The sequence below is a fragment of the Variovorax sp. EBFNA2 genome (assembly GCF_033802765.1).
Classification (GTDB): domain Bacteria; phylum Pseudomonadota; class Gammaproteobacteria; order Burkholderiales; family Burkholderiaceae_C; genus Variovorax; species Variovorax paradoxus_H.
Genome location: NZ_CP138496.1, coordinates 4,343,145 through 4,570,169, shown reverse-complemented (window position 1 = coordinate 4,570,169; position 227,025 = coordinate 4,343,145). Strand labels below are relative to the sequence as shown.

Here is a 227,025-nt window from a genome sequence, read left to right as displayed (position 1 = left end):
GCGTCGGCGGCCAGCTGGCGGGCAGCACCAGCGGCTCCACGTCGGCGTACGCGGCGTTCACCGGCAGCGGCGCGCTGAAGTCGATGTGGTTGCGGTTCAGGTCGATGTTGTCTTCGTTGGTGCGGTGCAGGTGCGAGAACCCGTGCGGGTTCACCGCATGCACCAGCAGCAGCGCGACGCCCGCGCGTTCGAGGCGCGCGAGCAGGTCGGCGTCGTTCAGCGTGGCGACCTGCGCGCCCGAGCCGCAGAAGCCCTCGGGGCCGTGCGTGCCCGAGGTGACGAGCAGCACCTTCTTCGCGTCGGCCGCACCGATCAGCGCGACGTCGGTGGCGAGTTCTTCGCCCAGCGCGCCGCGGTGCGTCGGGTGCACGAACGATTCGATGCTGGCGCCGCGCGCCGCGGCGGCTTCGAGGAACTTGGCGCGGGCTTCGACGTACGTGCCCGAGAAATGGCGTGTGGCGGCGGTGGCAGGCTGGGACATGGCGGGAAGATTCCTGTGCATGAAGGCGGGAAGGAGGAAGACGGTATCAGGCGGGCGCGTGGGCGTTGGCCGCGTCGATGTCGCGGCCCGTGTGGTCGCGCAGCCAGAGCAAGCCGAGCAGCGACACCAGCGTCATCGCCACGAGGTACCAGGCCGGCGCGAGCTTGCTGCCGGTGGCGTTGACCAGCCAGGTGCTGATGAAGGGCGCGAAGCCGCCGAAGAGCGCCACGCCGACGCTGTACACCAGCGACATGCCGCTCGCGCGCACGCGCTTGGGAAACATCTCCGGCAGCATCGTGATGCCCGGCACCGTCTGCACCACGAGGCCGATGCTCAGCACGCCGAGCACCACGAACAGCACCGCGGGCGTCGGCGATGCGTTGAGCCACAGAAAGCCCGGATAGATCAGGATCGACATCACGATGCGGCTCCAGAGGATGAGCGTCTTGCGGCCGACGATGTCCGACCACTTGCCCACGAAGGGCGCGAGCGCGAACGACAGCAGGCCCGTGAGCGCGGCGCCGAACAGCGCCACCGACGGCGTGAGACCCAGCTCGCGCACCGCATAGGTCGGCATGTAGAAGGTGACCACGTACGCCGCCGTGGTGCCGCCCACCAGCGCGAGGATGGCGGCCAGCACCGTCTTGCCGTGCTGCGTGCAGACGATCTTCAAGCTGCTCTCGCGCGGCGCCTTGGCGTCTTCGGGCGAGATGTGCAGCGACTCCTCGAGGTGGCGGCGGATGTACATGCCCACCGGCGCGATCAGCATGCCGAGGATGAACGGCACGCGCCAGCCCCAGCTCTGCATGGCTTCGGGCGTCAGCGAGAAGGTGAGCGCACCCACCACCACGGCGCCGAGCATCACGCCCAGGCCCTGGCTCGCGAACTGCCAGCTCGCCATGTAGCCGCGGTTGGCCGGCGTGGCGTGCTCCACCAGCAGCGTGGTCGATGCGCCCACCTCGCCGCCGGCCGAGAAGCCCTGGATCAGCCGCGCCAACACGATGATGACGGGCGCCGCGACGCCGATGCTGGCGTAGGTCGGCGTGAAGGCGATCAGCGCGCAGCCCAGCGCCATCAAGAAGATCGTGAGCGTCATGGCCTTCTTGCGGCCCGCGCGGTCGGCATACGCGCCGATGATGATGCCGCCCAGCGGCCGCATGATGAAGCCGACCCCGAAGCTCGCCACCGTCAGCAGCAGCTGGCCGTAGGAGCTGAAGGTCGGGAAGAACAGCTTGCCGATCACCAGCGCGAGAAAGCCGTAGACGGTGAAGTCGAAGAACTCCAGCCCGTTGCCGATGGTCGTGGCCACGATGGTCTGGCGCCGGCGTGCAGGCGACGACGAAGAGGTGGGCAAGGGCTGGGAAGCGCGGGTGTTCATGTGTCTCCTGGGTGTGGCTCGATAGCGCAGGCCGCGTTGGGCCTTGGCCGCGGCGGATGCTAGAGACTCGCTGCTGTCATGAAAAGACAATAATTGGGCGTCAACGATAACTTTTGGTTGTCACTCCAAAGATGAAGCCCAATCAGTTGCATGCCTTCGTGGCCGTGGTCGAGCAGATGAGCATCCGCGCCGCCGCGCGCGTGCTCGGCATCTCGCAACCGGCAGTGACCAAGATCGTGCGCGAGCTGGAGCGCGAGGTCGGCGCGCCGCTGGTGGAGCGCAGTGTGAAAGGCGTGCGGCTCACGCAATTCGGCCTGGCCTTTGCGCCGCGCGCGCGGCTGCTGCTGGCCGACATGGAACGTGCCCGCGACGAGATTGCGCAGATCCGCGACGGCGCCACCGGCTCGGTCTCGCTGGCCGTGAGCGCCTCGTTCGCGCTCACCGTGCTGCCCGCCGCCTTCAAGGACTTCCACACGCGCCTGCCCGCCGTCGACGTGCAGTTCAGCGAGGCCGTGCTGCCATGGATGCTCGCGCGGCTGCGCGACGGCTACCTCGACTTCGCGGTGGCGCACGTCGTACCCGGCACCCTCGATCCGCAGTTCGAGGCGCTGGAGCTGTTTCCGGTGCAACTGGTGGTCGGCTTGCGCGAGCGCCATCCGCTGCGCAATGCGCGCTCGCTGCACGACCTCTATGCCGCCGAATGGGTCCTGCCCGGCGACGACCATGGCGGCACCAACGCCGTGGCACCGCTGTTCACCCCGCTCGGCTTGTCGCCGCCCACGCGCGTGCTGCAGGGCCACTCGGTCACTGTGGCGCTGGCGCTGGTGGGCCACATGGATCTGATCGGCCTCTTCGTCGAGCCGCTCGCAGGGCTCAGCTTCAAGCGCCACGGCATCCGGCGCGTCGAGGTGCGCGAGACGATGCCGATACTGAACGTGTGCGTGGTGCGCCGCCGCGGGCAACCGTCGACGCCGGCGGCGCAGCATTTCATTGAGTGCATTCAGCGGGCGTCGGCTGCGGCGATGAAGGGGTAGCGGAGAGAGGTGTGGCTCAAAGCCCGAACAGCAGCACCACGAGAACGACGGCGGCGCCAAGGGCAACGTAGCCGATGCCGGCCAGCAGCAGCGCGAAGCCGACGAGATAGATCACGCGTCGGCCCCAATCCGGCGCGCTCGGTACGCAGCGCCAATAGACCAGCGCGGCCGCGAGGATCAGCACGCCCTCGATCGCATAAGCGATGACGCGCGCGGCCTCGCTGGAATGGAAAAGCGACTGGTTCAGCCACATGCCGAAAACTCCTGCGAGCGGGATCAAGGCCGTCCAGGCGAGCACGCCGAGTGCGAGGCGCCCCGCCGTTTTCAGCGGATGGCCTTCGTACAGCATGGATTTCTGTGCCGAATGCTCATTGGCAGTCATGAATTTCCTCCCTGATTGGCGTTTCGAAATGGAACGCATCTGGAGGCGATGCTAGGGGCGCGCACGCCAAAACACTGTTCTCAAATGAGGCTTCCGCGCATTCGGAATCCGTGCCGCTTCCGCACGCCGAAAGGGCCGTCAAGCCTCCATGGCCTTGGTTCAACGCCAGGACATCAGCGTCCCGAGGACGAGGGTGACGCCGAGATTCGCGAGAGGGCCAGCGACCGTCAGCAGCAAAGCAAAGCCGACGAAGTAGGCCACGCGCCGGCCCCAGTCCGGCGCGCGTGGCACGCAATACCAGTAGAGCAATGCGGCCAGGAGGATGCGGATTCCGTCTGCCGCATAGCTGGTGAGGCGCATGCCCTCGTCGGAATCAAAGACCGACCAACCCAACCACAGGCAAAGGAATCGCACCTGTGGGACCAAGAAGACCCAGGCGAGCGCGGCAAACACAAGGCGTCCTGCCGTCTTCGTCGGAGCGCCTCGCCCTTGAATGGGTGAACGCTGGGGCTCGGGGCCACCCGCCTGTACCGCGTGAACGTCGAGGTCGAGGGACGGTGCGCGCCCAGCCGATTTTTCATTGGCAGTCATGAACTTTTTTCCCTGATTGGCGTTTCGAAATGGAACGCTCTGGAGGCGATGCTAGAGGAGCGAGCATCAAAACACTGTTCTCAAATGAGGCGTCCGCTCATCCGGGATTCCTGCCGTTTCCGCACGCCGGAAGCGCCGCCGGGCCACGCCCATCGCCTCTGCTCAACGCCAGAACATCAGCAGCATCGCGACGAGCAGTTGGACGCCGAAGACCACGACGGCGCTGGCGACCATCAGCAGCGCCACGAAGCCGACGAAGTAGGCCGCGCGTCGGCCCCAGTGCGGCACGCTGGGTACGCAATACCAATAGAGCAGCGCGGCCATGCCGATGTGGCATGCCCCGATCACGTACAGGATGACGCGTGAGGCTTCGGGGGAAGCAAAAAAGACCGAGGTGCCCAGCCACAGGAAGAGAAGTTCCACCAGCGGGACCACGGTGACCCAGGCCAGCACGCCGAGCGCAAGGCGTTTCGCCGTCTTCATGGCAGGGCCTCGCTCTCGACGCAGTGGACGATGGGATGCGCCGGTTCCCGTCCGGTCGATTTCTGAGGGGCAGTCATGAATTTCCTCCGTGATGGCGTTTCGAATGGAACGCTCTGACGCCTGATCCTATCGGCGAGGGCTCGCGATAGCCATCAAATGAGAATTTCTCTCATCCATAATCCCCTCCCGCTTCCGCACACCGGAAGTGCCATCAGGCCGCCAGGAGGTGCGCCGCCAGAACATCCAAGGGTTTTGAATGAAGAGAGTTTGTGTGAGCCTCGCGCTCGCCGCCGTGCAGGCAGCGCACGCGCAATCCGTGCCTGCGTCCGCAAGCGAAGCGAGTGAGTTGAGCACCGTCAACGTCGAAGCCTCGCGTGCCAACGGCTTCCTGGCCGAGACGGTCGAGGCGGGCACGTTCCGGGGCGCGTCGGTCATGGACGTGCCGGCCACGGTCAACACGGTGACGCGCGAGGTGATCGAGCTGCAGGGCGCCACCGGCGTGTACGACGTGCTGCGCAACACGGCCGGCGTGACGCGCCAGCAGAACGGCGGCGACACCTTCGACCAGCTCGTCATCCGCGGCATCGCCGTGGAGAACCGCACCAACTACCGCCTCAACGGCGCGCTCGCGATTCCCAACGTGTCCGAGATCCCGATGGAGAACAAGGAGCGCGTCGAAGTGCTCAAGGGCGCATCGGCGCTGTACTACGGCTTCACCACGCCGGCGGGGGTCATCAACTTCGTCACCAAGCGCGCGGGGCGCACGCCCGTGACCTCGCTCGGGATGAGCGTCGACAACCAGGGCGGGCTGCAGGGGCAGGTCGACATCGGTCGCCAGTTTGGCGAGAACGACCAGTTCGGGCTGCGACTGAATGCGGCCGGCGGCCAGCTGGGCTCGACGATCGATGGTGTCGACGGCGACCGCAAATTCGTCTCGGCCGCGCTCGACTGGCGCGTGAACCGGCGGCTCACACTGAAGGCCGACATCGAGCACTACCGCAAGCGCATCACCGAGCAGGCCGGCATCGCGCGGCTCGCGGCCGTGAACGGCGTCATCGCGCTGCCGGCGCTGCCCGATCCGCACAAGCTGCTGGCGCCACCCTGGGCCGTGTTCGAGGCCGAGGTCACCAACACGCAACTGCGCGCCGACTACGCCTTGAGCGACAACTGGGCGATCAGCGTGGAAGCCGGCCATTCCGAGGCCGAGCGCGACCGGCGCCTGGCGCAGTTCAGCAACTACAACGTGCGCACCGGCATCGGCCGCCTCACGGGCAACGTGCAGCATCTTGAGCAACGCTCCGACTTGCTGCGCACCGAGCTGTTCGGCACCTTCGCCACCGGCCCGCTGCAGCACGAGCTGACGCTCGGCGCGGCGCGCAGCGACAAGACGCAGGCGCCGGTCTTCCAGCGCAACTACGGCGGCGCGACCACGCTGCAGAACCTCTACAACCCCGTGCCCATCGGCGCGCTGGCATTGAGCGCGATGCCGTCGCGGCCCACTTCGGGCGCGCAAGACAGCGAGGAGCTGGGCCTGTACGCGCTCGACCGCATCACCTTCTCGCCGCAGTGGCAGCTGGTGGCCGGCTTGCGCCATACGCGCTACCAGAGCTGGCAGGGCGCGAGCGCCACGCTGCCGGCCCTCGACTACAGCGTGCGCAAGACCACGCCGCTGGCGGCGCTGAGCTACAAGTTCACGCCCGATCTCATGGCCTACGTGTCGTACTCGCAGGGCGTGGAAGAGGGCGAGGTCGCGCCGGCCGGCACCGCCAACCAGAACACGCGCATGCCGCCGGGCGTGAGCCGGCAGAAGGAAGTCGGCCTGCGCTGGCTGACCGGCAGCGGCACGCTGTTGTCGGGTGCGCTGTTCGACATCGAACGGCCCGGCGCCTACACCGACAGCGCCAACACCTTCGTGGCCAGCGGGCGCCAGCGCTACCGCGGCTTCGAGGTGTCGGCGCAAGGCCGGCTCACGCCCGCGCTGGCGTGGCAGCTCTCGGCTCAGTGGCTCGACGCCGAGTTCCGCCGCATCAATGCGCAGTACGACGGCAAGCGACCCGAGAACACGGCGCGCACCACGGCGAGCGCGTTCCTCTCGTACGACATCGCGGCGGTGCCGGGGCTGTCGGTCAACGGCGGCGCGTACTTCACCGGGCGGCGCCCGATCGACGACCTGAACCAGGGCTTCATCGGTGGCGCGACGGTCTTCGGCCTTGGCGCGCGCTACGTCGCGCAGCTCATGGGCAAGCGCACCACCTTCCAGCTGAACATCGACAACGTGGGCGACAAGCGCTACTGGTCGGCGGCCGGCACGCGGCTGGCGGTGGGCACGCCGCGTACGATCAAGGCCCTGGTCAAGGTCGATCTTTGACTCGTTGAGTGAAGTCCCCGCCGCGGCGGGGCTTTCTGTTTTTCGCTTCCCCTTCTTTCTGCTGTCTGTTTTTCATGGCCTTGCTGCGTCGCGTCTGGTTCCAGATCCATTGGTTCATCGGCATCACGGCGGGCAGCGTGGTGGTCGTCATCGGCCTGAGCGGCGCGACGCTGTCGTTCCGCGCCGAGATCACCGACCTGCTGAACCCGACCCCGGCGGCGGCGGCCGCACCCGCCTTGGCACCGCCTGCGCTCGTCGCGCGCGTGCAGGCCGAGATGCCGGGGCGGCGCATTTCGACCGTGGCCGTGTCGACCGAGCCCGGGCGCGCCGCGCGCATCGGCTTTGCGCCGCCGCCCGGCGAGCGGCGCGGCGAGACGCGCTTCGTCGATGCCACCACCGGCGCGCTGCTGCCCGATCCCGTGGGCGAGCACTTCTTCGAGTTCGTCGAAGAGCTGCACCGCTGGCTCCTGCTACCGCGCGACGACGGCAAGCCCATCACCGGTTCTCTGGCCGGCCTGTTGCTGCTGCTCGCACTGTCGGGCCTGTACCTGCGCTGGCCGCGCCGCCCCTTCGCGTGGCGCCAGTGGCTGCGCATCGACTTCGCGCTGCGCGGCCGCGCCTTCCTGTGGAACCTGCATGCGGTGGTCGGCACCGTCGCGCTGCTGGCCTACGTGGTGTCGACCACCACGGGCATGTACTGGGCCTTCGACGGGCTGCGCAAGGTGGTCGACGGCGCCGTCGGCGAAGCCCGCGTGATGCGCGCCGAACGCGCGCCGGCCGATGCGCCGGTGACGCTCGACCTGGCGCGCGTCTGGCAAGCATTCACCGACACCACGCGCGGCGACTGGACCCAGGTGACGCTGCGGCTGCCCGCGCGCAACGGCACGCAGGTGGAGGCCGTCTACCTGCGCACGCACGCCGAGCACGAGCGCGCGCGCAACCGCTTGTACCTGCAGGCCGCGACTGGCGAGACGCTGCGCCACGAACGCTATGCCGACAAGCGGCCCATGGGCCGCTTCGTGAACAGCATCTATCCGCTGCACATGGGCACCTACTGGGGCCTGCCGGGGCGCATCGTGATGATGCTCACCAGCCTGGGGCTCGCGCTCTTCGCGATCAGCGGCTGGATGATGTACCTCGGCCGGCGCCGCACCGCGAAGGCCGTGCGCGCCGAGCGTGCGCGGCTCGATGCGGCCGCCGTGCCCGCCACCTCGGGCGATGCGGGGCAGGTGCTGGTCGCCTTCGCGAGTCAGACCGGCCATGCCGAGCGCCTCGCGCTGCAGACGGCGGGTGCGCTGCAAGCCGCCGGGGTTGCGGCGGTGGTGCGGCCCGTGTCTGCGTTGAGCGCTGATGCGCTGCTGCATTTCCGGCAGGTGCTGTGGGTCGCGAGCAGCTTCGGCGAGGGCGATCCGCCCGACAACGCGCGCGCCTTCGCCCGTGCGTTCGCGCGGCAAAGCGGCCCGGGGTTGCGCCATTTGCGCTACGGCCTGCTCGCACTCGGCGACAGCCACTACGCCACCTTCTGCGGCTTCGGTCGCAAGCTCGACCACGACCTTCGCAACCAGGGCGCGCAGCCGCTGTTCCCAATGATCGAGGTGGACGGCGAAGACCCGCTGGCGCTCGCACGTTGGCACAATGCGCTGCGCGAGAGCTTCGGGGTGCGCGACGCCACGTGGCCCGCATCGGACGCAACGCCCGCACCGCGCTTCGACGCATGGCGGCTCGATGGCCGACGGCTGCTCAACGCCGGCAGCCAGGGCGATCCGCTGTTCGAGATCGAACTGCGGCGCGTCGATGGCAATGACGCAGCGAACTGGGCGCCCGGTGCGCTGGTCGAGATCGTGCCGCGCCAGATGCACGACGACGGCGCCCCGGCGCCCGCGCCGCGCAGCTACTCGGTCGCATCGATTTCGTCCGACGGCGCCGTCCAACTGCTGGTGCGGCAGGCGCGGCACGACAACGGCCTGGGCGTGGCCTCGGGCTGGCTCACGGTCGGCGCGCCGATGGGTGCGGAGCTCGCGCTGCGCCTCGTCGCCAACCCGGGCTTCGCGCTGCCCGACGATGCGCGGCCTTGTGTCTTCATCGGCAACGGCTCGGGCTTCGCGGGCCTGCGCGCGCTGCTGCGCGAGCGTGCACGCCGCGGGCATGGCCGCAACTGGCTGGTGTTCGGCGAACGGCAGGCCGCGCACGACGGCTTCGGCGCGGAGGAAGTCGCGGCATGGCAGGCCGGTGGCCTCGTGGCGCGCGCCGACTTCGTCTACTCGCGCGACCAGGCGCAGCGCGTGTACGTGCAGGACCGCCTGCGCGATGCCGCCGAAGCGCTGAAGCAGTGGGTGGACGAAGAGGGCGCGATCGTCTTCGTGTGCGGCAGCCTCGAAGGCATGGCGCCGGGCGTGGACGCAGCGCTCATCGAGGTGCTGGGCGAGAGCGGCATGGACGCGCTCATCGCCGAGGGCCGATACCGCCGCGACGTGTATTGATCAGCCGGGCGGAAAGTCCACGCCCGGCTCACCCGTCTGCCAGGGCACGTACTTGTGCATGACGCGCGTGAACAGATCCGACGCGGTCCATCCCGTGAGCCAGGCCTGCAGGCGTGGCCATGGTTGCGCATCGAACCAGGCCATATCGACCATCGCGAACTGGCGCACGAAGGGCATGAGTGCCGCATCGGCCAGCGTGGCATGCGCGCCGGCCAGCTGTGCCGACATCGCGAGCCTGTCTTCGAGCCCTTGCAGGAAGCGCGCGCCCTCGTCGCGTGCGGAGCCTTCCGATGCGGGGTAACGCGCCGGGTACTTGTAGCGGTCGAGCAGCGGCTTGAAGTCGTTGTCGCAGGCGGCGATCAACGCGAGCAGGTCATCGAGCGTGTCGCGCTCCGGGGCCAGCCAGCGCAGCGGATCGTGGCGGCGCAGCGCCCACAGCATCACGTCCAGGCTTTGCTCCAGCACCGTCGCGCCGCTGTCGAGCACCAGCACAGGCACCGTGCCCTTGGGCGAGGCCGCGAGCATCTCGGCGGGCTTGCGCTTCAGCTCGATCTCGCGCAGTTCGCAATGCTGTTCGCTCGCCACCAGCGCGAGCCGGGCCCGCATCGCATACGGGCAGCGGCGGAACGAATAGAGCACGGGGAGGGCGGAATCGGGCATGCGAACGAAAGATGAACAAGGGAAGCCGGCCGATTGTCGAACCATCGGGCCGGGGCGCGCGGCGGCGGGTTTTTCCTCACAATCGACCGCCATGGGCGAACGTCTTTTCCTCCGGCTCCACGACGACCCGCTGCACGGGCCGGAATCGGGCGTGCCCGACGACACGCTGCAGGTGCTGCCGGTTGCGCCGGCCCTGCAGTCGCATGTCTCGCACCTGATGATGTACCGCGAGACCTTCGCGCCCGGCCACGAGATGCGCGAGCGCGTGCTGCCCGACGGCGCGATCCGTCTCGTCTTCAACTTCGGTGATGCGCCTTCGGCCGACGACGCGCCGGGCCAGGCGGTCGAAGCCATCGGCGCGTTCGCGGCGCCCGCCGTAGTGCGGATGCGCGACACGGTCGAAGGCCTGTCGGTGGCGCTGCGTCCCGGCGCGGCAGCCGTGTTGCTCGGCGTGCCGGCCGGCGAGATCGCGGGCCGCGCGGTGCATCTCGACGAACTCTGGGGCGGCGAGGGCACGGCGCTGCTCGCGCAAATGGCCGACGCGCACGGCGATGTCGCACGCGCCGACCTGCTGCAGCAGGCGCTGATGAAGCGGTTGCAGAAAGCCGGCGACAGCGCACCGCCGGCCGCCGCCATGCACGCCGCACGGCTCATCGCCGCCGCCGACGGGCGCCAGGCCTTGCGCGAGGTCGCGCAGGCCGTCGGCGTCGGCGAGCGCCGGCTGCAGCAGATCTTTCATGCGCACGTCGGGCTGTCGCCGCGCGCCTGGGGCCGGCTCGCGCGGCTGCATGCCTGCCTGCGCGCGCTGCGCTTGCACAGCGCGCCGGCCTGGGCCGACATGGCGCTGGACCACGGGTTCTACGACCAGTCGCACCTCGTCAACGAGTTCCGCGCCCTGTGCGGCGTGACGCCCACCGAGTTCCTTGGGCGCCGGGTTTCGGTTTCTTCCAAGACGGCGCGCTGAGGCCGGCCTATCGTGGCGGCTCGTCCTGCCAAAGGACTCTCACCGAACGAAGGAGCAACCAAGAATGACAGAAGCCCCCTCCACCCCTGACGCCTCGCTTCGTCCGCTGGCGGGCCGCGTGGCCGTGGTGACCGGCGCCAGCCGCGGCGCGGGCCGTGGCATCGCGCAGGAACTGGGCGCGGCCGGCGCCACCGTGTACGTGACCGGGCGCAGCACCCGCGGGCGGCCGGCCGACAGCTACGGACAGCTGCTCGCGCTGTCCGAGCTGGCCGCCTTGCCCGGCACCATCGACGACACCGCCGACGAGGTCACGCGGCTCGGCGGGCGCGGCATCGCCGTGGCCTGCGACCACACGCAGGAAGACGAGGTGGCGGCGCTGTTCGCGCGCGTCGAGCGCGAGCAGGGCCGGCTCGACCTGCTCGTGAACAACGCCTGGGGCGGCCACGAAACTTTCACGGGTGTCTTCGAGGCGCCGTTCTGGGAACACCCGCTGTCCAACTGGGATTCGATGTTCGACCGCGGCGTGCGCAACCACCTCGTGGCCAGCCGCTGCGCAGCGCCGGGCATGGTGGCGCGCAAGCAGGGCCTGATCGTCACCACCACCTTCTGGGACCGCGGCCACTACCTGCGCGGGAACCTGTTCTATGACCTCGCCAAGGCGTCGATGACGCGGCTGGCCTTCGGCATTGCGCAGGAGTTGCAGCCGCACGGTGTGGCGTCGGTGGCCGTGTCGCCGGGCTGGATGCGCACCGAGTTCGTGCTCGCGGGCCACAAGACCGACGAGGCGCACTGGCAGGAACGCCCCGCGCTGGCGCGCACCGAATCGCCTCGCTACCTGGGCCGCGCAGTGGCCGCGCTGGCGGGCGATGCGCAGGTGCTCGACAAGACCGGCCAGGTGCTGCGCGTGGGCGACCTCGCGCGTGCCTACGGCTTCACCGACATCGACGGCCGGCACGTCGAGCCGTTCGAGATGTAGGCCGAGCTACGACAGTTCGCGCACGTCGATGCGAAAGCGCAGCTCGGGCGCGCCGCCGAGCCCGGGCTCGGTGATGAACTCTTCGACCAGCACACCGCCGTTGGCGCGGATCACGCGCTGCGAGGCGAGGTTGTCGGGGCTGGTCGTGATCTCGACGTGGTCTAGGCCGATGGCGCGCGCATCGGGCAGCAGCGCGCGCAGCGCGGCGGTGGCATAGCCCCGGCCGCTTTTCCACGGCACCACGCCGTAGCCGATGTGGCCGAGGCAGTACGAAGGCAGGGCGTTGGTGCCCGGCTGCCAGCGCAGCTGGATGCTGCCGCAGAACTCGCCGTCCCACAGCCAGCGCCGGTAGCCCGGCAACCGGGGCACGGTGCCGCCGGTGGGCAGCGCGATGGGCGGGCCCTTGGCCTCACGGTCGACGAGGCCGGCGAGAAAGCCTTCGGGGTCGGTGCGGATCAGCGCCAGTTCTTCGCGGCCGGCTTCGGCCCGCAGGTTGTTGGGCGACCAGCCGCGCTCCAGTGCGGCGATGTAGCCGGGCAGGTGCTCGGGCGACGGCCAGACGAGTTGCAGTGCGGAGAGGGGCATGGGAAACGGTCCTTGTGGTCCTTGTCTTTGAAGATCAGTACGAACGCAGGGCGATGCCCCAGCGCCCCTCGGCCTGCACGACGATCCAGAGGTTGGCGTGCGTGCTGAGCACCGCGCCGGCTGCATCGCGCCGCGTGTAGTGCACGACGAAGTGCACCTTGTCGTGGCTCACGAGCACGGGCTCCTTCTTCTCGTACTGCGTGCGCGCCCAGCCGCCGGCCTTGAGCGTGTCGAAGAGATCGACCGGGTGCTGGCCGGGCACGGGCCAGTCGAGCCGTTGTGCCCCCGAGAGCATCGTGTGCGGAAAGTGCAGCTCGGCGTCCATGCCGCGCGTGTCCGAAGCGTTGAAGGCCGCCGTGAAGCGGTCGAGGCAGGCCGACGCGGCCTCGACGATGGCGGCGTGCGGTGCGTCGGAGGGCGGCGGGGCGACGAAGGCGGAAAAGTCGGTCATGCGTCGGATGGTAAGGCGAGCGTGCGGCCGGGATGTGCGTGGCGATATAAATGCAACCGAGTTGCGACAGTTCATATAATGCAACTCCATTGCATTTGAAGAACGAGTCCCTCATGGCCGATCGCCTTCCCGTCACCGTGCTGTCCGGCTTCCTGGGCGCTGGCAAGACCACGCTGCTCAACCACATCCTGCACAACCGCGAGGGCCGCCGCGTGGCGGTGATCGTCAACGACATGAGCGAGGTCAACATCGACGCCGCGCTGGTGCGCGAAGGCGGCGCCGCGCTGTCGCGCACCGACGAGAAGCTGATCGAGATGAGCAACGGCTGCATCTGCTGCACGCTGCGCGAAGACCTGCTGATCGAGGTCAAGCGGCTCGCCAAGGAAGGGCGCTTCGACCAGCTCGTGATCGAGTCGACCGGCATCTCCGAGCCGCTGCCCGTGGCCGAGACCTTCACCTTCGCGGGCGAAGACGGCCAGAGCCTGGCCGACGTGGCGCGGCTGGACACCATGGTCACGGTGGTCGATGCCTTCAACTTCCTGCGCGACTACGGCTCGTCCGACAGCCTGGGCCAGCGCGGCCAGTCGCTGGGCGACGAAGACACGCGCACGGTGGTCGACCTGCTGATCGAGCAGATCGAGTTCTGCGACGTGCTCGTGGTCAACAAGACCGACCTCGTGACGGCGGAAGAACGCGCGCGGCTGATGGCCATCTTGCGCAGCCTCAACCCGCGTGCGCGCATCGAGGAATCGGAGTTCGGCCGCGTCGCGCTCGACCGCGTGCTCGACACGGGCCTGTTCGACTTCGAGCAGGCCGAGCAGGCGCCCGGCTGGCTGGCCGAACTGCGCGGCGAGCACGTGCCCGAGAGCGAGGCCTACGGCATCCGCAGCTTCGTGTACCGGTCGCGCCTGCCGTTCCATCCGAAGCGCTTCTGGGACCTGGTGCAGAGCGAGTGGGAGGGCGTGGTGCGCTCCAAGGGCTTCTTCTGGCTCGCGAGCCGCCCGACCCGCGCGGGTTCGTGGTCGCAGGCCGGCGGTGCCTGCCGCTACGGCGTGGCGGGCCTGTGGTGGGCAGCCGTGCCGCGCGAACACTGGCCGACCGACCCCGACGGGCTCGAACTCATCCGCAAGAACTGGGACGACGCCACCGGCGACGCGCGCCAGGAGCTGGTGCTGATCGGCATCGACATGGACGAAGCGGGCCTGCGCGCACGGCTCGATGCCTGCCTGCTCACGCCGAACGAGATGCGCTTCGGCCCTTCGTGGTGGCAGAACCTGCCCGATCCGTTTCCGTCGTGGAACGCGTAGGGAAGTTCAGTCGGCGGCGCTGCCGGACTGCAGGGCCTGCTGCACCAGCCGCGCCATGGCCGATGCGTTCTCGCTGCCGACGGCGGCCAGCCCCTGCACCGTGCCTTGACGGTCCGGCAGGGCCTCGTCCTGGCTGGCCTTGAGCTTGCCCTCGAGGCGGTCGATGGGGATCTCGATGCCCACCACGGCGCGCGCCAGCTTGCGGATGAAGGCTTCGGGCGCGTCGGTGGTCTGCCAGGGCACGGGCTGGCCGGCCTCGTTCGCCGCGGTGAGGCGCGCGAGCAGGTCGAGCAGCCAGGCCTCGTCGTCGATGGCGCGCGCGATGCCGTGCGCGTGGGCAACGGCGTAGTTCCAGGTCGGCACCACCTGGCCGTGTTCGGCCTTGCCGGGGTACCAGCCGGGCGTGATGTAGGCCTGCGGCCCCTGGAACAGCACGACCGACGGCGCCGACGCATCGAGCTGGCGCCACACCGGGTTCGCGCGCGACACGTGGCCGAGCAGCGTGCCGAACGGGCCGCGCGAGCGGTCGAGCAGAAAGGGCAGGTGGTTGGCGACCAGCCCATCGGCGGCCGGCACGACCCAGGCGCCCAGCGGATGCGCGTCGATCAGCGCGTGGCTCGCGCCGAGGTCGGGCTGGCGGTGATGACGGGAGACGTACACGCGCGGCTCGCCGCTAGCGCGCGCAGTCGCCGCACATGCCGTGCAGCGTGAGCGCCGTGTGCCGCGTGTCGATGCCCTGCTTGCGCAGCGCCCTGCCGAGCCGGCCCATCACCTTGGGCAGTTCGGGGTCGGAGGGCAGCGCCAGCACCTTGTGGCACTGGTCGCATTCGAAGGTGTTGCCCGAGGCGGTGTCGACGTGCCGTGCGAAGCGGTTGACCCGGTCGGCGGCCACGCGGCGGTCGCACAGGCCGGCTTCGACCAGCCGGTCGAGCACGCGGTAGAGCGTGACGCGGTCGGGCGGTTCGCCCGTGGCGGCGGTGTAGGCGGCGGCCACTTCCTCGTGGGTCAGCGGCTGCGAGCCGTGCTCGAGCAGTTCGAGCACGGTCTGGGCGGCGCGCGTCACGCGCAGCCCGCTGCCGCGCAGCAGCGCCTCGCTGTCGAAGGCGGGGGCAGGCGACGATGTCTTCGGGGGCGGGGTGGGGGTCTTCATGCGAAACGCCATTGTGTTGCATCCGGCGCGTCCTTGCGACGGCAAGGGCGCGCAGAGAAACCCGCACGCCGGATGTTGCGAGGTGCAAGTCAGCCAACCGGCCGTTTCGCGGCGGCCCGGGGTGCCCGAATGCGCTAAGGTCCGGACATTCGCATTCCTGAATACCTTCGTTGACCATGTCCCGTCCTCCCATCGAAATCGAAACCGCCCCGAACCCCACCGCCACGGTGGTCCTGATGCACGGCCTGGGCGCCGACGGCAACGACTTCGTGCCGATTGCGGGCGAACTCGACCTGTCGGCCGTGGGCCCCGTGCGCTTCGTGTTTCCCAATGCGCCGGTGATTCCGGTCACGCTGAACAACGGCTACCAGATGCCGGCATGGTTCGACATTGCCGGGGCCGATTTCAACGTGCAGGAAGACGCCGCGGGCCTGCGCCGCTCGCAAGCCACCATCGAGGCCGTGATCGCGAACGAGAAGGCCCGCGGCATCGCCGCCAGCCGCATCGTGGTGGCCGGGTTTTCGCAGGGCTGCGCCATGGCGCTGCTGACCGGCCTGCGCCACACCGAGCGCCTGGGCGGCATCGTCGGCCTGTCGGGCTGGCTGCCGCTGGCGGCGAGCACCGCGGCCGAGCGCCATGCGGCCAACCACGACACGCCCGTGTTCCTCGGCCATGGCCGGCAGGACCCGATGGTGCCGCTGGCACGCGCCACGCAATCGCGCGACGCACTCACCGCCCTGGGCTACAGCGTCGAATGGCACGAGTACGCGATGGCGCATTCGGTCTGCATGGAAGAAGTGGCCGACCTGAACGCCTTTTTGCTGCGCGTGCTGCGCTGACGCGCCAGCGGGCCGCTGCGGCAACCCACGAGACAGACAGAGAGACACGGAAGGAGACCGCCATGATCCTCGTCATCGGACACGCCCTCGCCAAGGCCGACACCCTGCAGGCGATGTTGGCCATCAGCGTGGAGCACGTGCTGCGCTCGCGCGCCGAGCCCGGCTGCATTTCGCACGACGTCACGACCGACGTGCAGGACCCGCTGCGGCTCACCTTCGTGGAGCGCTGGAACGACATGGCGGCGCTGCAGGCGCACTTTCGCGTCGACGCATCGCGCGCTTTCGCCAAGGCGCTCGCGGCCATGGCCGACGGCATGCCGTCGATCCATGTCTACCAGTCGGACGAGATCGACCTGTCGGCAGGCCGCGCCAAGGCCTGAGTTTGGCCCCCGTTTCGCACTGGAATGCGCGTGATGTTTGAGAAGGCAGCTATGAAAAAGGTAGCAAAAAACAGCATAGCCGGATGCGGGATTCCCTGCTTCAGCAGTGCCAGTCCGCCCGTGCTACCTTCCAGCCCCACAGAAGATTGATGGGTCATAAGAACATGAGCAACAGATTGCAGGAGAGGCTGGGCGCACTCCCGGCCGCGCGATTGAAGGGCATGCGTCGCGGCATCGAGAAGGAAAGCCTGCGCGCGTTGCCCGACGGCAAGCTGGCCCTCACGCCGCATCCGCTGGCGCTGGGCTCGGCGCTCACACACCCGCACATCACGACCGACTTCAGCGAGTCGCAGCTCGAACTCATCACGGGCGTGCACGCGGGCGTGGAGTCGGCCATTGAAGAGCTCACGCGGGTGCACCAGTTCACCTACCGCGTGCTCGACCAGCTCGGCGACGAGCGCCTGTGGGTGTCGAGCATGCCCTGCGGCCTGCCGACCGACGAGACCATTCCGATCGGCCGCTATGGCTCGTCGAACGTGGGCCGTGCCAAGAGCGTGTACCGCATGGGCCTGAGCCACCGCTATGGCCGCCGCATGCAGACCATTTCGGGCATCCACTACAACTGGTCGTTGCCCGATGTGTCGAGCGAAGAGTACTTCGCGCTCATCCGCAACTTCCGCCGCCACGCCTTCCTGCTGCTGTACCTGTTCGGCGCCTCGCCGGCCCTGTGTTCGAGCTTTGTCGCGGGCCGCCCGCACGCGCTGCAGCCACTGGGCGACGGCAGCATGTACATGCCGCACGGCACCTCGCTGCGCATGGGCCCCCTGGGCTACCAGAGCGAGGCCCAGGCGTCGCTGGCCGTGAGCTACAACAGCCTGGAAGGCTACGGCGCTTCGCTGCAGGACGCGCTCACGCGTCCGTGGCCGGCCTATGAGGCCATCGGCATCCGCAACCTCGGCGGCGACTACAACCAACTGGGCACCAGCCTGCTGCAGATCGAGAACGAGTTCTACGGCACCATCCGCCCCAAGCGCGTCATTCATTCCGGCGAGCGCCCGCTGCATGCGCTGCGCGAGCGCGGCGTGGAGTACGTCGAGGTGCGCCTGATGGACCTCGACCCCTTCGAGACCGTCGGCATCAACGCGCAGACCATGCGCTTCATCGACGTGTTCCTGCTGCACTGCCTTTTGAGCGACAGCCCCGACGACACGCCGCAGGAAATCGCCGACCTGGCGCAGAACCAGCACCTCACGGCCGCGCGCGGCCGCGAGCCGGGCCTGAAGCTGCGCCGCGACGGGCGCGAAATCGGCTTGGCCGATTGGGGCCTGGAACTCGTCGAACAATGCATGCCAATTGCCGCCGCGCTCGACGCGGCGCAAGGCGGCACGCAGCACGTCGACGCGGTGCGTGCCGCCCGGGCCGGCCTCGAGAACCCCGACAGCCTGCCGTCGGCGCGCGTGCTCGCGGCCATCGAGCAGCAGCACGGCAACTCGTTCGTCGGCTTCGTGCGCGCCCAATCGGAGCAGACCCGCGCCGCGCTGCTCGCGCTGCCGTTCTCGGCCGAGCAGCAGGCGGAGTTCGAGCGCATGACGGCCGAGTCGATCCAGGCGCAGAAGCGCATCGAGGCGGCCGACACCATGCCTTTCGAGATCTACCGCGAGCAGTACGTCTCGCCGGCGCGCCTGGGCATGGCCCCCGGCCGCCTGCCGGTCGCCGCCTGAAGCGACGGCCGGGCGGCGCGCACCGACAGCGCCGCTGGCCGATGGCCTACAGCCATTGGCCTGTCCGGCTCACCGCAGTGCAGTGGGTAACCCGGAAGATGGCGTCATGCGCAGCCAAGCTTCGGATCCGGGACACTCACCATGACGCTCCATGCCTACCTGGTCGAGGACAGCCCCGTGATCCGCGAGAACCTCGTCGGCTTTCTCGAGGATGTGGCCGATGCGCATGTGGTCGCGTCGGCCAGCACGGCCGACGAAGCGCTCGACTGGCTGAGCCACCACCAGCGCGACTGGGACCTGGCCATCATCGACTTGTTCCTGCAGCGCGGCAACGGGCTGGCCGTAATCCACGCCTGCCGCCACCGCGCCCCGCACCAGAAGGTGGTGGTGCTCAGCAACTACGCCACCGCCGACATGCGCCAGCGCTCGCAGCAGCTGGGCGCCGACGCCTTCTTCGACAAATCGGCCGAGCTCGACCAGCTGGTCGCGTACTGCGCCACGGTCCAGCCGTCGCATGGGTGACTCGCCGCGGGGCTGCGCGGGCGCGAACGGGGCGGGGAACTGAGGTAAAACGCCGGGTTGCCGCCCCGCGGCGCCCGTCTTTTCCAACCCCCAACAGACAGCGAGCAGAGACCTCATGAGCAACAGCACCTCCATCGACTTCCAGGGCCGCGTGGCCATCGTGACCGGCGCGGGCGGCGGCCTGGGCCGCCAGCACGCGCTGGCGCTGGCGGCGCGCGGCGCCAAGGTGGTGGTCAACGATCTGGGCGGCGCACGCGACGGCTCCGGCGGCTCGGTCAGCGCTGCGCAGGCGGTGGTCGACGAGATCAAGGCGGCCGGCGGCGAGGCGATCGCCAATGGCGCTTCGGTGACCGATTTCGAGGCCGTGCAGGCCATGGTCCAGCAGGCGGTCGACGCCTGGGGCCGCGTCGACATCCTGATCAACAACGCCGGCATCCTGCGCGACAAGAGTTTCGCCAAGATGGAGCTGGACGACTTCAAGCTCGTGGTCGACGTGCACCTGATGGGCGCCGTGAACTGCACCAAGGCCGTCTGGGCGCTCATGAACGAGCAGAAGTACGGTCGCATCGTGATGACCACGTCGTCGTCGGGCCTGTACGGCAACTTCGGCCAGAGCAACTACGGCGCTGCCAAGCTGGCGCTGGTGGGCCTCATGCAGACGCTGAGCATCGAAGGCGCCAAGAACGACATCCGCGTGAACTGCCTGGCGCCCACCGCTGCCACGCGCATGACGGAAGACCTGTTCCCCAAGGAAATGCTCGAGGCCTTCCGCCCCGAAGCCGTGGTGCCCGCGATGCTGGTGCTGGCCGCGCAGGACGCGCCCAACCGCACCATCCTCTGTGCCGGTGCCGGCACCTTCGAGGCCGCGCACATCACGCTCACGCAGGGCGCCTGGCTGGGCATTGCCGCCGACACGCCCGAGCAGCTGGCCGCGCGCCTGTCGGAAGTGACTGCGCGCGAGGGCGAGGCCGTGCCGCAGAGCGGTGCCGCCCAGGGCGCGAATGAAGTGGCCAAGGGCATGGCGAACGCCGGCCGGGGCTGAGCCGCGCTGCGGGCCTGAGAGGGCCCGCGCTGCCTGGCGGGCCCTGGTGGAAGCGCCGGGCTATTCGGCGACGAAGCCTTCGCCGTCCTTGCGGATCGAATCGCGTGTGCGGTGGTTGAGGCGGCCCAGCGTGTTGTCGAGCAGGCGCTTGAGCTTGTCGGCCGCGCCGCGGAAGGCCTCGTCGAGGCTGGCAGCGTGTTGTGTCACCGCGAGCGGCTGGTGATGCGCCAGGCGCGCCTCCATCACGCAGCACTTGTCGCCGGCGCCGGCCTTGTCGTGGTTCTCGTCGCTCAGGTGCACCTCGACGCGCGTCACGTCCTCGACGAAACGGCTCAGGTGCTGCTTGATCTCGGTGTCGGCCCAGCGCTCCAGCGTGTCCTTGTTGGTGATGCCATTGCTCGTGTTGACCTGAATCTGCATTGCGGATGTTCCTGCTGGATGGTGAACAAGCCTTCACTGTGCACCTGAAGAGTACCCCTGTGCGTAGGTGCGATGCCCTTATCAGCCTGGGCTCAGGCCGGCGCGTCAACTTTGGATGTACGAGGTCAGCTGCGTGATGGTCTGCTCGTGCTCGGAAATGATGTCGTCCATCAGGTCTTGAATCGAGATCATGCCGACCACCTTGTCGCCGTCGACCACGGGCAGGTGGCGAAATTTGCGTTGGCTCATGAGCGCCATGCAGGCGTGGGTCTGGGTCTGCGGGGTGACGGTCATCACGTCGGGCGTCATGATCTCGGCGACCTTCACCTCCTTGGAGTTCTTGCCCTGCAGCGCCACCTTGCGGGTGTAATCGCGCTCGGACAGAAAGCCCACGAGCTTCTCGCCGTCCATCACCATGAGCGCGCCCACTTCGAAATGCGCCAGCGTGGCCAGCGCGTCGAACACGCTGGTGTCGGGCGCGGTGCGCCAGGCGGCGGAATCGTGGCGCTTGAGCAGTTCGGAGACAGGTTTCATCGCGGGCACTCCATTCAGGGGTTTCGATCCGGCCGACGCATGTGGCGGTGCCGTGCTTCGGACAAATCATAGGGGCGGAACCGCCCCGCGCGATGCAAAAACCTGCGGGGTGTTGCGCGTGTCACGCCGTGCACACGAACCCCGGCGACTTTCAGAGGGAACTCAGGGCGCGGTGGCGAGCACGCGGCTCAGCGCCACGGCGTCGCCCACGACGTTCTTCACGAGGCCCTTTTCGTCGAAGGCCACCTGGAACTCCGACCAGCTGTCGCGCCAGTAGCGCCACACCGGCGCGTCCAGGCTCGGGTTCTCGCCGGCCACCGGGTAGCCGATGGCCATGAGCACCTGTTCGCGCGTCATGCCGGGCATCACCTTGCCCGCGACGATGGCCGCGCCGACCGCGGGCGGGAAGCTCGCGATCTTTCGCTTCGGGTCTTCGGTGACCACGTAGCGCTTGGCGAAGTCGATCAGCGTGATGTTGCGGCTGTAGTCGTTCTTGATGCGCTGCGGCTTGCCTGCGAGATCGACGTTGAAGAAGCGGAAGTCGTAGGCCGTGATGCGCGCCGGCGTGCCCACGGCGACGATGCGCGTGCCCTGTTCGTCGTAGTTGATGTCGCTGATCGAGTCGCCGTACGTGCGCATGTTGCAGCACAGGAAACCGTCGGTCAGCGGGCCGGGCGGCGGCGACGGGCGCTGGGCATGCGCCACGGTGGCGGACAGGATGGTGGTGGCCGCGAGCAGGGCGGCGGCGGCAAGGCGCTGGACCATGAAAGGATCTCCCTCGTTGTGACTTTTTGAAACGGCTGCAGGCGCAGCCGCGCGGATTCTAGGGGTGATCGGGCAGCCAGAAAGCCAGTGAATACGCCAGTTGGCGCTATCAAAAGTGAAGCATCGAGGAATCCGGCCGTTTCCCGGTTCACAATGCGCACCCGGCCTGCGAGGCCGGTCCCCTTCCAGACAGCGCGAAAGAAAGAGCATCCATCGATGGCGATCCAGTGGTTCCCCGGTCACATGTATTCGACCCAGAAGGCCATCACCGAACGGGTGAAGGACATCGACGTGGTGATCGAGCTGCTCGACGCGCGCCTGCCCGGCTCCAGCGCCAACCCGATGCTGGCCGAACTCACGGCCGGGCGGCCCACGCTGAAGGTGCTCAACAAGCAGGACCTGGCCGACCCCGAGCGCACGAAGCTTTGGCTCGCGCACTACAACGCGCTGCCCGCCACGCGCGCCATCGGGCTCGATGCGAGCCAGACCACGCCCGCGCAGCAGATCGTCAAGGCCTGCCACGAGCTGTCGCCCAACCGCGGCGGCATGGCCAAGCCGATGCGCGTGCTGATCTGCGGCATTCCCAACGTGGGCAAGTCGACCCTCATCAACACGCTGACGGGCGGACGCAAGGCCAAGACCGGCGACGAGGCCGGCATCACCAAGCTCGAGCAGCGCATCACGCTGGCCGACGACTTCTACCTGTGGGACACGCCCGGCATGCTGTGGCCGCGCATCATCGTGCCCAAGAGCGGCTACAACCTCGCGGCCAGCGGCGCGGTGGGGCGCAATGCTTTCGATGAGGAAGAGGTGGCGCTGGAACTGCTCGACTACCTCAAGGCGAACTACGCCGAGGGCCTGGTGGCGCGCTTCAAGCTCACGGAACTCGACGCGGCCACGCTGGCGTCCATGAAAGACGAGGACGTGCTCGATACCATCGGCCGCAAGCGCGGGGCGCTGCTGGGCAAGGGCAAGGTCAACCTGCAGAAGGCCGCCGAAATCGTGATGCACGAGTTCCGCGCCGGCAACCTGGGGCGCATCACGCTCGAGACGCCCGAAGAGTTCGCGCAATGGCTGGCCGCCGGCCAGCGCGCCGACGCCGAGCGCGCCGCGAAGAAGGCGGCGCGCGGCAAGAAGGGCAAGCAGAAACCAGAGGCGACCGAAGCGGACGCCAGCCGCACGGCAGACGAGTGAAGGTCTTGCGCGCGGCACGCTGAAGGCCGCGCGAGCCGCCCCTATCATCGAGACATGCAACGTCTCACGCGCCAGCGCAACGCCGTTTTCTCCGCCTTCAGCGACGCTGGCCGCGTGCTGACCGCCCCCGAAATCCTTGAACACGCACGGGCCATCGTGCCCGAGATCAGCCTGTCGACGGTGTACCGCCAGGTCGCGCTGCTGTTGGCCGACGGCGAGATCGCCAAGGTCGAGCTGCCGGGCGAACCGGCGCGCTACGAAGTGGCCTGCAAGGCCGACCCGCACGACCACCATTCGCACGGCGCCGGCGAGAGCGGCGATGCAGGGCGCCACCACCATCACTACTTCCATTGCTCGCACTGCGGGCAGGTGTTCCTGCTGCACGCGTGCCCGGGGCCGATGCACGACCTGGCGCCCAAGGGCTTTCAGGTGACGCACCACGAGGTCACGCTGCATGGCCTGTGCGCGGTGTGCGTCGAGGCCGGTGCGAAAGCACCCAAGGCGCACCCGCCGCACTGACGGCAGTGCGGCCCCGGAGTGCCGGGGAAGGTCGATAAAGTTATTGAGAATGAATTCGCAATAACGTATATTCGCGTGTCCGAACGAACTCCCCGGTCACGTCCATGCAAGTCCTGTCCTCGCTCAAAGAAGCCAAGAAGCGCCACCGCGATTGCCAGGTGGTGACGCGGCGCGGCCGCACCTACGTCATCTGCAAGTCCAACCCGCGCTTCAAGGCGCGGCAGGGCGGCGCGAAAAACAAGAACAAGCGCTGACCGCCTGGCGGCGTCGCCGCCAGCCTTCATTTCCCCTCGATGACCGCATCGGCGTGCGAACGCCGGGGCGTGTCTGCGCGCGTCTTTCCTTTCTTTCTTCCATCGGAATCCCTCCGCCATGCTCCGAGCCTCCGGCCTCACCAAACGCTACGGCGCGCACACCGCGCTGGACCGTCTCGACCTCGACATCCGCGGCGGCGACATCTACTGCCTGCTGGGCGCCAACGGCGCGGGCAAGACGACGACCATCAACCTGTTCCTGAACTTCATCGCACCGACCGACGGCACGGTGGAGATCAACGGCACCGACGTCACGCGCCATCCGGTCGCGACCAAGCAGGACGTGGCGTACATCCCCGAGCAGGTCACGCTGTACGGCACGCTCTCGGGCTTGGAGAACCTGCGCTTCTTCGCCGGCCTGGCGCTCGGCCACGAACTGCCGCGCGAGCGCCTGCTCGCGCTGATGACCGAGGTGGGGCTCGACCACTCGGCCGCCGACAAGCGCGTCAGCATGTACTCCAAGGGCATGCGGCAGAAGGTGTGGATCGCGGTGGCGCTGGCCAAGCAGGCCAAGGCGCTGCTGCTCGACGAGCCCACCTCGGGGCTCGACCCGCATGCCGCGGCAGAGTTTTCCGACCTGCTGCGCCGCGCGGCCGACCGCGGCGTGGCCGTGCTCACGACCACGCACGACTTGTTCCATGCGCAGCAGACCGCCACGCGCGTCGGGATCATGAAGCGCGGCCGGCTGGTCGACAGCCTCGACGGCGCGCAGATCGGCCAGACCGATCTGCAGTCGCTCTACCTTCAACACATGAGGGCCTGACGAGATGCTGATGCGCTGGATCGCCCGACGCGAATTCACCGAACGCCTGCGCGACGGCCGCCTGTACTGGGCCGGCGGACTCGTGGCCGTGCTGCTCTTCACCGCGCTCGCCGTCGGCTGGGCGCACCAGCGCGGCGCGCATGCCGAGCAGGTGGCCGCGCAGGCCATGGACTACCGCGACTGGCTGCACCAGGACAAGCGCCACCCGCACGATGCCGCGCACCAGGGCATGCATGCCTTCAAGCCCGAACCGCCGCTGTCGATGGTCGATGCGGGCATCAACCCCTACATCGGCAGCACCGTGTGGCTGCAGGCGCACCGCCAGAGCGAGGTCAAGTTCAATGCCGCGCAGGACGCGACGGGCCTGCAGCGCTTCGGCAATTTGTCGGTGGGCTGGATCCTGCAGGTGCTCGGCCCGCTGCTGGTGATCGTGCTGGGCTTCAACGCCTTCGCGGGCGAGCGCGAGCAGGGCATCCTGCGCCAGACGCTGAGTCTGGGCGTGGCGCCGCTGCGCCTGCTGGCCGGCAAGGCGCTCGCGCTGTCGGCGCTGCTCGCGGTGCTGCTGGTGCCGGCGGCGCTGGTCGCGGCCGTTGCCGTGGCGGTGGGCGCGGAACCCGGCGGGCGCATCGATGCGCTGCTGCGGCTGGGCGCCTGGTCGCTGGGCTACGCGGTGTACCTCGGCATCTTCGTGTGCCTCGTGCTGGGCGTGTCGGCGCTGTCGGCCACCTCGCGCATGGCCATCACCGTGCTGCTCGCGCTGTGGATCGGGCAGGCCGTGATGGCGCCGCGCGTGCTCTCCGAACTCTCGCGCACGTGGTTCCCGAGCCCGACGCGGCTGGAGTTCAACCAGGCGCTGGGCGCGGAACTCAAGGCCGTGTCGAACCAGGTCTGGCAGCAGAACTTCGGCACCACCGAGCGCTGGGGCCGCGACGTGCCGCTGAGCAAGTGGGGCATCGCGCTGCGCCTGGACGACCAAGCCTCGTACCCCGTGTACGACCGCCACTACGGCCGCCTGTGGGACACCTGGGAACAACAGCAGAAAGTGCAGGAGTGGAGCGGCCTGCTGCTGCCGCTGCTCGCGGTGCGCAGCTTCTCGATGGGCATGGCGGGCACCGACTTCTCGCACCACCGCCGCTTCACCACGGCGGCCGAGCAGCATCGCCGCAGCATCCAGGACCTGATGAGCAAGGACCTCGTGGCGCATGCCGATCCGCTCGGCGACCGCCACTTCTCCTACCAGGCCCCGGCCGACCTCTGGGCCACCGTGCCGCCCTTCGACTACCACCCGCCGGGGGCGGGGTGGGCGCTGCGGCACCAGGCGCGCAGCTTCTTCGTGCTGTGCGTCGGCCTGCTGCTCGCGGCGGCGTTCGCGGCCTTCGCCACCTTGCGCCAGCGCGCGCTCTGAGAGGGGATGCCACCCATGTCCGTCCATCCTCCCCAAGGCCGCCGCCTGCTGGCCGTGATGCGCCAGGAAGTGCGCCTGATGCTCGCCGAGCGTGGCCTGTGGGTCGTCGGCGCGCTGTTCCTTTTGCTCGTGGCCTATGCACTCGGCAACGGCCTGCTGCAGACCGCCAAGCGCGACCGCGCGCAGGCCGCGGTGGCGCAGGCCGATCGCGACACACGCACCGCGCAGCGCACGCTGCTCGACGCCATCTTCGCCGGCACCGCGCAGCCCACGCCCTTCGAGAACCCGGCCGACCCCTCGCGCATGGCGAGCAGCTACGGCGGCCAGCACGTGCTGCTGCCGACTGCGCCATTGGGCCCGGTCGCGCTGGGGCAGAGCGACCTGTTCCCGAGCCAGTACGAGGTCACGAACCAGAGCCGCGTCGTGTTCATGAACCCGAGCGACATCGAGAACCCGTGGCACCTGCTGAGCGGGCATTTCGACCTGGCCTTCGTTATCGTCTATCTGCTCCCGCTGTTGATTTTTGCGCTCAGCTACAACCTGCTGTCGGCGGAGCGCGAGAACGGCACCTTGCGCCTGCTGCTGTCGCAACCGCTACGGCTTCGCACGCTGCTCGCGGGCAAGCTCACGGTGCGCGCCGCGGTGCTGCTGGGGCCGGCCGTGCTATTGCCTGTGGCCGTGCTGTGGATCGCACGCCATGCGGGGCTCACGGCGGGCGGCGCGGGCAGCGCCACGCTGTGGTGGGCGCTGCTGGTCGGCGCCTACGCGCTGTTCTGGTTCGCGCTGGTAGTGGCCGTGAACGCCTTCGGCGCCTCGTCGGCAACGAATGCGATGGTGCTTGTCATCGCCTGGGTGCTGCTGGTGCTGGTCGCGCCGGTGTTGCTCAACCTGGCCGTCACGCAGGCCAGCCCCGCGCCCTCGCGCACCGAGCTGGCCACGCGCCAGCGCGTGGTCACAGCCGAGGCGATGAAGCGCCACCAGGACCTGCTGGGCACCGAGTACCAGCACGTGGGGCAGGGCGCCATCCTCGTGCCGCGCGACGGCAAGATCGAGATCGCCGGCCGCTCGCTGGCCAACTACCGCATCCAGCGCGAGGTCGACGAAGCGATCCGCCCCGCGCTCGCGCGCTTCGATGCGCAGCAGGCGCAACAGCAGGCACTGCTGGGCCGCTTCGGCGCCGTGTCGCCGGCGGCCGTGGCCTACGAAGGCATGACCGCGCTGGCCGGCAACGGCGCACGCCGCCATGCGCGCTTCGACGCGCAGACCGTGGCGCACCACGAAGCGTGGAAGGCCTTCTTCTTCCCGCGCATCGATGCGCGCGACGCGCTCGTGCCGGCCGACTTCGAGCGCATGCCCACCTTCGCATGGCAGGAGGAGCCCGCCGACCTCGTGCGCGGACAGGCCGCGCTGACCGTGCTGCAACTGCTGGTGCCGAGCCTGCTGCTGTTCGGCCTCGCGGCCTGGCGGCTGCGGCGTTTCTCGGTCGCCTGATGCATCGCCTTTTCCATTTCCTTCACTGCACCGTTCCATGACCCCGTTCACCCGCACCGCCGTCGCGCTGGCCGCCTTCACCGCCTTCCAGGTTGCTTCCGCGCAAGGCAGCAGCAGCAACGCCGAACTCGGCACCGTCACCATCGAAGGCAGCCGCGACGCGAACAGCCTGCACCTCGACGAGTCGAGCAGCACGGCCTCGCGCCTGGGGCTGTCGGTGCGCGAGACGCCGGCTTCGGTCGAGATACTGTCGCAGGACGCGATCCAGCAGCGCGGCGCGCGCACCTTCAGCGAAGCATTGCGCGGCATGGCGGGCCTGTCGGGCGGCGGCCCGCCCTCGTCGCCGACGACGCTGTCGCTGCGCGGCTTCAACAGCCTCATGTACCTCTACGACGGCGTGCGCAGCTCGGGCGCGGGCGTCACCAACCGCGTGCAGGACACCTGGAACTACGAGCGCATCGAAGTGCTCAAGGGCCCGGCCTCGGTGCTCGACGGCGAGGGCGCCATCGGCGGCATCGTCAACTTCGTGACCAAGCGGCCCGACCGCAGCAACCCGCACAAGGAGGCGCTGCTTTCGTACGGCAGCTACGGCTCTTCGCGCGCGGCCTTCGGCTTCGGCGGCGCGCTGGGCGAGGCCAGTGCCTACCGGCTCGACTACAGCCGCAACGACACCCAGGTGGGCACCATCGACCGCAACGGTGAGCGCATCGACCACTTCACGAGCGGCCTGCTGGTGGACCTGGGCGGCTCGGTGAAGCTCGACCTGTCGTTCGACTACCTGCGCGACGACAACGACGCCTACTGGGGCACGCCGCTCGTGCCGCGCAGCTTCGCCACGCAGCCGACCAATGTCGTCAGCACGCCCGACGGCCGCGTGATCGACCGGCGCATGGCGCGCACCAACTACAACGTGCGCGACGACGAGAACTCGTCAGAGACCTACTGGCTGCGCGCGCGCCTCACGGGGCAGGCGGGCGGCGGCTGGTCGTGGCGCAACGAGTTCTCGGCCAACCAGTCGAAGCGCATGTTCCGCAATTCCGAGAGCGCCACCTTCGTGCCGCCGGCCAGCATCGCGCGCGACCAGACGCTCATCACGCACGACCAGGACTTCTGGCTCGACCGCTTCGACGCCACGCACAAGGGGAAGATCGCCGGCCTGGACAACCGCTTCGTCGTCGGTGGCGAATACAGCGAGACGCGCTTCGGCAGCCAGCGCCGCTTCTCGAACAGCAGCGCGGCCACTGCCATGCAACTGCGCGTACCGGTGTTCGATCCGTACACCGGCTACTTCGACGACAACCCCGCGCTGACCACCGGCGCCGGCAACCGCGCCGACACCTTCTCGCGCGTGAAGGTCGCCTCGGTCTTCGTGGAAGACGCGCTCAAGCCGATGCGCGACCTCACGCTGGTCGGCGGCCTGCGCCACGACCGCACCGAGGTCGACCGCCGCATCTGGGACCTGAACGCGGGCAGCGTCGCGCGCTTCGGCGCGAGCTACCGCGCCACCTCGGGGCGCATCGGCGCGGTGTACGACCTGTCGCCGCAGTCGAGCCTGTATGCGCAGTACACCAACGCCACGCTGCCGGTGGGTTCGCTCTTCCTGCTGTCGGCGTCGAACGCCGCGTTCCCGATGTCGCGCGGCAAGCAGGCCGAGGTGGGCTTCAAGCAGAGCCTGCCCGCAGCCAACCTGGAGTGGACCGCGGCGCTGTACAAGATCGAGCTCGACAACGTGCTCTCGCGCGACCCGAACAACGCCGCCACCACCGTGAACAACGGCCGCCAGTCGTCGCGCGGCCTCGAGCTGTCGGCCGTGTGGAAGCCCACGCGCGAATGGACGCTGGCGGGCAACCTGGCGGCGCTTGATGCGCGCTTCGACACACTGGTGGAAGCCGGCAACGTCTCGCGCGTGGGCAAGACCCCGCCGAACGTGCCCGAGCGCATGGCCAACATCTTCGTCACCTACCGGCCCGATGGCTCGAAGTTCGAATACTTCGCATCGCTGAATCACACGGGGCCGATGTACACCGACAACGCCAATCAGATTCGCATCAACGGCTTCACGACGGTCGATGCGGCCGTGAGCTATCGCCTGAAAAACGCACTGCTGAGTTTCCGCGTGCGCAATCTGACGGACCGGCTCTATGCGACCTGGACCGGCCGCGCCGCGAGCCAGGTGCTGCTGGCGCCGCGGCGGACCTTCGAGGTGTCGGCGAAGTTCGACTTCTGACGTCGCCGCGGTGCGCGCTCAGCGCATCTGCAACCGCGCATCCTTCGGATACCCGATCGTGTAGTCCGCCGACACGCGCGCCGTCTGCCCCGCGTCGAGATCGAAGCGCCACATCGCCAGCCCCGGCTGCTTGTTCCACGCTTGATCAACCGGCTGCGGCGAGAAGCGCGTGGTCACGCGCACCTGCTCGTCGACCGACACCGGCGCGGCCTCGAGCACCTGCACGGCGATCGGCGTGCGATGGCGGTTCTCGACCACGTAGGCGCGCTGAACCTGGCGCTCTGCGCGCGAGCCCGCGAAGCCGCCCGAGCCCTGGTTGTCGCGCTCGGGCTCGACTTGCACGCGCACCAGTTCGTCGCGGCCGAACGAGAGCGTGAGCTTCGCGTCGCTCGGCGCGTTCCAGCGGCCTTGGCCGACGAAGTTGCCGTCGCGGTACAGCTGCATCGGGCCGGCCGGCCACACGCCCGTGGGCTGTGCCATCTCGGCGACCAGGAAGGCGCTCGGGTCCACGCGCGGGCTGGTGCGTGCGGCGAGCTGTGCCGTGTCTTCGTGCTGACCCAGCGCCAGGGTCACGCGCTGGCCGTTGGAAGGAATGTCGATGTTTTGCGGCACGGCAAATTCGGTGGCGAAGCTGTTGTCGAACACGCTCACGTCGAACAGCGGCTCGCGCACGCGCTCCATGGCCATCTTGCGATCGGCGGCGATGGGCGCCGGGGCGGCGGCCATCGGCGCGGCCATGTACGCCGCGTCGGCATTCGTGCGCGGCGGCGGCTCGATGCCGATGCGCCATGCGTTCGGCGTGCGCCCCGTGGTCTCGCGGCGCGGCTGACCGGTGGACAGCACCAGCTTCACGCCGCGCCAGTCCTCGCCCGTGGCCTGCGCCACCAGCGCCTGGCGCTCGATGCGCACCTTGCGCGTCGTGGTGTCGAGCAGCGCGCGGTAGCTCGGCGTCCAGCCCGGGCCGTTGACCTGGTAGCTGAGCTTCACGTCGGCATCGGCACTGGCGGCCAGCGTGACCGTCACGGCCGTTACCTGCGCGCCCTGGCCCTGCGTGCGTCCGCGCTCGGCCAGCAGCGGCTTGAGCTGGCGGTCGAGGTCGGTCTGGCGGCGCTGGATCTGGTGCTGCTTGAGCAGCGCGTCCTGGCCCGAGCGGCGCATCGCATCGGTCACCGCTGTGAGGTTGCGCGCGTCGACGGGTGCACGCGCGCCGGGGCCCGACTCGCCGCCCGCCAGCCCCTTGAGGTAACCGGTGACCATGCCCAGCGCATCGGTCTCGGCCTGCAGCGCGGCCTTCTGGTCTTCGAGCTCGCGGATGCGGCCGTCGAGCGCGCTGGTCGCGCAGTTCGCCGAGAGCTCGCGCGCTTCGCTGAGCACCGAGGTCTCGCCCACGCGAACCGCCGCGCCGGCCGACACCTGCAGGCTCTGCACGTCGAGACCGGCCGGCAGGCAGGCAAAAGTGACCGAGCGGCTGCCCGCCGCGACGCGCGCCACGCGCTCCACCGCGGCGCTGCCGGGATAGACCTTCACCTGCGTGATGCGCGAGGCATCGGCCTGCAGCTGCGCGTGGGCAGCGACGCCCGCGGCCAGCCAGAGGGCCGCGATCGCGGTGGCGCGCAGGAGGGGACGGGCGGAGAACGGTATGTGCATGGAAAGCCTTCCGGAAGAAAGTCAGTGACGAATCTCTGCTTCTACGGACGAGGCGGGCGAACGGGGTTAAGGCGTTGCCAAGTTTTTTTCATGACGCCGATGTGACGCGGGCGCGCTGCTGTCGCGCAGGCATCTGCCGGCGGCGAATCGGTCACCCAAGAGACGGCGCGCGGCGGCCCGGCTTTCTAGAGTGGGCCTCACTTTCCATCCACGTTCATCTTGAGAGGACACCCACCATGCTCGACACGATCCAGGCCATCAACCGTTCCGCAGCCTTCAACCGCTGGGCCGGCTTCGACGTCACACAGGCCGCCGATGGGCAAGCTGAATTGCGCATGCAATGGCGCGAGGAAGACATGGGCCAGTACACCGGCTTCCTGCACGCGGGCATGATCGCCGCGCTGCTCGACACCGTGAGCGGCTTTGCGGCCGCCACCGTGGCCGGCCGAGTGCTGGCCTCGCACTTCTCGATCAACTGCATTTCGCCCGCGATCGGCGAAGCCTTCGTGGCGCGCGGGCGCGTGGTGAAGGCGGGGCGCAAGCAGGTGTTCGTCGGCGCCGAACTGTTCGCGCAGCCTGAAGGCCAAGGCGAAGACAAGCTCAAGCTCGTGGCGACGGCGAGCGCCATTCTGGTGCCGGTGGACGAGGCGTCGACGACGCCGAAGCCGAAGCAGGCGGCGTGACCACCGCAGGCTCGGGCTTGCGCCTGAGCCCGAACAGCGGGCGCAACCAGCCGACGCGGCGGATCAGTCCGTCGGTCAGCAGCCAGCAGCCGGCGATCGTCACGGCGACCAGTGCCACCGGCTCCCACACCGGGCCCAGTGCAAGCGGTGCCAGCAGCGCCACGCCCGCGACGATCAGCGTCTGGTGCAGCATGTACCAGGGGTAGACCGATTCGTTGGCCCAGCGCAGCCAGGGCCAGGGGCGGTTCAGGTAGCGGTGGCCGTGGCCGAGGATGGTGGCGACCGCGAGCCACAGGTAGGCGTTGCGCAGCACGTCCATCAGCAGTCCCTTGGGCGGAGCGACGGCCCCGATGCGCAGCGCGATGAATGCGCCGATCGCCGCCACCGCCAGCAGCAGCGACACGCGGCGCAGCCGTTCGAGCTCGCGCCCGATGCCCGTGTCCACGCCCATCCAGTAGCCGTAAAGGAACACGGTGAAGTAGATGCTGTGCAGGTGGAAGTCCCACACCAGGTTGTGCGTGGCCGGGAAATGCCGCGCCAGCAGCACCGTCCACACCACGAGCGGCAGCGCCGGCAGCACCAGCAGCTGCCAGCCGCGCAGCCCGTTGAAGCGCCGGCGCACCCACTGCCCAGCGGCCGAGCGCCACAGCGGCAGCGTCAACGCGACCAGCGCCGTGTACAGAAACAGGTAGGGCAGGTACCAGAGGTGGTTCCAGGTGATGCCGAATTCCGCGCCCGTGAAGGCGCCCTTGGGCCACGGCGCGCCCATCGACAGATAGCGCAGCAGGAAGGTGCCGAAGCCCGGCGCCACCAGCCCGCGCGCCACGCCCTCGGCATAGGCCTGGTAAGGCACGACCACCGCCATGCCGAAGGCCAGCGGCAGCATCAACCGCAGCCCGCGGCTGCGCAGCAAGCCCCACGTGCCCTGGCCCCGGCTCAGGAAGCCGAGCGACACGCCCGAGATGAGAAACACCAGGTCCATGCGCCACAGGTTCAGCACCCGCATCGGCCACGGCAGCCACTCGGCCGCGTGCGGGCTCTTCAGGTGCCAGGGCCAGTCGGCCACGTAGTACATGCCCACGTGATAGAGGATGACGAGCAGGAAGGCGAGGGCGCGCAGGGCGTCGATGTCGTGGCGGCGCTGGGGCGTCGACATGGAAACGGAATCGGAATCGGAGGGCATGGCGGGCTCCCGGAATGAAGAAACGGCGCTCATCGTGGTCCCCGCACCCGCCCGATGGCCCCTCTCCGGGACGGATCGCCCCGGATTTGTGACGAGCGGTGGCCTTCCAGGGACGAAATCTGGCCCCGGTTCGCGAGAATCCCCGCATGAGCGAGCCGCGCAAGAACCTCTACGAGCGCTACGAACCGATCCGGCGGTATGTCGAAGTCGGCTTCTGGATCGTGCTGATGACGGTGCAGGCCGTGATCAGCACTGTGGTCGCGCTCATCGACGCCCGCAGCCGCGCCGTGCCGCGCGCGAACTGGGAGGTCGTGACCTGGGAGGTGTCGAGCCACATCGCGCTGCTGGCCCTGGTGCCGGTGCTCGTGGCCGTGGAGCGCCGGCTGTCGCCGCTGGCGCGCGACCACTGGGTGCGCTTTCTCGCCGGGCATCTGGTGGCCAGCGTGCTCCTGAGCCTGGCCCATGTGACGGCGATGTTCGGGCTGCGCGCCGCGGTGTATGCCGCCGCCGGCGAGCCCTACGACTTCGTCGGCGCCATGGGGCGATGGGGCTACGAGTACCTGAAGGACGTGCGCGTTTACGTCACGATGGTTTTCGGCGTCTGGGCCTACCGCCTGTTCATGCTGCGGCTGCAGGGCGAGGCGCGGGTGCTCGATCCGCCGGAGGAGGGTGCGGCGCCGATGCCCGAGGCTTTGGGGAAGAGGGAGGGAGTCGAACCCTCTGTGCAGGAAGTGCCCCTACCGGTAGCGTCGCCGCCGCTGGCCCGCCCCGAACGCTTTCTCGTGCGCAAGCTGCGCCGCGAATTCCTCATCGCCGCCACCGACATCGACTGGCTGCAGGCCGAGGGCAACTACGTCGGCCTGCACGTCAACGGCCACGACTACCTGCTGCGCGCCACGCTCACCGACTTTTTGACCCAGCTCGACCCCGCCACCTTCGTGCGCGTGCACCGCAGCCACGCGGTGAACCTGGGCCGCATCAAGGAGATCGAGCCGCTCGACGGCGGGGACGCCCGGCTCCACATGCACGACGGCACGACCGTGCCCTGCAGCCGGCGCTACCGCGACGCGCTGCGCGGCGGCGCGGGCTGAGCGTTTCGGCGCGTTCCGATCCGGTGCGCGCTCCGCGGAATCAGCCCGTTCTTGGGTCGTTTCGCACCATCCAAGAGCCTGCAGGCACCATTTTTGCTTTCTTGCGCCGGCGCCCCGAGCCGTTCGGGTGCGACGCACCAAATCAAACCAAAAACCTGCAAGAAGCTCTCATGGACGCACTCAAACAGGGCGCTGATGCGCTGTTCATCCTTCTCGGCGCCATCATGGTCCTGGCCATGCATGCCGGCTTTGCCTTTCTGGAACTGGGCACCGTGCGCAAGAAGAACCAGGTCAATGCGCTGGTCAAGATCCTGGTCGACTTCTCGGTGTCGACCATCGTGTACTTCCTGGTGGGCTACGGTGTGGCCTACGGCACGCATTTCTTCGTCAGCGCTACCGAACTGTCGGCAAGAAGCGGCTACGAACTGGTGAAGTTCTTCTTTCTGCTGACCTTCGCAGCGGCCATTCCGGCCATCATCTCGGGCGGCATCGCCGAGCGCGCCAAGTTCTGGCCCCAGCTGATCGCCACCGCGGTCATCGTCGGTTTCGTCTATCCGCTGTATGAGGGCATCGCCTGGAACAAGGCCTTCGGCATCCAGGCCTGGATCGCCTCCGTCACGGGCCATGAATTCCATGACTTCGCCGGCTCGGTCGTCGTGCACGCCGTGGGCGGCTGGCTCGCGCTGCCGGCCGTGCTGCTGCTGGGCGCGCGCCGCAACCGCTACCGCGGCGACGGCTCGCTGAGCGCGCACCCGCCGTCGAACATTCCGTTCCTGGCGCTGGGCGCGTGGGTGCTGTGCGTGGGCTGGTTCGGCTTCAACGTGATGAGCGCACAGAGCATCGACAAGATCTCGGGCCTCGTCGCCGTCAACTCGCTGATGGCCATGGTCGGCGGCACGCTGGTGGCACTGGCCATGGGCAAGAACGACCCCGGCTTCGTCTACAACGGCCCACTCGCCGGCCTCGTGGCCGTGTGCGCCGGCTCCGACCTCATGCACCCGCTGGGCGCGCTCGTGGCGGGCGGCGTGGCCGGCGCCATCTTCGTCTTCATGTTCACGCGCACCCAGAACAAATGGAAGATCGACGACGTGCTCGGCGTGTGGCCGCTGCACGGCCTGTGCGGCACCTGGGGCGGCATCGCAGCCGGCATCTTCGGCACGCAGGCGCTCGGCGGCATCGGCGGCGTGAACCTGTGGGCGCAGCTCATCGGCACTTTGCTTGGCGTGGTCTGGGCCCTGATCGGCGGCGCGTTGGTGTACGGCGTGCTCAAGGTGACGATGGGGCTGCGGCTGTCGCAGGAAGAGGAATACGACGGGGCGGATCTGTCGATTCACCACATTTCTGCGACGCCGGAGCGGGAGGTGAATTGGTGAATTGATGAGTTGACGTGGGCGCAGCGGATTCAGCTGGCTTCGACCGCAACACCGTGCGTCCACCCGGGCATGGCAATGTAGTAGCGCACGGCCTTGCCCTGGCCCACGGTGTACAGCATGCCGTTGTGCACGAGCTCCGAGAGATCGCGCGTGGCTGTCGCTTTCGACACCCGCACCATCTTCAGATACTTCTCCACATTGAGGCCGCCGAGAAAGCCGCCGTCGCCGGCCTCGAGCAGCCGGCGCAGCAAGGCCCGTTGCCGCTCGTTGAGCGGGTGCTGTGCATGCCGTGCCCAGAAGCGGGAGCGCTCGAGTGACGACTGGATCACCTGGCTCGACGCAACGCAGGCCTCGCCGAACGCTTGCGCGAACCACTGCACGAAGGGCGTCACGTCTGCGTTGCCCGACTGGCCCACAGCCAACGCGTCGTAGTAGCCCTTGCGGTCTTTGAGCAGTTGCCTCGACAGGCTGAAGAGCCGCGTGGAAGCGCCCGTGTCCTGCGCCAACGCCATGTCGGCTACAGCGCGGCCGACGCGACCGTTGCCATCTTCGAACGGGTGGATGGTTTCGAACCACAGGTGCGCGATGGCGGCGCGCGCAATGCCGTCCATGCCCGCGTGCCGTGTCTGTGCAAACCATGCGAGGAAGGCGTCCATTTCTCGCGGGACGGTGGAAGAAGGAGGCGCCGTGTAGTGCACCACCTCCTTGCCGGGCAGGCCGCTCACGATCTGCATGGCATCGGCGTGATCCCGGTAACGGCCGACCGCGATGCGCCGGATGCCGGTCGTGCCACCCGGAAAGAGCGCTGATTGCCAGCGGCACAGCCGGTCTGTGTCGAGCGGTGCATCGAAGTGCGTCGTGGCGTCATGGATGACTTCGACCAACCCGTCGATGTGCCGGTCGGTCGGGCCTGCATCGTCGGTGCCGAGGCGCCGCATGACCGAGGAACGCACCGCGGCGAGGTCCAGCCGCTCGCCTTCGATGGCGGCGGTGGCCACGGCTTCCTGCGTCCACAGTTCCTGCTCGACGCCGACCAGCCCTTCCAGGCCGATGGCTCGCGCCATGCCGTTCACTTCCCCTCGGAGTTCACGCGCGCGGAGCAGGGCCGGGCTGGCTTCGGACAGGTCGAATCGAAGCTGCGGCCAGTCGGGCTGCTGCCAGATGTAGAGCGGGGCAAAGGTGGCCATGAGCCGCATTTTAGATAAATCGGCTCAAAAAATGATTCGTAAATGTGAATTTGCGGCTCAAGGCGCTGTTTTTGGGAAGAAAGGCACAAATCTGTGACCTGTAGCAAACTCGTCCGGCCGCTTCATTCGACACCATCCCCCATGACCCAATCGCCCCCCGCCCTCGAAGTCCTCCCCCGCGACCTGTCCGCGTACCGCGAGGGCAACGTCGGCATCGACTACGTGCACCGCTTCGAGTCCGGCAAGCCCGGCCCGCACGTGCTGATCAACGCGCTGACGCACGGCAACGAGATCTGCGGCATGACCGCCGCCACGCACCTGCTCGACACCGGCGTGCGCCCGAAGATCGGCACGCTCACCATCAGCTTTGCCAACGTGGCGGCGTACGAGTCCTTCAACGAGGCGCTGCCCTTCGACAGCCGCCAGCTGGTGCACAACCTCAACCGCGTGTGGTCGCCCGAATGGCTCGACGGCAGCGAAGACAGCCCCGAGCTGAGCCGCGCCCGCGTGCTGCGCCCGGTGGTGAGCGCGGCCGACCACATCCTCGACATTCATTCCACGAGCCAGCCCGTGATCCCGTTCTGGGTGTACCCGGCCTTCGACCGCAACGCCGAGGCCGCCATGGCCATCGGCCGCCCATCGGTGCACCTGGTGATGCCCGACGGCCTGGGCTCGGGCACGCCGCTGATCCAGCACGGCCAGCATGGCAAGGCCGACGGCAAGGGCGTGGCGCTGGTGGCCGAGTGCGGCCAGCATTTCCTGCGCTCGGCCTCCGAGCTGGCCACCGCCATCTCGCTCGACTTTCTGGCGCACTTCGGCCTCATCGACAAGGACCCGGGCGTGCCCGCTCCTGGCGAGCAGCGCCGCTTCGAGCTGCTGCAGACGCACGTCATCAAGTCGGAAGACTTCGCCTTCGTGCGTCCGCTGATCGGCTTCGAGACCTTTGCCAAGGGCGAGCTGATCGCCACCAACGGCCCGGACGAAATCCGCGCGCCGTGCGACGACTGCACGATCTTCATGCCCGCGCAGCGCACGATCGTCGGGCGCGAGGCGGTGTATCTGACGAAGCCGCTCTGAAGGCGGCGTTCTTCAGTTCAGCAGATCAGCAGGTGCCGCGGTTTTTCCGCGGTGCTGTAGTCGGCGTGCCAGTAGTGCGGGTCGTCGCAGAGGCTGAACGCGGCTTCCTTGCCGGCGTGTCGACCGGTGAAGTGCGTGTGCAGCGTGACGTGCACCGAGCCCACGTCGGGCCAGTCGATGCCGACGTCGACGACGCGGTTGCCTGCGGCGACTTCGGCGGCGACGATGCGCTGCAGGGCGGGGTGCAGGCGGGTGTTGAGGAGGGCGAGGGCTTCGCGGTGTTCGGTGGTGCGCGCGAAGGAGGTGTCGAGGCAGGCTTCGGTGAAGAGCAGCACTGGAGCCCCGGCGCTATGAAGACTTCAGGAGCTTTTCGATCTGTTCCCGCAGAGGCGGCAGATCGCGCAGGATGGTTTGCCAGACGATGGCGTGATCGACCGTGAAGTAGCCGTGCGCGAGCGCATTGCGCATCTCGTAGGCGAAGCGCCACGGTATGTCTGAATGCACAGAGGCGAAGTCTGCATGGTGCTTGACGACGTTGTTGCACGCAGCACCGATGACTTCCAGGTTCCGCACCACGGCATCCTGCGTCCGGCGATCCGCAAGGTAGCCATCGAGTGTGGCGCCGTGCGTGTAGTCCTGAACGTTGTCGATGGCTTGCAGGATGTGGCCCAGGTAGTCCGGCACCCGCAGCGGATCGCCCCGACTCATAGGGGGACAGCCTCGCGCAGCACTTGGTCACGAAATTTCGGCGGCAAGCCGTTGGGCGTGAGCACATCCACTTCCATGCCCAGCAGACACTTCAGTTCGTGGCGAATGGCCCCGATGTCCATGAGCGTGGTCTGCGCCGTGGGCTCCACCAGCAGATCGAGGTCGCTGTCGAGCCCATCGTCACCTCGCAGCGCCGATCCGAAGACCCGGACGTCGCTGACATGGTGGCTCAGCGCAATCTCGCGAATGCGGTCGCGATGGCGGGACAGAGCTTCGGAGGGACGCATCTTGCGCAGTGTAGTGCCGGCGATTCTTCTGCGGCCTCAACCCGCAACGAACAACGCCGGATCCACCATCGTCCGGTTCAGCATCACCCCCCAATGCAGGTGCGGCCCTGTCACCCGCCCCGTCGCGCCCACGGCGGCCAGCGGCTCGCCAACCTTGAGCACGTCGCCGACCTTCACGTCCCATCGGCTCAGGTGGCAGTACATCGTCAGCAGGCCGCCGCCGTGGTCGAGCCAGACGGTGCCGCCGTTGAAGAAGTAGTCGCCGGTGTCGATCACCTTGCCGGCCAGCGGCGCGCGCACGGGCGTGCCGGTGCCGGCCGCGATGTCCATGCCGCTGTGCGGATTGCGCGACTGGCCGTTGAACACGCGGCGCAGGCCGAAGGAGCTGGAGCGGCGACCCGGCACGGGCACGCGCATCTGCAGCGCGGCGTCGGGGCGCAGGCCGGTGAGGGTGGCCATCACGCCGGCCAGGTGGTCGCGTTCCTTGGTGTAGCGCGCCTCGTCTTCGGGCGACAGATCGACCGTGCGCGGCGCCACCGTCAGGCGTTGTTCGCGGTACTGCTTCGGGGCGACGGTGTAGGCGATCTGGCGCTCGGGCTTGCCCTCGGCGCGCACGCTGATGTGGGCCTCGCCCGGTGAGGTGGCGAGCGGAATGCCGACGAGCGCGGTCCATTCGATCGGATCGCCGAGCACCAGCACCGGCACATCACCGGTGAAGGCTTTGGGCCGCGTGGCCGCGGGGCCGAGCGACAGGCGGGCAATGCCGCCGGGCACCAGCAAGGCATGCGGCCAGACGTCGGGCGCCTGCGGCTTGTTTTTCTTGTTCGGGGCCGCGGCACCGGCCGGCAGGGCCAGCAAGCCGAGGGCGCCGAGCACGGCGCTGCGGCGGTTCAGCGCGGCAGAGGAGGGGAGGTCGGGGAAAGGAAGGTTCATGTGCATGGACAGGATTCGAATGAAGAGTTGGTGGGGGTGCGGCGGCTCAGCCGCCGTTCTGTTCCAGCCAGGTTCCGGGCCCCAGTCCGTCGAGCGTGTAGGGCCCGATGGCGGCGCGGATGAGGCGCAGCGTCGGCAGCCCCACGGCCGCCGTCATGCGACGTACCTGACGGTTGCGGCCTTCGCTGATCGCCAGCTCCAGCCACGCGGTGGGAATGAGCTTGCGCTCGCGGATGGGGGGCTCTCGGTTCCACACGGCGGGTGGCGGGTCGAGCAGGCGTGCCCGTGCGGGACGTGTGGGGCCGTCGTTGAGCTGCACGCCGTTGCGCAGCGCCGCGAGTGCCTCGTCGGTCGGCACGCCCTCCACCTGCACCCAGTAGGTCTTCTCCATCTTGAAGCGCGGATCGGCGATGCGCGCCTGGAGCTTGCCGTCGTCGGTGAGCAACAGCAGGCCTTCGCTGTCGGCATCGAGGCGTCCGGCGACGTAGACACCGGGGAGGTCGATGAAGTCCTTCAGGCCGCGCCAACGGCCCTCGGGCGTGAACTGGCTGAGGACACCGTAGGGTTTGTTGAAGCGGATGAGGCGGGAGTCGGTTGGCAGATTCATGGGCGGGTGGCGTCGCGTGGCGTATCGGCCAATTGCGGCAGATAGTCTCGCACCAGTTCTTCCACAGTGTCCGCTTGCAAGCTGTCGCGTCCTGACTTGAGAGGATCGCGATCAGGCCGCTGGGCCAGCCACCGTTTGAAGCGCGCGAAGGCGAGTGGATGCACAGTGTTCATGCGCGCCATGTGCCCGGTGGTGCCGACCACCACGGCCGAGAAGCGCGGGGCGCTCACCAACTGCTCTGCGTTGTGGGCTTGCACGGCCCAGAAATCGTCTTCAGCGTCGCTGAGCTGTGCCGGGTGGGGGTCTTGCTCTTGCGCTTCGCGACGCAGGATGTCGACCTCGAAGCCTTTGCTGTTGACCGCCGTGTAGCGTTGATCGGCGATCAACGCGAAGGTCTTGTCGACCTTGCGCAGCAAGGCCAGCATGGACGAGTCGAGCCGCTTGAGCTGCGTTGCCAATCGAAAGCGCTTGCGGGTGTCCCAGAGCAGGTCGACATCGCGTGTGGCCACGGCAGCACTCTGCAGGCGCACGCCCGCTGCTGCCTCGTAGGCGTAGAGCGCGTGCGTGCCCACCACGGTGAAGTGCTCCGCGATGTCCGCGCGTTGGAGCATGTCGAGGATGTCGATGACGATGGTCGGCACGCGGCCGACGAACAGTGCCCGGTTCATGCGCTGATGGCGTGCGAGTGCTTCGCCGAGATCCTTGACGCGTCCCTCGGCTTCTTCCTTTCGATGAACGAAGCCTGCGTGGATGGCCTCGGTTTCAGGGCTCCGGGCCCCGAGGCTTTTTTGCGCGTTGCGGGTGCTGGTGCGCACCAGGTACTCGATGCCGTTCACCGTTTTCCAGTACATGCCGCCGCGCACGCCCGCAGCCTGCATTTCTGCCGCTTCGAGTGCCTCGAACGTGGCTCTGGCATCGATGTACTGGCGCCGGGCGTCGTCGCCGATGTCCTGGAAATCCATGATTTTCCGTATAAAAACCAAGAGTTTTAATTTATACGGAAAACTATTTGAAATCAATAGGTTATGAAGACTGATCGGCGCATGAAAAAAGCCGGAGCCATGACAGCCCCGGCTTTGCGGGAGAGCGCGGCAACCGGCCTTACTTGGCCCAGCTGTCCCGCATCCCCGCCGCACGGTTGAACACGGGCTTGCCGTCTGCCCCGGCCTTCGCGTCGCGCACGAAGTAGCCATGCCGCTCGAACTGGATGCCCACGCCAGCTTCGGCCTTCGCCAGCGACGGCTCGACGAATGCCGTGCACACCTCGAGGCTGTGCTTGTTCAGCTCGTCCAGCAGCTCGCCGCTGCCGGGGTTGGCTTCGGCGAACAGGCGTTCGTACAGCCGCACCTCGGCCTGCACGGCATCGGCCGCGGCCACCCAGGTGATGTTGCCCTTGACCTTGATCGCGTCCGCACCCGGCGTGCCGCTCTTGGTGTCGGGCACCAGCGTGGCCTGCACTTCGAGGAGCTTGCCGTCGGCGTCGCGCGTGGCGCCGGTGCATTCGATGACGTGGCCGTATTTCAGGCGCACCTTGTTGCCGGGGAACAGGCGGAAGAAGCCCTTGGGCTGCACGTCTTCGTAGTCGGTGCGCTCGATCCAGACGTCGCGGCCGAGCTTGAACTCGCGCTTGCCCATCTCGGGGTGGTGCGGGTGCACGGGGGCGGAGCAATCGTCGAGCACATCGTCGCCGCCCATCAGGTCGCCCCAGTTGGTGATGACGAGCTTCACCGGATCGAGCACGGCCATGGCGCGCGGCGCGACGGGGTCGAGGGTGTCGCGCAGCGCGGCCTCGAGGCTGGCGTACTCGATCCAGCCGCCCGACTTGGTGGTGCCGCTGCGTTCGCAGAACAGCTGCAGGGCGGCGGGCGTGTAGCCGCGGCGGCGCAGGCCGGCGATGGTGGGCATGCGGGGGTCGTCCCAGCCGTCGACGTGCTTTTCTTCGACCAGCTGGCGCAGCTTGCGCTTGCTGGTCATCACGTGGGTGACGTTCAGGCGGGCGAACTCGTACTGGCGCGGGTGCGGGCTGGCGACAAGGCCGCCTTCGGCGAGGCGGTCGAGCAGCCAGTCGTAGAAGGGGCGCTGGTCTTCGAATTCGAGCGTGCAGATGGAGTGGGTGATCTGCTCCAGCGCGTCTTCGATCGGGTGCGCGTAGGTGTACATCGGGTAGATGCACCACTTGTCGCCCGTGTTGTGGTGGGTGGCGCGGCGGATGCGGTACAGCGCGGGGTCGCGCATGTTGATGTTGGGGCTCGCCATGTCGATCTTCGCGCGCAGGATGGCGGCGCCGTCGTCGAGCTTGCCGTCGCGCATCTCGCGAAAGCGCGCCAGGTTTTCTTCGGGTGTGCGGCTGCGGAAGCGGCTGTCGGTGCCAGGCGTGTTGAAGTCGCCGCGGTTGGCGCGCATCTCGTCGGGCGTCTGCTCGTCGACATACGCCAGGCCGGCGCCGATCAGGTACTCGGCGGCTTCATACATGAAGTCGAAGTAGTTGCTGGCGAAGTACTCGTGCTCTTGCAGCGTGCCGGGAGCGCTGGGGCGGTCGGCCAGGTAGGTTTCGTAGCCGAGCCACTTCACGGCGTCGCGGATGGAATCGACGTACTCCTGCTCTTCCTTCTCGGGGTTGGTGTCGTCGAAGCGCAGGTGGCACACGCCGCCGTATTCCTTGGCCAGCTGGAAATTCAGCCAGATGCTCTTGGCATGGCCGATGTGCAGGTAGCCGTTGGGCTCGGGCGGAAAGCGCATGCGCACCTTGGCGGGGTCGGGCATGCCCTGGGCGTGGTGGGCGGCGTCGCCCGGGGAACCGCCCCAGGTGCGGCCTGCGTAGGCACCCTGTGCGAGGTCGTTCTCGATCACATGGCGCAGGAAATTGCTCGGTGCAGCGGTCGTTTTGGTGCCGCTTTTGTCGGTCGGGGAGGTCATCGCATCATTCTAGAGGGGGGTCTGTCGGGGTTACTTTTGGCAACGCTCTTCACATTGCAGCGTCCACCTGCTTTGCAATTGGGGCGTTCAATACACACATGGGCGCACAACGCCCCCTCAACAAGGAGATCCACATCATGAGCGTCACACGTTCTACCTTCTTCAAATGGGCCGCTGCCGGTGCGGTGGCCTTCGGTGCCCTCTTTGCGGCCACCTCGGCCAGCGCCCGCGGCGACGTGAGCTGGTCGATCGGCGTCGGCGTGCCCGGCGTGGCGGTCGGCGTGGGCGGTCCTGCCTATTACCCGGCGCCGGTCTATGCACCGCCGGCCCCGGTGTACTACGCGCCGCCGCCCCCGGTTTATTACCGTCCGTCGCCGCCGGTGTACTACCGTCCGGCACCGGTCTACTACGCACCGCCGGCCTATTACGGCCCGCGCTACTACGGTCGCGGCTATCACCGCGGTCATGGCCACGGACACGGCCACTGGCGCTGATTTACAACGCCGTTTGTGACGGAATGAAAAAAGCCGGCCCCGAAAAGGCCGGCTTTTTGCTGCGCGCTCGCCGCGCAGATTTCACATGGCGCGGAACAGATGCGCGTAGAGCCGGCTGACCGGGATCTTCTCGGCCCGCCCGCGCAGCGCCAGGTGCAGCTTGCCGGCCTCGTCGCGGTGCACCGCCTCGATGGCCGCGCTGCGCACCACCACCGCCCGGTGCACCTGCCAGAAGGCGTCGGGGTCGAGCTGGGGCAGCAATTGCTTGAGCGGCGTGCGGATCAGGTACTCCTGCGTGGCGGTGAGCACACGCAGGTATTTGTCGGCGGCCTCGAAATACAGCACCTCGTCGATCGGCACCATGCGCACGGTCGCGCCGCCGGCATCGCTGGCGGCAATCATGCGCAGCGGCACGGATGACGACGATGCCGATGCCGATGGGGCACCGCCGGCGGCGCCCAGCACCTGGCGCCACTGGGCAAGGGTGCGCTCCAGCGCTTCGTCGGCGGGGACGGGCGGCGTCATCGACGGTGCCGCCGCCGCCAATGCCTGCCGCAGCCGCGCCACGGTCTTGCGCAGGCGCTCGGGCTGCACGGGCTTGAGCACGTAGTCGATGGCCTCGGCCTCGAAGGCGCGCGCGGCGTACTCGTCGTAGGCGGTCACGAACACCAGCTGCGGCATCGGCGCCTCGTCGGTGGGCCAGCTGTCGGCCAGTTCGGCGGCGGCGCCCAGGCCGTCGAGGCCGGGCATGCGGATGTCGAAGAACAGCACCTGCGGCAGCAGCCTCAGCGCTTCGCGCACGGCGCTGCGGCCGTCGCGGGCGGTGGCGACCACGCGCAACTCGGGCCAGGCGGCGGCCAGTTCGGCCTGCAGGGCCTGGGCCAGCAGGGGTTCGTCTTCGGCGATGAGGGCGGTGAGGGGCATCGTCTGCTTGTCTTCGTCGTTGGGCCTGTTCAGGCGGACAGGGGAAGGTTCAGGGTGACGCATGTACCGCCACCAGTTTGCCCAGGGCGCAGGCTCAGCCGACCTTGTTCACCGTACACGGCGGCCAGCCGCTCGCGCACCTGTTCGAGCCCGAAACCGCCGCCTTCCGACGGTTGTGGTGGCGCCGCACCGAGCCCGACGCCGGTGTCGCTCACCTCGATGACCAGTTCGCCCGCTTTACGGCGCGCGCGCACGGCGATCTCGCCGCCCTCGACCTGGGGCTCGAGGCCGTGGCGGATGCTGTTCTCGACCAGCGGCTGCAGCAGCAGCGGCGGCACCGGCGTATCGCGCAGGTCGTCGGGCAGGTCGAGCGTGTAGCGCAGGCGTTCGCCCATGCGCACCGACATCAGCTCGAGGTAGTCGCCGAGCCGGTCGAACTCGGCCGACAGCGGATGCGACAGCGCGCGCGAGCCGTTGAGGGTCATGCGCAGATAGCTGTTGAGCCGGTCGAGCATGGCCACGGCGCGCGGCGGGTCGACGGTGATGAGCGCGCGCAGGTTGGCCAGCGTGTTGAAGAGCATGTGCGGCTCGAGTTGCGTTTCGAGCAGCTTGAGGCGGGCCTCGGTGGCGTTGCGCTGGGCCAGGTCGATCTGGCGTTGCATGTGCTTGCTGCGTCCGAGGCTGTAGAAGAGGTAGCACATGCCGATGGTGGCCGCCAGCGTGATGACGATGGTGGAGGCCATCCGGTGCCGGGCGAAGCCGCTGAAGTCGAACAGCGGCCGGCCGACCCAGGCGTCCCCGATGGCCCCGCCGCCGAGGAAGCCCAGCACAACACCGAAGGCCACCAGCACGAAGCCCCAGGGGCCGTGCGGCCAGAGCACGTCGCTCCTGCCGCTGATGAACAGGCGGCCGGTGTCGATGACCAGCCAGCTGATGGTTCCGATCGACAGCGAATACACCATCTGCGAATCCCAGCTGCCCATGCCCGAGACCGTCAATGCCGCGGCGATGACGCAGCAGAAGGCGACCGTGATCAGGCCGTGCCGCAGGATGTCCCGGAGGTTCTCGGCGCGAAAGCGCGACGGGCGGGCGGTGTCCGCCGCTGCCGTCATCAACGGTCCTCGGCGCCCAGGGTGCGGCGCTCGCGCGCCACCAGCCGGTCGTAGAAGCCGCCGCCGGGCGCGAGGAACCAGACCACTGCGCCGTGGATCAGCAGCCCCAGGCCCCAGCCCATGAGCGGGTAGACGGCCCACGTGTGGCCACGCGAGGCGGCCAGCCCGACCAGGCCCAGGTTGACGACCACGTAGACGAAGGCGTGGATGTACCAGCCCATCTTGGCGCCGGCGCGGCGACGGGCGCGCTTTTCGAGGTCGGCGTCGGCACGGTTCGAAGGGGTGGATGTGTTCATGAGAGTTCTCCTTGGACAGACAGGTCAGGATGAGGTGGTTTGGGGAAGGGGTGGAACTCGGTCCTGACTGTTCTGGCCGCAAGGGTCGGAACGGGACCGGAATCTTAGGCCGCGCGCGCCCCGCTGACCATCGCACCCGAGGCGGCGGCCAGCCGCCACAGGCGCGCGGCACGGGCCGCGAAGATGCCGCTGAAGGCGCCGTACAGCGCCGGCACGCCCAGGGCGAAGGCCGCGTGGTGGCGCAGCTCGGGGTGCATGGCCAGCGACACGCCCACCACGTACTTGGTGAAGAAGATGCCCATCATGAGTATCAGCGGCATGGCGGTGCCGGCCACGTGGAACTGGCGCGCCGCCGCGTCGTAGCGCGTGGTCGCGGGCAGTGGGCGGCGCAGCACCAGCGCCACGAGCAGCAGCGCCGCCACGGCCCAGCCGAGCAGCGCGCCGGCCGAGTCACCGAACACCGACACCACGCCGTAGAACGAGAGGCCGGCCATCGCGACCGGCATCACCAGCACGCGGTTCAGGCCCACGCGGTTGGCCACGAGTTGGCGGCCGCCGAGCCAGGCCAGCATGACGAACACGGCGAACACCCACTTGGGTGTGTGAAGAAGGATCTGCATCAGCATGGAAGGCTCCGTTCGGTGGGAAGAAGACAAAGAGGGCAGCGAATCGATGGAGCGGACTGTGCCGATGCCGCGCGGCTGCCGCCACGGCCCTGCGACGAAATGCCGATGAGCGGCGTAAAGCGCCGATCGCCGGCGTGAACGGCGGGCGGAAGGGCGCGGCAGATGTCCATCGGAAGCTTTACCGTCGCTTTACGGCACGGAAAACTTGGGGAGTGATATTTCGCGCTGTACTCTAGGCCGCCTCCCTTCAGGTCGCTCTTTCGCACCCCTTCGCACGCACCGCCCATGGATTCCCACACGCCCCCCGAGCCCCTGCCACCCATCGTGTCGCCGACCCATCCTCCGGCGCGCCGGCGCCGCTGGTTCGGGAGCCTGATGGCCCTGCTTCTGCTGGTGGCCCTCGGGGGCGGCGCCTGGTATCTGATCCAGCGTTCCAAGTCACCAGCGCCCGGCGCGGGCGGACCGGGCCAGGGTCGGCCCGGCGGCGGTGGACCGGGTGGGCGAGCGGGTGGTGGTGGCGGCGGCCCGGCCTCCAGCACCGTCGGCACCGCCGTCGCGCGGCAGGCCGACATTCCGGTGCAGCTCGAAGCACTCGGCACGGTCACGCCGCTGGCTAATGTGACGGTGCAGCCCCAAGTGTCGGGCGTGCTCACGGCCGTGCTGTTCAAGGAAGGCCAGATGGTCAAGAAGGGCGACGTGCTCGCCACCATCGACCCGCAGCCCTTCGAGAACGCGCTGGCGCAGGCCGCCGGTGCACGCCAGCGCGACGAGGCGCAACTGGCCGCGGCGCGCGTCACGCTGCAGCGCTACCAGACGCTGCTCGGGCAGGACTCCATCGCCCGCCAGGAGGTCGACACCCAGGCCGCGCTGGTCAAGCAGCTCGAAGGCACGGTGGCCATCGACCGCGCCAACGAGAACACGGCCAAGCTCAACCTGGCCTGGAGCCGCATCACGGCGCCGGTGAGCGGGCGCATCGGCCTGCGGCCGGTGGACGCGGGCAACTACATCTCGACGGGCAGCACGGGCGGCGTGGCCACCATCACGCAGATCGCGCCCATCGACGTCGAGTTCTCCATTCCGCAAGACCGCGTGCCCGAGGTGCAGGAGCGGCTGGGGCAGGGCGCCACGCTCGCCACCACCGCCTTCGACCGCACGCGCACGCGCCGGCTGGCCGAGGGCACCTTTTCCACGCTCGACAACATGGTCGACACGCAGACCGGCACCGTGAAGGCCAAGGCGCGTTTCACCAACGCCGACGGCGCGCTGTTCCCGAACCAGTTCGTCAACCTTCGGCTGCTGCTGCGCACCGTGAGCAGCGCGGTGGTGGTGCCGGTCACGGCGCTGCGCCACGGTCCGAACGGCGATTACGTGTACGTGGTGACGGCCGAGAACACGGCCTCGCAGCGCCCGGTGACACGCGGTGAATCGAGTGTCGATTTCGCCTCGATCACCAAGGGCCTGCAGCCCGGCGAAACCGTGGTGACCGAAGGCGGCGATCGACTGAAGGACGGCGCGCGCGTGCAGACCACGGTCGACCGGCCCGCCGGTGCGGCCTCTGGTGCAGCAGCGCCGGGCGGACGGCGCGGCGGACGTCGGCAGGAAGGCGCCGGCGGTGCGCGTCCGTCCGAAGCGGCTGCGCCTGCCGCGCCATTGCAGGCACCCACTGCGCCGGCCGCAGCACCTGCGGCAACAACGCCCGCACCCGCTGCAGCCCCTGCAGCCAAGCTCCCCACCCCCGAGCAGCGCCAGCGCATGCTCGACGCGGCCAAGGACGATCCCGAACAACTCGAACGCCGCAAGCGTTTCCTCGAAGCGCTCGACCGCGGCGACCCGGCCGCGCTGGAGCGTTGGCAACGTCAGTCCGAGCGCGGCGGCGCCGGCGGCGAACGCGGCGGTGAGGGACGGCGCAGTCCATGAGCGCCGTGCCGGGCCGCCCCAAACAAGCTCGCACCGCAGTGCGAAGCACGAAGGTATATCTATGAGCCCGTCGCGCCCGTTCATCCTGCGGCCGGTCGCCACCTCGCTGCTGATGCTGGCCATCGTGCTGGCCGGCCTGGTGGCGTTCCGTTTTCTGCCGCTGGCGGCGCTGCCGCAGGTCGACTACCCGACCATCCAGGTCCAGACGCTCTACCCCGGGGCCAGCCCCGAGGTCATGAGCAACACCGTCACCGCGCCGCTCGAACGCCAGTTCGGCCAGATGTCGGGGCTCGACCGCATGAGTTCGACCAGCGCGGCGGGCGTGTCGATCATCACGCTGCAGTTTTCGCTGGGCCAGACGCTCGACGTGGCCGAGCAGGAAGTGCAGGCCGCCATTAATGCCGGCGGTTCGCTGCTGCCGGCCGACCTGCCCGCGCCGCCGGTGTACGCCAAGGTCAACCCGGCCGATGCGCCCGTGCTCACGCTGGCCATCACCTCCGACACGCTGCCGCTCACCGAGGTGCAAAACCTCGTCAACACCCGGCTCGCGCAGAAGATCAGCCAGGTCTCGGGCGTGGGCCTCGTATCGCTCAGCGGCGGGCAGCGCCCGGCCGTGCGCATCCAGGCCAACACGCAGGCGCTCGCGGCCAACGGCATCGGCCTCGATACGCTGCGCACCGCCATCAGCGCGGCCAACTCCAACGGCGCCAAGGGCAGCTTCGACGGCCCCAAGCGCGCCTACACCATCAACTCGAACGATCAGTTGCTCACGGTCGACGACTACAAGAACCTCATCGTCAGCTACAAGAACGGCGCGCCGATCCGCATGGTCGACGTGGCGCGCGTGGTCAACAGCGCCGAGAACGCACAGCTGGGCGCCTGGTCCGGGCGCAAGGTCGATGGCGAGGTGCAGCTCACGCCGGCCATCATCCTGAACGTGCAGCGCCAGCCCGGCGCCAACGTGATCGCCACCGTCAACGCCATCAAGACGCAGCTGCCCGAATTGCAGGCCGGCCTGCCCGCGGGCCTGCAGATCGAGGTGCTGAGCGACCGCACCGCCGGCATCCGTTCGTCGGTGCAGCACGTCGAGATGGAGCTGGTGCTGGCCGTGGTGCTCGTGGTGCTGGTGATCTTCGCGTTCCTGGGCAGCCTGCGCGCCACCGTCATCGCCAGCATCGCCGTGCCGATCTCGCTCATCGGCAGCTTCGGCCTGATGTACCTGCTGGGCTACAGCCTGAACAACCTGAGCCTGATGGCGCTGACCATCGCGACCGGCTTCGTGGTCGACGACGCGATTGTCATGATCGAGAACATCGCGCGCTACATCGAGGAGGGCGAGAAGCCGCTGCAGGCCGCGTTCAAGGGCGCCGCGCAGATCGGCTTCACGATCATCTCGCTGACCGTGTCGCTGATCGCGGTGCTGATCCCGCTGCTGTTCATGGGCGACGTGGTCGGCCGGCTGTTCCGCGAGTTCGCCGTGACGCTCGCCATCACCATCCTGATCTCGGGCGTGGTCTCGCTCACGCTGGTGCCGATGATGTCGGCGCGCTGGCTCAAGCACGAACCGAAGAAGGACGCGACCGGCACCGGCTTCGGCGCGCGCGCCCAGCGTTTCTTCGACGGCGTGATGGTGCGTTACGACCGCTCGCTGCACTGGGTGATCGCGCACCAGCCGCTCACGCTGCTGGTGGCGCTGCTCACCATGGTGCTGACCGTGCTGCTGTACCTCACGATCCCCAAGGGTTTGTTTCCCACGCAGGACACCGGCCAGCTGCAGGCCCGCGTGCAGGCCGCGCAAGACGTGTCCTTCGAGCGCATGGCGCAGCTGCAGCAGCAGGCTGCACGCGCCATTCTTGAAGACCCCGACGTCGAGAACCTCAGTTCCTTCGTCGGCGTGGACGCGGCCAACAACACCATGCTGCACACCGGCAGCATGCTCATCAACCTGACCAAGAGCCACGACAACCAGCAGGAGGTGATGGACCGCCTGCGCGAGCGCGTGCAGAAGGTGGCGGGCCTCACGCTGTACCTGCAGCCCACGCAAGACCTGACCATCGATGCCGAGACCGGCCCGACCGAGTACCGCGTGTCGCTGGAAGGTGTGAACAGCGCGCTCGTCACCGAGTGGATGCAGAAGCTCGTGGCGAAGCTGCAGGAGTCGGACAAGGTGCGCAACGTGAGCAGCGATGCTGGCGCGCAAGGCCTGGCCGCGTATGTGAACGTGAACCGCGACACGGCATCGCGGCTGTCGATTACCGCGAGTTCGGTGGACGACGCGCTGTACAGCGCCTTCGGCCAGCGCATCGTGTCGACCATTTTTACGGAGACGAACCAGTACCGCGTGATTCTGGAAGCACAGCCCGGGATGGTGAACACGCCGCAGACGCTGGGGCAGCTGAACCTCATTGCGGGGTCGGGCACGGCGACACCGTTGTCGGCCTTTGCGGAGATCAGCGAGCGGCAGGCGCCGTTGCAGATCACGCACGTGGCGCAGTATCCGGCGAGTACGTTGAACTTCGATACGGCGCCGGGGGTGTCACTCGGTGGTTCTGTTGCGGCGATTCGCGCGGCTGCGAAAGAGATCGGGTTGCCGGGCAGTGTGACGATGACTTTTCTGGGGGCTTCGGGGGCTTATGAGAAGTCTTTGTCGAATCAGCTGTGGTTGATTCTGGCGGCTGTGGTTTGTGTGTACATCGTGTTGGGGGTGCTGTACGAGAGCTATGTGCATCCGTTGACGATTTTGTCTACGTTGCCTTCTGCTGGGGTTGGGGCTTTGTTGGCCTTGATGATTACCGGCAATGACCTGGGGGTGATTGGGATCATCGGGATCATTCTGTTGATCGGCATCGTGAAGAAGAACGCGATCATGATGATCGACTTTGCTATTGATGCGGAGCGGACTCAAGGGAAGTCTGCGCGTGAAGCTATTCATCAGGCTGCTCTGTTGCGGTTTCGTCCTATCTTGATGACGACGCTGGCTGCGTTGTTTGCTGCTGTGCCTTTGATGTTGAGTTTTGGGGATGGGGCTGAGTTGAGGCGTCCTCTGGGGCTTGCGATTTTTGGGGGGCTGATCGTTAGTCAGCTGCTGACTTTGTTTACTACGCCGGTTATTTATTTGGCGTTTGATCGGTTGGGTGGAGGGGCTCGTCGGTCTTCTGCTGATCTTGAGGAGGAGACGGTTTGATCTGTCTGTGCTCCTGCTGCTTGTTTGTTTTCCGAGGCCGGGAGTTCCGCCCGGCGGCGGACTCACTTTCTTTTGCTTCGCCAAAAGAAAGTAAGCAAAGAAAAGGCGACCCCACTGTCTGCGACCCCTGCGCTTCGCTACGGGGCAACCTGCGGTGCTCGCGTTTCGCGGGGTCTCGCAGAACTCGCTGCGCTCAAACAGCTGCGAGCCCTGATCCGCGAAACGCTGCGCTCCTCGGCGCATACAGAGGGGCTTCGATACCGGGCGGGCCGTCGCTTCGCTCGGCCTGCGATCGGGCCTTTGCTTCGCTCGGCGATCGGACTTGCTCCCTCTCCCCTTGGGGAGAGGGCGGGGGTGAGGGCATCGGCCTTCATGCGCGCGAGCCGGTGTTTCTGTGCCGCGGACCCTCACCCCAACCCTCTCCCCAAGGGGAGAGGGAGCAATTCAAGCCGAGCGCAGCGAAGGCTCGTGAGGTGTCCAGGCGCCGAGCGCAGCGATGGCGTGTCGGTCCCCCAACCCCTTCTGTATGCGCCGAGGAGCGCAGCATTTCGCGGATCAGGGCTCGCCCTTGTTTGAGCGAAGCGAGTTTGGGCGAGACCCCGCGAAACGCGAGCACCGCAGGTTGCCCGAAGCGAAGCGCAGGGACGCAGACAGCAGGGTCGCCTTTCTTTTGCCTACGTTTCTTTGGCGAAGCAAAGAAAAGTAGGTCGCCCGCCGGGGCGAGACCCGGCCTCGGAACCCAAAAGAAGGCACTGCGATGAACCTGTCGCGCCCCTTCGTCCGCCGCCCCATAGGCACAGTCCTCCTGACCATAGGCATCGCCCTGGCAGGCATAGCCGCGTTCTTCGTCCTCCCAGTCTCCCCGCTCCCCCAAGTCGACTACCCAGTCATCTCGGTAAGAGCCTCGATCCCCGGAGCAAGCCCCGAGACGATGGCCACAAGCGTAGCGACGCCATTGGAAAGACACCTGGGAACAATCGCAGGCGTCAACGAAATGACGTCCACCAGCTCGGTAGGCTCCTCCCGAGTCACCCTGCAATTCGACCTCAGCCGCAACATCGACGGCGCCGCCAGAGAAGTCCAGGCCGCCATCAACGCCAGCCGCGTAGACCTGCCCGCCACGCTGAGAAGCAACCCCACCTACCGCAAAGCCAACCCAGCAGCTTCGCCAGTCATCATCCTGGCCCTCACGTCAAAGACGAAAACCCCAGGCCAGATCTACGACGCAGTCTCGAACATCGTCAGCCAGCGCCTGTCCCAGGTAGACGGCGTAGGCGACGTGGAAATCGGCGGCGGTTCGCTCCCCGCCGTGCGCATCGAACTGCTCCCCTTCGCACTGAACCGCTACGGCATCAGCACCGACGACGTGCGCGCCGCGATCCAGGCGTCCAACGCCAACCGCCCCAAGGGCATGGTGCAAGGCGAAGGGCGCAAGCTGCAGATCTACACCCAGACCCCGGCGCTGCGCGCAAGCGACTACGCCTCGATGGTCGTGGCCTGGCGCAACGGCGCTGCGGTCCGCCTGCGCGAGGTCGCCGACGTGATCGACGGCGTGGAAGACACGCGCACGCTGGGCCTGTTCAACGGAGAGCCGGCGATCATCGTGCTGATCACGCGGCAGCCTTCGGCCAACATCATCGAAACGGTCGACAACGTGCGCGCGCTGCTGCCCGAGCTGCAGGCGCAACTGCCGCCGGACGTGACGCTGCAGGTCGCGTCGGACAGCACCAACTCGATCCGCAGCTCGCTGCGCGAGGTGGAGATGACGCTGGTCATCGCGGTGCTGCTGGTGGTGCTGGTGGTCAGCCTGTTCCTGCGCAGCGTGCGCGCGACCGTGGTGCCGGCGGTGGCGACGGTGGTGGCGCTGCTGGGCACGTTCGGCGTGATGCACCTGCTGGGCTTCAGCCTCAACAACCTGAGCCTGATGGCGCTCACGGTGGCCACGGGCTTCGTGGTGGACGACGCGATCGTGGTGCTCGAGAACACCAGCCGGCACATCGAGGCCGGCATGTCGCGCATGAAGGCGGCGCTGCTCGGCGCGCAAGAGGTCGGCTTCACGGTGCTGTCGATCAGCGTGTCGCTGGTGGCGGTGTTCATTCCGCTGCTGTTCATGGGCGGGCAGGTGGGGCGGCTGTTCCGCGAGTTCGCGGTGACGCTGTCGGCGGCGGTGCTGATCTCGCTGGTCATCTCGCTCACCACCACGCCGATGATGTGCGCCTGGATGCTCAAGCCCGGCGGCAACAACGGCCACGGCAACGGCAAGCCGCCGGGCCGGTTCGGCCGCGCGGCGGAGCGCAGCTACGACTGGATGCTCAAGCGCTACGAGAGCGCGCTCGACTGGGCGCTCGACAGCAAGGCGATCGTCATGTTCGTGCTGCTGGCGGTGGTGGGGCTCAATGTCTACCTGTTCAGCGCGGCGCCGAAGGGCTTCTTCCCGCAGCAGGACAGCGGCCAGCTCAACGGCGGCCTGCGTGCCGACCAGAGCATTTCGTCGCAGGCCATGGCGGCCAAGTTGCGCGAGGTGGTCGACATCATCCGCAAGGACGAGGCGGTCGACACCGTGGTGGGCTTCACGGGCGGCGGGCGGGCGGGCGGCGGCTTCATGTTCGTCAACCTGAAGCCGGCCAGCCAGCGCAAGGACAGCGGCTTGGCGGTGATCGCGCGGCTGCGTCCGCAGCTGGCGCAGGTGACGGGGCTGCGCGTGTTCCTCGGCCCGGTGCAGGACGTGCGCTCGGGCGGGCGCTCCAGCAACTCCACCTACCAGTACACGCTCAAGAGCGACAGCCTGTCCGACCTGCGCACGTGGGCCGTGAAGCTGGCCGACGAGATGAAGCAGCAGCCCACGCTGACCGACATCGACACCGACCAGGACCAGAACGGCGTGGAGACGGTGGCCAAGGTCGACCCCGACAGCGCGCGGCGCCTGGGGCTGACCTCCACCGCCATCGACAACGCGCTGTACAACGCCTTCGGCCAGCGGCAGGTGGCCACGATCTACACCGAGCTCAACCAGTACCACGTGGTGATGGAATGGGCGCCGGCCTACACGAGCAGCCCGAACGCGCTGCGCGACGTGTACGTGCCCGCCACCAAGACTTCCGTGGTGGGCGGGCAGGCCGTGACCACGCAGGTGGCCGCAACGACCACCACATCGACAAGCAGCACGGCCGCCTCCACCAGCGCCGCCGCGACGGTGCCGGTGTCGGCGAACGCCGGCCTGCGCAACGCCTCGACCGGCAACGTGCTGAGCAACACGCCCACCACGCTGGTGCCGCTGTCGGCGGTGGCGAAGTTCGAGGAGCAATCGGTCGCGACCTCGGTGAGCCATGAAGACGGCGAACTCGCCACCACCATCTCGTTCAACCTCGCCGAAGGCGCCAACCTCGGCGATGCGCGCGAGGCCATTGCCAAGGCCGAGGCCAACATCGCGATGCCGACAAACGTGCGCGGCGCCTTTGCCGGCACCGCGCTGAGCGCGCAGCAGTCGCAGGGCCAGCAGGTGATGTTGATTCTGGCGGCGCTGGTCGTGATCTACATCGTGCTGGGCATCCTGTACGAGAGCCTGGTGCATCCGGTGACGGTGCTGTCGACGCTGCCTTCGGCCGGCGTGGGCGCGGTGCTGGCGCTCTTGATGTTCCGCATGGAGTTTTCCATCATCGCGTTGATCGGCGTGTTCCTGCTGATTGGCATCGTGAAGAAGAACGCCATCCTGATCATCGACTTCGCTCTGGAGGCCGAACGCTCGCGCGGGTTGAGCCCGCTCGAGGCGGTGCGCGAGGCCTGCCTGCTGCGCTTCCGTCCCATCCTGATGACCACGCTGGCCGCCGCGCTCGGCGCACTGCCGCTGGCCATCGGCTTCGGCGAGGGCGCCGAACTGCGCCGGCCGCTGGGCGTGGCGATCATCGGCGGGCTCATCGCGAGCCAGCTGCTGACGCTGCTCACCACGCCGGTGGTGTACCTGCTGCTCGACAAGCTGCGCCGCCGCGGCAAGAACGAACACGCGCTGAGCCGCGCCCCGGCCGCCTGAGATCCACGACCATGAATGCCTCTATCTCTTCCTTTGGTTCTTCACGCCGCTTCTTCGCGCTGAGCACGCTCGCGCTGGCCGCCGTGCTCGCCGGCTGTGCCGTCGGGCCGGCCTACCAGCTGCCCGCATCCGCCGCGCCCGCCGGCTGGAAGGAACAGCCCGCCGCCGACGGCTGGCTGCCCGCCGCGCCGGCCGACGCGCTCGACCGCGGCGAGTGGTGGAAGCTCTTCGGCGACGCCACGCTCGACGAACTCGCGGGGCGCGTGCAGGTGTCGAACCAGAACATCGCCGCCGCTGTCGCCAACTACACACAGGCCCAGGCGCTGGTGCGCGAGCAGCGCGCGGGGCTGTTCCCGTCGGTGTCGCTCGACGGCAGCGGCAGGCGCTCGGGCACCGTGGGCGGCAACGCCTCGGCCAGCCCGTCGAATGCCTTCGGCGCCACGTTGGGCGCGAGCTGGACGCCCGACGTGTGGGGCCGCCTGCGCGAAACCGTGAACAGCGCGCAGGCCAACGCACAGGCCAGCGAGGCCGACCTGGCCTCGGCGCGGCTGTCGGCCGTCGGCGACCTGGCCACCAACTACTTCTCGCTGCGCGAGGCCGACGCCGAGATCGTGCTGCTCGACGAAACCATCCTCGGCTACCAGCGCGCCTTCGAGATCACGAGCAACCGCTATGCCGCCGGCATCGCCGCGCAGACCGATGTGCTGCAGGCGCAGACGCAGCTGGTGAACGCCAAGGCCGATCGCGTGGGCCTGCAGCGCACGCGCGCCACGCTGGAGCACGCCATCGCGATGCTGGTGGGCGTGGCGCCGGCCGACTTCAGCCTGCCGCCCGCGCGCTGGACGCCCACGGTGCCAGGCATTCCGACCGGCGTGCCCTCGACGCTGCTGCAGCGCCGGCCCGACATTGCGGCGGCGGAGCGCGCGGTGGCCGCGGCCAATGCGCAGATCGGCATCGCGCGCTCGGCCTACTACCCGAACATCTCGCTCACGGCCTCGGTCGGCAGCAACGCAAGCCGCGTGAAAGACCTCTTCGGCTCGGCCAACACGCTGTGGGGGCTGGGCCTGTCGGTGGCGCAGGTGGTGTTCGATGCGGGGGCGATCAGCGCCAGCGTCGATGCCGCCAAGGCCGGCCACGAGGCCAGCGTGGCGCGCTACCGGCAGACCGTGCTGGCCGCGTTCCAGACTGTCGAAGACCAGCTGACGACTGGCGCCACGCTGGCGCAGCAGGAAGGCCTGCGCCGCGAGGCCACGGCAGCGGCCGACAAGACCGAGCAGCAGTTGCTCAACCGCTATCGCGCGGGGCAGGTGAGCTATACCGAGGTGGTGCAGGCGCAGGCCGCCGCACTGAGCGCGCGGCGCGCGCTCGTGCAGCTTCAGGTCAATCGCCAGGCCGCGGCAATCGCGCTGATCCAGGCCATGGGCGGCGGCTGGCAGGCCGACTGGATGGGCGATGCCCGCCCGGCCGGCAACAGCACTTCAAACAACAACGCCGCTTCCCGCACGCCGTAAGGGGCGGGTGTCGCGGGCGGGCAGGGGAACCTGCCTGGCCCGTCGGCCCGACCAGTGCTCGCTGCGTGCAGGAACACCGGACCGGGCGTCGTCGCTTCGCGGCGGTGGTCGCCGCTCGGCTCACATCACACGATCGCTCTCTCCCCATCACGCCGGACGGTCGATGGCACCGCCCAGATAGTCCTTGTCGGTCACCAGGACCCAGAGGGCGAGCACCATGATCAGCGCGGCCACAAGCACCGCGTTGACCAGCGCCGGCTCGACCATGCGGAAGTCGAGCAACCAGGGCGACACCGCCAGCCACGCTGCCAGCGCCACTTCGGTCCACTCTTCCCACTGGTGCGGCACGAAGGTCGCGCCCAAGGCCACAGCGCCCAGCACGATGCCGGTCGCCACCATGGTCCACATGGCGAGCGCGTTGCCCTGAAAGCCCAGTACCCACGGCGAGACGATCAGCCACACGCCGGCGGCGGCGTTGACGGGGTCCTGCCAATGCTTCACATGCTTCATGGTCTTTACCTCCTGTCGCAGCACGACGCCACGACGCTGGTTGGACTGCCGCGTGACACCGTGGTTCCACGGGCTTGCGGATCGGCACTGCGTTCCTATACTTGAGTGAACACTCATTTAAACGAGCGATGGAGCGCATCCACACATGGCCCGGCCCCGCAGCGCAGACAAGCACAACGCGATCCTCGAGGCGGCGCTGGTCGAGTTCGGCCGGCGCGGCGTGTGGGCCACGCCGACTTCGGCCATCTCGCGCACCGCGGGCGTGGCCGAGGGCACGCTGTTCACCTACTTCGCGAGCAAGGCGCTGCTGACCGACGCGCTGTACCGCGCATTGAAGACCGAGCTGGCCGGCGTGATGCTGGCCGACTGGCCCGAAGCCGCCGACCCGCGCACCCAGTTCCGCCACATCTGGGACCGCTACGTGCAATGGGGCGTGGCGCATCCCGGCAAGCTGCGCGTGCTGGCGCAACTCAAGGTGTCCGACGAACTGAGCAACGAGAGCCGCGCCGCCGGCATGGTGCCGTTCGCGCGGCTGGAGGCGGCAGCGCAGGAGTGCATGCGGCGCGGCGAAGTCGTCGAGCGCCCGATGGAGTTCCTGGGCGCGATGCTCACGGCGATGGCCGAGACCACTGTCGGCTACATCGCGCAGGCCGGTGATGAACAACCCGTCTTCGACTACGCCGAAGCCGGCTTCGAGATGTTCTGGCAAGGCATCGCCGTGCCGCCCTGACCACGGCACACCTTCTGCACGCACGACAAGACCCCCACTGAAGAAAGACCCCCCATGCCCACACTCAAACGCCGCCACTTCGTGCTCGGCACCCTCGGGGCCGCCGGCGCCCTGGTCGTCGGCTGGGCCGCTACGCCGGCGGCGTCGCGCCTCGTGCCCGGCGCCCCGCTGCCGGCGGGCAACGGGCAGGTGGCGCTCAACGGCTGGGTCAAGGTGGGCAGCGACGACACGGTCACGCTGGTGATGACGCAATCGGAAATGGGGCAGGGCACCCACACCGGCCTGGCGATGCTGCTGGCCGAAGAGATGGACGCTTCGATGCCGCAGGTGCGGCTTGAGCAGGCCGGCTTCGACGCCATCTACAACAACCAGGCCATGATCCTCGACGCGCTGCCGTTCAAGCCCGGCGACGAGGGCTTCGGCAAGCGCGCCGCGCACCAGGTCGTGGGCAAGCTGCTGCGCACGATCCCGGGGCTCTCGGGCACGGGCGGCTCGTCGAGCGTCACCGACCAGTGGGGTCCAGTGCGCGAGGCCGGCGCGTCGGCGCGGCTCATGCTGGTGGGCGCTGCCGCCGCGCAGTGGCAGGTGCCCGCCAGCGAGTGCCGCACCGAGGCGGGCCGCGTGCTGCACCCGGCCTCCAACCGCAGCGCGCGCTTCGGTGAGCTTGCCGCGAAGGCCGCGCAGCAGCCGCTGCCCACGGCGGTGAAGCTCAAGGCGCCAGCCGACTTTCGCGTCATCGGCCAGCCGCAGCGGCGCATCGACAACGCCGGCAAGCTCAACGGCACCGCCACCTACGGCATCGACGTGCTGCCACCGGGCCTGCTGTACGCCAGCATCGCCATGTGCCCGACGCTGGCCGGGCGCGTCGCGCACTTCGATGCGAAAGCCGCCGAGGCACTGCCCGGCGTGCGCAAGGTGATGGCGCTCGAACCCGTGGCCGCGAGCCTCGTCGGCACCGGCAGCACGGCGGGCGGCGTGGCCGTGATCGCCGACACGCCGTACCACGCGATGCGCGCGCTGAAGAAGGTCGACATCACCTGGGACCACGGCCCGGCCGCGAGCCTGTCGAGCGCCGAGATGATTGACCGCCTCGCGCGCACGCTCGACGCGGATGCGGGCAACGCGCGCCTCGACACCGGCGATGTGGCCGCAGCACTCAAGTCCGCTGCGCGCACGATCGAGGTCGAGTACCGCGTGCCCTTTCTGGCGCACGCCACCATGGAGCCGATGAACTGCACCGTGCAGTTCAAGGACGGCGCCGCCACCGTCTGGGCGCCCACGCAGGCGCCGGGCTTTGCGCGCGCCGCGGTCGCCAAGACGCTGGGCATCGACGCCGAGAAGGTCACGCTGCACGTGACCTACCTGGGCGGCGGCTTCGGGCGGCGCTACTTCATCGACTTCCTGGTGCAGGCCGCGCAGCTCGCGCGCGAGGCCGGTGGCGCACCGGTGCAGCTGATCTGGTCGCGCGAGGAAGACATGACGCACGACTTCTACCGCCCGGCCTACGTGGCGCGGTGCAGGGCCGGCTTCGACGCCGCGGGCGCGCTGGTCGCGTGGCAGACCACGAGCGCCGGCTCCAGCCTGGGTGCGCCGTCGTTCATGGACAACTCGACCGACGGCGCCTGGAACACCGCCTACGATTTTCCGCAGGCCCGCGTGGCGCACGTGCCGGTCGAGTCGGCCGTCACCACCGGCATCTGGCGCTCGGTGGCGCATTCGCAGAACGGCTTCTTCGTCGAGAGCTTCATCGACGAATGCGCCGTGGCCGCCGGCAAGGACCCGGTGGCCTTCCGAGCCGGCCTGCTCGCCAAGGACGCGCGCCACCTGGCGGTGCTCCAGCGCGTGGCCGAGTTGTCGCAATGGGGCGAGCCGCTGGCTGACGGGCCCGACGGCGCCAAGCGCGCGCGCGGCGTGGCCATTCACCGTGCTTTCGGCAGCATCGTGGCGCAGGTGGCCGAGGTGTCGGTGACGCCCGAGCGGCAGATCCGCGTGCACCGCGTGGTGTGCGTGATCGATTGCGGCCTGCCGGTGAACCCGAACCTGATCCGCCAGCAGATGGAAGGCGGCATCGTGTTCGGCCTGTCGGCGGCGCTGCGCGGCGAGATCACCGTGGCGCGCGGCCAGGTGCAGCAGACCAATTTCCACGACTACACGCCGCTGCGCATCGACGAGTGCCCGGTCATCGAGGTCGACATCCTCGCCGGCACCGGCGCCGAGGTGCCGCCCGGCGGCGTCGGCGAGCCGGGCACGCCGCCCATCGCGCCCGCCGTGGCCAACGCCGTGTTCGCGCTGACCGGCCAGCGCCTGCGCAGCCTGCCTTTGCGGCTGGCCTGACCCTCCCAGAACAAGAAGGACACCCCATGACCACGACCACCACCACGCTGAAGATCAACGGCCAGACCGCCACCGTGAGCGCCGAGCCCGACACCCCGCTGCTGTGGGTGCTGCGCGGCGAAATGAAGCTCGTCGGCACCAAGTTCGGCTGCGGCAAGGCGCTGTGCGGCGCCTGCACCGTGCACCTGGACGGCGAGGCCGTGCGCTCCTGCGTCACCCCGCTCGAAGCCGTGGGCGCGCGCGAGGTCACCACCATCGAGGGGCTGAAAGGCCGGGAGGCCGACGCCCTGCGCCAGGCCTGGACCGAGGTCGACGTGGTGCAGTGCGGCTACTGCCAGAGCGGCCAGCTCATGTCGGCCTGCGCGCTGCTCAAGGCGACCCCCAAACCCAGCGACGACCAGGTCTCGGACGCCATGCGCGGCAACATTTGCCGCTGCGGCACCTACCCCCGGATTCGCGCCGCGATCCACCTGGCGGCCGAAACAGCGGGGCGATAACGCAGAAACCGGGGTGTTTGTTTACAGAAGTTAATAATTTCGCCGTAATTCTCGAAAAAGTCGCCAGAACCGAATTTTTACGGAAATTGGGGATATGAAGCTTCGATACGCCGCCGTACCATCCGCGCGGCCCGCTTCGGGCCGGCCCCTGTTTCCGACTTTCGATGACCCCCCCAGACCCCTCGCGGACGCGCGCCCTGTCCGTGGCCGACACGCTGCGCACACGCATCTTCGATGGTGCGATCGCCCCCGGCGCCCACCTGATGGAGATTTCGCTCGCCAATGAGCTTGGCGTGTCGCGCACCCCTGTGCGCGGTGCCATGGCACGGCTGGCCGACGAGGGGTTGCTGGTCTATCACCCGCAGCGGGGTTTCCAGGTGCGCCGTTTCGACGCCAAGGACGTGTTCGACGCCTTCAGCGTGCGCGCCACGCTCGAAGGCATGGCCTGCCGCCTGCTCAGCGAGCGCGGGCTGGGCGGCGAGGCACTGGCCGAACTGACGGCCATGGTCGACGAGCAGCACGCGCTGCTGCACGACAGCGGCGAATGGACCGACGAGCGCGCCGACCAGTGGCAGGACCTGAACCAGGCCTTCCATCACAAGCTGCTGTCGCTGGCCGACAACCGCTGGCTCAGCGAGGCCGTGCAGCGCGCCTGCCAGCTGCCCGTGATCTTCGACAGCCGCTCGCGCCCCCACAAGCGCGACGCCGCGATGCTGATGTACCGCCACGGCCAGGCCCTGCAGGCGCTGGAAGAGCACCGCTGCATCGTCGACGCGCTCGGCCGGCAGGAGTCGGCCGGCGCCGAAGCCGCGATGCGCGAGCACATCAACGCCAACCGCGACCTGTTGGTGCTGTATCTGCGCCAGAGCGCCGGCCGCACCCGCGCGATCGCCTGAAGCTTCTTCTCTAGCCGCCGCGCGCCACCGGCGCCATGAGGTAGGCCCCCGACTCGAACAGCTGCGCCTCGGCCTGGTCGATGCGCCGGATCACCGGCTTGCCCGCGCGGCTCGCGAGCAGTTCGACCAGCGCTTCCGTCACGGCCACGCCGGCCGCCACCGAGGGGAAGAACGAGGGGCTGTGGATGGTGAAGAGCAGCGTCTCGTCCGCCAGCAGCGACAGCGGCGAGGTCACGCTGTCGGTGATCGCCACGATGCGGCAGCCGGCCGCCTTCGCGGCTTCGGCCACCTGCAAAGCTTCGCGCGAGTAGGGCGCAAAGCTCGCCACCACCAGCGCGTCGCCCTTGGCGAAGGCGCGCTGCTGCATCTCGAGCGAGCCGCCCTGGCCGTCGACCAGGTGCACGCTGGTGCGAAAGAGCCGGTACACGTACACGAACGAGAACGCGATCGGAAAGCACGCGCGAAAGCCCGCCGCATGCACGGCCGGCGCCTTCTCGAGCAGCACGCAGGCCTTGAGCAGCGCCGGCCCGCTCTGCTGGTGCGTGAGCTCCAGGTTGCGCCGCTGCACCTCGAACATCTCGCCCGTCAGGCCCTGGTCGGCGGCGCGGCCCACCAGCTGCTTGGCGCGCACGCCATACATTTCGGTGCCCAGGCCCATGTCAGCGGCGAAGGCCTCCTTGAGCTGCGGCCAGCCGTCGAAGCCCAGGTGCTGGGCGAAGCGCACCAGCGTGGCCGGCGTGCTCTGCGCGCGCGTGCCGACATTGCGCATCGAGCCCGTGACCACTTCGTTGGGGTGGTCGAGCACGTAGCGCGCGACCTGCTGCAGGGCAGGGCTCAGTTCGTTGAAACGCTGGCGGATCTGTTCTCGGGCGCCCATGGCGGTGTCTCTTTTCTCGGGGTGTCTGGAACGAATGTACCGGAGCAGGGAAACCACGGGAGTTGACGGAACAAATGTTCCAAAGAATAATTCATCCGAAACGTTAGTTCCAACGTCAGTCCAGTTGCCAGCCGCCATGACGCACGTCTTCCACCGCCACCTTCGCCACACCCCGCCCGTTGCCGCCAGCGCGCAGGGCATGTTCATCCGCGACGCCGACGGGCGCGAATACCTCGATGCGTCGGGCGGCGCGGCCGTGTCCTCGCTCGGCCATGGCCACCCCGAGGTGATGGCGGCGATGCACGCGCAGATCGACACACTGGCCTACGCCCACACCAGCTTCTTCACGAGCGAGGTGGCCGAGCAACTGGCCGACGAACTCATCGGTTCCGCTCCCGAAGGCATGAGCCACGTGTACCTCGTGAGCGGCGGCTCGGAGGCGGTGGAGTCGGCGCTGAAGATGGCGCGCCAGTACTTCGTGGAAATCGGCCAGCCGCAGCGCACCCACTTCATCGCGCGCCGCCAGAGCTACCACGGCAACACGCTGGGCGCGCTCGCGGTGGGCGGCAACGCCTGGCGCCGCGAGCCCTTCGCGCCCATCCTCGTGCCGGCCACGCACGTCGCGCCGTGCTACCCGTACCGCGAGCAGCGCGCCGACGAAAGCGCCGAGCAGTACGGCCTGCGTCTGGCAGATGAGTTGGAGGCGGCCATCGTCGCGCAGGGCGCCGACCGCGTGATCGCCTTCGTGGCCGAGACCGTGGGCGGCGCCACCGCCGGCGTGCTCACGCCCGTGCCGGGTTACTTCAAGGCGGTGCGCGCGGTGTGCGACAGGTACGGCGTGCTGCTGATCCTCGACGAGGTGATGTGCGGCATGGGCCGCACCGGCTCGCTGCACGCCTGCGAGCAGGAGGGCGTGGCGCCCGACCTCATGACCATCGCCAAGGGCCTGGGCGGCGGCTACCAGCCGATCGGCGCGGTGCTGGCGCAGCGCAAGGTCGTCGAGGCCATGTCGAAGGGCAGCGGCTTCTTCCAGCACGGCCACACCTACCTGGGCCACCCGATGGCCTGCGCGGCGGCACTCGCGGTGCAGCAGGTGATCCGTCGCGACGGCCTGGTCGGCAAGGTGCGCGACGACGGCATCGCCTTCGGCGCGATGCTGGCCGAGGCGCTGGGCGACCACCCGCATGTGGGCGACATCCGCGGACGCGGCTTCTTCTGGGGCGTCGAGCTGGTGGCCGACCGCGCGAGCAAGCAGCCCTTCGACTCTTCGCTGAAGCTCCATGCGCGCCTCAAGCAAGACGCAATGGCGCGCGGCCTGCTGTGCTACCCCTTCGGCGGCACCGTCGATGGCCGCCAGGGCGACCACGTGCTGCTGGCGCCGCCGTACATCGCCACGCGCGACCACCTGCACGAGATCGTCGCGCGGCTCGCGGCCTCGGTCGATGCCGTCACGCGCGGCGCGACGCGCTGAGCGTTCGACCCCGTTCCCTTTTTCTTCAACCGCCGTCCCGAGGAGCGTTCCATGCCCCAGCTTCGTCCATCGCTTTCCATCGCCGCCGCCGCTTTCGCGCTGGCCTGTGCCGCGCTGCTGCCGACCACCGCCGCGCAGGCGCAGGCCGCCAGCGACACGCTCGCCAAGATCAAGGCCAGCGGCGCCATCACCTTCGGCTACCGCGAGGCCTCGTTCGGCTTCTCGTACCTCGACGGCAACCTGAAGCCGGTGGGCTACAGCATCGAGATCTGCAACCGCATCGTCGAGGCGGTGAAGAGCGAGCTGAAGCTGCCCGCCCTCGACATCAAGTACCAGGCCGTGACCTCGGCCAATCGCATCGCGCTGGTACAGAACGGCACGGTGGACATCGAGTGCGGCTCCACCACCAACCTGGTCGAGCGCCAGTCGCAGGTGGCGTTTTCGCCGGACATCTTCCGCTACAACGTGCGCACCCTGGTGAAGGCCGATTCGGGCATCAAGAGCATTGCCGACCTGCAGGGCAAGACCGTGGTCACCACCGCCGGCACCACCTCGTTCCGCCTGCTCCGCGCCGCCGACAAGGGCCGCAGCCTCGAGGTGAACCAGCTCTCGGGCAAGGACCACACCGACTCGTTCCTGCTGGTCGAGAGCGGCCGCGCGCAGGCCTTCGTGCTCGACGACATCCTGCTCGCGGGCCAGGTCGCCAACGCGCGCAACCCGAAGGACTTCGTCATCACCGGCGAGAGCCTGCGCACCGAGAACCAGTCGCTGATGTTCCGCAAGGACGACCCGGCCTTCAAGGCGCTGGTGGACCGTGTGGTGTCGGGCATGATGAAGTCCGGCGAGATGGAAAAGCTCTACAGCAAGTGGTTCATGTCGCCGATTCCGCCCAAGGGCATCAACATCAACTACCCGCTCAATGCCGAGACGAAGGACGCGTTTGCCAACCCGTCGTCCAAAGGAATCTGAGCGCTTCGATTTCCTCTGATTTCATGACACGCATCGCCCTCATCCACGCGCTCTCGCATTCCGTCGCGCCCATCAACGAAGCCTTCGCACGCGACTGGCCCGAGGCCGTGCGCATGAACCTGCTGGACGACAGCCTCTCGGCCGACCTCGCACGCGACGGCAAGGGGCTCGACGCGGCGATGCACGAGCGCTTCCAGCGGCTGGCGCAGTACGCGGTGGACACGGGCGCGCGCGGCATCCTGTTCACCTGCTCGGCCTTCGGGCCGTGCATCGAGGCGGTGGCGCAGCGGCATGCGGGCATTCCGGTGCTCAAGCCCAACGAGGCCATGATCGAAGAGGCCGTGCAGGGTGAAGGCCGCCTGGGCCTGATCGCGACCTTTGCGCGCACGCTGGAATCGATGCCGCCGGAGTTTCCTTCGGGCATGGCGCTCGAGCTGGCGCTGGCCGAGGGCGCACTGGCCGCGCTCGATGCGGGCGACGCGCAGCGCCACGATGCGCTCATCGCCGAACAGGCCGCCGCGCTGCGTGCGCGCGGCTGCACGCGCATTGCCCTGGCTCAGTTCAGCATGGCGCGCGCGCGTGGCGCCTGCGAGGCGGCGAGCGGCTTGCCGGTGCTCACGACGGTCGACAGCGCGGTGCGTGCGCTGCGCCGTCGTGCTTCTACAACTTCAGTGTGAGCCGCCGTTGCCGACAACCGTGAACAGCGTCGTCATCGCGACCTGCGCCGCTTCACCGCGCCCCAGCGGACGGCCCGGGCCGGCGTTGCCGCTGTCGGTTTCGAGTCCCTGCGCCAGGCGCCGGTAGATGTCCGACGACGGCATGGTCGCCGCGGTGCCGAGCGCGTCGCAGTAGGTGTCGGTGAGCACGGCGGCCAGCCGTTCGCGCTGCGCGTCAGTCAGCATGGGTGCATCGGCCGCGAAGACCGACGCCACGCAGTGCATCAGGTAGGCCTGGGTTTCGAGCGAGAAGGCCTGCTGGCGCACATAGTCTTCCACCGCGTGCCAGAAGAGGGTGTCGGAGGTGCGGCGCCAGCTTTCGAGCACCTTGCGCGACTTGGCGACCAGGTCGGCGTGCGCGTCGTGCGGCTCGCTCGGGCGAAGCGCCAGGCCCTGCAGCGTGAGCGCGGCCACCGGACCGGCCGCGCCGAGCAGGAAGCTCCAGAACTTCCAGCGCGCAAACCATTTCTTGTCGTGGGCCGGGCCCAGCGGCTCCAGCAGCCGGAAGTCGATGCACAGGGCGGCGTCGGCCTGCAGGCCGGAGGCCATGCGGTCGGCCTCCACATGGCCCTGCGCGACGATGCAGGCGCCGGCGCCGCAGCGGTCGATGTCGGCCAGGCGCTGCGTCAGCTGGCGCAGCTCGTAGGCCGAGGCGCCGGTGGCTTCGGCCACGCGCAGCATGCCGTGGCACTGCTCCCGCTCCCGCTGGCAGGGGCTCTTGAGTCGGTCTTCGACATGGTCGTCGAGCGTCGAGGGGCGTTCTTCAGCGACGCAGTCCCCGAGTTCACTCCCGGTGGTGAACGTTGACATGGATGCTCCTTCGGCCGCAGGTGAATAACTGTTACCAATATGTATTAATGCGCCGACGTCGAACATCACCTGAACTGGGTATTTCCTGCGGCCGAGGGCCTGAACAGGACCTGACCGAAGGCCTCGCGATAATCGCCGCTCTTACAAGGAGTACGCGTGGATATCGTTTTGCTGGTCAAGGCCGCTGTCATGGGCATCGTGGAGGGTCTGACCGAATTCCTGCCGATCTCGTCGACCGGCCACCTCATTCTTGCGGGCTCGCTGCTGGGTTTCGACGACGCCAAGGCCAAGGTGTTCGACATCGCCATCCAGACCGGCGCGATCTTCGCGGTGATCCTGGTCTATTGGCAGAAGATCCATTCGACCGTGGTGGCGCTGCCGCGCCAGCCCAAGGCGCGCCGGCTGGTGCTGAACGTCGTCATCGGCTTCCTGCCCGCGGTGGTGCTGGGCCTGCTGTTCGGCAAGATGATCAAGGCGCACCTGTTCATTCCGACCGTGGTGGCGAGCACCTTCATCATCGGCGGCTTCATCATCCTGTGGGCCGAGAAGCGCCCGCCCGGCTCGGTGCGCGTCGAGCACGTGGACGACATGACGCCCTGGGACGCGCTCAAGGTCGGCCTGGTGCAGTGCTTCGCGATGATCCCCGGCACCAGCCGCAGCGGCTCGACCATCATCGGCGGCATGCTGCTGGGCCTGTCGCGCCAGGCAGCGACCGACTTCTCTTTCTTCCTGGCCATTCCGACGCTGATCGGCGCGGGCGCCTACAGCCTCTACAAGGAGCGCGCGCTGCTGTCGGTGGCCGACATTCCGATGTTCACCGTGGGCCTGGCCTTCTCGTTCATCAGCGCATGGCTGTGCGTGCGCTGGCTGCTGAAGTACATCAGCACGCACAACTTCATTCCGTTCGCGTGGTATCGCATCGCCTTCGGCATCGTGGTGCTGGCCACGGCGTGGACCGGCACGGTCGTCTGGGCGGAATAAGCCTTCTTCGGTCTCAGGCCGTCGCGCCCAGCAGCGCGCCGGCGGCCTTCGCCTCCCGCCGCACGGCGATGGCGATCGGCCCGTCGATCGACGGGTCGAACCCGCCCGTGGCACCCAGTGCGGTGATCACGGCGCACACCCTTCCCGCGTAGTCGTACACCGGCGCCGCCACGGCGCTGATGCCGCGCAGGTAGGTGTCCTTCACGATGGCGCAGTGCGCCTGCTGCACCTCGCGGCGCAGCGTGCCGATGGGGTCGGCGGCATCGAGCAGCGCGCGCATGTCCGCGGTGGCTTCGGCCAGTTCCTGCTCGGCCAGCGCCACCACGCGCGACTCGTCGAGCAGGCCCAGGAAGGCGCGGCCGGTGGCCGACCACAGCATCGACATCACCGAGCCGGCGCGCACGTTCACCGTGACCGGCAGGCCCGGCTCCTCGAAGCGCACGATGGTCGGGCCCTTGTTGCCCATCACCGCGACGAAGCAGGTCACCTCCAGCGATTCGCGCAGGCGGATCAGGCAGGGCTCGGCCGCGCGGATCGGGTCGGCCTGGCGCATGGCGGCCAGGCCGATCTGGATCGCCTCGGGCCCCAGGTAGTAGTGCTGCGAGGCGGTGTCCTGGCGCACCAGGCTTTCTTCCATCAGGCTCGCGAGGTAGCGGTGCACCTTCGCCGGGCTCTCGCCCACGTGGGTGGCCAGGGCCGTGAGGCTGCTGCGCCCGCCCAGGTGCGCGAGGCCCTTGAGCACGGCCATGCCGGTCTCGGCGGACTGCACGCGCTGGCGGCGCTCGCGGGGAGGAGAAGAAGGAACCGGGGGTGCTTCAGCGGGGGAGGTCATGTCGTCGGCATCTTAGGTGGCGGCCCAGGCGGCCGGGTAAACCCGTGGATCAACGATTACGCAATGCGTATGATAATTACGCAATACACAATATCCACTTCGGAGACACCCGATGAAGAAGCACTTCGCCCGCGGCCTTGCGGTCCTGTCCCTCGCCGCCCTGGGCACCGTCGCCAGCGCCCAGACTGCCTTCCCGAACAAGCCGATCCGCTGGCTCGTGCCGTACGCGGCCGGCGGCGGCTCCGACTTCCTCGCGCGCACTGTCGCCCAGACGCTGTCGACGCAGGTCGGCCAACCCGTGCTGGTGGACAACAAGCCGGGCGGCAACACCGCGCTGGCCGCCGCCGAAACCGCGCGCGCCCCGGCCGACGGCTACACCGTGCTCTCGGCCGACAACGGCACGCTGGTGTTCAACCCGGCGCTGTACAAGTCGCTGAGCTACAGCCCCACCAAAGACCTGGCACCCGTCACGCTCATGGGCAAGTTCCCGATGATCCTGGTGGTCGGCGCCAACTCAGGCTTTGCCACCGCCAAGGACTTCATCGCGCAGGCCAAGGCCAAGCCGGGCGGCATCAACTACGCCTCGGCCGGCGCGGGCAGCCCGCACCACCTGGCGATGGAACTGCTGAAGGTCGAGGCCAAGCTCTTCATGGTCCACGTGCCGTACCGCGGTGCGGCGCCCGCGCTGGCCGACGTGGTCGGCGGGCAGCTGCCGGCCATGATGGTCGACATGGCCGCCGGCGCCGGCTTCATCAAGGGCGGCAAGGTGCGCGCGCTGGCCGTGGCCAACCCCACGCGCCTGCCGCAACTGCCCGACGTGCCCACCTTCGCCGAGCTCGGCTACAAGAACGTCGAGGCCGCCGCGCTGGTCGGCGTGGTGGTGCCCGCGGCCACGCCGGCCGACGTGGTGAACACGCTCAACCGCCAGCTGGTGGCCGCCATCCACGAGCCCTCGGTGAACAAGCGCATGGTCGACTTCGGCGTCGAGCCCGTGGGCAACACGCCCGCGCAGTACACCGAGCTGCTCAAGGCCGAGACCGCGCGCTGGCACAAGCTGATCCGCGACCTGAAGATCACGCTCGACTGAGTCTGCTGCCATGTCCGACACCGCCATGCCTTCTCGCACTTCCGGCTGCCCCATCGCGCACGGGGCGCTGTCCTCGCACAGCACGCCCACCGGCTGCCCCGTGAGCCAGCGCGCCGCCGAGTTCGACCCCTTTGAAGACGGCTACCAGCAAGACCCGCCCGAGTACGTGCGCTGGGCCCGCGAGCAGGAGCCGATCTTCTACAGCCCCAAGCTGGGCTACTGGGTGATCACGCGCTACGACGACATCAAGGCGGTGTTCCGCGACAACCTCACCTTCAGCCCGTCGAACGCACTGGAGAAGATCACGCCCACCGGCGACGAAGCCAATGCCGTGCTCGCAAGCTACGGCTTTGCGCTCAACCGCACGCTGGTGAACGAGGACGAGCCGGCCCACATGCCGCGCCGCCGCGCGCTCATGGACCCGTTCACGCCCGAGGCGCTGAAGCACCACGAGCCGCTGGTGCGCGAACTCGCGCGCAGCTATGTCGACCGTTTCATCGACGATGGCCGCGCCGACCTCGTCGACCAGATGCTGTGGGAAATTCCGCTCACCGTGGCGCTGCACTTTCTCGGCGTGCCCGAGGAAGACATGGACACGCTGCGCAAATACTCCATCGCGCACACCGTCAACACCTGGGGCCGCCCCAAGCCCGAGGAGCAGGTGGCCGTGGCGCACGCCGTCGGCAACTTCTGGCAGTACGCCGGCAAGGTGCTCGACAAGATGCGGCAAGACCCCGATGCACCGGGCTGGATGCAGTACGGCATCCGCAAGCAGATGCAGCACCCCGAGGTCGTCACCGACTCGTACCTGCACTCGATGATGATGGCCGGCATCGTCGCCGCGCACGAGACCACCGCCAACGCCACCGCCAACGCCGTGAAGTTGCTGCTGCAGCATCCGCAGGTGTGGCAGGAGCTGTGCGACGACCCGGGCCTCATTCCCAACGCGGTCGAAGAGTGCCTGCGCCACAACGGCTCGGTGGCCGCCTGGCGCCGGCTCGTCACCAAAGACACGCAGGTCGGCGGCGTAGACCTGCCGGCGGGCTCGCGCCTGTTGATCGTCACCTCGTCGGCCAACCACGACGAAGGCCACTTCGCCGATGCCGACCTGTTCGACATCCGCCGCGACAACGCCAGCGACCACCTGACCTTCGGCTACGGCTCGCACCAGTGCATGGGCAAGAACCTGGCGCGCATGGAGATGCAGATCTTCCTGGAGGAGTTCACGCGCCGCCTGCCGCACATGCGCCTGTCGGAGCAGCGCTTCAGCTACGTGCCCAACACCTCGTTCCGCGGGCCCGAGCACCTGTGGGTCGAGTGGGACCCGCGCGCGAATCCCGAGCGCGCCAATGCCGGCCTGCGCGACGTGCAGGTGCCCGTGCGCATCGGCGAGCCGTCGGCCCACGCCATCGCGCGGCCCGTGGTGGTCGAGCGCGTGACGCCGGTGGCCGACGGCATCGTGCGGCTGCGCCTCGTGTCGCCCGACGGCAAGCCGCTGCCGCGCTGGACGCCGGGCTCGCACATCGACGTGGAGTGCGGCACGCCCGAGCTGTCGCGCCAGTACTCGCTGTGCGGCGACCCCGACGAAGCCCACGCGCTGGAGATCGCCGTGCTGCACGAGCCCGAAGGCCGCGGCGGCTCGGCCTGGGTGCATGCGAACGTGAAGGTGGGCGACCGCCTGCGCATCCGCGGCCCGCGCAACCACTTCCGGCTCGACGAGTCGCTGGCAAAGGCGATCTTCATTGCCGGCGGCATCGGCATCACGCCCGTGAGTGCGATGGCGCGGCGTGCGAAGGCGCTGGGCATGGACTACGAACTGCACTACAGCGGCCGCAGCCGCGCCACCATGGCTTTCGTCGACGAGCTGGCTGCGCTGCACGGCGAGCGCCTGCACGTGCATGCGGCCGACGAAGGCCGGCGCAACGACCTGCCTGCGTTGCTGGCCACGCCCGTGCCCGGCGCACAGGTCTACGCCTGCGGCCCGCTGCGCATGCTCGAAGCACTCGAAGCGTGTTGCGCCGCGTGGCCCGAAGGCGCGTTGCGCGTCGAGCATTTCGAGTCGACGCTCGCCACGCTCGACCCGTCGAAGGAACATGCCTTCGAGGTGGAGCTGAAAGACTCCGGCCTCGTCATCACCGTGCCGCCCGACCAGACCTTGCTGACGGCGTTGCGTGCCGCCAATGTCGATGTGCAGAGCGATTGCGAAGAAGGCCTGTGCGGCTCGTGCGAAGTGCGCGTGCTCGCCGGCAAGGTCGATCACCGCGACGTGGTGCTCACGCGCAGCGAGCGCGATGCGAACACGAAGATGATGGCTTGCTGCTCGCGTGCGTGCGAGGGGCGACTGGTGCTCGAACTCTGAGGTTTTTCGCAGTGCGCATTGATTCATCGCAAGTGCCTTGCGGCCCGCCGGCCGCACAGTGAGGCGTGCCGAGTCGGCACCGAATCCAAGGAACCATGTGATGAAGACGAAAACCACCGCGGCCCTGCTTTTCACGGCGCTGCTCGCCGGCCCCGTGCTGGCCGCCACCTGCGACATCGAGATCGAAGGCAATGACGCGATGCAGTTCAACAAGACCGCCATCGCGGTGCCGGCGAGCTGCAAGCAGTTCACCGTGAAGCTCAAGCACGTCGGCAAGATGCCCAAGGCTTCGATGGGCCACAACTGGGTGCTGAGCAAGGCCGCCGACGCGCCAGGCGTGGCGGCGGACGGCATCGGCGCAGGGCTGGACAAGGCCTATGTGAAGCCGGGCGATGCCCGTGTCATTGCCCATTCGAAGGTCATCGGCGGCGGCGAGACCGATGCCGTGAGCTTCGATGTGGCCAAGCTCAAGGCCGGCGACAGCTATGCGTGGTTCTGCTCGTTCCCCGGACACGCGTCGCTCATGAAGGGCACGCTGGCGCTGGTCAAGTAACGGTCGCACCGCCCAACGGCATCCGCAGCACCACCTGCGTGTCGCCGGGCTGTGACTGCAACTGCAGTTCGGCACCCAGACGACGCGCCCGCGTGTGCAGGTTGCGCAGCCCCGCGCCGCCGCTCACGCTGTGAACCGCGAAGCCGCGACCGTCGTCGCGCACGCTGAGCTGCAGTTCGGCGCCCGCGCGCGCCACCGTCACGTCCACGCGGCGGCCCGCGCTGTGCTTGAGCACATTGGTCAGCGCCTCCTGCAGGAAGCGCATGAGGTCCAGGCTCTGCGAAGGCGCGAGCTCGAGCGTGTCGATGCCCGAGACCTTCCAGCGGCAGTCGATGCCGTTGGCGTCGAGCAGCTGCGCGCTGCGGTAGCGCAGCGGCGCCAGCAGTTCGCCGAGTGCGCGCGCACCGTCGTCGCGGCCGGTGGCGTCGATGATCAACCGCAGGTCGTCGCGCAGGCTCTTGAGCATGGCCAGCAGCTGCGGCGCGCTGAGGTTGCCGGGCGTGCGTTCCAGTGTCGCGATGCTGCCCACCAGCACGCCGCCCAGGCCGTCGTGCAGGTCGCTCACCAGGTTCACGCGCTCGCCGATGCGTGCGTGCGCCAGCTCGAGGGCGTGCTGTTGCGCGAGCGTGGCCGCCAGCTCGGCCTTGGCGGCGTTCACTTCCTCGATCAGCTCGGTGTTGAAGTTCTCGATGCGCTTCAGGCTCTGCACGAAGCGCCCGGCTTGCGTGAGCGCCATGCCCAGCAGCAGCACGTACGAGGACATGGTCGTGTAGTAGATGTTGCTGTCGATCACCTGCGTGAACACCAGCAGGTCGTGCGCGCCCGTGAGCGCCGACACCGCCATGAACGGCGCGAGCGAGCGCATCGGGCTGCCGCGGTGGCGCAGCGCGTGGAAGATGCCGGCGCTGTTCACGGCGATGATCGTGAGGCCGCCGACCAGGGTCCAGATCGCGCGGTGCGTGGGCAGGTTCGCGGTGCCGGCGAACCACAGGTCGAGCACGCCGATGATTGCTATCGCGAACGCCGCGATTTCGAGGCGCGGCAGGCGCCGCCCGGCAAAGCGCAGCACGAACACGCCATACGACATGCTGAAGAACAGCAGCAGCGAGGTGTTGAGCGCCTGCCAGCTGTGATTGCTGGCAAAGGGCCAGGGGCTGGTGGCGATCTGGTTGTAGCCGAACAGCAGCCACAGCACCGACATCGCGGCGAACCAGCCGTAGGCTGTTTCGCGCCGCCGCAGCAGCCACCACGCCGCGAAGAAGGCCGACACCGCCGCGCTGGTCGCCAGGCCGAACACCTGCAGGTCGCGCCGCATGAGCTGCTCGCGGCCGAACTCGGCCTGCATGGCGGCGGGCGTGCCCAGGCTCACCGGCCCCAGCCCGGCCTGGTAGGCCGACAGGCCCGACACGCGCACCAGCAGCGTGTTGGTGCCGGCGCGCAGTTGCGGCGCGGCCAGCAGCCAGTAGCGCGGCGAGTTCCACGCGCGCGTGAGTGGCTCGACCAGGCTGCGGTCGCGCCAGATCGCCGTGCCGTTGAGCGAGACCTCGCCGGCCATGTTCAGGTAGTGCAGCAGCAGTCCGGACTCGGTCACCGGCGCGGGCTGCTCCCAGGTCAGCCGGTACCAGACCACGCCGTCGAAACCGGGCCAGCGCGTGGCCCAGCTGTCGGGCAGGGCGACGGGCGTCCAGCCGTCGGCGGGCGGGTTCGTGTCGTCCCAGCCGGTGCCGCGTGCGGCTTCGGCGCGCAGTTCAGGAACAGCAGGTGTTTGTGCGTGTGCGCTGCCTGCTGAGAGCAGCAACCACAGGGCCCAGAGCGCAAGGCCCGCGAAGAAGAACCTCAGCGCAGCAGGCCGTGCCGTCGTCCTTGGTAGATCGCCTCGGTGCGCGAGTTGACGGCCAGCTTGCGGTAGATGTTCTTGGTGTGGCATTCCACGGTCAGTCTGGAGATCGACAGCGCCTCCGCCATGTCGCGGTTGCTCATCCCTTGCGACACGAGCTCGAGGATTTTGCGCTCGCGCGGCGTGAGTGCGACGGGGGCCAGCGTCGGCGCGTCGAAGGGCGGCGGCGGGGCGGGCAACTGCGCCGCCACCCAACCGAGGATGCGGCGTGCGATGGCCGGGTCGATCGGCGCGCCGCCTTGCTCGATGCTGCGCAGCGCGATGCTGAGCTCCAGGTCGTCGCGTTCCTTCAGCAGGTAGCCGATGGCGCCGGCGCGCAGCGCCGCGAAGATCACGGCCTCGGTGCGCCAGGCCGAGATCACCACCGCGGGCACCAGCCGGTGGTGCACGTTCATCCACTCGATCAGGTCGACGCCGCTGCCGTCGGGCAGGCCGATGTCGACCAGCGCCACGCCGAAATGCTGCTGCTCCAGCAGCGAGCGCGCGGCGGCCACGCTGTCGGCCCAGGCGATCTGGGGCTCGTCGCAGCCGAGCGTGGACAGCACGTACGCCAAGCGCTCCCGCATTGCCGGATCGTCTTCGACCACCAGCGCAGGGCTCAGCGAGACCACTTCAACGTCTTCCAGGAGAGGGGCAGACATAGGACGACATTTTTGAGCCGTGATGTACGTGGTGCAACGTTTTTTCTTAAATGAAACGACTGTTTCTAAAGTTCCTATTTGTATCTTGATGTTAATTCAAAGCGCCGACAAGCCTAATCAAGGATGACCCCTCCGCTCAGGTTGACTATTGCCCCGGTCATGGCCCCGGCCAGCGGCGACGCCAGGAACACCGCGGTGCCCGCCAACTGGTCCAGCGAGGGCAGGCGCGCCACCAGCAGGCCCTCGGGCCGCTCGGCCAGCATCTGCTCGACGGTGAGGCCCATGCGCTCGGCCGCCGGCCGAAACACCTCGCCGCTGTGCGAGCCCGCGGCCACCGCCTCGGGAATCGCGTGCGAACGGATGCAGGCGGTGCGGATGCGAAAGGCCGCCAGCTCGCCCGCCATGTGGCGCGTGAGCCCCTCCACGCCGGCGCAGGCCACGGCATGGCCGAGGTACCCCGGACCGGGTAGGCGGGAGGCCGGCGTCGACACCGACAGGATCACGCCGCCGCCGCGCGCCGCCATGTGCGGCGCCACGGCCTTGGCGGTGAGGAAGTTGCTGCGCGTGTAGGCGTGGACGGGGACGAAGTAGTCCTCCAGCGACAGCTCGGCCAGCGGCCGGCCCTGCACGTGGAAGATGCCGACGGCGTTGAACGCGAGGTCGATGCCGCCGGCCTGCTCGGCGACCTCGGCCGCGTGGCGCAGCATCGCGGCTTCGTCCAGCGCATCGACCACCGCGGCCTGCGCGTGGCCGCCGGCGGCGGTGATGTCTCGCACCACCGCATCGAGCTTGTCGCGGCTGCGGCCGGTGACGAACACATGGGCGCCTTCGCGTGCAAAGGCACGGGCGACGGCACCGCCGAGGGCTCCGCTGCCGCCGTGGATCACGGCGCAGCGGTCTTTCAAAGACTGAATGGTCGAGGGCATGAGCGCTTCTCCTTGGGATGGCGACCTGCGACATGCAGGCGCTCGTTCCAAGGACGGCGCAGGCCCCGGCGATCCGACAGCGGTGCGTGTTTTTTCAGACCTGCGGAATGCGCGGTGCAATCACGCCCGGGTCGTACCAGGTCACCGGGCGGATCTCGAACACGCCGCCCTCGAAGTCCAGCCGCCGCGCCGCATGTCGCGCCTCTTCGAGCGACTCGCACTCGACGATGTAGAGGCCCATGAGCTGCTCCTTCGTTTCGGCGAAAGGCCCGTCGGTCACCAGCGGATGCGCGGCGCCGGCGTGCCGCACGGTGGTGGCGGTGTCGGGCATCAGGCGCAGCACGGTGCCGAGCCGGCCCGCGGCCTGCAGCTCGTCTCGCAGGTCGGTGTGGCGCTCGAGCATCTCGTCTTCGACCTCGGGCGCCCAGCCGGCCGCCGCAGCTTCGGAACCGTAGATCAGGATGGAATAGAGCATCGTTCGTCCTTTGCGTGGAGGTTGTCGGAAGCGGCGCCCGCACTCAGGCGGTCGAGCAGCAGGCGGATGTGCGCGGCCTCGGCGGCGGTGCGGGCCAGCGCGAGCGCGTCGGCAAACGCACGGCGCGCTTCGTCTGCGCGGCCCAGCTGCATGAGCAGGCCGCCGCGCAGGCCGTGGAAGTGAAAGTACGCCGACAGCGGAACCGCCAGCGCATCGACCACCGCCAGCGCCGCCGCGGGCCCACGCACCTTCGCCACGGCCACCGCGCGGTTGAGCGTCACCACGGGCGAGGGCTGCAGCCGTTCGAGCCCGGCGTAGAGCCGGTCGATCTCGGCCCAGTCGGTGTCGGCCGCGCGCGCGGCCCGTGCGTGCGTGGCCGCGATGGCTGCTTGCAGCTGGTACGGCCCGATGCGGCGCTGGCGCAGCGCGGCATCGAGCAGGGCCAGGCCTTCGTCGATCGCCGCGCGGTGCCAGCGCGTGCGGTCCTGGTCTTCGAGCAGCACGACCATGCCGTCGGCGTCGAGCCGCGCCTCGGCGCGCGCATGCTGCAACAGCAGCAGGGCGTACAGGCCGGCGGTCTCGGGTTCGTCGGGAAACAGTTCGCACAGCAGGCGCGCGAGGCGGATCGCCTCTTCGCACAGCGCGACGCGCACATGCGCCGTGCCGCCGCTGGCCGCATAGCCTTCGTTGAACAGCAGGTAGACCACCGCGCCCACGGCCGCGAGCCGCTCACCGCGATCGCGCACACCGGGCGCATCGAAGGGCAGGCTAGCCGCGGCCACGCGCTGCTTGGCGCGCGTGATGCGCTGCTCCATCGCGCGCTCGCCGACGAGAAAGGCGCGCGCGATCTCCGCCACCGACAACCCCGAGACGATGCGCAGCGCCAGCGCGATCTGCTGCGCGAGCGGCAACGCGGGGTGGCAGCAGACAAAAAGCAGGCGCAGCACGTCGTCGCGGTAGTGCGACTGGTCGAGCTGTTCGGCGAGGTCGGTATCGAGGGCAGCGTCCGCATCGCCGTCATCGCTTTCCGGCAGCGGATCGTGCCGGTCGCGCCGTCGCAGCTCGTCGAGCGCCGCGTTGCGCCCCACGAGGATCAGCCACGCCAGCGGATCGTCGGGCGGCCCTTGCTCGGGCCAGTGCCGCAGCGCGCGCAGGCTGGCTTCCTGGAACCCTTCCTCGGCCGTGTCCAGGTCGCGGAAGTAGCGCAGCAGCGCCGCCACCGCGCGCGGACGCGCGGCGGTCAGCGTGGTGGCGATCCAGCTCAGCTCGGTGGTGGTCATCGTCGGCGCGGTGCGTGTCGCTTCTGTTCCTTCGACGGAAGGTTCAACCCCAAGGACGCGCCAGTATGCGGCGGGCCGACAGCGGTGCGCAAAAAAAGTCCGCGTGGACAATGCGGCGCATGCCCGATCTCCACGCCCTGACCCGGCAGTTCCCGCACTCCGGCCGGCTCGACGCCATCCTGCTGCGCCCCGCGCGGCGTGCGCCTGTCGAATCGGTGGACGAGGTGCTGGCGATCGAAGCGCAGGGCCTGGCAGGCGACCGCAGCAGCGCCGGGCGCGGCGGCGGCAAGCGGCAGGTCACGCTGATCCAGGCGGAGCACCTGCCGGTTGTCGCGGCGCTCGCGCAGCGCATGGACGGTGTCGACGCCGGCCTGTTGCGCCGCAACCTCGTCGTGTCGGGACTCAACCTGCTGGCGGCGCGCTCGCTGTTTCGCGACCAGCCGCTGGTGCTGGCGCTCGGGCCCGAAGTGCTGCTCGAGATCACCGGGCCCTGCGAGCCTTGCTCGCGCATGGAAGAACTGCTGGGCGCCGGTGGCTACAACGCCATGCGCGGGCATGGCGGCGTGACGGCGCGGGTGCTGCGCGGCGGTGTGCTGCGCGTCGGCGATGCGGTCGCCTGCCGCGTGGGCAGCAGCAGCGCCTGAGCGCCACCTACATCAGGTTGCGCAGCGACGCCTCGATGGCCGCCGCCGTGGCCAGCGGCTTTTCCATCGGAAACAGGTGGCTGCCGTCGAGCATCGTGATGCGGCCCTTGGTGACCTGCTCGGTCATCGCCATGCCCACCTGCTTCATCTCGACCGACTGGCGTCCGCCGATGAACGCCACCTTGCACTTCAGCGGGTGGCGGCGCAGCAGCCCGCCCAGCGTGTGGGGCAGGGTGTTGTAGATCGCGGTTTCCACGTCGCGGTCGAAGCTCAGGGCGCGCGTGTCTTCGCTGTCGAAGGTGCCGTGGTCGATGTAGTCGTGCAGCACCTGCTCGTCCCACTTCGCGAACGCCTTCTTGCTGCGGAAGTGCTCGAACACCGCCTCGCGGTGCTCCCAGCTGTTGCGGCGCTTGCGGCTGGTGGCGCCGGGCGACATGCTCTTCATGAACGGCGTGCGCTTGACCACGTTGAGCGTGTTCGCGCGCCAGCCGCCGAGGATCGGCGAATCGATCAGCAGCACGCCGCGCGCCAGCTCGGGGTGGCGCGCCGCGCACATCAGGCTCAGGAAGCCGCCCAGCGAATGGCCGATGAGGAACACCGGGCCGCCCGCGCGGTCGGCGCGCAGCTTGGCGAAGTCGGCCAGCTGCTGCACGAGGTGCGGCCAGTTGTCGGTGACGGGGTACTTCGGGTCGTGCCCGAATTTCTCGATGGCGTCGACATCAAAGCCCCGGTTGCGAAGGCTGTCGAGAACGACGCGGTAGGTGCTCGCCGGAAAGCTGTTGCCGTGCGAAAAGATGACAGGAGGCACGGACAGATTCAGATGAGCTTTTCGTCGGGCGTGGAGATCTTGCGCAGCGGGCTGTGGCGCGTGGCCGGCATCCGCAGCGGGTGGTCGGTGGCGCTGTCGTCCCACACCGGGTCTTCGATGCTGTCGAACACTTCGCGCAGCTTCTGGCCCCAGCTGTTGTGCATCATGCGGTAGTAGGGGTTGTCGGCGTCGATGCAGATCACGCGGTCGGTTTCGAGCTTGTTGGCTTCGTACACCACCAAATCGAGTGGCAGGCCCACCGACAGGTTCGACTTCATGGTCGAGTCCATCGACACCAGCGCGCACTTGGCGGCTTCGTCGAGTGGCGTCTCGGGCGTGAGCACGCGGTCGAGCACGGGCTTGCCGTACTTCGATTCGCCGACCTGGAAGTAAGGCGTCTCGGTGGTGGCTTCGATGAAGTTGCCTGCGGCGTAGACCAGGAACAGGCGCATGCCTTCGCCCTTGACCTGTCCGCCGAAGATGAACGACACGTTGAAGTCCAGGCCCGCATGCTTGAGCGCCTCGGCGTCGCGGTCGTACACGTGGCGCACGGCCGAGCCCAGCACGCGCGCGGCGTCGAACATGCTCTTGGCGTTCCAGATGGTGATGGGGTCGCCCTGCGAGCCGTCTTCGCGCGTTTCGCGCAGCTCTTCGATCTGCAAAATTTCGCGCACCGACTGCGAGATGCTCAGGTTGCCCGACGACAGCAGCACCATGACGCGGTCGCCCGGCTGTTCGTAGACGATCATCTTGCGGAAGGTGCTGATGTGGTCCACGCCCGCGTTCGTGCGCGAGTCGGAGAGAAACACCAGGCCGGCGTTGAGTTTGATGCCTACGCAATAAGTCATGGGTTCGCCTTGCAGGAACTGGGCCCGCTCATGCGGTACTGCGTTCACGTGCGTTCAGTTTCTGGAGGGCATAGAGCGCGTCGAGGGCTTCGCGCGGGCTCATGGTGTCCGGGTCGAGGGCAGCCAGCGCGGATTCTACGGCGCTGACCATGGGGGTTTCGGCGGCGGGCGGGGGCGCAAACAGGTCGACTTGCGCACGCGTTTGCGCATGCTGCGATTCGAGCGCGTCGAGCGCCTGCCGCGCATGGTTGACCACCGCCGCGGGCATGCCCGCGAGGCGCGCCACCTGGATGCCGTAGCTCTTGCTGGCCGGGCCCGGCTGCATCTCGTGCAGGAACACGATGTCGCGGCCTGATTCAGTCGCGCTCACGTGCATGTTCACCGCGCCGTGGTGCGTGGCCGGGAACTCGGTGAGCTCGAAGTAGTGGGTCGCGAACAACGTGAAGGCCTTGCTGCGGTCGTGCAGCTGCGCCGCGATGCCGGCCGCCAACGCCAGGCCGTCGAAGGTGCTGGTGCCGCGGCCGATTTCGTCCATCAGCACCAGCGACTGCGCCGTGGCGCTGTGCAGGATCTGCGCGGCCTCGGTCATCTCGAGCATGAAGGTCGATTGCGCGTTGGCCAGGTCGTCGGCCGCGCCGATGCGTGTGTGAATCGCGTCGATCGGCCCGAGCCGGCAGGCCGTGGCCGGCACGTGCGAGCCAATGGAGGCCAGCAGCACGACGATGGCCACCTGCCGCATGTAGGTCGACTTACCGCCCATGTTCGGGCCGGTGATGATCTGCATGCGCTGTTGCGGCCCCATCTGCGTGTCGTTGGCAATGAAACCGCCCGACGACTTCTCGGCCAGCCGCGCCTCCACCACCGGGTGGCGGCCCTGCTGGATCTCGATGCACGGGTGCGACACGAACGTCGGCGCGCGCCAGTTCAGCGTGTGCGAGCGCTCGGCCAGTGCGCACAGCGCGTCGAGCGCGGCGATGCCGCCGGCCAGTTGCGTGAGCGCGGGCACTGACGGCTGCAGTGCATCGAGCAGCTGTTCGTACAGCCACTTCTCGCGCGCCAGCGCACGGTCTTGCGCGCTCAGTGCCTTGTCTTCAAAAGCCTTCAGCTCGGGCGTGATGAAGCGCTCGGCGTTCTTCAGCGTCTGGCGGCGGCGGTAGTTGTCGGGCACCTTCGAGAGCGCGCTTTGCGTCACCTCGATGTAGAAGCCGTGCACGCGGTTGAACTGCACGCGCAGGTTGCTGATGCCGGTGCGCTCGCGCTCGCTGATCTCGAGCTTGAGCAAAAAGTCGTCGCAGTTCTCGCTGATCTCGCGCAGCTCGTCGAGCTCGGCGTCGTGGCCGGTGGCGATCACGCCGCCGTCGCGCACCAGCGCCGACGGATCGGGCTTGATCGCGCGCACCAGCAGGTCGGCACAGCCGGGCGGCGGTGCGAGGCGTTCGGTGATCTGCGCCAGCAGCGCGGCCGCGCCCGGCAGCAGCGGCGCCAGTTGCTCGGCCTTTGTCAGCGCAAGCTGCAGCGCCACGAGTTCGCGCGGGCGCACCTGGCGCAGCGCGATGCGCGCCGCGATGCGTTCCACGTCGCTGGTGTTCTTCAGCTGCTCGCGCAGCGTGCGCCAGGGCGCGGCAGTGGCGCCGGGCCCGGGGGACTGCAGCGCACCGATGGCATCGAGCCGGCCTTGCGCTTCGCTGCGGTCACGGCGCGGCGAGAGCAGCCAGCGCTTGAGCAGGCGGCTGCCCATGCCGGTCATGCAGGTGTCGAGCAGCGAGAACATCGTGGGCGAATCTTCGCCGCGCAGCGTCTGCACCAGCTCGAGGTTGCGACGCGTGGTCGGCGGCAGCTCGATCAGGTCGCCGTCGCGTTCCACCGACAGGCGTTGCACGTGCGACAGCGCGCGGCCCTGCGTGTGCTCGGCATAGCCCAGCAGCGCGGCGGCGGCGGCGTGCGCGTTGCCCAGCGATTCGGCGTTCCACGCCGCGAGGCTGTGGCTGCCCATCTGCTCGCTGAGCTTGCGCTCGCCCAGGCCCGGGTCGAACTGCCAGGCCGGACGCAGCGACAGCGTGAACGGCACGGCCGCGCGCGCGGCCTTCAGGCGCTGTTCGAACGCGGGCGTGACCTCGGCGCTGTACAGCAGCTCACTCGGCGCGATGCGCGCGATCCAGGCTTCGAGCGCATCGGCCGGGCATTCGGCCAGGCGCAGCTCGGCACCCGTCACGCTGAGCCAGGCCAGGCCGCAGAAATTGCGCGTGCCCGCATGCACCGCGAGCAACAGCGAATCGCTCTTGTCGTTGAGCAGTTCCGAATCGGTCAGCGTGCCGGGCGTGACCACCCGCACCACCTTGCGTTCGACCGGCCCCTTGCTGGCGCCGACCTCGCCCACCTGCTCGCAGATGGCCACGGATTCGCCGAGCTTGATGAGCCGCGCGAGGTAGGTGTCGACCGAGTGGAAGGGCACGCCGCACATCAGCACCGGCTGCCCGGCCGACTGGCCGCGCTGGGTGAGCGTGATGTCGAGCAGGCGCGAGGCCTTTTCGGCATCGGCCCAGAACAGTTCGTAGAAATCGCCCATCCGGTAGAACAGCAGCGTGTCCGGATGGTCGGCTTTGAGGCCCAGATATTGCGCCATCATGGGCGTGTGCCCGGAGAAGTCGCTGAGGGAAGGGGCGGGGTGGGCAGTCGTCGTTTTCACTCGGGCGATTATCGGGGACGGGCGAGCAGGGATCAGCCGACGGTCAGCGTGACCGGCTTGCTGACGCGGCTGAGCATTTCGACCCGCGCATCGTTGATCTGCTTCTGCGACGCGGCGTGCAGGCGACGGGCCTTGGTCGGCGCAAAACCCAGTTCAAGGAAGAGGTTGGCGCCCGGCGGGGTGACGTGGCGGATGGCGGTGTCGGTCGTCATGGATTGTTTTCCTGGGATGGATCGCCGGGCGGTCATGTGCTTCTGGCCTGGCGCGGCATTGTCGAGACGGCCCGCGCAGCATCGCACCGCCAAATACCTTTCCGGTTCCGAGGATGTGAACTTTGTCTGGAACTGACGCGGATCAACGGCGCATCGTGGCTGCGGCTCAGAACTTTGAATCCGGAAGTTGCATCCGAACGTAGTCACGCGCATGACCGCGCGGACGCATAAGAACTTTGGAGGGAGACCCCAGTGAGCTTCGAGAACATCCGGAACCGATTTCAGGTGCCTGCCCGCAAGGGCGCCAGGGTGGTGGTGCGCGGGCAGACCGGCACCGTGACCACCGTGCGAGGGCTCACGCTGCGCGTGCGGCTGGACGGCATGCGGTGGTCGCAGCCGTACATGCCGGACGAGCTGCAATGGCTGCCGGCCGACGCGCCCGAGGCGCCAGAACCGGACGGGGAGGCCGAAGGCGACCACTGACGCGGCCGGCGGCCCGCACCGCCCCTCCTAAAATCCATCGGCGCAAACCCCGCGTGAAGAACAAAGGCGCCCATGGCCCCCTCGGATGAAATCAAAGGCCCTGCAGCGGACGCGCTCCCGGACACCGCCACCTTGCCCGCTGAACTCGCGGCGCTCTATCTGTGCATGTCGCCGGCCCAACTGGCGGACCTGCGCAAGTCGAAACGGCCCGAAGGGCGCCCGGGCACGGGCAACAGCGGCCCGTCCGTCATCCGCCCCGTCGAAGGCACGGGCGGTGCCAAGGACCCGGCGCTCTACCAGCTCGGCACGCTGCGCGAATTTGCCAAGGCGCACGCTGCCCCTTCCGCCTTCGATACCGCGCTGAACACCGGCCTGCTGGGCTGGGTCAGCGCCAAGTTGCCTTTCTTCGCCGAGCGCGAGCCTCGCATCAAGCGCGGCAAGCGCGTGCTCATCGGCGGCGCCTGGGACCGGGCAGATCCGCTGCGCGAGCAGCGCTTCGTGGCGCTGGCCAAGGGCCGCATCCGCTTCACGTCGCTGACGTGCGCGGAAGCCGCGGCAAGCCTGTGGGCCGACGTGGAAAGCCACCGCGTGTTCGCCGACAAGGGCTTGGCCCTGCTCGCGCGCGAGACACAAGCCATCGAGGCTTCGCTGGCCGAGACCGTCGCCCTGGCCGCGATCGCACCGACCGATGCGGCTGCCTGACTTCATCTCAAGTTCGAAGAGGGAAACGTCCCGATGCTGATCAACTGCGTGGCCTATGAAAACGGCGCCAAGCTCGCCGACATTCCCGTCGAGGACATCAGCGAGTACATCTCTCGGCGCGGCTGTTTCGTGTGGGTGGCGTTGAGCGACGCCACGCCCGAAGAGCTGGCCCAGATGCAGGAGGAGTTCGACCTGCACCCGCTGGCCGTCGAAGACGCCCAGCACGGCCACCAGCGGCCCAAGGTCGAAGAGTACGGCGACTCGCTGTTCGTCGTGATGCACCTGGTCGAACCCTCGTCCGAAGGCGAGGGCGGGCACAGCGTGAACGTGGGCGAGGTCAACGTGTTCGTCGGCCGCAACTACGTGCTGTCGGTGCGCAACCGCAGCCAGCAGGGCTTTCTGGGCGTGCGCGAGCGCTGCGAGCGCGAGCCCGACCTGCTGCGAAACGGCGCGGGCTTTGTGCTGTATGCGCTGATGGACGCGGTGGTCGACCGCTACTTCCCGGTGATCGACGCGCTCGAAGTGGAACTCGAATCCATCGAGCAGCAGATCTTTGCGCAGGGCGGCGCGGCGCGCGACAAGATCAAGCAGCTGTACGACCTGAAGCGCCGCAGCCTCATTCTCAAGCGCGCGGTGGCGCCGCTGGTGGAGGCGGCGGGCAAGCTGCACGGCGGGCGCGTGCCGCAGATCTGCGTGGGCACGCAGGAGTACTTTCGCGACGTGGGCGACCACCTCGTGCGCATCAACGGCTCGATCGACGCGGTGCGCGACACCATCGCCACCGCGGTGCAGGTGAATCTTTCGATGGTCACCATCGAAGAGAGCGAAGTGACCAAGCGGCTGGCCGCGTGGGCCAGCATCTTCGCGGTGTGCACCGCGTTCGCGGGCATCTGGGGGATGAACTTCGAGCACATGCCGGAGCTGAAGTTTCGCTATGGGTATGCGATGGCGCTGGGGTTGATCGTCAGTACTTGCGGCTATCTGTACTACCGATTCAGGCGCGTCGGCTGGCTTTAAGGGATTTGCTCCCTCCCCTTCCGGGGGAGGGTGGGGTGGGGGCTCGCGGCCTTTCAACCATCAGCGGCTTTTCAAAGGCCGCTTGCCCCCATCCCAGCCTTCCCCCGGGACGGGAAGGGGCAATACCAACACGCGCTTACTCGTCGTGCGTGTCGTGCGTCGCAACGGCACCGCGACGCCAGTAACCCGACGCCCGAACCCACTTCGGGTTCGCACCGCGCTCGCCCACGAGGTGCGCGCGCAGCGCCTTCGCAATCGCCGATTCGCAACCGACCCACGCATGGAAATCGCCAGCTGGCAGTTCCATCGTTTTCAGCGTATCGACCAGCACCGGGCTCAGCCCCGGCGCCGCGCCTTGGCGGTGTACCCAGCGCAGCGTGAGGTCGGCCTGCGTCTCGAACGGAATCTCGTCGGCTGCGCTGTCGACTTCCGCCAGCACCACCACACGCGCACCGGCGGGCAGTTCGGCCAGGCGACGTGCGATCGCGGGCAGCGCGGTGTCGTCGCCGATCAGCAGGTGCCAGTCGAATTCGGTCGGCACGATGAACGAACCGCGCGGGCCGCCCACGCCGACGATGTCGCCGGGCTTGGCCTGCTCGGCCCACTGCGTGGCGGGGCCGGCGTCGTGCAGCGCGAAGTCGATCTCGAGCGTGTTGGCCTGCGCGTCGTGGCGGCGCGGCGTGTAGTCGCGCATGGCCGGGCGACCGCCTTCGGGCCACACCGGGCCGTCGGGGCCGGCGGTCGGCAGCGTGAGCTGGCCGGTGGCGGCATCGGGAAAGAACAGCTTCGCGTGGTCGTCGAAGCCGGGGCTCGTGAAGCCTTCGAGCGCGTCGCCGGTCAGCGTGATGCGGATCAGGTGCGGCGTCACGCGCTGCACGGTCTTCACCGTGAGCTGGCGAAAGCGCAGTTCGTGGCGCACGCGGCGCGGCGTGCGGTCGGGCGTGTTGGAAGAAGAGGAAGTGGTGGTGGTGAGGTCGGTCATTTCAGGTTGGTTCAAATGCGTTCGAGCTGTTGTGCGGCGCTGTCGAGCACCGCGGCGAATTCGTGGGCTTGTTGTTCGGTGAGGGGGGCGCCGCCGAGGCGCAGGCGCATCGCGAGCTTCAGGTTCTCGATGGCGCGGGTGACTTGCGGCGGCCGTCCGGCGCGCGGGCCGGCGCCGTCCACGCCGCCCGCCATGCGGGCCATCATGGCGTCGGCCGTCTCGCGGTTGGCGGCCAGAAACTCCTGGCCGCTCGGCGTGATGCTGTAGCGCTTGCGACCGCCGACGTCGGCGGTCTCCACGCTCAGGTAGCCGAGTTCTTCCAGCAGCGTGAGCGTCGGGTAGACCACGCCGGGGCTCGGCGCGTAGGTGCCGCCCAGGCGGTCTTCGATGGCCTTGATGAGTTCGTAGCCGTGCGAGGGCTTGTCGGCAATGAGCTGCAGCAGCACGAAGCGCAGCCCGCCATGGCCGAACACCCGGCCCGCGCCGCCGCCGCGTCCGCCGCGCAGCCCGCGGCCGCCCCCCGAGAGGCCGTCGTCGTGTTCGCCGCGCGGGGCGTGGCAATGGTGAGGGTGGTCCGGGGCGTGGTGGGAGTGGCGCATGGGGTTGTCTTTCTTGATCGTGTCTGAAACTATTCTAGATATATCGAAATAGAAGACAAGCCAATCCCCAAAGCAGACCCTGACGGTCGCGCGGGTTTCAGGCTTTGGGCGAGAAAAGGCCGGGCCAGTTGAGTCGGCCGGCTGCTCCAGCACGCTGCTTACAGACCGACTGTCATCGCTCTGTGTCTCGCCGCTGCGCCGCGGCAGATACCTCGTCGATTCGAGGAATCCTCGACGAATTCTTTTCTCTTGCGCGGCTTCGCTTCTCTACAGTGAATGCCCCCGCGACAAGACGGCCCGCTGTAGCGGCCGACGAACCCCGTGAAAGGAAACGCCTTCTCCCCATGCATCTATTGATCGATTGATTGACGAGCGAGTGAATGAACCGCCTTGCCTCACGGCGGGTGTCGATGCCTCTTTGTGAAGCAGCGACACGAATGTGAGGCACAAAAGGCGACGGCCAGGGTGCGTGAACACCCTGACCGTCTGACCAAACGACGTGCCAACCTTTCAGAAAGAGCACACCAAATGGCTGAGCAAATTATCGCTGGGCGTTCAACGCCCAAATCTTCCCGCCGCAAGAGCGGCGCGGCCTCCGTCACGCCCACAGGCGAAGACGCCCGAGACCTCCTCGAAATCAAACTGGCCCAGCTGAACTCCCTGCTGTGGTGCTGCTACGGCGACGGCAACGGCTGGTTCGAAGAAGCCGGAGAGAAACACCGGGATCACATGCTGTGGATTGCGGCGGATCTGGCGAGGGAGGCGGAGAGGTTGTTGGGGGAGAGTGGGAGGGGGTAGAGATTGTTCGGCCGCTACGTCTTCGTGACCGTCAGCGGTTCGCCTCGCGTGTCTTCCGGCCTTGCAAGAGGTGAGCGTCGATTCGTATTGGGTCTGCAGTGCAGGACCAGAAGTCATTTGAAGCCTAGGCATGTACCCAGGATATTCGTCCGGTGAATGGCGATGCTCGACTACCCGAGGGAAACCATGGCGAACTACTATCAGCATCTGACGGAGCAGGGAACCGGGCTGGCGAACTAGGCGTAGAACTCAACGGAATTCTGAGATACCTGAAGTGCTACAGACTCAAGCGAAGAGAATTCAACGCGAAAAAAAGAAATGTTGAATGCTGCCGAAAACTGACCCACTAAACGCAGTAAGGGGGTGCGGCGGAAAACTTGGACTACCAGGAGGTAGTTCATGTATTCCTACGAAGATCGGATTCGAGCCGTTGAGCTCTACATCAAGCTCGGCAAACGCGTCAGACCCACTATCCGTCAGCTGGGTTACCCAACAAAAAATTCTCTGAAGGGCTGGTATAACGAATACCAGCAGAAGCTCGACTTGCCAGCGGGCTATGCGGGCCGGCGACCCAAGTTCTCGCAGGAGCAAAAAGCGGCAGCTATCGAGCACTACCTCACTCACGACCGCTGCATTGCTGCCACCATGAGGGCATTGGGCTATCCCGGCAGAGGGACACTAACCGCGTGGGTTCGCGAGGCCATTCCTGAGGCCAGAAGGGCTGTCGTTGGAAGTGTGGGGCGACGAAGGTATTCCGGGGAGCTGATGCATGCGGGAGTCATGGAGCTTTGCACGCGTGAGGAAAGTGCGCAGGCTGTAGCCGACAAGTTCGGCGTGTGCCGGCCAACGCTGTACAACTGGAAGAACCAACTTCTGGGACGTGAGGCACCCGCATCCATGAAAAGCACCAATCAATCTCCGCCGTCGCAAGAGCGCGACGACCTTGAGCGCCAGGTTGAGTCACTGCGCCGCGAAGTCAGGCAACTTCGCCTTGAGCAGGACCTCTTGAACAAGGCCAACGAACTGTTAAAAAAAGGCCTGGGCGTCGACCTGCAGCTCCTGTCCAACCGGGAGAAGACACTGCTGATTGACGCCCTCAGGGAGCACTATGGCCTGCCAGAGCTCCTTGCACAGTTGGACCTTGCGCGTAGTTCGTACTTCTACCATCGGGCCCGCGCAGCGGTGGGCGACAAGTACCTGAAGGTGCGGCAATCCATCACCGACATCTTTGAGTCGAACCACCGCTGCTATGGCTACCGCAGACTGCAAGCATCGCTCACCAGACAGGACGTCGCGATCTCCGAGAAGGTCGTGCAGCGGTTGATGAAGCAGGAAAGCCTGGTTGTTCCAAAGCCCAGGAAGCGCAGGTATGCGTCATACCTTGGCGAGATCAGTCCAGCGCCTGAGAACCTCATCAACCGCGACTTCCAGGCCGCGGTCCCCAACGAGAAATGGCTCACGGACATCACGGAGTTCCAGATCCCGGCTGGCAAGGTGTACCTCTCGCCCATCATCGACTGCTTCGATGGAATGGTCGTCAGCTGGACCATTGGGACCAGTCCGGACGCTGAGTTGGTCAACACGATGCTGGATGCGGCCATCGAGACAGTGGCCGAAACTACTGACCGGCCTGTGGTTCACTCCGATCGGGGCGGCCACTACCGCTGGCCAGGTTGGCTATCAAGAATGAGCGACGCGAACTTCACTCGCTCGATGTCTCGCAAGGCATGCTCACCTGATAACGCAGCTTGCGAAGGCTTCTTCGGTCGGCTGAAGAACGAGCTGTTCTATCCTCGAGACTGGAAGAACGCCACCATCGAGCAATTCATCGAGGCGGTCGACTCGTACATCCGCTGGTACAACGAGAAGCGGATCAAGATCTCTCTTGGCTCTCTCAGCCCTATCGAATACCGGGTGAGCCTTGGACTTGCGGCATAAAACCAGTCCAAGTTTTTATCCGCACCCCCCTAGGGTCAGAGATCGGCGGAATCCAACACCGCAGCCTTTTGGCGCAATGGAGCGATTCAGCCGTCAGCCGGGTCTCAGGCAAAAAGCGCGTTTGGGTCACCTGCACTCTACGACTGGATTGACGTCAGTCTTTCTTTAGTGGGTGGCGACACATTGCGAAGTGTTGGAGTGCCGTTCTGGAAGAAGACAAAAACGTAGGTGTGCATACGAGCGGAGCAGAGATTTTCAGCCTTCGCAGTTTTGCGATTTGCAACTTTTCCGGTTGGAATTTCAGAGAAGCGTCGGGGGACAGTTATGTTTCCGTGCATGAGTGCTAGTACGCTGTAGCGTTCGGGCACTACAGCACTACAGCACTACAGCACTACAGCAGTGCTGCAACCGCTACCGCAGCGACACGGAGCTGAGCGACTTTTCAGCTTGCCGCAGTTGATTTACAAGTTGAACAAGTAAGAACCCGTCGCCGCTGAGAAGCTTACTTCTGCGGCATATCCTTAACCGAATACCCAAGGCTCACAGTCGCATCCTCCGGAATCGCAGGCATCGTCGCGTTCCACGCCTGCCACTGCGCCCGCATCGCCTCCAGCCGCTGCGGCTCCTTCTTCCCCAGGTTCGCGCGTTCGCGCTCATCGGCCGGAATGTTGAACAGGTACTCGTTGCCGTCGACCTTCAGGTACTTCCAGTCGCCGTCGCGCATCGCTTCCTGGCCGCGGTGGTTCATGCGCCAGTGCAGGGGGCGGCGGAAGGTTTGGGTGGCGTCTTTCAGCACGGGCATCAGCGACACGCCATCGAGCGGGTACGCTGCGTCGCCCTTCACGCCGGCGGCGTCGAGCATGGTGGCCGACCAGTCCATGGTCATGCACAACTGGGTGCTCTCGCTGCCCTTGGCGATCACCTTCGGCCAGTGCGCGATCCATGGCACGCGGATGCCGCCTTCGGTCAAGTCCATCTTGCCGCCGACCAGCGGCCAGTTGTCGGAGAAGCGCTCGCCGCCGTTGTCGCTCGTGAACACGACGAGCGTGTTGTCGGCGATGCCGTGCTTTTCGAGCGCGGCCATGATCCAGCCGATGCCCTCGTCCATGTGATGGATCATGCGGCGGTACACATGAATGTTGCCGCCCGACAGGTCGAACAGGTTGTCCTTCACGAGCGGCGCCTTGTCGGCGTCGTCGCGGGTTTCCCACGGCCAGTGGGGGGCGGTGTAGTGCAGGCTCAGGAAGAAGGGCGCCTCTTGCGTGGCCATGCGCTCGACGTAGTCGACGGCGCGCTTGGACAGCACGTCGGTCAGGTAGCCCTCGTCGTCCTTGTGCTCTTCTTCGCCGTACCAGAGGTCGTGGCGGCCGGCTGAATCGCAGTGGGTGAAGTAGTCGACACCGCCCGACATGGGGCCGAAGAACTCTTCATACCCCGAGCGCAGCGGGCCGAAGCTGGGCGGGTAGCCCAGGTGCCACTTGCCGATGAGCGCGGTCTTGTAGCCGCTGTCTTTCAGCAGCGACGGCAGGGTGGGGTGCTCGGTGGGCAGGCCCAGCGTGGTGCTGCCGCGGCTCTTGCTGTTGATGGGCTCTTCGGCCGCGCCGCGCAGGCGGTACTGATACCGCGCGGTGATCATCGCGAAGCGCGTGGGCGAACACACGGGCGAGTTCGAGTAGCCCTGCGTGAGCTTCAAGCCGTTGGCGGCCAAGCCGTCGAGCACGGGCGACACGCGGCCGAAAGGCGCCTCGCGGCCGCCGTAGCAGCCGAGGTCGGCATAGCCGAGGTCGTCGGCCACGATGAAGATGATGTTGGGGCGGGTGCTGCTGCTTGTCGTCATAGGTCGCTGGCGGGTTTATCAATCAGGGCTGGTAGCCGGACTTTTGAACCACCGGTGCCCACTGCGCCTTGTAGGCCTTGAGCATCGCGGCGGTCTGCGCCTGGGTGCTCACCACCGGCGTCATGCCGGCGTCCTTGAACTTGCGTTGGGTGTCGGGGTCTTGCATCACGGCGTGGATGGTGGTGGCCAGGCGCTCGACCTTGTCCTTGGGCATGGTGGCCGGCGCGAAGAAGGTGTTCCAGCCGGTGGCGGCGAGGTCGAGGCCGGCTTCCTTGAAGGTCGGAATATTCGGCGCGAAGGGCGAGCGCTTTTCGCCCGACAGCGCCAGGATGCGCAGCTTGCCGGCGTTGTGCTGCGGCAGCACGACGTCTTCGGTGTCGACGGCAATGGGCACCTGGCCGCCGATCAAGTCGTTCAGCAGCGGGGCGGAGCCGCGGTAGCCGACCACCTGGGTCTGCACCTTGGCCTTCTCGCCCACCATGAGGCCGAAGAAGTGCGGCAGGCTGCCGGTGGCGGGCACGCCCACGTTGGCCTGCTGCGGGTTGGCGCGCATCCATGCGAGCAAATGGTTCAGCTCGCGCACGGGCAGGGTGGGCGACACGGCCAGCGCAAAGTCGTAGGCGTTGACGTGCGACACGGGGACGAAGTCGCGCTCGGGCTCGTAGCCGTTGTCCTTGAAGACGAGCGGCGCCACGATCATCACGGCGGGGTTGGCGAGCATCAGCACGTTCTGGCCGGCGGGTGTGGCCTTGACTTGCTGCGCGGCCAAACGGCCGCCCGCGCCGGGCTTGTTCTCGACGATGACGGGCACGCCGAGTTGGGCCGTGAGCTTGTCGCCCACGATGCGCGCCACGCGGTCGGTGGCGCCGCCGGGCGCGTAGCCGACGACGATGCGCAGCGGGCTGTCGAGCACGGCTTGGGCGCGCGCCATGTTGGGGGCGGCGATGGCCGCCACGATGCCGGCCATGGCCAGCAAGGCGGCGAGGCGGCGACGCGCCGGGTTGAAGGAGGCGGAAGAAGCGGAGAGGGGGCGCGGGATCATGAAGGGTGTCCTGGTTGTCTATCGGTCGGTCAGTCGTTGGCCTGGAAGTTCACGGCCTTCATGATGCCGGCCCAGCGGGCGATGTCTTCGCGCATGGTCTTCACGAGCGCCTCGGGGCCGTCGGCCACGGGGTACATGCCGTTTTGCAGCAGCTGCTGGCGCACGTCGCGCGAGTTCACGGCGCGGATGATTTCTGCGCGCAGTTTCTCGGCGGTGGCGGGTGGCGTTTTCAGCGGCGCGTAGTAGGCGAACCACGCGGTGGCCACCACGTCCTTGTAGCCGCTCTCGACGAAGGTGGGCAGCTGCGGCATGAGCGGCGAGCGCTTGTCGCCGCTGGTGGCGAGCACCTTGGCGCGGCCGGTGGGCAGCATCTGCTGCGCGCCGCCTATGGTGTCGAAGTACACGGGCACGGTGCCGCCCATGAGGTCTTGCCGCGCGGGCGTGGAGCCGCGGTAGGGCACGTGCGTCATCTTCAGGCCGGCCGCGCGGTTGAGCATTTCGCCCAGAAAGTGCGAGGGCGTGCCGGCGCCGTACGAGCCAAAGCTGACCTTGTCGCCCTGCGCCCTGGCCCAGGTGATGAACTCGGCCAGCGTGTTGGCGGGCACGTCCTTGTGCACGGTGAGCGCCAGCTCGAAGCGCGCGGCGTTCACCAGCGGCACGAAGTCCTTGAGGGGGTCGTACGACAGGTTGCGGTAGGCGCTGGGGAACATGGTCATCATGCTCGCGGTGCCCAGCAGCAGGGTGTGGCCGTCGGGCGCCGCGCTCTTCACGGCCTCCACGGCAATGCGGCCGGCCGCGCCCGAGCGGTTGTCGATGATGAGCGGGCCGAGCGACTCGCGCACCTGGTGGGCAATGGCACGGGTCAGCACGTCCTGCGTGCCGCCGGCGGGCACGCCGATGAGCACCTTGATGGGCTGGCCGGGGGTGAAGGCGGGCGGCTGCTGTGCAAACGCAAGCGGAGCAAGCGGTGCAAGGGCCAGCCCGCCAAGGGTGGCGAGGGTGCGGCGGCGGGTCGGGTCGGGAAGCTGGGGCATCGTCAATGTCTCCGTGTCTCGTTCGGCGTACGTACTGCAGGGGCCGGGCGGTTGGCCGCGGCTGCGGACGATTCTGGAGACGCTACATTCGATTGATCAAATCAACCATCGCCCGGATTTACCCGGCCTTTCGAGACCCCGCCCCATGACCGAAGACGCCGCCACCCCGCCGCGCCGCCCGCTGGACGACCTGCTGCTGTACCGGCTGTCGCGCCTGCTCGCGGTGGCGGGCAGCATGGTGATCCGGCTGTGCGAGGGCCGCTTCGGCATCACGCGGCGCGAGTGGCGGCTGATCGCGGTGCTGGCCAGCCGGGGCGAGCTGGGCTCGTCGCAACTGGCCGAGCATGCGCAGCTCGACCGGGCGCGCACGTCGAAGGCGGTGGGTTCGCTGGTGACCAAGCGGCTGGTGACGCGCACGGCGCTGGCGGGCGACCGGCGGCAGGTGCGGCTGGGCCTCACGGCGTCGGGGCAGGCGCTGTACGACGAGCTGTTTCCGCTGGTGACGCGCATCAACGCCGAGCTGATGGGCACGCTCGACGCAGACGATGCCGCGCGCTTCGACGACGCGCTGCTCCGGCTGCAGGCGCACGCCGAAACCATGGTGGCGCAGGCGGTGCTGCCCAAGGCCGACCGGGGGCGCCACGCGGCGGCGGCTGCGGCTGCAGCAGCGGGCAACGGCAAGAAGAACACGGGCATGGCGCGCACCGGCAAGGCCAAGGCCGTCAGTCCACCTTCATCCCGGTCGCCTTGACGATGCGGCCGTAGCGCGCCTGCGCCGTGGCCAGGCGCGTGGTGGCGGCGGCATCGGTTTCGGCCAGCGGCACCATGTCGAGCGAGGCCAGGCGGCTCTTGAGTTCGGGCAGGGCCAGCGCCTTCTGCAGCGACTGGCGCAGGGTCTGCATCACGGGCTCGGGCGTGGCGGCCGGCACCATGGCGAGGTAGAGCACTTCAAACTCGAGGTCTTTCAGGCCCAGCTCGCCCACGGTGGGCACCTCGGGCAGCAGCGGTGCGCGCTGGCGGCCGGTCACGGCCAGGGCGCGCAGCTTGCCGGCCTGGATGTGCGGCAGCACGCCCGGCGTGGCGACGATGCCGGCCTGCACCTCGTTGCCGAGCATGGCCATCACGGCCGGGGCGTTGCCCTTGTAGGGCACGTGCACGATCTTCGCGCCGGTCGCACCCGCAAAGATCTCGGCGGCAATGTGGCCCGGGCTGCCGTTGCCGGCCGAGCTGAAGGTGGCGGGCTCGGCCTTGGCCTGCGTGATGAACTCGGGCAGCGTCTTGGCCTTCACCGAGGCGGCGGTGGTGAAGCTCAGGCCCGACGAGCTGAAGATCATCAGCGGCTTGAGGTCCTTCGCCGCGAAGGGCATCGACGCGTACAGGTGCGGGTTGATGGTGAAGGTGCTGTCGATGCCCAGCAGCACGGTGTAGCCGTCGGCCGCACTCTTGGCCACGGCATCGGCGCCGATGTTGCCGCCCGCGCCGGGGCGGTTGTCGACCACGAAGGGCTGCTTCAGGTCTTTCTGCAGCGCATCGGCCAGCGCGCGCCCGAGGATGTCGATGGGGCCGCCGGCCGGGAAGTTGACGAGGAACTTCACGGGCTTCGCGGGATACGTCGCCTGGGCGTGCGCGGCCGGCGCGGCGAGGCCGAGGGCCAGTGCGGCACAGGCGGCGGCGAGCGTGAGGCGGCGGCGCGTGCCGAAGGATGAAGTGATGGGCTTCGAGGAAAAAATCGTGGTCATGGGCTGCTTTGTCTGTCTCCGTATCCACGGCACTCTAGAAGGCTGTGCGGCGCGGCACAACTGAACTCTCTTCTGCCAGCTATTCCCTTTGGTTATATTTGAAAGCACGTCGCCCTACGGGCTTCGAGGAGAACTGCATGTCAGCCATGAACTTTGAGCGCCTGAAGATGCGCCACCTGCAATGCCTTGTCATGGTGGCGCAGGAGCGCAACCTCGTGCGCGCGGCCGAGGCGCTGTCGCTCACGCAGCCGGCGGTGTCGAAGACGGTGGCCGAGCTCGAAGAGATCGTCGGGCGCCAGCTGCTGCTGCGCCGCCGCCGCGGCGTAGAGCTCACGCCCGCCGCCGAGGTGCTGGTGCGGCATGCCGTGTCGGCATTGCGCGGCCTGCGCGAAGGCCTGGGCCTGGCGATGGATCAGCCCGAGGCCGACCAGTTGCGCGTCGTGGTCGGCGCTTTGCCGAACATGGCGGCGCACCTGCTGCCCGAGGCGGTCGCGCGGCTGCATGCGGCGCACCCGGCGATGCGCGTGCGCGTGGTGAGCGGCACCAACGCGCAGCTGATGACGCAGCTGCGCCAGGGCGAAATCGACCTCGTGCTGGGCCGCCTCGCGCAGGCCTCGGCCATGGCCGACCTGGCCTTCGAGCAGCTCTACAGCGAGGTGCTGTTGCTGGTGGTGCGGCCCGGTCATCCGCTGGCGTCGCGGCGCAAACCCACGCTCGACGCGCTGGCTGCTTATCCGCTGGTGCTGCCGGTGTCGGGCACGCTGATCCGGCACACGGCCGACGCGTTCCTCATCGCACAAGGCCTTGCGCTGCCGGCCCGGCTCGTGGAGGCGACCGACACCAGCTTTGCGGTGAGCCTGCTGCAGCGCTCCGACGCGGTGTGGTTTGCGCCGCAGGGCGCGGTGGAAGGCTTCGTGGCGCGCGGGGAGTTGAAGCGCGTGGCCGTCGACACGGCGAGCACCGAAGGCCCCGTGGGCGTCACCGTGCGGCGCGGCGGCGAGACGGGCGAGGGCGCGCGGCTGCTGCTGGACACCATCCGGGCCATCGCGGCCACGCGCGCTTCCTGAAGGGATTTTTCAGGGTTCCTTCAGAATAGATCGAGCGCTCGGTCTAATAATGGCGAATGACTGCCATCCGCGAGAACCACCGTGCGCAAAGTTGACCCCGAACGCCAGCAGGCCAAGCGCCGCCAGATCATGGAGGCCGCCGCCGACTGCTTTGCCCGCAGCGGCTTCCACGCCACCACCACCGCACAGATCTGCGCCGCCGCGGGCATGAGCCCCGGCAACCTCTTTCACTACTTCGCGAGCAAGAACGCCATCATCGAAGCCATTGCCGAAGAAGAGCGGCGCGACACGGCCGCGTACTTCGCCGCAATCGACGACGACCCGGCCGATCCGCTGGAGGTGGTGCTGTCCTTTCTCGACGTGGTGATGGTCTTTGCCTCCGACCGCAGCTACTCGCGGCTGGCGCTGGAGGTGGCCGCCGAGACCCTGCGCAACCCGGTGGTCTGTGCCAGCGTGGCCGCGGGCGACGCCGACATGCGCGACGGCCTCGCCGCGCTGCTGCGCAAGGCGGCGGCGCGCGGGCAGATCGACCCCGACCTCGACCCCGTGCAATCGGCCAACTGGATCGCCGCGCTGATCGACGGCGTGTTCTCGCGCCTGGCGCTCGACACGGGCTTCGACCCGGCGCGCGAGGCGCCGATGCTGCGGCGCGTGGCGAGCCGTTTTCTCGCGAAGCCCGGGAGGCGCGCATGAACGCCACGCCCGCTCCCGTCGAGCGCCAGTCGCTTGTCGATGCATTGCGCGGCTTTGCGCTCTTGGGCATCCTGGTCGTGAACATCGGCGCGTTCGCCTCGCCTTTCTACGGCCTGCCGCTGCCCGACCCGATGATGCGCACGGGCCTGGACCGCGCCGCGGCCTTTGCCATCGCCTTTCTCTTCGAGACCAAGTTCTACCTGCTGTTCTCGTTCCTGTTCGGCTACAGCTTCACGCTGCAGATGCAGTCGGCCGAACGCAGCGGCCAGCCTTTCGTGCCACGGCTGTCGCGCCGGCTCGCCGCGCTGTGGCTCATCGGCGCGCTGCATGCGGTGCTGCTGTTCCACGGCGACATCCTCACGACCTATGCGGTGCTCGGCGTCGTGCTGCTGGCGGTGCGCGCGCGCAGCGATGCCTTGCTGGCGCGCTGGGCGCGGCGGCTGGTGCTGGCGACGGCGCTGGTGTGGGGCGTCGTGGGCGTGCTGGTGGCGCTGCTCGGCGACGCGCCCGACACCCACGCCGCGTGGGCGCAGGCCATGTCGGCGCTCGCGGCCTACCGCGGCACGCCCCTGACGGTCGTCGGCCAGCACCTGTACGAGCTGACGCAGGTGTGGCTGGTGCTCGGGCTGATCCAGGCGCCGATGGCGCTGGCGATGTTCTTCGCGGGCGTCATCGAGGGCCGGCGCCGACTGTTCGCGCGGGCGCGGCGAAGCCGGCCGCTGTTCAAGCGGCTGCTGGTGCCGGGGCTGCTCGTGGGCGTGCCGGGCGCGGCGCTCTATGCGTGGAGCAGCGTCTTCGCTCCGGGCTCGCGCTGGGACGTGCTGGCCCTGACCATCGGGCTCTTCACCGCGCCGCTGCTCACGGCCGCCTATGTCGGCGCCTTGATGCTGCTGTTCGATGCGCCGCGCGGCGCATGGCTCGCCCGGGTGCTCGCACCGGCGGGGCGCATGGCGCTGTCGAACTACCTGCTGCAGTCGGCGGTGTGCGCGTGGCTCTTCCTGGCGTACGGGCTGCGGCTCATCGGCGAGTTCGGTCCGTTCGTGAGCCTGATGGTCGCCTTCGGCATCTTCGGCGCGCAACTGGTGATCAGCCGCTGGTGGCTGGCACGCTTTGCATATGGCCCGGTGGAGTGGGTGCTGCGCGCCTTCACGAATCTCGAATGGCCGGCGCTCTATCGTTCGCGCAGTTCGCGCAGTTCGCACAGTTCACGCTGAGCGACGAGAATCCCGTCGTTCCAACGAGGAGGATGCGTCAATGAGTTCCATGGAAGACGTGTGGGCCTACCGCGAAGAGACGCTCTACCCGCGCCTGTTCGGCCCCGAGCGCACCGGCATCTACGTGCTGGACTTCGACGAGTTCAAGGCGCTGGGCGCCGAAGACGTCGATCCGCGCTGGCTGCACCTGGGCGTGTTCGAGTTCGCACCCACGCCCGTGCGCAACACCTGGCTGTACGTGACCTCGGGCGCCTCCACGCCCTGGGAAACCGAGCCGGCCGACTACGACCCCGAAGGCTATTCGTGGATCGGCTCCGAGCTGGTCATCGAAGTGCCGTCGCAGCCGCAGGACCAGTGGGCGATCAAGCTGCTGCGCCGCCTGCTCGCCTGCAACGTGCTGCTCGCGCACTCGCACTTCGGTGAAGACAAGCAGCCCTTCGACTACGGCGACCGCATTCCCGTCGGCGAAGCGATCCACGAGAAAGGCACCGTGGCCCTGCGCCATGTGGTGCTGATGGAGCCAAAGCACTACCCCGCGACGGCGCAGCTCGATTCTGGCCGCTTCGACTTCCTGCACCTGGTCGGCATCGGCGATTCCGAACGCGACTGGGCCAAGGCCCACAGCTCCGAGGCGCTGCTGCGCTTGCTCGAAGTGCATGGCGGCGCGCCTGTGACCGACGCGCGACGCAAGGCGGTCGCTTGAGCCGCGTGAAGGGTGTGGCGGTCGCCGGCGGTGCCGAGCGTTCGCACGGTCGGGCGCTCGAGCTGGCCGAGTCGCTGGGCGCGATGGGCCCCATCGAGGTGAAGCGCTTCTTCGGCGGCTTCGGCCTCGTGCAGGCCGGCGTGCAGTTCGCCTTCGTGATGAAGGGCACGCTGTACCTGCGCGTGGACGACGGCACGCGGCCGGACTTCGAGCGCCTGGGCGCGGTGCCGTTCTCGTACGCCACCAGCGCCTCGACCGTGAAGGTCGCGAGCTACTACGAGGCGCCGGTCGATGCGCTCGATGATCCGCATGCCTTGCGCGACTGGGCGACGAAGGCGCTGGCGAGTGCGCTGGGTGCGCGCAAGCCCGCCGCGCGCCGCAAGCCGGCGGCCAAAGCCGGGTAGCTGATTCGTCAGCGCGACAGCAACGTCGACAGCTGAAACACCGCAAAGCCCAGCAGCAGCGCACCCGACAGCTTGTTGATGCCCTGCAGCACGCGCGCGCCGAGCTTGTGCCGCACCATCGACACGATGCTCGACAAGCCCAGCCACCACAGCGCCGAGCCGAGGAACACGCCCAGCACCATCGTGAGTGCCGCACCGCTGCCGCTGCCCACATGCCCGCTGCCGAGCGAGGCGAACACGGCGACGAACGACAAAATCGTCATCGGGTTGGCCAGCGTGAGCACGAACACCGACAGCAGCGCCTTCACCGGCGTGGCCGCGTCTTCCGCGGCCCGGGCCTGCGTGGCGGCGGGCGCGCGCAGCAGCTGCACGCCCATCCATGCGAGAAACGCCGCACCGCCGAGCGCCAGCGGCACGCGCGCAGCCACCATCGTCGACACCACGGCCGACACGCCGAACGCACCGATCGCGCCGTAGCAGGCATCAGCCAGCGCAGCGCCGAGGCCGCTGAGAAAGCCGATGGTCCGGCCGTGCGCGAGCGTGCGCTGGATGCACAGCAGGCCGATGGGGCCGACCGGTGCGGCAATCGAGAGCCCGATGACCAGGGCCTTGAGAAAGAGAGGGAAGTCCATGCCGACGATTGTTCGATGCGGCCCGCGTGACGAGAATGGCGAAATTCAGGTGCACGGCATGCGTTGCCTGAAATCGGAAGCGAAATTCTCAATCGGGCCTTAGATCCATGGAAATCGACGCCAAGAACTGGCAGATCCTCGACGCGCTCCAGCAGGACGCGCGCACCTCGCTCACGGCGCTCGCGCGGCAGGTGGCGCTGTCGGTGCCCTCGACCTCGGAGCGCGTGAAGCGCCTCGAAGAAGCCGGCGTCATCGAGGGCTACCGCGCCGTGGTGCCGCCGCGCAAGGCGGGCTACACCGTGACCGCGCTCGTCGGCATCACGACCGCGCAACCCGACAAGGCCCGGCTGCTGAAGCTGCTCGACGGCCGGCGTGAAGTGCTCGAGTGTTTTCACGTCACGGGGCAGGACTCGTACGTGCTGAAGGTGGTCGCGCGCGACATCGAGCACCTCGAGTCGTTCGTGAGCAGCATCAACCACCTGGGCGAGACCCGTACGTCAATCGTGATGTCGGTGCCCATCGCGGCGCGCGCGGTGGCGGCGCCGGCGGGCTCGCTGCCCGACTGAGTTGCAGGCGATTGCCTCGTTGTAATGGCGCCGTCCGCATCGCGACGGCGTTGCATTTCTAGTGTGTCGGCATGGCGGTCATCAAGACACCGCCATCGCCGATGAGGGTGTTCTTCTTCGGCGCCATTCGAAGGAGATGACACATGAAGAACAGCAAGATGGCTTTCATGCTGGCGGCCGTGGCCGCAGCGACGGTTCCGCTCGTGGCCGGTGCGCAACCGGCTGCGTCGCGCAGCCCGCAGCACGTCGAGGCCGGCGCGCATTTCGCGGCGAACGAAGCGGGCATCAAGGAACACCCTGAAAACGCCGGACCGGGCAAGACGGATGCCGAAGTGGTGGCCGAACTGCGCGCCGCGCAACAAAGCCCCGAGTGGGCCGGCGTGCTGCGCTGGGGCGCACCGATTCCCGTGAAGGCCTCGCAGCCGCGCACGCGGGCGGAGGTGGCGGCGGAGCTGGAGCGCGCGCAGTCGCAACCGGGTTGGGAGCGCGCCTCGCGGTTGGGGGCGCCGGTGGTGGTGCCTGCACGGTAAGGGCGCTGGGACTTGCGAGATATTTCAGGCCCCTCTGTTGCTCTTCTTAGGTGCGACCAAAGAATCTGGCGCTTTGCACGTTGGGCAATGATCGAAGAGCGCCGGATTCAAAGGGGACTTCGCTATTAGCTCCGGAATCGCGGCTCAAGCGATTGCAAAAGAGTTGGGAAGCGCCCTTCCTTCTACGAAGGCGCATGCACTCATACTCGGGCTGAATCCAGTGGTCACCTCAAATATCAGAACCAACATGCGCCGCCGAGTACTTCTCTTTTCAGGTGGGGCCGCGATCATGCATCCCATGATTTCGCTGGCGGAGGACGAAGATCCGTGGGGGCGTGCGTCTGGCTATCCGACAGGCTGGGGGACGCCTCGCGGCCTCTCCCGCGATAAGCGGATGCGCGTAGGAAATTTTTCCGGCGGTTTTGAGGCGATGCTGCCAAGTCGCACGATTCAGTGCGGGCAGGAAGACCCGCTGCAAGATAGACCCCGAAGCGACCTGCGCTATCACTTCAATGGCGTTTCGAAGACGCCTGACGACTATATGGCGACGTCACCGGTGACGGGCTTGCTGATCGCGCGACGCGGAGAAGTCTGGTGGGAAAAGTACCAGTTTGGTCGTACGCCCGAAATGCGCATGATGGGTTGGTCCATGTCGAAGAGTGTTACGTCTCTTCTTTTAGGCATCGCAATTGATCAGAAACTGATTGCCTCACTGGAGGACAAAGCGTCTCTCTACGTGCCGTGGCTGGCGGGAACGCTTCACGGCGAGGTCAGCCTCCGCAACCTGATGAACATGTCGAGCGGCGCTGAGATTGTTCACGATCAAGCCAACAACACGATTTATCCAGCCGCGCTTACCGGTCCGCGTGCAGATATCAAACCGACAGTGCGCGATTGGAATGTGCGACGGGAGGTCGAAGGCAGTCGATTCAACTACAACGAGCTATGCCCACTGACTATTGGGATGGTTCTGAGAGCTGCCACTCGCATGAGCTTGTCAGAGTACGCCGAGCAGTTCCTCTGGAGACCGATGGGTGCTGAGGCCAATGCGACATGGCTGACGGATCGTCATCGCAATGAGTTCAACTGTATTGGGTTTGCCGCGACCCTCCGTGACTGGAGTCGCCTAGGTCGGTTAGTCGCACAGGGCGGCCAAATGAACGGTAAGCAAATCGTCAGCCGAGAATGGATGGAGAGCTATGGCCGCTGGGAGTCAAACGAAGCACAGGTTCGCTACGGCGCCCTGGGCACACCGTTTCCTGCTGCTTACAAGGCATTCATCTGGCACACAAAGTCTGATGGAACCAGGCCACTCTTCAGTGGCGCAGAAGGGCAACGCGTGCTCATCGATGTTCCTACTCAGACAGTGCTGGCCCAGACGGGCATCGATGGCACTGGCGATTGGCAGCGAGAGATCTATGCACTTTTCCAAGCCGCCGTCACCGCGAGATAGCCACTTGATTGCCATGCACGGCCAACGAGGCTCCGTGTTTTTCGCTAGCCTCTGCAGAGGCTTGGAGATGAATCGTGCAGCCCGCTCGGCTACCTGCAATTTCTCAGCCCGCCGCCGCGTGCCGCAACACGTCCGGCTGCGCCATCGCCGGATCCGTCCCCTCGAAGCGCATCTTCGGCAGGAACTGCGGGTACTCGCGCTGCATGAAATCGATGACGCCTTCGCGCACGTTGCAGCGCAGGTCGAAGGCCAGGCCGGAGGTCGCCGCGGTGCAGAGCACGCGGACCTGCATGGTGCGTTCGGTGGCGTCGGTCACGCGCAGGTTGAAGAAGCGGCCGTCCCACTCGGGCGCGGCCTTCACGATGCGCTCGACCTCGGCGCGCAGCGGTGCCAGGGGCATGCCGTAGTCCAGGTAGAAGAAGACGGAGCCGAGCAGTTCGGCCGAGTGGCGGGTCCAGTTCTGGAAGGGCTTCTCGATGAAGTAGGTGAGCGGCAGGATGAGGCGGCGGTCGTCCCAGATGCGCACGACCACGAAGGTGCCGGTGATTTCTTCGACCCGGCCCCATTCGCCTTCGACCACGAGCACGTCGTCGATGCGGATCGGCTGCGACAGCGCGATCTGCAGGCCCGCGATGAGGTTGCTGAAGACGGGCTTGGCCGCAAGGCCGGCCACGATGCCGATCACGCCGGCCGAGGCCAGCAGGCTGGCGCCGACCTGGCGCGCGCCCGGGAAGGTCATGAGCATCATGGCGCCGCCGGCCACCACGACGATCGACATGGCGGTGCGCGCGAGCACGCGGGTCTGCGTGAGCACGCGGCGCGCCTGCAGGTTGTCGGAGATGTCGGACGGGTGCTGCGCGAGCACGCCGTCGGCAAAGCCGCTGATGGCCTTGAGCACGAACCAGGTGCTGGCCGCGATGAGCAGCAGCCCCGTGAAATGCCGCACGCTGCCCAGATAGCGCAGGTCTTCGGGCGCCGCCTGCCACACCATCATGAGTGCCGTCAGCGGCAGCACCAGCCGCGCGGGGGCGGTGCAGTTGACCACCATCGCATGCACGGCGGGGGCGGGGCGGGTGATCCGCCGCAGGACCATGCCACCGATGCGGTGGGCGAGAAGGGCGAGGGGAACGGCGATCAGGGCGGCAATCCAGGTGCCGAACCAGGGGTGTGCAAGGAACTCTTGGGTCATCAGGCGGTGGTGGTCTTTGCTTCTGGGGTGTTGTCGTTCAGTGGTTGAAGAATGCGCGCTGCGTCGTCGCGCAGCTGCGTGGCGAGCGCCGTGGCCAGGTCGAGCCGGCGCACCAGCCAGGGGCTGATGTCGTTGTCGAACGGGTCAGGCAAGGGAATGGGGCCGCCGACAGTGGTGGCACCCGTGCTCTCGGGGTGAGAGGGCCCTGCGATCGGAATGGTTCCCAGGGCGGCCTCGATGCGTTGCGCGGTGCGCACGAGCGGGCCTTCGATGTCGCCCGGCGTGAGGCGGTCGCGGCGCAGCACGAGCATCGACTTGACGGCGCTGAGCTGCGCGAGCAGCTGGTAGCTGTGGGCCTGCAGATGCTCGAGCGGTTCGAGCGGCGGCTGCACGGCGCGCGGTTCGGAGAGCGAACGCTGCGTGGCCTGCACCAGCGCCGAAAGGCTGTCGTAGGCCTCGCGGCGCGCAAGCCGCCATTCGAGCTCGGGGCTGCTCTGGATGGCCTGCAGTTGGCCCAGGCCGAGCGCGAGCCGCGCGTGGCGTGCCTGCGCGGTGAGCACGCGCGCCACGAGCGCCGGGATCTGCGTGCGCTCCCACGAAGGCAGCACGTAGCAGAAGCCCCAGGCCAGTGCGGCGCCGATGAGCGTGTCGGCGATGCGTTCGAACAGCGCAAAGATGGGCGCCGTGCCGGTGTTCAGCATGTGGGCCTGCAGCAGGCCCAGCACGGTGGCGGCCACGGCGGTGACGAGGTAGCGCCGCACCGCGAAGCTGTGGGCAATGGCCTGCGCGATGGTCACGCTCACCAGCAGCATCAGCGCCGAGGGGTGCGCCGACAGCAGGCCCACCGCGAGCACGCAGCCCAGCAGCGTGCCGGCGACGCGACTGTTGCGCCGTTCCAGGGTCTGCGAGAGGCTGCCGCGCAGCACCACCACGATGGTCAGCAAAATCCAGTAGTCGTGCGAACCCCAGGGCATCGACACGGCGATGCCGTAGCCGGCCGCGATGGCCAGCGCCGCACGAATGGCGTGGCGCAGCGGCGGCGCGTCCCAGCGCCACAGCGCGAGAAAAGGGCGCAGCGACCAGTCGGTCGGGCTCACGAAGAGCTGCCAGTTGGCGCGCACCACGGCCAGGTTGGGCTCGACGTCGCCGCGCGCCATGGCCGCGAGGCGCAGCACCTCGTCGTTGATGTGGCCAATGCGGCTGGCCAGGCCGCGCGCGAGCATGGCGGCCGACGGGCCCATCTGGCCGTGCGTGTCTTCGTCGTCGGCCGTCACGTGGATGGCGGCCAGGCGCGGCCGGCGGTCGGCCACGGCGGCGGGGTGGCGGCGCATGAGCAGCGCATCGGCCAGGCCGGTGGTTTCGTCGGCCAGCTCTTCGAGGATGCGGCGCATCTCGACCAGCGCCTGGGCGTGCGACGGATGGGCGCGCAGGGCATCGAGGTCGAGTTCGCTGGCGAGCAGCTGGTCGCGCATCTCGAGCACGATGACGAGCATGCCGGCCATCCGCTGGCGGCGCGGCGTGCGCGGCGACTCGAGCACGATGTCGCGCGTGGCCTGGAGCTGGTCGGCCAGCGCGGCCTGCTCACGCAGCAACTGGCCCAGCAAAGAGGCGGGGGTGTCACGGATGTCGCGGGTTTCGTCCTGCGGCGTGAACTGGCTGGCCTCGGTGCGCATGAGCGCGGCCAGCGAAAACAGCACGTCGGCGATCGACTGCGTGCGATAGCGCCCGTTGAGCAGCAGGTTGGCCAGCGTGGCCCACACCACGTACAGGCCGGCGCCCAGGCCGAACTCGGTGGTGCGTGCGATGGCGTCGGACAGCCCGGCGGGGGCCGGCGTGGCCATGGAGAAGATCATCGAGAACATCACCGCGATGGCGATGGGAATGCCGCGCTTGCCCCAGGCCATGGCCACGAAGGCCATGAAGGTGGCGGGCACCAGCAGCAGCCCGAGGCGGATCGGTGCGCCGTGCAGCATCTGCACCGCGAAGAACAGCGGCAGGCCGATGAGCGGCGCCGGCAGCATCTGCAAAAACTTGCCGCGGCGCGGGCCGGGCAGGTCGGGCGGTGCCGTGACGATCACGCCAGTGGCGGCGGCCGAGGCGGCCAGGGTGCCCAGCCACAGGTGCACCCCGCCCGAGATCACGAGCAGGCCGAGCGCGACGGTGAGCCCGCTCGCGACGTAGTGGCTCAGCGCAATGCGCAACGCCGCACGAACCCGCGCGGCGGCGCCCGGCCCCGTCATCACTTGGCGGAGGCGTCGCCCTCGGCGGGCGCCTCGCGCTTGATGCGGGTGAGCTTGCGCGGGGCGGCCGGCGCGGCGGGTGCAGCCGCGGGGGCTTCCACGCTGCCGTCGAGCGAGGCGGCGGTCTGGTCGGTCACGGTGCTGCGGGCGTACAGGTCGGTCGAGGCCTCGTCGGGCGTCGAGCGGGTCGAGGCCGACACGGCGCGCACGCGGTCGCTGGCGCGCAGCTTGTCGTCCACGTTGGCGAACTTGGAGTACTTGGCGAGCAGCGGCACCAGCTGGCCGTACACGCGCGGGGCGCCGGCCAGGCATTCACGCTGGTCGAGGAAGTCGGGCTCGCCCGTGAAGTTGCCGATGAGGCCACCGGCCTCGGTCACCAGCAGCGAGCCGGCGGCCACGTCCCAGGGGTTCAGGCCGGTTTCGAAGAAGCCGTCGGTGAACCCGGCGGCCACGTAGGCCAGGTCGAGCGCGGCGGCGCCGGGGCGGCGCAGGCCGGCCATGCGGGGCATCATGTCCGCCATGATGGCCAGGTACTGCTTGAAGTTGTCGCCGGTGCGGAACGGGAAGCCGGTGGAGATGAGGCACTCGCTGAGCTTCACGCGCTTGGACACGCGGATGCGGCGCTCGTTCATGTAGGCGCCGCGGCCCTTGGTGGCCGTGAACAGGTCGTTGCGCGACGGGTCGAAAACAACAGCCTGCTCGATCTTGCCGCGCACCGACAGCGCGATCGACACGCAATAGACCGGGAAGCCGTGGATGAAATTGGTGGTGCCGTCGAGCGGATCGATGATCCAGACGAATTCGGAGTCTTTGGCGCCGTATTCGGTGCCCGATTCTTCGGCCAGGATGCCGTGCCCCGGGTACGCGCCCAGCAAGGTCTCGATGATGACCTTCTCGCTGGCGTGATCGACTTCGGTGACGAAGTCGTTGACCTGCTTCTGGGAGATGCGCACGGCCTCGACGTCGAGGGCAGCGCGATTGATGATGGCGCCGGCGGCGCGTGCGGCCTTGACGGCCACATTGAGCATGGGATGCAGGTTGGGGGACGACATTCTGGATTGTGAGAAGAACGGGTGGGGCGGGTCCCCTGGAAGCGGTCCGGCGATGCGGGCGGCGAGAATCGGGCATTTTACCGGCTCAGCCCGTTTGTGTCTTCCCCACCCGTCATGCGCACCCGTTTCATCCTCATCCAGACCAGCCACGCCGGCAATGTGGGCGCCGCCGCCCGCGCCATGAAAACCATGGGTTTCGACGACCTGGTGCTGGTGACGCCCCGCTGGGCCAACGTGCTGCGGCGCGAGGAAACCATCCAGCGCGCCAGCGGCGCCCTGGACGTGCTGAACAACGCCCGCATCGTCGAAACGCTCGATGAAGCCCTCGACGGCGTGACCCACCTGTGCGCCACGGCCATGATCCCGCGCGACTTCGGTCCGCCCACGCGCACGCCGCGCGAGCACCTGGAGCCGCTGGCCCAGCAGGGCGACCAGCACGTGGCCTTTTTGTTCGGCTCGGAGCGTTTCGGCATGCGCAACGAGGACGTCTACCGCTGCAACGTGGCGCTGACCATTCCCACCGACCCGAAATTCGGCTCGCTCAACCTGGGCGCGGCCATCCAGGTGGTGGCCTACGAATGGCGCCTGGCACTGGGCGGCTACGGCGTGCGCGAGGCCATCGCCCCGGTGCAGGCGGCCGACGCCCAGGCCGTGGCCGGCATGCTCGACCACTGGGAGCGCTCGCTGGTCGACATCGGTTTTCTCGACCCGGCGGCGCCCAAGAAGCTCATGCCGCGGTTGCAGCAGCTGTTCAACCGCGCGCAGCCCACGCCCGAGGAAATCCACATCCTGCGCGGCATTGCCAAGGCCATGAGCGACGCGACCCGGCCGCCGCGCGGCAGCTGAACCGCCGCAAAACCCCATCGCGCGTAAGCGAAGACGCCCGGCTTTAGACTGCCCGGCCCCTATCGATATAACGACAACAAAGGCAGCGATGTTCTCTCGCCTGCGCGCCGACATCCGGTGCATCCTCGAACGCGACCCCGCCGCCCGCAGCGCCTGGGAAGTGATCACGGTCTATCCCGGCTTCCATGCCGTGGTGCTGCACCGCTGGGCGCACGCCTGTTGGACCCACGGTTTCAAGTGGCCGGCCCGCTTCATCGCGCACTGCGCGCGATGGCTCACGGGCATCGAGATCCACCCGGCCGCCAAGCTCGGCGAGCGCGTGTTCTTCGACCATGCCATGGGCGTGGTGGTCGGCGAAACCGCCGAGATCGGCGACGGCTGCACCATCTACCAGGGCGTGACCTTGGGCGGCACCTCGCTCTACAAGGGCACCAAGCGCCACCCGACATTGGGCAAGAACGTGGTCGTGAGCGCGGGCGCCAAGGTGCTGGGCGGCTTCGTCGTCGGCGACGGCGCCAAGATCGGCAGCAACGCGGTGGTCATCAAGCCGGTGCCGGCCGGGGCGACCGCGGTGGGCATTCCCGCGCGCATCATCCCGTCGAAAGAGGGCGAGAGCGCCGACGTGTCCGCGCCGCAGAAGTTCACGGCCTACGGCATCACGCAGGACGACGACCCGCTGAGCCAGGCCATGCGCGGGCTGATCGACAACGCGTCGAGCCAGGAGCACCAGATCGCGCTCTTGTGGCAAGCCATCGAGAAGCTGTCGGCGCAGCCGGGCACGAAGGACTGCGTGCCTGGCGATGCGGCGCGCGGCGAGAGCTTCGAGGCCGACAAGCTCACGCAACTCATCGGCAAGTAGAAGAGGGAGAGGGAGGGCGGGGTCGCGCCGGCGGTGGCCGGCTTCGAGGGGACAATCGAGGAAACCCTCCTCGACACAAGACCCACGACCATGCCCCGCCTCGACGACCCCCTCCACGACGCCGAAGTCGGCTCCCGCGACAGCACGCTCGACACCACCCGCATCGACGACGTGCGCATCGGCGCCGTGCGCCCGCTCATGACCCCCGCGCTGCTGCAGGAGCGCGTGCCCGTGCGCGACAACACGCTCGCGCTGGTCGAAGGCAGCCGCGCGGCCATTGCCGACGTGCTGCACGGCCGCGACGACCGGCTGGTGGTGGTGGTCGGCCCGTGCTCCATCCACGACCACGACCAGGCCATCGAATACGCACAGCGCCTGAAGAAGGTGGCCGATTCGCTGCAGGACGACCTGGTCATCGTGATGCGCGCCTACTTCGAGAAGCCGCGCACCACCGTCGGCTGGAAGGGCTACATCAACGACCCGCACCTGGACGGCAGCTTTGCCATCAACGAAGGCCTGGAGCGCGCGCGGCGCCTGCTGCTGGAGCTGACCACGCTGGGCCTGCCGACCGGCACCGAGTTTCTCGACCTGCTGAGCCCGCAGTTCATTGCCGACCTGATCGCCTGGGGCGCCATCGGCGCGCGCACCACCGAGAGCCAGAGCCACCGGCAACTGGCGTCAGGCCTGAGCTGCCCGGTCGGCTTCAAGAACGGCACCGACGGCAGCGTGAAGGTCGCGGCCGACGCCATTCTTGCGGCCCGCGCGCCGCATGCCTTCATGGGCATGACCAAGATGGGCATGGCCGCGATCTTCGAGACACGCGGCAACGACGACTGCCACGTGATCCTGCGCGGCGGCAAGGCGCCCAACTATTCGGCGGCCGATGTGGCGTCGAGCTGCGAGGCGCTGCTGGCCAACGGCCTGCGCCCGCAAGTGATGATCGACGTCTCGCACGGCAACAGCAGCAAGCAGCACCAGCGGCAGATCGTGGTCGCCGAAGACGTGGCCGCCCAGATCGCGGCCGGCGAGCGGCGCATCACGGGGATCATGATCGAGAGCCACCTCGAAGAAGGCCGGCAGGACCTGAAGCCGGGTGTTCCACTGAAGCACGGCGTGTCGATCACCGACGCCTGCATCGGTTTTGCGCAGACGGTGCCGGTGCTCGAAGGGCTGGCGTCGGCGGTGAAGGCGCGGCGGCGGCTGGCAACGGCCTGAGACCGGCGAGGCGCAGGGCACTCGCGGCCGCTTCGGGCTGGGCTGCGGCCTGGCGCGCCCGTGAAGGCTGCGCGCTTCGCATAGCCGGATCAAGGAGACGGGAGGCGCCCCGGCAGCCGCCGAGCCCCGCCGGGGTTGGAATTCACTTCGGCAACGGGCGTTCGGCCACGTCATGCACCCATTCCGTGCACGCATGCGACCCTTGAACTGTTGGCAAAATGTAAACAAAGCAAACAGTTTTCCAATTGTTACGAGAACTACATCACGAAACTTGAGCCCGGCCTCCATGGATCTGAGGGCCAACGGACCGGTTTGGGGCATCCTTGCGCCACTTTGTAATCAAATAGTTTAAAAAATGATTGCAAAAACCCAGTTCACAGGTCTTATTCATTACATTTGGAGCGCCCTCATGTTCAAGCACGCAGTCGCCGCGGCGGTTACCGCCACCCTCGCTTTCGCATCCGGTTCAGCCTTGGCTGAGACGGCCGGTGCCAGCTTTCAGGTCAAGATGACCATCGTCAAGAGTTGCTCGGTGACGGCCGGCAGCGGCTCCGACATCAGCCTGGGCACGTCCGTGCTGCCCACGGCCATCGACCAGACGGGCAACAACACCATCTCGGTCACCTGCTCCAAGACCACGCCGTACACCGTCGGTCTGCTGCCTTCGTCGGGCAACGGCGGAACGGCCAACGGCACGGGCGCCATGTCGTCCGTCGCCAATTCGGCCACCAACACCGACAAGGTGCCCTACGCGCTGTACGCCAACTCGGGCAACAGCACCGTGTGGGGCAACACCACCGGCACCGGCGCCAATGTCGTCGGCGGCTCGGGCACCGGTGCAGCGATCACCCACACGGTCTACGCCAAGAACACCAACGCCAACTTCACGCCGGACAGCTACGCCGACACCGTGACCGTGACGGTCACGTACTGAGCCCGCGCTGAATCGTGAGACGTGCACTTGCCATCGGGGGACTGTGGGGCGCATGCCTGCTCGGCGGCGGTGCGGTCCAGGCGGCCGGCCTGCAGGTCTCGCCTGTCACCCTGACGCTCGCGCCGACACGGCAGGGCGACGGGCTCTGGCTGAGCAACACGGGGACGGCGCCGCTCGATGCGCAGATCCGCGTCTTCCGATGGACGCAGGTCGATGGACAGGACCGCACGGAGCCGGCGGACGGACTGGTCGTCAGCCCGCCCCTGCTGCAACTGCCCGTCAACGGACGGCAACTGGTGCGCGTGATCCGCAACGGCCCGCCGCCCGCGGGTGCGGCGGAAGAGGCCTACCGCGTGCTGGTGGACGAACTGCCCGTGCCCCAGGCGGCGGGCGCGGCGGCCGATGGCAAGAAGAGCAACCTGAACTTCGTGATGCGGCACTCGCTGCCCATCTTCGTTGCGCCGGCGGGCGCAGAGCCGGTCCCCGCGCAGTTGCGCTGGAGCCTGCGCCGCGAGGACGGCAAGGCCGTGCTGGAAGTCAGCAACAGCGGCGGCGTGCATGCCCAGCTGGCTGACCTTGTATTCACCGGCGCGGACGGCCGTGCCGTCACCGCCTACAACGGCTTGCTGGGCTATGTGCTGCCCGGCGCCACCATGCGCTGGCCGCTGAAAACACCGCCCGGCGCCGTGGCCGGCCCCGGTCGCTGGCAGGTCATGATCGATGGCAGAAACACAGCCGCCGATCTCGCGCCGCTGGCCAACTGAGCAGGCCGTGCACGTCGCGAGGGCCTGGCTGGCCCCGTTCGCGCTGGCGCCTTTTGCGCTGGCCCTGACCGCCCTGACCGCGCTGCCCGCGCTGGCAGCGCCCGCCGCCCAAGCCGTGCCGGGCGCCATGACGCTGTACCTGGAGGTCAGTCTCAATGGCATGGCGCGCGGACTGCAGCCGTTTCGCCTGGAGGCGGGCACGTTGTGGGCTTCGCGCGCGGTGCTGCATGAACTGAGCTTCTCCTTGCCCGACAACGGTGCCGAATGGCTGCCGCTGCGCGATCTGCCCGGACTGGCCGCGGACTACGACGCCGCGCGCCAGCAACTGACGCTCACCGCGCCGCTGGCGATGCTGCAGCTGCCCACGGCCACGGTGGGGCAGGCGGCCGTCACCGCGCAGCCGCTGAGCACGTCCACCGGCCTGCTGCTGAACTACGACCTCTATGGAACCCGGGGCAGGGGCGGCAGCAGCAGCCTGAGCGCCTTCGGCGAGCTGCGCGCGTTCCGCGGCGCCAGCGTGCTCAGCACCACCTGGCTGATGCAGCGCACGCGCGACCACAGTGGCTCGAAGGACCAGTCCGTGCGCATGGACAGCACCTGGAGCATGGCCTTCCCCGAGAGGATGCTCACCCTGCGCGTGGGCGACACGCTCACCGGCGCCGTGCCCTGGTCGCGCGCCACGCGCATCGGCGGCATCCAGCTGTCGCGCGACTTCGGCCTGCAGCCTTACCGGCAGACCGCACCGCTGCCCAGCTTCATCGGCTCGGCCACGATGCCTTCGGACGTGGAGCTGTTCATCGACGGCATCCGCCAGTACAGCGGCCAGGTGCCGGCGGGGCCCTTTCAGCTCAACGCGCTGCCGCGCATCAACAGCACCGGCACGGCGCAGGTGGTGGTGACCGACGCGCTGGGTCGCGCCGCCACGCTGAGCTTTTCGCTCTTCGACAGCAACCGCCTGCTGGCGCCCGGCCTCACCGATTGGACGGTCGACCTGGGCGTGGTGCGCCGCAACTACGGCCTGCGCTCCTTCGACTACGGCAAGCAGCCGGTGCTGACCGGCACCTGGCGCCGGGGCCTCAGCGACAGCTTCACCCTGGAGGCGCACGGCGAAGTGGCGCGCGGCCTGGCGCTGGCCGGCGCGGGCGGCGTGTGGCAACTGGGCGCCGCGGGCACGCTGTCGGGGGCGCTGTCGGGCAGCCGGCACGACGCCGACACCCCGGGTGGCAGCCGCAGCGGCACGCAGACCAGCCTGGGCTACCTGTGGCGCCAGGAGCGCCTGTCGGTGGGCCTGAACGGCACGCGCACGCAGGGCGACTACCGCGACGTGGCAACGGCCTACGGCTCGGCCCCGGCCAAGGGCAGCGCCAGCGCGAGCGTGGGCTACGACATGGGCGGCCTGGGCAACGTCAGCGTGAGCTACCTCTACCTGCGCCCGATGGGGCAGAGCGCGTCGCGCTATGCCAGCGTGAACTGGTTCCGCTCGATCGGGCGCGCGTCCTCGGTCTCGGTGGGCATGAACCAGAACCTGGACAAGCGCAGCGACCGCAGCATCTTCGTCGGCCTGAGCTGGTCGTGGGACGCGCAGACCAGCGTGAGCGCCGGTGTGCAGCGCAGCGGCGACCAGGGCACGGTCGGCACCGTCAGCGCGCAGCAGTCCCCCCTCGGCGACGGTGGCTGGGGCTGGCGTGCCACCGCACGCACGGGCGGCGGTACGACCGGCGGGCAGGCCGAAGTCAATTACCTGGGCCCCTATGGCCGCGTGCAGGCCGGCGTGAGCGAGATGGGCGCAGGCCGCGCGAGCCGCTACGCCTATGCGGGCGCCAGCGGTGCGCTGGTGCTGATGGGCGGCGGCGTGCTGGCCGCGCGGCGCATCGACGACGCCTTTGCGGTGGTGGACACCGACGGCGTGGCCGGCGTGCCCGTGAAGCTCGAGAATCGACCGGTGGGGCAGACGAATGCGAGCGGGTTGCTGCTGGTCGTGCCGGTGAACGCCTACCAGAACAACAAGCTGGCGATCGACCCGATGGACCTGCCCGCCGACGTGCGCATCGCGCGCGCCGAGGCCCTCATCACGCCCGCCGGCCGGTCGGGGGCGCGGGCGCATTTCAGCATCACGCCCGTGCGGGCCGCCCACGTGGCCCTGATGGACGCACAAGGTCAGCCCTTGCCGCTGGGCAGCCGCGTGCAGGTGAACGCGCAGGGCGGCAGCGGGGCAGTGGTGGGCTATGACGGCTGGGTGTACCTGGACACGCTGGACGCGCGCAACACGCTGGCCGTTCGCACGCCCGATGGCGCGATGTGCCAGGCGCAGTTCGATTGGCGGCGCCCCGAGGGCAGTGGTTTGCAGAAAGAGCGGTTGACATGCGTACGTTGAGATTTGTGCTGGCGCTGGTGTCCGCGTGGCTGCTGTCCATGGGCGCGGCGCATGCCGACCCGAGCTGCTGGGTCGCCACCCAGCCGAGCTTCGCCTTCGGCACCGTCACGGCGTCGGCCGCGGCGGACACCACCGCCACGGTCGGCTTCGCCTGCCAGAACGACACCGGCCAGACGATGTACATGAACTACTGCGTGTACGTCTCCCAGGGCAACGAGATCGCCGGCTACGCGCCGCGCTACATGACCAACTGGAACGGCGCGCAGATGGCCTACAACATCTATGCCGACGCGACCCGCAGCGGCATCGTCGGCCCACCGCCGGGCGGCGGCACCTATGCCAGCGCGGGGGGCTCGTTCGTGCTGCCGGCCGGCGGCGGCAACGTCGCGTTGAACATCCCGCTCTACGGCCGCGTGCCGTCGGGGCAATCGCTGGTGGCGGGCGGCTACCAGGCCAACATCTACAACTCCGAGGTCGTCTGGGGCATGAAGAGCGGCAATGCGCCCGACAGCTGCACCGCGAGTTCGGCCAAGTACCTGGGCAGGACGACCTTCTACACGCAGGTCACGGCCACCTATTCCAATGCCTGCACCGTCAGCGTGGCGGCCACCGACCTGGACTTCGGCAGTGCCAACTCGCTGACGTCCGCGGTCAACGGCGCGGCCGCCATCACAATGCTCTGCCCGCCCAGCACGGCCTGGAAGGTGGGGCTGAGCAATGGCGCGAACGCGACGGGGACACAGCGGCGCATGGCGGACGCTGCAGGTGCTGGGGGCGACTACGTCCAGTACGAGCTGTACCGCGATGCCGCGCGCTCGCTGCGCTGGGGCAACACCGTCGGCACCGACACGGTGGACGGCAGCGGCAACCCCGGCAGCAGCATCCCGGTCTATGGGCGGGTCCCGGCCCAGCCCAATGTGACGCCGGGCAGCTACAGCGACACGGTCACGGTCACGGTGACCTACTGAATCGACCGCTGCCGGCGGCCATCGCCCGGGGCCAGGCTGAGCATCGATTTCAGGCGCGCTTGGCGGAGGCGCCGTGCAGCGTGCCGTGCACATGGCCCGCGTGCTGGCCGAAGGGCTCGGGCGTGAGCGCGGCGGTGTCCAGCTCCTGCAGGATGCCGCAGGCGCTCGCCGATTCGGGGCCGCCGCACTGCAGGCGCAGCGCCTTCAATTGCTTTTCGAGCGTCTTCAGCTCGGCGATGCGCGAGGCCACGTGGCCGATGTGGTCGTCCAGCAGCTGGTTCACCTCGCCGCAGTCGTCCTGCGGCGCATCGCGGAATTTCAGCAGGCTGCGGATCTCGTCGAGCGTCATGTCCAGCGAGCGGCAGCGGCGGATGAAACCCAGGCGCTGCGTGTGCTCGTCGTCGTAGATGCGGTAGTTGCCGTCGGTGCGCGCGGGCACGGGCAGCAGCTGTTCGCGCTCGTAGTACCGGATGGTTTCGACCGGCGTGTTCGTGGCCTTGGCCAGTTCACCGATTTTCATGATGCGGCATCTCAAGGAAGTGGCAATCAACGGTTGACTCTACACCTGCTTCAGGGTTTCCAATGAATGCATGACGAATCAGAACACCCTGAAACCGCCGGTGCCGCGTGCTGCGCCGCATGACCACGGCCATGACCACGGGCACAGCCATGGGCACGACCATGCACACGATCACGCGCATGCCCACGCTCCCGCAGCGCCGGAAACGGCCTGCTGCGGCAGCCCCGTGTGCGGGAGCACCCCGGCGTCGACCGAGCCCGCCGACCTGCCCAAGGGCGCCGTGCTGTTTCGCATTCCCACCATGGACTGCGCGGTGGAAGAGTCCGAAATCCGCCGCGCCCTCGAGCCCGTCGCGGGTGTGAAGGGTCTGCGCTTCCGGCTGGGCGAACGCACGCTGGCCCTCACGACCGAAGACGGCGCGCTGCCCGCCGCGCTCGAAGCCATCCGCCAGGCCGGCTTCAAGCCCGAGCCCGTGGCCGCAACGGGTGCGCAGAAGGCGGAGCCCGCGCGCTTCGCCGGCATGTCGACGGGCCTCGCGCGCCTCGTGGCGGCGCTGGTGCTGGCCATCGCGGCCGAGACCGTGTCGTTCCTTGCGCTCGACGGCGTGGGCTTCATGGCCGCCGAGATGGGGCTCGCGCTCGCGGCCATCGCGCTGGCCGGCCTCGACACCTACAAGAAGGGCTTCGCCGCGCTGGTGCGTGGGCACCTCAACATCAATGCGCTGATGGCCGTCGCCGTCACCGGCGCTTTCATCATCGGCCAGTGGCCCGAGGCCGCGATGGTGATGGCGCTGTACGCCATCGCCGAACTCATCGAGGCCCGCGCCGTCGACCGCGCGCGCAACGCCATCCAGAGCTTGCTCGCGCTCGCGCCCGAACAGGCCGAAGTGCGGCAGCCCGACGGCAGCTGGCAGACCGTGCGCGCCGACGCGGTGGCGCTCGACGCCGTCGCGCGCATCCGCCCCGGCGAGCGCGTGCCGCTGGACGGCGTGGTGCTCGAAGGCACCAGTGCCATCGACCAGGCGCCGGTCACGGGCGAGAGCATCCCGGTCGACAAGGCCGCCGGCGACGCGGTGTTTGCCGGCACCATCAACCAGACCGGCGCGCTGGTGTTCCGCGTGACGGCCGTGGCGGCCAACACCACGCTCGCGCGCATCATCCACGCGGTCGAAGAGGCGCAGGGTTCGCGCGCGCCCACGCAGCGCTTCGTCGACAAGTTCGCCGCCATCTACACGCCCACCGTCTTCGTGCTGGCGCTCGCCGTCGCGGTGCTCACGCCGTGGCTCATGGACTGGACCTGGGTGCAGGCGATCTACAAGGCGCTGGTGCTGCTGGTCATCGCCTGCCCGTGCGCGCTGGTCATCTCCACGCCCGTGACGGTCGTGAGCGCGCTGGCCTCGGCCGCGCGGCGCGGCATCCTCATCAAAGGCGGCACTTACCTCGAAGAGGCGCGCAAGCTCAAGGCCGTGGCACTCGACAAGACCGGCACGATCACCGAAGGCAAGCCCAAGCTGGTCGAGTCGGTGCTGATCGACAAGGCGGGTGGCGATGAAGGCGCGGTGTACGCACTGGCCGCCAACATCGCGGGCCGTTCCGACCACCCGGTGTCGAAGGCCATTGCCCAGGGCCTGGGTGGGTCGGTCGAAGAAGTCGGCGACTTCACCGCGCTGCCCGGGCGCGGCGTGCAGGCCACGCATGCAGGCCAGAGCTACGTGCTCGGCAACCACCGGTTGATCGAAGAGCGCGGCCTGTGCACGCCGGCACTCGAAGCCGAACTCAAGCGGCACGAAGAGGCCGGCCGCACCGTGACGCTGCTCGCATCGGACACCTCGGTGCTCGCGCTGTTCGCGGTGGCCGACACCATCAAGCCCTCGTCGCAGGCCGCCGTGGCCGAGTTGCGCGCGCTGGGCGTGACGCCCGTCATGCTGACCGGCGACAACACCGCCACCGCGAAGACCATCGGCGCGCATGCCGGCATCGACGATGTGCGCGGCAACCTGCTGCCCGAAGAAAAGCTCGACGCCATCCAGGCGATGCAGCAGCGCTACGGCGCCGTCGCGATGACCGGCGACGGCATCAACGACGCCCCCGCACTCGCCAAGGCCGACATCGGCTTCGCCATGGGCGGCGCCGGCACCGACACCGCGATGGAAGCGGCCGACGTGGTCATCATGAACGACGACCTGCGCCGCATTCCCGAGACCATCCGCCTGTCGCGCCGTGCGCATGCCGTGCTGTGGCAGAACATCACCCTCGCACTCGGCATCAAGGGCGTGTTCTTCGTGCTCGCGGTGTTCGGCAGCGCAACCATGTGGATGGCGGTGTTCGCCGACATGGGGGCGAGCCTGCTGGTGGTGGCGAACGGGTTGCGGTTGATGCGCACGCCCAAGGAGTGAATCTGCGCGAGGCATGAGGGCCTGCGGGGCAGGGCGGCGGTGGCACTAACATCGGCCGTCCTTTTCGCCCGCTCCGCGCCCCCGCCCATGTCCGTCACCACCCTCCTGCTGCAACTCGTCGTCATCCTCACCACCGCGCGCCTGTGCGGCTGGGTGCTGCGCCATGTGGGGCAGCCGAGCGTGGTGGGCGAGATGGCGGCGGGGCTGATGCTCGGGCCGGCGGTCATGGGCACGCTCTTTCCGTCGCTGCACGTGCAGCTGTTCGCCAAGGAGTCGCTGCAGGGGCTGTCGTCGCTGGCGACGGTGGGGCTGGTGCTGTTCATGTTCGTGGTCGGGCTGGAGCTGCGCGCCACGCGCAACATGCGTGCGCAACTCAAGGCGGCCGGGGCGGTGGGCGTGCTGAGCGTGGCGGTGCCGGTGGTGCTGGGCATCGCGATCTCGCCGATGCTGCACCCCACGCTCGCACCGGCCGGCGTGGGCTTCTGGCCCTTTGCGCTGTTCATGGCGGCGGCGCTGTCGATCACGGCCTTTCCGGTGATGGCGCGCATCCTGAAAGACCGCGGCATGACGCGCACGCCTTTCGGCCAGCTGTCGCTGAGCGCGGCGGCGGTGGTCGACGTGTTCGCGTGGATCCTGCTGGCCTTCGTGGTCGCGACCATCGGCGCGGGCGAGGGCTATGCCGGCCTGCTCAAGACCTCGGTCGGCGTGGTGGTGCTGCTGGCCTTCCTGTTCTTCGGGCTGAAGCCGGCCTTTGCGTGGCTGCTGCGCGTGAAGGCGCCCGACGGCGAGCCGTCGACCACGCTGATGGCCTCGCTCATGATCGGCCTGCTGCTGTGCGCGCTGCTGACCGAATGGCTGCACCTGCATGCGGTGTTTGGCGCCTTCCTGTTCGGCGCCTGCCTGCCGCGTGACGACCGCCTGCTGCGCTCGTTGAGCGAGCGCATCGAACCCATCTCCATCGTCGTGCTGATGCCGCTGTTCTTCGCGCTCGCGGGGCTGGGCACCACCGCCAACGCGTTCTCGGGCGCGAGCCTGGGCGCGATGCTGCTGATCGTGGGCGTGGCCACCGTGGGCAAGATCGCGGGCGGCGCGGCGGGCGCGCGCATCGCGGGCTACAGCTGGCGCGACAGCCTGGCCACCGGCTCGCTCATGAACGCGCGCGGGCTGATGGAACTCATCGTCATGAAGATCGGCCTCGACGTCGGCCTGATCGGCCCCGAGCTGTTCACGATGTTGCTGGTGATGGCGCTCGCCACCACCGCGATGACCGGGCCGCTGATGACGCTGTGCATCGGCCGCAAGGCCCGGCCGGCCGAGACGGCGCACGCCGAGTCCTGAGCCTGCACCTCGGCGTTCTCAGCCGTTGCGGCGCACGCTGAAGCCGATGCGCGTCTCGCCGTTCTGGCTCGACGCGAACACCTCGCCGCCGTGCATGCGCGCGATCGCTTCGACGATCGACAGGCCCAGCCCGTGGTGGCGCGTGGAGCCGTCGCGCGCCTGGGCTGCGCGGTAGAAGCGCTCGAACAGGCGCGGCAGCGCCTCGGGGTCGATGGGCGCACCGCGGTTGATCACGGCAATGGTGTGGTGTTCTCCGTCAACGGCTGCTGCGATCTCGATGCGCACCGTCGAGGCCGGCTCGGCAAAGCGGATCGCATTGCCCAGCAGGTTGAAGAGGGCGCGCCGGATCAACCCCGCATCCGCCTCGGCCACGGCCTCGCCATGCACCTCGGCGCGCAGGCCGGCCTCGTCGAGCATGGCGTCGTAGAAGTCGATCACGTCGCGTGCCTGGTCCGCGAGATTCACGCTCGCCTTCGAACGCGCCGAAGTACCGCGGTCGGCCTTCGAAAGAAACAGCATGTCGGTCACGATGCCCGACAGCCGCCCCATCTCCTCGAGGTTGGAGGCCAGCACGCCCTGCAGTTCTTCATTGCTGCGCGGGCGCGTGAGCGCCACTTCGGTGGAGCCCAGCAGGTTGGCCAGCGGCGTGCGCAGCTCGTGCGCCACGTCGGCGTTGAACGACTCCAGCTGCACGTAGGCGCGCTGCACGCGCATCAGCAGCGCATTGAACTGCGTGATCCAGGGGCGAAGTTCTTCCGCGAAGGCGTCGGCGTCGATGGGCCGGTGAATGCGATCGGGCGTGATGGCCGCGGTGCGTTCGGCCAGCACCTTCAGCGGCCGCAGCCCGCGCCGCACCAGCCATGTGCCGGTGAGCGACACCAGCGCCGTGCCGAGCACCACTGCGCCCAGCAGCGTCCAGGCCAGCCTTTCAAGCAGTCGGGTGTCTTGCGCGATGTTCACGCCGACCTGCACCGACAGGTTGGTGTGGAAGTTGGCGTTCTGCCAGGGAACGACGATGGTTCGCCGCAGCCAGCGGCCCTGCGGCGGTGGCACGGACTGGAAGAGTTCGTGACCCGCGTTCGCAATCGTCAGCGTCACGTCGTCCTGCATCGAGAAGAAGTCGTTGAGCTTGTGCCGCAGAAAGACCAGGTCGCCGCCTTTCTCTGCCTCTTTGAGCAGGTGCTCGACGAGCACTGTCTTCTGGTCGAGCGCGTCGCGCTGTTTGGCGCCGAAGCTCCAGGCCGTGACGAAGTAGATCGCCAGGCAGACGATGCTCAGGCCGAACAGCGTCTGCGCGGCGAGCCAGAACGAGAGCCGGCTCTGGATCGAATGCGGCTTCGGGCTCATGCCCAGGAGCGGTCTTCGAGTACGTAGCCCATGCCGCGCACGGTGTGCAGCAGCTTCACGTCGAAGGGGTCGTCGATCTTGCTGCGCAGGCGGCGAATGGCCACTTCGACCACGTTGGTGTCGCTGTCGAAGTTCATGTCCCACACCTGCTCGGCGAGCGTGGAGCGCGACAGGATCTGCCCGCGACGGCGCAGCAACACCACGAGCAGCGTGAACTCCTTGGCCGTGAGGTCCAGCCGTGCGCGGTTGCGCACGCACTTGCGGCTCACGAGGTCGAGCTCCAGGTCGGCCAGCCGCAGCACCGTCGGTTCCTGCGTCTTGCCGCGCCGCAGCAGCGCCTGCACACGCGCCAGCAGCTCCGAGAAAGAGAAGGGCTTCACCAGGTAGTCGTCGGCGCCTTGCTGCAGGCCCTGCACGCGGTCTTCGACCTTGTCGCGTGCGGTGAGCACCAGCACGGGCACGTTCTTCGTGCGGCGAATGGCTTGCAGCACGGCAAAGCCGTCGATGCCGGGGAGCATCACGTCGAGCAGCACCAGCGCGTATTCGCCTTCGGTGGCGAGGTAGCGGCCTTCGATGCCATCGCGGGCAATGTCGACGACGTAGCCGTTCTCCTCCAGCCCTTTTTTGAGGTAGTCGCCCAGTTTGGGTTCGTCTTCGATGACAAGAATTCGCATGGTACGGATCGTACCCAATGCCTTTCGGAAGGCTGGTTACGATTTAGTAATCCTATTGAAAGACAAAGCGCCGACATGGCGTCGTACAGTGCGCCGGGCCCTCGGTTCGCAGGGCTTTTGTCGCTCGGCGCATCACGCGCCGTCGATATACTTTTGTCAACCATGCGCCGCTGGCTTCTGATTTTCCTGCTGTTCCTCTTGCCTTTCCAGTACAGCTGGGCGGCATCGGCAGCCTATTGCCTGCACGAAGGCGATACGCGGGGCGGCCACTGGGGCCACCACGAGGACGAGCCGCGCGGCACCGACCGCACCCACGCGGGTGACGGCGCCAAGAAAGACAGCACCCGCCAGCCCAACGCGGCGGTCGGCCATTGCATCGTGGCCCACTTCGGGCAGGCCCAGCATGCGGACACCGCCGCCGCGCTGCCGGCCGAAGCGCCCATCGCCTCGCAGGCGCTGCGCGCCGCTTCCACCGAACGCTTCGCCTCGCACATCGCCGAAGTGCCGGTGCGCCCCGACTGGCTTCTCGCCGCCTGATTCGGCGAGAGCACCGCACCTTTTCTCTTTTCTGATTTCAACCATCAGCTGAGCGCTTCTCGCCGAATTCGTCCGTCCGTTGTTTTGCAACCCAGGAGAATTCGATGCGCACGCTTTTCGTGCCGCTGGCCGTGTTGGCCTTGGCGGTACCCCCGGCCTTTTCACAGCAGACCCCGCAGACAGCCGGTCCCTCGTCGTCCCTTTCGGCTGTCGCCCGCACGCTGGAGCCCGAAGGCCCGCTGACCCTGCGCGCCGCCGTTGCGCTGGCGCTGCAGGCCAACCCGGGCCTGTCGGCCGCGCGCCATGAGCAGGCCGCCGCCGATGGCGCCGTGGTGCAGGCCGGCGCCTGGCCCAACCCCACGCTCGACACGCAGCTGGAGGACGTGCGCCGCAACAACCGCACGACCACGCTGCAGCTGAGCCAGCCGATCGAGCTGGGCGGCAAGCGCGCCGCGCGCGTCACGGCGGCCGAGCGTGCGCGCGACCAGGCGGCGTCGGCGCTGTCGGCGCGGCGCGCAGAACTGCGTGCGTCGGCCGTCACCGCCTTCTTCGATGTGCTGACCGCGCAGGAGCGCCTGCGGCTGGCGCAAGACTCGGTGGGGCTCGCGCAGATCGCCACCCGCGCCGCGGCGAACCGCGTGGCGGCCGGCAAGGTGTCGCCGCTCGAAGAGACCAAGGCGCGCGTGGCCGAGGCCGGCATCCGCGTCGAACTGCTGCAGGCCGAAGGCACGCTGCGCGCGTCGCGCCAGCTGCTGGCCGCGCTGTGGGGCAACCCGGCGCCGCGCTTCACGCAGGTGGAAGGCGCGGTTGACCAGCTGCCCGCGCAAGCTGCCGCGCCCGAGGTGGCGCGCCGCCTGCCGGATGCGCCCGTGCTGCGGCAGGCCCGGCTCGAGGTCGAGCGCCGCCGCGCGCTCAGCGACCTGGAACAGGCCCGGCGCATTCCCGACGTGACCGTGTCGCTCGGCGTCAAGCGCGTGCCCGCGTCGGAAGGCGAGGGCGATGCCGTGAGCAGCAGCCGGCGCAACCAGGTGGTGGTGGGCCTGTCGGTGCCGCTGCCGATCTTCGACACCAACCGCGGCAACATCACCGAAGCACTGAGCCGCGAAGACAAGGCGCGCGACGAGCTCGCCGCCGCCGAGCTGCAACTGGGCGCCGACGTGGCGCAAGCGAGCGAGCGCCTGCGCTCTGCGCGCGCGACCGCCGAGACGCTGCAGCGCGACGCACTGCCCGGCGCCGAGACCGCCTACCGCGCCGCCACCAAGGGCTTCGAGCTGGGCAAGTTCAGCTTTCTCGAGGCGCTCGACGCGCAGCGCACGCTGTTCCAGGTGCGCAACCAGTACCTCGTCGCGCTGGCCGACGCGCACCGCGCGGCCGGCGAACTCGACCGCCTGCTGGGCACCGAGGGCGACGACCCCTCCGCGAACGTGCGCTGACGCCACCCCCTGAACCGAATTCCGACCATGACCACACCACACAACCGCACCCCCTCCGCCGGCCGCAAGCAGTGGATCGCCATTGCCGCCGTGCTGCTCGCAGGCCTCATCACCGGTGCGCTCATCCTGCGCACCGCGCCGTCCAAGCCCGAGGCGGACGGCCACTCGGAGTCCGCCGGCCATGCCGACGGCGAGCACCACGAGGAAGACAAGGGCCACGCCAAGGGCAAGGAAGACGACCACGGCCATTCGCACGACGAAGGCCATGGCGACAAGGAACACCACGCGGAAGAGGGCAAGGACGCTGGCAAGGAAACGCCTGCATCGGCAGAGCCGCAGAAGGCCGCCGCTAACGCCCACAAGGAAGACGAAGAAAAGATCCCCTTCACCGACGAGCAGGTCAAGTCTGCCGGCATCGCCATCGACAGCGTCGGCCCGGCGCGCATCAAGACCTCGCTGCAGCTGCCCGGCGAGATCAAGTTCAACGAAGACCGCACGGCCCATGTGGTGCCGCGCGTGGCGGGCGTGGTCGACAGCGTGTCGGCCAACCTGGGCCAGGAAGTGAAGCGCGGCCAGGTGCTGGCCGTGATCTCCAGCCCCGCGCTCTCGGAGCAGCGCAGCGAGCTGCAGACCGCGCAGCGCCGGCTGGCGCTGGCGCGCACCACCCACGACCGCGAGAAGAAACTGTGGGAAGAGAAGATCTCCCCGCAGCAGGACTACCTGCAGGCCGAGCAGGCCATGCAGGAAGCGCAGATTGCCGTTGCCAACGCCAACCAGAAGCTGCTGGCATTGGGCGCCACGCCCGGCTCGTCGGCACTGGGCCGCTACGAGCTGCGCGCACCGTTCGACGGCATGGTGGTCGAGAAGCACATCTCGCTCGGCGAATCGGTGGGCGAGGCGGTCAACGTGTTCACCATTTCCGATCTGTCGACCGTGTGGGCCGAGATCAGCGTGCCGGCCAGCAGTCTGAACCTCGTGCGCGTCGGCGAGGCCGTGACCATCCGCGCCGGTTCCTTCGAGCAGGCCGCGCGCGGCACCGTGTCGTACGTGGGCTCGCTGCTGGGGGCGCAGACGCGCACTGCCACCGCGCGCGTCACGCTCACCAACCCGCAGCGCACCTGGCGCCCGGGCCTGTTCGTGAACGTGGAGCTGGTGGCATCGGAGGCCGATGCGCCCGTCACCGTGTCGGCCGAAGCGGTGCAGACCGTGGACGACCAGCCCACCGTGTTTCTGCGCGTGCCCGGCGGCTTCTTGCCGCAGCACGTGAAGACCGGCCGCAGCGACGGCCAGCGCATCGAGATCGTGGGCGGACTGAAGCCCGGCGCGGCCTATGCGGCCAGCGGCAGCTTCGTCGTGAAGTCGCAGCAGGGCAAGAGCTCGGCCACGCACACGCATTGAGGACCGACGCATGTTCGAACGCATCATCGGTTTCTCCATCGCGCAGCGCTGGCTCGTGCTGCTCGCCGTGCTCGGCATGGCGGCGCTCGGCGTCTTCAGCTACCAGAAGCTGCCCATCGACGCCGTGCCCGACATCACCAACGTGCAGGTGCAGATCAACACGTCCGCGCCCGGCTACTCGCCGCTCGAAGCCGAGCAGCGCGTGACCTACCCCATCGAGACCGTCATGGCCGGCCTGCCGGGTCTGCAGCAGACGCGCTCGCTGTCGCGCTACGGCCTGTCGCAAGTGACGGTGATCTTCAAGGACGGCACCGACATCTACTTTGCGCGCCAGCTTGTCAACGAGCGCATCCAGTCGGCGCGCGAGAGCATGCCGCCCGGCGTGTCGCCGGTGATCGGTCCGATCTCCACCGGCCTGGGCGAAATCTACCTGTGGACCGTCGAGACGGAAGAGGGCGCCAAGAAGGCCGACGGCAAGCCCTACACGCCGACCGACCTGCGTGAGATTCAAGACTGGATCATCAAGCCGCAACTTCGCAACGTGCCGGGCGTGACCGAGATCAACGCCATCGGCGGCTACGCCAAGGAGTTCCAGATCGCACCCGACCCCGCGAAGCTGCTGGCGCACGGCCTCACGATGACCGACCTGGTCACCGCGCTGGAGCGCAACAACGCCAACGTGGGCGCGGGCTATATCGAGAAGCGCGGCGAGCAATACCTCATTCGCGCGCCGGGGCAGGTGAAGTCGGTGGAAGACATCGGCAACGTGATTTTGGGCAACGCCGGCGGCATTCCGCTGCGCGTGTCCGACGTGGCCGAGGTCGGCATCGGCCAGGAACTGCGCACCGGCGCCGCCACCGACAACGGCCGCGAGGTCGTGCTGGGCACGGTGTTCATGCTCATCGGCGAGAACAGTCGCACCGTCTCGCAGGCGGTCGACAAGAAGATGCGGGAGATCAACCGCACGCTGCCCGCGGGCGTGAAGGCCGTGACGGTGTACGACCGCACCGTGCTGGTCGACAAGGCCATCGCCACGGTGAAGAAGAACCTCTTCGAGGGCGCGGTGCTGGTGGTGGCGATCCTGTTCCTGTTTCTGGGGAACATCCGCGCGGCCCTCATCACCGCGACGGTGATTCCGCTGTCGATGCTCTTCACCTTCACCGGCATGGTGAACCAGAAGGTCAGCGCCAACCTCATGAGCCTGGGCGCGCTCGACTTCGGCATCATCATCGACGGCGCCGTGGTGATCGTCGAGAACTGCGTGCGGCGCCTGGCGCATGCGCAGGAAAAACACGGCAGGGCGCTCACGCGCAACGAGCGTTTCCATGAAGTGTTCGCGGCCTCGCAGGAGGCGCGCCGGCCGCTGCTGTTCGGCCAGCTCATCATCATGATCGTGTACCTGCCGATCTTTGCGCTCACGGGCGTCGAGGGCAAGCTGTTCCACCCGATGGCGTTCACCGTGGTGATTGCGCTGCTGGGCGCGATGATCCTGTCGATCACCTTCATCCCGGCCGCCGTGGCGCTGTTCATCGGCAACAAGGTCAGCGAGAAGGAAAACCGCCTGATGCTGTGGGCCAAGCGCGGCTACGCGCCGCTGCTCGCGCGCGCGATGAACGCCAAGCCGCTGGTCATCACCACGGCCGTGGTGGCGGTGGTGCTGTCGGGCCTGCTGGCCACGCGCCTGGGCACCGAGTTCGTGCCCAGCCTGAGCGAGGGCGACTTCGCCATTCAGGCGCTGCGCATTCCGGGCACCAGCCTCACGCAGTCGGTCGAGATGCAGAAGCAGCTCGAGCGCACGCTGAAAGACAAGTTCCCCGAGATCGAGCGCGTGTTCGCGCGCACCGGCACGGCCGAGATCGCGTCCGACCCGATGCCGCCGAACATCTCCGACGGCTACATCATGCTCAAGCCCGAGAGCGAGTGGCCCCAGCCCAAGCGCACGCGCGACGAGCTGCTCGCCGCCGTGCAGGAAGAGGTCGAGAAGCTGCCGGGCAACAACTACGAGTTCTCGCAACCGATCCAGCTGCGCTTCAACGAGCTGATCTCGGGCGTGCGCAGCGACGTGGCCGTGAAGATCTTCGGCGACGACATGGAAGTGCTCAACCAGACGGCCGCGCAGGTGTCGGCTGCGCTGGGCAAGGTGCCCGGCGCTGCCGAAGTGAAGGTGGAGCAGACCACCGGCCTGCCGATGCTCACCGTGAACATCGATCGCCAGAAGACCGCACGCTATGGCCTCAACGTGGGCGATGTGCAGGACACCATTTCCACCGCCGTGGGCGGTCGCGAGGCCGGCACGCTGTTCGACGGCGACCGCCGCTTCGACATTCTCGTGCGGCTGCCCGAGACGTTGCGCACCGACCTGGAAGCCATCCGCCGCCTGCCGATCGCGCTGCCGAAGAGCGCGGGTGGCGCGGGCGGCGAGGGCGTGCGCACCAGCTTCATCCCGCTGGGCGAAGTGGCCACGCTCGACCTCGCGCCCGGACCCAACCAGGTGAGCCGCGAAGACGGCAAGCGCCGCATCGTCGTCAGCGCCAACGTGCGCGGTCGCGACCTCGGCTCCTTCGTGGCTGAGGCCGAGGAGGCCATGCGCGCCGTGCGCATTCCGCCGGGCTACTGGACCGTGTGGGGCGGCCAGTACGAGAACCTGGCCTCGGCCACGCAGCGCCTGCAGGTGGTGGTGCCCGTGTCGCTGCTGCTGGTGTTCACGCTGCTGTTCGCGATGTTCGGCAACCTGAAGGACGGCCTGCTGGTGTTCACCGGCATTCCGTTTGCGCTCACCGGCGGCATCGTCGCGCTGTGGCTGCGCGGCATTCCGCTGTCGATCTCGGCGGCGGTGGGCTTCATTGCGCTGTCGGGCGTGGCCGTGCTCAACGGGCTGGTGATGATCTCGTTCATCCGCAACCTGCGCGAAGGCGGCCTGCCGCTGGACGAGGCCATTCGCGAGGGCGCGCTCACGCGGCTGCGCCCGGTGCTCATGACCGCGCTGGTGGCGTCGCTCGGCTTCGTGCCCATGGCCATCGCCACCGGCACGGGCGCCGAAGTGCAGCGCCCGCTGGCCACCGTGGTCATCGGCGGTATCCTGTCGTCGACCGCGCTGACGCTGCTGGTGTTGCCGCTGCTGTACCGCATCGCGCACCGGCGCGATGAAGACGAAGTGCAGGAGGCCAACGCGGAGCAACAACACGGCGCACCGCTCGATCCCGCACTGCGAGGTTCCCATGGCCCATGAGCATTCACACGCCACAGCCGTTGCTGGTGGCAACGAGAAGGCGCTGCGCTGGGCGCTCGCGCTGACCTCGACCTACCTCGTCGCCGAGGTGATCGGCGGGCTGGTGTCGGGCAGCCTCGCGCTGCTGTCCGACGCGGCCCACATGGCCACCGACACCGTGGCGCTCGCCATCTCTCTGGCGGCCATCTGGCTGGGCAAGCGGCCGGCCGACAAGCGCCGCACCTTCGGCTACTACCGCTTCGAGATCCTCGCGGCCGTGGTCAATGCGGTGCTGCTGTTCTTCGTGGCGATCTACGTGCTCTACGAGGCCTGGCGGCGCATCGCGCAGCCGGCCGAGATCCAGTCGATGACCATGCTGTGGGTGGCCGTCGGCGGCCTCGTCGTCAACCTCATCGGCATGCGCCTGCTGGCCAGCGGCAAGGACAAGAGCCTCAACGTGAAGGGCGCGTACCTCGAAGTGTGGGCCGACATGCTCGGCTCCGTCGGCGTGATCGTCGGCGCGCTCGTCATCCGTTTCACCGGCTGGGCCTGGGTCGATTCGGTGATCGCCGTCGCCATCGGCCTGTGGGTGCTACCGCGCACCTGGCGCCTGCTGCGCGAGAGCCTCAACGTGCTGCTCGAAGGCGTGCCCGACGAGGTCGACCTGCCCGAGGTCGAGCGCGCGCTGCAGGCCGAGGAGGGCGTCGCCGGCCTGCACGACCTGCATGTGTGGGCACTGTCCAGCGGCAAGGTGAGCCTGAGCGTGCACGTGGTGTGCACGCCGCAGGTGGGCGACCTCGCGCCGCTGATGCTGCGGCTGCGTGCGCTGTTGGCCGAGAAATTTGACATCCACCATTCGACGGTGCAGGTGGAGCGGGTGCCGTGCGAGCAGGCGGGCGAGAGCCACGGGTTCGGGTCTGCGGTGACTGCTGCGGGCTGACGAGCGCGCAGGCAAGCCACCAAAGAAAAACGCGACAGTCGCACGGGGCGGCTGTCGCGTTTTGCGTTGCACACGGCGTGGGTCGCACCGGTGGCTTGGCTTACAGGATCGTCACGTGGACCTTGTCCTCGACCAACAGCTCGGCGGTGCCGGCGAGGTTGGTGTAGACGCTGTACGTCACATCGCCCACCGTGGTGTTGCTGCCCTGGGTCCAAGCATCGCTGCCGCCGAGCAGATCGACGTCGCCATTGGCGCCGTTCACCAGCATCTGCACCTTGCCGTCGGCGGTGACCATGTCGCGAACACCACCAGCCAGCACGTCGCTCGCGCTCAGCGCCAGCGTGTTGCCGCCGGCACCCAGGTCGAACTTCTCGAAGCCCTGCACCTTCATGCCGAGGGCCGACAGGTCGATGTGCATCGACTTGCCATCCATCACCAGCGTGTCGATGCCCAGGCCGCCATCGATGCGCTCGAAGTCGCCGCTGTTGATGCGGATGGTGTCATTGCCGGAGCCGCCATGCACCACGTCGGCAGTGCCGACGGTGGTGAAGGTGTCGTTGCCGGCGCCGCCTTCGAGTCGATCGGCGAAGCCGAGCTTGGCGATGATCTGGTCGTCGCTGTCGGTGTGCGCCTGCGTCGCGTGGTCGAGCACAAAAGCTTCGGCTTCCGGGTTGATGTGGAACGTGCCGGCACCGGCGTTGTTCTGCAGCGTGACCGTCACGCCTTGCTGCACCAGCAGTTCGGCGCCGAAGCCCGAGTGTGCGTACACCTCGTACACCACGCCGCTGATGGCGACGTTGGCGCCCTTGACCCAGTCCCCTAGGTCGATGCCATTGGGCAGGGCGTCCGACAGCGTCACCTTGTCGCCGGCATTGCCCTTGACCATCATCTGCACGCGGCCATCGGTCACGAACTGGTCCTTGGCGCCGTTTTCCATCACCTCGGCCAGCGACAGCTTGAGCGTGTTGTTGCCCGTGCCGGTGATGTCGATGATTTCGACGGAGCTGACCTTGCCCGCGAGCGCGGTCAGGTCCAGTGTCTGGTTGGCGCCAGTCAGTTTGAGGGTGTCCACCCCTCCATTGCCGTTGATAGCGGTCCTGCCAGACAGGTAGGACACAGCGGCGAGGGAGAAAACGTTGCTTGACGCTCCACCGTAATAGGAGTCCGAGTCCACCCCAATGATTTGAATATCTGCGATCGCATGGGTACTGGTTGAAGGTTGGGTTGAATTGATTTGAATGTTATCAATTAAAATCCAATCTGATGGCTGGTTTGGAAATGGGCCAAGCTTTACGTCAAATGATGCAAAAGATTTTCCGGCCGGCATTGTAAATTTAGAGTGTCCATGAAGGTTTTGTTCGGGCGTTCCTCCGCCAAAGGTTTTTCTGAAAATTTCAATTTCATTGATGTCATAGAAAATAATAGTCTGAATTGATTGAGAGTCTTTCCAATCAAACTCGATGGATTCGGCTTGCATTCCCTTTAGCGAAGCATTTGTTACGCCCGAAATTCCCCAGCCCGGTAGCCTCGTTGCTGCCCAAGCATTTTCTGAGATTCCATCGGCAATTGATTTGTAGGGGCCAAATTCTTTTTTTGTTAACAACAGCGCCCCTGTATCTATCGTGTCACCAACATCTCTAAACTGCAAAAGACTATCGGTATCAAAATCCTCTGTTAATTTTATGGGAAAGGATTTAAGGAGTTCAGAAGAGTTTCCGGCTGCGTCAACCATTCCTACGGAGTATCCGATGAGGAAGTCGATGGGCGGATTGATGATTATTTGACCCGCGGAAATATCCACTTCAGTCAATGTGTATTCAAAGCGATAAGTTCCATTGATCAAATAAATTCGATCGCCGAATGATGCAGTGCTGCCGTCAAAAGTTACTGTAATTTGAGCGCCATTTGCAACGACGGAGGTCGGTGCCATGGGGGCAACATCGTCCATATCAACGATTTGCACGCTCAGGTTTTCAGCGCCATTTGATCCTGTGACTCGAGTTTGAATCTCCCACTCGTCCGTGTGGCTATGGGGATCAACAAACCACCACCCACCGTTTTCCTGAATCACGACGGCGGACCAAGTCTTCCCGCCATCGGTGGAAATCTGGACCGACTGGCCATTTGCCAACGGTTCGCTCAATATTCCCTGAATGAGGCGCCCGGCGCTGCCGTCATTCGTCAGGAAGTCGTTGTCCTTGAAACCGCTGTCCTTGCCAATGCTGGTGACGGTCGCGGTCTGGGTCGGCGCCACAGCGAGGGTGAAGCTGAAGGCATCCGACGGCGCGCCGGTGTTGCCAGCCTTGTCCGTGGCGGTGATGGTGACGCTGTGCGCGCCGTCGCTCAGCGCCGTGCCCGGCGTGTAAGCCCAGTTGCCGCCGGCGTCGGCCACGGTTGAGCCCAGCAGGGTGCTGCCGTCGTACACGTTCACGGTGCTGCCCGCTTCGGCCTTGCCCTTGAATTCGGGACGAGCGTCGTCGGTGGTGGTGCCATTGATCAGGTTGCCCGTCAGGGCGCCTTGGTCGTCGTACACCGACACGATGACCGGCGCGAACGGCGCCTGCGTGTCCACAGTCAGGTTGAACACGGCGGTCCTGGCGCTCTCGCTGCCGCCCACCGGCGTCACCGTGGCGCTCAGGGAGTACAGGCCGTCGCGCAGCGCCGTGCCTGGCGTGTAGCTCCAGCTGCCGCTGGCGTCGGCCACGGCCGAACCCAGCAAGGTGCTGCCGTCGTAGATCTTCACGGTGCCGCCCGCGGCAGCCTTGCCGTGCAGCGTCGGGGTGGCGTCGTCGGTGAAGCCGCCCTTGTCGATGGCGCCGGTGATGGCGCCCGCGTCGTCCATCACGCGGTCGATGGTGATCTGCAGCGTGACGGTCACGCCTTGCTGCACCAGCAGGTCGGCCTTGAAGCCCGAGTGCGCGTACACCTCGTACACCACGCCGTCGATGGTCACGTTGGCGCCCTTGACCCAGTCGCCCGGGTCGGTGCCGTTGGGCAGCAGGTCGGTGAGCGACACGGCATCGCCGGCGTTGCCCTTGACCATCATCTGCACCCGGCCGTTCGTCACGAACTGGTCGACGGCGCCGTTTTCCATCACGTCGCCCAGCGACAGGTTGAGCGTGTTGTTGCCCGTGCCTGTGATGTCGACGGTTTCGATGGAACTGACCTTGTGGCCGAGGCCGGTCAGGTCGAGCGTCTGGTTGGCGCCGGTGAGCTTGAGCGTGTCGAGGCCGCCGTTGCCTGCAATGGCCGAATCGGCCAGGTGCTTGACGTCGGTGACGGTGAACACGTTGTTGTCGGAGCCACCGTGCAACGTACCCGCCGACGCATCGGTCAAGGTCTGCGCTTGTGCGGGAGCGTTCAGGCTTGAGCTGTCTTTGTAGTCCGAGGTGTTTCCGGCGGGATCAACAATTGCAACCGAAATATCTGACTGGGTTAGTTGTGCGGATCCGAAATTTACGTTGTCCACCAAATATCCGCCCGGGTCGTAATCACATTCGACTATAAATTTTCCAATCGTCAATCCAGAAGGCGCCGTAAAAGATACATCCGCATACTGCGCAGCGTAGGTCGCGGCAGGGTAACTGACGCTTCCTATTTGTTTTCCGGCGACGTCATATACCTTCACTACTCCCCCAGTATTTTGGTCGGCAATTCTGAAAGAGAAGGCTTCTTTTCCAGTTGCAAACTGGAATGTAATAGGCGGCACCGGTCTAGAGGCGTACGCATACAGATAACTCCCCTCCAATCCAACAGTACCATGTCCCTCTGCATCGTTCCGTAGTTGCAGTCCGTCAGGATTAAAAATAGTCAAATCCCCAAAAGTCATGGATGGCAAAAAAGGCCCATTGACTGGGAACCCTTCAAAATCAACCGTAGTTTGAGTTGGGTCTGCAAAAAATACCTTCCCAGCCGCAATATCAGCCGCAGTCAATGCGTAGTCAAAATGATCACCACGCAAAATCAGGCTGAGCTTGTGTCCCACAGCCACATCCGCCGGATTGAATTCAACCTGCACACCGCCATTCACCACGCTGACCTTGGTCGGCGCGCCAGGCGCCACGGTGTCCAGCGTCATCGCCTGTGATTCCACAGCGCCTGCATTGCCCGCCTCGTCCACGACGCGCATCTGCACCGTCCAGTCACCCGTGTGGCTGTTGTCGTCCTGCGCGCTCCACTTGCCATCGGCCAAGAAGGCCGTCGTCCAGGTCTTGCCGTCATCGGTCGACACCTGCAGCGTGTCGCCCGCGGTCAGCGGTGCCGACAGGTTGCCGTGCAGCAGACGTCCGGCGCTGCCGTCATTGGTCAGGTAGTCGTCGGCGCTGAAGCCGCTGTCCTTGCCGATGTCGATGAGCTCGGCGGTCTGCGTCGGAGGCGTGGTGTCGATCACGAAATTCCAGGCATCGCTGGCGCCGCTGGTCTGGCCCAGCGGGCTGGAGGACGTGGCCGTGATGCCGTGTGCGCCGTCGGTCAGTGCGGACTTGGGCGTGAAGGTCCACTGGCCGTTGGCGTCGGCCACCGTCTCACCCAGGTAGGTGCTGCCGTCATAGAACTTGACGGTGTGGTTGGCCTGTGCAGTGCCCGAGAGGGTGGGCTTGGTGTCGTTGGTGGTCTCGCCGGGTTGCAGCATGTGCGGCGCGCCCACGTCGTCGAACACGCTCTCGATGACGGGCGGGGTCGGCTTGTCGGTGTTGACGCTCACGTGGTATCGGTCGGTCGGCACGGTCTCGTTGCCCGCGGTGTCCGTCTCGACCAGCATGAAGGTGTTCTGGCCTGCGGCCAGGGGGGTGTCGACCTGGAAGGTCCAGTTGCCGTTTTCGCCGATGACGGCTTCACCCAGCGCGTGGGTGCCGGTGCTGTTCCGGACCATCACGACGACGGTGTGGCCGGGCACGCCCGAGCTGATGCCGCTGAGCAGCGGCCGTGCGTCGTCGGTGGTACCGCCCGAGCTCACGTGGCCGGTGACGGCGCCCACGGCATCCATGACGTTCGTGATCGCCAGCTTGCTGGCATCGGGCGGGGTGACGTCGATCTCGAAGTTGAAGGGGGCCGAGGGTTCGCTCAGGTTGCCGGCCGTGTCGCGCGCGACGAGGGTGATGGCGTGGTGGCCTTCGATCAGGTCGGTCGAGGGCGTGAAGCTCCACTGGCCGTTGTCGTCCACCTCGGCACGGTCGATTTCGGTGCCGTTGTCCTTGATGACGATGGTGTCGCCGGGCGTGCCCTGGCCGCGGAATTCGGGCTGGCGGTCGTCGGTGATGCTGCCCGATGCCAGGGCGTTCTGGATGTCGCCGGCGTTGTCCAGCACGCCGCCTGCTGCGGGGGGCAGGGGCGCGTAGGTCGATGCGCCGGTGCGCATTGCGTGATCGATGTTCTTGTCGTCGGCAACGACGTTCGTGTTCTCGGAAGCCATGTAGTTTCTGTGCTCTGAATGGAGAAAAAAAGACCGCATCGGCGTGCGGATGCGCACGGCTCGATCAATCGGTTTCGGGAATAGAGCACTCTAGGAAGAACAGCTGTGGCAGACCATCGGACGAGTCCGAAAGCTATGCAAGAAAGAATAAGCGGGTGCTGAAAGTGTGAACAAAGTCGTCTGCGGCTGCACAAGGAAGAAGAGGAAACGAAAAACGCGACAGCTGCACGGGGCGGCTGTCGCGTTGGGGGCACTTGGCGCGGTGCGCGCCGGCAGTGGGCTTACATGATCGTCACGTGGACCTTGTCTTCGACCAGCAGCTCGGCGGTGCCGGCGAGGTTGGTGTAGACGCTGTACGTCACATCGCCCACCGTGGTGTTGCCGCCTTGGGTCCAGCCATCGCTGCCGCCGAGCAGATCGACGTCGCCGTTGGCGCCGTTCACCAGCATCTGCACCTTGCCGTCGGCCGTGACCATGTCGCGCACGCCACCGGCCAGCACATCGGCCGCATGCAAGGACAGCTTGTTGCCGCCTGCGCCGAGGTCGAACTTCTCGAAGCCCTGAATCTTCAGGCCGAAGGCCGACAGGTCGATGTGCATGGCCTTGCCGTCCATCACCAGCGTGTCGATGCCGAGGCCGCCGTCCACGCGCTCGAAGTCGCCGCTGAGGACATGGATGACGTCGTCGCCCGAACCGCCGTACACCAGGTCGCCCGTGCCGACATTCGTGAAGGTGTCGTTGCCGGCACCGCCGCTCAGGCGGTCGGCGAAGCCGAGCCTGGCGATGAGTGCGTCGTCGCCCGCGGTGTAGCTGTGCGTCGAATGGTCGAGCACGTCATCCGATGCGACATCGTCGACGCTGAATGCCTTGAGCGCCACGTTGCTGAGCTTGACGGTCACACCTTTCTGCACCAGCAGCTCGGCCGCGAGCGTCGAGAACTGGTACACGTCGTACACCACGCCCTGCACGTTGACGCTGGCCTTCTTGAGCCAGTCGCCCTGGTCGTTCTTGTTGGGCAGCAGGTCGCTCAGGTTGACGATGTCGCCGGCATTGCCCTTGACCATCATCTGCACGCGGCTCTTGTCGCCCGTGTGGAACAGGTCGAGGCCGCCGTTGTTCAGCACTTCGGCCAGCGACAGGGTCAGGGTGTTGTTGCCCGTGCCGGTGATGTCGATGACTTCCATGGAACTCAGCTTGCCCGCGGCCTTGGTCAGGTTGAGCGCATGCGCGGCGCCCACGAGCTTCAGCGTGTCGATGCCGCTGCCGCCATGGACGGCCGCCATGGCCTGGTTGAAGTAGGTCGTCGCGCTGATCTGCAGCGACACCACGTCGTCGCCCGCGCCGCCGTAGAAGGTCTCGGGTGCGTACTCGATGAGGTTCGGGTCGCGCGTTTCCGCCACGTGGTTCACCACGCGGTGGTTGAACGCGTCCAGGGTCACGCTCGGGCTCTGGGTGACGACCTTGAACGAGCCGATGTCCACCAGCGCCGCCGAGGTGTAGGTGAAGGTCTTGGTGTGGCGCGCGTCGGTGCCGCCGATGAAGTCCGCGGTGTGGATCAGGTTGCCCTTGACGTCGAACACCTGGATCCGGGCACCCGTGGCGTTGTCGATGCCGGTCAGGCGCAGCGAGACGTAGTTCGCGGGCTTGTCCAGGGTGAACAGGGCGTTGGCTTGTGCGCCATCGCTCAGGGTCAGCCCGGCCAGCGTGGTCGTGGTCACGGCCGTCTTGGCCAGTGTGCCGGAGGTCGTGACCTTGAAGCCGGTGCCGGTGTACACGTCGCCCACGGGGGCCTTCTGCAGGGTATCGCCCACCATCGTGGTGGTGAAGGTGCCCACCACGTTGTACGGCTGGGACACCGCGCCGAGCGCGCCGTCCTTGCCGATGATCTGTGCGGTGACCGCGAAGTCCTTGGCCGCGCCCTGGTACGAGTAGGTCACGCTCGAAGGAACCTTGAGCGTGGCCGTGCCGTTGGTGATGTCCGCCTGCGTCAGCACCTGGTCGTAGGTGCTCGCGCCCCACTGGACGTGCACCTTGTCGCCGACCTTCGCGCCCGTGCCGGCGAGCGACAGCAGCACCTGCGAGCCGTCTTGCGCCTTGGTGGTGGTGTAGACGCCTTCGGCCTCCGCGATGCGCACGATGGTCGGTGCTGCCGCGGCGGAGACCCAGGCCACGTCCTGGGTGGTCAGAACGCCGCTGTTGTTGCCCTTGTCGTCGACGACACGGGTCTGGATCTTCCAGTCGCCGGGGTGTGCCTGCGTGTCGACGAAGGCCCAGTTCCCGCCGTTCAGCGCCGCGTTGTGCCAGCTGGCGCCGCCGTCGGTCGACACCTGCAGCGACAGGCCGTCGGCCAGCGCAGCCTTGAGGGTGCCGGCAATGAGGCGGCCGCCGCTGTTGTCTGCCGTGACGTAGTTTCCGGCCACGCCCTCGTCCTTGCCCATCTGGGTGACGGTCACCGAGTCTGTGCCGACCTGCGGCAGCTTGTCGGTGATGTACAGCTTGGAGGTCTGGCTTTCGCCCTTGCTGTTGACGGCCGTGTAGCCGAACACGTGCTCGATGCTGCCGCCCAGGGTCAGCTCGTCGTTGTCACTGGCGTACGCGCGGAAGATGTAGTCGCCGGCGCTGTGGCCGATCGTGCTCTTCATGAACACGGTGAGCTGTCCCGCGTCGGTCTTCAGCGTGAGCACGCCCGACGCCTTGTCGTAGGTTGCGCCGACCTTGCCGCTGGCGTTGTCCACCGCCAGCTGGTCCGCGGCGGTGATGCGGAACACCTCGTTGCCCACGGTGAACTGGCTGATCTTCGCTTTGGCGTCCATGACCACCTGGGTGTCGTTCTTCAGCAGGCTGCCGTAGGCCCAGGACACGAACATCTGGTCGATCACCGCGTCCTTCAGATCGGCCGGATTGGCGACGGCCACCGTCGTTCCGCTGGTCGAGACCTGGTTCAGGGCGGGCAGGCCGGCACTCGCGCCGATGGCCACGGTGGTGACCTCGATCGGGTTCGACGTCACCGACTTTCCGTCCGGGTCGTCCATCAGGGCCTGCCACTGCTTCAGCGTTGCGGCGCTGGTGGCGTAGGGGTAGGGGTAGCCATCCGACAGGAAGAACACCTGCTTCATCTTGAAGGGGTTGTTGCCCGCGGCGGCGTACTCGGCCTTGATGAGCTGGCTTGCCAGGGTCAGCGCGTTGTCGAAGTTCGTGTTCTGGTAGGCGGAGACCGTCGAGTTGATCGCCGCGATCAGCTTGGCGTAGTTCGGGTCCTTGTCGCCCGTGAACGTGAAGGTGCCCTTGTGGGTGGCGCTGTTGCCGAAGGCGATCAGGCTGAACGTGGCCGGCACGTTCATCTTGGCGTACGCCTCGGCGAGCGCCTTCATCGACTGGACCTGGTTGGCGCTCTTGGCCCCCGCCATGCTGTTGGAGATGTCGGCAATGAAGGTCACGCTGATCGACTTCTTGCTTTCAGCCAGGCTGGCGTGGTCATCGCCGCTGTCGTTCATGCTGAAGTCGATCACCTTGGAGGGCGCGCTGCTGTTGCCGGCTTCGTCGACGACCGTGTGGCTGAAGCTGTGCTGGCCGATGGTCAGCGGCACGGTGGGCGTGAATGTCCAGTCGCCCGCACCATTGGTTTGCGTGCGACCGATTTCCTTGCCGTGGTCGTAGACGACGACGGTCGTGTTCGGCTCGGCGTTGCCTGCATAGGTCGGCGTGCTGTCATCGGTGACGGAGCCGTGGGCAATGGGCCCTTGCACCGGACCGACGTTGTCGCTCAGTACCGCGTCCGACGCGGCGGGCGCCGTGTAGTCGGTGGTCAGCGGGAACGGGCCCGAGGGCTCGCTCACGTTGCCGATCTTGTCGGTGGCCGTGGCGGTGATGTTGTGCGGGCCTTCGGGCAGCGCGACGGTGGGGGTGAAGCTCCAGTTGCCTCGGGCGTCGGCGACGGTCTCGCCAAGGTAGGTGGCGCCGTCGTAGAGCTGGACGGTGTGCTTCGCCGGCGCGGTGCCCGAGAGGGTGGGCCTGGCGTCGTCGGTCACTTCGCCCGGCAGCAGCATGTGCGGCGTGCCCACGTCGTCGAACACGCTCTCGATGACGGGAGCGGCCGGCTTTTCGGTGTTCACGGTCACGCGGTACGGCGCGGTCAGTGCGGTCTCGTTGCCGGCGACGTCCACTTCGTAGACCCGCAGCATGTTCTGGCCGGAGGCCAGCGGGACGTCGACCTGCAGCGTCCAGTTGCCGTGCTCGCCGATGACGGCGCGGCCCAGTTCGCGTTCACCCGACGCGTCCCTGACCCTCACGATGACGGTGTGGCCGGGCACGCCGGAGCTGGTGCCGCTGATCAGCGGACGCGCGTCGTCGGTGGCTGCACCGGACGTGATGTTGCCGGTGATGCCGCCCACGGTGTCCAGCACGCCGGTGATGGCCAGCTGGCTGGCGTCGGGCGGGGTGACGTCGATCTCGAAGTTGAACGGGGCGGAAGGGGCGCTCTCGTTGCCGGAGGCATCGCGCGCGATGAGGGTGATGGCGTGAAGCCCTTCGCCCATGTCGGTCGACGGGGTGAAGCTCCACAGGCCGCTTGCACCGACCCTGGCCTTGCCGATCTCGGTGCCGTTGTCCTGGATGACGATGGTGTCGCCGGGCGTGCCCTGGCCGTGGAATTCGGGTTGGCGGTCGTCGGTGATGCTGCCGGGTGCAAGGTTGCCCTGGATGTCACCGGCGTTGTCGAAGGCCCCGTCCAATACGGGCGGCTGCACCGTGAACGTCGACATGCCCGCACTCGCTGCGCGACCGATGTTCGTGTCGTCGACGGCGATGGTGGTTTTCTCTGATGCCATGGATGTAATTTCTCTGCTCTGGACGGGGACAGGAGGCCGGACGACACATGAACGCACGCGGTTCGATCAAGCGGTCTGGGGGATCGGGCACTCTAGGAAGAGCCGCCAGGCGAAGCCATGGGACGAGTCTGAAAGTCAGGCATGAAGGAACAGAGGGGCGTTGAAAGTGCAAACAAAGCCATTGGCTACGGCACATAGAACACCGAAGCCTGCGTTCGTCGTGCGCGAGGGCGCGCCGCCGACATTGGTGTTGCTGCCCTGGGTCCAACCGTCGCCGCCGCCGAGCAGGTCGACATCGCCGTTGGCGCCGTTGACCAGCATCTGCACCTTGCCGTCGGCCATGACCATGTCGCGCACACCGCCGGCCAGCACGTCGCTCGCGCTCAGCGCCAGCGTGTTGCCGCCCGCGCCGAGGTCGAACTTCTCGAAGCCCTGCACCTTCATGCCCAGGGCCGACAGGTCGATGTGCATCGACTTGCCGTCCATCACCAGCGTGTCGATGCCCAGGCCGCCGTCGAGGCTTGCGAAGTCGCCGCTGTGGATGCGGATGGCGTCATCGCCGGAACCGCCATGCACCACGTCTGCAGTGCCGACGTTGGTGAAGGTGTCGTTGCCTGCGAGTGAGGACAAAGTCGTACGCGATGGCACAACGCAGGTCACGCAGGTCACGCAAGGTCACGCAAGGCGCTCAAGGCGCTCAAGGCGCTCAAGGCGCTCAAGGCGCTCAAGGCGCCGTGCTGCTCGTTTTTGCGAGGCGGGCGGTGCCGCCTCAGCGCGCGGCGCGAACGGCCGACTTGGGCCGGAAGGCCTTGCAGACCGTGTCGTCGGTCTCGAGGTACGGCCCGCCGATCAGGTCGATGCAGTAGGGCACGGCGGCGAAGATGCCGGGGACGATCTGCGTGCCGTCGGCGTCCTTCAGCCCTTCGAGCGTCTCGGCGATCGACTTGGGCTGGCCCGGCAGGTTGAGGATGAGGCTCTGGTCGCGAATGACGGCCACCTGCCGCGAGAGGATGGCGGTCGGCACGAAGCGCAGGCTGATCTGGCGCATCTGTTCGCCGAAGCCGGGCATTTCCTTGTGGGCCACGGCCAGCGTGGCTTCGGGCGTCACGTCGCGCAGCGCGGGGCCGGTGCCGCCGGTGGTGAGCACGAGCGAGCAGCCGGCGTCGACCAGTTCGATGAGCGTGGCGCTGATGCGCGAGGTTTCGTCGGGGATCAGGCGGGCTTCGAATTCGAGCGGGTTCTTCAGCGCCCGGCCCAGCCATTCTTTCAAAGCGGGCAGGCCCTTGTCTTCGTAGGTGCCGCTGGAGGCGCGGTCGCTGATGGAGACGATGCCGATGCGGACGGAGTCAGGTGCGCTCATGGTGTTCTTGCTCCTTCCCCCGCTGGGGGAAGGTTGGGATGGGGGCATGCGGCGCCAATGACGCCATGGAGGTTCGAAAGCCGCCGTGCCCCCACCCCGGCCCTCCCCCGGGAGGGGAGGGAGAAAGGCAGAGGCCGCGGGCTCATGCGTCTTCTTCGCGGTCTTGCGCCGCAGCCGCTTCGGCGTGGTCGGCGCCGCCATGCACCGCCAGCTGCGCACGCACAAGCTGAAAGATCTCGCGATACGCCTTGCCCTGGCGCGGCGCTTCGCCGGCGGGGCCGGACTTCAGGTCCTTGCGGGCCTGGCGCACGAGAGCGCGCAGCTGCTGCGAGTCGGTGGCGGGGTGGGTTTCGATCCAGCCGCCGAGGGCGTCGTCGTCGGCGATGAGGCGTTCGCGCCAGCGCTCGGCCTCGTGCAGCGCGGCGGCTTCGGCGGCCGGCACGGTGCTTTGCTCGGCCAGCGCCTGCTTCACGGCGTCGAGCACCTCGGGGTCGAGGGCGCGCATGAGCTTGCCGATGAACTGCATCTGGCGGCGCTTGCCCTCGAAATTGGTGATGCGTTTCGCCTCGGCGATGGCATCGACCAGTTTTTCGCTCAGCGGGAGGGCGTCGAACAGGCCGGCGCGCAGGGTGAGCAATTCTTCGCCCAGCTTCTGCAGTTCGGCGCTCTCGCGCTTGAGTTCGGTACGGCTGGCTTCGTCGGTGCCGCCCTTGAGCTCGCGCTTGAGCTCCAGGTCGAGTTCGCTGCCTTCGGCAACGAAGTGGCCACGGACGAAATAGCCTTTTTTGGGTTTGCGGGACATGGGGTGGATTCTGGGCTGCGCCGTGCGGCGCTGCAACGCGCACAGGGGGCGCGGAAGGGAAAACGTGAAACAGGGGGCGCAAGTATCATAGCCACCACATGACGACATCCTCCTCGCGCGCCGATTCTGGCTTCGCCTACAGCCGTTCCTTCTTCGAAAACCTGGTCGATTCGGCCCTGGCCCACGCCAAAAAGCTCGGGGCCACCGACGCCGGCGCCGAGGCCTCCGAGGGCTGCGGCCTGAGCGTCTCGGTGCGCAAGGGCGAACTCGAGAACGTCGAGCGCAACCGCGACAAGTCGCTGGGCATCACGGTCTACGTGGGCCACCGCCGCGGCAACGCCAGCACCTCCGACTTCTCCGAGGCGGCCATCCAGCAGACCGCGGCAGCCGCCTTCGACATCGCCCGTTTCACGGCCGAAGACCCGGTGAGCGGCCTGCCCGACGAAGCCGACATCGCCAAGGTCCACCCCGAACTCGACCTGTTCCACCCCTGGGATGTGACCAGCGAGCAGGCCGCGGCCATGGCGCTGGAGTGCGAGGCGGCGGCGCTGTCGACCGACAAGCGCATCACCAACAGCGAAGGCGCGGGCGTTTCGGCGCAGCAGAGCCATTTCTTCAGCGCCCACACGCACGGCTTCCGCGGCGGCTACGCCAGCTCGCGGCACTCGATTTCGGTGGCGCCCATCGCCGGCAAGGGCGACGGCATGCAGCGCGACGCCTGGTACAGCTCGATGCGCTCGGCCGACGAACTCGCCAGCCCGCAGGCCGTGGGCCGCTACGCCGCAGAACGGGCGCTGAGCCGCCTCAAGTCGCGCAAGATCAAGACGGTCGAATGCCCGGTGCTGTTCGAGTCGCCGCTGGCCGTGGGCCTGCTGGGCGGGCTGGTGCAGGCCGTGAGCGGCGGGGCGCTGTACCGCAAGAGCACCTTCCTGCTCGATTCGCTGGGCAAGCCCGTGCTGCCCAAACACGTCGACATTGCCGAAGACCCGCACGTGATGCGTGGCAAGGGCAGCTCGCCGTTCGACGACGAAGGCGTGGTCACCCGCGCGCGCAAGGTGGTCGATGCCGGGCGCCTCGAAGGCTACTTTCTCTCGACCTACTCGGCACGCAAGCTGGGCATGAAGACCACCGGCAATGCCGGCGGCTCGCACAACCTGACGCTGAGCTCGCGCCTCACGAAGCACGGCGACGACCTCGACGCCATGCTGGCCAAGCTGGGCACGGGCCTGTTCGTCATCGAGCTGATGGGGCAGGGCGTGAACTACGTGACCGGCGACTACTCGCGCGGCGCGAGCGGTTTCTGGGTCGAAAAAGGCCGCATCGCCTTTCCAGTGGAAGAAATCACAATTGCCGGCAATTTGCGCGACATGCTGATGGGAATCGAGGCGATTGGCGCAGATGCTTACACTTTCGGCGCAAAAACCACGGGGTCGATCCTGGTCAACCGCATGAAGGTGGCCGGCGCCTGACAGGCGCCGCCCCGGCACGGCGCTGGCTCGACGACCTCCGATTTCAAAGACAGGGGGGACAGGAAATGAGCAAAACCAGCGCCGTGCGCAAGCCGGCCCTCGAACACGAACTCTTGCGCGACCCGCGCCTGGGCTTCGAGCCGGCGAGCCAGAGCTCGGTGCGCTGCCTGCAGCACGGCGTGCCCTGGCCTTTCGACTGCTGGCACTACCACGACGAGTTCGAGCTGCAGTGCATCAACCGCACCAGCGGCGATGCGTTCGTGGGCAACCACATCGGCCATTTCGAGCCCGGCTATGTGGCCCTGGTGGGCGGGCGTCTGCCCCACACCTGGATCTCGCACGACGTGCCGCCCGAAGGCGTGCCCCACCGCAGCATGGTGATCCACTTTCGCGACGAACCGCTGCGCAAGGGTGTCGACCTGTTCCCCGAACTCGAAGCGGTGCTGCCGATGCTCGATCGCGCCAGGCTGGGCATCGAGTTCTTCGGCATCGGCGACCTCGTGCGCGAGCGCTTCGTGCGCGTGCAGAAGCAGGAGGGCATGGCGCGGCTGTCGGAGTTCATCGGCCTGCTGCACGAACTCGCGAACTGGAGCGACTGGCGCCAGATTTCCAGCAACGCCGAGCCCACCGACGAAGACCCCACGGCCAACACCCGCATGCGCCGCGTGCTCGACCATTTGCACGCGCACCTGGCCGAAGAGCTGTCGCTGCCCGCCGTGTCCGCCATTGCCAACATGGCCGAAAGCAGCTTCTCGCGCTACTTCCACAAGCACATGGGCAGCACCTTCACCGACTTCGTCACGCGGCTGCGCATCACGAAGGCCTGCGAGATGCTGCAGGTGTCCGACCGTCTGGTCAGCGAGATCTGCTACGAGGTGGGGTTTGCGAACCTGGCCAACTTCAATCGCCGCTTCCTGCAGCTCAAGGGCATGACGCCCTCGGCTTATCGGCAGCAGGCGCAGGACCGCTTCGGCCTGCGCAGCGCGCAGAACACCCCGCTGGCCGCCTGACCCTGCTCTGATACGGGTTTGCCTCTCGGGCGAAACCCCGAGAGGGCTTGGCATCAAAGTATCAGGCGCCCGGTGGGCGTGTACGCAGCCCCCCGGAGCGGCCGCCTAACCTTCGTTTCGCTGCATTTGTCGACATTTCGTTGGCAATTTGCACCGACAACGAAGGAGACACGACATGCCGCTTCCCCCCACGTACCGTCTGGCCGGCCTCGCGCTGGCGCTCGCCACGCTGGCGCCCGCCGCGTTGGCCCAGGTCTGCAAGGAGGACGTGCGCGTCCTGTCGCAGCCGCGCGAAGGCCTGACGCTGCTCGAGAAATCGAAGGACGAGTTCAAGCGCCTGAGCGGAGCCTCGTTCAGCGTGGACAACCTCAACGAGAACGACCGCCGCGCCAAGTCGCGCGCCGATGCGTCCACGGTCGGCAAGTACCACGTGTACTACGTCGACGAGGCCAACGTGGCGCAGTTCGTCCAGTCGAAGTGGATCGTGCCGCTCACGCCGTACTACCCGGCCAGCTACGACTACGCCGATTTCGACGCCGGCCGCCAGAAGGTCGCAACCTTCGCCGGCCAGACCTGGTTCGCGCCGCTCACCGGCGGCGGCGACCTCATGGTCTATCGCAAGGATTTGCTCGAGAAGGCGGGCATCAAGCCGCCCGCCACGCTCGACGAGTTCGTGGCCGCCGTCAAGAAGCTCAACGACCCGGCCAACGGCATCTATGGCGTGGCCCTGCGCGGCCAGCGCGGCTCGGGTGCCAACGTGTGGCGCTGGATGCCGTTCTTCCGCGGCTACGGCGGCCAGTGGTTCGACGGCGACAAGCCGGTCTTCAACTCGCCCGCCGCCGTGAAGGCGACGCAGACCTACCTCGATCTCTTCAAGTACTCCGCGCCCGGCACCAAGACCGGCGGATGGGACGAATCGACCGGCGCCTTCCTGGCCGGCAAGGTCGCGATCCTGGTCGAATCCACGCCGCTCGCGGGCAACGCGCTCGACCCGAAGATGTCCACGGTGGTCGGCAAGATCGCCTACGCCGTGCCGCCCGCGCCGCTCACGGGTGGCGGCTACGGCCACGGCCTGGCCATCGGCGCGCGCGCCAACAAGACCGAAGACGCCAAGAAGTGCGCGGGCCTGTTCATTGCCTGGGCCACGTCCAAGGAGAACGAGCGGCGCCGCCTGGCGGAAGGCCAGTTCGGCGAACTCAATCGCACCAGCGTGCTCGGCAGCCCCGAGTTCGCCCAGCGCTACGGCGCCGACCTGGGCAAGGCGCTGGCCGACACCGGCAAGGTGACGGCGGTGAACTTCTGGCAAGACCCGGCCTGGCCCGACCTGGGCGACCGCTGGGGGATCATTCTTGAAGAGCTGATCACCGGCTCGCGCACCGACATCCAGGGCGGGCTCGACGAACTCGACGCCTACGCCAAGCAGCTGATCGCGCGTCGCAAGAAGTGAGCATGCGTTCCCACACCACACGGCTGCCGGCCGTGTTCATCGGGCCGGGGCTGCTCGTGCTGGCCGTCCTGGCGCTGGTGCCGACGGTGTTCGCCATCGCCATCTCGCTGCAGGACCGCGAGCTGGGCCAGGCCGACACCGGCTGGGTCTGGTTCAGCAACTACGTGCAGCTGTTCTCCGACCGGCGCTTTCTGAACTCGGTGCGCGTGTCGCTGGTGTGGGAGGTGCTGACCGTCAGCGCCACCATGGCGCTGGCCGTGCTCATGGGCACGCTGATGCACCGCTGCACCACGCCGCGCTGGCGCCAGGTGCTGTCGATGCTGTTCATCGTGCCGGTGCTGCTGCCGCGCGTGTCGGCCGCCTTCGTCTGGAAGTTCGCCTTCCATCCGCTGTTCGGCCTCGTGACCTGGCCGTACAAGGCGATCACCGGCGAGCCGCTCGACCTGTTCGCCGACCCGGTGCTGGCGCTGCTGACGGTGGCCTTCGTCGATGTGTGGCAGTGGGGGCTGTTCTTCGCCGTCATCGTGCTGAAGCTGCTCGAGACCCTGCCGCCGCAGCCCTTCGAGGCCGCGCGCCTGGACCACGCGACAACGTGGGAGGTGTACGCCTACGTGGCGTTGCCGATGCTCAAGGCGCCGCTCATCAGCCTGACCTTCGTGAAGATGGTCGAGTCGCTGCGCGCCTTCGACCTCATCTACGTGATGACGCGCGGCGGCCCCGGCATCTCGACCGAGACGCTCGACATGTACGCCTTTTCGCAGGGCTTCATCGAGTCGGGCCGCATCTCGTACGCGTCGAGCATGGCGGTGCTGATGATGGTCGCCTCCACGGTCGCGTTCACCTACATCTGGAAATGGACCAAGCCGTCATGAAGAACTTTGCCATCGGAACCTTGCTGGCGCGGCTGGCGCTCATCGCAGCGGGACTTTCGGCGCTCGTGCCTGTGCTCTGGACCTTTCTCAATTCGTTCAAGAACCGGGTCGACATCGTCTCGTCGGTGCCGAAGTTCTTTTTCACGCCCACGCTCGACAACTACCTCTACGTGCTGAACCGCGAGGCCGTGGGCGCGGGGCTCGTCAACTCGATCGTGGTGGTCGGCGCGGCCGTGATCATCGGTGCCTTGCTGGGCCTGCCTGCGGCCTACGCGCTGGCGCGCTACCCGCTGCGCTGGGGCAACGACATCCAGTTCTTCGTGCTGTCGATGCGCTTCCTCCCGCCGGTGGCCGTGGCGATTCCGCTCATGGTGATCTGGCTGCAGCTGGAGCTGTACGACACGCGCGTCGCGCTCATCGCCACGTACACGCTGCTCACGCTCTCGACCGTGATATGGCTTGCCATTCCGGCCTTCAAGGCGGTGCCGAAGGAAGTGGAAGAAGCGGGCCGCGTCGACGGCTACGGGCCCTACGCGATCTTCTTTCGCATCGCGCTGCCGATTGCCGCGCGTTCGCTCGTGGGTGCCATCGCCTTCGGCTTCGTGCTGGTGTGGAACGAGTTCCTCATCGCGCTGATGCTCACCACCTCGGAGGCCAAGACGCTGCCCATCGTGGCGTCGGAACTCAGCCAGCTCGGGCGCGATGTGCCGTGGGGCATCTTGAATGCCTCGGTCATCTTGCTGTCGCTGCCGCCGCTGCTCATGGTGGGCGTGCTGAGCGGCTTTCTCAATGCCGCGTTCAAGCGCAAGCGGGAGGCCGCATGAGCGCCGCCGCCACTCCTTTCTCTCCAGAACAAAAAATGTCTGCCATACGCTGTCACCACCTCATCAAGCGCTACGGGGACACACAGGTCGTCCACGCATTCGACCTGGAAGTTGCGCAGAACGAGTTCGTCGTGTTCCTCGGCCCGTCGGGCTGCGGCAAGTCGACCATCCTGCGCATGCTCGCGGGCCTGGAAGACATCAGCGGCGGCGACCTGCACATCGGCGGCCAGCGCGTGAACGACCTGCCGCCGCAGGAGCGCGGCATCGCGATGGTGTTCCAGAACTACGCGCTGTACCCGCACATGACGGTGCGCGACAACATCGCGTTCGGGCTCAAGCGGCTGAGGGTGCCCAAGGCCGAGATCGACAGCCGCATCAAGGAGGTGTCGGACACGCTGGGCCTGGCGCGCTACCTCGAGCGCAAGCCCACCGAACTGTCGGGCGGCCAGCAGCAGCGCGTTGCGATTGCGCGCGCCATGATCAAGACGCCGAAGGTGTTTTTGTTCGACGAGCCCTTGTCGAACCTCGACGCCAAGCTGCGCAACCACATGCGCATCGAGATCGCGAAGCTGCACCAGACGCTGAAGACCACCACGGTGTACGTCACGCACGACCAGCACGAGGCCATGACGCTGGCCGACCGCATCGTGCTGCTGCGCGACGGGCGCATCGAGCAGGTCGGCTCGCCGCAGGAAATCTTCGAGCGCCCGCGCTCGGCCTTCGTGGCCGGTTTCATCGGCACGCCGCCGATGAACCTGATGGAGATGGAGGTGCAGCGCATGGCCGATGGCCACTGCGAGCTGCGCGGCGGCGGCGGCTCGGTGCGCGTGGACGCGCGCCGCTTCGCGCTCAACGGCCGCATGCGCGTGACGCTGGGCGTGCGCCCGGCGCACCTGCGCCTGGACACGGTGGATGGCCGCGACGGCGGCTTCGCGGGCGAGGTGCTGCTCGCCGAGTACCTCGGCAACGAAGTGCTCGTGAGCATCGGGCAGGGCACCGACGAGATCGCCGTGCTGCTGCCGTCTGCAGGCAGCCCGCGCCTGGGCGAGCGGCTGCGCGTGGTCGCCGATGCGCAGCAGGTGCATCTGTTCGACGTGGAGTCGGGCGCGTCGCTGCTGCGCCCCGACGGCGCGCTGCACTGAGTCGCCGTCCCCTTTCACACTCCCTCACCGAAAGATTCAATGAAAGCACTGGTTCTGGAAAAGGCGCACGAGATCACGCTGCGCGACATCGACGTGGCGCTGCACCTCGGCCCGCGCGACGTGAAGATCCGCATGCACACCGTGGGCGTGTGCGGCAGCGACGTTCACTACTACCAGCACGGCGGCATCGGCCCCTACGTCGTCGATGCGCCCATGATCCTCGGCCATGAGGCCTCGGGCGTGGTGGCCGAGGTGGGCGCGGAAGTCACGCACCTGAAGCCCGGCGACCGCGTCTGTATGGAGCCCGGCATTCCCGACATGGACTCGCGCGCCGTGCGCGAAGGCTTCTACAACCTCGACCCTGCGGTGCGCTTCTGGGCCACGCCGCCGATCCACGGCTGCCTCACGCCCTACGTGGTGCACCCGGCGGCCTTCACCTTCCGCCTGCCCGACAACGTGAGCTTCGGCGAAGGCGCGATCGTCGAGCCGCTGGCCATCGGCCTGCAGGCCGCGAAGAAGGCGGCGCTGAAGCCGGGCGACGTGGCGGTGGTCATCGGCGCCGGCACCATCGGCGCGATGACCGCGCTGGCCGCGCTCGCGGGCGGCGCGGCGCGCGTGATCCTGGCCGACCTCGTGCCCGAGAAGCTGGCGCTGTTCGCGAACAACCCGGCGGTGACGACGGTCGACGTGCGCAGCACGAGCCTCGCCGACACCGTGCAGGCACTCACCGACGGCTGGGGCGCGAACGTGGTCTTCGAAGCCAGCGGCAGCACGCGCGCCTTCGACCACGTGTTCGACCTGCTGTGTCCCGGCGGTTGCCTCGTGCTGGTGGGCATACCCGCCGCCAAGGTGGCTTTCGACATCGTCGCGATCCAGGCGAAGGAGGCGCGCATCGAGTCGGTGTTCCGCTACGCCAACATCTTCCCGCGCGCGCTGGCACTCATCGCGTCGGGGCAGGTCGACGTGAAGCCCTTCATCTCGCGCACCTTCGCGTTCGAGGACGGCATCGCCGCGTTCGAGGAGGCTGCGGCCGGGCGCGTCACGGATGTGAAGATACAGATTCAATTTCCCGCCGCCGAAGCCGCCTGAACGTTCCGCAAGGGCGCGGGGCAAGGGGAAACGCTGGGGAATGCAGCGGCAGGGCGCGGCTACAGTGGCTGCGTTTTGCCACTCGCAGCCTTGCGCGCTTTCCTGCCCATGCTCTTGCCGTTTCGCAATGTCGTTCTCACCGGTGCCTGCGGCGGCCTCGGGCAGGCGCTGGCGCGTGAGCTGATCGCGCAGGGCGCGCGGGTCGCGCTGGTGGGGCTCGACACCGCACGCCTCGCGGCGCTCGCCGCGCCGGCCGAGGCGCGCTGCAAGGTCTACACGCCCGACGTGTCCGACGGCCCCGCCATGCAGGCGATGGCCGCCGACTGGATGCAGCGCTTCGGCCCGCCCGACCTCGTGATCGCCAACGCGGGCGTGGCCGGCGGCTACGACACCGCCGAGGCCGACGACCTCGCCGTGTTCCGCCGCATGCTCGAGATCAACCTGCTCGGCGCAGCCACCACCTTCCAGCCCTTCGTGCAGCCGATGCGCGAGCAAGGGCGCGGCGCGCTCGTCGGCGTGGCGAGCATCGCGGGCTGGCACGGCATGCCGGGCAACGGCGCCTACTGCGCGAGCAAGGGCGGCCTGATCCGCTATCTCGAAAGCCTGCGCGCCGAGTTGCGCGGCACGGGGCTCACGGTGCACACGGTGAGCCCGGGCTACATCCGCACCGCGCTCACGGCCGGCAACCGCTTCGCGATGCCGGGGCTGCTCGAAGCGGACGCGGCGGCGCACCAGCTGCTGGCGGGCCTGGCCGCACGGCGCGAAAAGATCGTGCTGCCGCGGCGCATCGGCTGGCTGTCGAAAGCGCTCGACCTGTTGCCCGCGCCGCTGCACGACCGCCTGCTGCGCGGCCAGCCGCGCAAGCCGCGCGTGGGCGAGGCCGGTGCCACCGCCATTCCCGGCCTGAACTCCCAGAAAGAGAAAGAACCTCCCCGCCGATGACGCCTTCTGCCGCCACCGTTCCCACGCACGAACAGATCGCTCTCATCGGCGCCGGCCCCTCGGGCCTCGCGGGCGCCCGCAATCTGCAGAAGCTCGGCGTTCCGTTTCAGGGCTTCGAGGCGCACAGCGACGTGGGCGGCCTCTGGGACATCGACAACCCGCGCTCCACGGTCTACCACTCGGCGCACCTGATCTCGAGCAAGCGCACGACCGAGTTCGCCGAGTTCCCGATGGCCGACACCGTGGCCGACTACCCGAGCCACCGCGAGCTGCGCCGCTACTTCAGCGACTTTGCCGACCGCTTCGGCCTGCGCGCGCACTTTCGCTTCGGCACGCGCGTGCTGCGCGTGGAGCCGGTGAGCGACGCGCCCGACACGCGCTGGCGCGTGAGCGTCGAGGCGCCCGACGGCACGGTCGAGACCGACGAGTACAAGGGCGTGGTGATTGCCAACGGCACGCTGTCAGAGCCCAAGCACCCGCAGTTCGAAGGCCACTTCGACGGCGAGCTGCTGCACACCAGCAGCTACAAGCACGCCGAGCTCTTCAAGGGCAAGCGCGTGCTGATCGTCGGCGCGGGCAACTCGGGTTGCGACATCGCGGTCGATGCGGTGCACTACGCGCAGAGCGTCGACCTCTCGGTGCGGCGCGGCTACTACTTCGTGCCCAAGTACGTGTTCGGCAAGCCGGCCGACACGCTGGGCGGCAAGCGCCCGCTGCCGCCGTGGCTCAAGCAGAAGGTCGACGCCACCGTGCTGCAGTGGTTCACCGGCGACCCGGTGCGCTTCGGCCTTCCGAAGCCCGACTACAAGATGTACGAGTCGCACCCGGTGGTGAATTCGCTGGTGCTGCACCACGTGGGCCATGGCGACATCGGCGTGCGCGCCGACATCGCGCGGCTCGCGGGGCGCACCGTGCATTTCAAGGACGGCAGCGCGCGCGACTACGACCTGATCCTCACGGCCACGGGCTATGCGCTGCACTACCCGTTCATCGACCGCGAGTTGCTCAACTGGCAGGGCATGGCACCGCGCCTGTACCTCAACATCTTTTCGCCGCGCTTCGAGACGCTGGGCGTGCTCGGCATGATCGAGGCGAGCGGCATCGGCTGGCAGGGGCGCTACGAGCAGGCCGAACTGCTGGCGCGCTACTTCCGCGCGCACGCGGCGGGCTCGCCCAAAGCGACCGCACTTCGCGCGGCGGTGCAGGGGCCGCCGCCCGATCTGTCGGGCGGCTTCAAGTACCTGCAGCTGGAGCGCATGGCGTACTACGTCCACAAGGACACCTACCGCGCGGCCGTGCGCCAGGCCGCTGCGTCACTGGCTGACTGACTGACCGATCGTCTTTCTTCACGAGGTTCTCCGCATGCTGCCTGTCGACGAGATCCGCCTGCACTTCAACCCGGCCTCGCTGGTGCTGCTCAACGTGGTGCTGGGCTTTTTGATGTTCGGCATTGCGCTGGACACGCGCATCGACGACTTCAAGCGCGTCGCGCGCATGCCCGGCGCGATGGCGGTGGGCATCGGTGCGCAGTTCGTGGTGCTGCCGGCCGTGACCTTCGTGCTCACGCTGATCCTGCAGCCGGGGCCGAGCATCGCGCTGGGCATGATCCTCGTGGCCTGCTGCCCGCCGGGCAACATCTCGCAGATCCTCACGCACCGCGCGGGCGGCAACGTGGCGCTGTCGGTGTCGATGACGGCCATTTCGAATGCGCTCTCCATCGTCGTCATGCCGCTGAACTTCGCGTTCTGGGGCGGGCTGCATCCCACGGCCTCGGTGCTGCTCAAGACCATCGCGCTCGACCCGCTCGACATGCTGGGCCACATCGTGATGATCATCGGCATTCCCTTCGTGCTGGGCGTGGCCTGCGCGCACCAGCTGCCCAGGTTCACGGCGCGCATCAAGAAGCCGGCGCGCATCCTGAGCTTCCTGGCGCTGATCGCCTTCATCGTCGGCGCCATCGCCGGCAACTGGCGCTACTTTCTCGACTACGTGGGGCTGGTGCTGCTGGCCGTGGTGATCCACGACGCGCTGGCCTTCGGCACCGGCTACCTGTGCGCGCGGCTCTCGGGGCTGGGCGACTACGACCGGCGCGCGGTGTCCATCGAAGTGGGCATCCGCAACGCGGGGCTCGGGCTGGTGCTGATCTTCAGCTTCTTCGGCGGGCTCGGCGGCATGGCCGTGGTGGCCGGCGTGTGGGGCTTCTGGGACATCATCGCGGGCCTGGCGCTGGCGAGCTGGTGGGGGCGCAAGCCTGCGACGCCATGAGCGAAACCTGGAAGGCGCACGCGCGGCGTGTGTTGATCACTGGCGGCGACGGGTTCCTCGGGCGCAGCGTGCTCGCCGCATTGGCCGCGCAAGGCACCTTCGACACCCTGGTGGCACTCGACGTGCGCGAGGTGCCCGCCGCGCGGCGTCTGCCCGGGGTGGTCTACCTGCAGCAGGACGTGCGCGACGACGGCATCGCCGACGTGCTCGCCGAACACGCGATCGACACGGTGGTGCACCTCGCGTCGATCGTCACGCCCGGCAAGGACTCGAACCGCGCCTTCGAACATTCGGTGGACGTGGGCGGCACGCGCAACGTGCTCGACGCCTGCGTGGCGCGCGGCGTGGGGCACATCGTGGTGTCGTCGAGTGGCGCGGCCTACGGCTACCACGCGGACAACCCGGCCTGGATCACCGAGTCGCAGCCGCTGCGCGGCAACCCGGTGTTCGCCTATGCCGACCACAAGCGGCAGGTGGAAGAAATGCTGGCCGAATGTCGCAGGCAACATCCTGCGCTGGCGCAGACGGTGCTGCGCATCGGCACCATCCTCGGCGAGCGCGTCGATAACCAGATCACCGCGCTGTTCGAGAAGAAGAAGCTGATCGCCATCCGCGGCAGCGACAGCCCCTTCGTGTTCGTGTGGGACGAGGACGTGACCGGCGCCATCGCCCATGCGCTCGGCGGCGCGCCGCCCGGTTGCTACAACCTCGCGGGCGACGGTGCGCTCACGATCCACGAGATTGCCGCGCGCCTGGGCAAGCGTGCCATCGCCTGGCCGGCCGGCGTGCTGCAGGCGGCGCTGGCCGCGGGCTCGGCCTTGGGCGTGAGCCGTTACGGGCCCGAGCAGCTCGACTTTCTGCGCTACCGGCCGGTGCTGCTGAACACCGCGCTGAAGACCCAGTTCGGCTACGTGCCGCGCAAGACCAGTGGCGAGGCCTTCGAGGCTTTCATTGCGGCGCGTGCGCAGCAGGGGCGGCCGGTCACTTCCGCGTAGCGTCCGCTGCCGGCGGTGGCGCAATCAGGTAGTCGAGCATGCGCCGCGCATTGAGCGGCAGGTCTTCCGACGAGCGCACGCAGGCCATCAGCGTGCGCTCGGCCCACGGGTCGGCGAGCGAGGCGCGCGCGATCTTCATCGAACGGGCGCAGCGCTCGGCCGCGGTCTGCGGCACGATGCCCACGCCGATGCCGTACTCGACCATGCGGCACACGGCCTCGAAGTTGCGCACGCGCACGCGGTAGGCCAGGTGCCTGGCGAGTGCGCGCGCATGCCCCGTGATCAGCTGCTGCAGCGCGCTGTCGGCGGGCAGGCCGACGAACTCGCTGTCGACCACCTCGGCCAGGTGCACACGCCGCCGGCTGGCCAGCGCGTGGCCGCGCGGCATCACGAGTACGAGGTCGTCGCGGCGGAAGGGGTGGCATTCGAGGCCGTCGCTCTCGATCGCGTCGGAGACGATGCCGATGTCGCACAGGCCGCTGCGCAGGGCCTCCACGGTGTCGGGGCTGGCGCGCTCCTCGAGGTCGACCGAGATGCGCGGATGCTCGGCCAGAAAGCGGCTCAGCACCTCGGGCAGGTGTTCGGTGAGCGCCGAGGTGCCGCACATGAAGCGCACATGGCCCTTCAGGCCCTGGCCGTACTCGCCGAGTTCGCCGCGCAGCCGTTCCATCTGCTGCAGCACGACGCGCGCATGGTGCAGCAGCGTGCGGCCGGCTTCGGTGGGGCGCACGCCCTGCGCGTGGCGGGTGAGCAGCGGCGTGCCGAGCGCGTCTTCCATGCCGCGCACACGCTGGCTGGCCGAGGCCAGCGTCATGTGCGAGCGGCCGGCGCCGGCCGTGAGGCTGCCGGCTTCGACGACGTGGAGAAAGAGCCGCAGGTCGGTCAGGTCGAATCGCATGGTGAGTCGCAAGGTAGCACGCCAGCCTCAGCCTGTGCCTGAGGCTGGCTGCGCGAAAGCCGCATTTCCAGCCGATGCGCCCGTCGGCAGACTCCGCGGCGATGATGATCTCCAATGAAGCGATGGGCCTGTGGGCGGCGGCTGCCGCGGTGTTCCTGCTGGCCGGCCTGATCAAGGGCGTGATCGGCCTCGGGCTGCCGACCGTGGCGATGGCGCTGCTCGCGCTGTGGATGTCGCCCGCGCAGGCGGCGGCGCTGTTGATCGTGCCGTCGCTGGTCACCAACCTCTGGCAGACCGGACCGAGCGCGAGCTTCGGCGCGGTGTTCCGCCGCATCGGTCGCATGCAGGCCGGCGTCGTGGTGGGCACGCTCGCCGGAGCGTGGTGGCTGGGCGTACCGGCCGGGACTTGGGCCTCGCTGGCATTGGGCGTGGCGCTGGTGATCTATGCGCTGTGGGGGCTGACGGGGCGGCAACTGCACGTGAGCGACGCACAGGCGCGCTGGCTCGGGCCCATGGTGGGCGCTGCGACGGGGTTGGTGACGGCCGTGACCGGCGTGTTCGCGGTGCCGGCCGTGCCGTACCTGCAGGCGCTGGGCTTCCAGCGCGATGGGCTGATCCAGGCGATGGGGATCTCGTTCACGACCTCGACCGTGGTGCTGGCCCTGGGGCTCGCGGCCAACGGGAGCTACCCGGCGGCGGTGCTGGGCGGGTCGGTCGCGATGCTGGTGCCGGCCATCGGCGGCATGGTGCTGGGCACCTGGCTGCGGCAGCGGTTGCCGGTGGCCGTGTTCCGACGCTGCTTTCTGATCGGGCTGGCGCTGCTGGGGGCGTACATGGCGCTGCGCGCCGTCATGTCCGCCTGAGCGGGTGATCGATCAGCTGGCGGCGAGCAAGGCTTCGCGCACGCGCTCGATGGTCTGGCGGTAGGGCAGGGCGAAGTCTTCGATGGCCGCGTCGGCCTCGAGCCAGTAGAACGAGAACACCAGGCCCTCTTCTTCAGGGCTGCCCGTGGCCATGTGCTCGAAGGTCTCGGGCAGGGGGCGCGAGTCGCGCATCAGGAAGATGTGCCAGCGCTGCGGATGGCGGTGCGTGTTGCCTTCGACACCAGCCTCGCATTCGCGCTCCAGCGTGCCCAGCGACTCCAGCCGGCCGGCGAACACCAGGCCCGATTCTTCGAGCAGCTCACGCCGCACGGCCGCCTCGGGCGACTCGCCGGGCTCGATGGTGCCCTTGGGCAGCTGCATGTTGCCGTCTTCGGGGTGACGGAACACCAGCAGCCGGCCCCGCGCATCGACCAGGCAGGCGCAGGCCTTGGGGATCGTTGCGACGGGCGCGGCGCCGAGCGGGCTGCTGCTGCCGTTCTTCATGGCGGTGGCCGCCTCAGGCGCCCGTGAGGGCGGCCTTGACTGCGGCGCTGACCTGGCCCATGTCGGCCTTGCCGGCCAGGCGCGTCTTGACCACGCCCATCACCTTGCCCATGTCGCCGGGGCCGGCCGCGCCGAGCTCGGCCACGATGGCCTTCACCGCGGTGGCGACTTCGTCGGCGCTCATGCGCTGGGGCTGGTACACCTCGAGCACCTTGATCTCGGCGGCTTCCTTGTCGGCCAGGTCGCTGCGACCGCCGGTGGTGAACGCGGCGATCGAGTCCTTGCGCTGCTTGACCATCTTGTCGACGATGGCGATGACCATGGCGTCGTCGAGCTCCACGCGCTCGTCGACTTCCTTTTGCTTCAGGGCCGCGAGCAGCAGGCGGATGGTGCCCAGGCGTTCCGAATCCTTGGCGCGCATCGCCGTCTTCATGTCTTCGGTGATTTGTTCTTTGAGAGTCATTCTTCGCAACCTTTCGGAAAAAACAAAAGCCGCGGCAGGTTTCCCTGGCGCGGCTGGTGCAACGGGGCGCTGGCGAGGACTTTCGTCGGGGCCAGCTGCCCTGGGCGTTGCTTAGTACAGCTTCTTGGGGAGCTGCATGCTGCGCACGCGCTTGTAGTGGCGCTTGACCGCAGCTGCCTTCTTGCGCTTGCGCTCGGCCGTCGGCTTCTCGTAGAACTCGCGGGCGCGCAGGTCGGTCAGCAGGCCGAGCTTTTCGATGGTGCGCTTGAAGCGGCGCAGGGCGACGTCGAAGGGCTCGTTTTCTTTAACGCGGATGGTGGTCATTGATGAATCGTTGAAATGGATTTGGCCGGGGGAGATCGAGGCCCCAAGCCGGGGTTCCTCAACTGAACAATTTTGTGGCCGTTGAGGGAAGGCCAAAAGTTAGCCCGCGAGTATAGCACTCCCCCAGGCTGCGCGCACTTCGTGTCGCTTCTCCAACCCCCTCGCCGGGGGCGACACCTGAGGCCCGGCAAAGCCGGTTCCTCGGTGTCCTGGAAAAAACCTCAGGGGCGCCTTCAGAGTGCCTGTGCGCACGCATGTGCGCTCGCCCAGGCCCACTGAAAGTTGTATCCGCCCAACCAGCCCGTCACATCGACCACTTCGCCGATGAAATACAGGCCAGGCTGCTTCGATTCCATGGTCTGCGACGACAGATCGCGGGTGTCGACGCCGCCCGCCGTCACCTCGGCCTTCTTGTAGCCCTCGGTGCCGCTGGGCGTGATCTGCCAGCGGGCGATGCGCTCGGACAGCACCGTCAGCGCCTTGTCGGTGGCTTCGTTGACGGGGCGCTGCAGGGCCGGGTCTTCGCCGACCCAGGCGTCGGCCAGCCGCGAGGGCACCAGCGCGGCCAGTTCGTTGGCGATGCGCTTCTTGGAGCGCCGCTTGGCGTCGGCCAGCGATTCGGCCACGTTCACGCCGGGCGCGAAGTCCAGCGTCAGCGGGGCGCCGGGCTTCCAGTAGCTCGAAATCTGCAGCACCGCCGGCCCCGACAGGCCGCGGTGGGTGAACAGCAGGTCTTCCAGGAAGGCCATCTTGTCCTTCTTGCCGCCGGTCTCGATGCGCACCGGCAGCGCCAGCCCGGCCAGGCTGGCATAGGGCGCCCAGGCGTCGCCGCCGAAGGTCAGCGGCACCAGCGCCGGGCGGGGCGTGACCAGGCGCAGGCCGAATTGCTCGGCGAGCCGGTAGCCGAAATCGCTGGCACCAATTTGGGGAATCGACAGGCCGCCGGTCGCCACCACGAGCTTGGGCGTGTCGATCGGACCGCGCGTGCTATTGATTCGGTAGCGCCCGTCGACAAAGGCGATGTCGCCCAGCTTGCACGGCTGCCAGCGCTCGACGTTGCCGGTGGCGCATTCGGCCAGCAGCATGTCGACGATCTGCTGCGAGGAGCCGTCGCAGAACAGCTGGCCCTTGTGCTTCTCGTGGAACGCGATGCCGTGGCGCTGCACCATGTCGATGAACTGCTGCGGCGCGTAGCGCGACAGCGCCGAGCGGCAGAAATTCGGGTTGTCGCCGACGAAATGGCGCTGCGGGGCGCGCACGTCGAGGTCGCGGTTCGTGAAGTTGGCGCGGCCGCCGCCCGAGATGCGGATCTTTTCGCCGACCTTCTCGCTGTGGTCGACCAGCAGCACGCGCAGGCCGCGCTGGCCTGCCAGCGCGGCGCAGAACAGACCGGCTGCGCCGGCACCGACGACGACAACGTCAAAAGAGGAAGAAGGTGAGCTCAAGCGGGTCCGTCCGCCGCCAGCACGGGCGGCGGGTTGTATTTGAGGTGGCCCACGTAGCGCAGCGGCTGCGTGGCGGCAATCGAGGGCACGTCGCCCTCGCGCATGTGGAGCAGGTCGGCCGGGCTCACCCAGCGCGGGTCGGCGTCGGTGATCGGCGCGCCGGCCTGGCGGTAGGCCTCCAGCACGAACTGCGAGCAGAAGAACTGGTCGTTGCGACTGGCGCCGAGCTGCACCATCGCCATGCCGCTGATGCAGTACGCGCTGACGGCCGAGGGAATCAGCGGCAGCTCGCACAGCCGGCGGTTCAGCACGAAGGGCGCGTTCAGCAGCACGCCGGCCGTGTTGTAGCGGGTGCCGACCTTGGAATTCGCCCAGTCGCGCATCTTCTCGACGTGGGCCGACTCGAGGCCCGGCACGCGGAAGGCCACGACCATCTGTTCTTCGTCGACCACGTCGGCCAGCCGGCGCGCGCGCACACCGGTGCCCACCGCCTCGGCGATGAGCCCGTCGCCCAGGTACAGCACGGCATGGCTCACCGGCGAGAAGGTGCCCAGGCGGATGCCGAAGGAGTTCACCGTGGCAATCGAGGTCAGCAGGATGTCGCCGGGCTCCAGCACCTCGGCGCCGATGAGTTCGCCGCCGTTGCCGGGGGCAATCACCGAGCTCTGCACGCGCAGGCGCAGGCCCGAGGTTTCGGAAGGCATCTCGATGCGCGTGGCGCAGGCCGAGAGCAGCAGTGGCAGCGCGGCCGCGAGCGCGGCAGCGCGAAGAAGGGAGGCCATGGTCATCCCTTCCAGACGAACGGGAACTTCAGCTGTTTGAAGAAGCCGTTGGGCACGTAGTCGCCCAGCACGCCGTACTTCTCGGGCCAGAGCTTGGTGGTCTTCACGGCCGTGCCGAAGATGTAGTCGAGAAAGGCGTAGTGCGCTGCGTAGTTCTTGTCGAGCGCCTCGATGTCCTGGCTGTGGTGCCAGTGGTGGAAGTTGGGCGTCACGATGAGGTAGCGCAGCGGGCCCAGGCGCACGCTCACGTTGCAGTGGTTGAACACCGCCTGGAAGCCGACCACCACGATGTAGGCGTCGATCACGTCCTTGCTGAAGCCCAGCACGTAGATGGGCGCCAGCACCAGCGTGCGCGTGATCAGCAGCTCGAGGATGTGCTGGCGCGAGCCCGCCATCCAGTCCATGCTCTTCACGCTGTGGTGCACCGCGTGCAGGCGCCACAGCACCGGCACCTCGTGGTACGCGCGGTGCGTCCAGTACTGCACGAGGTCGGCCACCAGAATGATCAGCAGGATGCCGGCCCAGAACGGCAGGTTGCCCACCCAGCCGCGGATGCCGTCGTTGGCGGCCCAGCCGAAGAGCTTGTGCACCATGAGGTTGGTGGCCAGCAGCACGAAGCCCACGATCATGTGGTTCACCACGAAGTGATGAAAGTCGGTCTGCCACTCTTCGCGGAACACGGGCTGGTTTTTGCGCAAGGCAAACAGCTTCTCGATGAAGATGAAGATCAGCGACGAGCCCAGCAGGTCGAGGATGAACCAATCGAGCCCGATGTACGGCGTGTGGTCGGCAAAGTCGTGCACCGGCACCTTGTGCCCGCCGAGCAGCGCAGACACCACCACCAGCAGGAACGCGGCCGACGAGAGCCAGCGCGAGCGGTTGAAGATGATGTTGACCAGCGAGAGCCCGCCGGCAATGACCAGCGCCGTCAGCAGAATGACGCGCATCACGTCGACGTTGTAGCTCTTGCGCAGCTCGGGCGTGGTCAGGTACTGCGGGAAGTGGAAGGCCAGCACGCCCAGAAAGCACAGGGCCGCGAGGCTGAAGGCGATGGTGCCCGTGACCAGCCCGCGCCCGCGGCGCAGCTCGCCGTGGCTTTCGGTGAATTCGTTGAGTTTGTCGAGCATCCCTGCCTCTTCCTTCTTGTTCGTTGGATCGGGCGGGATTTTAGGCGTCGCTCAGGGCGGCGCCATGGCCGTTTTCGGCCGGGGCCGGTACCTATGTACCGAAGCGGCCGGCATCCGCCGGCAGCGCGGCTGCGGCCAGCCCCTGCAGCACATCACCGACCACGATCACCGCCGGGCTGGCCAGCCCGGCATCGGCGATGCGCGCCTGCAGGCCCTGCAACGTGGTCACGAGGTGGCGCTGCTGCGGCAGGCTCGCGTGCTGCACCACGGCCACGGGCGTGTCGCCCGGCAGGCCGTGCAGCAGTTCGCGCTCGATGTGGCCGGCGCCCGAGACGCCCATGTAGATCACCAGCGTGAGGCGTGCGTTGTGCGCCGTGGCGGCCAGCGCGCGCCAGTCGGTCGGGTCTTCGCCCGCGCCCGCGCCGGTCTTGGCGTGGCCGGTGACGAACACCACGCCCTGCGCATGGTCGCGGTGGGTGAGCGGCACGCCCAGCGAGGTCACGGCGGCCAGGCCGGCGGTGATGCCGTTGACCACCGCGCATTCGATGCCGGCTTCGCGCAGGTGCTCCACCTCTTCGCCGCCGCGCCCGAAGATGAACGGGTCGCCGCCCTTGAGGCGCACCACCGTTTCGCCCTCGCGCACGGCGGTGATCATGAGCCGCTCGATGAAGGCCTGCGGCGTGCTCTTGCAGCCGCCGCGCTTGCCCACGTGCACGATGCGCGCGCCGGGCCGGGCATAGGCCTGGAGCACGGCGTCGTTCACGAGGTCGTCGACCAGCAGCACCGTGGCGGCCTGGATCGCCTTGACGGCCTTGACGGTCAGCAGCTCGGGGTCGCCGGGGCCGGCGCCCACCAGCGTGCAGCGGCCGGTGATGAGGGGAAGTGCGTGGTTCATGCGTGGGAGGCCAGTTCGGTGATGTGCCTGACTTGCGTCGCGATGGCTTCGGGCACGGGAAGCTCGCCGGCCAGCACGCGCCGCGTGTACTCGGCCGTGGTGGCGACGTCGATTTCTTTCGGCAGCCCGGGCACGTCGGCGGCGGTGCCGGCGGCCTGGGCCTGGAGTTCGCTGCGCACGCCGCGCACGAAGCCGTCGATCTGCGCGGTGCGGCGCGGGTCGGAGACCACTTCGCCTTCGAGGCCGCGCGAGAGCAGGGCGGTCATGCCCGTGAGCTCGAAGGTCTCGCCCATCGTGCGGGCGTATTCGGGGTGCGTGTAGCTGGCCACCACCACGCAGGGGCCGGTGGTCGGGCGCAGGAGCTTGACCACGCTGTGGCCGGGGTTGCGCAGGCCCACCACGCGGCGCACGTCGAGCAGGCGCTTGAGCGCGGGGTTCAGCAGCTCGGTCGGGGCAAAGCCCACCTGGCCGGCGGCGAGCGGGGTGAGCGTGGTCATCGGGGGCATGTCCAGGGCTGCAAGCACGTTCGATGCCAGTACGCGCGAGGTTTCGCTCGCGCTGCCATGCACCAGCACCGGCAGGCCTTCGCGCGCCAGCAGCAGTGCCAGCAGCGGCGTAAGCACGGGCAGCTTGCGCGCGCCGTTGTAGCTGGGCAGCGCGATCAGCGGGCCGCCGCTCGCCGTCACGGGGTTCAGCCGCGCGTGCGTGGCGTCAAGAAAACCGGCCATCTCCTCGGGCGTCTCGCCCTTGATGCGCATCGCGAGGCAGAAGCCGCCGATTTCCAGGTCGGTGACCGTGCCGTCGAGCACCTGGCCGAACAGGTCTGCGGCCTGCTCGCGCGTGAGCGGACGGGCGCCTCGCGCGCCGCGGCCGATTTCCTTGATGTAGTGGCTGATTCCCATGGGTAGGCGGATTGTCCTGCAACGCTTATGCCGGAATGTGAGTCGGCTTATGCCTTTGTCTTGCCCCTTCCCCCGCTGGGGGAAGGTTGGGATGGGGGCGGGCAGAGCGCTCGATGGGTACGCCGCTTGCCCCCACCCCCGCCCTCCCCCGGAAGGGGAGGGAGAAACACACGGGATCACAGGGTTTCCGCCATCGCCTCGGCAGGCGTCACGCGGATCATCCGTTTCAACTCCGGCACGCACGAGCCGCAGTTGGTGCCGCATTTCAGCGCCCCCTGCAGCGCCGCCAGCCGCTCGTCGGGGCTGCCGGTGCAGCGCACCAGTTCGGCCTCGATGGCGCGGTCGGTCACGTTGAAGCAGGCGCACACCGGCTTGCCGCGCGACTGCACGGCCACCGGCGCGCGGGCGCCCGGCGAGAGCAGCAGGCGGCCGTAGCTCTGCGCGGGCAGTTCCTCGCGCAGCAGGGTGGCGATCCAGGCTTCGGCGCTGGTGTCACCGCCCAGCAGAAAGGCTTCGAGCCCGGCGCTGCCGTCGGCGCGTCGCACGAGCCGTGCGGCGCGGCGTTGGCCGCGGCGGTGGTCGGCGTAGCGCAGGGTGTCAGCGGTCTGCAGGCCCAGCAGGGCTTCGATCTTGTCGACCAGCGCCGCGTCGGGCGCGTCGTGCGCGGCGGCCCGAAAGAGCACGCCGCTGCGCTCTTCTTCACCCTGTGCATTGCTCGCGAACGGCACGCAGGTGGCGAAGGGGAACAGCGCCATCAGCGGCTGCAGCGCGCGCTGCGCCGTGAGCGCGTCGCCGGCGGGCAGCCAGGCCATGGCCAGCAGCGACCACGGCAGTTCGGCCTTGAGGATCTTCACGGGCGTGTGCTTGAGCTCGGGCTGCTTCGAGGTCGGGCAGTAGGCGGGCGTGGTGAGCGCGTTGATGCCCGCGAGCCGCACGCCGGTCGACGAGCAGCCGCTCAGGTACTCCTCGCCCCAGTGCATGGCGACGAAGGCCTGGCTCAGGCCGATCTCGGTGCTGGCGCGCGCCGGCAGCAGGATCGAGCCGCGCTTCGACGTGAGGTGCACCAGGTCGCCCTCGGCGATCTGGCGGCGCGCCATGTCCTGCGCATTCATCTGCACCATGGGTTCGGCCACGTGGCCGAACAGCTTGCCGACCGTGCCGGTGCGGCTCATGCCGTGCCACTGGTCGCGCAGCCGGCCGGTGTTCAGCGAGAAGGGAAAGCGCGCCTCGCGGGCCTCGGCCACGGGTTTGTAGGGCGTGTCGACAAAGCGCGCGCGGCCGTCGGGCGTGGGGAACACGCCGTCTTCGTACAGGCGCACGCGGCCGGTGCGCTCGCCTTCCTTCAGCGGCCACTGCTGCGGGCCGGCGGTCTCGAGCATCGCGTAGCTCAGGCCGGTGATGTCGAGGTCGCGCCCGCGCGTGGATTCGCGGTGCTCGTTCCAGACCGATTCGGCGTTCTCGTACGGGAACAGCGTGAAGCTGCGGCCCAGCTGCCGTTCGAGCCGGTGCGCGAAGGCCACGGCGATCGACCAGTCGTTGCGGGCCTCGCCCGGTGCGGCCACGGCGGGGCGCACGCGCGAGATGCGGCGCTCGCTGTTGGTCACGGTGCCTTCCTTCTCGCCCCAGGTGGTGGCGGGCAGCAGCAGGTCGGCAAAGGCGCAGGTGGCGGTGGTGGCGAAGGCTTCCTGCACCACGACGAACTCGGCGCGTTCGAGCGCGCGGCGCACCGTGGCCTGGTCGGGCATCGACTGGGCGGGGTTGGTGCAGGCAATCCACAGCGCACGGATCTCGCCGTCGGCCGCGGCCTGGAACATCTCGACCGCCGTCTTGCCGGGCTTCTCGGGCACCGACGGAACGCCCCACAGTGCAGCCACTTCGGCGCGGTGGTCCGGGTTCGCGAGGTCGCGGTGCGCGCTCAGCAGGTTGGCCAGGCCACCCACTTCACGCCCACCCATCGCATTGGGCTGGCCCGTGAGCGAGAACGGGCCCGCGCCGGGCTTGCCGATCTGGCCGGTGGCCAGGTGCAGGTTGATGAGCGCGGCGTTCTTCGCCGTGCCGCTCGACGACTGGTTCAGGCCCTGGCAATACAGGCTCAGCGTGGCGGGCGAGGTGGCGAACATTCGCGCCGCCGCGAGCAGGTCTTCTTTCGGAATGCCGCACACCTGCGCCACCGTGTCGGGCGTGCAGTCGCGCACCGTGGCCTTCAGCGCGTCGAAGCCGTTCGTGCGGGCTGCGATGTAGGCGGTGTCGGTCCAGCCTTCCCACAGCATCAGGTGCAGCATGCCGTGGAACAGCATCACGTCGGTGCCGGGCTGGATGGGCAGGAACAGGTCGGCGATCTCGACCGTGTCGGTGCGGCGCGGGTCGGCCACGACGATCTTCAGCGCCGGGTTCGCGGCCTTCGCGTCCTCGATGCGGCGGAAAAGAATCGGGTGCGCCCACGCCGTGTTGCTGCCCACGATGAACAGGCACTCGGCGTGCTTCAGGTCGTCGTAGCAGGCCGGCGGCGCGTCGGCGCCCAGCGTCTGCTTGTAGCCGGCCACGGCGCTGCTCATGCACAGGCGCGAGTTGGTGTCGATGTTGTTGGTGCCGACCAGGCCCTTGGCCAGCTTGTTGAAGACGTAGTAGTCCTCGGTGAGCAGCTGGCCCGACACATAGAAGCCGACCGCGTCGGGGCCGTGGTCGCGGATCACTTGCGCGAACTTGCCGGCGGCGTTGTCGAGTGCGGTGTCCCAGCCGACGACCGCAGGCGCTTCGCCGCGCACCGCACGCTGCATCGGCTGCAGCAAGCGCGTCTGGCGCGTGACGGTCGCACTGGCCGTGAGGTGCAGGGTCGAGCCCTTGCTGCACAGGCGGCCGAAGTTCGCGGGGTGGTCGGGGTCGCCGCGCACGCCGGTGATCTGGTCGCCCTGCGATTCGATGATGACGCCGCACCCGACGCCGCAGTACGGGCAGGTGGATTTCGTTTCCCGCATGGCTCCCTCCCCTTCCGGGGGAGGGTTGGGGTGGGGGCTCGCGGCCTTGGCGATGGTGACGACGTTGTTCATGCGCACGCTGCGGCCCTCACCCTAGCCCTCTCCCAGAGGGAGAGGGGACAACACCTTCGGACCGGCGACCGGGCGTTCGAGGTCGAGCGCGTGCGTGGCCAGCTCGCCGGCATCGAGGTGCACCACGCCGTCTTCGAGCTTCACCGCGAACTTCGGCGTGCAGCCTTCGTCGGGCGAGCGGGCGCAGCCGTCGTCCAGGCCGATGGCCCAGTTGTGCAGCGGGCAGGCCACGCTGGTGCCGAACACGATGCCCTGGCTCAGCGGGCCGCCCTTGTGCGGGCAGCGGTCGAGCAGCGCGAAGACCTGGTCCTCGGCATTGCGGAACACGGCCACGTCCAGGCCGGCGGGCCGCATCACGCGGCGCGCGCCGAGCACGGGGATGTCGTCGAGGCGGCAGATGGCTTTCCAATCGCTCATGGTGGGGCTCTCTTGTTTTGGTCGGGCGCGGATCAGGTCTTGATCTCGGCGTACAGGCCGGTCACGCGGTCCATGATCGCGAGCAGGTTCTCGCTGCTCACGAACACGTCGGACATCAGCGCGGGCGACGCGCCCGCACCGTCCAGGCGCTGCAGGCCGCGGTTGAAGAACATCCATTGCGCATCGGCCAGCACCAGCTCCTGGCGGATCTGCGCGGTGGCTTCAGGCGCGTTGCGCAGGAGCTCGAGCGCGGCCAGGAATTCGGTGCGTGCCTTGGCGATCTCGGCGGTACTGCCGGCCGGGTCGATCTGCATCGCCGCGGCCAGGTAGCACTTGGCCATGCGCTGCGACAGCATGCGCTGGCGCCCCGCGATGTTGACCAGTCGCCCGACCGGTTTGCCCGACGCGGCCTCGTACTGCGCCGTGCCCTGGTGGGCCAGCGCGAGCACGGCGGCGTCGAGCGCCACGACCCGCGCGGCGGCGTCCCGGCCGGGCGCTGCGTCGGCCAGCTCGGAGCGGAACGCGCGCCAGGCGCCGTCCAGGCCGTCGTAGGTGGCGCGCAGCACGGCCGTCGGCGCAAAGGCCTTGAGCTCGCCCAGCTGCCGCTCGAACAGCGCCACCGAACGGTCGAGCACCTGCTGCGCGCTGCGCGGCTCCACCTTCTGCACCAGCGCCAGGTAGGCCTTGCTCGCGCGCTGCGACAGCATGCGCTGGCGGCCGGCCTTGTTGATGGCGTCGTTGAGGTCGGCCACCTGCGCGCTGGCGCCCACCGGGGTGAGTGCGGCGAGGGCGGAAGACGCAATGAAGAGTCGTCGTTTCAAGTGGGCTCTCCGGTCACACGCTCAGCGGCGCAAACTGCCGCACGTCCACTGACGCCTGCGCCGATTCGAACCACGGGTCGGGCTCGCCGTCGAGCGCGAACTGCAGCCGTTCCCACAGGGCCTGGCGGCCTTCGACGTCTTCGAGGATCTTCTTCTTCACGTAGTCCAGCCCGACGCGGCCGATGTAGTGCACCGTGCGCTCCAGGTACCAGCCTTCCTCGCGGTACAGCTGCAGGAAGGCGCCGGCGTGTTCCATCACTTCCTCGGCGGTCTTCACCTTCACGAGAAACTGCGCCACCTCGGTCTTGATGCCGCCGTTGCCGCCCACGTAGAGTTCCCAGCCCGAGTCGACACCGATCACGCCCACGTCCTTGATGCCGGCTTCGGCGCAGTTGCGCGGGCAGCCCGACACGGCCAGCTTGACCTTGTGCGGCGAGTACATGGCCCACAGCGCGCGCTCCAGGTCCTTGCCCATCTGCGTGGAATCCTGCGTGCCGAAGCGGCACCACTCGCTGCCCACGCAGGTCTTCACCGTGCGCAGCGACTTGGCATACGCAAAGCCCGAGGGCATGCCGATGTCCTTCCACACGCCTTCGAGGTCTTCCTTCTTCACGCCCAAGAGGTCGATGCGCTGGCCGCCCGTGACCTTGACGGTCGGGATCTTGTATTTGTCGGCCGCGTCGGCAATGCGGCGCAGTTCGTCGGGCGTGGTGTGGCCGCCCCACATGCGCGGAATGACCGAGTAGGTGCCGTCCTTCTGGATGTTGGCGTGGCTGCGTTCGTTGATGAAGCGGCTCTGCGGATCGTCCTTGGCCTCTTTGGGCCAGGTGCTGATGAGGTAGTAGTTGACGGCCGGGCGGCAGGTGGCGCAGCCGTTGGGCGTGCGCCAGCCCATGCCGCGGTACACGTCGTCGTGCGTGAGCCAGTGTTCCTTGCGGATGGCGTCGCGCACGTCCTGGTGGCTGGCTTCGGTGCAGCCGCAGATCGCCTTCTTCTTCGGCGTGGCCGAGTAGTCTCCGCCGGCCGTGAACATCAGGATCTGCTCGACCAGCCCGGTGCAGGAGCCGCAGCTGGCGCTGGCCTTGGTGTGCTTCTTCACCTCGTCGAGCGTGAACAGGCCTTTTTCCTTGATGGCCTTGCAGATGGTGCCCTTGTTCACGCCGTTGCAGCCGCACACCTCGGCGTCGTCGGGCATGCTCGCGGCCTTGCTGTGGCCCTCGTGGCCGGTGTCGCCGATGTTCGATTCGCCGAACATCAGCTTGTCGCGGATGTCGTGCACGCTGCGCCCGTCGCGCAGCAGCTTGAAGTACCAACTGCCGTCCACCGTGTCGCCGTACAGGCAGGCGCCGATGAGCTTGTCGTCTTTCAGCACCAGCTTCTTGTAGACGCCGCCGAAGGGGTCGCTCATCACGATCTCTTCGGTGCCTTCGCCGCCCATGAACTCGCCGGCGCTGAACAGGTCGATGCCCGTCACCTTGAGCTTGGTCGAGGTCAGCGAGCCCAGGTAGCGGCCGATGCCGAACAGCGCGAGGTGGTTGGCCGCCACCTTGGCCTGCTCGAACAGCGGCGCGACCAGGCCGTAGGCGATGCCGCGGTGCGCCGCGCATTCGCCGACCGAGTAGATGCGCGCGTCGGTCACGGTCTGCATGGTGTCGGTCACGACGATGCCGCGGTTGCAGTGCAGGCGCATCTTCTCGGCCAGCTCGACGTTGGGGCGGATGCCCACGGCCATCACCACGAGGTCGGCCGCGACTTCGGTGCCGTCCTTGAAGCGGATGGCTTTCACGCGGCCATCGTCGCCACCGACGAGGTCCTGCGTCTGCGCGCCCATGAGGAACTTCAGGCCGCGGTCTTCGAGCGACTTCTGCAGCAGCTTGCCCGCCACGTCGTCGAGCTGGCGCTCCATGAGCCAGGGCATGACGTGCACGACGGTGACGGTCATGCCGCGCAGCATCAGGCCGTTGGCCGCTTCGAGGCCGAGCAGGCCGCCGCCGATGACCACTGCGTTCTTGTGCGTGCGCGCGGTCTCGATCATGTAGTCGGTGTCGGCGATGTCGCGGTAGGCGATCACGCCCTTCAGGTCCTTGCCCGGCACGGGCAGCATGAAGGGGTTGGAGCCGGTGCACATCAGCAGGCGGTCGTAGGGGGCTTCGGTGACGCCACCTTGCGAATCCACGGCGCGCACGATGCGCTTCACGCGGTCGACCTCCACCACCTTCTTGCCCGCATGCAGCGTGATGTGGTTGTCCGAATACCACTCCCAGCTGTTGAGCACGATCTCGTCCACCGTCTGTTCGCCCGCGAGCACGGGCGACAGCAGGATGCGGTTGTAGTTCGGGTGCGGCTCGGCGCCGAAGACGGTGATGTCGTACAGGTCGGGTGCGATCTTCAGCAGCTCTTCGAGCGTGCGAACGCCGGCCATGCCGTTGCCGACCATCACGAGTTTCATTTTCTTCATGGGGCGGGGCCTTTCAGGGAAATCAACCGAACGACGGCCCGCGGCGCGCGGTCAGAATCGCGCCATGAGCTTTGAAGTGGACATCGGCTACAGCAGCCAGCGCGGGCCGCGCGACGCGAACGAAGACTTCGCCGGCGCGGTGCATGCACCCGCGGGCGACGAAGCGCGCGGGCTCATCGCGGCCATTGCCGACGGTGTGTCGAGTGGTGGGCGCGGCCGCGAGGCGGCGCAGACCACGGTGATGGGTTTGCTGGCCGACTACTTCGCCACGCCCGCGACCTGGGAGCCGACCGCCGCGCTCGACCGTTTGATCGGCGCGCAGAACGGCTGGCTCGCCGACCACAACCGCCGGCGCCAGGGCAAGCAGGAGGGCGCCGGCACGGCGCTCACCACGCTCACCGCACTGGTGCTGCACGGCCAGAGCTACACGCTGGCCCACGTGGGCGACACGCGCGCCTGGCGCGTGCGCGCCGACGGCGAGCCCGCGCAGCTGCTCACGCAAGACCACGCCTTCGACCACCCCGACATGCGCAGCCGGCTCACGCGCGCCATCGGCCTGGACGACCAGGTGCGCGTCGACTACGTGCAGGGCGACGTGCGCGTGGGCGACTGCTTCGTGCTCAGCACCGACGGCGTGCACGGCGTGCTCAGGCCGCAGCAGGTGGCCGCGCTCGCACTGCAGGGCGACGCCGAGGCAGCAAGCGAAGCGCTGGTGCTTGCGGCGCTCGACGCCGGCACGCGCGACAACGCGACCGCGCTGGTGATCCGCGTGGTGGGGCTCGACGCGCGCCAGCTCGACGACGAACTCGGCGACGGCCGCCGCCTCGCGCCGCCGCCCGTGCTGAAGGTGGGCGACGTGCTCGACGGCTACGTCGTCACCGCGCCCGTGGCCGACACCGGCGTGCACCTGCTGTACCAGGCGCGCCATCCGGTCACGCGCGAACTCGTTGCGCTCAAGACGCTGCATCCCTCGCGCGCCAGCGACCCGCAGGAGCGCGCGATGCTGGCGCACGAAGCCTGGCTGGGGCAGCGCGTGGGTGAGGGCGGCGGGTTCGTGCGCGTGCACGAGCGCGCCGCGGATGCGAGCGCGCTGTACATCGTGTTCGACTGGCATGGTGGCCGCACGCTCGAGCAGATGCGCAAGGACGGCGCGCGCGGCAGCGTGGCCGAGGTGGTCGCCGCGGCCATCGAGGTGAGCCGCGCACTCGGGCGCTTGCACCGCCACGGCGTAATCCACCGCGACATCAAGCCCGGCAACCTGCACCGGGGCGACGACGGCCGCTGGCGCATCCTCGACCTGGGCGTGGCGATCTCGGGACGCGAGGGCGCAGCGCAGCGCGAGCTGCATGCGGGCACGCCGAGCTACATCAACCCCGAGCAGTGGGAAGAGGGTGGCGTGGCCGATGCGGGCAGCGACCTGTTCGCGCTCGGTGCCACGCTGTACCAGTGGCTCGGCGGGCACCTGCCCTACGGCGAGATCGAGCCCTACCAGGTGGCGCGCTACCGGCGCGATCCGGTTGCGCTCTCGCGCCTGCGGCCCGACGTGCCCGTGTGGCTCGACCACCTCGTGCGCAAGGCCGTGGCCCGCGATCCGCGCGAACGCTTCGAGACCGCCGAGGAGATGCTGCTCGCGCTGGAGCGCGGCGCCTCGCGCCCCGTGAACGCGCCCGCCGCCACGCCGCTGATCCGCCGCGACCCGCTCGCGCTGTACCAGCTCGCGCTCGGCGTGTCCGTGCTGTTCAACGTGCTGCTCATCGTGTGGCTTCTCTTCCTGCCACGTTGAGCGGGGGCGGGCGGACAGGGTCATGAGCGGGCGGCCTTGCGAACGGGCGAGGGCTTTGCAGCAGGGGCGGGCGTGACGCGCGCGCGCCCACCTTTTTCGGCCCAGGTGCGCGTCCAGCGAATCTGCATCACGCGCATCACGCCGAGCATCACGAGCGACAGGAGCGCGAAGAACACGAAGCCCCAGACATAGCTGCCCAGATACTGTTTCGACAGGCCCATGGCATTGGGCACGAGGCCGCCGCCGAGGGCGCCGATCTCGCCGATCATCGAACCGGCCACCGCCGTGCTCGCGGGCCAGCGCAGCGGCACCAGCTGGAACAGCGCGCCGTTGCCCGCGCCCAGCGCGGCAAAGCACACGATGAGCAGCAGCGTGGTGAGTGCCAGCGAGCTCGACGAGAAGCCCACGAGCACGAGGCCCACGGCCACCACCAGCAGCACCACCGTGAGCGTGTTCACGCCGCCCCAGCGGTCGGACAGCCAGCCGCCCACGATGCGCACCGCGGCGCCCATGAAGGCCGCGAGCATCGTCAGCTGGCCGGCCTGCACCTTGCTCACGCCGAACTGGTCGTAGTAGTACGAGGGCAAAAAGGTCGTGAGGCCGATGAAGCCGCCGAAGGTCACGCCGTAGATCAGGCTGAAGACCCAGCCGTCTTTCTCGAACAGGCAGGCGATGTGTTCACGAAAGCTCGAGTGCGCGTTGACGTCCGGCGGCTCTTTCGCGAACACCACCATCACCACCATCGGAATCAGGATCGCGACCGCGGCCACGCCGTACACCGCCTGCCAGCCCAGCCACAGGGCGAGCGGCGGCGCCACCAGCACCGACACGGCCGTGCCCACGTTGCCCGCGCCCACCAGGCCCATGGCCAGGCCCTTGTGCTGCGGCGGGAACCAGCCCGAGCCCAGCGACAGCGCCACGCCGAAGCTCGCACCCGCGATGCCCAGCAGCACGCCCATGGCGAGCAGGTCGTTGAAGCTCTTCACGAAGAAGAAGCCGAACAGCATCGCCACGGCGATGAGGCCCATCTCGACCAGCGTGGCCTTCTTGCGGCCGATGTACTGCGAGAGCAGGCCCAGCGGAAAGCGCATGAGCGCGCCCGCGATGATCGGCACCGACAGCATCAGGCCCTTCTGCGCGGGCGAGAGGTCGAAGGTCTCGCCGATGAAGGGCGCCATGGCGCCGTTGAGCACCCAGATGCAGCAGGAGAACGAGAAGTACAGGAAGGCCGCGAACAGGGTCGGACTGTGGCCTGACTGCAAGAAATTCCTGAAACCGGACATGGTGTTCAAACGTGCAAAAAGCCGCGGCGCGACCGGGAGGCGGCCGTGTCGACGGACAGGGGTGGAGTCGGGGTACCGCCGGCGAACGCCGTCGGCATGGGGGTGGGCCCGGCCTGGAAACGGCCGGGTTGGATGCAGGAGCCTGCAGCCTCACCAAAGCGGTGCTTCGTTACACCGTGCCCTGTTCGATGCAAGAGGCGTGCCCGCGAATGCAGGCTGGCGTGGCCTATGCTTCCGGGGCCTTGCCACTCCTTGCTGCCATGCCCCTTCTCGTCGTCCTTTCCCCCGAACCCGCTGAAGGCGCGCCCTTGCCAGCGCTGCTGCAGCAGTCGATCGATGCCGCGGGCGTCGCGGGTGCCACTGTGCTGGGGCGTGCGGGCTGCCACACGCTGGTGCAGCGCACGCAGGCGCTTGCACCGTCGATGGTCCTGGTGCATCTGGATGAAACAGAGCCGCAGCTCGACGCGTTGCTCGAAGCACTGGCCCCCTGGGGCGGCGCACCGCCGTGCGCTCTGGGCGTGATGAGCGCGCCGCTGGACGGCGCGCAGCACGCCGCGCTCGTCGCCGCGGGCGTGCACGGGTGGGTACCCCACGAAGGCGTCGATTCGCTCACCGCACTGATCGCACAGGCGCAGGCCCGCTGGACGCGCGAGGCCGCGCTGCGCACCGAACTCGACGGCCTGCGCACGCGCATGGACGAGCGCAAGTGGGTCGATCGCGCCAAGGGCTTGCTGATGTCCGCGCGCGGCATCGGCGAGGACGAGGCCTTCGGCCTGCTGCGCGGCGCGGCGATGCACGCCAATCTGCGGCTGGGCGAGGTGTCGCGCTCGGTCATCGAGGCCGCGCAGTGGGCCGAGGCGATCAACCGCGCGGGCCAGCTGCGCATGCTCTCGCAGCGGCTGGTGCGCGTGGCGGCGCAGCTCGCGGCCGGCATCGACGCGCAGCGTGCGCGCGTGCTGCGCACGCAATCGACCGAGCGCGTGCAGCAGACGCTGGATCATCTGACGGCCCTCGAGCTGGGCCCGGCCGGCGTGCAGGCGCTCGGCGAGGTGCAGGCCGCGTGGAACGGGTTGGCGGCGTTGCTGACGGCCAAGCCCGCGTCGCAGGGGCTTGCGGCGATCGATGCGCGCGGCGAGGCCTTGCTGTCGGCGGCCGAGGCGCTGACGGATGCGCTGGAAGCGTCGGGTGCACGGCGCGCGCTGCGCATCGTCAACATCTGCGGACGGCAGCGCATGCGCGCGCAGCGGCTCGCCAAGGACGCGCTGCTGGCCTCGACGCTCGCGGCCGGCGCCTCGCGCGACCGGCTGCTGCCGACCATGAACGAGTTCGAAGCCGCACTGCTGGAACTGGAGCGTGCGCCGCTCAGCTCGCCCGAGATCCGCGCCGGGCTGGTGAGTGCGCGCGACGAGTGGCTGCGCCTCGTCGGCGGCGTGCAGGCGCTCGACAGCCCCGAAGGGCGCGCCACGCTGGTGCGTTCCAGCGAGGCGCTCGTGGACACCTTCGAGCGCCTCACGGGTTGGTACGAGCACAGCCTGCAGGTCATCATGTCCTGACGCCCGTGGTGCTGCGCCTGCTGGGTCAGGCCGCGGCCTTCTCCACATGCGCCTGGCGCGTGTAGAGAAAATCGATCACCGCCTTGCGCGCATGCACATAGGCCGGGTCTTCGGCCAGCGCCACGCGGTTGCGCGGGCGCGCGATGTCCACCGCCAGCACCTCGCCGATGGTGGCGGCCGGGCCGTTGGTGAGCATCACGATGCGGTCGGACAGCAGCACGGCCTCGTCGACGTCGTGCGTGACCATGACGACCGTGCTGCGCGTCTTCTGCACGATGGCGAGCAGCTCGTCCTGCAGCTTGGCGCGGGTGAGGGCGTCGAGCGCGCCGAAGGGCTCGTCCATCAGCAGCACCTTGGGCTCCATCGACAGGGCACGGGCGATGCCCACGCGCTGCTTCATGCCGCCCGAGATTTCGCCAGGCCGCTTCTGCGCCGCGGGCGTGAGGCCGACCAGCGCGAGCGCCGCGTCGGTGCGCTCACGCAACTGCGCCTTGCTCTCGGTGGCCGCGAACACGCGCTCGACCGCGAGGTACACGTTCTCGAAGCAGGTGAGCCAGGGCAGCAGCGAGTGGTTCTGGAACACCACGGCGCGCTCGGGGCCCGGGCCCTTGATCTCCTTGTTGGCGCACAGCAGCACGCCCTGCGTGGGCGTGGTCAGGCCGGCGATGAGGTTCAGCAGCGTCGACTTGCCGCAGCCCGAGTGGCCGATGAGCGTGACGAACTCGCCCTTGGCGACGTTCAGGTTCACGTCGCGCAGCGCGACGAAGCGGCCCTTGGGGGTCTTGAACGCCTGCTCGACGTTGTGGATCTCGATGTACTTCGAATCGTCGTTCATTGGAAACCTCCGCGCAGCAGCGCTGCGGTATTCGCCTTCGGAGCGGCCGTGCGGCTCATGACTTCACCTCTTCGAACGTGAATGCGGTAGCGAGCTTGATGAGCGCGAACTCCAGCACCAGACCGACGATGCCGATCACGAAGATCGCGATGATGATGTTGGCGACGTTGAGGTTGTTCCACTCGTCCCACACCCAGAAGCCGATGCCGACGCCGCCCGTGAGCATCTCGGCCGCGACGATCACCAGCCAGGCGGTGCCGACGGCGAGGCGCACGCCCGTGAGCATGTAGGGCAGCACGGCGGGAAAGAGGATCTTGGTGAGGATCTTCCATTCGCTGAGGTTGAGCACCTTGGCCACGTTCATGTAGTCGCTGGGCACGCGCTGCACGCCCACGGCGGTGTTGATGACCATCGGCCAGATCGAGCAGATGAAGATGGTCCAGATGGCGGCCGGGTTGGCGCCCTTGAACACCAGCAGGCCGATGGGCAGCCAGGCCAGCGGCGACACGGGGCGCAGCAGGCTGATCAGCGGGTTGAACATGCGCGAGAGGAACTCGAAGCGCCCGATGGCAAAGCCGGCCGGAATGCCGACCGCCGCCGCGAGCCCGAAGCCCAGCGCCACGCGCTGCAGCGACGACAGCACGTTCCAGCCCACGCCCTGGTCGTTCGGGCCCTTGCTGTAGAACGGATCGCTGAACACCGTGAGCGCCTGCTGCCAGGTGGCGAGCGGCGTGGGGAAGCCGGTGGTGCTCTTCATGGCCACGATCTCCCAGACCAGCACCAGCAGGCCGAAGCCCAGGAGCGGCGGGAGCACGCGCATCCAGAAGGCGCGCAGGTCGAGAGGCGTGCGTGGCTTCTTCTCTTTCTCCGCGCGGGGGAGCGGGGCGGCCTTGGCGTGGGCCGCACCCTCACCCCGGCCCTCTCCCGCATGCGGGAGAGGGAGGGATGCGTTCAGGGGCGAGTGAAAGACAGCGCTGACCATGGTGTGTTTCTCCTCAGACATGCAACTTGAACGAGTCGGCGTACTTCTTCGGGTCCTTGCCGTCCCAGACGGTGCCGTCGAAGAGCTTGCTGCTGCGCATCGTGTCCTTGGGCACGGGCGTCTGCGTGGCGGCGGCGGCCTGCTTGTAGATGTCGATGCGGTTGATCTCGGTGGCCACCTTCAGGTAGTCCGGATGTTCCTTCAGCAGGCCCCAGCGCTTGTGCTGCGTGAGGAACCACATGCCGTCCGACAGGTACGGGAAGTTCACCGCGCCGCCGTTGTAGAACTTCATGTGGTTGGGGTCGTCCCAGCTCTTGCCCAGGCCGTTGACGTAGCGGCCCAAAATGCGCTGGTTGATGGCGTCCACGCTGGTGTTGACGTAGCTCTTGTCAGCGATGGTTTCGGCCATCTTGTTCTTGTTCTGCAGGCCGGCGTCGATCCACTTGCTGGCCTCGAGGATCGCGGCGGTGACGGCGCGCGCAGTGTTCGGGTACTTCTTCGTGAACTCGGCGGTGCAGCCGAGCACCTTCTCGGGGTGGTCCTTCCAGATGTCCTGCGTGGTGATGGCCGTGATGCCGATGCCGTCCATGATGGCGCGCTGGCCCCAGGGTTCGCCCACGCAGTAGCCGTCCATGTTGCCCACGCGCATGTTGGCGACCATCTGCGGGGGCGGCACGGTGATGTTCTTCACGTCCTTGAATGGATCGATGCCGGCGGAGGCGAGCCAGTAGTACAGCCACATGGCGTGCGTGCCGGTGGGGAAGGTCTGGGCGAAGGTGTATTCGCGCTTTTCCGTCGCAATCAGCTTGGCGAGCGAGGCGGCATCGACCGCACCCTTGTCGGCCAGCTTCTTCGACAGCGTGATCGCCTGGCCGTTGTTGTTGAGGGTCATGAGCACGGCCATGTCCTTCTTCGGGCCGCTCAGGCCCAGGTGCATGCCGTACACCAGGCCGTAGAGCACGTGGGCCATGTCGAGGTCGCCGTTGGAGAGCTTGTCGCGCACGCCGGCCCAGCTGGCTTCCTTGCTGGGCACGATCTTCACGCCGTACTTCTTGTCGATGCCCAGCACCGAGGCCATCACCACGCTGGCGCAGTCGGTCAGCGGGATGAAGCCGATCTTCACTTCTTCCTTCTCCGGCTTGTCCGAGCCCTGGGCCCAGACGGCGGCGCGCAGCGCGGGGTCGATGCCCACGGCGCCGATGGCGGCGGCCTGCAGCACGCGGCGCCGGCTCAGTTTGGTTTTCAGCAGCAGATCGGACATGGGCGGGGCTCCAGAAGTGAAAGACAAAAACGAAAAGGCGTCCGCACCGCGCAGGGGCCGCTCGTGAACGAGCCCTTGCGGGATGGGGACGCCTTTGTCCGGATCGGTGGGCCGCACCCGCCGTTGGGTGCAACCTGCCTCAAGACCTTGCGGTCTGTGCCAAGCTCCATGCAAGCGTTGTGCCAGCCCGGAATCGCCGTTGGGAGCTATGGAAAAGATAGCTGGCAAGGCGCGCCGGTGCAGGGGAAAGTTCCTGCCGGCCTGCGAAACCGGGCGACGCACAACTGTTGTGCGCTGCACCAATCCAAGCGGCCGGGTCAGCGCCGTGGTGCGGGCTCGAGCGGCAGGTAGTCGGCCATGGCCAGCATCGACTCGGCCACGTCGACGAGGCGGCGCTTCTGGTTCATGGCGGTCTGGCGCAGCATCTTGTGCGCCTCGGCTTCGCTCAGGCGGCGGTGCGCCATCAGCAGGCCCTTGGCGCGTTCGACGATCTTGCGTTCGTTGAGCGAGGCACGCACGGTGTCGAGCTCGTCGCTCATGGCTTGCAGACGCTGCGACTGCTCCTGGACCATGTCGAGCACCGAGCGTTCGAGGTGGCGCCCGAGTTGGGCCGGCGTGGCGTCGTGCGCCTGTTGGGCATCGTCGAAGAACAGCGCGCCGCCGGCTTGCGGGGCCAGCGTGCCGAGCAGTTGCCGGTAGGCGGCCAGTTCGCTGCGGGCCTGCGCGGTCTTGTGGTCGCACAGTGCGCGCAGGTCGGCGGAGAGGCGGTTCTCGACCGTCTGCATGGCGTCGATGCGCCGCGTGCAGCAGTCGAACCAGGCCTGGCTCAGCAGCGCGTCGGCCGGCACCGAGGTGGCGCCCTTGCGGCGCAGGCGTTCGAGCTCGGCCAGCACGGTGTCGGACTGGCTGTCGTGCCAGAGGCCGCGCACGGCGTCGCCCGAGAAATCGATGAAGACCTGGAAGCAGCGCTCCTGCGACTCGATGAGGTGCCGCCATTGCTGGCGCTGCGCCTCGTCGCCGCGGCCCAGCGCGAACGCGGCGGCGCCGAAGGCACGCTCCTGGCCCGCGAATTCCTTGCCCTGCATGAAGTTGAACATCGCCACCAGCAGGCGCGAGACCTCGGGATCGGTGGCGCCGTCGGCCGCTTCGAACACCACCGCGAGCAGACCGGCGACCAGCTTGGCGAAGGCGACCACGGCCTGCGCCGGCTGGAGCTCGAGCGCGTCGATGCGCTGGCGCAGCGCGGGCAGGGCGTCCAGGCCCGGCAGCACCCAGGCGATGCGGCTGAACAGGCGCGCGCCGTGGCCGGCACCCACCACGCGGTAGTGCTCGGCTTCGAGCCGGTCGAAGCCCGCGCGCACCTGCTGTTCGAGCGCGAGGCATTCGGCGATCTGCGGGCCGCGCTGGTCGGCGAAGCGCCCGCCGTGCGAGGCCAGGAACACGTTCGACATGCCGCGCTCGCGCTGCAGCGCATGCACGAGCCGCCCGATCGCGCCGACCAGTTCGCTGGTGCGCGCGAGCTGGTCCAGCGCGTCGATCTCGCATCGGCGCGCGGCAATCAGGAAGCTCAGGCCGGAAGTCATTCGTGGGGAGGTAGGGGGAGCGCACTTGACTCGTGCAACTTCCGTGCCTCGCTTGCCCCTTCGCGGGCGCCGCCGACGGGCGGCCCCTACACTCGGCGCCATGCTCTTGTTGGGAATCGAATCATCCTGCGACGAGACCGGCGTGGCGCTGGTCGAGTCGCACGGCGACGCGCTGCCGCTGCTGCGTTCGCACGCGCTGCACAGCCAGATCGCCATGCATCAGGCCTACGGCGGCGTGGTGCCCGAGCTGGCCAGCCGCGACCACATCCGCCGCGTGCTGCCGCTCACCGAAGCCGTCATGGCCGAAGCCGGGCGCTCGCTCGCCGAGATCGACGTGGTGGCCTACACGCGCGGCCCGGGGCTGGCCGGCGCGCTGCTCGTGGGCGCGGGCGTGGCCTGCGCGCTCGGCGTGGCGCTGGGCAAGCCGGTGCTGGGGGTGCATCACCTCGAAGGGCACCTGCTGTCGCCGTTCCTGAGCGCCGACCCGCCCGAATTTCCGTTCGTGGCGCTGCTGGTGTCGGGCGGCCACACGCAGCTGATGCGGGTCGACGGCGTGGGCCGCTACGAACTGCTTGGCGAAACCATCGACGACGCGGCCGGCGAGGCCTTCGACAAGAGCGCCAAGCTCATGGGCCTGCCGTACCCCGGCGGCCCCTGGCTCGCGAAGCTGGCCGAAGAGGGCGACGCCGCGGCCTTCAAGCTGCCGCGACCGCTGCTGCACAGCGGCGATCTCGACTTTTCGTTTGCCGGCCTGAAGACGGCCGTGCTCACGCAGGCCAAGAAGCTCGGCGACCAGCTCGACGTGCGCAAGGCCGACCTGGCGGCGTCCACGCAGGCGGCGATCGTCGAGGTGCTGCTGAAGAAGTCGCTGGCGGCGCTCGACCAGACCGGCCTGAAGCGGCTGGTGGTGGCGGGCGGCGTGGGGGCCAACAAGAACCTGCGCGAGCAGCTGAACGCGGCGTGTGCGAAGCGCAAGGTGCGCGTGCACTACCCCGAGCTGCACCTGTGCACCGACAACGGCGCCATGATCGCCATGGCCGCTGCGATGCGGCTGCAGTCGGGTCTGTCGCAGGCTTCGGAGCGCTACGCCTTCGACGTCAAGCCGCGATGGCCGATGGCATCGCTGATGACGCCCGAGACGCCGCTGCCGGAAACCGCCTAGCCGGCGCGCGTGCGCCGCGCACGAGCGCGGGCAGCGAGGGCAGCGAGGGCAGCGGCAGCACGTCGAGCACATTGCGCCAGAGCTGGCGCCACTCGGGCCAGTCGTGGCCGCCTTCGGTGGTGAACACGCGTCCCGGCGGCAGGGCGTCGGCCAGCAGCTTGTGATTGCTGGCGAAGCGGTCGGCCAGGCCGAAACCCAGGTACAGCGGCGGCAGGTCTTTGGCGGGCTTGGGCGCCAGGTACTGCTGGAAGAAGGGCCAGAGCTTGCGGTCGGGTTCTTCGTCGGGCTGCGGCCCGGTGGGCGCCTGCCAGGCGCGCAGGCCGCCGGCCTTCTTGATCTCCGCGCCGAGCACGCGGCGCCCGAGGTAGGGCGCCAGCGCCACGATGCCGTCCACCGAGCCTGGCCGCGCCAGTTCGTGGATCAGCGCACCGAAACCGCCAATGGAAATGCCGACCAGCCAGATCGAGGTGTAGCCCTTGGCCCGCTGGGGCTCGATGACGTCGGCGTGCAGCCGCTCGCTCAAGGTCTGGTCGTAGTAGTAGGAGACGTCTGCATCCACCAGCAGCGCGTCGGCGGCCAGGTGCCGCTCGCGCACCGCACTGATGAAACCCTCGCGCTCGAACTCTTCGGGCTTGAGGTAAGCCCCTGGCAGGAAGATCAGGAGCGTGTCGGACCGTTCGGTGTCATCGGCGGACTGCAGGTGCGTTTTCATGGTGCCTTGAGGCACACCCGCTGTCCGCACCGTCCCGGGAACTCGATGCGTTTACGAGATGCCCACGAAGAAGAAAGTACTAATAAATCGTCACATCATGTGACGTTATACGGCACTATTGTGAATACGACGCTTGTTTAAAGTCAAAACAAGCTGTCACTAACATTTTCTTCGTGGGGGCATCGCTCGGACTAGTTGATCTGCAAGTTCGAAACCTGGCTTGCCGGCACCAGCTTGCCGAGCTTCAGGGTCAGCACGCCGTTCTCCAGCTTGGCGTCGCTGGTGGCCAGGTCGATGGCTTGCGGCAGCTCGTAGGCGAGCTTGATCTGGCGCTTGGCTTCGGCCTTGCTTTCGACGCGAACCACGGCGCCTTCGATGGCCACCGACAGGTCGTCACGCGACAGGCCGGGCACGTCGAGCGACAGGGTCCAGCTCTTGTCGTCCTGCTCGACCAGGGGCGAGCGGCGGGCGCCGGCGAAAGCCTCGTTCACGAAGCGCTCGAAAGCACGGTCGTGGGCACGGGGAGCGAAATGCGCGGTGCGCAGGGTGGGGGTGAAGAACATGGCTGAAACTCCTGGATGAATGAACACAACGGGGACATGGAATGTGTGTCCCTTACACTGCGCGGCCTTTCCATCGTGAGTGCCGCTTGACACCTCATCTAGGCGCATCGGCACGCGTTTCAAGACAATGAAATCCCCCTTTATTTGGCGCCGCCAGGCCTTGAAATTCGCAGCGGCGGCGCTATGCGCGACCCCGTTCGCCGGCCTTGCCCAGGCCCCGCCACCCGCCCCCATCCGGCTGGCGCTCATCGAGAGCATGAGCGGCCCGTTTGCCAACACCGGCGAGGCCGTGTTTCGCAACCTGCTGTGGGCCGTGGAGCGCGTGAACGCACGCGGCGGCGTGAAGCTGCCCGGCGGCGCACGACCGCTGCAGCTCGACCGCTACGACAGCAAGGGCCAGAACGAAGAAGCGCTGTCGGCACTGCGCGCGGCCATGGACGACGGCACCCGCATCGTGCTGCAGGGCAACTCGTCGGTGACGGCGGCGGCGCTGATCGATGCCATCGACAAGAACAACGAACGCGACCCGTCGCGGCGCGTGATCTTCCTGAACTACTCGGCCGTCGATCCGGTGCTGACCAACGAGCGCTGCAGCTTCTGGCACTTCCGCTTCGACGCCCATGCCGACATGCGCGTGGCCGCGCTGATGGACGTGGTGAAAGACGACGCGGCGCTCAAGCGCGTCTACCTGATCGGCCAGGACTACAGCTTCGGCCAGACCGTGCTGCGCGAATCGCGCCGCCAGCTCGGCGCACAGCGCCCCGACGTGGAGATCGTCGGCGACGAGCTGCACCCCATGGGCAAGGTGAAGGACTTCGCGCCCTACGCCACCAAGATCCTCGCCAGCGGCGCGCAGGCGGTGGTCACCGGCAACTGGGGCAACGACCTCACGCTGCTCGTGAAGGCCGCGCGCGAAGCCGGTTTCAACGGCACCTTCTACACCTTCTACGGCAACGCACTGGGCGCGCCCGCCGCCATCGGCGACGCGGGCATCGGCCGCGTGGTCGCCGTGGCCGACTGGCTGCCGAACGTGCAGACGCCGCAGTCCGAAGCCTTCTACCGGGCCTTTCGCACGCGCTTTCCGCGGCCGGCGGACGACTACGTGCACATGCGCATGCAGTTGCTGGTCGAGTCGCTCGCGCAGGCGCTAGAACGCGCGGGCAGCACCGAGGCCGTGCCGCTGGCGCGTGCGCTGGAGCAGGCCGACGTGAGCCTGTACGGCCAGCGCGGCCGCATGCGCGCGGCGGACCATCAGTTCCAGCAGCCGCTCGTCGTCGGCGTGATGGACAAGCAGGGCAAGCCCGGCGTGCAGTTCGACGTCGAGGGCTCGGGCTACGGGTTCCGCGTGATCAAGACGATCGCGCCCGAGCGCGCCGAGCAGCCGACCTCTTGCAAGATGAAGCGCCCTTGAATGGCCTTTGAGCGAACGACACCCGACAGCACAGGAACTCCCAGACATGCGTGAAGCCATCCACCACCTCGAAGCCTCGAAGATCCGCGAAGTCGCCAATGCCGGCATGGGCCGCGACGACGTGCTCGCCTTCTGGTTCGGCGAGAGCGACGAGGTCACTCCCGAGGTGATCCGCCAGGCGGCCATCGAGTCGCTGCAGCGCGGCGAAACCTTCTACGCGCACAACCTCGGCCTGCCCGAGCTGCGCGAAGCCATTGCGCGCTACACCAGCCGCCTGCATCCGGCGGTCGAGGCCTCGCGCATCGCCGTCACTTCGGGCGGCGTGAGCGCGCTCATGCTCGCGGTGCAGGCGCTGGTCGATGCGGGCGACGACGTGGTCGCCGTCACGCCCGTGTGGCCCAACCTCACGGCGCAGCCGGCGATCATGGGCGCGCAGGTGCGCACCGTGTCGCTGGTGCCGGTGAACGGACAGTGGACGCTCGACCTGCCCGCCTTGCGCGCGGCGGTCACGCCGAAGACGAAGCTGCTGATCGTCAACGCACCGAACAACCCCACGGGCTGGACGATGACGCGCGACGAGCAGCAGGCCGTGCTCGACCATTGCCGCGAGACCGGCACCTGGATCCTGGCCGACGAGGTGTACGAGCGCCTGTACTTCGAGCCCACGCCGAATGGCTGTGCGCCGAGCTTCCTCGATATCTCGACGCCGGATGACCGCCTGGTCGTGACGCACAGTTTCTCGAAGAGCTTCCTCATGACCGGCTGGCGCCTCGGATGGCTGGTGCTGCCGCCGGCGATGGTCGACGGCATCGGCAAGCTGATCGAGTTCAACACCTCGTGCGCCAGCGTGTTCACGCAACGCGCCGCCATCGCGGCGCTTGAGCACACGGCCGACATTACGCCGCGTGTGGTCGCACACCTGAAGCAGTGCCGCGACACGCTGGTGCCGCTGCTGGCGGCCTTGCCGGGCGTGCAGGTGGCGCCGGCCAAGGGCGGCATGTATGCCTTCTTCCGGCTCGAAGGTTTTGGCGATTCGCTCGAGCTCGCCAAGCGCCTCGTCGCCGAAGCGGGCCTGGGGCTCGCACCGGGCAACGCCTTCGCGCCCGAGGCGCAGGGCTGGCTGCGCTGGTGCTTCGCGTCGAAAGACCCGCAGCGGCTGGTGCAGGGCGTCGAGCGGCTGCGCGGCTGGCTGGCGAAGCAGCAGGGCTGAGGTTTTTGGGCATGGCGTCGAGGTCCACGCCCGTCGATGCCGTGCGCATCCGCGGATCGGCGCTGCCGGGCCTGCAGGCGATCGCGGCCGAATCGAACCGCAGCTTTCCGCGCCACATGCACGACGTGTTCGGCATCGGCGTGATGGACCGCGGCGGGCAGCGCTCGGCCAGCGGACGGGGTGCGGTCGAAGCGGTGCGGGGCGACGTCATCACGGTGAACCCGGGCGAGGTGCACGACGGCGTCGCGATGCGCGGTGAAGCGCGGGCCTGGCGGATGCTGCATCTGTCGCCTGCGCTGCTGTCGGATGGCGTTCCGCTGGGGTTCGAGCTGACGCGGCCCGTGTTGAGCGATCCGGCGCTGCGGCTGGGCTTTGATCGATTGTTCACGGCCGTCGTCGAAGGGGATGACGCGCTGGCGCTGGAGCAGGGCGTGCTGCAGCTGCTGCGCGATGCGCCTGGCGCGCGGGCTCCTGAGTCATCGCAGCGTGTGGCGCCGGCAGCGATGGAGCGCGCACGGGCTCGTATCGCCGACGACTGCATCCATGCGCCCACGCTCGCCGAACTGGCGCGTGAGGCGGGCCTGAGCCGCTACCAGTTGCTGCGCGGCTTTTCAGCTGCCTTCGGACTGCCGCCGCACGCCTGGCTGCAGCAGTGCCGGTTGTCGCACGCTCGCCGGCTGATCGCGCAGGGCAGGGCGCTGGCCGATGCCGCAGTCGACGCGGGCTTCGCTGACCAGAGCCACATGACGCGGGCCTTCGTGCGCTTCCTGGGCTTCACGCCCGGGGCGTATGCGGCCGCGCGCTGCGGCTGAGTCGTCCCCTTCCTGCAATTTCGTTCAAGACCGCCGATGCCCCGGCGGGAGACGCTCGCGCCTTTGTGGTTGCCAACGCAATCGGAAGGCGAAGAAACATGTCGGAACGAAGCAAGGGAATGTGGCTGTGCGCGCTTGCGATGGTCACGGTCGGCAGCACGGTGGTCGCGAGCAAGCTCATTGCGAGTGGCCTGCCGCCGTTCACGGCGACCGCGCTGCGCTTTGGGCTGGCGCTGCCCGTCTTTGCGGCGCTCATGTGGTTCATGCGCGTGCGGTGGCCGCGGCCCGATCGCCACGACGCCGTGCTGCTGCTGTGCCAGGCGGCGGCGGGCAGCGTCGGCTACACGGTGCTGCTGATTCTGGGCGTGCGCTGGGCGCCCGCCGCCGACGCGGGCGTGGTGACCGGCACGCTGCCGGCCATGGCCGCGCTGGTCGCTGTGCTGGCGCTGCGCGAGCGACCGGGGCGCTATCTGATCGGCGGGATCGTGCTCGCGAGCCTGGGCGTGCTGGCGATCACGCTGCGTCCGGGTGGGGAGGGCGGCGAGCGCATGCCGACCGCGTTGCTCGGCAACCTGCTGGTGCTGGGCGCGGTGGCGCTCGAGTCGCTCTTCATCCTGCTCCACAAGCGGCTGCGCGTGCCGCTGGCGCCGCTCGTGCAGTCGACGGCGATGGTCGCACTGGGGCTGCTGCTGTCCGTGGTTCCGGCGCTGCTGGAGCGCGCGTGGCTCCAGCCGGTGCCGGCCGAGGCGCTGGCCGGGGTGGCCTACTACGCGCTGGTGCCGACGGTGGCCGGCTTCCTGCTCTGGTACGCGGGCGCCGCCCGGCTGCGGGGCGCCGAGGCGGCGCTGTTCACGGCGCTGATGCCGGTGTCGGCCCTGGTCCTGGCCGCGTGGTGGCTGGGGGAAGCGGTGGGGTGGGCCCAGATCGCCGGCGCCGCCTGCGTGCTGGGGGCCGTGGGGCTGGTTTCGCTCGACGGAAGGCGGCGGGAAGGAGCGGTCAAGCCGGCCGATGTATACTCCCAAAGCTTTGCATGCCGCAAGGCGCACGGTGAGGGCAGTTCCAGTGCTCACCGCAAGTCAAACATCCCGGAACAAGGAAATTCAACATGATCGCAGCCTCCATCAAGGCCGAAGTTGTCAAAGACAACGCCCGTGCAGCCAACGACACCGGCAGCCCTGAAGTGCAAGTCGCACTGCTGACCGCCCGTATCAACGAGCTGACCCCCCACTTCAAGACGCACGCCAAGGACCACCACGGTCGTCGCGGCCTGCTGCGCATGGTCAGCCGCCGTCGCAAGCTCCTCGACTACCTCAAGTCCAAGGACGCCGAGCGTTACACCGCGCTGATCGCCAAGCTGGGTCTGCGCAAGTAATTCGAATCGCATGAAAAAACGCCTGGGTTAGTCCGCTAGCTCAGGCGTTTTTTACTTCGCGATCCACTTTCGGAGTGCCCAACAGAGCGAAGCTGTGTCATTCCAATGAAGTTCGCCCCGAGCTTCGCTGGAATGGCATCGTGTTCTGAGCAGCCTCCGACCCTTGCGAATCCTGTGTGATTCGCTATCAAAATAGGAGCAATAATGAGCCTCTTCAACAAAATCACCAAGTCCTTCCAATGGGGCGACAAGACCGTCGTCATGGAAACGGGCGAAGTCGCCCGTCAGGCCAATGGCGCCGTGCTGGTCGACATCGACGGCACCGTGATTCTGGCCACTGTGGTCGCCTCCAAGTCCGCCAAGCCCGGCCAAGACTTCTTCCCGCTGACCGTCGATTACATCGAGAAGACCTACGCTGCGGGCAAGATCCCCGGCAGCTTCTTCAAGCGCGAAGCCAAGCCCAGCGAGCACGAAACGCTGACGAGCCGCCTGATCGACCGCCCGATCCGCCCGCTGTTCCCCGAAGGTTTCCTGAACGAAGTGCACGTGGTGATCCACACCGTGTCGCTCAACCCTGAAGTCGACGCCGACATCGCCGCCATGATCGGCGTGAGCGCCGCGCTGTCGATCTCCGGCATCCCGTTCAGCGGCCCGATCGGTGCCGCCCGCGTGGGCTACATCAACGGCCAGTACGTGCTGAATCCGGGTCAGACGGCCCGCAAGGATTCGCAGATGGACCTCGTCGTCGCCGGCACGCAAGCTGCCGTGCTGATGGTCGAATCCGAAGCCCAGCAACTGAGCGAAGAAATCATGCTCGGCGGCGTGGTGTTCGGCCACGAACAAGCCAACATCGCGATCAACGCGATCCATGACCTCGTGCGCGACGCCGGCAAGCCGGTGTGGGACTGGCAGGCACCTGCCGAAGACGAAGCCTTCGTCGCCAAGGTCAAGGGCCTGGCCGAAGAAAAGCTGCGCGCTGTCTATCAAATTCGCAGCAAGCAAGCCCGCACGCAAGCACTGCGCGAAGCCAATGCCAGCGTGATGGCATCGCTGAAGGAAGGCGGCGAGCCTTTCGACGCCGGCAAGGTCAACGACCTGCTGTTCTCGATCGAATCGAAGATCGTTCGCAGCCAGATCCTGTCGGGTGAGCCCCGCATCGACGGCCGCGACACGCGCACCGTGCGTCCCATCGAGATCCGCAACTCGGTGCTGCCCCGCACCCACGGCTCGGCGCTGTTCACGCGCGGTGAAACGCAGGCGCTGGTCATCACCACGCTGGGCACCGAACGCGACGCACAGCGCATTGACGCGCTGGCCGGCGAGTACGAAGACCGCTTCCTGTTCCACTACAACATGCCTCCCTTTGCCACCGGTGAAGTGGGCCGCATGGGCTCGACCAAGCGCCGCGAAATCGGCCACGGCCGCCTGGCCAAGCGCGCGCTCGTCGCCGTGCTGCCGACCAAGGAGGAATTCCCGTACACCATTCGCGTGGTGTCGGAAATCACCGAATCGAACGGCTCCTCGTCGATGGCTTCGGTCTGCGGCGGCTGCCTCTCGATGATGGACGCCGGCGTGCCCATGAAGGCGCACGTGGCCGGTATCGCCATGGGCCTGATCAAGGAAGACAACCGCTTCGCAGTGCTGACCGACATCCTGGGCGATGAAGATCACCTGGGCGACATGGACTTCAAGGTGGCCGGCACGACCAACGGCATCACCGCGCTGCAGATGGACATCAAGATCCAGGGCATCACCAAGGAAATCATGCAGGTCGCACTGGCGCAAGCCAAGGAAGCGCGCATGCACATCCTGGGCAAGATGCAAGAAGCGATGGGCGAGGCCAAGGCCGAAGTCTCCAGCTTCGCGCCGCGCCTGACCACGCTGAAGATCAATCCCGAGAAGATCCGCGACGTGATCGGCAAGGGCGGCTCGGTCATCCGTGGCCTGCAGGAAGAAACCGGCACGACGATCAACATCGACGAAGACGGCACCATCACCATCGCCTCGACCGATCCGGAAAAGGCAGAGTTCGCCAAGCGCCGCATCGAGCAGATCACCGCTGAAGTCGAAATCGGCAAGGTCTACGAAGGCCCGGTCACCAAGATCCTGGACTTCGGCGCGCTCATCAACCTGCTGCCCGGCAAGGACGGCCTGCTGCACATCAGCCAGATCGCGCACGAGCGCGTCGAGAAGGTGACCGACTATCTGAGCGAAGGCCAGATCGTGAAGGTCAAGGTTCTCGAGACGGACGAAAAGGGCCGCGTCAAGCTGTCCATGAAGGCCCTGACCGAGCGTCCGGCCGGCATGGAATACAGCGAGCGCCCGCCGCGTGAAGACCGTGGCGATCGCGGTGACCGTGGTGGCGACCGCCGTGAGCGTTCGGACCGTGGCGATCGCGGCGGCGACCGTGGTGGTGATCGTGGCGAGCGCGCACCGCGCTTCAACGACCAGCAGCAACAGCCCCGCGGCGAGCAGCAACAGCAGCCCGCTGGCGAGTCGCAGCAGCAAGCCCCGCGCGAACCGCAGGAGTAAGCAGTGAGGCGCGACGGCCTGGTGCCGTCGCCTCTCGTGGACAGCCATTGATGCCCGCCCCCGTGCGGGCATCCGAGTCTCGGAGACCCCATGAAAGCCATTGAGATCACTTCGTACGGCGCCCCCGAGGTGCTGCGCGTCGCTGTGCGTCCCGACCCGGTCGCCGGCGAGGGCGAGCTCCTGATCCGCGTGGCGGCCAGCGGCGTCAATCGTCCGGACGTGCTGCAGCGGATGGGGCATTACCCCGTGCCGCCCGGCGCTTCCGATCTGCCGGGCCTTGAGGTGGCCGGCGAGATCGTGTCGGGCGACGCCAAGGCGCTGGCTGATGCGGGCTTCAAGGTCGGCGACCGCGTGTGCGCGCTGGTGGCTGGTGGCGGCTATGCCGAGCTGTGCGTGGCGCCTGTGGCGCAGTGCCTGCCGGTGCCCAAGGGCTGGAGCGATATCGAGGCGGCCTCGCTGCCTGAAACCTTCTTCACCGTCTGGAGCAATGTGTTCGAGCGCGGCCGGCTGCAGAAGGGCGAGACCCTGCTGATCCAGGGCGGCTCGAGCGGCATCGGCGTCACGGCGATCCAGATCGCCAGGGCGCTCGGCGCGACCGTGATCGTCACGGCCGGCAGCGACGACAAGTGCGAAGCCTGCCTGAAACTCGGCGCCGACCACGCGATCAACTACCGCACAAGCGATTTCGTCGAAGCGGCGAAGCAGCTCACCGGCGGCAAGGGCGTGGACGTGGTGCTCGACATGGTGGCGGGCGACTATGTGGCACGCGAGATCGAATGCCTGGCCGAAGACGGCCGGCTCGTGATCATTGCGGTGCAGGGCGGTGTGAAGAGCGAGATCAACGCGGGCCTCGTGCTGCGTCGGCGGCTCACGATCACCGGCTCGACGCTGCGTCCGCGGCCGGTGGCGTTCAAGGGCGCCATCGCCAAGGCGCTGCGCGAGAAGGTCTGGCCGCTGCTCGAAAGCGGCGCGGTCAAGCCCGTGATTCACAGCACCTACGCTGCAGCGGGTGAGCCCAGCGGCGCAGCCCAGGCGCACACCCTGATGGAATCGAACCAGCACATCGGCAAGATCGTGCTGACTTGGTGAGACAAACAACGCGATGACAACCTTCAAGAAACTGATTGCCGGCAACTGGAAGATGAATGGCGGCCTGGCCGCCAACGAGGCGCTGGTGAAGGCCCTGCAGCAAGGGCTGGCTGTCAGCCCGGCGGCGTGCGGTGTCGCACTGTGTGCGCCTGCGCCGTACTTTGCCCAGCTGCAATCGCTGCTGGCGGACACGCCGTCGCTGGCGCTCGGTGCGCAGGACATCTCGGCCCACCCGCAAGGTGCGTTCACCGGTGAGCAATCGGCGGCGATGCTGAAGGACTTCGGCGTGCGCTATGCCATCGTCGGCCATTCGGAGCGTCGCCAGTACCACGGCGAAACCGACGACGTGGTGGCGGCCAAGACGGCGGCGGCGCTGGCGAACGGCATCACGCCGATCGTCTGTGTCGGCGAGACGCTGGCACAGCGCGAAGCAGGGCAGACGGAAGAGGTCGTCAAGCGTCAGCTGGCGGCGGTGATTCATCTGAACGGCCACTGCATCAGCGAGATCGTCGTGGCCTATGAGCCGGTCTGGGCCATCGGCACGGGCAAGACGGCTTCGCCGGAGCAGGCGCAGGCGGTGCACGCCGTGCTGCGTGCGCAACTGCACCATGCGGCGAGCGAGCATGCCGCGGGCATCAAGATTCTGTACGGCGGCAGCATGAACGCGGCGAACGCCGCCGAACTGCTGGCGCAGGCCGACATCGACGGCGGCCTCATCGGTGGCGCCTCGCTGAAGGCGCCCGACTTTTTGCAGATCATTTCTGCCGCTGCACGCTGATCGCGGCAACGGCAGCCATCACTTAGGAGTAAGAACGAATGAACGTGGTCCTCAATCTTCTGGTCGGCGTGCAAATGCTGTCGGCGCTGGCAATGATCGGCCTGATCCTGATCCAGCACGGCAAGGGCGCCGACATGGGTGCGGCCTTCGGCAGCGGCAGTGCGGGCAGCCTGTTCGGTGCCAGCGGCAGTGCCAACTTCCTTTCGCGCACGACGGCCGTGCTGGCTGCGGTGTTCTTTGCTTGCACGCTGTTGCTGGCTTACTTCAGTCACGCACGTCCTGCGGGCGGTGGCAGCCTGCTGGAGCGCGCCGCCGTGGGCACGCCTGCTGCACCGGCTGCTCCTGCGACGGGCGCTGCGGGTGAAATCCCCTCTGCAGCAGCGCCTGCCAAGGCTGCTTCGGCGCCTGCGGCTCCTGTTTCGGGCACCGGCCAGATTCCGGCCAAGTAATCAGGTTGTTTTCATGCAGCCGTCTGTGAGAAACGGCTTCATTTCAGGGTAAACTCTAAATCTGTTCAGAAAGCCAAATGCCTCAACGGCACCTCATGCCATCTGGACAGTTTAAAACCGCGGTCGTGGTGAAATTGGTAGACACGCTATCTTGAGGGGGTAGTGGCGAAAGCTGTGCGAGTTCGAGTCTCGCCGACCGCACCAAATCTCACCGGCAGAAGATCTCTATCCAGAGGCTCTTCTGTCGGTGGCAAGCGGTGAAAATTTCTCGATGAACCTCGATTCCTACCTTCCCGTCCTTTTGTTCATTCTGGTCGGGGTCGGCGTAGGCGTCGCCCCGCAAGTCATCGGATACATCCTTGGGCCCAATCGGCCCAATGCTGCGAAGAACGCGCCTTACGAGTGCGGCTTCGAAGCCTTCGAGGATGCGCGCATGAAGTTCGACGTGCGCTATTACCTCGTCGCGATTCTCTTCATCCTCTTCGATCTCGAAATTGCCTTTCTCTTTCCGTGGGCCATTGCGCTCAAGGAAATCGGCGCTGTTGGCTTCTGGGCCATGATGATCTTTCTCGCCATCCTCGTCGTGGGCTTTGTCTACGAGTGGAAAAAAGGCGCGCTCGACTGGGAATGACAAGGAAGCAACACGATGGCCATTGAAGGCGTTCTCAAAGAAGGCTTCGTCACCACGACCTACGACTCGGTCGTGAACTGGGCGAAGACCGGATCTCTCTGGCCGATGACGTTCGGCCTCGCATGCTGTGCGGTCGAAATGATGCACGCGGGCGCTGCCCGCTACGACATCGATCGTTTCGGCATGTTGTTCCGCCCCAGCCCGCGTCAGTCCGATCTGATGATCGTGGCCGGCACGCTGTGCAACAAGATGGCGCCGGCGCTGCGCAAGGTCTATGACCAGATGCCCGAGCCGCGCTGGGTGCTCTCGATGGGCTCCTGCGCGAACGGCGGAGGCTATTACCACTACAGCTATTCCGTGGTGCGTGGCTGCGACCGCATCGTGCCGGTCGACGTCTATGTGCCGGGTTGCCCGCCCACCGCTGAAGCGCTGTTGTACGGCGTGATTCAGCTGCAGCAGAAAATTCGCCGCACCAATACCATTGCCCGCGCTTGAGAGATTGCCGACGATGACTGACTTTGCAATTTCGCCGGAGGTGCTGCGCGCCACCATCGCCGAGACCCTCGGCGCCAAGGCCAAGAGCGTGACGCTCGCGCTCGAAGAGGTGACCGTTGTGGTCAGCGCCGCCGACTACATCGATGCGGCATTGCTGCTGCGCGATGCGCCCGGCTGCCGCTTCGAGCAGCTGATCGACCTCTGCGGCATGGACTACTCCGACTACCGCGAAGGCGAGTGGCAGGGCGAGCGCTACTGCGTCGTCTCGCACCTGCTCTCCGTGAGCCTCAACCAGCGCGTGCGCCTCAAGGTGTTCGCGCCGAATGAAGACCTGCCCGTCGTCGACTCGCTTCAGCCCGTCTGGAGTGCCGCCACGTGGTTCGAACGCGAAGCCTTCGACCTGTACGGCATCGTGTTCGACGGCCACGACGACCTGCGTCGCATCCTGACCGACTACGGCTTCATCGGCCACCCGTTCCGCAAGGACTTCCCGGTGTCGGGTCACGTCGAAATGCGCTATGACGAAGAGCAGAAGCGTGTGGTCTACCAGCCGGTCTCGATCGAGCCGCGCGAAATCACGCCGCGCGTGATCCGCGAAGACAACTACGGCGGCGGTTTGCACTGACAGATATGGCCGAAATCAAGAATTACACACTCAACTTCGGTCCCCAGCACCCCGCAGCACACGGCGTGCTGCGCCTGGTGCTCGAGCTGGACGGCGAAGTGATCCAGCGTGCCGACCCCCACATCGGCCTGCTGCATCGCGCAACCGAGAAGCTCGCCGAATCGCGCACCTTCATCCAGTCGCTGCCCTACATGGACCGCCTCGACTACGTGTCGATGATGTCCAACGAGCACGCCTACTGCCTCGCTATCGAGCGGATGATGGGCCTGGACGTGCCGATCCGCGCGCAGTACATCCGCGTGATGTTCGCCGAGATCACCCGCCTGCTGAACCACCTGCTGTGGCTCGGTGCGCACGGTCTGGACTGCGGTGCGATGAACATGCTCATCTACTGCTTCCGCGAGCGTGAAGACCTGTTCGACATGTACGAAGCCGTGTCCGGCGCGCGCATGCACGCAGCGTACTTCCGTCCGGGCGGTGTCTACCGCGACCTGCCGGATTCGATGCCGCAGTACAAGGTCAGCAAGATCAAGAACGCGAAGGCGATCGAACGTCTGAACGAGAACCGCCAGGGTTCGCTGCTCGACTTCATCGACGACTTCTGCAAGCGCTTCCCGAAGATGGTCGACGAGTACGAAACGCTGCTCACCGACAACCGCATCTGGAAGCAGCGCACCGTGGGCATCGGCGTGGTCACGCCGGAGCGCGCGCTGAACCTCGGCTTCACCGGCCCGATGCTGCGTGGCTCGGGCGTCGAATGGGATCTGCGCAAGAAGCAGCCCTACGACGTCTACGACCAGATGCTGTTCGACGTGCCCGTCGGCAAGACCGGCGACTGCTACGACCGCTACCTTGTGCGCGTGGAAGAAATGCGCCAGGCCAACAAGATCATCCAGCAGTGCTCGGCATGGCTGCGTGTGAATCCGGGCCCGGTCATCACCGACAACCACAAGGTCGCCGCGCCCGCGCGCGAATCGATGAAGGCGAACATGGAGGAGCTGATCCACCATTTCAAGCTCTTCACCGAAGGCTTCCACGTGCCCGAAGGCGAAGCGTATGCCGCCGTCGAGCACCCCAAGGGCGAGTTCGGCATCTATCTCGTGAGCGACGGCGCCAACAAGCCGTACCGCCTGAAGATCCGCGCCCCGGGCTTCCCGCACCTCGCTGCCCTCGACGAAATGTCGCGCGGCCACATGATCGCCGACGCTGTCGCGGTGATCGGCACGATGGACATCGTGTTCGGCGAAATCGACAGGTGAGAAAGAGCGAATGACGACTTCCTCAACCCATCACCATGACGCGGTGCCTTCGGCGCCGTTGAAGGCCGCCATTCTCGAGCGCTTTGCGCGCGAGGTCGCGAAGTACCCCGAAGCCGGAAAGCAATCGGCCGTGATGGCCTGCCTCGCCATCGTCCAGCAGGACGAAGGCTTCGTGAGCGTGCAGCGCGAGCGCGAGATCGCCGCCTACCTCGGCATGGCGCCCATCGCCGTGCACGAAGTGACGACCTTCTACAACATGTACAACCAGCATCCGGTGGGCAAGTTCAAGCTCAACGTGTGCACCAACCTGCCATGCCAACTGCGTGACGGCGTCACCGCGCTCGTGCACCTCGAGAAGAAGCTCGGCATCAAGATGGGCGAGACCACCGACGACGGCCTGTTCACGCTGCAGCAGAGCGAGTGCCTGGGCGCTTGCGCCGATTCGCCCGTGATGCTGGTCAACGACCGCACCATGTGCAGCTTCATGAGTAACGACAAGCTCGACCAGCTCATCGACGGTTTGCGCAGTGCCAAGCCAGGGGAGGCTTCGTGATAACGCCCGAACAGGTTCTCTCGCAATTCCAGGCCACCGGTGTCCAGACCTGCTTCCATGACCGCCACATCGGCGCTCAGATCTATGCAGGCCTCGACGGCACCAACTGGCATCTGGCCGACTACGAGGCACGCGGCGGCTACCAGGCGCTGCGCAAGATCCTCACCGAGGGCCTCACGCCCGACCAGGTGATCGCCGAAGTGAAGGCCTCGGGCCTGCGCGGCCGTGGCGGCGCCGGCTTCCCGACCGGCCTGAAGTGGAGCTTCATGCCCCGCCAGTTCCCCGGCCAGAAGTACCTCGTCTGCAATTCGGACGAAGGCGAGCCCGGCACGTGCAAGGACCGCGACATCCTGCAGTTCAACCCGCACATCGTGATCGAAGGCATGGCCATCGCCGCGTATGCGATGGGCATCAGCGTGGGCTACAACTACATCCACGGCGAGATCTTCCAGAGCTACGACCGCTTCGAGGCCGCCCTCGAAGAAGCGCGTGCCGCGGGCTATCTCGGCGACAAGATCATGGGCAGCACGTACAACTTCCAGTTGCACGCGGCCCACGGCTTCGGTGCCTACATCTGCGGCGAAGAAACCGCGCTGCTCGAATCGCTCGAAGGCAAGAAGGGCCAGCCGCGCTTCAAGCCGCCGTTCCCGGCCAGCTTCGGCCTGTACGGCAAGCCGACCACCATCAACAACACCGAAACCTTCGCAGCGGTGCCCTGGATCATCCGCAACGGCGGCCAGGCCTACCTCGAGTGCGGCAAGCCGAACAACGGCGGCACCAAGATCTACTCGGTGAGCGGTGATGTCGAGTTGCCCGGCAACTACGAAGTGCCCATGGGCACACCGTTCTCCAAGCTGCTCGAACTGGCCGGCGGCGTGCGCAAGGGTCGCACGCTCAAGGCGGTGATTCCCGGCGGCTCGTCGTCGCCGGTGCTGCCGGCCGACATCATGATGGCCTGCACCATGGACTACGACTCCATCGCCAAGGCCGGCTCCATGCTGGGCTCGGGCGCGGTGATCGTCATGGACGACACACGCTCGATGGTCGAGTCGCTCAAGCGCCTCTCGTACTTCTACATGCACGAGTCCTGCGGTCAGTGCACCCCCTGCCGCGAAGGCACGGGCTGGCTCTACCGCGTGGTGGACCGCATCCACAACGGGCAAGGCAAGCCCAGCGACATGCAGTTGCTGGACTCCGTGGCCGGCGACATCATGGGCCGCACCATCTGTGCGCTCGGCGATGCGGCAGCGATGCCCGTGCGCGCCATGATCAAGCACTTCCGCCATGAGTTCGAGGCCCTGATTCCGGGTCACGTCCCGACGGCGCCCGTCAAGGCCTGAGTGCGAGAAGAAATACAGACATGATCGAAATCGAACTCGACGGCAAGAAGGTCGAAGTGACCGAAGGCAGCATGGTGATGCATGCGGCCGAAAAGGCGGGCACCTACATTCCGCACTTCTGCTATCACAAGAAACTCAGCATCGCGGCCAACTGCCGCATGTGCCTGGTCGACGTGGAAAAAGCGCCCAAGCCGATGCCGGCCTGCGCCACGCCCGTCACGCAGGGCATGATCGTTCGCACCAAGAGCGACAAGGCCATCAAGGCCCAGCAGTCCGTCATGGAGTTCCTGCTGATCAACCACCCGCTGGATTGCCCCATCTGCGACCAGGGCGGCGAATGCCAGCTGCAGGATCTGGCCGTGGGCTACGGCGGTTCTTCTTCGCGCTACGAAGAAGAAAAGCGCGTCGTGTTCCACAAGGACGTCGGCCCGCTGATCAGCATGGAGGAAATGAGCCGCTGCATCCATTGCACGCGCTGCGTCCGTTTCGGCCAGGAAGTGGCCGGCGTGATGGAGCTCGGCATGTCGCACCGCGGCGAGCACTCCGAAATCGAAACCTTCCTCGGCGACTCGGTCGACTCCGAACTGTCGGGCAACATGATCGACATCTGCCCGGTCGGCGCGCTCACGAGCAAGCCCTTCCGCTACAGCGCCCGCACCTGGGAACTGTCGCGCCGCAAGTCGGTGAGCCCGCACGACTCCACCGGTGCCAACCTGATCGTCCAGGTCAAGAACAACCGCGTGATGCGCGTGGTGCCGCTCGAGAACGAAGACGTCAACGAATGCTGGATTGCCGACCGCGACCGCTTCTCGTACGAAGCGCTCAACGGCACGGAACGCCTGACGCAGCCGATGCTCAAGCAGGGCGGCCAGTGGCAACAGGTCGACTGGCAGACGGCGCTTGAATACGTTGCCAACGGCCTCAAGCAGATCAAGACCGACCATGGTGCGCAAAGCATCGGCACGCTGGTCAGCCCGCACAGCACGCTCGAAGAGCTGCAACTCGCCGCCATGCTCACGCGTGAACTCGGCAGCGACAACATCGACTACCGCCTGCGCAACGCCGAATTCACGGCCTTCGAAGGCGTGCGTTGGCTCGGCACGTCGATCGCCTCGCTCACGCAAGTGCAGCGCGCGCTGGTCGTCGGTTCGAACCTGCGCAAGGAACATCCGTTGTTCGCACAGCGCATCCGCCAGGCCGTGCGCAAGGGCGCCGCGCTGTCGGTGATCACCTCGTCCAGCCTCATGGCCGACCGCGGTGCCTGGGCCATCGACGTGGCGCAAGCGTCCATCGTCGAAGCCGACCAATGGGTCGAGGCGCTGGCCGCCGTGGCCGTTGCCATCGGCCAGACCCAGGGCGCTGCCGCACCGCTGGCACCGAAGAACGAACCGGATGCCGCCGCACAAGCCATCGCAGCCTCGCTGCTGAGCGGCGAGCGCAAGGCGATTCTGCTCGGCAACGCTGCCGCGCACCACGCGCAAGCCAGCAGCCTGCTGGCCCTTGCGAACTGGATCGGCGCACAGACCGGCGCCACCGTCGGCTACCTGACCGAAGCGGGCAACACCGTGGGCGCACAGCTCGTGGGTGCCTTTCCGCAGAACGGCGGTCTCGATGCCGGTCGCATGCTCGCCGCCGGCTCCGGCCTCAAGGCCGTGCTGCTGCTGAACACCGAGCCGGTGTTCGACTCGGCCGCCGGTGCTGCCGCCGCCGATGTCATCGGCAATGCGCAGATGGTGGTCACGCTGAGCCCCTTCAAGGCCAACCTCGAGTTCAGCGACGTGCTGCTGCCCATCGCCCCGTTCACCGAAACGCCCGGCACCTTCGTCAATGCCGAAGGCCGCCTGCAAGGTTTCCATGCCGTCGTGAAGCCGCAAGGCGAAACGCGTCCGGCTTGGAAGGTGCTGCGCGTGCTGGCGAACCTGCTCGGCCTGCCGGGCTTCGCCTTCGAATCGACCGCCGAGGTGCTGGCCACCGTCGGTGACAAGGGCACCGTGCCGGCGAACGCGCTGAGCAACGCCACGTCCGCCAAGGCCGTTGCTGCCAGCGGCCCAGTGGCTGCGCCCGTGGTCGCGAGCATCTACCAGCTCGACTCGATCGTGCGTCGCGCACCGTCGCTGCAACTGACCGCCGATGCGCGCAACGCATCGACCGCACCGGGTGCGCCGGCTCAGGCCGAGGAGGCATTGGCATGATCGACACCATTCATGGCTTCGGCCTGGGGCTGGTGGCCGCAGGCTGGTGGACCGCCGTCATCTGGCCCGTGATCTGGACGCTGATCAAGATCATCGTCGTCGTGATTCCGCTGATGGGTGCCGTGGCGTACCTCACGCTGTGGGAACGCAAGGCCATCGGCTTCACGCAGATCCGTGTGGGCCCGAACCGCATCGGGCCGCTGGGCCTGCTGCAGCCGATCGCCGACGCGCTCAAGCTGATGACCAAGGAAATCATTCTTCCGACGGTCGCCAACAAGGGCCTGTTCCTGCTCGGCCCCATCATGACCATCATGCCGGCGCTCGCCGCATGGGCCGTGATTCCCTTCGGCCCTGATGTGGCGCTGGCCAACATCAACGCCGGCCTGCTGTTCGTGATGGCCATCACCTCGCTCGAGGTGTACGGCGTGATCATCGCCGGCTGGGCCTCGAACTCGAAGTACGCCTTCCTGGGCGCGCTGCGCGCCTCGGCACAGATGGTGAGCTACGAAATCGCGATGGGCTTCTGCTTCGTCGTGGTACTGATGGTCACGGGCAGCCTGAACATGTCCGACATCGTGACGGTGCAGGGCAAGGGCATGTTCCAGGACCTGGGCATCGGCTTCCTGTCGTGGAACTGGCTGCCGCTGCTGCCGATCTTCGTCGTCTACTTCATCTCGGGCCTGGCCGAAACCAACCGTCACCCGTTCGACGTGGTGGAAGGCGAGTCCGAAATCGTGGCCGGCCACATGATCGAGTACTCGGGCATGAGCTTCGCGATGTTCTTCCTGGCCGAGTACGCCAACATGTGGCTGGTCTCGATCCTGACCGTCATCCTGTTCCTCGGCGGATGGCTGCCGCCGTTCGAGTTCCTGAGCTTCATTCCAGGCTGGATCTGGCTGGGCCTCAAGACCTTCTGCGTGGTCACCATGTTCCTGTGGGTTCGCTCGACGTTCCCGCGCTTCCGTTACGACCAGATCATGCGTCTGGGCTGGAAGATCTTCATTCCCGTCACCCTGGTGTGGCTGGTCGTGGTCGGTGGCTGGATGCAGACGCCGTTCAACATCTGGAAATAAGCAGGAAGCGACGACATCATGACTGCTTCACACACCGCCGGGGGGCTCTCGCGCTCCTCCAAGCTGGCCTCCGCCCCGTTCTCGCTCAAGGACTTCCTGGGCAGCTTCATGCTGTTCGAGCTGTTCAAGGGCCTGGCCATCACGGGCAAGTACGCCTTCGCGCGCAAGATCACCGTGCAGTTCCCCGAAGAGAAGACGCCGCTGTCGCCGCGCTTCCGTGGCCTGCACGCGCTGCGCCGCTACGAGAACGGCGAAGAGCGCTGCATCGCCTGCAAGCTCTGCGAGGCCGTGTGCCCCGCGCTGGCGATCACCATCGAGTCCGACGTGCGTGACGACGGCTCGCGCCGTACCACGCGCTACGACATCGACCTGACCAAGTGCATTTTCTGCGGCTTCTGCGAAGAGAGCTGCCCGGTCGACTCGATCGTCGAGACGCACATCTTCGAATACCACGGCGAAAAACGCGGCGACCTGTACTTCACCAAGGACATGCTGCTGGCCGTGGGCGATCGCTACGAAAAAGAAATCGCGGCGAACAAGGCGGCCGACGCCAAGTACCGCTGAGCCGGCTCCGCTCGAAACCCGTACCAATCGAATTCCAATGGACGTCAAGACCGGTCTGTTCTATCTCTTTGCCGCGGTGCTGCTGTTTGCAGCCTTCCGCGTCATCACCTCCCGCAATCCCGTGTACGCCGCGCTGTACCTGGTGCTGGCTTTCTTCCAGGCCTCGGCCATCTGGCTGCTGCTGCGTGCCGAGTTCCTCGCGATCGCACTGGTGCTCGTGTACGTCGGCGCCGTGATGGTGCTGTTCCTGTTCGTCGTGATGATGCTGGACATCGACGTCGACGGCCTGCGAGAGGGCTTCTGGAAGCACTTCCCGCTGGCCGCAGGCGTGGGTGCGCTCATCGCACTCGAAATGGCCGCCGTGCTCATGGGCGGCTTCCGTCTGGGCGAAGGCCCGCGCGCCATGGCGACGACTTCGCCCAACAGCTCGAACACGCTCGAGCTGGGCAAGCTGCTGTATTCCGAATACCTGTACCCGCTCGAAATCGCCGCCGTCATCCTGCTGGTGGCCATCATTGCCGCCATTGCACTGACGCTGCGCACCCGCAAGGACAGCAAGTACGTCAACCCGTCGGACCAGGTGCGCGTGAAGGCGCGCGACCGCGTGCGCATCGTGCAGATGCCCGTCACGCGTGCGGCCGAGCCGGTGGTTGAGGCCCCGGCAGCGGATGCTGCAAAGGAAAACAAGGCATGACGATCACGCTCGGACACTTTCTCTCGCTCGGCGCGATGCTCTTCGCGCTGTCGGTGATCGGCATCTTCCTGAACCGCAAGAACCTGATCGTGCTGCTCATGGCCATCGAGCTGATGCTGCTCGCGGTCAACATGAACTTCGTGGCCTTCTCGCACTACCTGGGCGACATGCACGGCCAGATCTTCGTGTTCTTCATCCTGACGGTGGCGGCGGCCGAATCGGCCATCGGCCTCGCGTTGCTGGTCCTGTTGTTCCGCAACAAGTCGAGCATCAACGTCGACGAACTCAACTCGCTCAAGGGTTGACAGCAGTATGAGCGCAACCCTTTCCGCATCCACCTTGCTGGCCGTGCCGCTGGCACCCCTGGTCGGCGCCGCACTTGCCGGCCTGTTTGGCACGAAGTTCGGCGGCAACCACATCGGCCGCAAGGTCACGCATTCGCTGACCATCCTGGGCGTGTTCGTCGCCTTCGTGATCTCGGCGCTGACGCTGAAGTCGGTCATCGTCGACGGTGCCCGCTTCAACCAGACGCTCTACGAGTGGATGATCGTCGGCGGCCTGAAGATGGAAGTCGGCTTCCTGGTCGACGGCCTCACGGCCATGATGATGTGCGTCGTGACCTTCGTGTCGCTGATGGTCCACATCTACACCATCGGCTACATGGAGGAAGACGACGGCTACAACCGCTTCTTCTCGTACATCTCGCTCTTTACCTTCTCGATGCTGATGCTCGTCATGAGCAACAACATGCTCCAGCTGTTCTTCGGCTGGGAAGCGGTGGGCCTGGTGTCGTACCTGCTGATCGGCTTCTGGTTCAACAAGCCCACGGCCATCTTCGCGAACATGAAGGCCTTCCTGGTCAACCGCGTGGGCGACTTCGGCTTCATCCTGGGCATTGGCCTGATCGCCGCCTATGCAGGCACGCTGAACTACACCGAAGCCTTCGCCAAGGCCAACATGCTGGCCGGCATCACCTTCCCGGGCACCGAGTGGATGCTCATCACGGTGATCTGCATCTGCCTGTTCATCGGCGCGATGGGCAAGAGCGCCCAGTTCCCGTTGCACGTGTGGCTGCCCGACTCGATGGAAGGCCCGACCCCCATCTCAGCGCTGATCCACGCGGCAACGATGGTGACGGCCGGCATCTTCATGGTGGCGCGTATGTCGCCGCTGTTCGAGCTGAGCGACACGGCCCTGAGCTTCATCCTCGTGATCGGTGCCATCACCGCGCTGTTCATGGGTTTCCTGGGCATCATCCAGAACGACATCAAGCGCGTGGTTGCGTACTCGACGCTCTCGCAGCTCGGCTACATGACCGTGGCGCTCGGTGCCTCGGCCTACTCGGTCGCGGTGTTCCACCTGATGACGCACGCCTTCTTCAAGGCGCTGCTGTTCCTCGGCGCAGGCTCGGTGATCATCGGCATGCACCACAACCAGGACATCCGCTGGATGGGCGGCGTGCGCAAGTACATGCCCATCACCTGGATCACCTCGCTGCTGGGTTCGCTCGCACTCATCGGCACGCCGCTGTTCTCGGGCTTCTACTCGAAGGACAGCATCATCGAAGCCGTGCATGAAAGCCACCTGTGGGGCGCGCAGTTCGCCTACTACGCGGTGCTGGCCGGCGTGTTCGTGACGGCGTTCTACTCGTTCCGCATGTACTTCCTGGTCTTCCACGGCAAGGAACGCTACGACCAGAACCCCGACGCGCACCATGACGACCATGCGCACGATGCGCATGGCGATCACGGTCACGACGATCACGGCCATGGCCACGACGCCCACAAGCCGCACGAATCGCCGATGGTGGTCTGGCTGCCGCTGGTGCTGCTGGCGATCCCCTCGGTGGTGATCGGCTTCATGACCATCGATCCGATGCTGTTCGGCAGCTTCTTCAAGGACGCGATCTTTGTCGATGGTGCCAAGCACCACGCGATGGGCGAACTGAAGGAAGCCTTCCACGGCCCGGTCGCCATGGCGATCCACGGCCTGCAGACCGCACCGTTCTGGCTGGCACTGGCCGGCGTGGCGCTCTCGTACTACATGTACATGATGAACCCGGCGCTGCCGGCCGCCATCAAGCGGACCTTCGGCCCGCTGTACCGCCTGCTCGAGAACAAGTACTACCTCGACTGGATCAACGAGAACATCATCGCCCGCGGTACCCGCATGCTCGGTACCGGCCTGTGGAAGGGCGGTGACCAAGGCCTGATCGACGGCACGATCGTCAACGGGTCCTGGAAGGTGGTGGGGCGCGTCGCAGGTGTCATTCGCTGGCTGCAGACGGGCTTCATCTACCACTACGCCTTTGCGATGCTGCTGGGCATCTTCATCCTGATGACGTACTTCGTCTGGTTCAAACGTTGAGCCCGAACGCTGGAGAAAAAGAAAAATGGGTTTGTTGAGCCTTGCCATCTGGGTGCCGATCGCATTCGGCGCCGCGCTGCTGGCGTTTGGCCGCGACGAGCACGCCAAGGGCGTGCGCTGGGTCGCGCTCGTCGGTGCCATCGTGAGCTTCCTGGTCACGGTGCCGCTGTTTACGCGCTTCCAGAACGGAACCGCCGCGATGCAGTTCGTCGAGAAGACGAGCTGGATCTCGCGCTTCAACGTCAACTACCACCTGGGCATCGACGGCATGTCGCTGTGGCTGGTGCTGCTGACCTCGTTCATCACGGTCGTGGTCGTGATCTCGGCCTGGGAAGTGATCACCGAGCGCGTGAACCAGTACATGGGCGCGTTCCTGATCCTGTCGGGTTTCATGATCGGCGTGTTCTCCGCGCTCGACGGCATCCTGTTCTACGTGTTCTTCGAAGCCACGCTGATCCCGATGTACCTGATCATCGGCATCTGGGGCGGTCCGAACAAGATCTACGCGGCGTTCAAGTTCTTCCTGTACACGCTGCTCGGCTCGCTGCTGATGCTGGTCGCGCTGATCTTCCTGTACAACAAGTCGGGCGGCAGCTTCGACATCCTGAGCTGGCACAAGCTGCCGCTGGGTTCGACCGCGCAGACCTTCCTGTTCTTCGCCTTCTTCGCGGCCTTCGCCGTCAAGGTGCCGATGTGGCCGGTCCACACTTGGCTGCCCGACGTGCACGTTGAAGCCCCCACGGGCGGTTCGGCCGTGCTGGCCGCGGTCATGCTGAAGCTGGGTGCCTATGGTTTCCTGCGCTTCTCGATGCCCATCGCGCCTGACGCTTCGCATGAATGGGCGTGGCTCATGATCGCGCTGTCGCTCATCGCCGTGATCTACGTGGGCCTCGTTGCGCTGGTGCAGCAGGACATGAAGAAGCTGGTGGCGTACTCGTCGGTGGCCCACATGGGCTTCGTGACGCTGGGCTTCTTCATCTTCAACGAGCTCGGCGTGTCCGGCGGCATCGTGCAGATGATTGCCCACGGCTTCGTGTCGGGCGCCATGTTCCTGGGCATCGGCGTGCTGTACGACCGCGTGCACTCGCGCCAGATCGCCGACTACGGCGGCGTGGTCAACACCATGCCCAAGTTCGCCGCGTTCGCGCTGCTGTTCGCCATGGCCAACTGCGGCCTGCCGGGCACCGCCGGTTTCGTGGGCGAGTGGATGGTGATCCTGGGCGCCGTGAAGGCCAACTTCTGGATCGGCCTGGGGGCCGCCACCGCACTGATCTTCGGTGCCGCCTACACCCTGTGGATGTACAAGCGCGTGTACCTGGGCCCGGTCGCCAACGACCACGTCAAGGAACTGAAGGACATCAATGCCCGCGAGTTCCTGATGCTGTCGCTGCTGGCGATCGCCGTGCTCTGGATGGGTCTGTATCCGAAGCCTTTCACCGACGCGATGGATGCCTCCGTCGTCGAGCTTCTGCGCCATGTGGCGATTTCGAAGCTGCCCGTCTGATGCCACGCTGAAGAAGAGAACGAGATGATTGACAAACTCAGCTGGGTGACGATCTACCCCGAAATCGTGTTGCTGGTCATGGCCTGCATCATTGCGCTGGTCGACCTGTCGGACACGAGCCCGCGCCGCACCCGCACCTACATCCTGACGCTGCTCACGCTGGCGGCCGTCGCCGTGCTCACGGGCCTGGCCGCTGTCGGCGGCAAGACCGCCTACGGCTTCGGCGGCATGGTGGTGAGCGACTCCATGGGCAACTGGCTCAAGTGCTTCGCCTCGCTCGCCCTGATGGTGACGCTGGTCTACGGCCGTCCCTACGCGGCCGACCGCGAGATGCTGCGCGGCGGCGAGATGTTCACGATCAGCATGCTGGCGCTGCTGGGCATGTTCGTGATGATCGGTGGCAGCAACTTCCTGCTGATCTACCTCGGCCTCGAGCTGCTCACGCTGTCGAGCTACGCGCTCGTGGCCCTGCGCCGCGACAACGCGGTGGCCAGCGAAGCCGCCATGAAGTACTTCGTGCTCGGCGCCATGGCCAGCGGCTTCCTGCTGTACGGCCTGTCGATGATGTACGGCGCGACCGGCTCGCTCGACCTGAACGAAGTCTTCAAGGCGATCTCGACCGGCAAGGTGAACCACCAGGTGCTGGTGTTCGGCCTGGTCTTCATCGTGGCGGGCCTGGCCTTCAAGGTCGGCGCTGCACCGTTCCACATGTGGGTGCCCGACGTCTACCAGGGCGCGCCGACGGCGGTCACGCTGCTGATCGGTGCCGCGCCCGAGCTGGCTGCCTTCGGCATCATCATCCGCCTCTTGGTCGACGGCCTGCAGCCGCTGGCCATCGACTGGCAGCAGATGCTGGCCGTGCTGGCGATCGCCTCGCTGGTGATCGGCAACCTGGCGGCCATTGCGCAGAGCAACCTCAAGCGCATGCTGGCCTACTCGACCATCGCTCAGATGGGCTTCATGCTGCTGGGCCTGGTGGCGGGTTCCGACCAGCAGGGCACGCAGAACGCGCAGGCCGCCTACAGCGCCTCGATGTTCTACGTCATCACCTACGTGCTGACCACGCTGGCGAGCTTCGGCATCATCCTGCTGCTGGCGCGCGAAGGCTTCGAAAGCGAAGAGATCACCGACCTGGCCGGCCTGAACCAGCGCAGCCCGCTGTACGCCGGCGTGATGGCCATCGCGATGTTCTCGCTGGCCGGTCTGCCGCCGCTCGTCGGCTTCTACGCGAAACTGGCCGTGCTGCAGGCGCTGATCGCCTCGGGTGCCGCCATCTATATCGGCCTGGCGGTGTTCGCCGTGGTCATGTCGCTGATCGGCGCCTTCTACTACCTGCGCGTGGTCAAGGTCATGTACTTCGACGCGCCTGTCACGGCGACCACCGTGTCGGCCTCGTTCGACGTGCGCACCGTGCTCACGATCAACGGCGCGCTGATCCTGATTCTTGGCGTGCTGCCCGGCGGTCTGATGACGCTGTGCTACGACGCCATCGCGGCCACGCTGGCCCACTGACGCGGTCCGCAACACGGTGTCGCAAACCGCGTCGGTCTGGGTGGTGCTGCTGGTGGCCCTGGCGGCCGCGAACCTGCCGTTCCTCAATGAGCGCCTGTTCGGGGCGGTGCCGCTGTCGGCCAAGCACAAGTCGCTCGCCATCCGCTTCGGCGAACTGGTGGTGCTGTACTTCATTGCCGGCGGCATCGGCCTGCTGTTCGAACGCAGGGCAGGGCAGATCGCAGCCCAGGGCTGGGAGTTCTACGCGGTGACGGCTTCGCTGTTCGTCGTGCTGGCCTTCCCGGGGTTCACCTGGCGCTACCTGATGAAGCACAGGCACTGACCGACATGACTTCTCCCATCGCCACCACCGCCGACTTGCATCTGAAGGAAGCGCTCGTCAGCAGCGAAGAGCTCTTCAAGGGCAAGTTCCTGCACGCCAAGCGCGACACCATCCGCCTGCCCGACGGCCACAACGCCACGCGCGAGTACGTCGTGCATCCCGGCGCGGTGGTGGTGATTCCGCTGCTCGACGACGGCCGCGTGGTGCTGGAGCGCCAGTTCCGCTACCCGGTGGACCGCGTGATCGTCGAGTTTCCCGCGGGCAAGCTCGACGCCGGCGAAGATCCGCTGCTGTGCGGCCAGCGCGAGCTGCTCGAAGAGACCGGCTACACCGCGCGCGAATGGGCGCATGCGGGTGCCATGCACCTGGCAGTGGCGTACTCGACCGAGATCATCCACATCTACTTTGCACGCGGCCTCTCGTTGGGCGAGCGCAAGCTCGACCATGGCGAGTTTCTCGACGTGTTCACTGCCACGCCGCAGGAACTCATCGGCTGGTGCCGCGACGGCACCGTGACCGACGCAAAGACGCTCACTTGCGCCCTGTGGCTGCAGAACGTCCTCTCGGGCGCATGGGCACTGGATTGGCAGGCCGCAGCCTCGCAAGGCGGCGCGGGATAATCCGCGCATGAAGGTTCTCGATCTCCGCTGCACGCACGGCCACGGCTTCGAGGGCTGGTTCGCGTCCAACGAGGCGTTTGACAGCCAGCTCGCGAGCGGCCTCGTCGAGTGCCCCGTCTGCGGCGACACCTCGATCGTCAAGCTGCTGAGCGCACCGCGCCTGAACTTGAGCAACGCCAAGGCGCCGAAGGAAGAAGGGCGCGATGTAGCCCACACGCCATCGGCGCCCGCATCGCCATCCGCTCAAGCACCGGCAGCCACCTCGACTTCATCACCTGAAGCCCGCTGGATGCGCGCCGTGCGCGAAGTGCTGGCGAAGACCGAAGACGTCGGCGACCGCTTCGCCGACGAGGCACGCAAGATGCACTACGGCGAAACCGCCGAACGCGGCATCCGCGGCCAGGCCACGCCGGAGCAGACCGAGGCGCTGCTCGACGAAGGCATTCCGGTGATGGCGCTGCCGATACCGGCGGCGCTCAAAGAAACCCTGCAGTAACCGACCGTCCCGATCGGGTCAGGCCGTGAACTGCAGTGCGGCCAGCCGCGCGTACACGCCGCCTTGCGCGACCAGCGCCGCGTGCGTTCCCTGTTCGACGATGCCGCCGTGGTCCAGCACGATGATGCGGTCGGCCTTCTGCACGGTCGCCAGGCGGTGGGCGATCACGAGCGTGGTGCGGTTTTCCATCGCTGACTCCAGCGCGGCCTGCACCATGCGTTCGCTCTCGGCATCGAGCGCGCTGGTGGCTTCGTCGAGCAGCAGCAGCGGCGGGTTCTTCAAGATGGCTCGCGCGATGGCGATGCGCTGGCGCTGGCCGCCCGACAACCGCACGCCGCGTTCACCCAGAAAGGTGTCGTAGCCTTCGGGCAGGGCCTGCAGGAAGTCGTGCGCAAAGGCCGCACGCGCTGCGGCGTGCACCTCGTCGGCGCTGGCCTCGGGCCGGCCGTAGCGGATGTTCTCGAAGGCGCTGGCCGAAAAGATCACCGCGTCCTGCGGCACGAGGCCGATGCGGGTGCGCAGGTCGTGCAACGCGAGCGCATCGAGCGACGCGCCGTCGAGCACGATGCGGCCCGACTGCGGGTCGTAGTAGCGCAGCAGCAGCTGGAACACCGTGCTCTTGCCCGCGCCGCTCGATCCCACCAGCGCCACGGTTTCGCCGGGCGCGATGTCCAGGCTGAAATCGCGCAACGCCGGCGTGCCCGGACGCGAGGGGTAATGGAAGGTGATCGCGTCGAAGCGGATGGCGCTGCCCGCCGCGGGAACGGGCGCGACCGCCGGGCGTGCGGGTGAGGCGATGGCCGTCGGGGCATGCAGCAGTTCCATCAGGCGCTCGGTGGCGCCGGCTGCGCGCAGCAGGTCGCCGTACACCTCGCCGAGCACGGCCGTGGCGCTTGCCAGGATCGCCACGTACACCACCGTCTGGCCCAGGTGGCCGGCCGTGATGTCGCCGCGCAGCACGGCCTGCGTGCCTTCGTACAGGCCCCAGAGCAGGGCGGCCGAGGTGGCGATGATGATGAAGGCCACGAGCACCGAGCGCGCGCGCGTGCGGCGCACGGCGGTCTGGAAGGCGTTCTCGGTCGAGCCGTTGAAGCGGTCGGCCTCGCGGCCTTCGGCCGTGTAGCTCTGCACCACGGGAATCGCGTTCAGCACCTCGGCCGCGATGGCGCTCGAGTCGGCCACGCGGTCCTGGCTGGCGCGCGACAGCTTGCGCACACGGCGGCCGAACCACATGCTCGGCAGTACCACCAGCACAAGGATGCCCAGCACCTGCACCATCACATAAGGATTGGTCCAGACCAGCACCGCCAGCGCGCCCACGCCCATGACGGCATTGCGCAGGCCCATGCTCAGCGACGAGCCGACGACCGTCTGCACGAGCGTGGTGTCAGCCGTGAGGCGCGACAGCACCTCGCCGGTTTGCGTGGTCTCGAAGAAGGCCGGGCTCTGCTGCAGCACATGGCCGTAGACCGCGTTGCGCAGGTCGGCCGTGACGCGCTCGCCGAGCCAGCTCACCGTATAGAAGCGCGCGGCCGAAAACAGACCCAGCGCCACGGCCACCGCGAAGAGGGCGCCGAAGTGCTCGCGCAGCGCCATGGTCTGCGCGCCCTTGTCGGCGCTGACCAAGCCACCATCAATCAGGCTGCGCAGGGCGATAGGGAACGCCAGCGTCGTGACGGCCGCCATCACCAGGAAGACCCCCGCCAGGACGATCTGCACGCGGTAGGGGCGAAGGAAGGGGCGCAACCCCGACAGCGAGCGGGGCGAACCCTTGGCTGCGGAGGACGACGGAGGGGAAGAAGCCATGGGCGCGGATTCTACCGAGCCCTTGCCTTCACAAAGGTCGCCTTGACAGTAATTGCCATGGCAACTAATATTTTCCGCATGAGCGATGCCCCCATTTCCCCGGTTCCTCCGACGACCGACGAGGCCGTGCGCGCGCCCGTCGATTTCTATCGCGCCGAGGACTACCGCGCCGAAGAGAGCATCGGCTACCTCATGCGCCGCATCGTCACGTCCGTGGGCCAGACGGTCGGCACGCGCATGTGCGAGCCCGGCAGCCCCACCTATCCGCAGTGGGTGCCGCTGTACAAGCTGCACGTCGGCGCCGCCACCACCGTGGCCGAACTGGCCCGCGCCTGCGAGCTCGACACCGGCGCCATGACGCGCCTGCTCGACCGCCTCGAAGCCAAGGGCCTGTGCCGCCGCGTGCGCTCGCTCGAAGACCGCCGCGTGGTCAACATCGAACTCACCGACGAAGGCCGTGCGGCCGCGAAGGAAGTGCCCTATGTGCTGAGCCGGGTGCAGAACGAGTACCTGGCCGGCTTCACCACCGAAGAATGGGAGCAGCTCAAGGACTACTTGCGCCGCATCCTCGACAACGCACAGGGCCTCGCGGCCCGTGGAGAGAAGAATGACTGAGTCTTTCGCCGTGCGCGCGCTGCGTCGCACGCCTGTCGTGGCCGCCGCATTGGCGGTGGTCGCGCTCGCCGGCTGCGCCGACATGGCCGGCATCGCCTCGCACGCCACGCTGCGCGATGCGTCCACGCTCGGCATCGCGGCCGACCCCGCGCGCGCCACGGTGCCCAGCCTGGACAGCCAGTGGTGGCAGGCCTTCGGCGACAGCCAGCTCAACGCGCTGGTCGACCAGGCCGTGGCCGGCAACCCGAACCTGCAAGTCGCGCGTGCGCGGCTGGTGCGTGCGCAGGCCTCGGCGGACATCGCCGGCGCGGCGCTGCTGCCCAAGGTCGGCGCCGACCTCAACCTGAACCGCCAGAAGTTCAACAGCAACTACATCTACCCGGCGCCGCTGGGCGGCTCGACGCAGAACATCGGCCTGCTGCAGCTCGGCGCGAGCTGGGAGCTCGACTTCTTCGGCAAGAACCGCAGCGCACTCGACACCGCCCTCGGCGCAGCCAATGCCGCCGCGGCCGACGCCGATGCCGCGCGCGTGCTGCTCGCTAGCAACGTGGCGCGCAGCTACTTTCAGTGGGCGCGCCTGAACGAACAGGTCGAAGTGGCCAGGCGCACGCTGGCCCAGCGCGACGAAACCTTCAAGCTCGTGCGCGACCGCGTCTCGGCCGGCCTCGACACCCGCCTCGAACTGCGCCAGAGCGAAGGCGGCCTGCCTGAAGCGCGCCAGCAGATCGAAGCGCTCAACGAGCAGATCGCGCTGCAGCAGCACGCACTCGATGCGCTCGTGGGCCAGCCCAACGTGTCGGCCTCGCTCAAGCCGCCGGTGCTCGCCGGCGTGAAGCCGATGGCGCTGCAGGCGAACATTCCGGCCGACCTGCTGGGCCGCCGCGCCGACATCGCCGCCGCGCGCTGGCGCGTCGAAGCCGCCACCAGCGACGTGGCCAATGCCAAGACCCAGTTCTATCCCAACGTGAACCTCACGGCCTTTGCCGGCTTCCAGAGCTTGGGGCTAGGCAAGCTGCTCAAGTCGGGCAGCGAGCAGTGGGGCGTGGGCCCGGCCATCCACCTGCCGATCTTCGAAGGCGGGCGCCTGCGTGCCAACCTGCGCGGCAAGTCGGCCGACCTCGACGTGGCCATCGAAAGCTACAACGCCACGGTGCTCGACGCCGTGCGCGACGCGGCCGACCAGGTGTCGAGCGCGCAGTCGATCACGCGCCAGCAGACCGAGCAGCGCGCCGCGCAGACGGCCGCCGAAGGCGCCTACGACATTGCCGTGCAGCGCTACCGCGCGGGCCTGGGCAACTACCTCAACGTGCTGACCGCCGAAACCGCCGTGCTGGCCCAGCGCCGGCTCGCGGTCGACCTGGCGGCCCGCGCCCTCGACACGCAGGTGGGCCTGGCGCGCGCCCTGGGCGGCGGCTGGCAGCCACCCGCCACCGCCACGGCTGCGGCCCCGACGGCTGCCACCCAGAACTGATTTGCTGATCCGCCTTCTTCGGAAAGAACTCCATCATGAGCGATAACAACACTCCGACATCCGCTTCCGCCACGCCTTCCAACGGGCCCACCACCGCAGCGCCCGAGGCGCCTGCAAGCAACGGCAAGCGCCGCCGCGCACTCACCGCCCTCACCGCCGTGGTGCTGGTCGCCGGTGGCGGCTGGGGCCTGTACGAATGGCTGGTCGCCAGCCACTACGAGAACACCGACAACGCCTACGTGCAGGGCAACGTCATCCAGATCACGCCGCAGATCGGCGGCACCGTCATGGCCATCGGCGCCGACGACACCGACTTCGTGAAGGCCGGCCAGCCGCTGGTGCAGCTCGACCCGGCCGATGCCAAGGTCGCGCTCGAGCAGGCCGAGGCCGCGCTCGCACAGGCCGTGCGCCAGGTGCGCACGCTGTACGCCAACAACGGCTCGCTGGCCGCGCAGGTCACGCTGCGCCAGTCCGACATCGCCAAGGCCCAGAGCGACATCGCCAAGGCGCAGGACGACCTGCAGCGCCGCCGTGCACTGTCGGGCAACGGCGCCGTGTCGAAGGAAGAACTCAACCACGCCGAGACGCAACTGGCCAACGCCAAGAGCGCACTGGCCGCCGCACAGGCCGGCGTGGTCGCCGCGCGCGAGGCGCTGGCCAGCAACCAGTCGCTGACCGAAGGCACCAGCGTGCCCCAGCACCCGAGCGTGCTGGCCGCTGCGGCCAAGGTGCGCGAGGCCTACCTCGCCACGCAGCGCGTGGCCATGCCCGCACCGGTCGACGGCTACGTCGCCAAGCGCACCGTGCAGCTGGGCCAGCGCGTGGCCGCCGGCACGCCGATGATGTCGATCGTGCCGTTGCACCAGCTGTGGGTCGACGCCAACTTCAAGGAAGTGCAGCTGCGCAACATCCGCATCGACCAGCCCGTGAAGCTCACGGCCGACGTGTACGGCAAGAAGGTCGAGTACACCGGCAAGGTCGCCGGCCTGGGCGTGGGCACCGGCGCCGCCTTTGCGCTGTTGCCGGCGCAGAACGCCACCGGCAACTGGATCAAGGTGGTGCAGCGCGTGCCCGTGCGCATCGCGCTCGACCCCGAGCAGCTCAAGGCCAACCCGCTGCGCATCGGCCTGTCGATGGACGCCGAGATCGACATCACGCAGAAGACCGGCAAGATGCTGGCCGACGCGCCGCGCAGCACCGCCTTCGCGCAGACGCAGGTCTACAGCCAGCTCGACCGCGGCGCTGACGCCGAGGTGGACCGCATCGTGGCCGCCAACCTCGGCCGCGGCGCGCCCACGGCGGCCGTGAGCCGTCCGGCGGCCTCCAACGCGGCACCGGCCGCGCACGTCGCCACGCAGGGCCAGCCGGGCTGATCGCAGCGCTGATTCGCTGAACCTTCACACCCGCGCCATGGCCACTGCTGCTCCCGCTTACATCGCGCACCCCCCGCTCGAGGGCTCCGCCCGCGTGTGGGGCACGGTCGCGCTGTCCGCCGCCACCTTCATGAACGTGCTCGACTCGTCGATCGCGAACGTGTCGCTGCCGGCCATCTCGGGCGACCTTGGCGTGAGCACCACGCAAGGCACCTGGGTCATCACCAGCTTCGCGGTGGCCAACGCCATCGCGGTGCCGCTCACGGGTTTCATGACACAGCGCTTCGGCCAGGTGCGCCTGTTCATGGCCAGCGTGATCCTGTTCATGATCGCCTCGCTGCTGTGCGGCCTGGCGCCCAACATGACCACGCTGATCGCCTTCCGCGCGCTGCAGGGCTTCGTCGCGGGCCCGATGATTCCGCTGTCGCAGACGCTGCTGCTGTCGAGCTACCCGCGCGCCAAGGCGGGCCTGGCCATGGCCATGTGGTCGATGACCACGCTGGTTGCGCCGGTGATGGGGCCGCTGCTGGGCGGCTGGATCACCGACAACATCTCGTGGCCGTGGATCTTCTACATCAACATCCCGGTCGGCATCGTGGCCGCGGCCATCACCTGGACGCTGTATCACAAGCGCGAGAGCAAGACGCACAAGGTGCCGATCGACGCCATCGGGCTGGCGCTGCTGGTGCTGTGGGTCGGCTCGATGCAGCTCATGCTCGACAAGGGCAAGGAGCTCGACTGGTTCCACTCGGCCGAGATCGTCACGATGGCCGTGGTGGCCGTGGTCGGCTTTGCGTTCTTCCTGGTCTGGGAGCTGACCGACAAGCACCCGGTGGTCGACCTGTCGCTGTTCAAGCGCCGCAACTTCTGGTCGGGTGCGGTGGCCACAGCCATTGCCTACGGCCTGTTCTTCGGCAACGTGGTGCTGCTGCCGCTGTGGCTGCAGCAGTGGATGGGCTACACCGCCACGCAGGCGGGGATGATCATGGCGCCCGTCGGGATGCTGGCGATCTTCTTCTCGCCCGTGGTGGGGCTCACGGTGGCCAAGATCGACCCGCGCCGCTACGCGACCTTCTCGTTCCTCGTGTTTGCGCTGGTGCTGTGGATGCGCTCGAACTTCAACACGCAGGCCGACTTCGTGACGATCATCATTCCGACGATCATTCAGGGCATCGCGATGGCGTTCTTCTTCATCCCGCTCGTGACCATCACGCTGTCGGGCCTCACGCCCGACCGCATTCCGGCCGCGTCGGGGCTGTCGAACTTCCTGCGGATCACGGCGGGCGCGATGGGCACGTCGATCGCCACCACGCTGTGGGACAGCCGCGCGGCGCTGCATCATGCGCAGCTCGTGGAGTCGGTGAACCCCGGCAACAGCGCGGCCACCAGCGCCATTGCGGGGCTGACGGGCAGCGGCTTCAGCACCGAGCAGGTGCTCGGGCAGATCAACCGCCTCGTCGACCAGCAGGCGTTCATGCTCGCAACGAACGACATCTTCTATGCCTCGGCGGTGCTGTTCCTGCTGCTGATTCCGCTGGTGTGGCTGGCGCGGCCGCAAAAGGGCGGCGCGGGCGGCGATGCGGCGGCCGGCGCGCACTGACAACGCGCCTCCTTCTCCTCATCACCCCAGGCTCCTTCGGGACCCTGGGGTTTTTTACGCGCCCAGCGCCTTCAACACGTCATGGCACGCGCCCATCGTGTGGTAGTCGGTCTTGCCGGCCGGGCTCTTCTCGTCGCTGATCTTCGCGTTCTGCGGCGTGAGGATGCGGTACCACGCACCGTGCGCGTGGTCGACGAAGTGGTTCCAGCTGTACGCCCAGATGCGGTCGTACCAGTCCCAGTAGCCGGCGTCGCCCGTGCGCACCGCGAGCAGGGCGGCGGCGGCGAAGCTCTCGGCCTGCACCCAGAAGTACTTGTCGCCGTCGCACACCGCGCCGTCGGGCCCGAAGCCGTAGACCAGCCCGCCGTGCGTGGCGTCCCAGCCGCGCTGCATCGCGGTGTCGAAGAAGTGGCGCGCGCGCGGCACGATCCATTCGGTGCCGGGCGCGTCGGGGCCCAGGTGGCTGTCGAGCTGCAGCAGCAGCTTGGTCCATTCGGTGAGGTGGCCGGTCTGGAAACCCCAGGGCCGGAAGATGTTGGTCTTGTCGCCGCGGTTGTAGTCCCAGTCGACCGACCAGTCCTGGCGGTAGTGTTCCCACACCAGCCCGTCGGCGAGCGCGGCCTGCCGGCCCGTGATGCTTTCGGCCAGCGCGCGTGCGCGCTCGAGGTAGAAGGGCTCGCGCGTGGCGTCGTAGGCCGCGAGCATGGCCTCGCAGGCGTGCATGTTGGCGTTCTGGCCGCGGTAGGGGCCGACCTGCCAGTTTGGGGTGGCCTCGTCGGCGTACAGCTGGTGCGCCGGCTCCCAGAAATGCTGCTCCATCAGGTCGCGGGTGCGCGCGAGGCCGGCGCGCGCTTCCTCGACGCCGGCCATCAGCGCATGCGCGTGCGCGAGCAGCACGAAGGCCATGCCGTAGCAATGTTGCGTGCCGTCCTGCACGGTGGCTTGATGGCCATCCCAGTCGATCTGCCATGCATAGCCACCATTCGGCTGCGCATGCGCGGTCTGCAAAAACGCGAGGCCGTGCCGCACCGCCGCAAGGTCGTCGGGCCGGCCGAAGCGGCGCCACGCCATCGCGTGGTTGAACACGAAGCGCGTGCTGCTCACGAGGTGGCGCGTGCGGCGGTCGTACACCGTGCCGTCGTCCTTGAAGAAATGGAAGAAGCCGCCCGAGGCATCGCGGCTGCGCGGCGCGTAGAACGCCAGCGTGTGTGCGATGTGGCCTGTGAGGAATTCGGGCGAGCGGAAGTTCGGCTGGTTCGGCATGGCGGTGATGGATTCAATCCGGGTGAAAGAGCATCGTTGCAGTGCAGCGAGCGCGCAAGTTTTTCGCGAAGGGCGCATGCACGGTCGAGCGCCTCATGCCTGTGCGCGTGCACGCATCGCGCGTTCGCAGGTGGGCGTGTTGCAGTGCGCAATGTCGTCGGGACGACAGTCGCTCGCGCAGAGGCCGCGCACTCTGTGAATGGTTGCAGTGCAGCATAGGCATTTGCCCCAGTATGCAATTGCATAGCGGCCCCCAACAATCGGTCCGCGCTCGATGGTGGCGCATTGAGATGGACCGCATGACCGATTTCTTTTTTCCGCACACGGACGACGCCGCGAGATGAGCGACGTCATTCTTGAAACACGCCAGCTCACCAAGGAATTCAAGGGATTCACCGCGGTCAGCAAGGTTGACCTCTCGGTGAAGCGCGGCTCGATCCACGCGCTCATCGGCCCCAACGGTGCCGGCAAGACGACCTGCTTCAACCTGCTCACGAAGTTCCTCGAGCCGACCGCCGGCACGATCCTGTTCAACGGGCACGACATCACGGGCGAACGCCCGGCGCAGATTGCGCGGCGCGGCGTGATCCGCTCGTTCCAGATCTCCGCGGTGTTCCCGCACCTCACGCTGCTCGAGAACGTGCGCCTGGGCCTGCAGCGCAAGCTGGGCACCTCGTACCACTTCTGGAAGAGCGAGAAGTCGCTCAAGCCGCTCGATGCGCGCGCCCGCGAACTGCTCGCCGAGGTGGGCCTCGAAGACCTGGCCGACGAACAGACCGTCAACCTGCCCTACGGCCGCAAGCGCGCGCTCGAGATCGCCACCACGCTGGCCATGGAACCCGAACTGATGCTGCTCGACGAACCCACGCAAGGCATGGGCCACGAAGACGTGCACCGCGTGGCCGAGCTCATCAAGCGCGTGTCGGCCGGACGCACCATCCTGATGGTCGAACACAACATGAGCGTGGTCTCGACCATTGCCGACACCATCACGGTGCTGCAGCGCGGCGCCGTGCTGGCCGAAGGCCCGTACGCCGAAGTCTCGAAGAACCCGCAGGTGATGGAAGCCTACATGGGCACCACCGACGGCCAGATGCAGGGGGCTCACTGACATGACCGCTGCACTCGAAATCAAGGGCCTGCAGGCCTGGTACGGCGAATCGCATGTGCTGCACGGCGTCGACATGGTCGTGCAGCCGGGCGAAGTCGTCACCTTGCTGGGCCGCAACGGCGCGGGCCGCACGACGACGATGCGCGCCGTGATGGGACTCACCGGCGCCCGCAAGGGCAGCATCAAGGTCAACGGCGTCGAGACCATTTCGATGGCGACGCACCGCATCGCGCACCTGGGCATCGGCTATTGCCCCGAAGAGCGCGGCATCTTCGCCAGCCTCTCGTGCGAAGAAAACCTGATGCTGCCGCCCGAGCTGAAGGGCGCGGGGCCGGGCATGTCGGTCGACGAGATCTACGCCATGTTCCCCAACCTGGCCGAGCGCCGCCACAGCCAGGGCACGCGCCTGTCGGGCGGCGAGCAGCAGATGCTCGCGGTGGCGCGCATCCTGCGCACCGGCGCCAAGTTGCTGCTGCTCGACGAGATTTCCGAAGGCCTGGCGCCGGTCATCGTGCAGGCGCTGGCCCGCATGATCACCACGCTGCGCGCCAAGGGCTACACCATCGTCATGGTCGAGCAGAACTTCCGCTTCGCCGCGCCGCTGGCCGACCGTTTCTACGTGATGGAGCACGGCCGCATCGTCGAGAAATTCGGTGCGTCCGAACTCGAAGCCAAGATGCCCGTGCTGACCGAGCTGCTCGGCGTCTGAGTTCTTTCACCCCTTCTTGCTACTGCCGGAGACACCCAATGAAAAATCAGCTCACCGCTTTCGCCCTGGCTTTCACCGCACTGGCGCTCGCTGCGTCCGCCCAGGCGCAAGGCCAGGACAAGATCAAGATCGGCTTCATCACCGACATGTCGAGCCTGTACGCCGACCTCGAAGGCAAGAACGGCGCGCTGGCGATCCAGATGGCCATCGACGACTTCGGCGGCAAGGCGGCCGGCAAGCCGGTCGAGCTGCTCACGGTCGACCACCAGAACAAGCCCGACATCGCCGCCTCGAAGGCGCGCGAGTGGATCGACACGCAAGGCCTGAGCATGGTCTTCGGCGGCACCAACTCGGGCGTCGGCCTGGCGCTGGCCAAGGTCGCGGCCGAGAAGAAGCGCGTGTACTTCAACAACGGCGCGGCCTCGTCGGTGCTCACCAACGAACAGTGCTCGCCCTACACCGTGCACTACGCCTACGACACCGTCGCGCTCGCCAAGGGCACCGGCTCCGCGGTGGTCGACGGCGGCGGCAAGAGCTGGTTCTTCCTCACGGCCGACTACGCCTTCGGCCATGCGCTCGAAGCCGACACCTCCACCGTCGTGAAGGCCAAGGGCGGCACGATCGTCGGCGCGGTGCGCCACCCGCTCAACGCGTCCGACTTCTCGTCGTTCCTGCTGCAGGCGCAGAACTCCAAAGCACAGATCCTGGGCCTGGCCAATGCGGGCGGCGACACCGTCAACAGCATCAAGGCGGCGAAAGAATTCGGCATCGGCAAGACCATGAAGCTGGCCGGCCTGCTGATCTTTTTGAGCGACGTGCACAGCCTGGGCCTGAAGAACACCGAAGGCCTGCAGTTCACCACCAGCTGGTACTGGGACCTGAACGACGAGACCCGCAAGTTCTCCAAGCGCTTCTTCGACAAGACCAAGCGCATGCCCACCGAAATCCAGGCCGCCGACTACTCGGCCACCATGACCTACCTCAAGGCCGTGGACGCCGCCAAGACCGACGATGCCGACAAGGTCATGGCCGAGCTCAAGAAGATGAAGATCAACGACTTCTTCGGCACCGGCCAGATCCGTCCCGACGGCCGCTACGTGCACGACATGTACCTGATGCAGGTCAAGTCGCCCGCCGAATCGAAGACGCCGTGGGACTACTACAAGCTCGTGAAGAAGCTGCCCGGCGACACCGTGTTCACCACCAAGGCCGAGTCCAAGTGCACGCTCTGGAAGTGACACCACCGAACACCCCACAGGAACACCATTCATGAAGACCACCACATTCGCTCTCTCCGCCGTATTCGCCGCCGCCGCGCTGGCCGCCGGTGCCGCCCAGGCGCAGGACAAGGTCAAGATCGGCTTCATCACCGACATGTCGAGCCTGTACGCCGACGTCGAAGGCAAGAACGGCGCGCTGGCGATCCAGATGGCCATCGACGACTTCGGTGGCAAGGTCAACGGCATGCCCATCGAGCTGCTCACGGCCGACCACCAGAACAAGGCCGACATCGCCGCCTCGAAGGCGCGCGAGTGGATCGACACGCAGGGCCTGACCATGCTGTTCGGCGGCACCAGCTCGGGCACCGGCTTGGCCATGGCCAAGGTGGCGCAGGAGAAGAAGCGCGTGTTCATCGTGAACGGTGCCGGCAGCTCGGCGCTCACCAACGAACAGTGCACCCCCTACACCGTGCACTACGCCTACGACACCGTGGCGCTCGCCAAGGGCACCGGCTCGGCCGTCATCGGCCGCGGTGACAAGAGCTGGTACTTCCTGACCGCCGACTACGCCTTCGGCCAGGCGCTCGAAGCCGACGCGACCAAGGTCGTGAAGGAAAAGGGCGGCACCGTGCTGGGCAGCGTGAAGCACCCGCTGAACACCTCCGACTTCTCGTCGTTCCTGCTGCAGGCGCAGAACTCCAAGGCCCAGGTGCTGGCGCTGGCCAATGCTGGCGGCGACACCATCAACAGCATCAAGGCCGCGAAAGAGTTCGGCATCACCAAGAACATGAAGATGGTGGGCCTGCTGGTGTTCGTCACCGACGTGCACAGCCTGGGCCTGAAGAACACCGAAGGCCTGCTGCTCACCACGAGCTGGGACTGGAACCTCGACGACAAGACGCGCGCCTTCGGCAAGCGCTTCTTCGAGAAGACCAAGCGCATGCCCACCGACATCCAGGCCGCCGACTACTCGGCCACCATGACCTACCTGAAGGCCGTGCAGGCCTCCAAGACGGTCGATGCCGACAAGGTCATGGCCACGCTGAAGTCCACGCCCATCGACGACTTCTATGCCAAGGGCAACATCCGCGCCGACGGCCGCTTCGTGCACGACATGTACCTGGTGCAGGTCAAGTCGCCGGCCGAATCCAAGCAGCCGTGGGATTACTACAAGGTGATCCAGAAGCTCAAGGGCGAAGAAGTCTTCACGACCAAGGCCGAAAGCCGCTGCGCCCTCTGGAAGTGACCTCCCGCGGGCGCCCCTGCGGCGCCCGGGTTCGTTGAAACGCTTATGAACATTTCCCTTCCCGCCTTGTTGAGCCAGCTCCTTCTGGGGCTGGTCAACGGCTCGTTCTACGCCATCCTGAGCCTCGGGCTGGCGGTGATCTTCGGTTTGCTCAACGTCATCAACTTCGCGCACGGCGCGTTGTTCATGCTCGGAGCCGTCCTCACCTGGATGGCCATGGAGTACCTGGGCGTCAACTACTGGGTGATGCTGATCGCCGCGCCGATCCTCATCGGCCTGTTCGGCGTGGTCATCGAACGGTTGCTGCTGCGCTGGATCTACAAGCTCGATCACCTCTACGGCCTGCTGCTCACGCTGGGCCTCACGCTGCTGATCGAAGGCGTGTTCCGCTCGGTCTACGGCGTGTCGGGGTTGCCCTACGACGCGCCCGATGCGCTGTCGAGTGCCACCGACCTGGGCTTCATGGTGCTGCCCAACTACCGCGCCTGGGTCGTCGTGGCGTCGCTGGTGATCTGCTTCGCGACCTGGTACGTGATCGAGAAGACCCGCCTGGGCGCCTACCTGCGCGCCGGCACCGAGAACCCGCGGCTCGTGGAGGCCTTCGGCGTCAACGTGCCGCTGATGATCACGCTGACCTACGCCTTCGGCTGTGCGCTCGCCGCCTTCGCCGGCGTGCTGGCCGCACCGGTGATGCAGGTGTCGCCGCTGATGGGGCAGAACCTCATCATCGTGGTGTTCGCGGTGGTCGTGATCGGCGGCATGGGCTCCATCATGGGCGCCATCCTCACGGGCCTGGGCCTGGGCGTGATCGAAGGGCTCACCAAGGTTTTCTATCCCGAGGCTTCCTCGACGGTTGTGTTCGTGATCATGGTCATCGTGCTGTTGATTCGCCCCGCCGGCCTGTTCGGCAAAGAGAAGTAAGGCGAACGGCATGAACATGAAAAAAATCTCCACTGTCGTCTACGCCTTGCTGCTGGTTGCGCTGGTGCTGGCGCCGTTCTTCGGTGCCTACCCGGTGTTCGTGATGAAGCTCATGTGCTTCGCACTGTTCGCCGCGGCCTTCAACCTGCTGCTGGGCTACACGGGCCTGCTGTCCTTCGGCCATGCGGCCTTTCTGGGTGGCTCGGCATACGTGGCGGGCCACGCCATCAAGGTCTGGGGCCTCACGCCCGAGCTGGGCCTCATTGCGGGCACGCTCACCGGCGCCTTGCTGGGCTGGCTGTTCGGCGTGCTGGCCATCCGGCGCCAGGGCATTTACTTCGCGATGATCACGCTGGCGCTCGCGCAGATGATGTTCTTCGTCGCGCTGCAGGCCAAGTTCACGGGCGGCGAAGACGGCCTGCAGGGCGTGCCGCGCGGCAAGCTCTTCGGCGTCATCGACTTGTCGAACGACCTCACCATGTACTACGTGGCGCTGGTCGTCGTGGTCGCGGCCTTCCTGCTGATCGTGCGCACCATCCACTCGCCGTTCGGGCAGGTGCTCAAAGGCATCAAGGAAAACGAGCCGCGTGCGCTCTCGCTGGGCTACGACGTGGGCCGCTTCAAGCTGCTGGCCTTCGTGATCTCGGCCGCGCTGTCGGGCCTGGCCGGTTCGCTCAAGACGCTGGTGCTGGGCTTTGCCACGCTGTCCGACGTGCACTGGACCGCCTCGGGCCAGGTCATCCTGATGACCTTGGTCGGCGGCCTGGGCACGCTGTCGGGTCCCATCGTGGGCTCGGCGGTGGTGGTGCTGCTGGAAAACAAGATCGGCGAACTCGGCAGCTTCCTGGCGCGCGTCACCACCATCGACTGGTTCAACACGCTGGGCGAGTCGGTCACCATGGTCACGGGCCTGATCTTCGTGATCTGCGTGCTGGCCTTCCGCAAGGGCATCATGGGCGAGATCATCGCGTTCATCGATCGGCGTCGCACGAAGTAGCGACGCAGGCGCCGCGACGGCGGCAGACGATGCCCGTGCGCATCGTCTGCGCCGTCAGGGCGTCAAAGCGAGGTGGTTACCCTCCCTGCGGAGCCACCGCTTGTGCCCCCTGTGCGCGGGGCGCAGAATTTGGCTCCCACTTCGAGGAGCCGGCCATGGCCCTTCCGTACTTTGTCCTCACACCCGATCGGCGCGAAACGCCGCTCAACGTGCTTGGCACGCAGGTGACGGTGCTGGCGTCGAACGCCTCGACGCAGAGCTACGGCGTCACCTTCCAGCGCGGTGACGAAGGCACGGGACCGCCGCCGCACAGCCACGACTGGGACGAGTCGTTCTACGTGCTTGGCGGCGAGGTCGAGTTCCACTGCGACGGCCAGGCCCACCGGTGCCAGCCCGGCACGCTGGTGCATGTGCCGCGCGGCACGGTGCATGGCTTTCACTACGGCAAGGGCGGCGGCCAGATGCTCGAGATCACCGGGAAGGGCGCGATGGCCGCGCAGATGTTCACCGCGATCGACCGCGAGATCCCGGTGGGGCCGGCGCCGGACATTCCGAAGCTGCTGGCGGTGCTGGAGCGCAATGGCGTGACGGTCTCCGCGTGAGTCGTGCCCCTCATCGGCACTGACAAGCCGACCCTGTCCAAAACCACCGGTTCCGGTGGCGACGCCGCATGCAGCGCTCGGCACAATCATCCGCACCCGGCCGCACAGGCCCACACCGACAAGAAGAGGGAGGAGGCCCCCATGCGCAGACGACTGCTCGCACTTTTCATGGCGCTCGCGCTGACGGGGTGCATGACCCCGCCGACGCTGCCGCCGGATGGCGGCAAGCTCGCGAAGGGCGCCAAGGTCGGCCTGCTCGTCCGGATGCCCGCATCCGCGGAACACATGCATGTGGGCACGACCGTCTTCAACAACTTCTCGACCCCGTACCCGTTCCCTTGGAACCCCACGGCCAAGGTCTACGAGGCCTTCACGTCGGAGCTGGAGAAGGCGGGCTTCCAGGTGGTTCGGTTGACGAGCTTTGCCACGACCTCCGTCAACGCGCTGGCCATCTTCAAGCACGATCAATGGATCGCGAATCCTGCGCAGGCGTGGGCTGCACGCAAACTGAAGGACGATCAGATCGCTGCGGTGGTTCTCGTCGAGGCGACGCGGACGCAGGCGCGCATGGAGTGCACCGGCGGCCCCTGCGGCGAGAGCGTCATGCAGAACTCGGGCCTCTTCACGCGCGGCATGCTGGCGTCGACGCGGTACTTCGCGGTGCCCGCGATCGAAGCCAAGGTCTTCGTCATGGACCCGCCGCTGAACCTCGCGGCCTACGAGCCGATGCTCGCCCAGCAGCGGCAACGGGTGCGGCAACTCAAGGATTTCCAGGAACCGCGCGACCTCAAACGGCTGAGCAGCACCGAGCTTGCGCCGGTCGCTACGGCAATCGATGGCTACGTCCGCGCGCTGTCGCGCAACACGGCGCAGGCGTTGAGCCAGGGCGTGAAGTAGCCCTTCGCACTGTGCTTCGGCTCACAACCGCAGCGGCGCCGCATACCCCGTCATCTCGAGGTACCCGCGCCCCACGCGCTGGCCTTGCTGCACATCACGCAGCTCGCTCAGGCCTTCCCAGTACACGCCGCCCGTCGAGCCACGGCTGTCCAGTTCCTGGTCGTCGAGCAGCGCCTGCACCTCGAAGCGGCCCGCGGGCGTGTCGATGCGCCAGTGCGTGGGGTAGCTCGCGCGCGTGCGCGGGCTGGTCCAGCTGCGCAGGGCGTCGAAGCGCACCTCGCCGGGCTGGAAGATGCGCGCCGCGCCGCCGCGCGGGCGGAACGAGCCGCCGGACCACAAGGCGCTGCCGTCGCGGCGGCGCAGGTGGAAGGCGGTGAGCGCGCTGCCGTCGTCGAGGTTCATGCCGATCCAGTCCCAGCCCACGGCCTCGGGGTGCATCAGCGCCTCGCTCCATTCATGGTCGAGCCACGCGGTGCCGGCGATCTCGAAGGGGGCCTGGCCCTGCAAGGTGAGGCGGCCTTGCGCCTGCAGCTGCGGTTCGCTGTAGTAGTAGCTCGCCTGCTCGGGGTCGGGGCCTTTGCGCGACAGGCCTTCGCGGCCCTGCAGCAGCACCGGCTGCGACGGCGCAAAGCGCAGGTCGAGCGTGAACTCGCCGGCCGGAATGCGCGCGGTGTAGGTGCCGCTGCCGGCATCGCGCACCAGCGACCAGTCGCGCAACCGCACGTCGGTGTCGGTTTCGCTGGCCGAGGCCACGTCGAAGCCCGCACGCGCGATGCGCTGGTCGTGCCGCAGCACGCGGCCTTCGAGGTCGGTGACGGCCGCGTGCGCGAACACGAGTTGCTTGGCGGCGAAGGCCGAGCGCATGGCCTGCGTGGCATCGACGCGCGAGCGGAAGAAGGTCACCTGGAAGCCGAACGCGCGGCCCGCGGCGGTTTGCCCGTGGCCGGTGATGTACCACCACTCGGTGCGCAGCTCGGGGTGGCTGCCGAAGTCGCGCGGAAACTGCAACGCTTTTGCGGGCAGGGCCCATCCGGCATGCGGCGCGCCCGAGGCGGCCAGCGCGGCCAGCAGCAGGAGCTGCCGCCGCGCGATGAGGCCACCGGGTGGGCGCGTAGACATCAACCCGCCACCAGCGCGTCGATGCGTTGCTGCGCCGGCGCGATGTCGCCGAAGGCGTTGCGCACCCAGTCGGCGTCGTGGTAACTCGGCAGGTAGCGTTCGCCCGCGTCGCACAGCAGCGAAAGAATCGAGCCCTGCTGGCCGGCCGCGCGCATCTCGTGCGCGACGGCCAGCATGCCGACGAAGTTGGTGCCGGTCGACGGGCCGACCTTGCGGCCCAGCAGCGCCGACAGCGCATGCATGGCGGCCACCGAGTCGAGGTTGGGCACTTCGAGCATGCGGTCGACCAGCGTGCGCACGAAGCTGGGCTCCACGCGCGGACGGCCGATGCCTTCGATGCGCGAACCGGGTGCGGTCAGCGTCGTGTCGCCGCTGCGGTGGTAGGCCGAGAACACCGAGCCTTCGGGGTCGGCCACGCACACCTGCGTGTCGTGGCAGCGAAAGCGCACATAGCGCCCGATGGTGGCGCTGGTGCCGCCGGTGCCGGCGCCCACCACGATCCACGCGGGCACCGGGTGCCGCTCGCGCGCCATCTGCTGGAACATGCTCTCGGCGATGTTGTTGTTGCCGCGCCAGTCGGTCGCACGCTCGGCGTACGTGAACTGGTCCATGTAGTGGCCGCCGCTGCGCTCGGCCAGCGCGCGGGCCTCGTCGTACACCTGCGCCGCGTGGTCGACGAAGTGGCAGCTCGCGCCGTAGAAGGCGATCTGCGCGACCTTCTCGGGCGAGGTGCTGCGCGGCATCACCGCGATGAAGGGCAGGCCCAGCAGCCGCGCGAAGTAGGCCTCGCTCACTGCGGTGGAGCCGCTCGAGGCTTCCACGATGGTCGTGCCTTCGCGCACCCAGCCGTTGCATAGCGCATAGAGAAACAGCGAGCGCGCGAGCCGGTGCTTGAGGCTGCCGGTCGGGTGCGTCGATTCGTCCTTCAGGTACAGGTCGATGCCGTGCGCGGCGAGCGCGGGCAGCGGCAGCGGAATGAGGTGCGTGTCGGCGCTGCGCTGGTAGTCGGCTTCGATGCGGCGGATCGCGCCGGAGAGCCAGTCGCCGCAGGAGGAGGATGAAGGGGTGGGCTGCATAGCGTGCCAGTCTACAAGTCATGCCCTGTCACCGGCGGGTGACGGAAAGCGGCGGAAATCGGGATACTGTGCGCTGCCAATCCACAACAAGACAGGAGACGAGAGACATGAAGAGAACGAGCCATCGGCTTTCCCTGGGCGCCGTGTCGCTTGCGGTCCTTGCACTCGCAGGCTGTGCGTCCACTTCGCCGGGCAGCAACACACCCACACGCCCCGCCTCATCCTTCACCGTGCCCGGCCTCGAGAAGCCCGCCGAGGTGCTGGTCGACCGCTGGGGCGTGCCGCACCTGTACGCCGGCACGCTCTACGACGCCTTCGTGGCGCAGGGCTTCATCGCCGCGCGCGACCGGCTCTGGCAGATGGACCTGTGGCGCAAGCGCGGCCTCGGTGAAATGGCCAAGGACTTCGGCCCCGCCTGGGTCGAGAGCGACCGCGCCGCGCGCGCCGTGCTCTACCGCGGCGACATGTACCGCGAATGGCTCGCCTACGGCTCCGACGCCAAGCGTGTGGCCGAGGCCTTCACGGCCGGCGTCAATGCCTACGTGGCGCAGGTGCGCGCACAGCCCGCGCTGCTGCCGACCGAGTTCGCGCTGCTGGGCTACCAGCCGTCCACTTGGTCGCCCGAGGACGTGGTGCGCATCCGGCACCACGGGCTCACGCTCAACTTCACGTCCGAGGTGGACCGCGCACGTGCCTTCTGCGCCGGCGCGCCGGGCGCCAAGGCCGACTGGCTGCGCCGTGAACTCGATCCGCCGGTCACGCCCAAGGTGCCCGACGGCTTCGACCCGTGCACCATCCCCGCGGCAGAGTTGCGCGCGGCCTACCTGCGGGCCACCGATTCGCCGCGCTTCACCAAGGAGAACACGCGCGTGGGCATGAACGCGGGCGCGTCCTCCACGCCGGTCGCGCTGCTGCCCGGCAGCGCCGAGTCGATGGCCGCAAAGGCCGAGCAGGACGAAGCGGATCAACGCGCATCGCAAGGCGACCCCACGGCCGCCTACGGCAGCAACAACTGGGTCATCGCACCCAAGCTCACGTCCACGGGCCGGCCGATTCTGGCCAACGACCCGCACCGCTCGCACGGCGCACCGAGCCTGCGCTACATGACGCACCTGAGCGCGCCCGGCATGGACGCCATCGGCGCGGGCGAGCCCTTCCTGCCGGGCCTGTCGATCGGCCACAACGGCACCATCGCCTTCGGCCTCACGCGCTTCTACATGGACCAGGAAGACCTGTACGTGTACGAGCTGAACCCGGGCAACCCCGAGGAGTACCGCTACCAGGGCCGTTGGGAGCCGATGACGCGCGTCACCGAGCGCATCGCGGTCAAGGGCGAGAGCGCGCCGCGCGAGGTGGTCAACACCTTCACGCGCCATGGCCCCGTGCTGCTCGCGGAGCCCGGCAAGCGCCGCGCGTTTGCCTTGCGCGCCGCGTGGCTGGAGCCCGGCATGGCGCCGTACTTCGGTTCGATGGACTACATGCGCGCACGCAACTGGGACCAGTTCCGCGCCGCCATGAACCGCTGGGGCGCACCCGGCGAAAACCAGGTGTATGCCGACAGCAGCGGCAACGTCGGCTGGATTCCGGGCGGGCTCACGCCCATCCGTCCGAACTGGGACGGCCTCATGCCCGTGCCCGGCGACGGCCGCTATGAATGGTCGGGCTTCCGCCATGGCGACGAGCTGCCGTCGGAGTTCAACCCCGCGCGCGGCTACGTGGTCACGGCCAACGAGAACAACATCCCGCCCGACCATCCCGCCGCGAAGAAGGGCGTGGGCTACGAGTGGAGCGATGCGGCCCGCGCGCGCCGGCTCAAGGAGCTGTTCGCGGCCAAGGTGGCGGCAGGTTCGCGCTTCACCATCGAGGACTCGGAGCGCATGCAGAACGACATCGTCGCGACGCCGGCGCAACGGCTGCTGAAGCTGCTGGCCGGCCAGCGCAGCGACGACGCCCAGACCGCCGCGGCGCTGCGCCTGCTGCAAGGCTGGAACGGCGCCATGGACCGCGACAGCGCGGCCGCTGCGCTGTACGAGGTGTGGAGCAGCAAGTTCCTGCGCCAGGCCGTGCTCAAGGCGGGGGCAGGCGACGCCGGTGCCGTGCTGGCCGCGCCGGGCGACAACACGCGCATGGTGCTGCTGCTGGAGAACCCGTCCGGCTGGGTCAGCAACGCGCAGCGCGATGCCTTGCTGCTGACGACCTTGCCCGCCGCCATGCAGGAGCTGTCTACCAAGCTCGGCCCCGACCCGGCGGCGTGGAAGTGGGGCGCCCTGCACCGTGCCGAGTTCCGGCATCCGCTGGGCGGCGTGGTCGATGCGGCCACGCGCAAGAAGCTCGAGGTGGGCGACTGGCCGATGTCCGGCTCGTCGTTCACGCCGATGGCCGCCACCTACCGCGCGAACGACTACAAGCTGACCTCGGGCGCGTCGTTCCGCATGGTGCTCGACGTGGGCAACTGGGACGCGTCGCGGGTCATCAACACGCCGGGCCAGTCGGGCAACCCCGACAGCCCGAACTACCGCGACCTGGCGCCGCTGTGGCTCGAAGGCAAGTACGTGCCGCTGGTCTACAGCCGCGGGGCTGTCGAGAAAGAGACGGTGGAGAGAATCCAGCTGACGCCAGGGCGCTAGAAGGAATGGCGATGGAAGAGGGCGCTACCAGTCCTCTTTCACGGCCAGCACCACATCGCGCCCCGCCGCGGCGCGCCCCGCCATCCACGCCGTGAACGTGCCCGCCGCCACCACGGCGGCGCACAGCGCCAGCAGCCGCACCCACGGCACCAGCAGGTCCATGCTCCAGTGGAAGCTCTGCGGGTTCACCACCTTCACCAGCACCACCGACACGGCCAGCCCGAGCAGCAGGCCGGCGACCGCGCCGATGGCGGTCCAGGCCGCGCCTTCGCCGGCCACCACGGCCAGCACCTGCCGCCGCGTGAAGCCCAGGTGCGCGAGCAGGCCGAACTCCTTGCGCCGCGCCAGCACCTGCGCGCTGAAGCTGGCGGCAATGCCGAACAGGCCGATGGCGATGGCCACGGCCTGCAGCCAGTAGGTGACGGCAAAGCTGCGGTCGAAGAT

Annotated in this window: 204 protein-coding genes and 1 tRNA gene (2 of these 205 running past the window's edge); 122 read left to right on the top strand and 83 right to left on the bottom strand. The window is 67.7% G+C overall.

Annotated features, from left to right (window positions below):
* Positions 1-481, bottom strand: partial view of a M14 family metallopeptidase gene (locus RZE79_RS21480; protein WP_319356743.1) — the start only. Its footprint begins 623 nt before the window's first position; 481 of the gene's 1,104 nt are visible here — the first part of the coding sequence; its start codon is at positions 479-481; its stop codon lies beyond the left edge, outside the window.
* A 46-nt stretch (positions 482-527) separates the two neighbouring features.
* Positions 528-1,859, bottom strand: coding sequence for an MFS transporter (locus RZE79_RS21475; protein WP_319356742.1), 1,332 nt, complete (start codon positions 1,857-1,859; stop codon positions 528-530).
* Between the two features lie 131 nt (positions 1,860-1,990).
* Between RZE79_RS21475 and RZE79_RS21470 the strand changes: the two genes are divergently transcribed.
* Positions 1,991-2,893, top strand: coding sequence for a LysR substrate-binding domain-containing protein (locus RZE79_RS21470; protein ID WP_319356741.1), 903 nt, complete (start codon positions 1,991-1,993; stop codon positions 2,891-2,893).
* A gap of 16 nt (positions 2,894-2,909) precedes the next feature.
* Here RZE79_RS21470 and RZE79_RS21465 read toward each other — a convergent pair whose 3' ends face one another.
* The 3 genes from RZE79_RS21465 to RZE79_RS21455 form a co-directional block, all read right to left on the bottom strand.
* Complete coding sequence (locus RZE79_RS21465; protein WP_319356740.1) at positions 2,910-3,275, bottom strand: hypothetical protein; 366 nt, start codon at positions 3,273-3,275, stop codon at positions 2,910-2,912.
* A gap of 159 nt (positions 3,276-3,434) precedes the next feature.
* Positions 3,435-3,866, bottom strand: a complete 432-nt coding sequence (locus RZE79_RS21460) for a hypothetical protein (RefSeq protein ID WP_319356739.1) — start codon at positions 3,864-3,866, stop codon at positions 3,435-3,437.
* A gap of 162 nt (positions 3,867-4,028) precedes the next feature.
* The gene (locus RZE79_RS21455; RefSeq protein WP_319356738.1) at positions 4,029-4,349 is read right to left on the bottom strand and encodes a hypothetical protein; all 321 of its coding nucleotides are present in this window, start codon (positions 4,347-4,349) and stop codon (positions 4,029-4,031) included.
* A 256-nt stretch (positions 4,350-4,605) separates the two neighbouring features.
* Between RZE79_RS21455 and RZE79_RS21450 the strand changes: the two genes are divergently transcribed.
* Positions 4,606-6,717 (top strand): TonB-dependent siderophore receptor, encoded by a 2,112-nt coding sequence (locus RZE79_RS21450; protein WP_373696496.1) that lies wholly within the window; start codon positions 4,606-4,608, stop codon positions 6,715-6,717.
* 74 nt (positions 6,718-6,791) lie between these two features.
* Entirely contained in the window at positions 6,792-9,197 is a 2,406-nt protein-coding gene (locus tag RZE79_RS21445; protein WP_319356736.1) for a sulfite reductase flavoprotein subunit alpha, read from the top strand.
* Here the strand turns inward: RZE79_RS21445 and RZE79_RS21440 are convergent, their stop codons facing one another.
* Positions 9,198-9,857 carry a glutathione S-transferase gene (locus RZE79_RS21440; RefSeq protein WP_319356735.1) on the bottom strand — a complete coding sequence of 220 codons (660 nt, stop codon included), beginning with the start codon at positions 9,855-9,857 and terminating at the stop codon, positions 9,198-9,200. It lies immediately after the preceding gene.
* A 91-nt stretch (positions 9,858-9,948) separates the two neighbouring features.
* On the opposite strand from RZE79_RS21440, the gene RZE79_RS21435 reads away from it, so the two are divergent.
* Complete coding sequence (locus tag RZE79_RS21435) at positions 9,949-10,821, top strand: helix-turn-helix transcriptional regulator (RefSeq protein ID WP_319356734.1); 873 nt, start codon at positions 9,949-9,951, stop codon at positions 10,819-10,821.
* A 64-nt stretch (positions 10,822-10,885) separates the two neighbouring features.
* Positions 10,886-11,797 carry an SDR family oxidoreductase gene (locus RZE79_RS21430; RefSeq protein WP_319356733.1) on the top strand — a complete coding sequence of 304 codons (912 nt, stop codon included), beginning with the start codon at positions 10,886-10,888 and terminating at the stop codon, positions 11,795-11,797.
* 6 nt (positions 11,798-11,803) lie between these two features.
* Here the strand turns inward: RZE79_RS21430 and RZE79_RS21425 are convergent, their stop codons facing one another.
* Positions 11,804-12,382 carry a GNAT family N-acetyltransferase gene (locus tag RZE79_RS21425; RefSeq protein WP_319356732.1) on the bottom strand — a complete coding sequence of 193 codons (579 nt, stop codon included), beginning with the start codon at positions 12,380-12,382 and terminating at the stop codon, positions 11,804-11,806.
* Between the two features lie 34 nt (positions 12,383-12,416).
* Positions 12,417-12,833 carry a hypothetical protein gene (locus tag RZE79_RS21420; RefSeq protein WP_319356731.1) on the bottom strand — a complete coding sequence of 139 codons (417 nt, stop codon included), beginning with the start codon at positions 12,831-12,833 and terminating at the stop codon, positions 12,417-12,419.
* A 113-nt stretch (positions 12,834-12,946) separates the two neighbouring features.
* On the opposite strand from RZE79_RS21420, the gene zigA reads away from it, so the two are divergent.
* Positions 12,947-14,140 carry a zinc metallochaperone GTPase ZigA gene (zigA, locus tag RZE79_RS21415; RefSeq protein WP_319356730.1) on the top strand — a complete coding sequence of 398 codons (1,194 nt, stop codon included), beginning with the start codon at positions 12,947-12,949 and terminating at the stop codon, positions 14,138-14,140.
* Between the two features lie 6 nt (positions 14,141-14,146).
* On the opposite strand, the gene RZE79_RS21410 is transcribed toward zigA, so the two are convergent.
* Entirely contained in the window at positions 14,147-14,800 is a 654-nt protein-coding gene (locus RZE79_RS21410) for an FMN-binding negative transcriptional regulator (RefSeq protein ID WP_319356729.1), read from the bottom strand.
* 13 nt (positions 14,801-14,813) lie between these two features.
* Positions 14,814-15,290, bottom strand: coding sequence for a transcriptional repressor (locus tag RZE79_RS21405; RefSeq protein WP_319356728.1), 477 nt, complete (start codon positions 15,288-15,290; stop codon positions 14,814-14,816).
* Between the two features lie 176 nt (positions 15,291-15,466).
* Between RZE79_RS21405 and RZE79_RS21400 the strand changes: the two genes are divergently transcribed.
* The 5 genes from RZE79_RS21400 to RZE79_RS21380 all read left to right on the top strand — a co-directional run bounded on the left by RZE79_RS21400 (position 15,467) and on the right by RZE79_RS21380 (position 19,794).
* On the top strand, positions 15,467-16,129 hold the full coding sequence (locus RZE79_RS21400; RefSeq protein WP_319356727.1) for a dienelactone hydrolase family protein: 663 nt from the start codon (positions 15,467-15,469) through the stop codon (positions 16,127-16,129).
* 62 nt (positions 16,130-16,191) lie between these two features.
* Positions 16,192-16,509, top strand: coding sequence for a putative quinol monooxygenase (locus tag RZE79_RS21395; RefSeq protein WP_319356726.1), 318 nt, complete (start codon positions 16,192-16,194; stop codon positions 16,507-16,509).
* A gap of 164 nt (positions 16,510-16,673) precedes the next feature.
* Positions 16,674-18,230 carry a glutamate--cysteine ligase gene (gene gshA / locus RZE79_RS21390; RefSeq protein ID WP_319356725.1) on the top strand — a complete coding sequence of 519 codons (1,557 nt, stop codon included), beginning with the start codon at positions 16,674-16,676 and terminating at the stop codon, positions 18,228-18,230.
* Positions 18,231-18,371: 141 nt separating this feature from the next.
* Complete coding sequence (locus tag RZE79_RS21385; RefSeq protein WP_319356724.1) at positions 18,372-18,752, top strand: response regulator transcription factor; 381 nt, start codon at positions 18,372-18,374, stop codon at positions 18,750-18,752.
* 115 nt (positions 18,753-18,867) lie between these two features.
* Positions 18,868-19,794, top strand: a complete 927-nt coding sequence (locus RZE79_RS21380; protein ID WP_319356723.1) for an SDR family NAD(P)-dependent oxidoreductase — start codon at positions 18,868-18,870, stop codon at positions 19,792-19,794.
* A 60-nt stretch (positions 19,795-19,854) separates the two neighbouring features.
* Here RZE79_RS21380 and RZE79_RS21375 read toward each other — a convergent pair whose 3' ends face one another.
* From RZE79_RS21375 to RZE79_RS21365, 3 genes are all read right to left on the bottom strand, one after another.
* The gene (locus tag RZE79_RS21375) at positions 19,855-20,214 is read right to left on the bottom strand and encodes an HPF/RaiA family ribosome-associated protein (protein WP_319356722.1); all 360 of its coding nucleotides are present in this window, start codon (positions 20,212-20,214) and stop codon (positions 19,855-19,857) included.
* Between the two features lie 105 nt (positions 20,215-20,319).
* Entirely contained in the window at positions 20,320-20,748 is a 429-nt protein-coding gene (locus RZE79_RS21370; RefSeq protein ID WP_153282906.1) for a CBS domain-containing protein, read from the bottom strand.
* A gap of 162 nt (positions 20,749-20,910) precedes the next feature.
* Positions 20,911-21,513: a cell envelope protein SmpA gene (locus RZE79_RS21365; protein ID WP_319356721.1), complete on the bottom strand. Its 603-nt coding sequence runs from the start codon at positions 21,511-21,513 to the stop codon at positions 20,911-20,913.
* Between the two features lie 216 nt (positions 21,514-21,729).
* Here RZE79_RS21365 and ylqF point away from each other — a divergent pair, with 216 nt between their 5' ends.
* The 7 genes from ylqF to RZE79_RS21330 all read left to right on the top strand — a co-directional run bounded on the left by ylqF (position 21,730) and on the right by RZE79_RS21330 (position 29,426).
* On the top strand, positions 21,730-22,707 hold the full coding sequence (gene ylqF, locus RZE79_RS21360; RefSeq protein ID WP_319356720.1) for a ribosome biogenesis GTPase YlqF: 978 nt from the start codon (positions 21,730-21,732) through the stop codon (positions 22,705-22,707).
* Positions 22,708-22,761: 54 nt separating this feature from the next.
* Positions 22,762-23,226, top strand: a complete 465-nt coding sequence (locus RZE79_RS21355) for a transcriptional repressor (protein WP_319356719.1) — start codon at positions 22,762-22,764, stop codon at positions 23,224-23,226.
* 104 nt (positions 23,227-23,330) lie between these two features.
* A complete protein-coding gene (ykgO, locus tag RZE79_RS21350; protein WP_013542562.1) occupies positions 23,331-23,480 on the top strand; it encodes a type B 50S ribosomal protein L36 in 150 nt (49 codons plus the stop codon).
* Between the two features lie 118 nt (positions 23,481-23,598).
* A complete protein-coding gene (locus tag RZE79_RS21345; RefSeq protein ID WP_319356718.1) occupies positions 23,599-24,303 on the top strand; it encodes an ABC transporter ATP-binding protein in 705 nt (234 codons plus the stop codon).
* 4 nt (positions 24,304-24,307) lie between these two features.
* Positions 24,308-25,708 carry an ABC transporter permease subunit gene (locus RZE79_RS21340; protein WP_319356717.1) on the top strand — a complete coding sequence of 467 codons (1,401 nt, stop codon included), beginning with the start codon at positions 24,308-24,310 and terminating at the stop codon, positions 25,706-25,708.
* 15 nt (positions 25,709-25,723) lie between these two features.
* Positions 25,724-27,199 (top strand): ABC transporter permease subunit, encoded by a 1,476-nt coding sequence (locus RZE79_RS21335; protein WP_319356716.1) that lies wholly within the window; start codon positions 25,724-25,726, stop codon positions 27,197-27,199.
* A gap of 37 nt (positions 27,200-27,236) precedes the next feature.
* Positions 27,237-29,426, top strand: a complete 2,190-nt coding sequence (locus tag RZE79_RS21330) for a TonB-dependent receptor (RefSeq protein ID WP_319356715.1) — start codon at positions 27,237-27,239, stop codon at positions 29,424-29,426.
* 18 nt (positions 29,427-29,444) lie between these two features.
* Here the strand turns inward: RZE79_RS21330 and RZE79_RS21325 are convergent, their stop codons facing one another.
* Positions 29,445-31,073, bottom strand: a complete 1,629-nt coding sequence (locus tag RZE79_RS21325) for a DUF4139 domain-containing protein (protein ID WP_319356714.1) — start codon at positions 31,071-31,073, stop codon at positions 29,445-29,447.
* Positions 31,074-31,309: 236 nt separating this feature from the next.
* On the opposite strand from RZE79_RS21325, the gene RZE79_RS21320 reads away from it, so the two are divergent.
* Positions 31,310-31,756 carry a PaaI family thioesterase gene (locus tag RZE79_RS21320; protein ID WP_319356713.1) on the top strand — a complete coding sequence of 149 codons (447 nt, stop codon included), beginning with the start codon at positions 31,310-31,312 and terminating at the stop codon, positions 31,754-31,756.
* On the opposite strand, the gene RZE79_RS21315 is transcribed toward RZE79_RS21320, so the two are convergent.
* Positions 31,674-32,939: an acyltransferase family protein gene (locus RZE79_RS21315; RefSeq protein WP_319356712.1), complete on the bottom strand. Its 1,266-nt coding sequence runs from the start codon at positions 32,937-32,939 to the stop codon at positions 31,674-31,676. The two genes, RZE79_RS21320 and RZE79_RS21315, sit on opposite strands and share 83 nt — an antisense overlap.
* 146 nt (positions 32,940-33,085) lie before the next feature.
* On the opposite strand from RZE79_RS21315, the gene RZE79_RS21310 reads away from it, so the two are divergent.
* Complete coding sequence (locus RZE79_RS21310; RefSeq protein ID WP_319356711.1) at positions 33,086-34,030, top strand: LytTR family DNA-binding domain-containing protein; 945 nt, start codon at positions 33,086-33,088, stop codon at positions 34,028-34,030.
* A 170-nt stretch (positions 34,031-34,200) separates the two neighbouring features.
* Complete coding sequence (locus RZE79_RS21305; protein ID WP_319356710.1) at positions 34,201-35,403, top strand: ammonium transporter; 1,203 nt, start codon at positions 34,201-34,203, stop codon at positions 35,401-35,403.
* A gap of 29 nt (positions 35,404-35,432) precedes the next feature.
* Here the strand turns inward: RZE79_RS21305 and RZE79_RS21300 are convergent, their stop codons facing one another.
* Positions 35,433-36,590: a Fic family protein gene (locus RZE79_RS21300; protein ID WP_319356709.1), complete on the bottom strand. Its 1,158-nt coding sequence runs from the start codon at positions 36,588-36,590 to the stop codon at positions 35,433-35,435.
* 141 nt (positions 36,591-36,731) lie between these two features.
* Here RZE79_RS21300 and RZE79_RS21295 point away from each other — a divergent pair, with 141 nt between their 5' ends.
* Positions 36,732-37,667: a succinylglutamate desuccinylase/aspartoacylase family protein gene (locus RZE79_RS21295; RefSeq protein ID WP_319356708.1), complete on the top strand. Its 936-nt coding sequence runs from the start codon at positions 36,732-36,734 to the stop codon at positions 37,665-37,667.
* A 17-nt stretch (positions 37,668-37,684) separates the two neighbouring features.
* Here RZE79_RS21295 and RZE79_RS21290 read toward each other — a convergent pair whose 3' ends face one another.
* The 7 genes from RZE79_RS21290 to RZE79_RS21260 all read right to left on the bottom strand — a co-directional run bounded on the left by RZE79_RS21290 (position 37,685) and on the right by RZE79_RS21260 (position 43,118).
* Positions 37,685-38,002, bottom strand: a complete 318-nt coding sequence (locus RZE79_RS21290) for a hypothetical protein (RefSeq protein ID WP_319356707.1) — start codon at positions 38,000-38,002, stop codon at positions 37,685-37,687.
* 13 nt (positions 38,003-38,015) lie between these two features.
* Positions 38,016-38,375, bottom strand: a complete 360-nt coding sequence (locus RZE79_RS21285) for a DUF86 domain-containing protein (protein ID WP_319356706.1) — start codon at positions 38,373-38,375, stop codon at positions 38,016-38,018.
* A complete protein-coding gene (locus RZE79_RS21280) occupies positions 38,372-38,662 on the bottom strand; it encodes a nucleotidyltransferase domain-containing protein (RefSeq protein ID WP_319356705.1) in 291 nt (96 codons plus the stop codon). The genes RZE79_RS21285 and RZE79_RS21280 overlap by 4 nt, the downstream gene beginning before the upstream one ends.
* Before the next feature lie 36 nt (positions 38,663-38,698).
* The gene (locus RZE79_RS21275; RefSeq protein ID WP_373696495.1) at positions 38,699-39,595 is read right to left on the bottom strand and encodes a peptidoglycan DD-metalloendopeptidase family protein; all 897 of its coding nucleotides are present in this window, start codon (positions 39,593-39,595) and stop codon (positions 38,699-38,701) included.
* A 46-nt stretch (positions 39,596-39,641) separates the two neighbouring features.
* On the bottom strand, positions 39,642-40,202 hold the full coding sequence (locus RZE79_RS21270; RefSeq protein WP_319356703.1) for a pseudouridine synthase: 561 nt from the start codon (positions 40,200-40,202) through the stop codon (positions 39,642-39,644).
* Positions 40,199-41,164 (bottom strand): nucleotidyltransferase domain-containing protein, encoded by a 966-nt coding sequence (locus tag RZE79_RS21265; RefSeq protein ID WP_319356702.1) that lies wholly within the window; start codon positions 41,162-41,164, stop codon positions 40,199-40,201. The genes RZE79_RS21270 and RZE79_RS21265 overlap by 4 nt, the downstream gene beginning before the upstream one ends.
* Before the next feature lie 139 nt (positions 41,165-41,303).
* Positions 41,304-43,118, bottom strand: coding sequence for a glutamine--tRNA ligase/YqeY domain fusion protein (locus RZE79_RS21260; RefSeq protein WP_319356701.1), 1,815 nt, complete (start codon positions 43,116-43,118; stop codon positions 41,304-41,306).
* A gap of 137 nt (positions 43,119-43,255) precedes the next feature.
* Between RZE79_RS21260 and RZE79_RS21255 the strand changes: the two genes are divergently transcribed.
* Positions 43,256-43,612 carry a hypothetical protein gene (locus RZE79_RS21255; RefSeq protein WP_319356700.1) on the top strand — a complete coding sequence of 119 codons (357 nt, stop codon included), beginning with the start codon at positions 43,256-43,258 and terminating at the stop codon, positions 43,610-43,612.
* Positions 43,613-43,693: 81 nt separating this feature from the next.
* Here the strand turns inward: RZE79_RS21255 and RZE79_RS21250 are convergent, their stop codons facing one another.
* The 4 genes from RZE79_RS21250 to RZE79_RS21235 all read right to left on the bottom strand — a co-directional run bounded on the left by RZE79_RS21250 (position 43,694) and on the right by RZE79_RS21235 (position 46,570).
* The gene (locus tag RZE79_RS21250; RefSeq protein ID WP_319356699.1) at positions 43,694-44,536 is read right to left on the bottom strand and encodes a LytTR family DNA-binding domain-containing protein; all 843 of its coding nucleotides are present in this window, start codon (positions 44,534-44,536) and stop codon (positions 43,694-43,696) included.
* Positions 44,537-44,565: 29 nt separating this feature from the next.
* The gene (locus RZE79_RS21245; RefSeq protein ID WP_319356698.1) at positions 44,566-45,648 is read right to left on the bottom strand and encodes a histidine kinase; all 1,083 of its coding nucleotides are present in this window, start codon (positions 45,646-45,648) and stop codon (positions 44,566-44,568) included.
* Positions 45,648-45,944 (bottom strand): 2TM domain-containing protein, encoded by a 297-nt coding sequence (locus RZE79_RS21240; RefSeq protein ID WP_319356697.1) that lies wholly within the window; start codon positions 45,942-45,944, stop codon positions 45,648-45,650. The genes RZE79_RS21245 and RZE79_RS21240 overlap by 1 nt, the downstream gene beginning before the upstream one ends.
* A 104-nt stretch (positions 45,945-46,048) precedes the next feature.
* Complete coding sequence (locus RZE79_RS21235) at positions 46,049-46,570, bottom strand: DUF6622 family protein (protein ID WP_319356696.1); 522 nt, start codon at positions 46,568-46,570, stop codon at positions 46,049-46,051.
* 285 nt (positions 46,571-46,855) lie between these two features.
* On the opposite strand from RZE79_RS21235, the gene RZE79_RS21230 reads away from it, so the two are divergent.
* The 4 genes from RZE79_RS21230 to RZE79_RS21215 all read left to right on the top strand — a co-directional run bounded on the left by RZE79_RS21230 (position 46,856) and on the right by RZE79_RS21215 (position 57,209).
* Positions 46,856-48,487 carry an efflux RND transporter periplasmic adaptor subunit gene (locus RZE79_RS21230; protein ID WP_319356695.1) on the top strand — a complete coding sequence of 544 codons (1,632 nt, stop codon included), beginning with the start codon at positions 46,856-46,858 and terminating at the stop codon, positions 48,485-48,487.
* 61 nt (positions 48,488-48,548) lie between these two features.
* Positions 48,549-51,671, top strand: coding sequence for an efflux RND transporter permease subunit (locus RZE79_RS21225; RefSeq protein ID WP_319356694.1), 3,123 nt, complete (start codon positions 48,549-48,551; stop codon positions 51,669-51,671).
* A 757-nt stretch (positions 51,672-52,428) separates the two neighbouring features.
* Complete coding sequence (locus RZE79_RS21220; RefSeq protein WP_319356693.1) at positions 52,429-55,698, top strand: efflux RND transporter permease subunit; 3,270 nt, start codon at positions 52,429-52,431, stop codon at positions 55,696-55,698.
* A gap of 11 nt (positions 55,699-55,709) precedes the next feature.
* Positions 55,710-57,209 carry an efflux transporter outer membrane subunit gene (locus RZE79_RS21215; RefSeq protein WP_319356692.1) on the top strand — a complete coding sequence of 500 codons (1,500 nt, stop codon included), beginning with the start codon at positions 55,710-55,712 and terminating at the stop codon, positions 57,207-57,209.
* A gap of 147 nt (positions 57,210-57,356) precedes the next feature.
* Here RZE79_RS21215 and RZE79_RS21210 read toward each other — a convergent pair whose 3' ends face one another.
* Positions 57,357-57,719: an SPW repeat protein gene (locus RZE79_RS21210; protein ID WP_319356691.1), complete on the bottom strand. Its 363-nt coding sequence runs from the start codon at positions 57,717-57,719 to the stop codon at positions 57,357-57,359.
* Positions 57,720-57,864: 145 nt separating this feature from the next.
* Between RZE79_RS21210 and RZE79_RS21205 the strand changes: the two genes are divergently transcribed.
* The 4 genes from RZE79_RS21205 (at position 57,865) to RZE79_RS21190 (ending at position 62,176) form a co-directional block, all read left to right on the top strand.
* Positions 57,865-58,449, top strand: a complete 585-nt coding sequence (locus RZE79_RS21205; protein ID WP_319356690.1) for a TetR/AcrR family transcriptional regulator — start codon at positions 57,865-57,867, stop codon at positions 58,447-58,449.
* Positions 58,450-58,503: 54 nt separating this feature from the next.
* Entirely contained in the window at positions 58,504-60,783 is a 2,280-nt protein-coding gene (locus tag RZE79_RS21200; RefSeq protein WP_319356689.1) for a xanthine dehydrogenase family protein molybdopterin-binding subunit, read from the top strand.
* A 26-nt stretch (positions 60,784-60,809) separates the two neighbouring features.
* A complete protein-coding gene (locus RZE79_RS21195) occupies positions 60,810-61,280 on the top strand; it encodes a (2Fe-2S)-binding protein (RefSeq protein WP_319356688.1) in 471 nt (156 codons plus the stop codon).
* A gap of 164 nt (positions 61,281-61,444) precedes the next feature.
* Positions 61,445-62,176 (top strand): GntR family transcriptional regulator, encoded by a 732-nt coding sequence (locus tag RZE79_RS21190; protein ID WP_319356687.1) that lies wholly within the window; start codon positions 61,445-61,447, stop codon positions 62,174-62,176.
* Positions 62,177-62,186: 10 nt separating this feature from the next.
* Here the strand turns inward: RZE79_RS21190 and RZE79_RS21185 are convergent, their stop codons facing one another.
* Positions 62,187-63,053 carry a MurR/RpiR family transcriptional regulator gene (locus RZE79_RS21185; RefSeq protein WP_319356686.1) on the bottom strand — a complete coding sequence of 289 codons (867 nt, stop codon included), beginning with the start codon at positions 63,051-63,053 and terminating at the stop codon, positions 62,187-62,189.
* 136 nt (positions 63,054-63,189) lie between these two features.
* On the opposite strand from RZE79_RS21185, the gene RZE79_RS21180 reads away from it, so the two are divergent.
* From RZE79_RS21180 to RZE79_RS21170, 3 genes are read left to right on the top strand one after another with little or no spacing between them, the layout of a single operon-like run.
* Complete coding sequence (locus RZE79_RS21180; protein ID WP_319356685.1) at positions 63,190-64,524, top strand: aspartate aminotransferase family protein; 1,335 nt, start codon at positions 63,190-63,192, stop codon at positions 64,522-64,524.
* Between the two features lie 51 nt (positions 64,525-64,575).
* Positions 64,576-65,493 (top strand): amino acid ABC transporter substrate-binding protein, encoded by a 918-nt coding sequence (locus RZE79_RS21175; protein ID WP_319356684.1) that lies wholly within the window; start codon positions 64,576-64,578, stop codon positions 65,491-65,493.
* A 23-nt stretch (positions 65,494-65,516) separates the two neighbouring features.
* Entirely contained in the window at positions 65,517-66,170 is a 654-nt protein-coding gene (locus RZE79_RS21170) for an aspartate/glutamate racemase family protein (RefSeq protein ID WP_319356683.1), read from the top strand.
* On the opposite strand, the gene RZE79_RS21165 is transcribed toward RZE79_RS21170, so the two are convergent.
* Entirely contained in the window at positions 66,162-67,019 is an 858-nt protein-coding gene (locus RZE79_RS21165) for a hypothetical protein (RefSeq protein WP_319356682.1), read from the bottom strand. The genes RZE79_RS21170 and RZE79_RS21165 overlap by 9 nt on opposite strands.
* Positions 67,020-67,175: 156 nt before the next feature.
* Here RZE79_RS21165 and RZE79_RS21160 point away from each other — a divergent pair, with 156 nt between their 5' ends.
* Positions 67,176-68,000 carry an undecaprenyl-diphosphate phosphatase gene (locus tag RZE79_RS21160; RefSeq protein WP_192192793.1) on the top strand — a complete coding sequence of 275 codons (825 nt, stop codon included), beginning with the start codon at positions 67,176-67,178 and terminating at the stop codon, positions 67,998-68,000.
* 13 nt (positions 68,001-68,013) lie between these two features.
* Here the strand turns inward: RZE79_RS21160 and RZE79_RS21155 are convergent, their stop codons facing one another.
* Positions 68,014-68,832, bottom strand: coding sequence for an IclR family transcriptional regulator (locus RZE79_RS21155; RefSeq protein WP_319356681.1), 819 nt, complete (start codon positions 68,830-68,832; stop codon positions 68,014-68,016).
* A 112-nt stretch (positions 68,833-68,944) separates the two neighbouring features.
* Between RZE79_RS21155 and RZE79_RS21150 the strand changes: the two genes are divergently transcribed.
* The 3 genes from RZE79_RS21150 (at position 68,945) to azu (ending at position 72,831) form a co-directional block, all read left to right on the top strand.
* Positions 68,945-69,919, top strand: coding sequence for a tripartite tricarboxylate transporter substrate binding protein (locus RZE79_RS21150; protein ID WP_319356680.1), 975 nt, complete (start codon positions 68,945-68,947; stop codon positions 69,917-69,919).
* Positions 69,920-69,929: 10 nt separating this feature from the next.
* A complete protein-coding gene (locus RZE79_RS21145; protein ID WP_319356679.1) occupies positions 69,930-72,278 on the top strand; it encodes a cytochrome P450/oxidoreductase in 2,349 nt (782 codons plus the stop codon).
* A gap of 100 nt (positions 72,279-72,378) precedes the next feature.
* Positions 72,379-72,831 carry an azurin gene (gene azu / locus RZE79_RS21140; protein WP_319356678.1) on the top strand — a complete coding sequence of 151 codons (453 nt, stop codon included), beginning with the start codon at positions 72,379-72,381 and terminating at the stop codon, positions 72,829-72,831.
* Here the strand turns inward: azu and RZE79_RS21135 are convergent.
* The 5 genes from RZE79_RS21135 to RZE79_RS21115 all read right to left on the bottom strand — a co-directional run bounded on the left by RZE79_RS21135 (position 72,824) and on the right by RZE79_RS21115 (position 78,050).
* Positions 72,824-74,629 (bottom strand): ATP-binding protein, encoded by a 1,806-nt coding sequence (locus RZE79_RS21135; protein ID WP_319356677.1) that lies wholly within the window; start codon positions 74,627-74,629, stop codon positions 72,824-72,826. The genes azu and RZE79_RS21135 overlap by 8 nt on opposite strands.
* Before the next feature lie 38 nt (positions 74,630-74,667).
* Positions 74,668-75,369, bottom strand: a complete 702-nt coding sequence (locus RZE79_RS21130) for a response regulator transcription factor (protein WP_153282949.1) — start codon at positions 75,367-75,369, stop codon at positions 74,668-74,670.
* A 113-nt stretch (positions 75,370-75,482) separates the two neighbouring features.
* On the bottom strand, positions 75,483-76,295 hold the full coding sequence (locus RZE79_RS21125; RefSeq protein WP_319356676.1) for an SDR family oxidoreductase: 813 nt from the start codon (positions 76,293-76,295) through the stop codon (positions 75,483-75,485).
* Between the two features lie 94 nt (positions 76,296-76,389).
* Positions 76,390-76,770 (bottom strand): YciI family protein, encoded by a 381-nt coding sequence (locus RZE79_RS21120; protein ID WP_099791208.1) that lies wholly within the window; start codon positions 76,768-76,770, stop codon positions 76,390-76,392.
* The gene (locus RZE79_RS21115) at positions 76,752-78,050 is read right to left on the bottom strand and encodes an RNA polymerase sigma factor (protein WP_319356675.1); all 1,299 of its coding nucleotides are present in this window, start codon (positions 78,048-78,050) and stop codon (positions 76,752-76,754) included. The genes RZE79_RS21120 and RZE79_RS21115 overlap by 19 nt, the downstream gene beginning before the upstream one ends.
* A gap of 119 nt (positions 78,051-78,169) precedes the next feature.
* Between RZE79_RS21115 and RZE79_RS21110 the strand changes: the two genes are divergently transcribed.
* On the top strand, positions 78,170-78,694 hold the full coding sequence (locus RZE79_RS21110; RefSeq protein WP_319356674.1) for an MOSC domain-containing protein: 525 nt from the start codon (positions 78,170-78,172) through the stop codon (positions 78,692-78,694).
* 7 nt (positions 78,695-78,701) lie between these two features.
* On the opposite strand, the gene RZE79_RS21105 is transcribed toward RZE79_RS21110, so the two are convergent.
* The 4 genes from RZE79_RS21105 to RZE79_RS21090 all read right to left on the bottom strand — a co-directional run bounded on the left by RZE79_RS21105 (position 78,702) and on the right by RZE79_RS21090 (position 83,248).
* Entirely contained in the window at positions 78,702-79,508 is an 807-nt protein-coding gene (locus RZE79_RS21105) for an alpha/beta hydrolase (RefSeq protein WP_319361244.1), read from the bottom strand.
* A gap of 2 nt (positions 79,509-79,510) precedes the next feature.
* The gene (locus RZE79_RS21100) at positions 79,511-80,350 is read right to left on the bottom strand and encodes a proteasome-type protease (RefSeq protein ID WP_319356673.1); all 840 of its coding nucleotides are present in this window, start codon (positions 80,348-80,350) and stop codon (positions 79,511-79,513) included.
* A gap of 28 nt (positions 80,351-80,378) precedes the next feature.
* Complete coding sequence (gene mutS, locus RZE79_RS21095) at positions 80,379-82,976, bottom strand: DNA mismatch repair protein MutS (RefSeq protein WP_319356672.1); 2,598 nt, start codon at positions 82,974-82,976, stop codon at positions 80,379-80,381.
* 92 nt (positions 82,977-83,068) lie between these two features.
* Positions 83,069-83,248, bottom strand: coding sequence for a hypothetical protein (locus tag RZE79_RS21090; RefSeq protein WP_319356671.1), 180 nt, complete (start codon positions 83,246-83,248; stop codon positions 83,069-83,071).
* Positions 83,249-83,533: 285 nt separating this feature from the next.
* Between RZE79_RS21090 and RZE79_RS21085 the strand changes: the two genes are divergently transcribed.
* The 3 genes from RZE79_RS21085 (at position 83,534) to corA (ending at position 85,450) form a co-directional block, all read left to right on the top strand.
* Positions 83,534-83,731, top strand: a complete 198-nt coding sequence (locus RZE79_RS21085; RefSeq protein ID WP_153282957.1) for a polysaccharide deacetylase — start codon at positions 83,534-83,536, stop codon at positions 83,729-83,731.
* Positions 83,732-83,863: 132 nt separating this feature from the next.
* A complete protein-coding gene (locus RZE79_RS21080) occupies positions 83,864-84,433 on the top strand; it encodes a hypothetical protein (RefSeq protein WP_319356670.1) in 570 nt (189 codons plus the stop codon).
* 33 nt (positions 84,434-84,466) lie between these two features.
* Positions 84,467-85,450 carry a magnesium/cobalt transporter CorA gene (gene corA, locus RZE79_RS21075; protein ID WP_319356669.1) on the top strand — a complete coding sequence of 328 codons (984 nt, stop codon included), beginning with the start codon at positions 84,467-84,469 and terminating at the stop codon, positions 85,448-85,450.
* 136 nt (positions 85,451-85,586) lie between these two features.
* Here the strand turns inward: corA and RZE79_RS21070 are convergent, their stop codons facing one another.
* Both RZE79_RS21070 and RZE79_RS21065 read right to left on the bottom strand, forming a co-directional pair.
* The gene (locus RZE79_RS21070) at positions 85,587-86,432 is read right to left on the bottom strand and encodes a siderophore-interacting protein (protein WP_319356668.1); all 846 of its coding nucleotides are present in this window, start codon (positions 86,430-86,432) and stop codon (positions 85,587-85,589) included.
* 11 nt (positions 86,433-86,443) lie between these two features.
* Complete coding sequence (locus RZE79_RS21065; RefSeq protein WP_319356667.1) at positions 86,444-87,031, bottom strand: PadR family transcriptional regulator; 588 nt, start codon at positions 87,029-87,031, stop codon at positions 86,444-86,446.
* Between the two features lie 528 nt (positions 87,032-87,559).
* Between RZE79_RS21065 and RZE79_RS21060 the strand changes: the two genes are divergently transcribed.
* Complete coding sequence (locus RZE79_RS21060) at positions 87,560-87,829, top strand: hypothetical protein (protein ID WP_319356666.1); 270 nt, start codon at positions 87,560-87,562, stop codon at positions 87,827-87,829.
* Positions 87,830-88,228: 399 nt separating this feature from the next.
* Positions 88,229-89,767, top strand: a complete 1,539-nt coding sequence (locus tag RZE79_RS21055) for an IS3 family transposase (protein WP_319355680.1) — start codon at positions 88,229-88,231, stop codon at positions 89,765-89,767.
* Between the two features lie 502 nt (positions 89,768-90,269).
* Here RZE79_RS21055 and RZE79_RS21050 read toward each other — a convergent pair.
* The 3 genes from RZE79_RS21050 to RZE79_RS21040 are packed head-to-tail and all read right to left on the bottom strand — an operon-like array spanning position 90,270 to position 93,680.
* Positions 90,270-91,604, bottom strand: a complete 1,335-nt coding sequence (locus RZE79_RS21050) for a sulfatase-like hydrolase/transferase (protein WP_319356665.1) — start codon at positions 91,602-91,604, stop codon at positions 90,270-90,272.
* A gap of 22 nt (positions 91,605-91,626) precedes the next feature.
* Positions 91,627-92,646, bottom strand: coding sequence for a Bug family tripartite tricarboxylate transporter substrate binding protein (locus RZE79_RS21045; protein WP_373696494.1), 1,020 nt, complete (start codon positions 92,644-92,646; stop codon positions 91,627-91,629).
* Between the two features lie 29 nt (positions 92,647-92,675).
* The gene (locus RZE79_RS21040) at positions 92,676-93,680 is read right to left on the bottom strand and encodes a tripartite tricarboxylate transporter substrate binding protein (protein WP_319356664.1); all 1,005 of its coding nucleotides are present in this window, start codon (positions 93,678-93,680) and stop codon (positions 92,676-92,678) included.
* Between the two features lie 145 nt (positions 93,681-93,825).
* Between RZE79_RS21040 and RZE79_RS21035 the strand changes: the two genes are divergently transcribed.
* Positions 93,826-94,431, top strand: coding sequence for a MarR family transcriptional regulator (locus tag RZE79_RS21035; RefSeq protein WP_319356663.1), 606 nt, complete (start codon positions 93,826-93,828; stop codon positions 94,429-94,431).
* On the opposite strand, the gene RZE79_RS21030 is transcribed toward RZE79_RS21035, so the two are convergent.
* Positions 94,403-95,419: a tripartite tricarboxylate transporter substrate binding protein gene (locus RZE79_RS21030; protein WP_319356662.1), complete on the bottom strand. Its 1,017-nt coding sequence runs from the start codon at positions 95,417-95,419 to the stop codon at positions 94,403-94,405. The two genes, RZE79_RS21035 and RZE79_RS21030, sit on opposite strands and share 29 nt — an antisense overlap.
* A gap of 137 nt (positions 95,420-95,556) precedes the next feature.
* Between RZE79_RS21030 and pcaQ the strand changes: the two genes are divergently transcribed.
* The 5 genes from pcaQ to RZE79_RS21005 all read left to right on the top strand — a co-directional run bounded on the left by pcaQ (position 95,557) and on the right by RZE79_RS21005 (position 99,500).
* Entirely contained in the window at positions 95,557-96,486 is a 930-nt protein-coding gene (gene pcaQ, locus RZE79_RS21025) for a pca operon transcription factor PcaQ (protein WP_319356661.1), read from the top strand.
* Positions 96,487-96,567: 81 nt separating this feature from the next.
* Entirely contained in the window at positions 96,568-97,179 is a 612-nt protein-coding gene (locus tag RZE79_RS21020; RefSeq protein WP_319356660.1) for a TetR/AcrR family transcriptional regulator, read from the top strand.
* Entirely contained in the window at positions 97,176-98,393 is a 1,218-nt protein-coding gene (locus RZE79_RS21015; protein ID WP_319356659.1) for a DUF418 domain-containing protein, read from the top strand. The genes RZE79_RS21020 and RZE79_RS21015 overlap by 4 nt, the downstream gene beginning before the upstream one ends.
* Before the next feature lie 40 nt (positions 98,394-98,433).
* Positions 98,434-99,096 carry a suppressor of fused domain protein gene (locus RZE79_RS21010; RefSeq protein WP_319356658.1) on the top strand — a complete coding sequence of 221 codons (663 nt, stop codon included), beginning with the start codon at positions 98,434-98,436 and terminating at the stop codon, positions 99,094-99,096.
* A gap of 83 nt (positions 99,097-99,179) precedes the next feature.
* On the top strand, positions 99,180-99,500 hold the full coding sequence (locus RZE79_RS21005; RefSeq protein WP_373696579.1) for a TfoX/Sxy family protein: 321 nt from the start codon (positions 99,180-99,182) through the stop codon (positions 99,498-99,500).
* Between the two features lie 8 nt (positions 99,501-99,508).
* Here RZE79_RS21005 and RZE79_RS21000 read toward each other — a convergent pair whose 3' ends face one another.
* Complete coding sequence (locus RZE79_RS21000) at positions 99,509-100,132, bottom strand: LysE family transporter (protein WP_319356657.1); 624 nt, start codon at positions 100,130-100,132, stop codon at positions 99,509-99,511.
* A gap of 107 nt (positions 100,133-100,239) precedes the next feature.
* Between RZE79_RS21000 and RZE79_RS20995 the strand changes: the two genes are divergently transcribed.
* The 3 genes from RZE79_RS20995 to RZE79_RS20985 all read left to right on the top strand — a co-directional run bounded on the left by RZE79_RS20995 (position 100,240) and on the right by RZE79_RS20985 (position 102,681).
* Positions 100,240-100,698: an Lrp/AsnC family transcriptional regulator gene (locus RZE79_RS20995; protein WP_101489632.1), complete on the top strand. Its 459-nt coding sequence runs from the start codon at positions 100,240-100,242 to the stop codon at positions 100,696-100,698.
* A 143-nt stretch (positions 100,699-100,841) separates the two neighbouring features.
* Positions 100,842-101,228 carry a DUF4148 domain-containing protein gene (locus tag RZE79_RS20990; protein WP_153282985.1) on the top strand — a complete coding sequence of 129 codons (387 nt, stop codon included), beginning with the start codon at positions 100,842-100,844 and terminating at the stop codon, positions 101,226-101,228.
* A 289-nt stretch (positions 101,229-101,517) separates the two neighbouring features.
* On the top strand, positions 101,518-102,681 hold the full coding sequence (locus tag RZE79_RS20985; protein ID WP_194273893.1) for a serine hydrolase: 1,164 nt from the start codon (positions 101,518-101,520) through the stop codon (positions 102,679-102,681).
* A 103-nt stretch (positions 102,682-102,784) separates the two neighbouring features.
* Here RZE79_RS20985 and RZE79_RS20980 read toward each other — a convergent pair whose 3' ends face one another.
* From RZE79_RS20980 to RZE79_RS20970, 3 genes are read right to left on the bottom strand one after another with little or no spacing between them, the layout of a single operon-like run.
* Entirely contained in the window at positions 102,785-103,870 is a 1,086-nt protein-coding gene (locus tag RZE79_RS20980) for a mechanosensitive ion channel family protein (RefSeq protein ID WP_153282987.1), read from the bottom strand.
* A complete protein-coding gene (locus tag RZE79_RS20975) occupies positions 103,870-106,110 on the bottom strand; it encodes an FUSC family membrane protein (RefSeq protein ID WP_153282988.1) in 2,241 nt (746 codons plus the stop codon). The genes RZE79_RS20980 and RZE79_RS20975 overlap by 1 nt, the downstream gene beginning before the upstream one ends.
* The gene (locus RZE79_RS20970; protein ID WP_192192746.1) at positions 106,110-107,162 is read right to left on the bottom strand and encodes an inositol monophosphatase family protein; all 1,053 of its coding nucleotides are present in this window, start codon (positions 107,160-107,162) and stop codon (positions 106,110-106,112) included. Before RZE79_RS20970 ends, RZE79_RS20975 begins: the two co-directional genes overlap by 1 nt.
* A gap of 114 nt (positions 107,163-107,276) precedes the next feature.
* Here RZE79_RS20970 and RZE79_RS20965 point away from each other — a divergent pair, with 114 nt between their 5' ends.
* The 7 genes from RZE79_RS20965 to RZE79_RS20935 all read left to right on the top strand — a co-directional run bounded on the left by RZE79_RS20965 (position 107,277) and on the right by RZE79_RS20935 (position 115,122).
* On the top strand, positions 107,277-108,008 hold the full coding sequence (locus RZE79_RS20965) for an RNA methyltransferase (protein WP_319356656.1): 732 nt from the start codon (positions 107,277-107,279) through the stop codon (positions 108,006-108,008).
* A gap of 88 nt (positions 108,009-108,096) precedes the next feature.
* Positions 108,097-108,867, top strand: a complete 771-nt coding sequence (gene cysE, locus RZE79_RS20960) for a serine O-acetyltransferase (RefSeq protein ID WP_153282990.1) — start codon at positions 108,097-108,099, stop codon at positions 108,865-108,867.
* A 90-nt stretch (positions 108,868-108,957) separates the two neighbouring features.
* Complete coding sequence (locus RZE79_RS20955; RefSeq protein ID WP_319356655.1) at positions 108,958-110,082, top strand: 3-deoxy-7-phosphoheptulonate synthase; 1,125 nt, start codon at positions 108,958-108,960, stop codon at positions 110,080-110,082.
* 472 nt (positions 110,083-110,554) lie between these two features.
* The gene (locus RZE79_RS20950) at positions 110,555-111,016 is read left to right on the top strand and encodes a spore coat protein U domain-containing protein (protein WP_228121667.1); all 462 of its coding nucleotides are present in this window, start codon (positions 110,555-110,557) and stop codon (positions 111,014-111,016) included.
* 14 nt (positions 111,017-111,030) lie between these two features.
* Positions 111,031-111,780 (top strand): molecular chaperone, encoded by a 750-nt coding sequence (locus RZE79_RS20945; protein ID WP_319356654.1) that lies wholly within the window; start codon positions 111,031-111,033, stop codon positions 111,778-111,780.
* On the top strand, positions 111,737-114,154 hold the full coding sequence (locus RZE79_RS20940; RefSeq protein ID WP_319356653.1) for a fimbria/pilus outer membrane usher protein: 2,418 nt from the start codon (positions 111,737-111,739) through the stop codon (positions 114,152-114,154). Before RZE79_RS20945 ends, RZE79_RS20940 begins: the two co-directional genes overlap by 44 nt.
* Positions 114,142-115,122 carry a spore coat U domain-containing protein gene (locus RZE79_RS20935; RefSeq protein WP_319356652.1) on the top strand — a complete coding sequence of 327 codons (981 nt, stop codon included), beginning with the start codon at positions 114,142-114,144 and terminating at the stop codon, positions 115,120-115,122. Before RZE79_RS20940 ends, RZE79_RS20935 begins: the two co-directional genes overlap by 13 nt.
* A gap of 49 nt (positions 115,123-115,171) precedes the next feature.
* Here the strand turns inward: RZE79_RS20935 and cadR are convergent, their stop codons facing one another.
* Positions 115,172-115,642, bottom strand: coding sequence for a Cd(II)/Pb(II)-responsive transcriptional regulator (gene cadR, locus RZE79_RS20930; RefSeq protein WP_319356651.1), 471 nt, complete (start codon positions 115,640-115,642; stop codon positions 115,172-115,174).
* Positions 115,643-115,712: 70 nt separating this feature from the next.
* Between cadR and RZE79_RS20925 the strand changes: the two genes are divergently transcribed.
* Together RZE79_RS20925 and RZE79_RS20920 are read left to right on the top strand one after the other, a co-directional pair.
* On the top strand, positions 115,713-118,037 hold the full coding sequence (locus tag RZE79_RS20925; RefSeq protein ID WP_319356650.1) for a heavy metal translocating P-type ATPase: 2,325 nt from the start codon (positions 115,713-115,715) through the stop codon (positions 118,035-118,037).
* A gap of 87 nt (positions 118,038-118,124) precedes the next feature.
* A complete protein-coding gene (locus RZE79_RS20920) occupies positions 118,125-119,375 on the top strand; it encodes a cation:proton antiporter (protein WP_319356649.1) in 1,251 nt (416 codons plus the stop codon).
* 18 nt (positions 119,376-119,393) lie between these two features.
* Here RZE79_RS20920 and RZE79_RS20915 read toward each other — a convergent pair whose 3' ends face one another.
* Both RZE79_RS20915 and RZE79_RS20910 read right to left on the bottom strand, forming a co-directional pair.
* The gene (locus RZE79_RS20915) at positions 119,394-120,722 is read right to left on the bottom strand and encodes a heavy metal sensor histidine kinase (RefSeq protein ID WP_319356648.1); all 1,329 of its coding nucleotides are present in this window, start codon (positions 120,720-120,722) and stop codon (positions 119,394-119,396) included.
* A complete protein-coding gene (locus RZE79_RS20910) occupies positions 120,719-121,396 on the bottom strand; it encodes a heavy metal response regulator transcription factor (RefSeq protein WP_319356647.1) in 678 nt (225 codons plus the stop codon). Before RZE79_RS20910 ends, RZE79_RS20915 begins: the two co-directional genes overlap by 4 nt.
* 162 nt (positions 121,397-121,558) lie before the next feature.
* Between RZE79_RS20910 and RZE79_RS20905 the strand changes: the two genes are divergently transcribed.
* The 5 genes from RZE79_RS20905 (at position 121,559) to RZE79_RS20885 (ending at position 128,912) form a co-directional block, all read left to right on the top strand.
* The gene (locus RZE79_RS20905; protein ID WP_319356646.1) at positions 121,559-121,933 is read left to right on the top strand and encodes a hypothetical protein; all 375 of its coding nucleotides are present in this window, start codon (positions 121,559-121,561) and stop codon (positions 121,931-121,933) included.
* A gap of 104 nt (positions 121,934-122,037) precedes the next feature.
* Positions 122,038-123,366 (top strand): TolC family protein, encoded by a 1,329-nt coding sequence (locus RZE79_RS20900; protein WP_319356645.1) that lies wholly within the window; start codon positions 122,038-122,040, stop codon positions 123,364-123,366.
* Between the two features lie 27 nt (positions 123,367-123,393).
* On the top strand, positions 123,394-124,764 hold the full coding sequence (locus RZE79_RS20895; RefSeq protein ID WP_319356644.1) for an efflux RND transporter periplasmic adaptor subunit: 1,371 nt from the start codon (positions 123,394-123,396) through the stop codon (positions 124,762-124,764).
* A 10-nt stretch (positions 124,765-124,774) separates the two neighbouring features.
* On the top strand, positions 124,775-127,993 hold the full coding sequence (locus tag RZE79_RS20890) for a CusA/CzcA family heavy metal efflux RND transporter (protein WP_319356643.1): 3,219 nt from the start codon (positions 124,775-124,777) through the stop codon (positions 127,991-127,993).
* Positions 127,983-128,912, top strand: a complete 930-nt coding sequence (locus RZE79_RS20885; RefSeq protein ID WP_319356642.1) for a cation diffusion facilitator family transporter — start codon at positions 127,983-127,985, stop codon at positions 128,910-128,912. Before RZE79_RS20890 ends, RZE79_RS20885 begins: the two co-directional genes overlap by 11 nt.
* A gap of 100 nt (positions 128,913-129,012) precedes the next feature.
* Here the strand turns inward: RZE79_RS20885 and RZE79_RS20880 are convergent, their stop codons facing one another.
* The 5 genes from RZE79_RS20880 to yjgA all read right to left on the bottom strand — a co-directional run bounded on the left by RZE79_RS20880 (position 129,013) and on the right by yjgA (position 141,310).
* Positions 129,013-134,322 carry an Ig-like domain-containing protein gene (locus tag RZE79_RS20880; RefSeq protein ID WP_319356641.1) on the bottom strand — a complete coding sequence of 1,770 codons (5,310 nt, stop codon included), beginning with the start codon at positions 134,320-134,322 and terminating at the stop codon, positions 129,013-129,015.
* Between the two features lie 281 nt (positions 134,323-134,603).
* Entirely contained in the window at positions 134,604-139,148 is a 4,545-nt protein-coding gene (locus RZE79_RS20875) for an Ig-like domain-containing protein (protein ID WP_319356640.1), read from the bottom strand.
* A gap of 135 nt (positions 139,149-139,283) precedes the next feature.
* Positions 139,284-139,778, bottom strand: a complete 495-nt coding sequence (locus tag RZE79_RS20870) for a hypothetical protein (RefSeq protein ID WP_319356638.1) — start codon at positions 139,776-139,778, stop codon at positions 139,284-139,286.
* 139 nt (positions 139,779-139,917) lie between these two features.
* Entirely contained in the window at positions 139,918-140,508 is a 591-nt protein-coding gene (mog, locus tag RZE79_RS20865; protein WP_319356636.1) for a molybdopterin adenylyltransferase, read from the bottom strand.
* A 142-nt stretch (positions 140,509-140,650) separates the two neighbouring features.
* Positions 140,651-141,310 carry a ribosome biogenesis factor YjgA gene (gene yjgA / locus RZE79_RS20860; RefSeq protein ID WP_319356634.1) on the bottom strand — a complete coding sequence of 220 codons (660 nt, stop codon included), beginning with the start codon at positions 141,308-141,310 and terminating at the stop codon, positions 140,651-140,653.
* A 98-nt stretch (positions 141,311-141,408) separates the two neighbouring features.
* On the opposite strand from yjgA, the gene pmbA reads away from it, so the two are divergent.
* From pmbA to RZE79_RS20805, 11 genes are all read left to right on the top strand, one after another.
* Positions 141,409-142,779 (top strand): metalloprotease PmbA, encoded by a 1,371-nt coding sequence (gene pmbA / locus RZE79_RS20855; RefSeq protein WP_319356632.1) that lies wholly within the window; start codon positions 141,409-141,411, stop codon positions 142,777-142,779.
* Between the two features lie 65 nt (positions 142,780-142,844).
* Positions 142,845-143,789 (top strand): AraC family transcriptional regulator, encoded by a 945-nt coding sequence (locus RZE79_RS20850; RefSeq protein WP_319356630.1) that lies wholly within the window; start codon positions 142,845-142,847, stop codon positions 143,787-143,789.
* A gap of 175 nt (positions 143,790-143,964) precedes the next feature.
* Entirely contained in the window at positions 143,965-145,236 is a 1,272-nt protein-coding gene (locus RZE79_RS20845) for a sugar ABC transporter substrate-binding protein (protein WP_153283013.1), read from the top strand.
* Positions 145,237-145,238: 2 nt separating this feature from the next.
* On the top strand, positions 145,239-146,108 hold the full coding sequence (locus RZE79_RS20840; RefSeq protein WP_153283014.1) for a carbohydrate ABC transporter permease: 870 nt from the start codon (positions 145,239-145,241) through the stop codon (positions 146,106-146,108).
* Positions 146,109-146,119: 11 nt separating this feature from the next.
* A complete protein-coding gene (locus tag RZE79_RS20835; RefSeq protein ID WP_319361238.1) occupies positions 146,120-146,932 on the top strand; it encodes a carbohydrate ABC transporter permease in 813 nt (270 codons plus the stop codon).
* Positions 146,933-146,967: 35 nt separating this feature from the next.
* Positions 146,968-148,074, top strand: coding sequence for a sn-glycerol-3-phosphate ABC transporter ATP-binding protein UgpC (locus tag RZE79_RS20830; RefSeq protein ID WP_319356627.1), 1,107 nt, complete (start codon positions 146,968-146,970; stop codon positions 148,072-148,074).
* 39 nt (positions 148,075-148,113) lie between these two features.
* Positions 148,114-149,163, top strand: coding sequence for an NAD(P)-dependent alcohol dehydrogenase (locus RZE79_RS20825; RefSeq protein WP_319356625.1), 1,050 nt, complete (start codon positions 148,114-148,116; stop codon positions 149,161-149,163).
* A gap of 108 nt (positions 149,164-149,271) precedes the next feature.
* The gene (locus RZE79_RS20820; protein ID WP_319356623.1) at positions 149,272-150,105 is read left to right on the top strand and encodes an SDR family oxidoreductase; all 834 of its coding nucleotides are present in this window, start codon (positions 149,272-149,274) and stop codon (positions 150,103-150,105) included.
* Positions 150,102-151,433, top strand: coding sequence for an NAD(P)/FAD-dependent oxidoreductase (locus RZE79_RS20815; RefSeq protein WP_319356621.1), 1,332 nt, complete (start codon positions 150,102-150,104; stop codon positions 151,431-151,433). The genes RZE79_RS20820 and RZE79_RS20815 overlap by 4 nt, the downstream gene beginning before the upstream one ends.
* 34 nt (positions 151,434-151,467) lie before the next feature.
* Entirely contained in the window at positions 151,468-152,370 is a 903-nt protein-coding gene (locus RZE79_RS20810; protein WP_101489673.1) for a bile acid:sodium symporter family protein, read from the top strand.
* On the top strand, positions 152,367-153,365 hold the full coding sequence (locus RZE79_RS20805) for an SDR family oxidoreductase (protein ID WP_319356618.1): 999 nt from the start codon (positions 152,367-152,369) through the stop codon (positions 153,363-153,365). The genes RZE79_RS20810 and RZE79_RS20805 overlap by 4 nt, the downstream gene beginning before the upstream one ends.
* Here the strand turns inward: RZE79_RS20805 and RZE79_RS20800 are convergent.
* A complete protein-coding gene (locus tag RZE79_RS20800) occupies positions 153,352-154,263 on the bottom strand; it encodes a LysR family transcriptional regulator (RefSeq protein WP_319356616.1) in 912 nt (303 codons plus the stop codon). The two genes, RZE79_RS20805 and RZE79_RS20800, sit on opposite strands and share 14 nt — an antisense overlap.
* Before the next feature lie 101 nt (positions 154,264-154,364).
* On the opposite strand from RZE79_RS20800, the gene RZE79_RS20795 reads away from it, so the two are divergent.
* The gene (locus RZE79_RS20795; RefSeq protein WP_373696493.1) at positions 154,365-155,126 is read left to right on the top strand and encodes a sulfite exporter TauE/SafE family protein; all 762 of its coding nucleotides are present in this window, start codon (positions 154,365-154,367) and stop codon (positions 155,124-155,126) included.
* Positions 155,127-155,138: 12 nt separating this feature from the next.
* Here RZE79_RS20795 and RZE79_RS20790 read toward each other — a convergent pair whose 3' ends face one another.
* The 12 genes from RZE79_RS20790 to nirB form a co-directional block, all read right to left on the bottom strand.
* Positions 155,139-155,630, bottom strand: coding sequence for an NUDIX domain-containing protein (locus RZE79_RS20790; protein ID WP_319356614.1), 492 nt, complete (start codon positions 155,628-155,630; stop codon positions 155,139-155,141).
* A gap of 13 nt (positions 155,631-155,643) precedes the next feature.
* Positions 155,644-156,093 (bottom strand): GatB/YqeY domain-containing protein, encoded by a 450-nt coding sequence (locus tag RZE79_RS20785; protein ID WP_319356612.1) that lies wholly within the window; start codon positions 156,091-156,093, stop codon positions 155,644-155,646.
* 111 nt (positions 156,094-156,204) lie between these two features.
* Positions 156,205-156,417 carry a 30S ribosomal protein S21 gene (gene rpsU / locus RZE79_RS20780; RefSeq protein ID WP_007833691.1) on the bottom strand — a complete coding sequence of 71 codons (213 nt, stop codon included), beginning with the start codon at positions 156,415-156,417 and terminating at the stop codon, positions 156,205-156,207.
* 233 nt (positions 156,418-156,650) lie between these two features.
* On the bottom strand, positions 156,651-157,862 hold the full coding sequence (locus RZE79_RS20775) for an NAD(P)/FAD-dependent oxidoreductase (RefSeq protein WP_319356534.1): 1,212 nt from the start codon (positions 157,860-157,862) through the stop codon (positions 156,651-156,653).
* Positions 157,859-158,644 carry a YaeF family permuted papain-like enzyme gene (locus tag RZE79_RS20770; RefSeq protein ID WP_319356532.1) on the bottom strand — a complete coding sequence of 262 codons (786 nt, stop codon included), beginning with the start codon at positions 158,642-158,644 and terminating at the stop codon, positions 157,859-157,861. Before RZE79_RS20770 ends, RZE79_RS20775 begins: the two co-directional genes overlap by 4 nt.
* Positions 158,645-158,646: 2 nt before the next feature.
* Positions 158,647-159,771 carry a sterol desaturase family protein gene (locus RZE79_RS20765; protein WP_319356530.1) on the bottom strand — a complete coding sequence of 375 codons (1,125 nt, stop codon included), beginning with the start codon at positions 159,769-159,771 and terminating at the stop codon, positions 158,647-158,649.
* Positions 159,772-159,862: 91 nt separating this feature from the next.
* Complete coding sequence (gene cobA, locus RZE79_RS20760) at positions 159,863-160,666, bottom strand: uroporphyrinogen-III C-methyltransferase (protein WP_319356528.1); 804 nt, start codon at positions 160,664-160,666, stop codon at positions 159,863-159,865.
* Positions 160,663-161,568, bottom strand: a complete 906-nt coding sequence (gene ybiB, locus RZE79_RS20755; protein WP_319356526.1) for a DNA-binding protein YbiB — start codon at positions 161,566-161,568, stop codon at positions 160,663-160,665. The genes cobA and ybiB overlap by 4 nt, the downstream gene beginning before the upstream one ends.
* A 176-nt stretch (positions 161,569-161,744) precedes the next feature.
* Complete coding sequence (locus RZE79_RS20750) at positions 161,745-164,543, bottom strand: molybdopterin-dependent oxidoreductase (protein ID WP_319356524.1); 2,799 nt, start codon at positions 164,541-164,543, stop codon at positions 161,745-161,747.
* A gap of 93 nt (positions 164,544-164,636) precedes the next feature.
* Positions 164,637-165,032, bottom strand: a complete 396-nt coding sequence (gene nirD, locus RZE79_RS20745; RefSeq protein ID WP_319356522.1) for a nitrite reductase small subunit NirD — start codon at positions 165,030-165,032, stop codon at positions 164,637-164,639.
* A 32-nt stretch (positions 165,033-165,064) separates the two neighbouring features.
* Positions 165,065-165,853, bottom strand: coding sequence for a type IV pili methyl-accepting chemotaxis transducer N-terminal domain-containing protein (locus tag RZE79_RS20740; protein ID WP_319356520.1), 789 nt, complete (start codon positions 165,851-165,853; stop codon positions 165,065-165,067).
* 13 nt (positions 165,854-165,866) lie between these two features.
* On the bottom strand, positions 165,867-168,311 hold the full coding sequence (gene nirB, locus RZE79_RS20735) for a nitrite reductase large subunit NirB (RefSeq protein WP_319356518.1): 2,445 nt from the start codon (positions 168,309-168,311) through the stop codon (positions 165,867-165,869).
* A 64-nt stretch (positions 168,312-168,375) separates the two neighbouring features.
* Here nirB and RZE79_RS20730 point away from each other — a divergent pair, with 64 nt between their 5' ends.
* On the top strand, positions 168,376-170,094 hold the full coding sequence (locus RZE79_RS20730) for a bifunctional protein-serine/threonine kinase/phosphatase (protein ID WP_319356516.1): 1,719 nt from the start codon (positions 168,376-168,378) through the stop codon (positions 170,092-170,094).
* A gap of 20 nt (positions 170,095-170,114) precedes the next feature.
* Here RZE79_RS20730 and RZE79_RS20725 read toward each other — a convergent pair whose 3' ends face one another.
* A complete protein-coding gene (locus tag RZE79_RS20725; RefSeq protein ID WP_319356514.1) occupies positions 170,115-171,377 on the bottom strand; it encodes an MFS transporter in 1,263 nt (420 codons plus the stop codon).
* A 260-nt stretch (positions 171,378-171,637) separates the two neighbouring features.
* On the opposite strand from RZE79_RS20725, the gene RZE79_RS20720 reads away from it, so the two are divergent.
* Positions 171,638-172,930 (top strand): ANTAR domain-containing protein, encoded by a 1,293-nt coding sequence (locus tag RZE79_RS20720; protein WP_319356513.1) that lies wholly within the window; start codon positions 171,638-171,640, stop codon positions 172,928-172,930.
* Positions 172,931-172,955: 25 nt separating this feature from the next.
* Here the strand turns inward: RZE79_RS20720 and RZE79_RS20715 are convergent, their stop codons facing one another.
* The 4 genes from RZE79_RS20715 to RZE79_RS20700 all read right to left on the bottom strand — a co-directional run bounded on the left by RZE79_RS20715 (position 172,956) and on the right by RZE79_RS20700 (position 177,591).
* A complete protein-coding gene (locus RZE79_RS20715; protein ID WP_319356511.1) occupies positions 172,956-173,765 on the bottom strand; it encodes an ABC transporter ATP-binding protein in 810 nt (269 codons plus the stop codon).
* A gap of 55 nt (positions 173,766-173,820) precedes the next feature.
* Positions 173,821-174,747, bottom strand: coding sequence for a nitrate ABC transporter permease (gene ntrB / locus RZE79_RS20710; protein WP_319356509.1), 927 nt, complete (start codon positions 174,745-174,747; stop codon positions 173,821-173,823).
* Positions 174,748-174,760: 13 nt separating this feature from the next.
* Complete coding sequence (locus RZE79_RS20705) at positions 174,761-176,008, bottom strand: CmpA/NrtA family ABC transporter substrate-binding protein (RefSeq protein WP_319356507.1); 1,248 nt, start codon at positions 176,006-176,008, stop codon at positions 174,761-174,763.
* Positions 176,009-176,325: 317 nt separating this feature from the next.
* Positions 176,326-177,591 (bottom strand): nitrate- and nitrite sensing domain-containing protein, encoded by a 1,266-nt coding sequence (locus RZE79_RS20700; protein WP_319356505.1) that lies wholly within the window; start codon positions 177,589-177,591, stop codon positions 176,326-176,328.
* Between the two features lie 100 nt (positions 177,592-177,691).
* On the opposite strand from RZE79_RS20700, the gene tsaD reads away from it, so the two are divergent.
* A complete protein-coding gene (gene tsaD / locus RZE79_RS20695; RefSeq protein WP_319356503.1) occupies positions 177,692-178,753 on the top strand; it encodes a tRNA (adenosine(37)-N6)-threonylcarbamoyltransferase complex transferase subunit TsaD in 1,062 nt (353 codons plus the stop codon).
* On the opposite strand, the gene RZE79_RS20690 is transcribed toward tsaD, so the two are convergent.
* Positions 178,689-179,465: an alpha/beta hydrolase gene (locus tag RZE79_RS20690; protein ID WP_319356501.1), complete on the bottom strand. Its 777-nt coding sequence runs from the start codon at positions 179,463-179,465 to the stop codon at positions 178,689-178,691. The two genes, tsaD and RZE79_RS20690, sit on opposite strands and share 65 nt — an antisense overlap.
* Positions 179,466-179,656: 191 nt before the next feature.
* Positions 179,657-180,028 (bottom strand): Hsp20/alpha crystallin family protein, encoded by a 372-nt coding sequence (locus RZE79_RS20685; RefSeq protein ID WP_319356499.1) that lies wholly within the window; start codon positions 180,026-180,028, stop codon positions 179,657-179,659.
* A gap of 127 nt (positions 180,029-180,155) precedes the next feature.
* On the opposite strand from RZE79_RS20685, the gene RZE79_RS20680 reads away from it, so the two are divergent.
* From RZE79_RS20680 to RZE79_RS20550, 27 genes are all read left to right on the top strand, one after another.
* On the top strand, positions 180,156-181,439 hold the full coding sequence (locus tag RZE79_RS20680; protein ID WP_319356497.1) for a branched-chain amino acid ABC transporter substrate-binding protein: 1,284 nt from the start codon (positions 180,156-180,158) through the stop codon (positions 181,437-181,439).
* A 46-nt stretch (positions 181,440-181,485) separates the two neighbouring features.
* Positions 181,486-182,649: a pyridoxal phosphate-dependent aminotransferase gene (locus RZE79_RS20675; protein ID WP_319356494.1), complete on the top strand. Its 1,164-nt coding sequence runs from the start codon at positions 181,486-181,488 to the stop codon at positions 182,647-182,649.
* 11 nt (positions 182,650-182,660) lie between these two features.
* Positions 182,661-183,461: an AraC family transcriptional regulator gene (locus RZE79_RS20670; RefSeq protein WP_319356492.1), complete on the top strand. Its 801-nt coding sequence runs from the start codon at positions 182,661-182,663 to the stop codon at positions 183,459-183,461.
* Between the two features lie 98 nt (positions 183,462-183,559).
* Entirely contained in the window at positions 183,560-184,570 is a 1,011-nt protein-coding gene (locus RZE79_RS20665) for a DMT family transporter (RefSeq protein ID WP_319356490.1), read from the top strand.
* Positions 184,567-184,833: a 30S ribosomal protein S15 gene (gene rpsO, locus RZE79_RS20660; RefSeq protein ID WP_056579564.1), complete on the top strand. Its 267-nt coding sequence runs from the start codon at positions 184,567-184,569 to the stop codon at positions 184,831-184,833. The genes RZE79_RS20665 and rpsO overlap by 4 nt, the downstream gene beginning before the upstream one ends.
* A 204-nt stretch (positions 184,834-185,037) precedes the next feature.
* Positions 185,038-187,365, top strand: coding sequence for a polyribonucleotide nucleotidyltransferase (gene pnp / locus RZE79_RS20655; protein WP_319356486.1), 2,328 nt, complete (start codon positions 185,038-185,040; stop codon positions 187,363-187,365).
* Between the two features lie 90 nt (positions 187,366-187,455).
* Complete coding sequence (locus RZE79_RS20650) at positions 187,456-188,454, top strand: NAD(P)H-quinone oxidoreductase (protein ID WP_319356484.1); 999 nt, start codon at positions 187,456-187,458, stop codon at positions 188,452-188,454.
* Between the two features lie 13 nt (positions 188,455-188,467).
* On the top strand, positions 188,468-189,232 hold the full coding sequence (gene tpiA, locus RZE79_RS20645) for a triose-phosphate isomerase (protein WP_319356482.1): 765 nt from the start codon (positions 188,468-188,470) through the stop codon (positions 189,230-189,232).
* Positions 189,233-189,270: 38 nt separating this feature from the next.
* Positions 189,271-189,681, top strand: a complete 411-nt coding sequence (gene secG / locus RZE79_RS20640; RefSeq protein WP_153283057.1) for a preprotein translocase subunit SecG — start codon at positions 189,271-189,273, stop codon at positions 189,679-189,681.
* A 119-nt stretch (positions 189,682-189,800) separates the two neighbouring features.
* Positions 189,801-189,885 (top strand) — tRNA-Leu (locus RZE79_RS20635).
* A 67-nt stretch (positions 189,886-189,952) separates the two neighbouring features.
* Complete coding sequence (locus RZE79_RS20630; RefSeq protein ID WP_099791025.1) at positions 189,953-190,312, top strand: NADH-quinone oxidoreductase subunit A; 360 nt, start codon at positions 189,953-189,955, stop codon at positions 190,310-190,312.
* A 15-nt stretch (positions 190,313-190,327) separates the two neighbouring features.
* Positions 190,328-190,807 carry an NADH-quinone oxidoreductase subunit B family protein gene (locus RZE79_RS20625; protein ID WP_007837763.1) on the top strand — a complete coding sequence of 160 codons (480 nt, stop codon included), beginning with the start codon at positions 190,328-190,330 and terminating at the stop codon, positions 190,805-190,807.
* Positions 190,808-190,820: 13 nt separating this feature from the next.
* Entirely contained in the window at positions 190,821-191,432 is a 612-nt protein-coding gene (locus RZE79_RS20620) for an NADH-quinone oxidoreductase subunit C (protein WP_319356468.1), read from the top strand.
* Positions 191,433-191,437: 5 nt separating this feature from the next.
* On the top strand, positions 191,438-192,691 hold the full coding sequence (locus tag RZE79_RS20615) for an NADH-quinone oxidoreductase subunit D (protein WP_099791021.1): 1,254 nt from the start codon (positions 191,438-191,440) through the stop codon (positions 192,689-192,691).
* Positions 192,692-192,701: 10 nt separating this feature from the next.
* Complete coding sequence (nuoE, locus tag RZE79_RS20610) at positions 192,702-193,244, top strand: NAD(P)H-dependent oxidoreductase subunit E (RefSeq protein ID WP_319356466.1); 543 nt, start codon at positions 192,702-192,704, stop codon at positions 193,242-193,244.
* Positions 193,244-194,584: an NADH-quinone oxidoreductase subunit NuoF gene (nuoF, locus tag RZE79_RS20605; protein WP_070063112.1), complete on the top strand. Its 1,341-nt coding sequence runs from the start codon at positions 193,244-193,246 to the stop codon at positions 194,582-194,584. The genes nuoE and nuoF overlap by 1 nt, the downstream gene beginning before the upstream one ends.
* A gap of 20 nt (positions 194,585-194,604) precedes the next feature.
* Complete coding sequence (nuoG, locus tag RZE79_RS20600) at positions 194,605-196,776, top strand: NADH-quinone oxidoreductase subunit NuoG (protein ID WP_319356464.1); 2,172 nt, start codon at positions 194,605-194,607, stop codon at positions 196,774-196,776.
* Positions 196,773-197,849: an NADH-quinone oxidoreductase subunit NuoH gene (gene nuoH, locus RZE79_RS20595; RefSeq protein WP_319356462.1), complete on the top strand. Its 1,077-nt coding sequence runs from the start codon at positions 196,773-196,775 to the stop codon at positions 197,847-197,849. The genes nuoG and nuoH overlap by 4 nt, the downstream gene beginning before the upstream one ends.
* An 18-nt stretch (positions 197,850-197,867) precedes the next feature.
* A complete protein-coding gene (gene nuoI, locus RZE79_RS20590; protein WP_101489708.1) occupies positions 197,868-198,413 on the top strand; it encodes an NADH-quinone oxidoreductase subunit NuoI in 546 nt (181 codons plus the stop codon).
* A gap of 37 nt (positions 198,414-198,450) precedes the next feature.
* Entirely contained in the window at positions 198,451-199,107 is a 657-nt protein-coding gene (locus RZE79_RS20585; protein WP_099791011.1) for an NADH-quinone oxidoreductase subunit J, read from the top strand.
* Positions 199,104-199,412 (top strand): NADH-quinone oxidoreductase subunit NuoK, encoded by a 309-nt coding sequence (gene nuoK, locus RZE79_RS20580; RefSeq protein ID WP_099791009.1) that lies wholly within the window; start codon positions 199,104-199,106, stop codon positions 199,410-199,412. The genes RZE79_RS20585 and nuoK overlap by 4 nt, the downstream gene beginning before the upstream one ends.
* Positions 199,413-199,419: 7 nt before the next feature.
* Positions 199,420-201,474 carry an NADH-quinone oxidoreductase subunit L gene (nuoL, locus tag RZE79_RS20575; RefSeq protein WP_319356459.1) on the top strand — a complete coding sequence of 685 codons (2,055 nt, stop codon included), beginning with the start codon at positions 199,420-199,422 and terminating at the stop codon, positions 201,472-201,474.
* Between the two features lie 25 nt (positions 201,475-201,499).
* Positions 201,500-202,978 carry an NADH-quinone oxidoreductase subunit M gene (locus RZE79_RS20570; RefSeq protein ID WP_319356457.1) on the top strand — a complete coding sequence of 493 codons (1,479 nt, stop codon included), beginning with the start codon at positions 201,500-201,502 and terminating at the stop codon, positions 202,976-202,978.
* A gap of 24 nt (positions 202,979-203,002) precedes the next feature.
* The gene (gene nuoN / locus RZE79_RS20565; protein ID WP_319356455.1) at positions 203,003-204,490 is read left to right on the top strand and encodes an NADH-quinone oxidoreductase subunit NuoN; all 1,488 of its coding nucleotides are present in this window, start codon (positions 203,003-203,005) and stop codon (positions 204,488-204,490) included.
* A gap of 16 nt (positions 204,491-204,506) precedes the next feature.
* On the top strand, positions 204,507-204,812 hold the full coding sequence (locus RZE79_RS20560) for a DUF2818 family protein (RefSeq protein ID WP_099791001.1): 306 nt from the start codon (positions 204,507-204,509) through the stop codon (positions 204,810-204,812).
* Positions 204,813-204,817: 5 nt separating this feature from the next.
* Positions 204,818-205,432 carry an NUDIX hydrolase gene (locus RZE79_RS20555; RefSeq protein WP_319356452.1) on the top strand — a complete coding sequence of 205 codons (615 nt, stop codon included), beginning with the start codon at positions 204,818-204,820 and terminating at the stop codon, positions 205,430-205,432.
* Positions 205,433-205,439: 7 nt separating this feature from the next.
* On the top strand, positions 205,440-205,928 hold the full coding sequence (locus tag RZE79_RS20550) for a DUF1178 family protein (RefSeq protein WP_319356450.1): 489 nt from the start codon (positions 205,440-205,442) through the stop codon (positions 205,926-205,928).
* Positions 205,929-205,946: 18 nt separating this feature from the next.
* Here RZE79_RS20550 and RZE79_RS20545 read toward each other — a convergent pair whose 3' ends face one another.
* Positions 205,947-207,734: an ABC transporter transmembrane domain-containing protein gene (locus RZE79_RS20545; protein WP_153283066.1), complete on the bottom strand. Its 1,788-nt coding sequence runs from the start codon at positions 207,732-207,734 to the stop codon at positions 205,947-205,949.
* Positions 207,735-207,812: 78 nt separating this feature from the next.
* Between RZE79_RS20545 and RZE79_RS20540 the strand changes: the two genes are divergently transcribed.
* The 4 genes from RZE79_RS20540 to RZE79_RS20525 are packed head-to-tail and all read left to right on the top strand — an operon-like array spanning position 207,813 to position 212,793.
* Positions 207,813-208,349, top strand: coding sequence for a MarR family winged helix-turn-helix transcriptional regulator (locus tag RZE79_RS20540; RefSeq protein WP_153283067.1), 537 nt, complete (start codon positions 207,813-207,815; stop codon positions 208,347-208,349).
* A complete protein-coding gene (locus RZE79_RS20535; RefSeq protein ID WP_319356447.1) occupies positions 208,342-209,820 on the top strand; it encodes an efflux transporter outer membrane subunit in 1,479 nt (492 codons plus the stop codon). Before RZE79_RS20540 ends, RZE79_RS20535 begins: the two co-directional genes overlap by 8 nt.
* Before the next feature lie 35 nt (positions 209,821-209,855).
* Positions 209,856-211,193: an efflux RND transporter periplasmic adaptor subunit gene (locus tag RZE79_RS20530; protein WP_319356445.1), complete on the top strand. Its 1,338-nt coding sequence runs from the start codon at positions 209,856-209,858 to the stop codon at positions 211,191-211,193.
* Between the two features lie 37 nt (positions 211,194-211,230).
* Positions 211,231-212,793: a DHA2 family efflux MFS transporter permease subunit gene (locus tag RZE79_RS20525; protein WP_153283070.1), complete on the top strand. Its 1,563-nt coding sequence runs from the start codon at positions 211,231-211,233 to the stop codon at positions 212,791-212,793.
* 54 nt (positions 212,794-212,847) lie between these two features.
* Here the strand turns inward: RZE79_RS20525 and RZE79_RS20520 are convergent, their stop codons facing one another.
* Complete coding sequence (locus RZE79_RS20520; protein WP_319356442.1) at positions 212,848-214,056, bottom strand: AGE family epimerase/isomerase; 1,209 nt, start codon at positions 214,054-214,056, stop codon at positions 212,848-212,850.
* Between the two features lie 340 nt (positions 214,057-214,396).
* Between RZE79_RS20520 and RZE79_RS20515 the strand changes: the two genes are divergently transcribed.
* The 8 genes from RZE79_RS20515 to RZE79_RS20480 all read left to right on the top strand — a co-directional run bounded on the left by RZE79_RS20515 (position 214,397) and on the right by RZE79_RS20480 (position 221,759).
* A complete protein-coding gene (locus tag RZE79_RS20515; protein ID WP_099790985.1) occupies positions 214,397-215,167 on the top strand; it encodes an ABC transporter ATP-binding protein in 771 nt (256 codons plus the stop codon).
* A 1-nt stretch (position 215,168) separates the two neighbouring features.
* Positions 215,169-215,876 (top strand): ABC transporter ATP-binding protein, encoded by a 708-nt coding sequence (locus RZE79_RS20510; RefSeq protein ID WP_153283079.1) that lies wholly within the window; start codon positions 215,169-215,171, stop codon positions 215,874-215,876.
* 38 nt (positions 215,877-215,914) lie between these two features.
* Positions 215,915-217,114: an ABC transporter substrate-binding protein gene (locus RZE79_RS20505; RefSeq protein WP_319356438.1), complete on the top strand. Its 1,200-nt coding sequence runs from the start codon at positions 215,915-215,917 to the stop codon at positions 217,112-217,114.
* 31 nt (positions 217,115-217,145) lie between these two features.
* On the top strand, positions 217,146-218,342 hold the full coding sequence (locus tag RZE79_RS20500; RefSeq protein ID WP_319356436.1) for an ABC transporter substrate-binding protein: 1,197 nt from the start codon (positions 217,146-217,148) through the stop codon (positions 218,340-218,342).
* 45 nt (positions 218,343-218,387) lie between these two features.
* Positions 218,388-219,263: a branched-chain amino acid ABC transporter permease gene (locus RZE79_RS20495; RefSeq protein ID WP_101489724.1), complete on the top strand. Its 876-nt coding sequence runs from the start codon at positions 218,388-218,390 to the stop codon at positions 219,261-219,263.
* 10 nt (positions 219,264-219,273) lie between these two features.
* The gene (locus RZE79_RS20490; protein ID WP_319356433.1) at positions 219,274-220,260 is read left to right on the top strand and encodes a branched-chain amino acid ABC transporter permease; all 987 of its coding nucleotides are present in this window, start codon (positions 219,274-219,276) and stop codon (positions 220,258-220,260) included.
* Between the two features lie 155 nt (positions 220,261-220,415).
* Positions 220,416-220,862: a cupin domain-containing protein gene (locus RZE79_RS20485; protein ID WP_319356431.1), complete on the top strand. Its 447-nt coding sequence runs from the start codon at positions 220,416-220,418 to the stop codon at positions 220,860-220,862.
* A 141-nt stretch (positions 220,863-221,003) separates the two neighbouring features.
* A complete protein-coding gene (locus RZE79_RS20480) occupies positions 221,004-221,759 on the top strand; it encodes a hypothetical protein (protein ID WP_319356429.1) in 756 nt (251 codons plus the stop codon).
* A gap of 21 nt (positions 221,760-221,780) precedes the next feature.
* Here the strand turns inward: RZE79_RS20480 and RZE79_RS20475 are convergent, their stop codons facing one another.
* A complete protein-coding gene (locus RZE79_RS20475; protein ID WP_319356427.1) occupies positions 221,781-222,878 on the bottom strand; it encodes a carotenoid 1,2-hydratase in 1,098 nt (365 codons plus the stop codon).
* On the bottom strand, positions 222,878-223,954 hold the full coding sequence (locus RZE79_RS20470; protein WP_153283084.1) for a PLP-dependent cysteine synthase family protein: 1,077 nt from the start codon (positions 223,952-223,954) through the stop codon (positions 222,878-222,880). The genes RZE79_RS20475 and RZE79_RS20470 overlap by 1 nt, the downstream gene beginning before the upstream one ends.
* Positions 223,955-224,061: 107 nt before the next feature.
* Here RZE79_RS20470 and RZE79_RS20465 point away from each other — a divergent pair, with 107 nt between their 5' ends.
* Positions 224,062-226,581 carry a penicillin acylase family protein gene (locus tag RZE79_RS20465; protein ID WP_319356424.1) on the top strand — a complete coding sequence of 840 codons (2,520 nt, stop codon included), beginning with the start codon at positions 224,062-224,064 and terminating at the stop codon, positions 226,579-226,581.
* 24 nt (positions 226,582-226,605) lie between these two features.
* Here the strand turns inward: RZE79_RS20465 and RZE79_RS20460 are convergent, their stop codons facing one another.
* Positions 226,606-227,025 carry the final stretch of an FtsX-like permease family protein gene (locus RZE79_RS20460; protein WP_319356422.1) on the bottom strand. The gene runs 2,166 nt beyond the window's last position, so 420 of the gene's 2,586 nt are visible here — the last part of the coding sequence; its start codon lies beyond the right edge, outside the window — the gene reads right to left on this strand; the stop codon is at positions 226,606-226,608.

Coding starts and splice junctions, on each gene's coding strand:
- RZE79_RS20985 (WP_194273893.1), top strand. CDS start 101,518: ATGCATCCCATGATTTCGCTGGCGGAGGACGAAGATCCGTGGGGGCGT.
- RZE79_RS20690 (WP_319356501.1), bottom strand. CDS start 179,465: ATGAAAACGCACCTGCAGTCCGCCGATGACACCGAACGGTCCGACACG.
- RZE79_RS21245 (WP_319356698.1), bottom strand. CDS start 45,648: ATGACGGCAGCGGCGGACACCGCCCGCCCGTCGCGCTTTCGCGCCGAG.
- RZE79_RS20470 (WP_153283084.1), bottom strand. CDS start 223,954: ATGCAGCCCACCCCTTCATCCTCCTCCTGCGGCGACTGGCTCTCCGGC.
- zigA (WP_319356730.1), top strand. CDS start 12,947: ATGGCCGATCGCCTTCCCGTCACCGTGCTGTCCGGCTTCCTGGGCGCT.
- RZE79_RS20825 (WP_319356625.1), top strand. CDS start 148,114: ATGAAAGCACTGGTTCTGGAAAAGGCGCACGAGATCACGCTGCGCGAC.
- RZE79_RS20615 (WP_099791021.1), top strand. CDS start 191,438: ATGGCCGAAATCAAGAATTACACACTCAACTTCGGTCCCCAGCACCCC.
- RZE79_RS20815 (WP_319356621.1), top strand. CDS start 150,102: ATGACGCCTTCTGCCGCCACCGTTCCCACGCACGAACAGATCGCTCTC.
- RZE79_RS20675 (WP_319356494.1), top strand. CDS start 181,486: ATGCGTGAAGCCATCCACCACCTCGAAGCCTCGAAGATCCGCGAAGTC.
- RZE79_RS20495 (WP_101489724.1), top strand. CDS start 218,388: ATGAACATTTCCCTTCCCGCCTTGTTGAGCCAGCTCCTTCTGGGGCTG.
- RZE79_RS21395 (WP_319356726.1), top strand. CDS start 16,192: ATGATCCTCGTCATCGGACACGCCCTCGCCAAGGCCGACACCCTGCAG.
- RZE79_RS20895 (WP_319356644.1), top strand. CDS start 123,394: ATGACCACACCACACAACCGCACCCCCTCCGCCGGCCGCAAGCAGTGG.
- RZE79_RS21230 (WP_319356695.1), top strand. CDS start 46,856: ATGGATTCCCACACGCCCCCCGAGCCCCTGCCACCCATCGTGTCGCCG.
- nuoH (WP_319356462.1), top strand. CDS start 196,773: ATGATCGACACCATTCATGGCTTCGGCCTGGGGCTGGTGGCCGCAGGC.
- RZE79_RS20510 (WP_153283079.1), top strand. CDS start 215,169: ATGACCGCTGCACTCGAAATCAAGGGCCTGCAGGCCTGGTACGGCGAA.
- rpsO (WP_056579564.1), top strand. CDS start 184,567: ATGATCGCAGCCTCCATCAAGGCCGAAGTTGTCAAAGACAACGCCCGT.
- RZE79_RS20935 (WP_319356652.1), top strand. CDS start 114,142: ATGCGTACGTTGAGATTTGTGCTGGCGCTGGTGTCCGCGTGGCTGCTG.
- RZE79_RS20630 (WP_099791025.1), top strand. CDS start 189,953: ATGAACCTCGATTCCTACCTTCCCGTCCTTTTGTTCATTCTGGTCGGG.
- RZE79_RS20665 (WP_319356490.1), top strand. CDS start 183,560: ATGTCGGAACGAAGCAAGGGAATGTGGCTGTGCGCGCTTGCGATGGTC.
- ybiB (WP_319356526.1), bottom strand. CDS start 161,568: ATGGGAATCAGCCACTACATCAAGGAAATCGGCCGCGGCGCGCGAGGC.
- RZE79_RS20705 (WP_319356507.1), bottom strand. CDS start 176,008: ATGTCCGATCTGCTGCTGAAAACCAAACTGAGCCGGCGCCGCGTGCTG.
- RZE79_RS21465 (WP_319356740.1), bottom strand. CDS start 3,275: ATGACTGCCAATGAGCATTCGGCACAGAAATCCATGCTGTACGAAGGC.
- RZE79_RS20990 (WP_153282985.1), top strand. CDS start 100,842: ATGAAGAACAGCAAGATGGCTTTCATGCTGGCGGCCGTGGCCGCAGCG.
- RZE79_RS21030 (WP_319356662.1), bottom strand. CDS start 95,419: ATGACCACGATTTTTTCCTCGAAGCCCATCACTTCATCCTTCGGCACG.
- RZE79_RS21115 (WP_319356675.1), bottom strand. CDS start 78,050: ATGACCACCACCGAGCTGAGCTGGATCGCCACCACGCTGACCGCCGCG.
- RZE79_RS21015 (WP_319356659.1), top strand. CDS start 97,176: ATGAACGCCACGCCCGCTCCCGTCGAGCGCCAGTCGCTTGTCGATGCA.
- RZE79_RS20995 (WP_101489632.1), top strand. CDS start 100,240: ATGGAAATCGACGCCAAGAACTGGCAGATCCTCGACGCGCTCCAGCAG.
- RZE79_RS21065 (WP_319356667.1), bottom strand. CDS start 87,031: ATGCGCCACTCCCACCACGCCCCGGACCACCCTCACCATTGCCACGCC.
- RZE79_RS21185 (WP_319356686.1), bottom strand. CDS start 63,053: ATGGGCGCCCGAGAACAGATCCGCCAGCGTTTCAACGAACTGAGCCCT.
- RZE79_RS21170 (WP_319356683.1), top strand. CDS start 65,517: ATGACACGCATCGCCCTCATCCACGCGCTCTCGCATTCCGTCGCGCCC.
- RZE79_RS20515 (WP_099790985.1), top strand. CDS start 214,397: ATGAGCGACGTCATTCTTGAAACACGCCAGCTCACCAAGGAATTCAAG.
- RZE79_RS21240 (WP_319356697.1), bottom strand. CDS start 45,944: ATGAACACATCCACCCCTTCGAACCGTGCCGACGCCGACCTCGAAAAG.
- RZE79_RS20715 (WP_319356511.1), bottom strand. CDS start 173,765: ATGAACGACGATTCGAAGTACATCGAGATCCACAACGTCGAGCAGGCG.
- RZE79_RS21250 (WP_319356699.1), bottom strand. CDS start 44,536: ATGCCCCTCACCGCCCTCATCGCCGAAGACGAACCCCTGCTGGCCCAG.
- RZE79_RS21320 (WP_319356713.1), top strand. CDS start 31,310: ATGCTCGACACGATCCAGGCCATCAACCGTTCCGCAGCCTTCAACCGC.
- RZE79_RS21045 (WP_373696494.1), bottom strand. CDS start 92,646: ATGATCCCGCGCCCCCTCTCCGCTTCTTCCGCCTCCTTCAACCCGGCG.
- RZE79_RS20850 (WP_319356630.1), top strand. CDS start 142,845: ATGAGCAAAACCAGCGCCGTGCGCAAGCCGGCCCTCGAACACGAACTC.
- pcaQ (WP_319356661.1), top strand. CDS start 95,557: ATGTCAGCCATGAACTTTGAGCGCCTGAAGATGCGCCACCTGCAATGC.
- yjgA (WP_319356634.1), bottom strand. CDS start 141,310: ATGTCCCGCAAACCCAAAAAAGGCTATTTCGTCCGTGGCCACTTCGTT.
- RZE79_RS21355 (WP_319356719.1), top strand. CDS start 22,762: ATGCAACGTCTCACGCGCCAGCGCAACGCCGTTTTCTCCGCCTTCAGC.
- RZE79_RS21315 (WP_319356712.1), bottom strand. CDS start 32,939: ATGCCCTCCGATTCCGATTCCGTTTCCATGTCGACGCCCCAGCGCCGC.
- RZE79_RS21130 (WP_153282949.1), bottom strand. CDS start 75,369: ATGTCTGCCCCTCTCCTGGAAGACGTTGAAGTGGTCTCGCTGAGCCCT.
- RZE79_RS20820 (WP_319356623.1), top strand. CDS start 149,272: ATGCTCTTGCCGTTTCGCAATGTCGTTCTCACCGGTGCCTGCGGCGGC.
- RZE79_RS21305 (WP_319356710.1), top strand. CDS start 34,201: ATGGACGCACTCAAACAGGGCGCTGATGCGCTGTTCATCCTTCTCGGC.
- RZE79_RS21450 (WP_373696496.1), top strand. CDS start 4,606: ATGAAGAGAGTTTGTGTGAGCCTCGCGCTCGCCGCCGTGCAGGCAGCG.
- RZE79_RS20965 (WP_319356656.1), top strand. CDS start 107,277: ATGCGCACCCGTTTCATCCTCATCCAGACCAGCCACGCCGGCAATGTG.
- nuoG (WP_319356464.1), top strand. CDS start 194,605: ATGATCGAAATCGAACTCGACGGCAAGAAGGTCGAAGTGACCGAAGGC.
- RZE79_RS20620 (WP_319356468.1), top strand. CDS start 190,821: ATGACTGACTTTGCAATTTCGCCGGAGGTGCTGCGCGCCACCATCGCC.
- RZE79_RS20880 (WP_319356641.1), bottom strand. CDS start 134,322: ATGGCTTCCGAGAACACGAACGTCGTTGCCGACGACAAGAACATCGAT.
- RZE79_RS20975 (WP_153282988.1), bottom strand. CDS start 106,110: ATGACGGGGCCGGGCGCCGCCGCGCGGGTTCGTGCGGCGTTGCGCATT.
- nuoE (WP_319356466.1), top strand. CDS start 192,702: ATGACGACTTCCTCAACCCATCACCATGACGCGGTGCCTTCGGCGCCG.
- RZE79_RS21295 (WP_319356708.1), top strand. CDS start 36,732: ATGACCCAATCGCCCCCCGCCCTCGAAGTCCTCCCCCGCGACCTGTCC.
- RZE79_RS21070 (WP_319356668.1), bottom strand. CDS start 86,432: ATGACCGACCTCACCACCACCACTTCCTCTTCTTCCAACACGCCCGAC.
- RZE79_RS20525 (WP_153283070.1), top strand. CDS start 211,231: ATGGCCACTGCTGCTCCCGCTTACATCGCGCACCCCCCGCTCGAGGGC.
- RZE79_RS21455 (WP_319356738.1), bottom strand. CDS start 4,349: ATGAAGACGGCGAAACGCCTTGCGCTCGGCGTGCTGGCCTGGGTCACC.
- RZE79_RS21195 (WP_319356688.1), top strand. CDS start 60,810: ATGACCACGACCACCACCACGCTGAAGATCAACGGCCAGACCGCCACC.
- RZE79_RS21145 (WP_319356679.1), top strand. CDS start 69,930: ATGTCCGACACCGCCATGCCTTCTCGCACTTCCGGCTGCCCCATCGCG.
- RZE79_RS20480 (WP_319356429.1), top strand. CDS start 221,004: ATGCGCAGACGACTGCTCGCACTTTTCATGGCGCTCGCGCTGACGGGG.
- nuoI (WP_101489708.1), top strand. CDS start 197,868: ATGACTGCTTCACACACCGCCGGGGGGCTCTCGCGCTCCTCCAAGCTG.
- RZE79_RS20520 (WP_319356442.1), bottom strand. CDS start 214,056: ATGCCGAACCAGCCGAACTTCCGCTCGCCCGAATTCCTCACAGGCCAC.
- RZE79_RS21010 (WP_319356658.1), top strand. CDS start 98,434: ATGAGTTCCATGGAAGACGTGTGGGCCTACCGCGAAGAGACGCTCTAC.
- RZE79_RS20810 (WP_101489673.1), top strand. CDS start 151,468: ATGCTGCCTGTCGACGAGATCCGCCTGCACTTCAACCCGGCCTCGCTG.
- nuoL (WP_319356459.1), top strand. CDS start 199,420: ATGAGCGCAACCCTTTCCGCATCCACCTTGCTGGCCGTGCCGCTGGCA.
- RZE79_RS21040 (WP_319356664.1), bottom strand. CDS start 93,680: ATGCCCCAGCTTCCCGACCCGACCCGCCGCCGCACCCTCGCCACCCTT.
- RZE79_RS21430 (WP_319356733.1), top strand. CDS start 10,886: ATGACAGAAGCCCCCTCCACCCCTGACGCCTCGCTTCGTCCGCTGGCG.
- RZE79_RS20830 (WP_319356627.1), top strand. CDS start 146,968: ATGTCTGCCATACGCTGTCACCACCTCATCAAGCGCTACGGGGACACA.
- RZE79_RS20840 (WP_153283014.1), top strand. CDS start 145,239: ATGCGTTCCCACACCACACGGCTGCCGGCCGTGTTCATCGGGCCGGGG.
- RZE79_RS21405 (WP_319356728.1), bottom strand. CDS start 15,290: ATGAAGACCCCCACCCCGCCCCCGAAGACATCGTCGCCTGCCCCCGCC.
- mog (WP_319356636.1), bottom strand. CDS start 140,508: ATGAGCGCACCTGACTCCGTCCGCATCGGCATCGTCTCCATCAGCGAC.
- RZE79_RS21265 (WP_319356702.1), bottom strand. CDS start 41,164: ATGGATTTCCAGGACATCGGCGACGACGCCCGGCGCCAGTACATCGAT.
- RZE79_RS21460 (WP_319356739.1), bottom strand. CDS start 3,866: ATGACTGCCAATGAAAAATCGGCTGGGCGCGCACCGTCCCTCGACCTC.
- RZE79_RS20670 (WP_319356492.1), top strand. CDS start 182,661: ATGGCGTCGAGGTCCACGCCCGTCGATGCCGTGCGCATCCGCGGATCG.
- RZE79_RS21435 (WP_319356734.1), top strand. CDS start 9,949: ATGGGCGAACGTCTTTTCCTCCGGCTCCACGACGACCCGCTGCACGGG.
- RZE79_RS20955 (WP_319356655.1), top strand. CDS start 108,958: ATGCCCCGCCTCGACGACCCCCTCCACGACGCCGAAGTCGGCTCCCGC.
- azu (WP_319356678.1), top strand. CDS start 72,379: ATGAAGACGAAAACCACCGCGGCCCTGCTTTTCACGGCGCTGCTCGCC.
- RZE79_RS20650 (WP_319356484.1), top strand. CDS start 187,456: ATGAAAGCCATTGAGATCACTTCGTACGGCGCCCCCGAGGTGCTGCGC.
- RZE79_RS21050 (WP_319356665.1), bottom strand. CDS start 91,604: ATGACGACAAGCAGCAGCACCCGCCCCAACATCATCTTCATCGTGGCC.
- RZE79_RS21090 (WP_319356671.1), bottom strand. CDS start 83,248: ATGACGACCGACACCGCCATCCGCCACGTCACCCCGCCGGGCGCCAAC.
- RZE79_RS20910 (WP_319356647.1), bottom strand. CDS start 121,396: ATGCGAATTCTTGTCATCGAAGACGAACCCAAACTGGGCGACTACCTC.
- rpsU (WP_007833691.1), bottom strand. CDS start 156,417: ATGACCACCATCCGCGTTAAAGAAAACGAGCCCTTCGACGTCGCCCTG.
- RZE79_RS21475 (WP_319356742.1), bottom strand. CDS start 1,859: ATGAACACCCGCGCTTCCCAGCCCTTGCCCACCTCTTCGTCGTCGCCT.
- RZE79_RS20795 (WP_373696493.1), top strand. CDS start 154,365: ATGATGATCTCCAATGAAGCGATGGGCCTGTGGGCGGCGGCTGCCGCG.
- nuoK (WP_099791009.1), top strand. CDS start 199,104: ATGACGATCACGCTCGGACACTTTCTCTCGCTCGGCGCGATGCTCTTC.
- RZE79_RS20900 (WP_319356645.1), top strand. CDS start 122,038: ATGCGCACGCTTTTCGTGCCGCTGGCCGTGTTGGCCTTGGCGGTACCC.
- RZE79_RS21060 (WP_319356666.1), top strand. CDS start 87,560: ATGGCTGAGCAAATTATCGCTGGGCGTTCAACGCCCAAATCTTCCCGC.
- RZE79_RS20785 (WP_319356612.1), bottom strand. CDS start 156,093: ATGACTCTCAAAGAACAAATCACCGAAGACATGAAGACGGCGATGCGC.
- RZE79_RS20940 (WP_319356653.1), top strand. CDS start 111,737: ATGGCAGAAACACAGCCGCCGATCTCGCGCCGCTGGCCAACTGAGCAG.
- RZE79_RS21300 (WP_319356709.1), bottom strand. CDS start 36,590: ATGGCCACCTTTGCCCCGCTCTACATCTGGCAGCAGCCCGACTGGCCG.
- RZE79_RS21215 (WP_319356692.1), top strand. CDS start 55,710: ATGAATGCCTCTATCTCTTCCTTTGGTTCTTCACGCCGCTTCTTCGCG.
- RZE79_RS21365 (WP_319356721.1), bottom strand. CDS start 21,513: ATGGTCCAGCGCCTTGCCGCCGCCGCCCTGCTCGCGGCCACCACCATC.
- RZE79_RS21440 (WP_319356735.1), bottom strand. CDS start 9,857: ATGCCCGATTCCGCCCTCCCCGTGCTCTATTCGTTCCGCCGCTGCCCG.
- RZE79_RS20770 (WP_319356532.1), bottom strand. CDS start 158,644: ATGGCCTCCCTTCTTCGCGCTGCCGCGCTCGCGGCCGCGCTGCCACTG.
- RZE79_RS21335 (WP_319356716.1), top strand. CDS start 25,724: ATGTCCGTCCATCCTCCCCAAGGCCGCCGCCTGCTGGCCGTGATGCGC.
- RZE79_RS20570 (WP_319356457.1), top strand. CDS start 201,500: ATGGGTTTGTTGAGCCTTGCCATCTGGGTGCCGATCGCATTCGGCGCC.
- RZE79_RS21370 (WP_153282906.1), bottom strand. CDS start 20,748: ATGAAACCTGTCTCCGAACTGCTCAAGCGCCACGATTCCGCCGCCTGG.
- RZE79_RS21255 (WP_319356700.1), top strand. CDS start 43,256: ATGAGCGTCACACGTTCTACCTTCTTCAAATGGGCCGCTGCCGGTGCG.
- ntrB (WP_319356509.1), bottom strand. CDS start 174,747: ATGGTCAGCGCTGTCTTTCACTCGCCCCTGAACGCATCCCTCCCTCTC.
- RZE79_RS21200 (WP_319356689.1), top strand. CDS start 58,504: ATGCCCACACTCAAACGCCGCCACTTCGTGCTCGGCACCCTCGGGGCC.
- RZE79_RS21055 (WP_319355680.1), top strand. CDS start 88,229: ATGTATTCCTACGAAGATCGGATTCGAGCCGTTGAGCTCTACATCAAG.
- RZE79_RS21110 (WP_319356674.1), top strand. CDS start 78,170: ATGCCCGATCTCCACGCCCTGACCCGGCAGTTCCCGCACTCCGGCCGG.
- cobA (WP_319356528.1), bottom strand. CDS start 160,666: ATGAACCACGCACTTCCCCTCATCACCGGCCGCTGCACGCTGGTGGGC.
- RZE79_RS20585 (WP_099791011.1), top strand. CDS start 198,451: ATGGACGTCAAGACCGGTCTGTTCTATCTCTTTGCCGCGGTGCTGCTG.
- RZE79_RS20725 (WP_319356514.1), bottom strand. CDS start 171,377: ATGTCCGGTTTCAGGAATTTCTTGCAGTCAGGCCACAGTCCGACCCTG.
- RZE79_RS21310 (WP_319356711.1), top strand. CDS start 33,086: ATGAGCGAGCCGCGCAAGAACCTCTACGAGCGCTACGAACCGATCCGG.
- pnp (WP_319356486.1), top strand. CDS start 185,038: ATGAGCCTCTTCAACAAAATCACCAAGTCCTTCCAATGGGGCGACAAG.
- RZE79_RS20920 (WP_319356649.1), top strand. CDS start 118,125: ATGTCCGTCACCACCCTCCTGCTGCAACTCGTCGTCATCCTCACCACC.
- RZE79_RS20540 (WP_153283067.1), top strand. CDS start 207,813: ATGAGCGATGCCCCCATTTCCCCGGTTCCTCCGACGACCGACGAGGCC.
- RZE79_RS20465 (WP_319356424.1), top strand. CDS start 224,062: ATGAAGAGAACGAGCCATCGGCTTTCCCTGGGCGCCGTGTCGCTTGCG.
- RZE79_RS21155 (WP_319356681.1), bottom strand. CDS start 68,832: ATGACCTCCCCCGCTGAAGCACCCCCGGTTCCTTCTTCTCCTCCCCGC.
- RZE79_RS20915 (WP_319356648.1), bottom strand. CDS start 120,722: ATGAGCCCGAAGCCGCATTCGATCCAGAGCCGGCTCTCGTTCTGGCTC.
- RZE79_RS21420 (WP_319356731.1), bottom strand. CDS start 12,833: ATGACCGACTTTTCCGCCTTCGTCGCCCCGCCGCCCTCCGACGCACCG.
- RZE79_RS21180 (WP_319356685.1), top strand. CDS start 63,190: ATGACGCACGTCTTCCACCGCCACCTTCGCCACACCCCGCCCGTTGCC.
- RZE79_RS20805 (WP_319356618.1), top strand. CDS start 152,367: ATGAGCGAAACCTGGAAGGCGCACGCGCGGCGTGTGTTGATCACTGGC.
- cadR (WP_319356651.1), bottom strand. CDS start 115,642: ATGAAAATCGGTGAACTGGCCAAGGCCACGAACACGCCGGTCGAAACC.
- RZE79_RS21035 (WP_319356663.1), top strand. CDS start 93,826: ATGACCGAAGACGCCGCCACCCCGCCGCGCCGCCCGCTGGACGACCTG.
- RZE79_RS21120 (WP_099791208.1), bottom strand. CDS start 76,770: ATGCTCTATTCCATCCTGATCTACGGTTCCGAAGCTGCGGCGGCCGGC.
- RZE79_RS21235 (WP_319356696.1), bottom strand. CDS start 46,570: ATGCTGATGCAGATCCTTCTTCACACACCCAAGTGGGTGTTCGCCGTG.
- RZE79_RS20980 (WP_153282987.1), bottom strand. CDS start 103,870: ATGACCCAAGAGTTCCTTGCACACCCCTGGTTCGGCACCTGGATTGCC.
- RZE79_RS21150 (WP_319356680.1), top strand. CDS start 68,945: ATGAAGAAGCACTTCGCCCGCGGCCTTGCGGTCCTGTCCCTCGCCGCC.
- RZE79_RS20925 (WP_319356650.1), top strand. CDS start 115,713: ATGACGAATCAGAACACCCTGAAACCGCCGGTGCCGCGTGCTGCGCCG.
- RZE79_RS20790 (WP_319356614.1), bottom strand. CDS start 155,630: ATGAAGAACGGCAGCAGCAGCCCGCTCGGCGCCGCGCCCGTCGCAACG.
- RZE79_RS20890 (WP_319356643.1), top strand. CDS start 124,775: ATGTTCGAACGCATCATCGGTTTCTCCATCGCGCAGCGCTGGCTCGTG.
- RZE79_RS21210 (WP_319356691.1), bottom strand. CDS start 57,719: ATGAAGCATGTGAAGCATTGGCAGGACCCCGTCAACGCCGCCGCCGGC.
- RZE79_RS20905 (WP_319356646.1), top strand. CDS start 121,559: ATGCGCCGCTGGCTTCTGATTTTCCTGCTGTTCCTCTTGCCTTTCCAG.
- RZE79_RS21270 (WP_319356703.1), bottom strand. CDS start 40,202: ATGAATCTGCCAACCGACTCCCGCCTCATCCGCTTCAACAAACCCTAC.
- RZE79_RS20505 (WP_319356438.1), top strand. CDS start 215,915: ATGAAAAATCAGCTCACCGCTTTCGCCCTGGCTTTCACCGCACTGGCG.
- RZE79_RS20485 (WP_319356431.1), top strand. CDS start 220,416: ATGGCCCTTCCGTACTTTGTCCTCACACCCGATCGGCGCGAAACGCCG.
- RZE79_RS21260 (WP_319356701.1), bottom strand. CDS start 43,118: ATGACCTCCCCGACCGACAAAAGCGGCACCAAAACGACCGCTGCACCG.
- RZE79_RS21100 (WP_319356673.1), bottom strand. CDS start 80,350: ATGACTTATTGCGTAGGCATCAAACTCAACGCCGGCCTGGTGTTTCTC.
- nirD (WP_319356522.1), bottom strand. CDS start 165,032: ATGAGCGATTGGAAAGCCATCTGCCGCCTCGACGACATCCCCGTGCTC.
- RZE79_RS21470 (WP_319356741.1), top strand. CDS start 1,991: ATGAAGCCCAATCAGTTGCATGCCTTCGTGGCCGTGGTCGAGCAGATG.
- RZE79_RS21375 (WP_319356722.1), bottom strand. CDS start 20,214: ATGCAGATTCAGGTCAACACGAGCAATGGCATCACCAACAAGGACACG.
- RZE79_RS20685 (WP_319356499.1), bottom strand. CDS start 180,028: ATGTTCTTCACCCCCACCCTGCGCACCGCGCATTTCGCTCCCCGTGCC.
- RZE79_RS21285 (WP_319356706.1), bottom strand. CDS start 38,375: ATGAGTCGGGGCGATCCGCTGCGGGTGCCGGACTACCTGGGCCACATC.
- RZE79_RS21340 (WP_319356717.1), top strand. CDS start 24,308: ATGCTGATGCGCTGGATCGCCCGACGCGAATTCACCGAACGCCTGCGC.
- RZE79_RS21280 (WP_319356705.1), bottom strand. CDS start 38,662: ATGCGTCCCTCCGAAGCTCTGTCCCGCCATCGCGACCGCATTCGCGAG.
- RZE79_RS20885 (WP_319356642.1), top strand. CDS start 127,983: ATGGCCCATGAGCATTCACACGCCACAGCCGTTGCTGGTGGCAACGAG.
- nuoN (WP_319356455.1), top strand. CDS start 203,003: ATGATTGACAAACTCAGCTGGGTGACGATCTACCCCGAAATCGTGTTG.
- RZE79_RS21400 (WP_319356727.1), top strand. CDS start 15,467: ATGTCCCGTCCTCCCATCGAAATCGAAACCGCCCCGAACCCCACCGCC.
- RZE79_RS20970 (WP_192192746.1), bottom strand. CDS start 107,162: ATGTCGTCCCCCAACCTGCATCCCATGCTCAATGTGGCCGTCAAGGCC.
- tpiA (WP_319356482.1), top strand. CDS start 188,468: ATGACAACCTTCAAGAAACTGATTGCCGGCAACTGGAAGATGAATGGC.
- RZE79_RS21125 (WP_319356676.1), bottom strand. CDS start 76,295: ATGCCCTCGACCATTCAGTCTTTGAAAGACCGCTGCGCCGTGATCCAC.
- RZE79_RS21330 (WP_319356715.1), top strand. CDS start 27,237: ATGACCCCGTTCACCCGCACCGCCGTCGCGCTGGCCGCCTTCACCGCC.
- RZE79_RS20730 (WP_319356516.1), top strand. CDS start 168,376: ATGAGCTTTGAAGTGGACATCGGCTACAGCAGCCAGCGCGGGCCGCGC.
- corA (WP_319356669.1), top strand. CDS start 84,467: ATGCTGATCAACTGCGTGGCCTATGAAAACGGCGCCAAGCTCGCCGAC.
- RZE79_RS21000 (WP_319356657.1), bottom strand. CDS start 100,132: ATGGACTTCCCTCTCTTTCTCAAGGCCCTGGTCATCGGGCTCTCGATT.
- RZE79_RS20530 (WP_319356445.1), top strand. CDS start 209,856: ATGAGCGATAACAACACTCCGACATCCGCTTCCGCCACGCCTTCCAAC.
- RZE79_RS20875 (WP_319356640.1), bottom strand. CDS start 139,148: ATGGCATCAGAGAAAACCACCATCGCCGTCGACGACACGAACATCGGT.
- mutS (WP_319356672.1), bottom strand. CDS start 82,976: ATGATGGCGCAATATCTGGGCCTCAAAGCCGACCATCCGGACACGCTG.
- secG (WP_153283057.1), top strand. CDS start 189,271: ATGAACGTGGTCCTCAATCTTCTGGTCGGCGTGCAAATGCTGTCGGCG.
- RZE79_RS21445 (WP_319356736.1), top strand. CDS start 6,792: ATGGCCTTGCTGCGTCGCGTCTGGTTCCAGATCCATTGGTTCATCGGC.
- RZE79_RS21165 (WP_319356682.1), bottom strand. CDS start 67,019: ATGTCAACGTTCACCACCGGGAGTGAACTCGGGGACTGCGTCGCTGAA.
- RZE79_RS20475 (WP_319356427.1), bottom strand. CDS start 222,878: ATGTCTACGCGCCCACCCGGTGGCCTCATCGCGCGGCGGCAGCTCCTG.
- RZE79_RS20680 (WP_319356497.1), top strand. CDS start 180,156: ATGAAATCCCCCTTTATTTGGCGCCGCCAGGCCTTGAAATTCGCAGCG.
- RZE79_RS21325 (WP_319356714.1), bottom strand. CDS start 31,073: ATGCACATACCGTTCTCCGCCCGTCCCCTCCTGCGCGCCACCGCGATC.
- gshA (WP_319356725.1), top strand. CDS start 16,674: ATGAGCAACAGATTGCAGGAGAGGCTGGGCGCACTCCCGGCCGCGCGA.
- ylqF (WP_319356720.1), top strand. CDS start 21,730: ATGGCGATCCAGTGGTTCCCCGGTCACATGTATTCGACCCAGAAGGCC.
- RZE79_RS21005 (WP_373696579.1), top strand. CDS start 99,180: ATGGGCCCCATCGAGGTGAAGCGCTTCTTCGGCGGCTTCGGCCTCGTG.
- RZE79_RS21190 (WP_319356687.1), top strand. CDS start 61,445: ATGACCCCCCCAGACCCCTCGCGGACGCGCGCCCTGTCCGTGGCCGAC.
- RZE79_RS20800 (WP_319356616.1), bottom strand. CDS start 154,263: ATGCGATTCGACCTGACCGACCTGCGGCTCTTTCTCCACGTCGTCGAA.
- RZE79_RS20845 (WP_153283013.1), top strand. CDS start 143,965: ATGCCGCTTCCCCCCACGTACCGTCTGGCCGGCCTCGCGCTGGCGCTC.
- RZE79_RS21345 (WP_319356718.1), top strand. CDS start 23,599: ATGCTCCGAGCCTCCGGCCTCACCAAACGCTACGGCGCGCACACCGCG.
- RZE79_RS20700 (WP_319356505.1), bottom strand. CDS start 177,591: ATGACTTCCGGCCTGAGCTTCCTGATTGCCGCGCGCCGATGCGAGATC.
- RZE79_RS20765 (WP_319356530.1), bottom strand. CDS start 159,771: ATGCTCGACAAACTCAACGAATTCACCGAAAGCCACGGCGAGCTGCGC.
- RZE79_RS21205 (WP_319356690.1), top strand. CDS start 57,865: ATGGCCCGGCCCCGCAGCGCAGACAAGCACAACGCGATCCTCGAGGCG.
- RZE79_RS20500 (WP_319356436.1), top strand. CDS start 217,146: ATGAAGACCACCACATTCGCTCTCTCCGCCGTATTCGCCGCCGCCGCG.
- RZE79_RS21225 (WP_319356694.1), top strand. CDS start 48,549: ATGAGCCCGTCGCGCCCGTTCATCCTGCGGCCGGTCGCCACCTCGCTG.
- nirB (WP_319356518.1), bottom strand. CDS start 168,311: ATGAAGAAAATGAAACTCGTGATGGTCGGCAACGGCATGGCCGGCGTT.
- RZE79_RS21385 (WP_319356724.1), top strand. CDS start 18,372: ATGACGCTCCATGCCTACCTGGTCGAGGACAGCCCCGTGATCCGCGAG.
- RZE79_RS20750 (WP_319356524.1), bottom strand. CDS start 164,543: ATGCGGGAAACGAAATCCACCTGCCCGTACTGCGGCGTCGGGTGCGGC.
- RZE79_RS21380 (WP_319356723.1), top strand. CDS start 18,868: ATGAGCAACAGCACCTCCATCGACTTCCAGGGCCGCGTGGCCATCGTG.
- RZE79_RS20555 (WP_319356452.1), top strand. CDS start 204,818: ATGACTTCTCCCATCGCCACCACCGCCGACTTGCATCTGAAGGAAGCG.
- RZE79_RS20625 (WP_007837763.1), top strand. CDS start 190,328: ATGGCCATTGAAGGCGTTCTCAAAGAAGGCTTCGTCACCACGACCTAC.
- cysE (WP_153282990.1), top strand. CDS start 108,097: ATGTTCTCTCGCCTGCGCGCCGACATCCGGTGCATCCTCGAACGCGAC.
- RZE79_RS21220 (WP_319356693.1), top strand. CDS start 52,429: ATGAACCTGTCGCGCCCCTTCGTCCGCCGCCCCATAGGCACAGTCCTC.
- pmbA (WP_319356632.1), top strand. CDS start 141,409: ATGACGACATCCTCCTCGCGCGCCGATTCTGGCTTCGCCTACAGCCGT.
- RZE79_RS20550 (WP_319356450.1), top strand. CDS start 205,440: ATGAAGGTTCTCGATCTCCGCTGCACGCACGGCCACGGCTTCGAGGGC.
- RZE79_RS20490 (WP_319356433.1), top strand. CDS start 219,274: ATGAACATGAAAAAAATCTCCACTGTCGTCTACGCCTTGCTGCTGGTT.
- RZE79_RS20545 (WP_153283066.1), bottom strand. CDS start 207,734: ATGGCTTCTTCCCCTCCGTCGTCCTCCGCAGCCAAGGGTTCGCCCCGC.
- RZE79_RS20720 (WP_319356513.1), top strand. CDS start 171,638: ATGCCCCTTCTCGTCGTCCTTTCCCCCGAACCCGCTGAAGGCGCGCCC.
- RZE79_RS21275 (WP_373696495.1), bottom strand. CDS start 39,595: ATGAACCTTCCTTTCCCCGACCTCCCCTCCTCTGCCGCGCTGAACCGC.
- RZE79_RS21175 (WP_319356684.1), top strand. CDS start 64,576: ATGCCCCAGCTTCGTCCATCGCTTTCCATCGCCGCCGCCGCTTTCGCG.
- ykgO (WP_013542562.1), top strand. CDS start 23,331: ATGCAAGTCCTGTCCTCGCTCAAAGAAGCCAAGAAGCGCCACCGCGAT.
- RZE79_RS21425 (WP_319356732.1), bottom strand. CDS start 12,382: ATGCCCCTCTCCGCACTGCAACTCGTCTGGCCGTCGCCCGAGCACCTG.
- tsaD (WP_319356503.1), top strand. CDS start 177,692: ATGCTCTTGTTGGGAATCGAATCATCCTGCGACGAGACCGGCGTGGCG.
- RZE79_RS20535 (WP_319356447.1), top strand. CDS start 208,342: ATGACTGAGTCTTTCGCCGTGCGCGCGCTGCGTCGCACGCCTGTCGTG.